The sequence below is a fragment of the Brevundimonas sp. RM1 genome (genome assembly GCF_052907225.1).
Genome location: NZ_JBRERY010000005.1, coordinates 56,677 through 227,757, shown reverse-complemented (window position 1 = coordinate 227,757; position 171,081 = coordinate 56,677). Strand labels below are relative to the sequence as shown.

General features: G+C 67.1%; 153 protein-coding genes and 4 tRNA genes (1 of these 157 only partly in view). 64 read left to right on the top strand and 93 right to left on the bottom strand.

Annotated elements, in window-relative coordinates; genetic code table 11:
* Positions 1-3: 3 nt before the first annotated feature.
* Positions 4-80 (bottom strand) — tRNA-Lys (locus tag ACU5AP_RS07730).
* A 245-nt stretch (positions 81-325) separates the two neighbouring features.
* On the opposite strand from ACU5AP_RS07730, the gene ACU5AP_RS07725 reads away from it, so the two are divergent.
* The 5 genes from ACU5AP_RS07725 to ACU5AP_RS07705 all read left to right on the top strand — a co-directional run bounded on the left by ACU5AP_RS07725 (position 326) and on the right by ACU5AP_RS07705 (position 8,712).
* Positions 326-583, top strand: coding sequence for a hypothetical protein (locus ACU5AP_RS07725; protein WP_232463964.1), 258 nt, complete (start codon positions 326-328; stop codon positions 581-583).
* Between the two features lie 57 nt (positions 584-640).
* On the top strand, positions 641-2,428 hold the full coding sequence (locus ACU5AP_RS07720) for an autotransporter assembly complex protein TamA (protein WP_446681022.1): 1,788 nt from the start codon (positions 641-643) through the stop codon (positions 2,426-2,428).
* A complete protein-coding gene (locus tag ACU5AP_RS07715; protein ID WP_446681021.1) occupies positions 2,425-6,663 on the top strand; it encodes a translocation/assembly module TamB domain-containing protein in 4,239 nt (1,412 codons plus the stop codon). Before ACU5AP_RS07720 ends, ACU5AP_RS07715 begins: the two co-directional genes overlap by 4 nt.
* Before the next feature lie 86 nt (positions 6,664-6,749).
* Positions 6,750-7,826 (top strand): PA0069 family radical SAM protein, encoded by a 1,077-nt coding sequence (locus ACU5AP_RS07710; protein WP_128719971.1) that lies wholly within the window; start codon positions 6,750-6,752, stop codon positions 7,824-7,826.
* 40 nt (positions 7,827-7,866) lie between these two features.
* Complete coding sequence (locus ACU5AP_RS07705) at positions 7,867-8,712, top strand: alpha/beta hydrolase family protein (RefSeq protein WP_128719970.1); 846 nt, start codon at positions 7,867-7,869, stop codon at positions 8,710-8,712.
* A 20-nt stretch (positions 8,713-8,732) separates the two neighbouring features.
* Here ACU5AP_RS07705 and ACU5AP_RS07700 read toward each other — a convergent pair whose 3' ends face one another.
* Positions 8,733-9,977: a class I SAM-dependent RNA methyltransferase gene (locus ACU5AP_RS07700; protein ID WP_128719969.1), complete on the bottom strand. Its 1,245-nt coding sequence runs from the start codon at positions 9,975-9,977 to the stop codon at positions 8,733-8,735.
* Between the two features lie 154 nt (positions 9,978-10,131).
* Between ACU5AP_RS07700 and ACU5AP_RS07695 the strand changes: the two genes are divergently transcribed.
* Positions 10,132-10,776 (top strand): glycine zipper 2TM domain-containing protein, encoded by a 645-nt coding sequence (locus tag ACU5AP_RS07695; RefSeq protein ID WP_128719968.1) that lies wholly within the window; start codon positions 10,132-10,134, stop codon positions 10,774-10,776.
* Positions 10,777-10,849: 73 nt separating this feature from the next.
* Here the strand turns inward: ACU5AP_RS07695 and ACU5AP_RS07690 are convergent, their stop codons facing one another.
* The 7 genes from ACU5AP_RS07690 to ACU5AP_RS07660 form a co-directional block, all read right to left on the bottom strand.
* Positions 10,850-11,584, bottom strand: a complete 735-nt coding sequence (locus ACU5AP_RS07690) for a TlyA family RNA methyltransferase (protein ID WP_446681020.1) — start codon at positions 11,582-11,584, stop codon at positions 10,850-10,852.
* Positions 11,581-14,325, bottom strand: coding sequence for a valine--tRNA ligase (locus ACU5AP_RS07685; protein ID WP_446681019.1), 2,745 nt, complete (start codon positions 14,323-14,325; stop codon positions 11,581-11,583). Before ACU5AP_RS07685 ends, ACU5AP_RS07690 begins: the two co-directional genes overlap by 4 nt.
* A gap of 137 nt (positions 14,326-14,462) precedes the next feature.
* A complete protein-coding gene (locus tag ACU5AP_RS07680) occupies positions 14,463-17,930 on the bottom strand; it encodes a class I SAM-dependent DNA methyltransferase (RefSeq protein WP_446681018.1) in 3,468 nt (1,155 codons plus the stop codon).
* Between the two features lie 95 nt (positions 17,931-18,025).
* Entirely contained in the window at positions 18,026-19,612 is a 1,587-nt protein-coding gene (locus ACU5AP_RS07675) for a phytoene desaturase family protein (RefSeq protein WP_088411606.1), read from the bottom strand.
* 36 nt (positions 19,613-19,648) lie between these two features.
* A complete protein-coding gene (gene hutI, locus ACU5AP_RS07670) occupies positions 19,649-20,860 on the bottom strand; it encodes an imidazolonepropionase (RefSeq protein WP_373863219.1) in 1,212 nt (403 codons plus the stop codon).
* Positions 20,860-21,750, bottom strand: coding sequence for an agmatinase family protein (locus ACU5AP_RS07665; RefSeq protein ID WP_223850710.1), 891 nt, complete (start codon positions 21,748-21,750; stop codon positions 20,860-20,862). Before ACU5AP_RS07665 ends, hutI begins: the two co-directional genes overlap by 1 nt.
* A gap of 5 nt (positions 21,751-21,755) precedes the next feature.
* Entirely contained in the window at positions 21,756-22,457 is a 702-nt protein-coding gene (locus ACU5AP_RS07660) for a UTRA domain-containing protein (protein WP_164918018.1), read from the bottom strand.
* A gap of 89 nt (positions 22,458-22,546) precedes the next feature.
* On the opposite strand from ACU5AP_RS07660, the gene hutU reads away from it, so the two are divergent.
* Genes hutU through ACU5AP_RS07645 form a run of 3 tightly spaced genes read left to right on the top strand, consistent with a single transcriptional unit; the run spans position 22,547 to position 26,302 of the window.
* Positions 22,547-24,211 (top strand): urocanate hydratase, encoded by a 1,665-nt coding sequence (gene hutU / locus ACU5AP_RS07655; RefSeq protein ID WP_128719964.1) that lies wholly within the window; start codon positions 22,547-22,549, stop codon positions 24,209-24,211.
* 4 nt (positions 24,212-24,215) lie between these two features.
* Positions 24,216-25,748 carry a histidine ammonia-lyase gene (gene hutH / locus ACU5AP_RS07650; RefSeq protein WP_128719963.1) on the top strand — a complete coding sequence of 511 codons (1,533 nt, stop codon included), beginning with the start codon at positions 24,216-24,218 and terminating at the stop codon, positions 25,746-25,748.
* 56 nt (positions 25,749-25,804) lie between these two features.
* Entirely contained in the window at positions 25,805-26,302 is a 498-nt protein-coding gene (locus tag ACU5AP_RS07645; RefSeq protein WP_128719962.1) for a hypothetical protein, read from the top strand.
* A 34-nt stretch (positions 26,303-26,336) separates the two neighbouring features.
* Here ACU5AP_RS07645 and ACU5AP_RS07640 read toward each other — a convergent pair whose 3' ends face one another.
* The 3 genes from ACU5AP_RS07640 to ACU5AP_RS07630 are packed head-to-tail and all read right to left on the bottom strand — an operon-like array spanning position 26,337 to position 30,011.
* A complete protein-coding gene (locus ACU5AP_RS07640) occupies positions 26,337-27,098 on the bottom strand; it encodes a hypothetical protein (protein WP_046653500.1) in 762 nt (253 codons plus the stop codon).
* Positions 27,099-27,147: 49 nt separating this feature from the next.
* Positions 27,148-28,161 carry a type 2 isopentenyl-diphosphate Delta-isomerase gene (fni, locus tag ACU5AP_RS07635; RefSeq protein ID WP_198478774.1) on the bottom strand — a complete coding sequence of 338 codons (1,014 nt, stop codon included), beginning with the start codon at positions 28,159-28,161 and terminating at the stop codon, positions 27,148-27,150.
* A 35-nt stretch (positions 28,162-28,196) separates the two neighbouring features.
* Positions 28,197-30,011: a PPC domain-containing protein gene (locus ACU5AP_RS07630; protein WP_446681017.1), complete on the bottom strand. Its 1,815-nt coding sequence runs from the start codon at positions 30,009-30,011 to the stop codon at positions 28,197-28,199.
* A gap of 93 nt (positions 30,012-30,104) precedes the next feature.
* Between ACU5AP_RS07630 and folD the strand changes: the two genes are divergently transcribed.
* The 5 genes from folD to ACU5AP_RS07605 all read left to right on the top strand — a co-directional run bounded on the left by folD (position 30,105) and on the right by ACU5AP_RS07605 (position 34,227).
* Positions 30,105-31,028: a bifunctional methylenetetrahydrofolate dehydrogenase/methenyltetrahydrofolate cyclohydrolase FolD gene (gene folD, locus ACU5AP_RS07625; protein WP_128719960.1), complete on the top strand. Its 924-nt coding sequence runs from the start codon at positions 30,105-30,107 to the stop codon at positions 31,026-31,028.
* 96 nt (positions 31,029-31,124) lie between these two features.
* Entirely contained in the window at positions 31,125-31,823 is a 699-nt protein-coding gene (locus ACU5AP_RS07620) for a LemA family protein (protein ID WP_128116133.1), read from the top strand.
* 7 nt (positions 31,824-31,830) lie between these two features.
* Positions 31,831-32,706, top strand: coding sequence for a TPM domain-containing protein (locus ACU5AP_RS07615; protein WP_128719958.1), 876 nt, complete (start codon positions 31,831-31,833; stop codon positions 32,704-32,706).
* On the top strand, positions 32,706-33,389 hold the full coding sequence (locus ACU5AP_RS07610) for a TPM domain-containing protein (RefSeq protein ID WP_307723783.1): 684 nt from the start codon (positions 32,706-32,708) through the stop codon (positions 33,387-33,389). Before ACU5AP_RS07615 ends, ACU5AP_RS07610 begins: the two co-directional genes overlap by 1 nt.
* A gap of 82 nt (positions 33,390-33,471) precedes the next feature.
* On the top strand, positions 33,472-34,227 hold the full coding sequence (locus tag ACU5AP_RS07605) for an endonuclease/exonuclease/phosphatase family protein (RefSeq protein ID WP_446681016.1): 756 nt from the start codon (positions 33,472-33,474) through the stop codon (positions 34,225-34,227).
* On the opposite strand, the gene ACU5AP_RS07600 is transcribed toward ACU5AP_RS07605, so the two are convergent.
* Positions 34,212-35,690, bottom strand: a complete 1,479-nt coding sequence (locus ACU5AP_RS07600) for a phospholipase D-like domain-containing protein (RefSeq protein WP_446681015.1) — start codon at positions 35,688-35,690, stop codon at positions 34,212-34,214. The two genes, ACU5AP_RS07605 and ACU5AP_RS07600, sit on opposite strands and share 16 nt — an antisense overlap.
* A 164-nt stretch (positions 35,691-35,854) precedes the next feature.
* On the opposite strand from ACU5AP_RS07600, the gene ACU5AP_RS07595 reads away from it, so the two are divergent.
* From ACU5AP_RS07595 to ACU5AP_RS07585, 3 genes are all read left to right on the top strand, one after another.
* Positions 35,855-36,037: a hypothetical protein gene (locus ACU5AP_RS07595; RefSeq protein WP_046653508.1), complete on the top strand. Its 183-nt coding sequence runs from the start codon at positions 35,855-35,857 to the stop codon at positions 36,035-36,037.
* Positions 36,038-36,179: 142 nt separating this feature from the next.
* Positions 36,180-38,792, top strand: coding sequence for a tipN (locus ACU5AP_RS07590; RefSeq protein ID WP_446681014.1), 2,613 nt, complete (start codon positions 36,180-36,182; stop codon positions 38,790-38,792).
* 121 nt (positions 38,793-38,913) lie between these two features.
* Positions 38,914-39,513 (top strand): hypothetical protein, encoded by a 600-nt coding sequence (locus ACU5AP_RS07585; protein WP_046653510.1) that lies wholly within the window; start codon positions 38,914-38,916, stop codon positions 39,511-39,513.
* Here ACU5AP_RS07585 and ACU5AP_RS07580 read toward each other — a convergent pair.
* Positions 39,499-40,668 carry an MFS transporter gene (locus tag ACU5AP_RS07580; protein ID WP_128719953.1) on the bottom strand — a complete coding sequence of 390 codons (1,170 nt, stop codon included), beginning with the start codon at positions 40,666-40,668 and terminating at the stop codon, positions 39,499-39,501. The two genes, ACU5AP_RS07585 and ACU5AP_RS07580, sit on opposite strands and share 15 nt — an antisense overlap.
* A 48-nt stretch (positions 40,669-40,716) precedes the next feature.
* On the opposite strand from ACU5AP_RS07580, the gene ACU5AP_RS07575 reads away from it, so the two are divergent.
* Positions 40,717-41,085, top strand: coding sequence for a DUF423 domain-containing protein (locus tag ACU5AP_RS07575; protein ID WP_088411590.1), 369 nt, complete (start codon positions 40,717-40,719; stop codon positions 41,083-41,085).
* A gap of 44 nt (positions 41,086-41,129) precedes the next feature.
* The gene (gene pip, locus ACU5AP_RS07570; protein ID WP_128719952.1) at positions 41,130-42,092 is read left to right on the top strand and encodes a prolyl aminopeptidase; all 963 of its coding nucleotides are present in this window, start codon (positions 41,130-41,132) and stop codon (positions 42,090-42,092) included.
* Between the two features lie 22 nt (positions 42,093-42,114).
* Here the strand turns inward: pip and ACU5AP_RS07565 are convergent, their stop codons facing one another.
* The 8 genes from ACU5AP_RS07565 to ACU5AP_RS07530 form a co-directional block, all read right to left on the bottom strand.
* Entirely contained in the window at positions 42,115-42,591 is a 477-nt protein-coding gene (locus ACU5AP_RS07565; RefSeq protein WP_003164693.1) for a DUF6173 family protein, read from the bottom strand.
* A 28-nt stretch (positions 42,592-42,619) separates the two neighbouring features.
* Positions 42,620-43,777, bottom strand: coding sequence for a rod shape-determining protein RodA (gene rodA, locus ACU5AP_RS07560; protein WP_046653517.1), 1,158 nt, complete (start codon positions 43,775-43,777; stop codon positions 42,620-42,622).
* On the bottom strand, positions 43,774-45,768 hold the full coding sequence (mrdA, locus tag ACU5AP_RS07555) for a penicillin-binding protein 2 (RefSeq protein ID WP_446681013.1): 1,995 nt from the start codon (positions 45,766-45,768) through the stop codon (positions 43,774-43,776). Before mrdA ends, rodA begins: the two co-directional genes overlap by 4 nt.
* A complete protein-coding gene (locus ACU5AP_RS07550; protein ID WP_003164690.1) occupies positions 45,765-46,259 on the bottom strand; it encodes a hypothetical protein in 495 nt (164 codons plus the stop codon). The genes mrdA and ACU5AP_RS07550 overlap by 4 nt, the downstream gene beginning before the upstream one ends.
* 20 nt (positions 46,260-46,279) lie before the next feature.
* A complete protein-coding gene (mreC, locus tag ACU5AP_RS07545) occupies positions 46,280-47,431 on the bottom strand; it encodes a rod shape-determining protein MreC (protein WP_446681012.1) in 1,152 nt (383 codons plus the stop codon).
* Between the two features lie 119 nt (positions 47,432-47,550).
* Positions 47,551-48,591, bottom strand: coding sequence for a rod shape-determining protein (locus tag ACU5AP_RS07540; RefSeq protein ID WP_003164688.1), 1,041 nt, complete (start codon positions 48,589-48,591; stop codon positions 47,551-47,553).
* Between the two features lie 252 nt (positions 48,592-48,843).
* Positions 48,844-49,461: a glutathione S-transferase family protein gene (locus ACU5AP_RS07535; RefSeq protein WP_112999283.1), complete on the bottom strand. Its 618-nt coding sequence runs from the start codon at positions 49,459-49,461 to the stop codon at positions 48,844-48,846.
* 13 nt (positions 49,462-49,474) lie between these two features.
* Entirely contained in the window at positions 49,475-50,197 is a 723-nt protein-coding gene (locus tag ACU5AP_RS07530) for a TVP38/TMEM64 family protein (protein WP_040345220.1), read from the bottom strand.
* Between the two features lie 121 nt (positions 50,198-50,318).
* Between ACU5AP_RS07530 and ACU5AP_RS07525 the strand changes: the two genes are divergently transcribed.
* The gene (locus tag ACU5AP_RS07525; RefSeq protein ID WP_128719949.1) at positions 50,319-51,524 is read left to right on the top strand and encodes a pyridoxal phosphate-dependent aminotransferase; all 1,206 of its coding nucleotides are present in this window, start codon (positions 50,319-50,321) and stop codon (positions 51,522-51,524) included.
* A gap of 4 nt (positions 51,525-51,528) precedes the next feature.
* Here ACU5AP_RS07525 and ACU5AP_RS07520 read toward each other — a convergent pair whose 3' ends face one another.
* Positions 51,529-51,942 (bottom strand): hypothetical protein, encoded by a 414-nt coding sequence (locus ACU5AP_RS07520; protein ID WP_128719948.1) that lies wholly within the window; start codon positions 51,940-51,942, stop codon positions 51,529-51,531.
* The gene (locus ACU5AP_RS07515; RefSeq protein ID WP_446681025.1) at positions 51,942-52,916 is read right to left on the bottom strand and encodes a polyprenyl synthetase family protein; all 975 of its coding nucleotides are present in this window, start codon (positions 52,914-52,916) and stop codon (positions 51,942-51,944) included. The genes ACU5AP_RS07520 and ACU5AP_RS07515 overlap by 1 nt, the downstream gene beginning before the upstream one ends.
* Positions 52,917-53,058: 142 nt before the next feature.
* Here ACU5AP_RS07515 and ACU5AP_RS07510 point away from each other — a divergent pair, with 142 nt between their 5' ends.
* The 9 genes from ACU5AP_RS07510 to metH all read left to right on the top strand — a co-directional run bounded on the left by ACU5AP_RS07510 (position 53,059) and on the right by metH (position 64,336).
* Positions 53,059-53,829, top strand: a complete 771-nt coding sequence (locus ACU5AP_RS07510; RefSeq protein ID WP_128719947.1) for a tRNA1(Val) (adenine(37)-N6)-methyltransferase — start codon at positions 53,059-53,061, stop codon at positions 53,827-53,829.
* Between the two features lie 173 nt (positions 53,830-54,002).
* Positions 54,003-54,614 (top strand): TIGR02466 family protein, encoded by a 612-nt coding sequence (locus ACU5AP_RS07505; protein ID WP_112999285.1) that lies wholly within the window; start codon positions 54,003-54,005, stop codon positions 54,612-54,614.
* Between the two features lie 68 nt (positions 54,615-54,682).
* Positions 54,683-55,612, top strand: a complete 930-nt coding sequence (locus ACU5AP_RS07500) for an alpha/beta hydrolase (protein WP_446681011.1) — start codon at positions 54,683-54,685, stop codon at positions 55,610-55,612.
* A gap of 113 nt (positions 55,613-55,725) precedes the next feature.
* A complete protein-coding gene (gene ettA / locus ACU5AP_RS07495) occupies positions 55,726-57,393 on the top strand; it encodes an energy-dependent translational throttle protein EttA (protein WP_076223197.1) in 1,668 nt (555 codons plus the stop codon).
* Positions 57,394-57,617: 224 nt separating this feature from the next.
* Entirely contained in the window at positions 57,618-58,547 is a 930-nt protein-coding gene (locus ACU5AP_RS07490) for a 2-hydroxyacid dehydrogenase (protein ID WP_128719945.1), read from the top strand.
* A gap of 136 nt (positions 58,548-58,683) precedes the next feature.
* A complete protein-coding gene (locus tag ACU5AP_RS07485; RefSeq protein WP_076223200.1) occupies positions 58,684-59,646 on the top strand; it encodes an ArsR/SmtB family transcription factor in 963 nt (320 codons plus the stop codon).
* Entirely contained in the window at positions 59,646-60,593 is a 948-nt protein-coding gene (metF, locus tag ACU5AP_RS07480; protein ID WP_046653532.1) for a methylenetetrahydrofolate reductase [NAD(P)H], read from the top strand. The genes ACU5AP_RS07485 and metF overlap by 1 nt, the downstream gene beginning before the upstream one ends.
* Positions 60,594-61,670, top strand: coding sequence for a homocysteine S-methyltransferase family protein (locus ACU5AP_RS07475; protein WP_446681010.1), 1,077 nt, complete (start codon positions 60,594-60,596; stop codon positions 61,668-61,670).
* On the top strand, positions 61,670-64,336 hold the full coding sequence (gene metH, locus ACU5AP_RS07470; protein ID WP_446681009.1) for a methionine synthase: 2,667 nt from the start codon (positions 61,670-61,672) through the stop codon (positions 64,334-64,336). Before ACU5AP_RS07475 ends, metH begins: the two co-directional genes overlap by 1 nt.
* A gap of 11 nt (positions 64,337-64,347) precedes the next feature.
* On the opposite strand, the gene ACU5AP_RS07465 is transcribed toward metH, so the two are convergent.
* Positions 64,348-65,256 (bottom strand): LysR substrate-binding domain-containing protein, encoded by a 909-nt coding sequence (locus tag ACU5AP_RS07465; RefSeq protein ID WP_446681008.1) that lies wholly within the window; start codon positions 65,254-65,256, stop codon positions 64,348-64,350.
* Positions 65,257-65,383: 127 nt separating this feature from the next.
* Between ACU5AP_RS07465 and ACU5AP_RS07460 the strand changes: the two genes are divergently transcribed.
* The 4 genes from ACU5AP_RS07460 to ACU5AP_RS07445 all read left to right on the top strand — a co-directional run bounded on the left by ACU5AP_RS07460 (position 65,384) and on the right by ACU5AP_RS07445 (position 68,768).
* A complete protein-coding gene (locus tag ACU5AP_RS07460) occupies positions 65,384-66,253 on the top strand; it encodes a pirin family protein (protein WP_003164672.1) in 870 nt (289 codons plus the stop codon).
* A 377-nt stretch (positions 66,254-66,630) separates the two neighbouring features.
* A complete protein-coding gene (locus ACU5AP_RS07455) occupies positions 66,631-67,050 on the top strand; it encodes an isochorismatase family protein (RefSeq protein ID WP_446681007.1) in 420 nt (139 codons plus the stop codon).
* Positions 67,051-67,153: 103 nt separating this feature from the next.
* Positions 67,154-67,795 (top strand): hydrolase, encoded by a 642-nt coding sequence (locus ACU5AP_RS07450; protein ID WP_003164670.1) that lies wholly within the window; start codon positions 67,154-67,156, stop codon positions 67,793-67,795.
* Between the two features lie 79 nt (positions 67,796-67,874).
* Positions 67,875-68,768: a pirin family protein gene (locus tag ACU5AP_RS07445; RefSeq protein ID WP_003164669.1), complete on the top strand. Its 894-nt coding sequence runs from the start codon at positions 67,875-67,877 to the stop codon at positions 68,766-68,768.
* A gap of 56 nt (positions 68,769-68,824) precedes the next feature.
* Here the strand turns inward: ACU5AP_RS07445 and ACU5AP_RS07440 are convergent, their stop codons facing one another.
* On the bottom strand, positions 68,825-70,141 hold the full coding sequence (locus ACU5AP_RS07440; RefSeq protein ID WP_128719941.1) for a dicarboxylate/amino acid:cation symporter: 1,317 nt from the start codon (positions 70,139-70,141) through the stop codon (positions 68,825-68,827).
* A 35-nt stretch (positions 70,142-70,176) separates the two neighbouring features.
* Positions 70,177-71,280 (bottom strand): amino acid ABC transporter substrate-binding protein, encoded by a 1,104-nt coding sequence (locus tag ACU5AP_RS07435; RefSeq protein ID WP_046653541.1) that lies wholly within the window; start codon positions 71,278-71,280, stop codon positions 70,177-70,179.
* A 78-nt stretch (positions 71,281-71,358) separates the two neighbouring features.
* Between ACU5AP_RS07435 and metC the strand changes: the two genes are divergently transcribed.
* Positions 71,359-72,552, top strand: a complete 1,194-nt coding sequence (gene metC, locus ACU5AP_RS07430; RefSeq protein ID WP_128720734.1) for a cystathionine beta-lyase — start codon at positions 71,359-71,361, stop codon at positions 72,550-72,552.
* On the opposite strand, the gene ACU5AP_RS07425 is transcribed toward metC, so the two are convergent.
* From ACU5AP_RS07425 to ACU5AP_RS07415, 3 genes are all read right to left on the bottom strand, one after another.
* Positions 72,511-72,587, bottom strand: a tRNA-Arg gene (locus ACU5AP_RS07425). The two genes, metC and ACU5AP_RS07425, sit on opposite strands and share 42 nt — an antisense overlap.
* Before the next feature lie 19 nt (positions 72,588-72,606).
* On the bottom strand, positions 72,607-72,912 hold the full coding sequence (locus ACU5AP_RS07420) for an ETC complex I subunit (RefSeq protein WP_003164660.1): 306 nt from the start codon (positions 72,910-72,912) through the stop codon (positions 72,607-72,609).
* Between the two features lie 93 nt (positions 72,913-73,005).
* The gene (locus ACU5AP_RS07415; protein ID WP_003164659.1) at positions 73,006-73,308 is read right to left on the bottom strand and encodes a hypothetical protein; all 303 of its coding nucleotides are present in this window, start codon (positions 73,306-73,308) and stop codon (positions 73,006-73,008) included.
* 217 nt (positions 73,309-73,525) lie between these two features.
* On the opposite strand from ACU5AP_RS07415, the gene ACU5AP_RS07410 reads away from it, so the two are divergent.
* Entirely contained in the window at positions 73,526-74,119 is a 594-nt protein-coding gene (locus ACU5AP_RS07410; protein ID WP_003164658.1) for an RcnB family protein, read from the top strand.
* 157 nt (positions 74,120-74,276) lie between these two features.
* Complete coding sequence (locus tag ACU5AP_RS07405) at positions 74,277-75,170, top strand: RcnB family protein (RefSeq protein ID WP_223850709.1); 894 nt, start codon at positions 74,277-74,279, stop codon at positions 75,168-75,170.
* 164 nt (positions 75,171-75,334) lie between these two features.
* Here ACU5AP_RS07405 and gatB read toward each other — a convergent pair whose 3' ends face one another.
* From gatB to gatC, 3 genes are read right to left on the bottom strand one after another with little or no spacing between them, the layout of a single operon-like run.
* Positions 75,335-76,828, bottom strand: coding sequence for an Asp-tRNA(Asn)/Glu-tRNA(Gln) amidotransferase subunit GatB (gene gatB, locus ACU5AP_RS07400; protein WP_088411567.1), 1,494 nt, complete (start codon positions 76,826-76,828; stop codon positions 75,335-75,337).
* A 2-nt stretch (positions 76,829-76,830) separates the two neighbouring features.
* Positions 76,831-78,309, bottom strand: coding sequence for an Asp-tRNA(Asn)/Glu-tRNA(Gln) amidotransferase subunit GatA (gene gatA, locus ACU5AP_RS07395; protein ID WP_128719940.1), 1,479 nt, complete (start codon positions 78,307-78,309; stop codon positions 76,831-76,833).
* Between the two features lie 3 nt (positions 78,310-78,312).
* Positions 78,313-78,600 carry an Asp-tRNA(Asn)/Glu-tRNA(Gln) amidotransferase subunit GatC gene (gatC, locus tag ACU5AP_RS07390; RefSeq protein ID WP_076223212.1) on the bottom strand — a complete coding sequence of 96 codons (288 nt, stop codon included), beginning with the start codon at positions 78,598-78,600 and terminating at the stop codon, positions 78,313-78,315.
* Positions 78,601-78,771: 171 nt separating this feature from the next.
* Here gatC and ACU5AP_RS07385 point away from each other — a divergent pair, with 171 nt between their 5' ends.
* From ACU5AP_RS07385 to dprA, 7 genes are all read left to right on the top strand, one after another.
* Positions 78,772-79,071: a hypothetical protein gene (locus ACU5AP_RS07385; RefSeq protein ID WP_003164651.1), complete on the top strand. Its 300-nt coding sequence runs from the start codon at positions 78,772-78,774 to the stop codon at positions 79,069-79,071.
* 84 nt (positions 79,072-79,155) lie between these two features.
* Positions 79,156-79,620, top strand: coding sequence for a Holliday junction resolvase RuvX (ruvX, locus tag ACU5AP_RS07380; RefSeq protein WP_003164650.1), 465 nt, complete (start codon positions 79,156-79,158; stop codon positions 79,618-79,620).
* A gap of 1 nt (position 79,621) precedes the next feature.
* On the top strand, positions 79,622-80,545 hold the full coding sequence (locus ACU5AP_RS07375; protein ID WP_128719939.1) for an AEC family transporter: 924 nt from the start codon (positions 79,622-79,624) through the stop codon (positions 80,543-80,545).
* A 23-nt stretch (positions 80,546-80,568) separates the two neighbouring features.
* Positions 80,569-81,552: an aspartate carbamoyltransferase catalytic subunit gene (locus tag ACU5AP_RS07370; RefSeq protein WP_003164646.1), complete on the top strand. Its 984-nt coding sequence runs from the start codon at positions 80,569-80,571 to the stop codon at positions 81,550-81,552.
* On the top strand, positions 81,549-82,844 hold the full coding sequence (pyrC, locus tag ACU5AP_RS07365) for a dihydroorotase (protein ID WP_128719938.1): 1,296 nt from the start codon (positions 81,549-81,551) through the stop codon (positions 82,842-82,844). The genes ACU5AP_RS07370 and pyrC overlap by 4 nt, the downstream gene beginning before the upstream one ends.
* 14 nt (positions 82,845-82,858) lie before the next feature.
* Positions 82,859-83,497, top strand: coding sequence for a glycerol-3-phosphate 1-O-acyltransferase PlsY (plsY, locus tag ACU5AP_RS07360; RefSeq protein ID WP_128719937.1), 639 nt, complete (start codon positions 82,859-82,861; stop codon positions 83,495-83,497).
* Positions 83,494-84,582 carry a DNA-processing protein DprA gene (dprA, locus tag ACU5AP_RS07355; RefSeq protein WP_128719936.1) on the top strand — a complete coding sequence of 363 codons (1,089 nt, stop codon included), beginning with the start codon at positions 83,494-83,496 and terminating at the stop codon, positions 84,580-84,582. Before plsY ends, dprA begins: the two co-directional genes overlap by 4 nt.
* On the opposite strand, the gene ACU5AP_RS07350 is transcribed toward dprA, so the two are convergent.
* Positions 84,579-84,764 (bottom strand): hypothetical protein, encoded by a 186-nt coding sequence (locus tag ACU5AP_RS07350; RefSeq protein WP_040345201.1) that lies wholly within the window; start codon positions 84,762-84,764, stop codon positions 84,579-84,581. The two genes, dprA and ACU5AP_RS07350, sit on opposite strands and share 4 nt — an antisense overlap.
* Positions 84,765-84,916: 152 nt before the next feature.
* Between ACU5AP_RS07350 and topA the strand changes: the two genes are divergently transcribed.
* Positions 84,917-87,553 carry a type I DNA topoisomerase gene (gene topA, locus ACU5AP_RS07345; protein WP_128719935.1) on the top strand — a complete coding sequence of 879 codons (2,637 nt, stop codon included), beginning with the start codon at positions 84,917-84,919 and terminating at the stop codon, positions 87,551-87,553.
* Positions 87,554-87,592: 39 nt separating this feature from the next.
* Here topA and ACU5AP_RS07340 read toward each other — a convergent pair whose 3' ends face one another.
* Positions 87,593-87,964, bottom strand: a complete 372-nt coding sequence (locus tag ACU5AP_RS07340; RefSeq protein ID WP_003164640.1) for a hypothetical protein — start codon at positions 87,962-87,964, stop codon at positions 87,593-87,595.
* 232 nt (positions 87,965-88,196) lie between these two features.
* Here ACU5AP_RS07340 and ACU5AP_RS07335 point away from each other — a divergent pair, with 232 nt between their 5' ends.
* Together ACU5AP_RS07335 and ACU5AP_RS07330 are read left to right on the top strand one after the other, a co-directional pair.
* Positions 88,197-89,669: a DEAD/DEAH box helicase gene (locus tag ACU5AP_RS07335; protein ID WP_128719934.1), complete on the top strand. Its 1,473-nt coding sequence runs from the start codon at positions 88,197-88,199 to the stop codon at positions 89,667-89,669.
* Between the two features lie 82 nt (positions 89,670-89,751).
* Positions 89,752-90,810: a GGDEF domain-containing protein gene (locus ACU5AP_RS07330; protein ID WP_003164638.1), complete on the top strand. Its 1,059-nt coding sequence runs from the start codon at positions 89,752-89,754 to the stop codon at positions 90,808-90,810.
* Between the two features lie 8 nt (positions 90,811-90,818).
* On the opposite strand, the gene ACU5AP_RS07325 is transcribed toward ACU5AP_RS07330, so the two are convergent.
* The 5 genes from ACU5AP_RS07325 to tpiA form a co-directional block, all read right to left on the bottom strand.
* Positions 90,819-92,834 (bottom strand): TonB-dependent receptor, encoded by a 2,016-nt coding sequence (locus ACU5AP_RS07325; RefSeq protein ID WP_446681006.1) that lies wholly within the window; start codon positions 92,832-92,834, stop codon positions 90,819-90,821.
* Positions 92,835-92,967: 133 nt separating this feature from the next.
* Complete coding sequence (locus tag ACU5AP_RS07320) at positions 92,968-93,117, bottom strand: hypothetical protein (RefSeq protein WP_164918017.1); 150 nt, start codon at positions 93,115-93,117, stop codon at positions 92,968-92,970.
* A gap of 70 nt (positions 93,118-93,187) precedes the next feature.
* Positions 93,188-94,840, bottom strand: coding sequence for a CTP synthase (locus ACU5AP_RS07315; RefSeq protein ID WP_040345199.1), 1,653 nt, complete (start codon positions 94,838-94,840; stop codon positions 93,188-93,190).
* Positions 94,841-94,964: 124 nt separating this feature from the next.
* Positions 94,965-95,369 (bottom strand): preprotein translocase subunit SecG, encoded by a 405-nt coding sequence (gene secG / locus ACU5AP_RS07310; protein ID WP_223850708.1) that lies wholly within the window; start codon positions 95,367-95,369, stop codon positions 94,965-94,967.
* Between the two features lie 89 nt (positions 95,370-95,458).
* Positions 95,459-96,208: a triose-phosphate isomerase gene (tpiA, locus tag ACU5AP_RS07305; RefSeq protein ID WP_446681005.1), complete on the bottom strand. Its 750-nt coding sequence runs from the start codon at positions 96,206-96,208 to the stop codon at positions 95,459-95,461.
* 130 nt (positions 96,209-96,338) lie between these two features.
* Here tpiA and ACU5AP_RS07300 point away from each other — a divergent pair, with 130 nt between their 5' ends.
* The gene (locus tag ACU5AP_RS07300; RefSeq protein ID WP_446681004.1) at positions 96,339-98,270 is read left to right on the top strand and encodes a peptidylprolyl isomerase; all 1,932 of its coding nucleotides are present in this window, start codon (positions 96,339-96,341) and stop codon (positions 98,268-98,270) included.
* Positions 98,270-99,793, top strand: coding sequence for an anthranilate synthase component I (gene trpE / locus ACU5AP_RS07295; RefSeq protein WP_003164630.1), 1,524 nt, complete (start codon positions 98,270-98,272; stop codon positions 99,791-99,793). The genes ACU5AP_RS07300 and trpE overlap by 1 nt, the downstream gene beginning before the upstream one ends.
* On the opposite strand, the gene ACU5AP_RS07290 is transcribed toward trpE, so the two are convergent.
* Positions 99,790-99,978 carry a hypothetical protein gene (locus ACU5AP_RS07290; protein ID WP_088411552.1) on the bottom strand — a complete coding sequence of 63 codons (189 nt, stop codon included), beginning with the start codon at positions 99,976-99,978 and terminating at the stop codon, positions 99,790-99,792. The two genes, trpE and ACU5AP_RS07290, sit on opposite strands and share 4 nt — an antisense overlap.
* Before the next feature lie 126 nt (positions 99,979-100,104).
* Between ACU5AP_RS07290 and ACU5AP_RS07285 the strand changes: the two genes are divergently transcribed.
* Genes ACU5AP_RS07285 through trpC form a run of 3 tightly spaced genes read left to right on the top strand, consistent with a single transcriptional unit; the run spans position 100,105 to position 102,532 of the window.
* Positions 100,105-100,695 carry an anthranilate synthase component II gene (locus ACU5AP_RS07285; RefSeq protein WP_128719932.1) on the top strand — a complete coding sequence of 197 codons (591 nt, stop codon included), beginning with the start codon at positions 100,105-100,107 and terminating at the stop codon, positions 100,693-100,695.
* A complete protein-coding gene (gene trpD, locus ACU5AP_RS07280) occupies positions 100,692-101,729 on the top strand; it encodes an anthranilate phosphoribosyltransferase (protein WP_446681024.1) in 1,038 nt (345 codons plus the stop codon). The genes ACU5AP_RS07285 and trpD overlap by 4 nt, the downstream gene beginning before the upstream one ends.
* Positions 101,729-102,532 carry an indole-3-glycerol phosphate synthase TrpC gene (gene trpC / locus ACU5AP_RS07275; RefSeq protein WP_128719930.1) on the top strand — a complete coding sequence of 268 codons (804 nt, stop codon included), beginning with the start codon at positions 101,729-101,731 and terminating at the stop codon, positions 102,530-102,532. The genes trpD and trpC overlap by 1 nt, the downstream gene beginning before the upstream one ends.
* 153 nt (positions 102,533-102,685) lie before the next feature.
* Here trpC and lpxB read toward each other — a convergent pair whose 3' ends face one another.
* From lpxB to rpsB, 15 genes are all read right to left on the bottom strand, one after another.
* Complete coding sequence (gene lpxB / locus ACU5AP_RS07270) at positions 102,686-103,852, bottom strand: lipid-A-disaccharide synthase (protein ID WP_128719929.1); 1,167 nt, start codon at positions 103,850-103,852, stop codon at positions 102,686-102,688.
* Positions 103,849-104,688, bottom strand: coding sequence for a UDP-2,3-diacylglucosamine diphosphatase (gene lpxI / locus ACU5AP_RS07265; protein WP_128719928.1), 840 nt, complete (start codon positions 104,686-104,688; stop codon positions 103,849-103,851). The genes lpxB and lpxI overlap by 4 nt, the downstream gene beginning before the upstream one ends.
* Entirely contained in the window at positions 104,685-105,473 is a 789-nt protein-coding gene (gene lpxA, locus ACU5AP_RS07260) for an acyl-ACP--UDP-N-acetylglucosamine O-acyltransferase (RefSeq protein WP_128719927.1), read from the bottom strand. Before lpxA ends, lpxI begins: the two co-directional genes overlap by 4 nt.
* Positions 105,470-105,934, bottom strand: a complete 465-nt coding sequence (gene fabZ / locus ACU5AP_RS07255) for a 3-hydroxyacyl-ACP dehydratase FabZ (RefSeq protein WP_046653574.1) — start codon at positions 105,932-105,934, stop codon at positions 105,470-105,472. Before fabZ ends, lpxA begins: the two co-directional genes overlap by 4 nt.
* Positions 105,931-106,950, bottom strand: a complete 1,020-nt coding sequence (lpxD, locus tag ACU5AP_RS07250; RefSeq protein ID WP_446681003.1) for a UDP-3-O-(3-hydroxymyristoyl)glucosamine N-acyltransferase — start codon at positions 106,948-106,950, stop codon at positions 105,931-105,933. Before lpxD ends, fabZ begins: the two co-directional genes overlap by 4 nt.
* Before the next feature lie 8 nt (positions 106,951-106,958).
* Positions 106,959-107,543 (bottom strand): OmpH family outer membrane protein, encoded by a 585-nt coding sequence (locus ACU5AP_RS07245; protein WP_003164619.1) that lies wholly within the window; start codon positions 107,541-107,543, stop codon positions 106,959-106,961.
* 34 nt (positions 107,544-107,577) lie between these two features.
* Entirely contained in the window at positions 107,578-110,013 is a 2,436-nt protein-coding gene (gene bamA / locus ACU5AP_RS07240) for an outer membrane protein assembly factor BamA (protein WP_446681002.1), read from the bottom strand.
* Between the two features lie 53 nt (positions 110,014-110,066).
* Positions 110,067-111,284, bottom strand: a complete 1,218-nt coding sequence (locus ACU5AP_RS07235) for a M50 family metallopeptidase (RefSeq protein WP_446681001.1) — start codon at positions 111,282-111,284, stop codon at positions 110,067-110,069.
* Between the two features lie 23 nt (positions 111,285-111,307).
* Positions 111,308-112,504 carry a 1-deoxy-D-xylulose-5-phosphate reductoisomerase gene (gene dxr / locus ACU5AP_RS07230; protein WP_128719924.1) on the bottom strand — a complete coding sequence of 399 codons (1,197 nt, stop codon included), beginning with the start codon at positions 112,502-112,504 and terminating at the stop codon, positions 111,308-111,310.
* Positions 112,501-113,319: a phosphatidate cytidylyltransferase gene (locus ACU5AP_RS07225; RefSeq protein WP_003164616.1), complete on the bottom strand. Its 819-nt coding sequence runs from the start codon at positions 113,317-113,319 to the stop codon at positions 112,501-112,503. The genes dxr and ACU5AP_RS07225 overlap by 4 nt, the downstream gene beginning before the upstream one ends.
* Before the next feature lies 1 nt (position 113,320).
* Positions 113,321-114,079 (bottom strand): polyprenyl diphosphate synthase, encoded by a 759-nt coding sequence (gene uppS, locus ACU5AP_RS07220; RefSeq protein WP_046653581.1) that lies wholly within the window; start codon positions 114,077-114,079, stop codon positions 113,321-113,323.
* Between the two features lie 34 nt (positions 114,080-114,113).
* Positions 114,114-114,671: a ribosome recycling factor gene (gene frr, locus ACU5AP_RS07215; RefSeq protein WP_003164614.1), complete on the bottom strand. Its 558-nt coding sequence runs from the start codon at positions 114,669-114,671 to the stop codon at positions 114,114-114,116.
* A 40-nt stretch (positions 114,672-114,711) separates the two neighbouring features.
* Positions 114,712-115,449 (bottom strand): UMP kinase, encoded by a 738-nt coding sequence (gene pyrH / locus ACU5AP_RS07210; RefSeq protein WP_003164613.1) that lies wholly within the window; start codon positions 115,447-115,449, stop codon positions 114,712-114,714.
* A gap of 138 nt (positions 115,450-115,587) precedes the next feature.
* Positions 115,588-116,526: a translation elongation factor Ts gene (gene tsf / locus ACU5AP_RS07205; protein ID WP_128719923.1), complete on the bottom strand. Its 939-nt coding sequence runs from the start codon at positions 116,524-116,526 to the stop codon at positions 115,588-115,590.
* A gap of 100 nt (positions 116,527-116,626) precedes the next feature.
* Positions 116,627-117,469 carry a 30S ribosomal protein S2 gene (gene rpsB / locus ACU5AP_RS07200; protein WP_446681000.1) on the bottom strand — a complete coding sequence of 281 codons (843 nt, stop codon included), beginning with the start codon at positions 117,467-117,469 and terminating at the stop codon, positions 116,627-116,629.
* Between the two features lie 217 nt (positions 117,470-117,686).
* Here rpsB and ACU5AP_RS07195 point away from each other — a divergent pair, with 217 nt between their 5' ends.
* Complete coding sequence (locus tag ACU5AP_RS07195) at positions 117,687-118,880, top strand: S41 family peptidase (RefSeq protein ID WP_128719922.1); 1,194 nt, start codon at positions 117,687-117,689, stop codon at positions 118,878-118,880.
* On the opposite strand, the gene ACU5AP_RS07190 is transcribed toward ACU5AP_RS07195, so the two are convergent.
* From ACU5AP_RS07190 to ACU5AP_RS07180, 3 genes are all read right to left on the bottom strand, one after another.
* Complete coding sequence (locus ACU5AP_RS07190) at positions 118,881-119,246, bottom strand: GFA family protein (protein ID WP_128719921.1); 366 nt, start codon at positions 119,244-119,246, stop codon at positions 118,881-118,883. It abuts the gene before it with no gap.
* A complete protein-coding gene (gene dnaE / locus ACU5AP_RS07185) occupies positions 119,246-122,701 on the bottom strand; it encodes a DNA polymerase III subunit alpha (RefSeq protein WP_128719920.1) in 3,456 nt (1,151 codons plus the stop codon). The genes ACU5AP_RS07190 and dnaE overlap by 1 nt, the downstream gene beginning before the upstream one ends.
* A 232-nt stretch (positions 122,702-122,933) precedes the next feature.
* Positions 122,934-123,593, bottom strand: a complete 660-nt coding sequence (locus ACU5AP_RS07180; RefSeq protein WP_095046100.1) for a response regulator transcription factor — start codon at positions 123,591-123,593, stop codon at positions 122,934-122,936.
* A gap of 102 nt (positions 123,594-123,695) precedes the next feature.
* Between ACU5AP_RS07180 and ACU5AP_RS07175 the strand changes: the two genes are divergently transcribed.
* Positions 123,696-124,145 (top strand): hypothetical protein, encoded by a 450-nt coding sequence (locus ACU5AP_RS07175; RefSeq protein ID WP_446680999.1) that lies wholly within the window; start codon positions 123,696-123,698, stop codon positions 124,143-124,145.
* Here the strand turns inward: ACU5AP_RS07175 and ACU5AP_RS07170 are convergent.
* The 4 genes from ACU5AP_RS07170 to ACU5AP_RS07155 are packed head-to-tail and all read right to left on the bottom strand — an operon-like array spanning position 124,142 to position 127,831.
* Positions 124,142-124,885 (bottom strand): ABC transporter ATP-binding protein, encoded by a 744-nt coding sequence (locus tag ACU5AP_RS07170; protein WP_003164606.1) that lies wholly within the window; start codon positions 124,883-124,885, stop codon positions 124,142-124,144. The two genes, ACU5AP_RS07175 and ACU5AP_RS07170, sit on opposite strands and share 4 nt — an antisense overlap.
* Positions 124,878-126,191, bottom strand: coding sequence for a lipoprotein-releasing ABC transporter permease subunit (locus ACU5AP_RS07165; RefSeq protein WP_446680998.1), 1,314 nt, complete (start codon positions 126,189-126,191; stop codon positions 124,878-124,880). Before ACU5AP_RS07165 ends, ACU5AP_RS07170 begins: the two co-directional genes overlap by 8 nt.
* Positions 126,188-127,504 (bottom strand): proline--tRNA ligase, encoded by a 1,317-nt coding sequence (proS, locus tag ACU5AP_RS07160; protein ID WP_046653590.1) that lies wholly within the window; start codon positions 127,502-127,504, stop codon positions 126,188-126,190. The genes ACU5AP_RS07165 and proS overlap by 4 nt, the downstream gene beginning before the upstream one ends.
* Before the next feature lie 60 nt (positions 127,505-127,564).
* Positions 127,565-127,831, bottom strand: coding sequence for a DUF1467 family protein (locus ACU5AP_RS07155; RefSeq protein ID WP_046653591.1), 267 nt, complete (start codon positions 127,829-127,831; stop codon positions 127,565-127,567).
* 74 nt (positions 127,832-127,905) lie between these two features.
* Here ACU5AP_RS07155 and ACU5AP_RS07150 point away from each other — a divergent pair, with 74 nt between their 5' ends.
* Positions 127,906-128,265 carry a 5-carboxymethyl-2-hydroxymuconate Delta-isomerase gene (locus ACU5AP_RS07150; RefSeq protein WP_088411536.1) on the top strand — a complete coding sequence of 120 codons (360 nt, stop codon included), beginning with the start codon at positions 127,906-127,908 and terminating at the stop codon, positions 128,263-128,265.
* 45 nt (positions 128,266-128,310) lie between these two features.
* Here the strand turns inward: ACU5AP_RS07150 and ACU5AP_RS07145 are convergent, their stop codons facing one another.
* The 21 genes from ACU5AP_RS07145 to ACU5AP_RS07045 all read right to left on the bottom strand — a co-directional run bounded on the left by ACU5AP_RS07145 (position 128,311) and on the right by ACU5AP_RS07045 (position 147,091).
* Positions 128,311-128,649, bottom strand: coding sequence for a DUF3088 family protein (locus tag ACU5AP_RS07145; protein ID WP_313427991.1), 339 nt, complete (start codon positions 128,647-128,649; stop codon positions 128,311-128,313).
* Positions 128,649-130,325 carry a ribonuclease J gene (locus ACU5AP_RS07140; RefSeq protein WP_128719918.1) on the bottom strand — a complete coding sequence of 559 codons (1,677 nt, stop codon included), beginning with the start codon at positions 130,323-130,325 and terminating at the stop codon, positions 128,649-128,651. The genes ACU5AP_RS07145 and ACU5AP_RS07140 overlap by 1 nt, the downstream gene beginning before the upstream one ends.
* Before the next feature lie 6 nt (positions 130,326-130,331).
* Entirely contained in the window at positions 130,332-131,126 is a 795-nt protein-coding gene (locus ACU5AP_RS07135) for a type III pantothenate kinase (RefSeq protein ID WP_040345174.1), read from the bottom strand.
* Positions 131,123-131,869, bottom strand: a complete 747-nt coding sequence (locus tag ACU5AP_RS07130) for a biotin--[acetyl-CoA-carboxylase] ligase (protein ID WP_128719917.1) — start codon at positions 131,867-131,869, stop codon at positions 131,123-131,125. The genes ACU5AP_RS07135 and ACU5AP_RS07130 overlap by 4 nt, the downstream gene beginning before the upstream one ends.
* Positions 131,870-131,875: 6 nt before the next feature.
* The gene (gene nuoN, locus ACU5AP_RS07125; RefSeq protein WP_046653599.1) at positions 131,876-133,318 is read right to left on the bottom strand and encodes an NADH-quinone oxidoreductase subunit NuoN; all 1,443 of its coding nucleotides are present in this window, start codon (positions 133,316-133,318) and stop codon (positions 131,876-131,878) included.
* Between the two features lie 7 nt (positions 133,319-133,325).
* Positions 133,326-134,813: an NADH-quinone oxidoreductase subunit M gene (locus ACU5AP_RS07120; RefSeq protein WP_446680997.1), complete on the bottom strand. Its 1,488-nt coding sequence runs from the start codon at positions 134,811-134,813 to the stop codon at positions 133,326-133,328.
* A 5-nt stretch (positions 134,814-134,818) separates the two neighbouring features.
* Positions 134,819-136,870, bottom strand: a complete 2,052-nt coding sequence (gene nuoL / locus ACU5AP_RS07115) for an NADH-quinone oxidoreductase subunit L (protein ID WP_446681023.1) — start codon at positions 136,868-136,870, stop codon at positions 134,819-134,821.
* 14 nt (positions 136,871-136,884) lie between these two features.
* Positions 136,885-137,193 (bottom strand): NADH-quinone oxidoreductase subunit NuoK, encoded by a 309-nt coding sequence (gene nuoK, locus ACU5AP_RS07110; protein WP_003164596.1) that lies wholly within the window; start codon positions 137,191-137,193, stop codon positions 136,885-136,887.
* Positions 137,193-137,819 (bottom strand): NADH-quinone oxidoreductase subunit J, encoded by a 627-nt coding sequence (locus ACU5AP_RS07105; RefSeq protein WP_040345165.1) that lies wholly within the window; start codon positions 137,817-137,819, stop codon positions 137,193-137,195. Before ACU5AP_RS07105 ends, nuoK begins: the two co-directional genes overlap by 1 nt.
* Before the next feature lie 113 nt (positions 137,820-137,932).
* Complete coding sequence (gene nuoI, locus ACU5AP_RS07100) at positions 137,933-138,424, bottom strand: NADH-quinone oxidoreductase subunit NuoI (RefSeq protein WP_040345161.1); 492 nt, start codon at positions 138,422-138,424, stop codon at positions 137,933-137,935.
* Entirely contained in the window at positions 138,424-138,639 is a 216-nt protein-coding gene (locus tag ACU5AP_RS07095) for a hypothetical protein (protein ID WP_040345160.1), read from the bottom strand. The genes nuoI and ACU5AP_RS07095 overlap by 1 nt, the downstream gene beginning before the upstream one ends.
* Positions 138,636-138,863 (bottom strand): hypothetical protein, encoded by a 228-nt coding sequence (locus ACU5AP_RS07090; protein WP_046653601.1) that lies wholly within the window; start codon positions 138,861-138,863, stop codon positions 138,636-138,638. Before ACU5AP_RS07090 ends, ACU5AP_RS07095 begins: the two co-directional genes overlap by 4 nt.
* Positions 138,863-139,939 carry an NADH-quinone oxidoreductase subunit NuoH gene (nuoH, locus tag ACU5AP_RS07085; protein WP_138141526.1) on the bottom strand — a complete coding sequence of 359 codons (1,077 nt, stop codon included), beginning with the start codon at positions 139,937-139,939 and terminating at the stop codon, positions 138,863-138,865. Before nuoH ends, ACU5AP_RS07090 begins: the two co-directional genes overlap by 1 nt.
* A 3-nt stretch (positions 139,940-139,942) precedes the next feature.
* Positions 139,943-141,988: an NADH-quinone oxidoreductase subunit NuoG gene (gene nuoG, locus ACU5AP_RS07080; protein WP_088411529.1), complete on the bottom strand. Its 2,046-nt coding sequence runs from the start codon at positions 141,986-141,988 to the stop codon at positions 139,943-139,945.
* 5 nt (positions 141,989-141,993) lie between these two features.
* Positions 141,994-143,307 carry an NADH-quinone oxidoreductase subunit NuoF gene (gene nuoF, locus ACU5AP_RS07075; protein WP_003164591.1) on the bottom strand — a complete coding sequence of 438 codons (1,314 nt, stop codon included), beginning with the start codon at positions 143,305-143,307 and terminating at the stop codon, positions 141,994-141,996.
* Positions 143,308-143,313: 6 nt separating this feature from the next.
* Complete coding sequence (locus ACU5AP_RS07070) at positions 143,314-143,583, bottom strand: hypothetical protein (protein WP_040345153.1); 270 nt, start codon at positions 143,581-143,583, stop codon at positions 143,314-143,316.
* Positions 143,583-144,257 carry an NADH-quinone oxidoreductase subunit NuoE gene (gene nuoE / locus ACU5AP_RS07065; protein ID WP_040345150.1) on the bottom strand — a complete coding sequence of 225 codons (675 nt, stop codon included), beginning with the start codon at positions 144,255-144,257 and terminating at the stop codon, positions 143,583-143,585. Before nuoE ends, ACU5AP_RS07070 begins: the two co-directional genes overlap by 1 nt.
* Positions 144,254-145,507 carry an NADH-quinone oxidoreductase subunit D gene (locus ACU5AP_RS07060; RefSeq protein WP_040346605.1) on the bottom strand — a complete coding sequence of 418 codons (1,254 nt, stop codon included), beginning with the start codon at positions 145,505-145,507 and terminating at the stop codon, positions 144,254-144,256. The genes nuoE and ACU5AP_RS07060 overlap by 4 nt, the downstream gene beginning before the upstream one ends.
* Positions 145,508-145,524: 17 nt before the next feature.
* Positions 145,525-146,148: an NADH-quinone oxidoreductase subunit C gene (locus ACU5AP_RS07055; protein ID WP_128719912.1), complete on the bottom strand. Its 624-nt coding sequence runs from the start codon at positions 146,146-146,148 to the stop codon at positions 145,525-145,527.
* A complete protein-coding gene (locus ACU5AP_RS07050) occupies positions 146,145-146,744 on the bottom strand; it encodes a NuoB/complex I 20 kDa subunit family protein (protein WP_087141646.1) in 600 nt (199 codons plus the stop codon). The genes ACU5AP_RS07055 and ACU5AP_RS07050 overlap by 4 nt, the downstream gene beginning before the upstream one ends.
* A complete protein-coding gene (locus ACU5AP_RS07045) occupies positions 146,714-147,091 on the bottom strand; it encodes an NADH-quinone oxidoreductase subunit A (protein WP_003164585.1) in 378 nt (125 codons plus the stop codon). The genes ACU5AP_RS07050 and ACU5AP_RS07045 overlap by 31 nt, the downstream gene beginning before the upstream one ends.
* Before the next feature lie 209 nt (positions 147,092-147,300).
* Between ACU5AP_RS07045 and ACU5AP_RS07040 the strand changes: the two genes are divergently transcribed.
* Both ACU5AP_RS07040 and ACU5AP_RS07035 read left to right on the top strand, forming a co-directional pair.
* Entirely contained in the window at positions 147,301-148,917 is a 1,617-nt protein-coding gene (locus ACU5AP_RS07040; protein WP_088411525.1) for an AbgT family transporter, read from the top strand.
* Between the two features lie 93 nt (positions 148,918-149,010).
* Positions 149,011-149,087 (top strand) — tRNA-Asp (locus ACU5AP_RS07035).
* Positions 149,088-149,240: 153 nt separating this feature from the next.
* Here the strand turns inward: ACU5AP_RS07035 and ACU5AP_RS07030 are convergent.
* Positions 149,241-150,491, bottom strand: coding sequence for a glycosyltransferase (locus ACU5AP_RS07030; protein WP_128719911.1), 1,251 nt, complete (start codon positions 150,489-150,491; stop codon positions 149,241-149,243).
* 299 nt (positions 150,492-150,790) lie between these two features.
* Here ACU5AP_RS07030 and ACU5AP_RS07025 point away from each other — a divergent pair, with 299 nt between their 5' ends.
* The 3 genes from ACU5AP_RS07025 to lexA all read left to right on the top strand — a co-directional run bounded on the left by ACU5AP_RS07025 (position 150,791) and on the right by lexA (position 157,108).
* Positions 150,791-154,069 carry an autotransporter outer membrane beta-barrel domain-containing protein gene (locus tag ACU5AP_RS07025; RefSeq protein ID WP_446680996.1) on the top strand — a complete coding sequence of 1,093 codons (3,279 nt, stop codon included), beginning with the start codon at positions 150,791-150,793 and terminating at the stop codon, positions 154,067-154,069.
* A 116-nt stretch (positions 154,070-154,185) separates the two neighbouring features.
* Positions 154,186-156,282, top strand: coding sequence for a S9 family peptidase (locus ACU5AP_RS07020; protein ID WP_128719909.1), 2,097 nt, complete (start codon positions 154,186-154,188; stop codon positions 156,280-156,282).
* Positions 156,283-156,403: 121 nt separating this feature from the next.
* The gene (lexA, locus tag ACU5AP_RS07015) at positions 156,404-157,108 is read left to right on the top strand and encodes a transcriptional repressor LexA (protein WP_003164579.1); all 705 of its coding nucleotides are present in this window, start codon (positions 156,404-156,406) and stop codon (positions 157,106-157,108) included.
* A gap of 152 nt (positions 157,109-157,260) precedes the next feature.
* Here the strand turns inward: lexA and ACU5AP_RS07010 are convergent, their stop codons facing one another.
* Complete coding sequence (locus ACU5AP_RS07010; protein WP_223850707.1) at positions 157,261-159,291, bottom strand: ComEC/Rec2 family competence protein; 2,031 nt, start codon at positions 159,289-159,291, stop codon at positions 157,261-157,263.
* 118 nt (positions 159,292-159,409) lie between these two features.
* On the opposite strand from ACU5AP_RS07010, the gene gltX reads away from it, so the two are divergent.
* From gltX to ACU5AP_RS06995, 3 genes are all read left to right on the top strand, one after another.
* Entirely contained in the window at positions 159,410-160,825 is a 1,416-nt protein-coding gene (gltX, locus tag ACU5AP_RS07005) for a glutamate--tRNA ligase (protein ID WP_128719907.1), read from the top strand.
* Between the two features lie 67 nt (positions 160,826-160,892).
* Positions 160,893-162,194, top strand: a complete 1,302-nt coding sequence (gene gltA, locus ACU5AP_RS07000; protein ID WP_003164577.1) for a citrate synthase — start codon at positions 160,893-160,895, stop codon at positions 162,192-162,194.
* A gap of 139 nt (positions 162,195-162,333) precedes the next feature.
* Positions 162,334-162,723 carry a cupin domain-containing protein gene (locus tag ACU5AP_RS06995; RefSeq protein WP_003164576.1) on the top strand — a complete coding sequence of 130 codons (390 nt, stop codon included), beginning with the start codon at positions 162,334-162,336 and terminating at the stop codon, positions 162,721-162,723.
* Between the two features lie 19 nt (positions 162,724-162,742).
* Here ACU5AP_RS06995 and ACU5AP_RS06990 read toward each other — a convergent pair.
* The 4 genes from ACU5AP_RS06990 to clpX form a co-directional block, all read right to left on the bottom strand.
* Positions 162,743-162,819, bottom strand: a tRNA-Val gene (locus tag ACU5AP_RS06990).
* A gap of 46 nt (positions 162,820-162,865) precedes the next feature.
* A complete protein-coding gene (locus tag ACU5AP_RS06985) occupies positions 162,866-163,141 on the bottom strand; it encodes an HU family DNA-binding protein (RefSeq protein ID WP_128719906.1) in 276 nt (91 codons plus the stop codon).
* Positions 163,142-163,261: 120 nt separating this feature from the next.
* On the bottom strand, positions 163,262-165,661 hold the full coding sequence (gene lon / locus ACU5AP_RS06980; RefSeq protein ID WP_128719905.1) for an endopeptidase La: 2,400 nt from the start codon (positions 165,659-165,661) through the stop codon (positions 163,262-163,264).
* A gap of 274 nt (positions 165,662-165,935) precedes the next feature.
* Entirely contained in the window at positions 165,936-167,204 is a 1,269-nt protein-coding gene (gene clpX, locus ACU5AP_RS06975) for an ATP-dependent Clp protease ATP-binding subunit ClpX (RefSeq protein WP_003164573.1), read from the bottom strand.
* A 205-nt stretch (positions 167,205-167,409) separates the two neighbouring features.
* Here clpX and ACU5AP_RS06970 point away from each other — a divergent pair, with 205 nt between their 5' ends.
* Together ACU5AP_RS06970 and ACU5AP_RS06965 are read left to right on the top strand one after the other, a co-directional pair.
* Positions 167,410-168,048, top strand: a complete 639-nt coding sequence (locus ACU5AP_RS06970; RefSeq protein WP_307723779.1) for an HAD-IB family hydrolase — start codon at positions 167,410-167,412, stop codon at positions 168,046-168,048.
* A gap of 195 nt (positions 168,049-168,243) precedes the next feature.
* Entirely contained in the window at positions 168,244-169,125 is an 882-nt protein-coding gene (locus ACU5AP_RS06965; RefSeq protein ID WP_128719903.1) for a sulfite exporter TauE/SafE family protein, read from the top strand.
* A gap of 21 nt (positions 169,126-169,146) precedes the next feature.
* Here ACU5AP_RS06965 and ACU5AP_RS06960 read toward each other — a convergent pair whose 3' ends face one another.
* The 3 genes from ACU5AP_RS06960 to ACU5AP_RS06950 form a co-directional block, all read right to left on the bottom strand.
* On the bottom strand, positions 169,147-169,833 hold the full coding sequence (locus ACU5AP_RS06960) for a GntR family transcriptional regulator (protein WP_446680995.1): 687 nt from the start codon (positions 169,831-169,833) through the stop codon (positions 169,147-169,149).
* Positions 169,834-169,917: 84 nt separating this feature from the next.
* Positions 169,918-170,916: a 4-hydroxyproline epimerase gene (locus ACU5AP_RS06955; protein ID WP_128719901.1), complete on the bottom strand. Its 999-nt coding sequence runs from the start codon at positions 170,914-170,916 to the stop codon at positions 169,918-169,920.
* A 12-nt stretch (positions 170,917-170,928) separates the two neighbouring features.
* Positions 170,929-171,081: the end of a dihydrodipicolinate synthase family protein gene (locus tag ACU5AP_RS06950; RefSeq protein ID WP_128719900.1), read on the bottom strand. 777 nt of this gene lie beyond the right edge of the window; only the last 153 of its 930 coding nucleotides appear in the window; the start codon falls outside the window, past its right edge; the stop codon is at positions 170,929-170,931.

Here is a 171,081-nt window from a genome sequence, read left to right as displayed (position 1 = left end):
AAATGGTACGCCCCCTCGGGCTCGAACCGAGGACCCTCTGATTAAAAGTCAGATGCTCTAACCAACTGAGCTAGGGGCGCACATCGCGTTTGCGAAGAGGCGCGGAACATACGGATGAGCTTCGCGACGGGCAAGTGGAAATTTCAGGAAATTTTTCACTGCACAAACAAGGCTCTGACGACCGCACCCATCGCGAAATCAAGACGCTTCGCAGCACGCGATTCATTCCAGGTTCACCTGGACCCTTTAAAGGCGCGACCAGGGGAACCGGCTCCGCCCCTCCACGTTTCCAGCCCCTAGAGGGGGATCAAGAATGAATCGATCCATGTTGAATCGTCTGATGATCGGCGCGGCGCTGGCCGCCACGGGCTTGCTGGCCGCTTGTGAACAACCTTACAGCGAACCGCCTCCCGTCGAAGCGCCGGCGCCTGTCGAGGCGCCCGCCGCAGAAGAAGCCGCTGCGCCCGCGGTCGCCGAGGCTCCCGCCACGCCCGAAACGGCTACGCCTGTGGAAGCCCTTCCGCCGGACCAGCGTTCGTCTGAAGAGACAGTTCAACCCGAAAGCGATACGCTGTTTTACTGATTCCTCCGGCGAACGGGGCTAAGCGCCCTTTGATCGTCTCGTAACCAGGGTTCGGATTTGACGTCGAGGCTCCCCCTCCTTCTTGCCGGCGCAGCTGTATGCGCGCTCGCAAGCCAAGCCGTCGCCGAACCTCGCGCCCAGATTCGCGGTGAAATAGACGGCGACCTCAAACGCCAGCTGGAACAGGCGATCGGCGATGTCGACGGCGCGCCGTCCAGCCGGTTCGAGGCCCGTCGTCGCGCCCGTGCGGCCGTGACCTCGGCTCAAGCCTTGTTGCGTTCGGAAGGCTATTATCAAGCCACGGTCGAGGATCAGGTCGAGGGCGACGACAAGCCCGTCGCGATAGTCCAGATTGCGCCGGGTCGCCGCTTCGTCCTGGGCGAAACCACGATCAACTGGACCGCTCCCGCGCCGGACGCAGAAACCAGCGCTGCGGTCATCGAGGACATCCGCCTCAAGCCGGGCGAACCGGGCCGGGCCGCTGAGATCCTGGAAGCCGAAGGCCGCGTCGTCGCCGGCCTGACCCGACGGGGCTATGCGGACGCCGCCGCCCTGCCCCGCCGCGTGGTCGTGGATCACGCCACCTTCCTGGTTCAACCGGGCTTCAACATCAACTCGGGCGAGCTGGTGCGGCTGAACGGCATTCAGCTACGGACCCGGGGGCCGACCAAGGAAAGCTGGCTTCAGAGCCTGGTCCCCTGGGAGGAAGGCGACCGCTACGATCCCGAGGACGTGGCCGAACTGGAACGGCGCCTGCTGGACACCGGCGTCTATGACGGCGTGGGCGTGGCCCTATCGCCGCTCGACGACATTCGACCGGACGGCTTGCGCCCGGTCGTCGTCACCCTGGCCGATCGGCCGGTCAGCCTGCTGGAAGCCGGCGCCAGCTATTCGACTTATGAAGGCGTCGGCGCCGACGTTTTCCGGACCCGCTACAATCGCTTCGGCCGGGCCGACACCCTGCGCTACGGCGCACGTATCGCCAGCATCGACAGTCGCATCGGCGGCGAGTGGTCGCAACCGCACTGGCGCAGGGCGGGACGAACGCTGAAACTGTCGTCCTATATCGTCAACGAACAGACCGACGCCTACGACCGCAGCGCCATCACCCTGGCTGCGGACCTGTCGCAACGCCTCGGCAAGACGTCGTGGTTCAGCTACGGCGTGGGCGTCGATGCGGGCCGCTACACGGAATATCGGTTCGACCCGGTGACCCAGGCGCCGATCACCTTCGATCGCGACCTGGCGATCGTCACCCTGCGCGGCGGCGCCTTCATGGATCGCTCGAACGATCCGCTGAACCCGACCTCGGGCTATCGCCTGTCGCTGTCGACCCAGCCCACGGCCGTGACCGGCGAGGATACGGTGCTGTTCCTGCGCACCGAAGGTCAGGCGAGCGCCTATCTGCCGATCCAGGATGACGCCAAGACCGTGCTGGCCGGCCGCGTCCGCATCGGGTCCATCATCGGCGGCCAGGAACTGACCGTGCCTTCGGACCGACTGTTCTATTCCGGCGGCGGCGGCTCTGTGCGCGGCTATTCCTATCAGAGCATCAACCCTCGCCTGCCCAACAACCGACCGCGCGGCGGCCTGTCGCTGTTCGAGACCTCGATCGAGGTGCGACGCGACATCGGCGAGAAATTCCAGGCCGTGGCCTTCGTCGACGGCGGCGCCGTCGGCTTTCAGGAAACGCCGAACCTGACCAATATGCGCTACGGCGCGGGCGTCGGCGTACGTTACAGGCTGCCCTTCGGTCCTGTTCGCGCCGACATCGCCTTCCCGCTGAACAAGCGAGAGGGCGACTCCGGATTCCAGCTCTATCTCAGCATCGGCCAGGCGTTTTGACCGACACACCTCCGCCTCAAGAAACGGGCGCAGACGTCGCCGATACGCCGGCCGAGAAGGCCAAGCGCAAGCGCACGCGTCTGCAACTGGCGGCCTTCGTCGCGGGCATGACCTTCGCCGGTCTGCTGGCGCTTATCGTCGTCGCCCTGGTGGGCGGACGGATGTATCTGGTGTCCGACGCGGGGCGCGAACTGATCACCAGCTTCGTCGCGGGTAAGAAGATCAGCCGCTACGGCCGGATCAACGTCGAGGGACTTCAAGGCGATCTGTTCGACGACTTCCGTCTGAAGCGCGTCACCGTGACCGACGAAAAGGGCGTCTGGCTGGAAGCGACCGACGTCCGCGTCGACTGGTCCTACTGGCCTCTGCTGGCGCGGCGCTTCCATGCGACGGAAATCAGCGCGGGCCAGATCCGCCTGTTGCGCCGTCCCGAGCTTGAGCCGCCGAGCGAGCCGGGCGGGCCGCAGGCCATCTCCATCGACATCGACCGCTTCAGCGCCAATGTCGAACTGCTGGAAGGCTTCTCCAAGGAGTACGGCCGCTGGACCCTCAGCGGCGACGCCGCCATTCCGCGCAAGGGCGTCAAGACCGCCAACGTCAACGCCTACAGCCTGAACCGCAAGGGCGACTATCTGCGTCTGGCCGCCGCCTTCGGCGACAAGCCCGAAGACCTGCGCGTCAATCTGCGCGCCAATGAAGCCCAGGGCGGCCCGATCGCCGGCTCGCTGGGCTATTCGCCCGATCAGCCCTTCTCGGCCGTGGCCGTGGTCAACGGCGAGGTCATCGATGTGGCCGTCCAGACGGGCCAGTTCCGGCCCCTGTTGGTCAAGGGAACCTATGGCGACAACGGCGCCAAGGTGTCGGGTTACGCCGACTTCTCCGGCTCCGACCTGCTGGAGCCCTTCGTCGAACGCATCGGCCGCACCGCCCGCTTCGGCTTCGCCATGACGCCGGACGCCAAGCGCGAAGGCTATCAGGGCGTGGCCTGGCGCCTGTACGCCGACAACATCGAATCCAGCGCGCGCGGCCTGATCCGCACCACGGACAACACCTCGCCCGACGGCATCAGCCTGGAGGTGAACACCCCCTCGCTCAGCCGCCTGGTCGGCAGTCCGATCGCCGGTCCCGCCGCCTATACGGGCGTGTTCAAGGGCGACGCCCAGGTGTGGAGTCTGCAAGGCTCGGCCAGTCTGCTGAACGCCGACATCGCCTCCTATCGCGCCACGCGCATCTCGGGCCCGGTCAACATCGCCGCCAACAAGGGCCGTATCGACGTGACGACCGACGTGCGCGCCGTCGGCGGCTCATCGGCGGGCATCATCGGCGGGCTGCTGGGCTCTGCGCCGCGCATCCAGATGGAGGGCGCGCGCATGGCCGACGGCGCCATGCTGCTGAAGAAGATCGACGCGCGCGGACAGGGGCTGACCCTGACCGGCTCGGGCGGGCGCAGCCTGAACGGCGGCCTGAACTTCAGCGGCCGCGCCGACCTGACCGATCTGTCGCGCATTCAACCCGGCGCGCGCGGCGCGTTCGGCGGACCGATCCGGGCGGCCTCGGCCAAGACGGGCGCGCCCTGGACATTGAGCTTCGACGGACGCGGCTCGCGCATGGCCGTCGGCATGGAAGAGCTGGACCGTCTGCTGGGCGCCGCGCCGCGCCTGCAACTGGCTGGATCTCTGAACAACGGCGTCGTCTCCATCGATCGCGGAGAGCTGACCGGCGCCGCCGGGCGCGCGGGCGCCAAGGGTCTGATCGAGGGCGCCAAGCTGCGGCTGGCGCTGGACTGGAACGCCCATGGCCCCTTCGGCGTCGGCCCGGTCGCCATCGACGGCGCCATGTCGGGCGACGGCGCCCTGACCGGCACCCTGGCCCAGCCGCGCGCCGATCTGCGCGCCGCCTTCGACAAGGTGGCGGCGGGCGGCCTGATCCTGACCAACGCCGACCTGATCCTCAGCTTCCGCAAGGGCGCCGACGCTTCGGACGGGCGCGTGGTGCTGAACTCAGGCTCCAACTACGGACCGGCCCATGCTTCGGGTAACTTCTTCCTGGGCGGACCGCGCCTGCGTCTGTCGGACGTCGATGTGAACGCGGGCGGCGTGGCGGCCCAGGGCGACGTCGCCCTGTCGAACAACTTCCCCTCCAGCGCCGACCTGACCTTCACGGCACGCCAGGGAGCCTTTTTGGCCTCGGGCGAGGCCAACGGCCGCGTGCGCCTTACCGAGGGCGCGGGCGACCAGACGGCCGTGCTCGACGTCACTGGGCGCAATGTGCGCCTGACCGGCCAGGACTGGACCCTGCGCACCCTGTCGCTCAAGGGCCAGGGCACGCTGGATCGCCTGCCCTTCACCCTGGCCGCTGACGTCGGCGGCGCCAATCCGGTGCAGTTCAACGGCTCGGGCGAATACGCCCGCCAGGGCCAGGCCCAGAGCCTGACCCTGCGCGGCGGCGGCCGCGTGCGCGAGATCGCCTTCACCACCCGCGCGCCCGCCGTTTTCGCTCTCAACGGCGACGGCCGCGTCGCCCGCCTGGACCTGGGCGTCGGCGGCGGCGTCCTGACCGGCGAGTTGAAGCAGGACAGCGAAGGCAGCGTCATCCAGGCCGACATGAGCAACGTCGAAATGGGCTCGCTGATCCCCGATCTGCGCGGCCAGGTGACGGGTCGCGTTTCGATGCAGGGCCAAGGCGACACGCTGCGCGGCTCCGCCAATGTCGACCTGAAGCAACTGCGCAGCCTGGACGCGCCGCGCGGCCTGGCCGTCGACGGCACGCTGAACGCCGACCTGACGGGCGACGCCCTGCGCCTGCGTGCAGAAGCCCACAACGGTACGACCGTTCAGGCCACAGCCGATGTCACCCTGCCGGTCGAAACCTCGGCCGCGCCCCTGCGCCTGGCCATCGCCCGGACCGAGAACCTGTCGGGTCAGGTCGCCATCCGCGGTCAGATCCAGCCCATCTGGGATCTGTTCCTGGGCGGCGCTCAATCCCTATCGGCCCAGGTGAACGCTCAGGCGACCCTGGCCGGCACCCTGAACGCGCCGCGCCTGAACGGTCGACTGGACCTGAGCGAAGGCTCGTTCCGTGATGGAGCCTCGGGCCTGCGCCTACAGAACATGACCCTGGCCAGCCGCTTCAACGACAGCCAGGCGGTGATCGAACGATTCCAGGCCACCGACGGCCTGAAGGGCGAGGTGTCCGGCAGCGGCGACCTGGGCCTGCGTCAAGGTTCGCCCTCGACCCTGCGCCTGGAGCTGGCGCGCTTCCAGATCATCGACAACGACATCGCCAAGGCGCGGGCCAACGGCCGACTGACGGCCGTGCGCGGCGCCGACGGCAACATCCGCCTGACCGGCAATGTGAATATCGACGACGCCGAGATTTCGCCCGACCTGCCCGGTTCGACCGGCATCGTCAAAATGGACGTGGTCGAGATCAACCGCCCCGCCGGCGACGCCGTCGAGACCGAAAAGAAGGCCGCCGCCGGCCCGCAGATCGGCCTGGACCTGACCCTGACGGGACGGGAGATATACCTGCGCGGACGCGGCCTGAACGTCGAACTGCGCGCCGACGCCCGCGTGCGCGGCACCATCACCCAGCCCGAACTGAGCGGCACAGCCAATGTGGTGCGCGGCGACTATGAGTTCGCGGGCAAGCGCTTCGTTTTCAACGATCGCGGCTCGGTCATCCTGTCCACTGATCCGGCGCGCATCCGCCTGAACCTGGAAGCCGTGCGCGAAGACCCCGCCCTGACGGCCGTGATCAAGGTGACGGGCACCGCCGTCTCGCCCAAGATCGAGCTGACCTCCACGCCTGACCTGCCTCAGGACGAAATCCTGTCGCAGGTGCTGTTCGGACGTTCAGCGGCGCAGTTGTCGCCGTTCGAAGCGGCGCAACTGGCCTCGGCCGTGGCGTCCCTGGCGGGCGGCGGGGGTTTCGACGTCATCGGCAACCTGCGCGAACTGGCCGGCCTGGACCGCCTGTCCTTCAGCGGCGAGGCCTCCAGCCTGACCGTCGCGGGTGGTCGCTACATCACCGACGACATCTACTTGGAGGTCATCGGCGGGGCTGAGCACGGCGCAGCCGTCAATGTGGAGTGGCAGGTGCGACGCAACCTGGCCATCACCTCCAAGTTCGGCGGCGAAGGCGACACCGCCCTGTCGGTCCGCTGGCGCCGCGAAGGCCCCCGCCCCGGCGGCGACCGTCGCGACCGCCGTCCCAACGCCGCCGCCCGACGCTAACCCGAGCGAGGCCGGCTAGAAGCCAGTCTCGTTCTATCGTCCATTTTGTTCTTGCTTTGTTCTTATTCGTCCCCCATCCTGCGGGCATGAGTAAGGCGATCAACGGACGCGGCGCACGCTCCAACGCCTCGGGTCGGTATGAAGCCGATCGGCGCGAGGCCTACGACGACGGCTGGACGGATCAGGACGAGGCGGCGACCCCGCTTCGCACCACCCTGTCCCCGGAACACGCGCGCACCATCATCGCCAAAAACACGAGTCCCGACGTCGGCTTCGATCGCTCCATCAACCCCTACAAGGGCTGCGAACATGGCTGCATCTACTGCTACGCCCGTCCGTCCCATGCCTGGATGGGCCTATCCCCGGGCCTGGATTTCGAGAGCCGGATCTTCTTCAAGCCGGACGCCGCGCGTCTGCTGGAACAGGAACTCTCAAAGCCCCGGTACGTCTGCCGGCGCATCCACATAGGCGGCAACACCGACCCCTATCAGCCGGTCGAGCGCGAAACGAATTCGACCCGTTCGATCCTGGAGGTCATGCAGCGCTTCAACCACCCGTTCAGCATCATCACCAAGTCGGTGCTGATCGCGCGCGACGCTGACATCCTGGGCGACATGGGGCGGCGCGGTCTGGCCTCGGCCTTCATCTCCATCACCACGCTGGACCGCAAGCTGGCGCGGGCGATGGAGCCGCGCGCCTCCACGCCCGCCAAGCGGCTGGAGGCGATCAGCCGCCTGGCAGATGCGGGATGCCCGGTCGGCGTCGGCTTCGCCCCCGTCATTCCCGGCCTGAACGATCACGAACTGGAAGCCGTGCTGGAGGCGGCGCAGAAGGGAGGCGCGACCTCGGCCATGTATGTGACCCTGCGCCTGCCGATGGAGATCAAGGATCTGTTCCGAGAATGGCTGACCGATGCTCGCCCCGATCGGGCGGCGCGCGTCATGTCCCTGATCCGCCAGACGCGCGGCGGCAAGGATTATGACCCCGACTGGTCCCAGCGCATGAAGGGAACCGGCCCGGTCGCCGAACTGATCGCCACGCGCTTCAGAACGGCGGCAAGGCGATACGGTCTGGACGCGCCGCGTCAGGCGTTGGACCTCACCCAGTTCCGCGTTCCCGCCGACGCCCGACCGCAGCTTGATCTGTTCGACATTCCCGCCTGACGCCGCCTAGGATGACCGTTCAGCAGGCAAGGTGAGAACCATGCACGGAACCCGGATGATCATCGTCGCAGCCGCGGCCATCAGCGTCGGCGGCTGTTCCGTCAACGTGCCGGAGAACGCCTTCCTCTACCCCGATGCGCGTATCGCAGCCGAGAAGATCGAGCTCACCCCCGGCCCCGCTATGCCGCGGTCGGCGCAGACCCTGACACTGCCCTATGCCGGCGGCCAGTTGGCCACGACCCGACTGTCCTCCACGAAGGACGATCAGGCGCCGCTGATCCTGTTTTGCGGCGGCAACATGTTCCGGCAATCGGCCTATGGCGGACTGGTGGGCGGACAACTCGCGGCTTTCGGCGACGTCCTGCTGTTCGACTATCCCGGCTACGGCGCATCGACCGGCGCGTCCGACATCGCCAGCATGAAGGCGGCTGTCGCCGCCATGGCCGCTCGTGCACGTGCGATAGCCGATCAGGAGCAACGGCGGCTCATCCTGTGGGGGCACTCCCTCGGCGGAACCGTCTGCGCAGAGGGGGCGGTGAACGCCAAGGCCGACGTTCTGGTGCTGGAAACGACGACGCCGTCAGCCAACGCCGTCATACAGGAGGCCCTGGGCTGGAAGCGGTTTCTGATCCGCGTGCGCCTGGCCCCGCCCCTGGCCGAAGTCGATATTCCTTCGACCCTCGCCGACTATCCCGGCCGGATCATCGTGCTGGAGGCCGGGCGCGACACGGTCCTGCCGCCGGTCCTGAGTCGCCGTCTGGTCCAGGCCCTGACGGCCGAAGGAGTGTCCGTCGATCACCTGGTCTTCGCCGAGGCGGGCCACAACGACGTGCACAGCCAACCCGACTTCACGTCCCGAATGGCCGAAGCTCTCGCCCGTCCGTGATCGGTTCGACCTGATCTCGCCTAGCGCCGGAAGACGCCGACCAGTTCGATGTGCGTCGACCAGATGAACTGGTCGATCGGCGTGACCTTCTCCAGTCGGAAGCCGGCGTCGACCAGCACCCGCGCGTCGCGGGCGAAGGTCTGGGGATTGCAGGACACCCCGACGACGACCGACGCCTTGGTCCCCGGCAGTTGCTGCGTCTGTTCCAGAGCGCCCGCGCGCGGCGGGTCCAGGACGACGGCGTCGCAGCCCTTCAGGTCATAGGGCGACAGCGGACGGCGGAACAAATCTCGCGCCTGGGCTTCGATCCCCTTCAGGCCCTGAGCGGTACTCAGACCCGCCTTCAGGGCGGCGATGGAGGCGGCGGCGGAATCGGCGGCTGTCACGCTGGCGATCTCGGCCAGAGGGAAGGTGAACGTCCCCGCCCCGCAGAACAGGTCCGCCACCTTCTTGGCCCCCCTCACCGCCTCGACCGCGCGTTCGACCATGGCGGCCTCAGCGGCGGGCGACGCCTGCAGGAAACCGCCCGCCGGCAAGGGCACGGACGCGCGCCCGAACCGCACGCGCGGCTGGCGCGCCATGACCAGCGTGTCGCCATCCAGGCTGAGACGCGCCAGATCAGCCTCGGCCGCCGCTGCAATGGCCAGCGCCAACTGGTCGCCATTCAGGCCGCCCGAACGTTTCTCGACCCCGGTCACATCGACGTCCAGACCGGTGTCGGTCAGGGTGACGTGCAGGGTCGGCGCCGATTTCGGATGCCCCAGGAAGGGCGCCGCCACCTTGGCCAGGGCGGGCAGAGCCGCCGTCAGATGCGGGTCCGACAGCGGGCAGTCCGTCAGTTCGACCACCCGCCACGACTTGCGCGCCTTGAAACCCAGCATGACGCGGCCGTCCGCGCCCTCCCGCGCATGCAGCGCCAGGCGGCGACGACTGGCCAGCGGCGTCGCCACGGTCGCCTCGACCTCGGTCTCCAGCCCCTCGCGCGCCAGGGTCTGGATCACCACCTCGCGCTTCCAGGCCAGATAGGGCTCATCGGCCCAGTGCTGCAACGGCGCGACCCCGCATTCGGCATAGGTCCGCGAATGGATCGGCCGGCGGTCGGGGCTCGCCTCGATCAGATCGAACCGCTCGGCCCGTCCGTCTTTGACCTCAGCGGCGATCACCTCGCCCGGCAGGGCGCCCGGCACGAAGACCGGGCCGTTGGCGGTGTCGGCGATCCCGTCGCCCTGATGGCCCATGCGGGCGATGGTCAGCGTCTGCGTCATGCGCGGCTTCTAGCGGTTTCCGCGCAAAAATCGAAACATGAACGAAGATGAACGACGCGATCAAAAGCCGTTCAGCTTCGCGGCCCTATCAATGGCTGCAACAGACGGCGGCCTGATCCGTTCAGGTGCGGCATCCGTCGAAGGAACAAAAACGATGATCGCTCTCATCTCGAAAAAAGCCTCGGCCGCCGCCATCGCCGTCCTGGCCTGCGCCTCCGCTGTCGCCCTGCCCGGCGTCGCTTCGGCCCAGAGCTACGGCTACGACTATCCGCCCGCCTATGGCTACGGGAACAGCGGCTACAGCCAGGGCACCTACTACGATCCCTGCGCGCGTGATCAACGCCAACGCGCCACGACCGGCGGCCTGCTGGGCGCGGCCATCGGCGCCGTCGCAGGCTCTCAACTGGCGGCGCGCGGCCGCCGCACCGAAGGCAGCGCCCTGGGGGGCGTCCTGGGCGCCGCGATCGGCGCGGGCGTGGGCAACAGCTCGGCCGCCTGCGACAGCAACTATCGCCGCGACACGCGCTATTCGAACTCCGGCTATTCCGGAACCTACGTCCCGCCCGCCTACGGCTACGACAATCGCCGCTATGATGATCGCCGCGACGGCTACGACTACTACCGCGACTATCCGCAAGCCATCGATCCCGGCTTCAGCCCCCAGACCAGCGGCTATCAGGGCTACGGCGACGAGTGCCGCCTGGCCGAAAGCAACATCCGTCTTCCCGACGGTCGCATGGAGACGCGCTATGTCCGCTCCTGCCGTGACCAATCGGGCCGCTATCGCGTCGTCGATTAAGTTTCAGCCCCCCTGTCAATCGACGATGTGAAGAGGGCCGCCGGATATCCGGTGGCCCTCAAATCGTTTGAGGTCAGGCTTTCTGCGCCCAGAGCAAAAACTCGACGTTGCCGTCGCCGCCCGTGATCGGGCTGTCGGCGACCTCGCGCACGGCCCAGCCGTTCTCGTCCAGCCAGTCGCGCACCTTGGCCACAGCGGCGGCGTGCGCCTCCGGATCCTTGACCACGCCCTTCTTGCCGACCGCCTTGGGGCCGTCCGCCTCGAACTGCGGCTTGACCAGGGTGATCAGGTCCGCCCCCGGCGTCGCCAGATCGAGCGCCGTCGGCAGCACCTTCGACAGGCTGATGAAGCTGACGTCGCAAACAATCAGGGACGGCGCCTCGGTGATGACGGCCGGCGTCAGATCGCGAGCATCGGTCTTCTCCAGGTTCGCCACGCGCGGATCGGCCGCAACCTTCGGGTGAAGTTGCCCCGTGCCCACATCCACAGCAAACACCTGCGCCGCGCCGCGATCCAGGCAGACCTCGGTGAATCCGCCCGTCGAGGCGCCGACATCCAGCACGACGCGTCCATCGACCGCCACAGGCCACAGATCCAGCGCCCGTTCCAGCTTCAAGGCGCCGCGTCCCACCCAGCGAAAGGCGTCGACATAGGTGACGACCGCGTCTTCATTAACGGTCTGAGACGCCGCCCTGGCAGGCGCGCCGTCCACGGTGACGCCGCCCGCCTCGATCGCCGCCTTGGCCTTGGCCCGGCTTTCGGCCAGGCCGCGCGCGACCAGGAGCTGATCCAGCCGGAGCCGGCTCAAACCATGGCGTCCAGACGGGCGAGAGCAGCCTGCAGCTTGGCCTTGCCCTCTTCGGCCTCGGCCAGCTTGGCGCGCTGTTCCTCGACCACCTCGGCGGCCGCGCGGGCGACGAAGTTGGGGTTGCCCAGCTTCTTGTTCACATGGCCGATGTCGCTGTCGAAGACGGCGATCTCCTTCTCCAAACGCGCGCGCTCGGCGGCCAGGTCGATGATTCCGGCCAGCGACAGGGCGACCGTCGCTCCGCCTGAGACGAAGGTCACAGCCCCGGCCGGCGCGGCCTCGGCCACGGCGACCTCGGACACGCGGCCCAGCGTCAGGATCAGGTCGCGGTGGCGCGCGATGCGCTCAGCCGTGGCTGCGTCCGGCGCAACAAAGGCCAGCGGCGGCTTGGCCGACGGCGGCACGTTCATCTCGGCCCGCAGGGCACGGATTTCACCGATCAGGTCGACCAGCCAGCCGATCTCGGCCTCAGCGCCGGCATCGACAAAGGCGTCCGGCAGCACCGGCCAGGTTTCGCCCATCAGCAGGCCGTCGCGGGCGGGGCCTTCCTTGCCCAGTTCGGCCCACAGCTCCTCGGTGATGTAGGGCATGACCGGATGCAGCAGCTTCAGCGTCTGGTCGATGGTCCAGGCCGTCATGGCGCGGGTCTCGGCCTTGGCGGCTTCGTCGGCGCCGTTGAACACCGGCTTGGCCAGTTCCAGATACCAGTCGCAGAAGACGTTCCAGATGAAGCGGTACAGGGCGCCCGCCGCATCGTCGAAACGGCCGCCCTCAATGGCGTCCGACACCTGGCGCTCGGCCTTGGTCAGTTCGCCGCGGATCCAGCGGTTGATCGTCTGCTGCACGCCAGCGGGGTCAAAGCCCTCAACGCGGCGCGCCTCGTTCATCTGGCTGAAGCGTGCGGCGTTCCACAACTTGGTGCCGAAATTGCGATAGCCTTCAATGCGCTGTTTCGACAGTTTGATGTCGCGCGTACCCGACAGGATCGCCATGGTGAAGCGCAAGGGGTCGGCGCCCAGTTCGTCGATGATGCCCAGGGGGTCGATGACGTTGCCCTTGGACTTCGACATCTTCTGGCCCTTCTCGTCGCGGACCAGACCGTTGATGATGACCCGCTTGAACGGAACTTCGCCGTCCATGAAGTGGATGCCCATCATCATCATCCGGGCGACCCAGAAGAAGATGATGTCCGCCGCCGTCACCAGATCGCTGGTCGGATAGAAGCGCTCCAGATCCTCGGTCTTTTCCGGCCAGCCCATGGTCGAGAAGGGCCACAGGGCCGAGCTGAACCAGGTGTCCAGAACGTCCTCGTCCTGGGTCAGCACGACCTCGGAATCATAGTCCGACATCGCCTGTTCGCGAGCGTCCTCTTCCGTCTCGGCGACGTAGATCTCGCCGTTCGGGCCGTACCAGGCCGGGATGCGATGGCCCCACCACAGCTGGCGCGAAATGCACCAGGGTTCGATGTTGCGCAGCCATTCGAAGTAGATCTTCTCATAGGACTTCGGCTCGAAGACGGTGGCTCCGTCCTCGACCGCCTTCAGGGCGGGCTGGGCCATGACCTTGGCGTCGACGTACCACTGATCCGTCATCCACGGCTCGATGACGACGCCCGAACGGTCGCCGTGCGGGACCATGTGCTTGGTCTTCTCGATCTCGCGCAGCCAGCCCTCTTCCTCGGCGCGGGCGACGATGGCCTTGCGTGCGGCGAAGCGGTCCATGCCCTCGTATTCCGCGGGCACGTCGGGCGTGTCGGCGGCGGTGATGCGGCCGAAGGCGTCCATGACGTTCAGCGCTTCAAGTCCCGCACGCTTTCCAACGCCGAAATCGTTGAAATCATGGGCAGGCGTGATCTTGACCGCGCCCGACCCCTTGGTCGGATCGGCATAGTCGTCTGCCACGATCGGCACGCGGCGGCCGGTGATCGGCAGGGTCACGAACTTGCCGACCAGACCCGTATAGCGCTCATCCTCCGGGTGAACCGCCACGCCGGTGTCGCCCAGCATGGTTTCGGGCCGGGTCGTGGCGACGACGATGAAATCGCGCGTCTCGAACTCGGTCGCCTTGCCGTCTTCGTCGAAGGCGATCGGATGCTGATAGGTCACGCCGTCGGCCAACGGATAGGCGAAGTGCCAATAGGCGCCGTCGACCTCCTTCTGCTCGACCTCAAGGTCGCTGATGGCGGTCTGGAAATGCGGATCCCAGTTCACCAGCCGCTTGTCGCGATAGATCAGGCCGTCCTTGTGCAGTTGCACGAAGACCTTGCGGACGGCGGCGTTCAGCCCCTCGTCCAGGGTGAAGCGCTCGCGCGACCAGTCGCAGGACGAACCCAGACGGCGCAGCTGGCGCACGATGGTCCCGCCGGATTCGGCCTTCCACTCCCACACCTTCTCGATGAAGGCGTCGCGGCCCATGTCGCGGCGGCCGATATTGCCCTCGGCGGCCAGCTTGCGCTCGACGACCATCTGGGTGGCGATGCCCGCGTGGTCGGTGCCCGGCAGCCACAGGACGGCCTTGCCCTTCATGCGGTGATAGCGGGCCAGGATGTCCTGAAGCGTGTTGTTCAGGGCGTGGCCGATGTGCAGGCTGCCCGTTACGTTCGGCGGCGGAATGACGATCGAATAGGCGTCGGCGGCGCCGTCAGTGGGATTGGCCGCGCGCGGGGCGAACAGGCCGCTGTCCTCCCACTGGGCGTAGATGCGCGGCTCGGCGGCCTTGGGTTCGAACGTCTTCTCAAGCATGGTCATCTCGTTTCCCCGAGGCGTCGCGCGAAAGCGCCGCCGATCGAGGCTGGAATTCTTCGGTAAAGCAAAGGGCGGTCCCGCCGGAACCGCCCTTAGACGACTTAATGATCGCCGCGTCCCACGGCTAGGCCAAATCAGTGTCGTCGCGGCGAGAACCAGCCCTCGTCCGTGTGCTGGACCGACCCCGCCACCGCCAGAACCGCCAAGGTCTGTTCGATCCGGTCCGTCTTGCGGCGACCGATCCGCCCGTCGAAGCGACGCGCCAGCTCCAGCGGCTGCAGCGGCCGCCCTTCGCGACGCAGCTCTTCCAGCAACACGCCCGCCAGGACCGCAGGCGCATCAGGCAATGGCGCTCGTGTTCTCATCCTGTCCAACGGCGCCTCGATCTGCACGGCGCGTGCGGACGACTTGATCCGTCCCGCTTGATAGCTCGGTCGCAGGAAACGGATCTCGCCCTTCTCCTCCTGCACTCGCCGCGCACGGTTCAGTTCCAGCAGGGCGCTGAGCGTCGCTTGATCCGTCATGCCGTCGCGCCAGCCGTAAGCCGACGCGACCTGCTGATCCAGCCGCTCGTGCAGATGATGCAGCAAGCCGATCTGACCACGATCATAGAGATCGCGTTCGTTCCCGATCAGTTCGCCGCCTTCCTGAAGGCGACGCCGGACATTGTAGAGCCCGGTCATCGTCAGATCCTCGTGCTGGCTCAGAACCTGACGGCGACGGTCATCGATCTCTTCGGCCAGAACGCCGATCTCCTCGCCTGCAGCGCTGTTCAGATCCGGAAAGGGAAAGGCGTCGAAGCAGGCCTTCTTGTTATAGACGGGCCGATCCTCCAGCCGCCCGCCGCGCGCCAGGGCCCAAACCCCATGCACATGCGACGACAGCACGCCCAGGATGCGCGGATCGTCCGAGGCGACGGCGATCAGGGCGTTGTCCGGCAGGATGTCCGCGTCCAGAAAACGGAACCACCGGTGCTTGGCCGTCTCCACCGTGGCGATATAGCGGGACAGCCCCTCCAACGCCGGGCGGAACTCGCTGCGCGGCTCGCCGAACATCCACCAGTTGTCGCGATAGGCGGCGCGATTGTTGCGGTCACGCTCGAGCTTCACCGCCTCCAACAGATGCTGGAAGACGGCGGGGTGACTGCGACGCGCCTCTTCCTCGCTCCAGCCGAACAGGTCGATCACCTTCACGCCGCGCGGTCGTGACGCCAGATCGCGTCCGTTGCGGTACGCGCGGATCGGATTTTCCGCCTCGTCATTGGACGCCGCCAGCAACTGCTCCGCCCGTTCCGGCGACACCATGAAGCCCGCACCATGCAGCTTCACCCCCGGCGAGCACAGCAGGGCATTGGCCTTGAGCGGCTGCGCCTCGGTGATGGGAAGACCGATATTCAGGCCCGGCCCGATATCGCCGCGCTGTTCGCAAAAGAGGATCTCCGGCGTCTCGGCTTCGCCCATCAACTCATCGACCACCGTCAGCAGGCGGCCCTGACCATTCGGCTCGCCGCGCTCAGCCACGGTCATGGCGATGCGCACGTCGGCGCGGTCGGAGCCCTTGATCCACGGATGGTCTGGGATGGCGAAGGTCAGACGCATCGACGGCGCGCCGTTCAGATGATGCTCCAGCACGCGCCGAGAAAAGGTCTGGGTGATCGAGTTGGTGGTGATGAAGCCGAACCGTCTCAGCGTGCTGTTTTTAGCCGTCAGGATCTCCGCTGCGCGGTCCCACCAGGCTGTGACCAGGTCCGCCGAGCGGAACCGCCCCTGCCGCACCCGCCACAGGGCGTCGACATAGCCGTCGCCCAGTTCGCCGCGCACGTCCTTGCCCCCGATGAAGGGCGGGTTGCCGATGATGAAGTGCGCCGCCGGCCAGGCTGTCGGGCGCGGATCAATATATCGCGTAACCTCTCTCTCATCGTGCGCCACGACCGCGGAAAGACCGCCGCCTCGGCTCAACACCCGCGCGTGGGTCAGCGGCCGCCCGCGCGCGTCCCGCACCAGTTCTTCGTCCTTCCACGTCAGCAGCGCGTCCATATGCTGGATGCAGTTGAAGTTTCGCAGGATCGGTTCGGTCGGCTTGGCGTCGCCGGCGTTTCTGAAGTGCCATTGCAGATAGCCGATCCACATCACCATCTCGGCGATCCAGACAGCGTGGACATTCTTCTCCAACCCCCAGAACTGTTCAGGGCTGACGGTATGCCCCTCCAGGCCGAGCGCCGTTTGGGCGTCCCCCAGATCGGTCAGGGCGGTCAGAACCTCGCTCTCGAGATCCTTCATCATGTCCATGGCCACATAGAGGAAGTTGCCGGTGCCGCAGGCGGGATCCAGCACCCGTGTCGTGCACAGCGCATGGTGGAATTCGCGCATGGCGCGGCGCGCCCGCACGACGTCGCCGCTGGCGTAATGGCCGACCGCCAGCCCCGCGACCGCCTCCCACTCGGCGCGCAGCGGCTCCATGATCGTCGCCTCGACCAGCCTCCGCACATAGGCCTTGGGCGTATAGTGGGCGCCCAGCTCGCCGCGCTCCGTCGGGTCCAGCGCCTGTTCCAGCAAGGCGCCGAAGATCGCCGGCTCGACCGAAGCCCAGTCGCGCTGGGCGGCGGCGATCAGAGCCTCCAGCTCCGCCTCCGTCACCGGCACGGCCGCCTCTTCCTTGAACAGGCCCCCGTTAAAACGGCGCAGATCCTGGCGAACCGCTGAGCAATGTCCGCCGCTGTTCATGCGGCGAAAGAAGTCCGCCGCGCTGACATGAAAGCGATCCGCCATCCCGCGATAGCTTTCCAGCAGACGTAGAAATCCCCGGTCGTCGATCAGTCCCACGCTGTCGGCGAACATGGCGAAGATGCACTGCATGACGAACAGCGAAGTGCGCTTGTCCCACGCCGCCCGCGTCACGACATCGACGCAACCGCTGGAGTCTGTCGGCGCCCGCTTGCGGATCGAGCGCACCAGCCAGGCCAGCCGCTCGGCGATGTCGCTGGTCACGGCCGCCACATGGCTCGCCGGGTCCAGACTCATCGGCTCGTCCCACACCCGGCGCAGACGCTCCCGCACCGCCGGATCACGCAGGTCGTCCATGGAGATGCGGCAGCGCGCCAGGTCGGGAAACGGCACATAGCCCTTCCCCTGCCGATCGAAGTCGGCCCACAGGTGGATGGAGCGTCCAACGTCCACGACGACGATGAAGGGCGGCCATTCGTCCAGCGCCTTTGCGTAGGTCTCGGCCTGACGCTTGGCGTCCAGCATCAGCCGCTCGATTGCGCCCGCGTCGCCCTTCGGCGGTTTGCGCCCGCGCCCGTTGAACAGGGCCAGATGCCGCTGCGGGTCCAATTCGCCGCCGGGCGCCCGCTTCTGCGACTGCTTCGCCTCCAGCACGAAGGCGCCGCGCCGATAGCAGTCGATGAATCCCCGGTGCGCGCCGCCGTCATGAAAGCGGAACTCCACCCGCCGCTCGAAGCAATAGCCGCGATCTCCAGCGATCTCCTGATCCGGCGCCGGCGCTCCGATCAGGGCGCACAACTGGCTGATGAATGTCTGATAGTGCGAACGCTCGCTGATCGTCGCGCCGCTCCAGCGCGTGATGAACGCTTCGACATCCATGGACTGTTCTCCCACCCCTGAGAGAACAATATTAGGTTGAATTTTAGCAAAAACACAACCTTACATTATCACAGACAACCTTTACGCGACAGGCCTCAACGCCTGCCGAAATCCTTCAACACTGCCCGCGCCGCATTATGTCCCGGAGCCCCCGTCACTCCGCCCCCCGGATGAGCGCCCGATCCGCACAGATAGAGCCCAGGCACGGGCATCCGATGATCGGCGTGGCCCAGCACCGGCCGCGCGCTGAACAACTGATCCAGCGTCAGTCGCCCATGGAAGATATCGCCCCCGATCAGGCCGAAGCGTCGCTCCAGATCGCGCGGTCCCAGCGCCAGCCGCCCGACCACGGAAGCCTTGAACCCCGGCGCGTGAGCATCGACCGTCTCGATCATCAGATCGGCCACCGTGTCGCGATGCGCGTCCGCCAGATCCGGTGAAACGTGCTGGCAGAACAGGCTGGCGACGTGTTGTCCCTCCGGAGCCAGGCTGTCGTCCAGGGTCGAGGGGATCAACATCTCGACGATCGGCTTTGACGACCAGCCGTTCAGCCGCGCCTCGGCGTGGGCGCGGTCCATATAGGCCAGCGTCGGCGCGATGATGATGCCCGCCGTCAGGTGATCGCCCGCCCCTGGCAAAGCGGTGAAGCGCGGCAATTCAGACAGGGCCACATTCATGCGGAACGTACCCGAGCCCGAGGCGTAGCGGCTCATCCGTTCGGAGAAGTCCGCCGGAACCACGGCCGGATCGACCAGCCGGTCGAACAGCAGACGCGGGTGCAGGTTGGAGACCACGGCCCGGGCGCGGACTGCGTCGCCCGCCTCGGTCACGGCGCCGACCGCCCTGCCCTTTTCCATCAGCACCTCGGCGACGGGGGTATCCAGCCGAATGTCGGCGCCCTGCTCGGCGCAGGCGGCCGCCATGGCCTGAGTGATGGCGCCCATGCCGCCGATGGCATGGCCCCAGGCGCCCTTCTTGCCGTTCACCTCGCCGAAGACGTGGTGCAGCAGGACATAGGCCGAACCGGGCGTATAGGGGCTGGCGTAGTTGCCGACGACGCTGTCGAAACCGAACAGGGCCTTGATCGGATCGCTCTCGAACCAGCCGTCCAGCCAGTCGCCCGCCGACTTGGCGAACAGGTCCAGCAGATCGCGTTGCGCCGCCAGACCCAGGCCCGAAACCCGCCGCCCCAGAGACGCCGCCTTCAGCATCTCCGGCAGGGCGGCCAGCCAACCACCCTCGACGACGTTGGGCGGCGTGGTCAGGATCAGGTCGCGCAGGATGGCGGCGACCGTCTCCAGCCGCGCCTCATAATCCGGCAGGCGCTCGGCGTCGCGCACCGAGAACTTGGCGACCTCGGCCTGAGTCCGGCCCTCGCCGGTCAGCAGATAGCCGCCGTCGTCAAAGGGCAGGAAGTTGGCCGCGCGGCGCTCGACCACGCACAGGCCGTGGCGCGCCAGCTCCATATCGGCGATGACGCGCGGGTTCAGCAGGCTGACGGTATAGCTGGCGGTCGAGTTGCGAAAACCAGGATGGAATTCCTCGGTCACCGCCGCCCCGCCGACGACGCCGCGCCGCTCCAGCACCGTGATCTTCAGACCGGCCCGCGCCAGATAGAAGGCGCAGACCAATCCGTTGTGCCCGCCGCCCAGGATGACGACGTCCGTTTCCGTCTGCGCCATGCGCGCTCCCTCCCGCTTGAGAGAGCGACGCTAGTCCTAGGCCGCACGTCCCGCCAGATAGCGACGATGCAGCAGCGGCTTGCCCAGCCAATAGGCCAGCTCCGCCGGGCGGCTGATGTCCCAGACAGCCAGATCAGCGGCCTTGCTCGCCTCAAGCGTGCCGATCTCATCCTGCAGCCCCAGCGCTCGGGCCGCGTTCCGCGTGGCGCCCGCCAGAGCCTCTTCCGGCGTCAGGCGGAACTGGACGCAGGCCAAGTTGATCGCCGCCGTCATGGAGGCGACCGGCGAGGTGCCGGGGTTGCAGTCCGTCGCCACCGCCATGCGCGCGCCGTGCTGGCGCAACAGGGCGATCGGCGGAGCCTGCGTCTCGCGCAGCATCAAGAAGGCGCCCGGCAGCAGCACCGCCACCACGCCCGCCTCGGCCATCGCCTTCACGCCCGCCTCGGTCGTGTGCTCGATGTGGTCGGCCGACAGCGCCTGATAGCGGGCGGCCAGCGCAGCCCCGCCGCCGTCCGACAGTTGGTCGGCGTGCAGCTTGACCGGCAGGCCCAGCTCCTCGGCCTTGTCGAACAGGCGGCTGACCTCATCCACCGAGAAGGCGATGGGTTCGCAATAGGCGTCGACCGCGTCGACCAGACCTTCGGCGTGGGCTGCGGGCAGGATTTCGTCCACAGCCTTGTCCACATAGACGGCGCGATCGGCCTTATGCTCCGGCGGGACGGCGTGCAGGCCCAGATAGGAGGTGCGCACCCGCACCCCGCCCTCGCGCCCGATGCGGCGGGCGACGCGCAGCATCTTCAGCTCGCTGTCGTGATCCAGACCATAGCCGGACTTGATCTCGACGGTGGTGACGCCGGTGGCCTTCAGCCCTTCCAGCCTCGCCAGAGCGGAGGCGTAGAGCTGATCCTCGCTCTCCTCGCGCGTGGCGCGCACGGACGAGACGATGCCGCCGCCGGCGCGGGCGATCTCTTCATAGGTCGCGCCCTCCAGCCGCCGCTCGAACTCGCCAGAGCGATCGCCGCCGAAAACCAGATGGGTGTGGCAGTCCACCAGGCCCGGCGTGACCCAGCGCCCGCCCAGACGGTCAGTTTCCACAGCCTTGTGCACAGGCAGGTCGGCGCGCGGCCCGACCCAGGCGATGCGCCCGTCCTTGATCAGGATGGCGGCGTCCTCGATCGCGCCATAGGGCTCGCCGCCTTCGGTCATGGCGGCGACGTGGCAGTCGGTGATCAGCAGATCGGCGTCGATCATCGCGCGGCGACTCCAGCCAGAATTTCACAGAACCAGCGGCCCGCCGTCAGGGAGCCGAGGTCGCCGATTTCCAGCGACGGGTCGTATTCGGTCAGGTCGACGGCGCGCACCTTGGCATGGGCGCCGATGGCGCGGGCGGCGTCGAAGAAGTCGTACACCGACACCCCGCCCGGCCGCGCGCCGGGGCTGGCGGGCCACTGGCTGCGGTCGATCACGTCGATGTCGAAGTCGACATAGATGACCTCACACAGGGACGACAGGCGCTCCAGCTCCTCGACCACGACATTGGCCAGGCCGCTCTGGCGGCACTCGCGGGCGGTGCGGACACTGATGCCTGCGGCCTCGGCCTTTTCGTGGGCGCGGCGAGTGTTGGCGAAGGGCGCGAGGCCGACCTGGCTGATCCGACGCCCGTCCATGCCGTCATCCAGCAGCGCCTGGATCGGATTGCCGTTGGTCAAGCCCTGGTCCGTATCGCGCAGGTCGAAATGCGCGTCCAGCGTCAAGACGCCGACGCGGTCCAGCCCCAGGGCATGAACGCCCGGCCGGGTGATGGCGTTGTTGCCGCCGACCAGAATGGTCAGGTCGCGATGGGCCTGCGCCGCCACGGCGTCGCGCACGGGCTCGAAGGAGTCGAACGGCGAGACGGCCTTCAGCGCCACATCGCCAACGTCATGGACCTTGATATCTAGCTCCAGACCCGTCTCGACGTCATAGGTCGACAGACGCGGCAGAACCCCACGCAGCACCTTCGGCCCCAGGTCACAGCGGCCCGGCGTCAACGACCGCTCGTTCAATGGCGCGCCGATCAGGGCGACGCGGGCGTCGGGATGACGCCCCACCAGATCGCCGACAGAACGCCACCCCAGGGCTTCAGACGGTTGGCTCATGGGTGTCATCCTTTGGTCGGAGAAAAGCGCGCGACCAGATCATAGGCCGCGCCAGGGAAAATCTGTGAGGCCCATGTCACGCCCTGGCCGTCGCGCCAGGTGCGGCGCTCCAACCGCAGGCAGGGCGCGCCGTCGGCCAGACCCAGGCCCGCCGCCGTCTCGCGATCGGCGCCGACGGCCGAGATGCGATGCTCGGCCTCGGTCCAGGGCATGTGGGCCAGCAGCCAGCCGCCCGGCGGCTGCGTCGTGAAGTCGGCGGCTTCCGCCTCTGGCGCAGCGGACAGAGAGATCAGACGGCGCTCAAAGACGAACGGCAGACCATCGGCCAGGTGCAGGGTCTGCAGTTCGATCACCCGCTCGCCCAGCCCGTCCTCCTCCCCGCTCGCCGGGCGGACGATTCGGCCCAGCAGGCGATGAGAATAGGCCAGGCCCCGGCTCTCGATCTCGCCTTGAATGTCAGGAATGGACACCAGGGCCGAGGAATGCAGCGGCGGGTGGGCCACTACTGTCCCCGCGCGGCGGCGTCGCACCACCAGCCCGCGCGCCGCCAGGTCGGACATGGCGCGCGACACCGTCATGCGCGCGCAGCCGTATTCCGCCGTCAGTTCCGCCTCGGTCGGGATGCGGAACCCCGGCCGCCACTCGCCCGAGGCGATGCGGCGTTCGATGTCGCCCGCGATGCGACGATGAAGCGGCTCCTGATCCATGAAACGAAAATGCCTCTTGCACGCGATATTGTCTAGACATAACAGTACGACCAACACACGACGGCGGCTGACGCCGCATGGAGGATTCGATGGCCACGCCCAATACCCGTATCATTCGTAGCCCGCGTGGGCCGGAAAAGACCGCAAAGACCTGGGCGGCCGAAGCCGCCATGCGCATGCTGATGAACAACCTCGACCCCGAGGTGGCCGAACGTCCCGAAGACCTGGTCGTCTACGGCGGCATCGGCAAGGCGGCGCGCAACTGGCAGGCCTTCGACACCATCGTCGACCAGCTGCAGAAGCTGGAAGCCGACGAGACCCTGATGGTCCAATCGGGCAAGCCGGTCGGCGTGTTCCGCACCCATGTCGACGCCCCGCGCGTGCTGATCGCCAACTCCAACCTGGTGCCCAAATGGGCGACCTGGGACCACTTCAACGAGCTCGATAAGAAGGGCCTGGCCATGTACGGCCAGATGACGGCCGGCTCGTGGATCTACATCGGCACTCAGGGCATCGTTCAGGGTACCTATGAGACCTTTATGGAAGCGGGTCGCCAGCACTATAACGGCGACTGGTCGGGCAAGTGGATCCTGACGGCGGGTCTGGGCGGCATGGGCGGCGCCCAGCCTCTGGCCGCCACCATGGCCGGCGCGTCCTGCATCACTATCGAGTGCCAACGCAGCCGCATCGAGTTCCGCCTGCGCACCCGCTACGTCGACGTCATGGCCGAGACTCTGGACGAGGCGCTGGCCCTGTTGGATCAGTCATTCAAAGACAAGAAACCCTTGTCGATCGGTCTGTTGGGCAATGCGGCTGACCTTCTGCCTGAAATGGTCAAGCGCGGCGTCCGTCCTGACCTGGTGACCGATCAGACCAGCGCCCACGACCCGGTCAACGGCTACCTGCCCTCGGGCTGGACCGTCGCCGAGTGGGAAGAAAAGCGCGTCAGCGACCCGGCCGTCGTCGAGGCCGCGGCGCGCAAGTCGATGGCGACCCACGTCAAGGCCATGCTGGACTTCCAGAAGATAGGCGTCCCCACGACCGACTACGGCAATAACATCCGTCAGGTCGCCTTTGACGAGGGCGTCGAGAACGCTTTCGACTTCCCCGGCTTCGTGCCCGCCTATATCCGCCCGCTGTTCTGCCGCGGGATCGGCCCGTTCCGCTGGGCCGCCCTGTCGGGCGATCCCGAGGACATCCGCAAGACGGATGAGGCGATGAAGAAGTTGTTCCCCGACAACGCCGGCCTGCACCGCTGGCTCGACATGGCGAGCGAGCGCATCGCCTTCCAGGGCCTGCCGGCGCGCATCTGCTGGATCGGTCTAGGCGACCGCCACCGCGCGGGCCTGATGTTCAACGAGATGGTGGCCTCGGGCGAACTGAACGCCCCCATCGTCATCGGCCGCGATCATCTGGACAGCGGCTCCGTCGCCAGCCCGAACCGCGAGACCGAGGCCATGATGGACGGCTCGGACGCCGTGTCCGACTGGCCCCTGCTGAACGCCCTGCTGAACACCGCGTCGGGCGCGTCCTGGGTGTCGCTGCACCATGGCGGCGGGGTCGGCATGGGCTATAGCCAGCACTCGGGCGTCGTCATCGTCGCCGACGGCACCGACGAAGCCGCCAAGCGACTGGAGCGCGTCCTCTGGAACGACCCGGCCACGGGCGTCATGCGCCATGCCGACGCCGGATACGATATCGCCAAGGACGCCGCGCGCGAACATGGCCTGAACCTGCCCTCGCTGGACCTGTAAGCCTATGACCACTACCATTGAAATCGGCGCCGCGCCGCTCACCCTCGCCCAGCTTCGCTCGGCCCTGAACGGCCCGGTCACGGTCAGCCTGACCGACGCCGCCTGGGCCAATGTCGAAAAGGGCGCGGCGACCGTCGCCGCCATCCTGGACGAAGGCCGCACGGTCTATGGCATCAACACCGGCTTTGGCCTGCTGGCCAACACCAGCATCGCGGCGGAAGACCTTGAAACCCTTCAGAAGAACCTGGTGCTCAGCCATGCCTGCGGCGTCGGCGAGCCGCTGAGCGCGGACACCACGCGCCTGCTGATGGTGCTGAAGATCGCCAGCCTGTCCAAGGGCGCTTCGGGCGTGCGTCGTCACACGCTGGAGACGCTGATCGGCATGGTCAACGCCGAGATCCTGCCGCTGATCCCGTCCAAGGGTTCGGTCGGCGCCTCGGGCGATCTGGCCCCGCTGGCCCATATGTCGTGCGTCCTGATCGGCGTCAGCGAAGCCCGCTATCAGGGTCAGACGCTGGACGCCGTGTCGGCCTTGGCCAAGGCCGGGCTGAAGCCGGTCGTCCTGGGCCCCAAGGAAGGCCTGGCCCTGCTGAACGGCACCCAGTGTTCGACGGCCCTGGCACTGACCGGCCTGTTCGCGGCCGAGGACGTCTTCGCCGCCGCCATCGCCGCGGGCGGCCTGTCGGTCGACGCCCTGCTGGGCTCGGACGCGCCGTTCGACCACCGCATCCACGCCCTGCGCGGCCAACCGGGTCAAATCGACGTGGCCCGTCGCCTGCGCGAACTGCTGAGCGCCAGCGCCATCCGCGAGAGCCATCGTCACGACTGCGCCAAGGTGCAGGATCCCTACTCCCTGCGCTGCCAGCCGCAGGTCATGGGCGCGACGCTGGACGTTCTGCGCAACGCCGCCGCCATGCTGGAGCGTGAAGCCAACGCCGTAACCGACAATCCGCTGGTCTTCATCGAGGACGGCGACGTCATCTCGGGCGGAAACTTCCACGCAGAACCTGTTGCTTATGCAGCCGATCAGATCGCCATGGTCCTGTGCGAGATCGGCAATATCAGCGAACGCCGCACCTCCATCCTGGTCGACCCCAAGATGACCGACCTGCCCGCCTTCCTGGTCAAGGACAGCGGCGTGAATTCGGGCTTCATGATCGCCCAGGTGACGGCGGCGGCTCTGGTGGCCGAGAACCGCATGGTCGCCCATCCCTGCGTCATCGACACCGTGCCGACCAGCGCCAACCAGGAAGACCACGTCTCCATGGCCACCCACGGCGCCCGCCGCCTGCTGGACATGGCCGCCAATACGGCGACTGTGGTCGGCATCGAACTGCTGGCCGCCGCCCAGGGCATCGAGTTCCGCCGTCCGCTGACCTCGTCGCCGGAACTGGAGCAGACCTACGCCATCGTGCGCGAGGCCTGCGGCGCCTATACGGAAGACCGCTATTTCGCGCCGGACATCGCCCGTGCGACCGAGGGCGTGCGCGCGGGTCGCTACCGCGCCTTCGCCGGCGATCTTCTGCCTTCGGCTTGAACCGGACGGCGGTTGAGCGCTTTCGTATCTAGAGCGAACGCAGGACGCCGCCGACCATGAACAAAAGCGCCGTGATTCTGGCCTCCGCCGCCCTGGTCCTGACCGGACTGGGGGCGGCGGGCTGGGCTGCCTGGAATTCGACTTCGGCGGCGCATGGCGGGCGAGCGTCCGGCCCCGCCGTCGCCATCGACGTCGTGCCGCCCGTCGAACCGGACCTGCCGGTCGGCTCCATCATGGCTGTTGGGGAGTTGCGGGACGGATACGAGCACGACCCCGAACGGCTCGCCGCCCTGCCCGGCGAGGACGAGCCCTATGTCGAAAGCGCCTGGCTGGAGCTGACGCCCGACCTGCCGCCGTTGCCCGAACAGGAAGCGCCGCCGACCATCGTCCGCCCCTCGCCGCCTCCGCCCGCGCAACAGCTGGAACGAGACGACTACGGATTCGGGTTCGATGCGCCTCAGCCCGACTACGCCGCTGAACGCGAGGCGCGTCAGTCGGCGCTCAATGACCCGCCATCGGAAACGCGCCCTACATCGGACAGCGTCTTCTATTGAAAAAGGCCCCGGCGAAACCGGGGCCTTTTCCTTGTCAGCGCATCGTCGTGACAGAGACGGTGTAGTCGCCTTCCTGCGCCGAGCTGAGGCTGTTGGCGCGGAAGGAATAGGAGCCGGGACGCAGATCCTGAGTGACCAGGGCGCTGGTGCCGCCGCCGCTGTCATCGTCAGAGGCCAGGCTGTCGCCGTCGCACTGCGGACCTTCATGGAGCGAGAGATAGGCGTCGAACTGCGCCGAATCCATGCGCACCGACACATTGCCACCACGGCTGACGTTCAGCGCGTAGCAGTCGTAGAAGGAGCCGTCGTCGGCCTGACGATCGCTGGCCTCCAGACGACCCTGACGGCTTTCACCGACCGAGATCGGCACGATCTGAGTGGTCGGGCGCAGGCGCTGGCCTTCCGAGACGCTGAGGCGGAATGCGCCGGTCTGCCCCTCGCTCAGAGTGTTGGCCCGGATGATCCAGTTTCCGCCGTTGGAGACAAAACGCAGTTGCGAGTCCGTACCCATGTCAGGGCCGTCGTCATTCGTCACCGAGGTCTCGTCGCAATCCGTGCCGGCGCCCGCCATCAGGAAGGTGTCGAAGTCCGACGACTGCATGGTCACCGTATAGGCCTGGCCCGCCTGGGTCTGCACCACATAGCAGCGGTAGTGCGACCCGTCGTCCATACGGGCGTCCTTGCTGCTGAAGTTGCCGGTCACGGTCTGCCCAGGCCGGATGGAGCTCTGAGCCGCGGCGGCGCCGGCCAAGATCAGGGAAGACGCGAGGACCGACGTCATCAACAGGGCGCGCATGGGAATCTCCTTGGGTGCGACGCAAAAACGCAGGGGCGAAATGCCCAGCTTATTTGACAGGAAGCAACGGCACTCGTTTCAACGCTGCTAAATTTGAAGCGTTTACGCAAAAACACACGGTTCTCAGCTGCCGAACGGCGAGCTGAAACTGTTCGATGACCGCCTCCGTCGAGACGGTCGCCGCCTGGATCACGCCCGAAGCCATGCCCACGATGTCAGCGCCCAGCCGGATCGCCTTGGCCGCATCCACCCCGTCGCGCACGCCGCCTGATCCGATCAGCAGGGCGTCCGGCAAGGCGTTGCGCGTTTCGGCCAGGGCGCGCGCAGTCGGCACGCCCCAGTCGGCGAAGGCCAGGGCGTGCGCCTTGTCCGCCGGATCGGTCGCCCGCTCGCCTTCGATCAGGCCCCAGTTGGCCCCGCCGGCTCCGGCCACATCCACGCCCGCCGCGCCCATGGCGATCAGACGCTGAGCAGTGACGGCGGAGATGCCCGCGCCCGTCTCCTTGATGATGACCGGCGCGTCCAGATCGCGGATCAGGGCCTGAAGCGCCGCGCCGACGCCCCACCAGTCGCGGTCGCCTTCCGGCTGGCAGGCCTCCTGAAGCGGATTCAGGTGAACAACCAAGGCGTCAGCGCCGATCATGTCCAGCGCCCGGCGCGCCTCGTCCCGGCCGAAACCGCGCGTGAGCTGGGCCGCGCCGATATTGGCCAGGATCGGCGTGTCCGGCGCCTTGAGGCGCAGCGAGAAGTCCAGACCGCCCGCCGCACCGCCTTCCAGCGCCGCCCGCTGCGAGCCGACGGCCAGGGCGATGCCCAGGTGCTGGGCCGCCTCGGCCAGGCGCGCGTTGATCGCCTCGGCGCGCGCGGGGCCGCCGGTCATGGCGCTGATCAGAAACGGCGCCTTCAGCCGTCGCCCCAGAAAGTCGACGCCCAGATCGATGCGCGCATGATCCAGGTCCGGCAGAGCCTCGTGCACGAACCGCCAGTCGTCGAACCCCGCCGACAGGGCGTGACGCCCGCCGCCGGCCAGCACCACGTCCAGGTGCTGGTCTTTCCGGCCCAGGATCAGGGCCGAGGCGGCGGCGTCGTCAGGTTCGCTCAGGGCTGCCGCTCCGTGATCAGCACATAGTCGCCGGTCGAGTTGGAGCCGAAGCTGCGGGCGCGCAGCACATAGGAACCGTCGCGCGGAGCCGTCCAGTTCAGGCGGGCGTGGGTGTCGGACAGGCTGTCGTCGTCCTCTTCCAGCTTGAAGTAGTCGCCGTCCTTCTCCTCGCCGACCTCGACCACAGCGTCGAAGCTGCTGGCGATCAGGGTGAAGCGCAGCTTCTCGTCCGCCTTGGCCTTGAAGTGGTAGGCGTCGTAATAGATTCCTTCGTCGGTGATGCTGGCCCGCTCGGTCAGACGGGCGCGCACGGTGGAGCCGATCAGCAGGCTGCCCGGCGAAGGTTCGCCGCCCAGATCCTGCAACTCCAGCGCATAAAGACCCTTGGCGTCGCGCGACCATGAACGGGCGCGCAGCACATACTCGCCCGTTTCCGGCAGGGTGAAGATCAGACGCGCATCCGTGCCCTGGCCCAGACCGTCGTCGTCGCTGGCGATCTCGCTGAACTCCTCGCCGTTTTCGCCCAGCTGCAGATAGGCGTCGAAATCGCCGGACCGCATCACGGCCTGAATGCGCTGCCCCTCGGTTCCGCTGAAGACGAAGGCGTCGTACCGGCGTCCGTCATCGTCGGTGGCGTCGCTGTCGGTCAGTTCGCCCTCGACCGTCTGGCCGAATGCGATGGCCGAAGGCGGCGGCGGCGGCGCGATTTCCTCGATGTTCAGCGTATAGGGGCCCTCGCCGCTGGAGAAGGCGCGCGCCTCGATCAGGTAATCGCCGTCCTCGGCCAGGGTGTGGGTCAGCCGGGCGTTCAGGTCGCCGGCGCTGTCGTCGTCAGTCGCCAGGCTGTTGTGGTTGGCGTCGAACAGTTCGAGGTAGGTGTCGAATCCGTCGGCTTTCATGGTGATGGCCACGCGCTGACCGGCGCGACCGCTGAAGCGGTACAGGTCGGCCGGAGCGCCGGAATCGCTGGTCGCGCTGTCCGAATTCAAGCGGCCCCGCGTCTCTTCGCCGATCGTCACCGGCGCGGCGGTGGGCGCGGGCGGCCCCTGCTCCATCGACAGGCGGTAATCGCCCTCGGCCGAGCCGTTATAGGAGGTGACGCGGATCAGATACTCGCCCGCCTGCGGCGCCGTGAACACCAGGCGCGCATTGAGGCTGGAGCCGCCGTCGTCGTTCTCGGCCATCTGGACGAAGGCGCCGTTCACGATGCGGCCGACGCGCAGGAAGCTGTCGAAGTCGTCGGACTCCAGGTCGATCTTCACCCGTTCGCCCGCCGAGGCGCGGAAGGCGTAGGCGTCGTAACGCTTGCCGTCGTCATCCTCGGCGCTGTTGCCCCCCAGGCTGCCCGTCTCGTCGCGACCGACAGCGATGCGGCCCGGCCGCGGCATCCGCGGCGCGGCGCGCTCCTTCAGCGACAACTGATAATCACCGATCTCAATGCCGGAGAAGGTGCGGGCCCGCACGATATAGACCCCGGCCTCGGGCGCGGTGAACCGAAGGCGCGCGTTCAGGTCGCCCGCGCTGTCGTCGTCGCTGGCCAGCGGCTGCCGCAGGGAACCTTCAGCATAGACTTCCAGATAGGCGTCGAAATCGTCCGACGTCATCTGGGCCTCCAGCCGCTGACCGGCGCGCAGGTTCACGCGGTAGTCGTCATAGCGATAGCCGTCGCTTCCGCGCGTGCGGGCGTCGCCGTCTTCCAGCCGACCGCGGATGTCATCCCCCAGCCGGGCGTCAGCCGCCGATTGGGCCCAGGCGGCGCCGGTGGACAGAAGAGCGACAGCACTGACCGCCGCGAGCAGGGAATAACGCATAAAAACCTCTTTGCTGGCGTCATCATAGACGCCGAACCGCAGCGCCTGTAAATCGCGGCAACGCTTTCCAGTTCCCGGCAGATGGAGCCAATTATGGCTGTCGAACCCGCCCGCGCCTCGCTGATCGACGGCAAGGCCTTCTCGCAGACCCTGGTGGAGCGCGTCGCAGCGGCCGCCGCACGGCTGGAATCCGCCCACGGCGTCAAGCCGGGCCTGGCCGTCGTCATCGTCGGCGAAGACCCCGCCAGCCAGCTCTATGTCCGCAACAAGGGCGAGACGACGCTGAAGGCCGGGATGCGGTCCGACACCCACCGCCTGCCCGCCGAAACGACTCAGAACGAACTGCTGGCCCTGATCGCATCGCTGAACGCCGATGCAGGCATCCACGGCATTCTGGTGCAGCTGCCCCTGCCCAAGCACATCGATTCGGCCGCCGTGCTGGACGCCATCTCGCCGGACAAGGACGTTGACGGCTTCCACGTCGTCAACGCCGGACGCCTGGCGGTCGGCCTGCCGGGCATGATCCCCTGCACCCCGCTGGGCAGCCTGATGCTGCTAAGGGATCAGTTGGGCGACCTGTCCGGCCTGAACGCCGTGATCGTCGGCCGCTCCAACATTGTCGGCAAGCCGATGGCGCAGCTGCTGCTGGGCGAAAGCTGCACCGTCACCGTGGCTCACTCGCGCACCCGCGACCTGCCCGCCCTGTGCCGCACCGCCGACATCCTGGTCGCCGCCGTCGGTCGCCCGGAAATGATCAAGGGCGACTGGATCAAGCCGGGCGCAACCGTAATCGACGTCGGCATCAACCGCGTCCCATCGCGCGATCCGGTCAAGGCGGCCGAGGGCAAGACCCGTGTGGTCGGCGACGTGGACTTCAACGAGGCGGTCGAGGTCGCCGGCCGCATCACCCCCGTTCCCGGCGGCGTCGGCCCCATGACCATCGCCTGTCTGCTGGCCAACACCTACACCGCCGCCTGCCGCGCGGCGGGCGTCGAGCCGGAAGACCTGAACGGCTGAGATCTGCGTCAAAAATCCAGCCTTGAAGCGGAGCCTTTCGGGCCCGATAGTCTTTAGCGATCAGCGGTCCTGACGACCGCCCGCAGGAGCTTCTTCATGGCTGGATTTTCGCCTCGCATCGCGGCCGTCGCCGCTGTCGTCGTCCTGGCCCCCGCCGTGGGCGCCTGCGGCTACAACACCATTCCGACCAAGCAGGAGCGCGCCGAGGCCGCCTGGGCCGACGTCCAGAGCCAGTATCAGCGCCGCGCCGACCTGGTGCCGAACCTGGTCGCCACAGTCCAGGGCGCGGCCATTCAGGAACGCACCACCCTGACCCAGGTGATCGAGGCCCGCGCCAAGGCCACCAGCGTCAACATCGACGCCTCCAACCTCGATGACGCCGCCGCCTTCCAGCAGTATCAGCAGGCTCAGGGCGAGCTTTCCAGCGCTCTGTCGCGGCTGCTGGTGACGGTCGAGGCCTATCCTCAACTTCAGGCCAACCAGAACTTCCTGACCCTGCAATCGCAGCTGGAAGGCACCGAAAACCGCATCGCCGTGGCGCGCCGCGACTACAATGAGGCCGTGCGCGACTACAACACCACCCTGCGCACCTTCCCGAACGTGATCTGGGCCAAGACCCTGCACGGCGGTTCCAAGCCCATGCAGTTGTTCACCGCCACGGCCGAGGCTCAGTCCGCGCCCAGCGTGAACTTCGACCTGGGCGCCCAGCCCGGCGGCGGCGCGCCTGCGACCGCGCCCGGCGCCGCGCCCGGATCGACGCCGCCTGCGGCTGCGCCGGCCCCGGCGGCGCAGTAAGCCTGAAATGAACCCTTCCGCCCTCTCCCCGAGGGAAGGCGCGGCGCGGGGCCTGCTCCCCGCGCTGTTGCTGGGCCTCGTCCTATGGCTGGCCGCCCTGCCCGGCGCCGGCCTGGCCGCCGAAATCAAGTTTCCGGCGCTCACCGGCCGCGTGGTCGATGACGCCCAACTGCTGACGCCCGAACAGGAACAGGCCCTGACCGGCAAGCTGGCGACGCTGGAGCAGCAGACCGGCGACCAGTTGGTCGTCGTCACCCTGCCCTCGCTTCAGGATCAGGAGATCGAGGACTTCGGCTATCAGCTGGGTCGTCACTGGGGCATCGGGCAGAAGGAAAACGACGGCGGCGCCCTGCTGATCGTCGCGCCGAACGAGCGCAAGGTGCGCATCGAGGTCGGCTATGGGCTGGAGGGCGTGCTGACCGACGCCTATTCCTCGCTCATCATCCGCAACGACATCCTGCCGGCCTTCCGTCAGGGCGACTACGCCGCCGGCATCATCACCGGGACTGACGCCATCATCGCCCAGCTGACCGCCGATCCGGCCGAAGCCCAGGCGCGCGCCGAAGAGGCCAAGAGCGCGGCGACCGCGACGACCAAACCGGTCCTGCCCGCCATCGTCATCCTGTTGGTGTTCGCCTTCATCTTCTTCAGCATGATCGGCGCGGCGGCGGGCGGCCGCAAGCGGCGCGGGCGCGGCGACGGCCTGTCGCCCATCCTGATCTGGGCCGCCAGCGAGGCTCTGCGCAACCGCGACGACGATGATCGCGGCGGCTGGGGCGGCGGCGGAGGCGGCTTCGGCGGCGGTGGTTTCGGCGGAGGCGGCGGCGGCTTCGGCGGAGGCGGCGGCGGCTTCGGCGGCGGCGGCGCCTCGGGGGGATGGTGATGCAGTTCACGAACGACGACCACGCACGGGTGGCCCAAGCCATCGCCCAGGCCGAGGCGGACACCTCCGGCGAGATTTTCTGCGTCGTGGCGCGGCAGGTGTCGTCCTATCGCGACGTCAGCCTGGGTTGGGCGGCGGCGGCGGCCTTGCTGCTGCCGCTGGGCCTGATCCCGCTCGGCTTCAACGGCGACTGGCTGACCTTCGGCGGCGGTTGGGAGGCCGCCCACGCCCCCGCCGCCTCGGCCGAGATCGGGCGCGCCCTGACGGCCTATGGCCTGGTGCAGGCCGGCGTCTTCCTGGCCGTCTTCCTGTTGTCGCTGATCCCGGTCGTGCGCAGGCTGCTGACGCCCGCCGCCCTGCGTCGCACGCGCGTTCGCCGCGCCGCGATGCAGCAGTTCCTGGCCCACGGCCTGCACGTCACCGAGGCGCGCACCGGCGTCCTGATCTTCGCCGCCCTGGCCGATCATCAGGTCGAGGTCGTGGCCGACGAGGGCATCCATTCCTGCGTCAGTCCCGAAGTCTGGGCCGACGCCGTGGCCGCCCTGACCGGCGCCCTGCGGCGTGACCGGCCGGTCGAAGGCTTTGAACAAGCCATCACCCTGTGCGGTCAGGTTCTGGCGGAACGCTTTCCGCCCAAGCCCGCTGATAAAAACGAGATCCCCGACAAGCTGGTTGTCATCTAGTCCGGCTATCAGGATCGCTATCGGGGCCTCGCGACCGCCGCATTGAGGCGCGACAGTCGCTGCGATCGCAGGCAAGGAATTCATGCCGAGACTTCTGACCTACAACGTCCATCGCTGCGTCGGCGTCGACCGCAAGCTGGACGTGCATCGCATCGCCGACGTCATCGCCGAACACGAGCCGGACGTCGTCTGCCTGCAGGAGCTGGATGTCGGCCGCGCCCGCACCGGCTGGGTCGACCAGGCCGACGCCATCGCCCAGCGCCTGGCCATGAGCGTGCAGTTCCACCCCGCCATGAAGGTCGAGGCCGAACTTTACGGCGACGCCATCCTGACCCATCGACCCGAGCGTCTGGTGCGCGCCGCCGCCCTGCCCGCCCTGCCCGGCCTCAAGGGGCTGGAGCCGCGCGGCGCCCTGTGGTCGGCGGTCGATTTCGACGGCGTGGTCGTCAATATCCTGAACACCCACCTGGGTTTGGTTCCGCGTGAGCAGCGGCTTCAGGTCGCGGCCCTGGTCGGCCGGGACTGGCTGGGTGATCCGATGTGCGACGGACCGACCATCCTGACCGGCGACTTCAACGCCACCTCCATCACCCGCCCCTATCAGGCCCTGACCCGGCGGCTGGACGACGCCCAGCGGCGGCTAGGGCTGAAGCCCTCGATCAAAACCTTCCCGTCCAGCTTCCCAGCCATCCGGATCGACCACTGCTTCGTCAGCCGCGAAATCCGGGTGACCGGCGCGCGCGCGCCGTCATCGCCTCTGGCGCGAACCGCTTCGGACCACCTGCCGCTGATCATCGACTTCGAGATCGATCAGCCCAAGGGTCAACCCGGCGCCTGACCGCCCTCTGACCTGGGCCGAGTGCGGTGCGAGCGGTTCAGCCGTTTCCACGGCCGCCAGGCGTCGGTGGAAGACATCGGATCGCCGAACTGCCACTCGGCGAACATCCGCTCCACCCGCGTCGGCTCGGTCGCGCCCAGCGGCTTCATGCGCTCATGACCGAAGGTCTGAATCGCCTGACCGACTGAACCCAGCAGCGTCTCAGCCTCAGCAAAGGCGTCGCCGGACACGCCGATGAAATGGCCGAGAGAGTGCCGGCGGAAACGCTGGATCACCTCGCTCTGCGCTTCCGTCTCAGCCTCGACCGAAACGTCGCATTCCGTATCCAGCCCCATCGAGCGGTTGTTCAGATTGCTGGACCCGATCCGCAGCAGCTTGTCGTCGATAATACTCATCTTGGCGTGGACGATGATCCGTTCGCCCTCGTCCGTCACCGGATAGAAGGCGGTGAAACGATCATGCCGGTCCGCCTGCTCCAGCCGATACAGAACCTCGGCCCGCGCCGTATCCATGGTCATGCCGTCGAACCAGCTGGGGCTGCGCCCGGTCGAGACCAACACCACCTCCGGCCCGTCCGGTTCGGCCAGGCGCTCGGCCAGCGCCGCCGCCAGCAGGGGCGAGGTGAAGTACTGGTTCTCCATATAGATGAGCGAGCGCGCCCGCCGGATGGCCTCCAGATGCAGGGCCTCGTTTTCGCGAACCTCGGGTCGACCGCGCACCTGAGGCTCTGTGCGGGAGATCCCGACCGACACCTGCGTCAGCGCGGGCGCCACGCGCTCCGGCCATGAATCCGCGCATTCAGCCGTGATCGGCGCGATCACCTCGCCGGTGGCCCGCCTCCAGCGCTCACGCGCCAGTTCGCCCAGAGCCTGCGCGGCCGGGCCGTCCATCACGCACATGACTTCGTGCCTCGGCGCCGGAATGACGCCCGTCGGCTCGCAGCGGCGCGGGTCGCCCGAGAAATGCTCTTCGGTGTCCCAGCGGTCGGTCGAGATGTCGCCGCCGCCGCAGAAGGCGATCTGGTTGTCGATCACCACCACCTTCTGATGGTGGCAAGCGCCCAGTATGCCCGGCCCGTCCAGTCGAAACTCCACGATCCGGCGCCGAAACCACCTCTGGGCCTTGTGCGGATAGAAGCCCTGCGATGCGGCGATCAGCAACGGCGAACGCCAGATCAGCAGGCGCACGTCCAAATCGGGCTTCTGACGCACCAGAGCCTTCAACTGATGGCCGATCTCGGCGCGCCGATCGGTCAATGGCCCCTCGGGGTCCAGGCGCGTGCGCGGATCGAACTGCCAGCCGAGAATCAGGATGGAGCGTTCGGCCTTGTGCAGCGCCGACGCCAGGGCGTCGAAATAGGCCTTGTTTTCCATCAAGGGGGCGAACCGATGCGCCTTTGCGGACCGCCACACTGCGGTGGCCGTCTCCAGCAGGCTGCCCTCATAGAACTGGTCTGCTCGCATACCCCCCGCAATGGCTGATTCGCGTGACGGCCGGACGGGCCTCCTGATCTCACTCAGACGCCGATGAGGTCGGATCGTTCCATTTTCGCATCAATCGGGTCAATGGCGCCGCTTCATCTGTTCGCCGCATTGTCGCCCGAAGATGTTTCTGGCATACTGTGAATATGCAAGCTTTGATCGAGATGCTGGCTGGTTTGATCGCCCTGCTCGCCGCAGCGGCGTTGTCGCAATTCGGCGTCGATATGAAAGCGCCGCAAAAGTCGGACCGCGAGATTCAACGGGTGCAGGATTGCGGCGATACAAAGCCCGCAACCACCGTCCACCTGACCGCTCCCTCGTCCTGCTGATCCACAGATCACCTTGATCCGCGTCGGCAAACGGCGATCTAATCCGCGCTCGAGCCTTTTCGCCTTACGATCCAGCCGTTAGGGTCCATGCCTTGCGCCCTTCGCCGCCTATCCTGGCGATCAGTGATCGAGACCGACGCCCATGAAATCCCGCCATCGGCCGCCGCTCAATCTGACCGACCCCGAGCCCGTCTCCACTGAGACGGAGGCCTCGCTCACGCCCGAAGCGGCCGAGACCCCTGACGAAGCGACGCCAGAGGCCGGCTTGCAGCCGCTGCCTGACGCACCCCAGCGCCCCATGTCCGAGCGCCAGCGTCGACGCCTGGCGGAACAGCAGGCGCTGGCCGAAGAACGCGCCGCCGAAGCCGAAAAGGCCGCGCGCGCCCTGTCGCCGTTCGCTGAGTCCGCCGACACCCCGCCCGCTACGGTCGCGCCCATCTCGCCGCCGGCCAAGACCTCGGCCAAGCGCAAGGGCAAGAGCGCGGGTTCAAACGGCGCCGCCAACGCCTATCTGATCGCGGGCTTGGCCTCCGCCCTATGGGTCGGCGGCTTGGCCTCCTGGTTCGCCTATGAACTGGGCTCGGGGATGATGGAGATCGATCCGCTGCGCCTGGCGGTCTACGCCCTGATCCTGCTGGCGCCGGTGGGGCTGTCCGTCCTTCTGGCCCATGCCGTGCGCCAGGGTGCGGGTCTCGCCCAGGAGACGAAGCGCGCGCGGGAAATGGCTGACGCCCTGGTGGGACCGACCGCCCTGGCCGCCAATCAGGCCGGGCATGTGCTGAACACCCTGCGCGAAGACATCGACCGCGCCGCGCAATCGGCCGAGCGCGCTCGCGGCGACCTGGCCTCCCTGCGCGAGGCCCTGGTCAAGGAATCCAACCTGCTGAACGAGGCCGCCGAACTGGCCGGGGGTACGGCGCGGCGCCTTGCCGAACAACTGTCGCACGAACGCGAGCAGATGGGCGTTCTGGGCGGCAAGCTGGAAGGCCAGGCTTCAGCGGTTGTCGAAACGGTTGAGCGTCAGTCGCGCATGGTGGCCGACGCCTCCGACCTGGCCCAGACCCAGCTGCGTGAGGCCGAGGCCGCCCTGGCCGCTCGCGCCGCCGACCTGGCCGCCGCCGCCAACGAAGCCCAGGAAGCCGCTCGCGCCGCCTCTGACGATCTGGCCCGCCAGACCCTGCGGCTGGAGACGGCCGGCTCCGGCGTCGCCGAACAGATTCAATCCGTCGAGGAAGGCCTGGGCCAGCAACGCGCCGCCCTGGTCACGGCCGCCTACGCCCTGCGCACCGATCAGGAAGACTTCTCGGCCCAGATCGAGAGCCAGCGCGCCCAGCTTCTGGACCACCTGTCCCAGACCCGCACCGCCGCCGACGACCTGAACCAGCGCGGCGATGAGGCCGCCGCCGCCATCAAGGCCCAGGTCGAGGCCGTGGTCGACCAGTTCAAGGCCCTGGTGGAGATGTCCCAGCGCGAGGCCGACGGCTTCGACCACGCCACCAAGCTGTCGCTGGATCGCTTTGAAAGCCTGGCCGCTGAGTCCCGCGACCTGCTGGTCGAGGAGACCCGCCGTTCGCTGGAGGCGCTTCAGGCCACGGCCGACGAACAGCGCGCCGCCGCTCAGGCCGCGATCGAACAAGCCCAGATCCGCGCCGACCGCCTGGGCGAATCCCTGTTCGACGCCGCCCAGAAGGCCGATGAGGCGGCCGAAGCGCGGATCGACGGCGCCCGCCGCATCGTCGCCCAGACGGCCGACATGGTCGATCTGACCGGGCAGAAGCTGGTCGACAGCCTTCAGGCGACCCTGGCCCAGGTCACGGACGCCCTGGTTTCGGTCGAACAGGCCGTCGCCGAAATGGATCAACGCGCCGCCCGCCTGCCCGACGAGGCCCGCGCTCGCGTCGAATCCGTGCGTCTCAGCGTCGAGGAGGGCCTGAACGCCCTGACCGCCGCCTCGCGCAAGGCGGCCCAGGACACCGAGGCCCTGGACGCCGGGTTCCAGGATCGCGTGCGTCGCAACTATGAAATGTTGACCGAGGCTGTGCGCCTGATGGGCGCTGTCTCCGCCGAGGGCGGCCAGCCGCGCCGCCGCCCGACGACCGTCCCCGCCTCGCGCGAGGTCGCGCCCGCGCCTGAGCCCCGGCCGACGACGGCGCCGGGTCTCGCGTCCAGCGTGACTTCTGGCCTGCGGGGCCGCATGCGCCCGGAACACCCGGTCGAATCCGAGATCGAGCCGATCCCCACGGCCCCGACGCCGCCGCACACGCCTGAGGCGCCCCATGCCGAGCCGACTCGCATCGGAGACGCGCTCAGCTGGCGCGATCTGGTTCAACCGGAACCGGCGCCCGCCGCGCCCGCCGCCCCATTGGAGCTGAACGCCGCCATCGGCACGCCTGAAGAGATCGACGCCCTGGCTGGACGCGTCACCTCGGCCATCCGGCGTATGGGCGTCGATCCCAACGCTCTGCTGCCCCGGCCTCGCGTAGAGGAGGCCGCGCAGGCCTTCGCCGGTCACGACCCGGCGCGAGCGCGTCAGATCGTCCGCCGCGTGGCGCCGGCCGCCGTCCGCAGCGTCTCTCGCCGGGTGCTGAGCGACGACGCCCTGCGCGCCGACGCCGAGGCCTATGTCCGCGCCTTCGCCCATGGGCTGAAGCTCCAGGCGGAACGCGGCGACGCCGAGGACGTGCAGATGCGGCTGGCGACCGACGAGGGCCGCGCCTTCATGTTGCTGGACGCAGCCGTAGGCGACCTGAGCTGACCGCCTCGCCCTTTCATCACGCCATCGCGGCGCCGGTCAGGCTTAACCTGACGCCGCATTTCAAAGCACCGTTCACGCTGCGGCGCGCCACGACGGCGCTAGAGGGGGTCTATTTCCTTTGATGGGTCTGGATTCCAACGGCCGTCCTGATCGACGCCCCGTCATCTCCATCTGCGCCTGGTCACCGTCCTATCGGGCCTGGGATCCCGTCGAGGATCTGTCCGGCGAGCCCTGGAACCCGCCCGGCGCGCGCACCCTGGCCACGCCTGGCGACGCCTCGGCCGAAGCCCTGGCTGAAACCCTGACGGGCTTGCTGTCGCGCGGCGAATGCTCGGCTCTTTTGCTGGTCGGACGCACCGTTCACGCCGGTCCGATCCGGGTGCAGATGCGCGCCGAAAACCGCCGTCTGGGCGAACCGGGACGCCTGGACAGCACCGGTCCCAGCATCGCGCGCGTCACGGCGCCGGTCGCCGACATCCTGCGCGACCTGGCGGAGGCCGGGGTCTCGGCCATCGCCGACTCTGACGCTGAAGAGGATGCGGGAAGCTATATCCTGTATCGCATTCTGGCGGACCTGCCTGACAGCCTGGAATCTCCCTCCATCGGCCTGCTGCGGATTCCTGACGGCGAGAGCGAAAACACGGTCCGGACGGCGGTCAAGACGGCCGCCTCGGCCATGGCGCGTCGCCTAGCGCCCCTGCCCCGCTCAAACGTGGCCTGACGCCGCTTCCTTCGACCGCACCCACAGGCCGACCAGCCCCCCGGTCAACGCCAGCGCCGCCATGGCCAGGTAAGCCTTCAGCCCGACGGCGTCATACAGCGGCCCGCTGCCCAGGGTCGCCAGACCGATCAACACCCCGGCCGACAGAGCCGAGCTCAAGGTCTGGGCGGCGGTGTGGCTGTCCGGCGGACACAGGCGGTCGACGATCTGCACCCCCGCCAGATAGGTGGCGGCGAAGGTCAGGGCGTGCAGCATCTGCAACGGGATCAGCATCCACAGCGGCGGGGCGAAGGCCATCAAGCTCCAGCGCAAGACCGCCGCCCCAGCGCCGATGAACAGCATGGTCCACGGGCCGATGCCGATGCGGCGACGCCACGGCTCGATCCACCACATGAAGCCGATCTCGACCACGACAGAAAAGGCCCACAGCATCCCCGTCACGCTCTCGGCCAAGCCCTGCGCGCGCCAGCTGATGGCCGAAAAGCCGTAGTAGAAGGCGTGCGTCGCCTGCACCGCGCCGATCGAGAAGATCGCCGCCATAAAGACCGGGCGGCGCAACAGCCGCCCCAGCCCCTGAAATCGCTCCAGCTTCGATACAGGACCGCCTTCAGACACAGGCTCGGCCGGCAGGACGCGCCAGGCCGTGACCGCGATCAGCAAGGAGGCGGCGACCGCCCAGAAAATGACGGCGTCCGAAGACACGCGCGTCAGCAGCGCCCCCATGACCAGATTGGCGACGACGAAGGCCGCCGAGCCGCACCCGCGCGGCAGCGAGAAGGCGAATCCTTCCCGCCCCGCGACGCGCAGGGTCATCACGTCGCTGAGCGGAATCAGGGCCGCCGCCGCCGTCGCGCCCAGCAGCCAGAACAGCGCCCAGAGGACAAAGCCCTCGACCAGACCCGCCCCGCCGTAGCCGACCGCCATGACCAGCCCCAGAAGGGCGATGGGCGTTCGCCGCAGCACGAAACCGTCGGCCCAGACCGCCAGCAGCGGCCCTGTCACCGCCCGCGCCAGCATGGGGATGGCCAGCAGGGCGCCGATCTGGGCGCCGCTCAGCCCCTGATCACGGAACCATAGGCCGGCGAACGGCAGGGTCACGCCGCTGGCGCTGAACAGCAGGACATATTGCAGCGCCATGCGCGATGCGGCTTTCATCGGCGGGCGATAGCAGACTTCGGGGTTTTTGTGGTCTAGACATTAGACATGAGCCCTGACCGCAAACTGCTCGCTTTCGCCGGTTTCAACGGCGCCATGGCTGTCGCTTTGGGCGCCTTCGCCGCTCACGGCGCCGCACCCGCCGTCAAAACCCTGCTGACCACGGGCGGTCACTATCAGATGGTGCACGCCGTCCTGGCCGCCGCCCTGGCGTTGTTCGGTACGAACCGCTTGTTGAGCCTGGCCGGATGGCTGGCTAGCACGGGCGGACTGATCTTCTGCCTGGCCCTGGCCATGATTGGGCTGTTGAGCCTGCCGGTCATGGGCGCGGTGGCGCCGGTCGGCGGCGCGCTGATGATCGCCGGATGGGCCCTGCTGATCTTCGCCGCCTTCCAGTCCAATCCCCCCAAGGCCTGACCGCTTCAGACCTGACCGATCCTTTTCTCAGAAGGGCATCTCTCGTGACCAACACTGCGCGCCGCGACCTCTACCCGGAAATCGAAGCCTACGCCTCGGGCTGGATGGCGACCGACAGCGTCCACGAGATCTACTACGAGGAAAGCGGCAATCCCCACGGCGTGCCGGTCATCGTCCTGCACGGCGGCCCCGGCGGGGCGGTCAATCCGGGGATGCGGCGCTATTTCGATCCGGCCAAATACCGCATCGTCATGTTCGACCAGCGCGGTTGCGGTCTGTCGCGGCCGAACGCCTCGCTTGAGAACAACACCACCTGGGATCTGGTCGCCGATATCGAGCGCCTGCGCGAGATGCTGGGCATCGACAAATGGGTGGTCTTCGGCGGCTCCTGGGGTTCGACCCTATCGCTGACCTACGCCATCAAGCACCCGGAACGGTGCCTGGCCCTGCTGCTGCGCGGCATCTTCCTGCTGACGAAGAAGGAGTTGCACTGGTTCTATCAGGACGGCGCCTTGATGATCTTCCCCGACGCTTGGGAGCGTTTCCTGGCCCCCATCCCCGAGGCCGAGCGCGGCGACCTGATGGCCGCCTACTACAAGCGCCTGACCGGCGACGACGTCGAGGAGCGCAACCGCTGCGCCGTGGCCTGGGCGACCTGGGAAGGCGAGACCGTCAGCATCCAGGGCCCGTCAGGCAAGCCGGACAAGTTCGCCGATCCCGACTTCGCCGTGGCCTTCGCCCGCATCGAGAACTGGTACTTCACCAACGGCGGCTTCTTCGACAGCGAGCACTGGATCCTCGAGAACATCGAGACCATCCGCCATATCCCCTGCTGGATCGCGCAAGGGCGCTTCGACGTGGTGACGCCGATCTCGGGCGCCTGGTCCCTGCACCGCGCCTGGCCTGAGGCCAAGCTGGACATCATCGGCGACGCCGGCCACGCCTCCAGCGAGCCCGGTATCATCGACAGCCTGATCCGCGCCACCGACTGGGCGGCGACGCTCTAAGCGTCACAGGGGCGTTCAGGGGCTATTTCGGATTGGTCTTTTCGACCATTTCGCTGAGCTGGAAGCCGATGCGGCGCGCCTCGCGCTCCTCCGGCTTCTTCATGGCGCTGAGCACCACATTGATCTGGCTGTAGTGCTGGATCAGGCGCACCGGCTTGCCGTCGGCGTTCCGGCCGAAGAACATGATCAGGTCCGGGCCCCAGAAGCCCACGTCCATGACCTGCATGGCCCCATCGCCCGGCAGGCCGACGACCCGCGCGCCGATCTCCTCGTCCTTGTCTAGGTTGGCCTCGAACTCCTCGATCAGCTTGGACAGGCGCACGAAGGCCCACTCGGCCGGGTTGTCGCGCATCCGCAACCCCTCGGCCTGGACCGCCGCCTCATTCTTCGGATCAGCCAGAACGGGTTGCGGACAGGGCGTGTCGCCGCAATCGGAGAACATGGCCGGATCGGCCTTTGGGATGTCGGCGGCTTCGGTGTCGGGCGTCTGAACAGTCATGACGACAGCCTAACGCTCGTACACGCGATTAGAACAGCCCCTGGCCCTTCGGCAGTTCGACATAGCGATGCACCCGCATCGACAGGATCAGGCCGAAGCCGATCATCACCGTCATCATGGTCGAGCCGCCATAGGACAGCAGCGGCATGGGCACGCCCACGACCGGCGCCAGCCCCATCACCATCGCCCCGTTGATCAGCACGAACAACGCCAGGAAGGCCGTCATGCCCGCCGCGCTGATCCGACCGAAATGGCTGTGCGACAGGGCCGCGATCCGCAGCGAGATCAGGATCAGCGCGACATAACAGGCCAGGACAGTGAAAGAGCCCAGGAAGCCGAACTCTTCGGAAACCGTCGAGAAGATGAAGTCCGTATGGCGTTCCGGCAGGAACTCCAGCTGGCTCTGACTGCCCAGGCCATAGCCCTTGCCCATCAGGCCGCCGGAGCCCAGGGCGATCTTCGACTGGATGATGTTGTAGCCAGTGCCGGAGGGGTCGGCTTCCGGGTTCAGGAAGGTCAGCACGCGGTTGCGCTGATAGTCATGCATCACGAACATGACGAAGGGCGGAATGACGGCCACGGCGGCGGCCACGGCGGCGGCAATGACGCGCCAGCTCAACCCCGCCATGAACATGACGGCGGCCCCGGTCAGGCCGATGATCATGGCCGAGCCGAGGTCTGGCTGCTTGGCGACCAGCAGGAAGGGCACGCCGATCATCCCCACGGGGATCAGCAGCTTCCATGACCAGCGCGCCTCCTGCGCCGAATGGCCGTGATACCAACGCGCCAGGGCCAGAACCAAGCCGATCTTGACGAACTCCGCCGGTTGGATGCGGGTGAACCCCAGGTTCAGCCAGTTCTTGGCCCCGCCCGCTGTATAGCCCAGCGGCGTGAACTCGATCATCAGCACCAGCACCAGCAGCACGCCGTACAGCGGATAGGCCGCATGGAACCACCACTTGGGGTGAACCATGGCCATGCCGATCATGGCGACCAGCAAGACGCCGAAACGGATCAGATGCTTGGCCGCCCAGGGCTGCCAGTGGCCGCCCGCGATGGAATACAGCATGGCCGTGCCGATCCCGGCCAGGATGCACAACAGGCCGATGACGCGCCAATCCAGCTCAGCAAACTTGCTGGACAGGCGGTCGCGTTCGCCGGGACGCGTCAGGGCGGATGCGGTCATTGTCCGGGCTCCGTCAGGGGCGGCGGCGCGACGCCGTCGACGCCGGCGCCGTCGACCGGCTCGCCTCGCGCCTCGGCCTCGCGCGCGCCGGCGTCCTCCTGCGCCTCAAAGCCTGCCGATTCGATGCGGGCGCGGATTTCGGGATCCTTCAGCAGGGCGACCTTCATCACCTCGCGCGCGCGCGGCGCCCCGGCCGTGCCGCCGCCCAGGCCGCCGTGCTGAACGATGACCGAGACGGCGTAACGCGGATTATCCGTCGGCGCATAGGCCACGAACAGGTTGTGGTCCTTCTGATTCCAGGGCCGCCCTGCGCCCTTGCGTGAGCCGGAGCCGTAGTTGCGAGCCTGGGCCGTACCGGTCTTGCCAGCCATCTTGACCGTGCCAAGACCTAGCTGGCTGTTGCGGAAGCCCGTGCCTCCGGCCGCCGTCACCGCTTCCATCCCGTCGCGCAGAACCTGCAGCATCTGAGGGTCATAGGGCAGGTCGGCGAAGGCGCTGCCGCCCTGCTCCACCCCGCCGATCGACTTGATCAGGCGCGGCGACACCGCCTTGCGGCCGTTGGCGACACGCGCCGTATAGACCGCCAGTTGCAAGGCGTTCACCGTCAGGGCGCCCTGACCGATGCCGTAGCTGGGATTCTCGCCCGGATACCATTTCGCATCGCCGCGCACCGGGTTCTTGCGACGCCATTCGCGGTCCGGCACCAGGCCCGCCTTCTGACCGGGAATGCCGATATCGAAAGTTTGACCGAAGCCCATGTCCCGCGCGGTCTCGGCGATGGCGTCCGGCCCCATCTCCGTCGCCAGGGTCATGAAGTAGACGTTGCAGGACGCCTTGATGGCTCCGCGCAGATCCAACGCCCCATGCCGCCCCAGGCAGGCGAACCGGCGCCCCAGATAGAAGCTGCCGTTGCAGAAGATGCGGCGGCTGGGGTCCAGCCCGCGCTTCATCGCCGCCAGCCCGACGATCGGCTTGAACGTCGACCCCGGCGCGAAGGTGCCGCTCAACGCCTTGTCGGTCAGCGGTCGACGTTCATAGTCGGCCAGGGCGCGATAGATCTTGGTCGGGACGCCCGACACGAACAGGTTGGGATCGAACGAAGGCGACGACACCATGGCCAGGATATCGCCGTTGCGAACGTCCATGACGACGATGCTGCCCGCCTCCTCGCCGAACACCTCCAGCGCGCGCTGCTGGACGTCGTTGTCCAGCGTAAGCACCACCTCGGCCCCCTGAACCGCTGGACGCGATCCGGCGATGTCCTCGGCCACGACGCGGCCGCGCGCATTGACCTCGACCCGCTTGCCGCCTTCGACGCCGCGCAAATCCTGATCCAGCGATTGTTCAATGCCTTGTCGGCCGATACGGAAACCGGGGTTGAACAGGATGGACGGCGGCTGTTCGCCCTTGTCGCGGATCGCCTGCACGTCGCGATCCGACACCTTGGCCACATAGCCGACCACATGGGCGTAGGCGCCGCCGTGCGGGTAATAGCGGGCCTCGTTCATGTCAGCCATGACGCCGGGCAGTTCCGCCGCGTGCAGATTGACCTTGGAGAACTCCTCCCAGGTCAGGTCGCTCTTGACCGGGATCGGCGAGAAACGCGGCGCGGCGTTGACCTCGCGGATGATGGTGCGACGGCGCTCCAGGGTGTCGGGCAACAGTTGACCCAGCAGGTCCAGCGTCTGGTCCAGATCCTTGGTCTCGTCGCGAACGACCAGGACGCGGAAGCTGGGCCGGTTCCCGGCGATGACCACGCCGTTGCGGTCCTTGATCAGGCCGCGCGGCGGCGGCACCTGGCGGAAGTTGAACTGGTTGCGCGTCGCCAGGGTGGCGAACTCTTCCGACTTGAAGAGCTGCAGATGCGCCAGGCGCCCGACCAGGGCCAGCCCGCCCACGACCGTCGCCCCGCCCAGCAACATGGTGCGCCGCAGGAAGGAGCCCTGCCGCTCGTTCACATCGGAAAAGAAGATATGCGGTTCGCTGCTCATCGGAATCGCACGTCCGCGTCGTCGAAGCGCTCGATCAGCCAGTCAGCCAGAGGGAAGAGCAGAAGCGTCGGGATCATCTGCCCCATAACAGCCAGCAGATTGGGAGCATTCCCAAGGCTGCCGCGCGTCACGAAATAGGCGACCGCGAAGGCCAAGCCCGTCGAAGCGACATAGAGGGCGAACAGGACGATCGTCGCCTGCCCCGCAAGGTACTTCGACGCCAGCAGCATCGCGCCATAGATCAGCAGCAGGCTCAGCGCCCACATCCCCGTCTGGCCACCCCAGAAGAAGTCGAGGAACACGCCCAGACCGAACAGCACCGCCGGCGCCAGCATGGACGGACGGATCAGCGGCCAGGCGAAAGCCAGAACCATGGGCCAGACCGGCTCGGGCAGGGTCAGGCCGAACAGGCGCAGCGGGATGGCGAACAGGATGGTGGCGGCCGCGGCGATCAGCGCCGGGTAGCCGATCCACTGCATCGGACCGACCATCCGCACGGTGATCGTCCGTCTCACTCGCGGCCTCCGTCAGGCGCGGTTGGCGTCTGGGCCTGCGCCGAAGGTTGCGGCGGCGTGGCGGCGGTCGGCCGGGGCGCGGCGGGACGCGGCGTCGGCTGGGCCTGAGGCGGCATCGCAATCGCGGGCGCAACCGGCGTCGGAGGCGGCGCGGCGTTGGCGGCGCGGACGCGCTCTGCGGCGGCCTGTGCGGCGGCGGCGCGGCGCGTGGCCATGTCCTGAATGGCGGCGGCCTGGGCGGCGTTCGGGGGCGGTGCCGTGTTCAGACTGGCCAAGGGGGCTGCGTTCAGGGCGTTCTGATCCGCCAGCTGGCTGAAATCCTGGAACAGCAGGACGCGCACATAGTCGATAGCCGTGCGGTCGCTGTAGAGCTTGACCCGCCACGAGCCGTCCACGCCCTTGGCCACGACGCCGACCGGCAGGCCGCGCGGGAAACCGCCGCCGTCGCCCGAGGTCAGGATGCGGTCGCCTTCCTGCACCGAGCCCTGCCCGCGCACATAGTCGAGGCGCGGACTGCGGCTGCCGTCGCCGGTCAGCATGGCGCGAGCGTCGGTGCGCTCCACCATGACCGGAATGCGCGAGGCCACGTCGGTCAGCAGCACCATGCGGCTGTGTGCGCCAGAAACGCCCGAGATGCGGCCGACCAGGCCGTGCTCGCTCAGCACCGGATTGCCCACGCGCACGCCCTTGCCCGCGCCGACGTTCAGCAGGCGCGACCGGGCGAACGGGCCGCGCGCGTCGGTGATGGCGCGTCCGGCCGTCATGGCGATGGGCGGCTCGGTCTGCAGGCCCAGCAGTTGTTCGTAGCGGGCGTTGAGGTTCTTCAGCGCCAGGGCGTCGTCGCGCCAGGCGCTCATCTCCGCCAGTTCGCGGCGCAGGCGGCGGTTCTCCGACACGGCGAAGAAATAGCCTTTGACGTAATCCACGGCGTCGCCGCCCCAGCGGACCGGCGCGGCGAGAACCCCGCCCGTGGTTCCGGCGGCGCTGTCGAATGCGGCGCGCGCGGGCTCCAGGTCGTCAGCCGCCGGTTGCGGCCGATCGGCGAGCAGAAGCATGACCGCAGCGACGATTCCGCCGACGACCATGACCGCGGCCGTCCAGGCCAGCGGCACCTTCAGATTCTCGAACGGTCCGTCGCGAAACGCCACGGCCAGCCTTCCTGCTAGAGCTTAGGAATCGGCGGGCTCAAAGCCCGCCGAAGGCGTGAGCCTGTCACAGAAATCCGCCCCTTTTCAGGAATGCGGCGCCTGCGGCAGGCCGATCAGTCTCAGAGCGACGACTCGAGGACGCCCTTCATCCACGACGGGTGCTCCAGCACCTTGCCGCAGCCGATGGCGACGCACGACAGCGGATCGTCCGCCACCTGCACCGGCAGGCCCGTGTGGTCGCGGATCTCGGCGTCCAGGCCGCGCAGCAGAGCGCCGCCGCCCGTCAACATGATGCCCTTGTCGGCGATGTCGGCGGCCAGTTCCGGCGGCGTGGCCTCCAGGGCGACCTTCACGGCCTCCACGATCTGCGAGACCGGCTCGGCCAGGGCTTCGGCCGCCTGACGCTCGCTCATCTTCACTTCGCGCGGCACGCCCTGCATCAGGTCGCGGCCCTTGACCTCGATCGACAGGCCTTCGCCGTCGGCCGGGATACGGGCGGTGCCGATGTCCTTCTTGATGCGCTCGGCGGTCGTTTCACCGATCAGCAGGTTATGGTTACGGCGCATATAGGCGATCAGGGCGTCGTCCATCATGTCGCCGCCGACGCGGACCGAACGCGAATAGACGATGCCCGACAGCGACAGCACGGCCACTTCGGTCGTGCCGCCGCCGATGTCGACGACCATCGAGCCGGTCGGCTCGTGGATCGGCAGGCCGGCGCCGATCGCAGCGGCCATCGGCTCGTCGATCAGGCCGACGCGGCGGGCCGAGGCGTTCAGGCAGGAATCATTGATGGCGCGGCGTTCGACGGCCGTGGCGCCCGACGGGACGCAGACGATCATCTTGGGGTTCACGAAGCCCTTGCGGTTGTGAACCTTGCGGATGAAGTGCTTGATCATCTCCTCGGCGACTTCGAAGTCGGCGATGACCCCGTCGCGCATCGGACGGATGGCTTCCATGTGGCCGGGGGTGCGGCCCAGCATCTGCTTGGCTTCCAGGCCGACGGCGTGGACGATCTTGCGGCCGCCGACGTTACGCAGGGCGACGACCGACGGCTCGTTCAGGACGATCCCCTTGCCGCGCATGTAGATCAGGGTGTTGGCCGTCCCCAGGTCCATTGCGATGTCATTGGAAATCATGCCGAAGAGGGGTGAAAGCATGGGCGTCGGTACCGCTTTAGTTCGGGCCTGCAAGGGCGTGAATTTCATTCGTCCGCTGTGGCGACGCCCTACCCCCGCTTCACGTTGAACGCAAAGCTGTCCTGACCGTCTTCGCCGAGCCGACTACAGGCCCGTTTGCCCTCATGCCGCAGGGATTGCAAGCGCCTATGACTCCTCGATCACAGGCTTGTCACGGCAAGGCTTGAAAGCCTTTCCGCTCAAGCTTTCCAGCCCCGCTTGCGGGTTCGCGGCTCAGACCGCCGTGATGCCCTCGGCATGGAGCACGCGCTGCACGGCCGGGCGCGATTGCACCAGGTCCAGATGGGCGTTCAGCTTCGGAAAGCGCGCCTTGTCCAGCAGGCCCGCCTGACGCGCCCAGCGCGTGAAGACCAGCAGATAGCCGTCCGCCAGCGAATGATCTTCGCCCATGACCCACGGACCGGTCAGCAGATGATTCTCGGCCAGGTCGTATTTTTCCAGCGCGATCCGCACGGCCTCGTCCTTCGCCTCGCCTTCCAGCGGCGGCTTGGAGAACAGCGCCTTGCCGATCGCCGGGTGCAGCGACGACGCCAGCCAGCCGTTGAAGGCCTGCATCCGCGCAAACTCGAACGGATCGTTCAGATCGGCCAACTGGGCGTGCGGATGGGTCTGAGCGACATAGGCCAGGATCGCCGTGTTCTGGGTCAGCACCCCCTTGGGCGTCTGCAGGGCCGGGGTCACGCCCGCAGGGTTGATCGCCAGATATTCCGGCGTGCGCTGCTGGCCGGCGCGCAGGTCGATCTTCTCGATCACATAGTCTGCGCCCGCCTCTTCCAGGCCGATGTGCGAAGCGACGGCGCAGGCGCCCGGCGAATAATAGAGCTTCAGCATCGTCGTTCTCCGATCAATCCACTTGCAGGCTGCGCGCAGCCTCACGGCGCTTCACCCACTCGCGCACCGCCAGCATCAATACAAGCCAAACGCCCGCGACGGCCGCCAGGATCACCGAGGTCCAGATGCCGTCTCCGCTGACCGCCGCCATGAACGACCCGCCGAAAAAGGCGACCAGCGCCGTCTTGGGCAGCACCCCCAGGGCGCACCCCGCCAGATAGGCCGGAAACGACGCCCGCACCGCGCCGAACGCCATGTTCACGACGATGAAGGGCGCCGAGGGCACGTTGCGGATGATGAAGCTGGCCGAAAAGGCGTTGCGACCCACGAATTTGCGGATGCGCTCGACCGTCCCGCCGCCGTAACGCTCCAGCGTGCGCGCGGTGGGCCCGCGCCCCAGCCAATAGGTGACGGCCGCCGAGGCGATCGTGGCGATCCAGCTATAGAGAAATCCGAACCACGGCCCGAAGGCCACGACGCAAGCGGCGATCAATAGGAACTGCGGCACGCCGATGAAGGCCGACAGGGTGAAGACCAGCACCGCCGCCGCCAGCCCCCACGGACCGATGCGATAGCCGGCCAGCCAATGCTCCAGCCGGTCCTCCGCCCCCAACGCCAGTTGCGTCTTGCCCAAGGCGAACAGGGCGATGATTCCCGCCAGCAGCAGCAGGGTCACGGCCAGGGTGCGCCACCGCTTGGCCTCCATATTCAGCAGAAAATCGACGACCCGCCGCATAAATTTCGCCCAAATCGCCTTTTGATCGTCCAGGACGCGCACAAACGTTGTGCGCCCCTGCGGGGTTGCGTATCAAGCCTCAGCCTCCCCGGCCCCATCACTTCCACCAGACGGGATAGACATGTCCAGCCTTCAGTCCGCCTCCCTCGCTCGCGTCAAGCCGTCAGCCACCCTGGCCGTGACCGCCCAGGCGCGCGAACTGAAACGCCAGGGCCGCGACGTCATCGGTCTGGGCGCCGGCGAGCCGGACTTCGATACGCCTGACAACATCAAGGCCGCCGCCATCGAAGCCATCAATCGCGGCGAAACGAAATACACCGAAGCCGACGGCATGCCTGAGCTGAAGGCCGCCATCGTCGCCAAGTTCGCTCGTGAAAACGGCCTGACCTACGAAACCAATCAGATCCACGTCGCCTCGGGCGGCAAGCCGGTGATCTACAACGCCCTGGTCGCCACGCTGAACCCCGGCGACGAAGTGATCGTGCCGGCGCCCTACTGGGTCTCCTATCCCGACATGGTGCTGCTGGCGGGCGGCGAGCCCGTCACCGTGGTCGGTCAGGAAGCCGACGGCTTCAAACTGCGTCCCGAGGTGCTGGACGCCGCCATCACGCCCAGGACCAAGTGGATCATCCTGAACTCGCCGTCGAACCCGACCGGCGCCGCCTATACCCGCGCCGAGCTGGAAGCCCTGGCCGCGGTGCTGCGCAAGCACCCGCAAGTCTGGATCCTGACCGACGACATGTATGAGCACCTCGTCTATGGCGACTTCGACTATGTCACCATGGCCCAGGTCGCGCCGGACCTGTACGACCGCACCCTGACGTGCAACGGGGTGTCCAAGGCCTACGCCATGACCGGCTGGCGCATCGGCTATGCGGGCGGCCCCAAGCCGCTGATCGACCTGATGCGCAAGGTGGCCAGCCAGACGACCTCCAACCCCTCGTCCATCAGCCAGTGGGCGGCGGTCGAGGCCCTGAACGGCCCGCAGAACTTCCTGGCCCCGCGCGCCGCCGCCTTCGAGAAACGCCGCGACCTGGTCGTCTCCATGCTGAATCAGGCGGACGGCATCCGTTGCCCGAAGCCGGAAGGCGCCTTCTACGTCTATCCGTCGATCGAAGGCCTGATCGGCAAGACGGCGCCGTCGGGCGTGGTCATCACCGACGATGAAACCTTCACCGCCGAACTGCTGAACGCCGAGGGCGTGGCCGTGGTCCAGGGCGCGGCCTTCGGCCTCAGCCCCTACTTCCGCATCAGCTACGCCACCTCGGAAGCCGTGCTGGAAGAAGGCTGCACCCGCATCCAGCGCTTCTGCGCCAGCCTGAAATAAGCCTTCAGTGAACCGGCGCCGGCGGAATGTTCAACGTCGGCGCCGTTTTCAGGATGAACCCCGCGCACCAGGCCAGCGCGCGCTCCGAGTTGTCCATCTCTCCGTCGGGAAGGCGTGACAGACGGCAGGCGGCGTCCGGCTCGCCCTCCACCTCAGGCCCGGCGTAGAGCACGATCGGGCCGTCCGGCAGACTGCCCTCGCGATACAGCATGATGATCGGCGGCACGGGGCGCACCACCAATTCGGCGTCGTCCCGCGTCATCGCCTCGCCCAGCAGGGCGCGCGCCTGACCGCCGGGATCGCCCGGCTCCAGACGAAACAGCTCGGCTTTCAGCCCGTCCCCCGGCCTTTGCGGCATGAGGAAGCGCGGCGGCTCCTGCGCGGCCAGTTGCCCGGCGACGAGCAGCGCCGCCAGCATCACATCGCCCGGCTGACGGCGAAGTCGGCCAGGGCTTCCAGCGCCGAGCGCCACGGCCCGGCGGGCAGAACCTGCAAGGCCGTCTTGGCCCGGTCGGCGTACTCCGACGCCGTATCAAGCGTGGCCTCGACCGCGCCGCTGGCGACGATCAACTGCCGCGCGCGGTCGAAATCCTCGGGCTTGCGGTCGCCCTTGGTGATGACGCGGTCCCAGAACAGATCTTCGGTCCCCTTGGTGCGCTGAACGGCCAGCAACAGCGGCAGGGTGGCCTTGCCCTCGTTGAAGTCGTCGCCCGCGTTCTTGCCCAGGGTCTCGGTCGCGCCGCCATAGTCCAGGGCGTCGTCCGCCAGTTGGAAGGCGATGCCCAGCGCCATGCCGTAGTCGCGCAGGGCCGCGACCTGTTCGTCCGTCGCACCCGCCCCGACCGCGCCGGATTCGGCGGCGGCGGCGAACAGCTCGGCCGTCTTGGCGCGGATGATCTGCAGATAGGTGTCCAGGTCCAGGTTCAGATCGTGGGCGCGCGTCAGTTGCAGCACCTCGCCCTCGGCGATCACGGCCGAGGCTCGCGCCAAAATGCCAAGCGCGCGCAGTGAGTCCGTCTCGACCATCAACTCGAACGCGCGCGCGAACAGGAAGTCGCCGACCAGCACCGACGAGGCCGAGCCCCAGATCAGGTGCGCCGCGACCTTGCCCCGGCGCATTTCCGAGCCGTCGACGATGTCGTCGTGCAGCAGGGTGGCGGTGTGGATGAACTCGACCGAAGCGGCCAGCTTCTTCGGGCCTTCGATGGCGCCCGTCTGACCGATCGCGCGCGCGGCGGCCACGGTCAGCAGCGGGCGCAAACGCTTGCCGCCCGCCGACACCAGGTGCTCGGCCAGCAGGGGGATCACCGGCACGTCCGACTGCATCAGCGCGATGATCAGGGCGTCGACCGCCGCCATGTCGTCCTTGGCCAGATGAACCAGGGCGTCCACATCGCCCTTGGGACGGGGAGCGACGGCGAGAGCTGCGTCCACGGAAATCTCTTTCAGCACAGGGGCGAAGGGGGAGATTCGCCCGAAATTCACACGCATCCGCTTGCCCGGACGCGATGCGGCGCACAATGGTGGCGGCGTTATGATGGGTCAAGCCGAGTCATCCCTTACTGCCGCCGCAGATGTGGCCGAATCCGCCTTTCTGGGCGGACGCATCCGCTTGCGCCAACCGACGAGGGGCTATCGCGCGGGCATGGACGCCGCCCTGCTGGCCGCCGCCGTCGAGGCGCGCCCTGGCGAACGACTGATCGAGGCGGGCTGCGGCGCGGGCGCCGTCCTGATGCAGATCGCCGCCCGACGCCCCGGCGTCCTGCTGACCGGACTGGAGCGCGATGCAGCCGCCGCCGCTCTCGCGCGCCAGAATGCCGAACTGAACAACGCCGAAGCGCGCACCGCCATCGTGGACGGCGACGTGGCGCGAGGTTTTCGCACCCTGGGCCTGCCGCCGTTCGACTGGGCGGTCAGCAATCCGCCCTTCTTCGACGACCCCGGCGCCCTGCGCGCGCCCGCCGAGGGCAAGCTCGGCGCCTGGATGGCCGACGACGGCCTGACCGCCTGGGCGGGCTTCCTGCTGAAGGCGGTGCGCGAGGGCGGACGCATCGTCATCATCCACCGCGCCGACCGTCTCGCCGACATCCTGAGCCTGCTGGCGCCCAAGGCGGGCTCCTTCGCCATCCGCCCGATTCACCCCTACGCCGACCAACCCGCCAAGCGCGTGCTGGTCCAGGCCATCAAGACCGGCAAGGCGCCCTTGCGGTTGCTGCCGCCCCTGATCCTGCATGATCGCGACGGCGCCAAGCACAGCCCGCAGGCCGAAGCGATCCTGCGCGGCGAGGCGGGGTTGGGTTTCTAGAACCGGCTTTCTCACCCTTCTCCCCTTGTGGGAGAAGGTGGCATGCGAAGCATGACGGATGAGGGTTGCGCGACCTTAAATCGATGTCTGCATGGGCGCGGCGAAACCCCTCATCCGACCTCGCTCCGCTCGGCCACCTTCTCCCACAAGGGGAGAAGGGCTATTGCACCTCCATGTCCTTGCGATCCCTCTTCGCCACCCAGGTCTATGACGCCTCCCTCGCCTCTTCGCGCGGCTGGGCGGAACTGCATGAGGAACTGCTCGACCTCTGCCTGGTCATGGCCGAGGAGGACGAGGCCGGGATCGAGTGGTGCCGGGCCAACCACTATCCGGGCTACACCTCCTACGGCTCGATCAACGACCTGCCGCAGCGGTTCCCCGAGTTCGCCGAGCTGAAGAAGCTGCTGGACAAGCACGCGGCGAGCTTCGCCGAGAGCCTGCATTTCGACCTGGCCAAGAAGCTGCGGCTCGACAATCTGTGGGTCAATGTCCTGATGCCCGGCGGCGGCCACACCGGCCACATCCACCCGCACGCCGTTCTGTCCGGCACCATCTACATCCACGTGCCCGACGGCGCCTCTTCGCTGAAGATCGAAGACCCGCGCCTGGTCATGATGATGGCCCGCCCCGGCCTGACCGCCGCCGCCGGCGAGGCCGAGCAGCCCTTCGTCTATCTGAAGCCCGCGCCCGGCACGGTGCTGATGTGGGAAAGCTGGCTGCGCCACGAGGTGCCCGCCAATCGCGCCGAAGAACAACGCATCTCAATCAGTTTCAACTACGCCTGACGTCCTCGCCCTTCCCTCGCCGCATTTGCCCCGAACCTTGCGTCAACGGCACAGCTTGGAGGGAATGGATGCGGATTTTCAGCGCGGCGGCGGCGATCGCCATGTTCACGACAGGCGCCCTGCTTCTGGGCGCATGCGGCGAAAAGGCGGATGCGCGAACGGCCCCTGCCCCTGATCCCGCCGTCGCGACCGAAGGCGCGCCCTATGTGCTGACCGGCACCCAAGTCTGGAGCGTGCCCGATCCCGTGTCCGGGCGGAACTATCAGGTCTTCGTCAGCCTGCCCGCCGGTTACGAAGCCAACCCCGGCCGCCGCTACCCCACACTCTATGTCACCGACGCGGACTACGCCTTCCCCATCATCCGCCAGATCGCCCGCCGCGTGAATCTGGAGGGACCGGTCGTGCAGGAGTTTATCCTAGTCGGCCTGTCCTACGCCGACGGCGACAAGGGCGCCGAAAGCCGTCGTCGCGACTATACGCCGACGCCCAACGGCCCGCGCAGCTCAGGCGCCGCCGTGCATGGCGGCGGCGCGGCCTATCAGACCTATCTGAAGACCCAGGCTCTGCCCTTCATCGAGAAGACGTTCCGCGCCGACCCGGCGCACCGCGTCCTGCTGGGACATTCCTACGGCGGCTTGCTGGGCGCCCAGATCCTGTTCAGCGACCCGGCGATGTTCCAGTCCTACGTCCTGGGCAGTCCCTCGCTCTGGTACGACAAGGGCTACATGATGGGGGTCGAGGCCGACTACGCCCGCAACCATCGCGATCTGAACGCCCAGGTCTTCATGTATGTGGGCGGTCACGAGAAGCCCGGCCCGACGCGCCGCAACAGCGAGGCCGACATGGTCGGCGACATGCAGACGCTGCAGCGCAACCTGGAATCGCGCGGCTATCCCGGCCTGAAAGTCAGCTCTGTGGTGCTGGAGGACGAGGACCACCTGACCGTCGCCCCCGTCGGCTTCACGCGCGCTCTAGAGGCCGTGCTTCCCGCCCGCTAAGACCGCCTCCGAAAAGCCGCGCGCCTATCCGAAGATTTGCCCAAAGGCGTCGGGATCGCTACATCCCCCGTCAACTTCCCCATCCGCACTGAATCAAGGGCGCGACGCGACGTATGGCGCAGCAATATATCTTCCAGATGCAGGGTCTGACCAAGACCTTCCCCGGCGGCAAAAAGATCTTCGAAAACATCTGGCTGAGCTTCTACAACGACGCCAAGATCGGCGTTGTCGGGGTCAACGGCTCGGGTAAATCCACCCTGCTGAAGATCATGGCCGGCCTGGACAGCGAGTTCCAGGGCGAGGCCCGCGCCGCCGACGGCGTCAAGCGCGGCTATCTGGAGCAGGAGCCCCACCTCGATCCGGCGCTGAACGTGCGCCAGAACGTCGAGGCCTGGTGCGAAGAGAAGCAGTGGGTCAACCGCTTCAACGAAGTCGCCGCCGAACTGGGCGAGAACTACACCGACGAACTGATGGAGGAGATGACCGCCCTCCAGGAGAAGATCGACGCCGGCGACGTCTGGGACATCGACAGCCGCATCGATCAGGCCATGGGCGCCCTGCGCTGCCCGCCCGACGACTGGGAAGTCACCAACCTGTCCGGTGGTGAAAAGCGCCGCGTGGCGCTGGCCCGCCTGCTGCTGTCGAAACCCGACATGCTGCTGATGGACGAACCGACCAACCACCTGGACGCCGAATCCGTCGCCTGGCTGCAGCACCACCTGGAGAACTTCCCCGGCTGCGTCATCCTGGTGACCCACGACCGCTACTTCCTGGATCAGGTCACGAAGTGGACGCTGGAGCTGGACCGCGGCAAGGGCCACCCGCACGAGGGCAACTACTCCTCGTGGCTGGAAGCCAAGCAGAAGCGCGTCGTGCAGGAACAGTCGGAATCCGAAGCCCGTCAGCGCGCCCTCACCCGCGAACTGGAATGGGTCCGTTCGGGCGCCAAGGCCCGTCAGGCCAAGTCTAAGGCCCGTCTGGCCGCCTATGAGAAGATGGTCGCCGAGCAGGAAAATTCGCGTCAGGCCCAATCCTTCGCCGTCATCCAGATCCCGCCCGGCCCGCGCCTGGGCAACGTCGTGCTGGAAGTCGACGGCCTGAAGAAGTCCTATGGCGACAAGGTTCTGTTCGACAACCTGACCTTCAAGCTGCCGCCCAACGGGATCGTTGGCGTCATCGGCCCGAACGGCGCCGGCAAGTCGACCATGTTCAAGCTGATCACCGGCCAGGAAACGCCCGACGGCGGCACCATCAAGGTCGGCGAAACGGTCAAGCTGGCCTACGTCGATCAGTCGCGCGACGACCTGAAGCCGGACGACACCATCTGGCAGGCCATCTCGGGCGGCACCGACATCATGATGGTCGGCAAGCGCGAGATTAACACCCGCGCCTATGTCGGCTCGTTCAACTTCAAGGGCGGCGACCAGCAGAAGAAGGTCGGCCAACTGTCGGGCGGTGAGCGTAACCGCGTCCACCTGGCCAAGACCCTGGCCACCGGCGGCAACCTGATCCTGCTCGACGAACCGACCAACGACCTGGACATCGAAACCCTGCAGAACCTCGAAGAGGCTCTGGAAGAGTTCGCCGGCTGCGCCGTGGTCATCAGCCACGACCGCTGGTTCCTGGACCGTCTGGCCACCCACATCCTCGCCTTCGAAGGCGACGGCCACGTGGAATGGTTCGAGGGCAACTTCGAAGCCTATGAACAGGACAAGATGCGCCGCCTGGGCGCCGACAGCATCATTCCCAAGCGCATCCAGCACCAGAAGTTCGGTCGCTGATCGAACTGACCAGATGACAAGCGGCCCTCCGAACAATCGGGGGGCCGTTTTTCTATGCCCCCCTATCCCGCTCATCCCGGCGTTCGCCGGGATCCAGTAAGAGCCCAAGACACCAGAGGGTCGAACGTCGCTCCTGTCGCCAAAACACTGGATCCCGACGTCCGCCGGGATGAGCGGTGAATGAGAAGGCTAGCGCTCCAGCGAAAGCGGGATAGTCTGTCTCCATGACCCAGCGTCCCGCCGTCCTGATCATGCAGCGGCATCTGGCCCCGCTGAGCGCCTTCCTGGAAGGCGCCTACGACGTCTATCGCTTCTGGGAAGGCCCGCCGATCGAGGCCGCCCATGATATCCGCGCTCTGATCGTCGCGGGCGAGTTCGAACTGGACAAGAGCCTGATCGAACGCCTGCCCAATCTGTCGCTGATCGCCTGCTTCACGGCGGGTTATGACGGCATCGACGTCGAATGGTGCCGCGCGCGCGGTCTGCCCGTCACCCATGCCCCCGGCGTGAACCACGAAGACGTGGCCGACCACGCCATCGGCCTGATCCTGGCCGCGCGCCGCCAGATCGCCGAGGGCGACCGCACCATCCGCGCGGGCGGATGGAGCCTGTCCACACGCAGCATCACCACCTCCTTGAGCGGTCAGAGACTGGGGATCGTCGGTCTGGGCCATATCGGCGAGGCCGTGGCGAGACGCGCCGACGTCATGCGGATGAACGTCCGCTGGTGGGGCCCGCGCGAGAAGGACGCAAGCTGGCCTCGCACCGACACCTTGATCGACCTCGCCCAAGGTTCCGACATTCTCGTCGTCGCCTGTCGGGCGGATGAGAACAATCGGGGGCTGATTTCGGCCGAAGTGATCGAGGCGCTTGGCCCGTCGGGCCTGCTGGTCAACGTCGCGCGCGGGCAATTGGTCGATGAGGACGCCGTCATCGCCGCGCTGAAGGACGGCCGACTGGGCGGCGCCGCGCTGGACGTCTTCGTCCAAGAGCCGACTGAAGCTGCGCGTTGGGCGGGCGTGCCCAACACCGTCTTGACGCCCCATACCGGCGGCGCCACGACCGAAGCGGTGCAGGGGATGCTGATGCTGCTTCTACAGAATCTCTCGGCCCACTTTGCCGATGAGCCGTTGAAGACGCCTGTCGCAGACTGAAATTCCGCACCTCGGGGCCGTCTCGCCCCCCATTCCAGACAAGCAAAGAACGATCCGTGCCTGCATTACGCGGATAGAAGACGCGTACGACCAGATTTTGCTTGCATAAGCGTATAAGGATATCTTTATACGACACATGACACTGACCGCTGACCAGACTGTAGAAGCCCTGCGCGCCGCCGGCGAACCGACCCGCCTGCGCGTCCTGTCCCTGCTGGCCGCGGAAGAGCTGTCGGTGATGGAGCTGTCGCGTGTTCTGGACCAGAGCCAGCCGCGCGTCTCGCGCCATCTGAAGCTGATGGCGGACGCGGGTCTGATCGAGCGATTCCCCGATGGCGCGCGCGTCTTCTACCGCCTGTCGCACGACGCCCTGTCGCGGCGACTGATCGACACCGTTCTGGACCTGCTGGACGACGGCGAGGGCGAGGCCGACCATCGCCGTCTGGACGAGGTGCGCAAGGAGCGCGCCATCGACGCCGCCCGCTATTTCGAACAGATCGCGCCCCAGTGGGACCAGATGCGCAGCCTCTATGTCTGCGAAAGCGCGGTCGAGGCGGCGGTCGCACGCGCGGCCGGATCCGGCCCGTTCGAGCGCGTGGTCGATCTGGGCACCGGCTCGGGCCGGATGCTGACTCTGTTCGGCAAGCAGGCGAAGATGTCGGTCGGCCTCGACCTGTCGCAGAACATGCTGAACATCGCTCGCGCCAATGTCTCCAAGGCCGGGCTGGACAAGGTCGAGCTGCGCCACGGCGACATCTTCTCGACCCGCCTGCCGCACGAAAGCGCCGATCTGGTGATCGTCCATCAGGTGCTGCACTACCTCGCCGATCCCGCCGCCGCCGTGGCCGAGGCCGCGCGTCTGGTCATGCCGGGCGGCAAGCTGCTGATCGTCGACTTCGCCCCTCACAAGTTCGAACACCTGCGCGAGGCGCACCAGCACCGCCGCCTGGGCTTCGCCGACGCCGAGATCCGCGAATGGCTGACCAAGGCGGGCCTGACGCCCTCGGCGCCCATCGCCCTGCCGCCGGACACGGAAGGCCTGACCGTTCACATCTGGACCGGCGAACGCGCCGCGAACCCTGCCCGAAAGACCGCCTGATGGCCCCCTCCTCTCTCGCCGAAGCCCGGGCTCTGCTGCTGTCGCCGCTGGGCCCGGTGGCCCGCGCCGGTTCGAACCGCAGCGCCGTCAACGTCTCCTTCGAATTCTTCCCGCCCAAGTCTGACGAGGCAGAGGCCAATCTGTGGAAGGCGATTCGGCGGCTGGAGCCGCTGAACCCGGCCTTCGTCTCCGTCACCTATGGCGCGGGCGGCTCGACGCGCGAGCGGACCCACCGCACCGTCCAGCGCATCATCAGCGAGACGACCCTGCGGCCCGCCGCCCACCTGACCTGCGTCGAGGCCAGCCGCGCCGAGGTCGATGAGGTCATCGAAGGCTACAAGACCATCGGCGTCGATCACATCGTCGCCCTGCGCGGCGACCCGCCTGGCGCGGCAGGCATCGGCGGCGCCTATACGCCGCGCGCCGACGGCTACGCCAACGCCACCGAACTGACCGCCGCCCTCAGCCGCATCGGCGGGTTCGAGGTCACGGTCGGCGCCTATCCTGAAAAGCACCCGGAAAGCCCGTCGATCGACCACGACATCGAGGTGTTGAAGGCCAAGGTCGACGCTGGCGCCACGCGCGCCGTGACCCAGTTCTTCTTCGACATCGAGGCCTTCCTGCGCTTCCGCGACCGGGTGCGGGCGGCGGGCGTGACCATCCCCCTGATCCCCGGCGTCATGCCGGTGTCCAACTTCGCGGGTCTGAAGCGGATGACGGCGGCGTGCGGCGCGGCCCTGCCCGACTGGCTGGCGGGGCACTTCGACGGGCTGGACGACGACCCGGAGACGCGCAAGCTGCTGGCCGCCTCCATCGCCGCCGAGACCTGCGCCCGCCTGCAGGAAGAGGGCTTTTCGGACTTCCACTTCTACACCCTGAACCGGGCCGAGCTGGTCTATGCGATCTGTCGGGTTCTGGGCGTGCGTGAAACCAAGGCTGTTGCGTAGATGACTTCCCCCCTGACCCGCGCCGAACGGATCGCCGCCCTGCACGCGGCGGCGAAAGAGCGCATTCTGGTGCTGGACGGCAGCTGGGGCGTGATGATCCAGCGCCGCGATCTGACGGAAGAGGACTTCCGCGGCGAGCGCTTCCGCGACCACAACCGTCCGCAGAAGGGCAACAACGACCTGTTGATCCTGACTCGGCCCGACATCGTGGCCGATCTGCACGATATCTATTACGCCGCTGGAGCCGATATTTCGGAGACGAACACCTTCTCCTCGACCACCATCGCCCAGGCCGACTACGGGCTGGAAGACGCGGTCTATGACCTGAACTATGAAGGCGCCCGCATCGCGCGCGAGGTCGCCGACCGCTGGACGGAAAAGGAGCCGCACAAGCCCCGCTTCGTCGCCGGCGCCATCGGCCCGACCAACCGCACCCTGTCGCTGAGCCCCGACGTCAACGACCCCGGCTATCGCGCCGTCACCTATGACGAGGTCTATGAGGCCTATAAGCAGCAGGCGCGCGCCCTGCACCACGGCGGCGTCGACATCTTCCTGATCGAGACGGTGTTCGACACCCTGAACTGCAAGGCCGCGATCAAGGCGATCAAGGATCTGGAGGACGAAGGGCTGGAGCCCCTGCCCCTGTGGATCTCGGGCACCATCACCGACCGCTCGGGCCGCACCCTCAGTGGCCAGACGGCGGAGGCCTTCTGGAACTCGATCCGCCACGCCAAGCCGTTCGCCGTCGGCTTCAACTGCGCCCTGGGCGCCGAGCTGATGCGGCCGCACATCGCTGAACTGAGCCGCGTCGCCGACACCCTGGTCAGCGCCTATCCCAACGCGGGCCTGCCCAACGCTATGGGCCAGTATGACGAACAGCCGCACGAGACGGCCCACTTCCTCGAGGAATGGGCGCAGTCGGGTCTGGTCAACATCGTCGGCGGCTGCTGCGGCACCACCCCCGACCACATCCGCCACGTCGCTGAGGAAGTCGCGGACGTGACCCCGCGCGCCGTGCCGGAGCGCCCCACAGCCCTGCGTCTGTCGGGCTTGGAACCCTTCGAACTGGTGTCGTGATGCGTCCTGTCTTCATCAACGTCGGCGAGCGGACCAACGTCACGGGTTCGGCCAAGTTCAGGAAGCTGATCGTCGACGGCGACTACACCGCCGCCCTGTCGGTCGCGCGCCAGCAGGTCGAGGCGGGCGCCCAGGTCATCGACGTCAACATGGACGAGGGCCTGCTGGACGGCCCCGTCGCCATGCGGACCTTCCTGAACCTGATCGCGGCCGAGCCCGACATCGCCCGCGTGCCGGTCATGATCGACAGCTCCAAATGGGAGGTGATCGAGGCGGGCCTGAAATGCGTTCAGGGCAAGCCGATCGTCAACTCGATCTCGATGAAGGAGGGCGAGGACGCCTTCCGCCATCACGCCATCCAGTGCCTGCGCTACGGCGCCGCCGTGGTGGTCATGGCCTTTGACGAGGTGGGTCAGGCCGACACCGCCGCGCGCAAGATCGAGATCTGCACCCGCGCCTATAATATCCTGGTGAACGAGGTCGGCTTCCCGCCCGAGGACATCATCTTCGATCCCAACATCTTCGCCGTGGCGACAGGGATCGAGGAGCACGACAACTACGCCGTCGACTTCATCGAGGCGGTCCGGGTCATCAAACAGACCCTGCCCCACGCCCGCGTCTCGGGCGGGGTGTCAAACGTCTCGTTCAGCTTCCGCGGCAATGAGCCGGTGCGCCGGGCGATCCACAGCGTCTTCCTGTACCACGCCATCAACGCCGGTCTGGACATGGGCATCGTCAATGCGGGCGACCTGCCCGTCTATGACGACATCGACGCCGAACTGCGCGAAGCCGTCGAGGACGTGATCCTGAACCGGCCGCAGCGGACGAACGTGTCCAACACCGAGCGGCTGGTGGACATGGCGCCCCGCTACAAGGGTGAGAAGGGCGCGGCCAAGGTCGTGGACCTGAAATGGCGCGACGCCACGGTCGCCAAGCGCATCGAACACGCCCTGGTCCACGGCATCACCGACTACATCGTCGAGGATACGGAGGAAGCCCGTCAGGCGTCCGAGCGCCCGCTGCACGTCATCGAAGGCCCCTTGATGGACGGCATGAACGTGGTCGGCGACCTGTTCGGCTCGGGCCGGATGTTCCTGCCGCAGGTGGTGAAGTCGGCGCGGGTGATGAAGCAGGCTGTGGCCCACCTAGAACCCTTCATGGAGGCCGAAAAGGCCGGTCAGGAGCGTCAGGCCGCAGGCAAGATCCTGATGGCCACGGTCAAGGGCGACGTCCACGACATTGGCAAGAACATCGTCGGCGTCGTGCTTCAGTGCAACAACTACGAGGTCGTCGATCTGGGCGTCATGGTCCCGGCCGATCGCATCCTGGACGCCGCCATCGAGCACAAGGTCGACATCGTCGGCCTGTCGGGCCTGATCACGCCGTCGCTGGACGAAATGACCTTCGTCGCCGCCGAGATGGAGCGGCGCGGCTTCGACATTCCCCTGCTGATCGGGGGCGCCACGACCAGCCGCACCCATACGGCCGTGAAGATCGAACCGGCCTATCGCAAGGGCTCGACCACCTATGTCATCGACGCCAGCCGCGCCGTCGGCGTGGTGTCTGGCCTGCTGTCCCCGACCGACAAGGCCAAGAACGAGGCGGCCACCCGCGACGAATACATCCGCATCCGCGAGCAATACGCCCGCGGTCAGGAAGTGAAGGCCCGCGCCTCGCTGCAACAGGCGCGCGACAACCGCTGGCGACCCGATGAGGCGCAACTCCCGGCCCCTGCGCCCTCCTTCCTCGGCGTGCGCGCCTATGAGGCCTGGGATCTTCAGGATCTGGCCGACCACATCGACTGGACGCCCTTCTTCGCCAGCTGGGAGCTGATCGGGCGTTATCCGCTGATCCTCGAAGACGAAATCGTCGGCGAGGCCGCCCGCGACCTGTTCCGCGACGCACAGGCCATGCTGAAACGCATCGTCGAAGAGAAGTGGTTCACCGCCAAGGGCGTCATCGGCTTCTGGCCCGCCAATGCGCGCGGCGACGACGTGATCGTCTGGACCGACGAAACCCGGGCGACCGAAGCCGCCCGCTTCCACGGCCTGCGCCAGCAGATCAAGAAATCCAACGGCAAGCCGAACCTGTGCCTGTCCGACTTCGTGGCCGAGGACGGCGCCGACTATCTGGGCGCCTTCGCCGTCACCGCCGGGCATGGCGAACTGGAAAAGGCCGCCGAGTTCAAGGCGGCGGGCGACGACTATTCCGCCATCATGGCCACGGCCCTGGCCGACCGTCTGGCCGAAGCCTTCGCTGAGCGCCTGCACAAGGAGGTGCGCACCCAGCTGTGGGGCTACGTCCCCGACGAACAGACCTCGGTGCAGGATCTGATCGAAGAGAAGTATCAGGGCATCCGCCCCGCCCCCGGCTATCCGGCCCAGCCCGACCACACAGAGAAGGCCACCCTGTTCCGTCTGCTGGACGCAGGCGCCAACGCCGGGATGGAGTTGACGGAATCCTTCGCCATGTCGCCCCCCGCCTCGGTCAGCGGCCTCTACTTCGGCCATCCGGGCAGCCACTATTTCGGCGTCGGCAAGATCGACCGCGATCAGGTCGAGGACTACGCCGCCCGAAAGGGCTGGGACGTGGAGACGGCCGAGCGCTGGCTGGCGCCGATCCTGAACTACGACCCCGACGCTGTCGCGCGGAACGACGCGGCCTAGGCGGCAGGCCTTTAACCGTGCGCCTGCTGTTCGGCGCAGCCTGCGACGAGGAAGTCCAGCAGCATGCGCACGGACGGCAGAAGGCCGCGTCGCGACGGGAAGACGGCGTGGACGATCCACTTCTTCGGCCGCCAGTCCGGCAGCAGATCGACCAGTTTCCCGGCGTCCAGATCGCGGGCGACGGCCACCGTCGGCAACAGGGCGACTCCCAGTCCGTGGACGGCGCCTTCGTGCAGCATATGCAGGTCGTCGGTCACAAGGCGCGGCGTGTGGCGCACAGAGGCCGTCATGCCTTCCGTGTGGTGCAGCGCCCAGACGTGGTCACGGTGCGCCGGGCCGAAGTCGAGGCTGGGCCAGTTCGCCAGATCGGCCGGGCCGGTCGGCCGTCCCATGCGGGCGATCAGGTCCGGACTGGCGACCAGACGATGCACGCTCTCGTCCAGCTTGCGCATGACCAGATCGGTTTGTTCCAGCGGCGGCTCGCGGACGCGGATCGCCAGGTCGAAGCCCTCGCCGATGACATCCACCCGGCGACTGGTGCTGTGCAACTGCACGTCCAGATCGGGATACAGGGCCATGAAGCGGACGATCAGACTGCTCATCTGATAGGTCAGCAGGCCCGGCGCGCAGGCGACGCGGATCGTGCCGCACGGCTCGGACCGGGCGCCGTCGATCAAGGCCTGCGCCGCCTCGGCCTCGATCAGCATGGCGAGACAGTGTTGATAATAGGCCAGCCCGATCTCTGTGACCGAGAATTTGCGTGATGAGCGCTGGATCAGCCGCGTGCCCAACTGGTCTTCCAGCGCGGCGATGCGGCGGCTGAGCTTGGACTTCTGCATGCCCAGCGCCCGCGCCGCCGGGGCGAAGCCGTGGTGATCCACCACCTGCACGAAATAATAGAGGTCGTTGAGGTCTCTCATCGTTCTATTGATAGAACGCAGCGAGGCGATTTCGCAATCTGCCCGCCTCATCGTTTCGCAGGCATAAGGTCTTCAACGCGATCGGCCTCTTCTTCTGACGGCCGGTCCATCGAATGGAGACAAGACCATGAAGAAGGTTCTGGGCCGTTACGGCAACGACCGCGGCCATTGGGTCGGCGACGGTTTCCCCGTCCGTTCGCTGTTTTCCTACAACGCCGCAGGCAAACAGGTCAGCCCCTTCCTGCTGCTCGACTACGCCGGTCCGTACAACTTCGAGCCGACGACCGAGCGGCGCGGCGTGGGGCAGCATCCGCACCGCGGCTTCGAGACCGTGACCATCGTCTATGACGGCGAGGTCGAGCATCGCGACTCGACCGGCCAGGGCGGGATCATCGGCCCCGGCGACGTCCAGTGGATGACGGCGGGCGGCGGCATCCTGCACGAGGAGTTCCACTCCCCGGCCTTCTCGCGCACCGGCGGCCCGTTCCGCATGGTTCAGCTGTGGGTCAACCTGCCCGCCAAGGACAAGATGACCCGTCCCGGCTACCAGTCGATCCTGAACGCCGACATTCCGACCGTTTCCCTGCCGGACGACGCAGGCACGGCCCGGATCATCGCCGGCGCGATGGACGACTCGAAAGGCCCGGCCACGACCTTCACCCCCATCAATGTGTGGGACGTGCGGTTGAACCGGGACGCCGAGACGACGCTGGATCTGCCCGAAGGCCACACGGCCATGGTGGTGGTTCTGTCGGGTCACGTCACCGTCAACGGCGACCAGCCGGCCGGCGCCGCCGAGGCCCTGCTGCTGGACCGCAAGGGCGACAGCGTCACTCTGAGCGCCGATGCGGACACGACCCTGCTGATCCTGACCGGAGAGCCGATCGACGAGCCCATCGTCGGCTACGGCCCCTTCGTGATGAACAGCGAGGACGAGATCCGCACCGCCGTCACGGACTTCAACAGCGGCCGCTTCGGCGACATCCCCGCCGCCTGAACGCCCTCACGAAAACGTAAGGCCCGGTCTTCGGACCGGGCCGCAACCCCCGCCTTGACCGGACATTCGTCCGAGCGCGGCCCCCTGCCTGAAAGGAAAGACGCCCATGTCCGCTTCCGCCCTGCCCGCAAACTTCAACGGCCAGCGTCCGGTCATCGACCCGAACGACGCCGTCATGCTGCTGATCGATCACCAGAGCGGCCTATTCCAGACCGTGGCCGACATGCCGATGACCACCCTGCGCCGCCACGCCGCCGCCCTGGCTTCGATGGCGACCCTGGCCAAGCTGCCGGTCATCACCACCGCCTCGGTGCCCCAGGGCCCGAACGGCCCGCTGATCCCGGAAATCCACGCCAACGCCCCCCCACGCCCAGTATGTGGCGCGCAAGGGCGAGATCAACGCCTGGGACAACCCCGACTTCGTCGCCGCCGTGAAGGCCACGGGCCGCAAGACCCTGATCATCGCCGGCACCATCACCAGCGTCTGCATGGCCTTCCCCGCCATCAGCGCCGCCTATGAAGGCTACAAGGTCTTCGTCGTGGTCGACGCTTCGGGCACCTATTCGAAGATGGCCCAGGAGATCACCCTGGCCCGCGTGGTCCAGGCTGGCGTCATCCCCATGGACATGGCCGCTGTCGCCTCGGAACTTCAGAAGACCTGGCATCGCGACGACGCCCAGCAGTGGGCCGAGATCTACACCCAGATCTTCCCGCCGTACCAACTGCTGATCGAAAGCTACGGCAAGGCTCAGCAGGTCGCGACGGACCACGAAACCCTCGACTCGCAACGCGACTGACGAAGACGCGCCGGTTCCGCCTCGCCCCTCATCGATGAAGCGAAACCGGCGTCATGCGCGCGCCTCGCCAAGGCGCAACTTCCCCCCGGAAAGGAGCCATTCAATGGCCAGCGAACCGATCCGCGATCCGAAATCGGATCATCTTCTGACCCCCGAGAACTCGGCCTTCGTCATCATCGACTATCAGCCGGTTCAGGTGAACTCGATCGCCTCGATGGACCGCCAGCTGCTGGTGAACAACATCGTCGGCACGGCCAAGGCGGCCGTCGCCTATGGCCTGCCGATCGTCCACTCGACCGTCAACGTCGAGACGGGGCTGAACCGGCCGCCGATCCCGCAGCTGCGCAAGGTGCTGAAAGACTATCCGACCTATGACCGCACCACGATCAACTCCTGGGAAGACGTGGAATTCCGCAAGGCGGTCGAGGCGACCGGCCGCAAGAAACTGATCATGACGGCCCTGTGGACCGAAGCCTGCCTGACCTTCCCGGCTCTGGACGCCCTGCGTGACGGCTATGAAGTGTATGTCGTGGCCGACGCCGTCGGCGGCACCTCGGTCACGGCGCACGAAATGGGCCTGCGCCGCATCGAACAGGCGGGCGGAAAGCTGATTTCCGCGCCTCAGCTGTTCTGTGAACTGCAGCGTGACTGGAAACGGTCGGAAACCGTCCCCGCCTTCATGAACCTGTTCATCGAAACCGGCGGCACGGCCGGAATCCAGTTCTCCTACGACAGGGAAGACTGACCCTTGAGGGCGATCCGCGTCATAGTGCGGGGATCGCCCCTTTCGTCGTCGCAGCGTTCATCTTTCAGGAGCCCCAATCATGATCGAACTCATCATCGACCAGCGCCGCAAGGATCTCGGCGGCTTTGAGGTCGGCCGCGTCCTGCCCTTCGCCAAGCGTCGCGCGGTCGGTCCCTTCGTCTTCTTCGACCACATGGGCCCGGTGGACATGCCCGCCGGCATCCCCAAGACGGTCGACGTGCGCCCGCACCCGCACATCGGCATCTCGACCCTGACCTATTTGTTCGACGGCGAGATCACCCACCGCGACAGCCTGGGCGTCCAGCAGGACATCCGCCCGGCCGAGGTCAACTGGATGACCGCAGGCAGCGGCGTCACCCACTCCGAGCGGTTCGAGCGCGCCCGCATGGAGGGGCTGCGGCTAGAGGGCATTCAGGCCTGGCTGGCCCTGCCTGACGGTCAGGAAGAGGTCGACCCGTCCTTCCAGCACGTCGGCTCCAGCGACCTGCCGACCTGGATCGAAAGCGGCGTGAAGGGCCGTCTGGTGGCGGGCGAGACCATGGGCATGAAGGCCGGGGTCAGCACCTTCTCGCCCCTGCACTACATGCACCTAGAGATGGAGCCGGGAGCCCGGTTCCAGACGCCGACGGATCACGCCGAAAGCGCCGTCTATGTGGTCCAGGGCATGGTCGAGATCGACGACGGCCGCCCTGTCGGCCCCGGTCAGATGGCCGTGCTTGAAAAGGGCCTGCCCTCGATCATCGTGGCGCAGCAGCCGACCACCCTGATGGTGCTGGGCGGCGAGCCGGTGGGCGAGCGCTTCATCGAATGGAACTTCGTGTCGTCTTCGAAGGAGCGGATCGAGCAGGCCAAGGCCGACTGGCGCGCCGGTCGCATGAAACTGCCCGACATGGACGATCAGGAGTTCATCCCCCTGCCCCCCGATCGGACGCCGCCCCCGCCCATGTCCTGACCGGGACTGGGCGCTAGGGACAAGGCCGACGCAGGATCCCCTGCGTCGGCTTTTTCCTATGTAACGGCCGGCGCAGCAGGCGGCTCGTCGGCGTCCGTATCCTCTTCTCCGCGCGACACCACGGCGGCAACGACCAGGTCGCCGGTGACGTTCAGCGAGGTCCGGCACATGTCCAGGAAGCGGTCGACGCCCAGGATCAGACCGATCCCTTCCGGCGGCACCCCCACCATGGCCAGGATCATGGCGATGACCGGCAAGGAGCCGGCGGGCACGCCCGCCGTGCCGACCCCGCCCAGGATACAGACCAGCATGACGATCACCTGCTGGCCCAACGTCAGGTCGACGCCGAAGAACTGGGCCAGGAACAGCACCGTCACCCCCTCGAACAGGGCCGTGCCGTTCTGGTTGGCGGTGGCCCCAACCGTCAGGACGAAACGGGCGATCTTGCGCGGCAGACCCAGTTCCTGTTCGGCCACGCGCAGCGACACCGGCAGGCTGGCGTTGGACGAGGCGGTGGAGAAGGACACCACCATGGCCTCGCGTATGTCGCGGAAGAACTTCAGCGGCGACATGCCCCCCATCAGCCAGATCACCAGCGGGTAGACCACGAACATATGGATCGCCATGGCCCCCACGGCCACGGCCACGAAGGCGCCCAGACGGATCAGCAGCTCCCAGCCGAACAGGGCCGCCAGGTTGAACATCAGGCAGGCGATGGCGATGGGCGCGATGCGGATGACGAGGTTGATGAGCTTCATCATCACCTCGAACAGACCCTCGATGGTCTGCTGAAGCCGGTCGGTGGCGGGGCTCTTGGTCATGACCAGGCCGACGCCGAAGAACAGGGCGAAGACCATCACCGGCAAAATCTGGTTCTCGGCCGCCGCCGTGAAGACGTTGGACGGGATCAGCTCCAGAAAGAAGTCGCCCGCCTGCACCGACTTGGGCGCATTGCCGACAATCGAGGCCGCGCCCGCGCGCCCCTGATCCAGCAGTTGTTGCGCCAGGGCCGGATCAACCCCGTCGCCGGGCCGGAAGACGTTGACCATGACCATGCCGATCAGCACGGCCACGGCGGAAATGAAGACGGTGAAGCCCAGGCTCTTGGAGCCCGCCCGGCCCAGAGCCTTCAGGTCGCCCATCTCGGCCACCCCGATGACCAGGGCCGAGAACAGCAGCGGCAGCACCAGCATGAACAGCAGACGCAGGAAGATCTGCCCGGCCGGTCCTGTGATATTGGAGGTCAGCCACTGCACCCAACCGACGTCCCCTCCGACGGTCAGATTGACGATGAGTCCGCCCGTGAGACCGACCAGAAACCCGATCAGCATCAACATATGGAGCGGCAGTCCGCGCTTGGCTTTGATCTCCATCCGATCCCTTCCCCTTATTCCCTCATCCCCTTGGACTAACGGACAGGAAGGCCATAGATCAACCCACTGGGCCGTGACGACCATTGAGCATTCAATCCGCGCTCCAGATCCAGAGACGACTGCGAGCCCAGGTTCCGATTGAATATCTCGCCGTAATTTCCGCCAGCAGAAACAGCGTCTTTCGCCCATGTTCTCGACAAATCGAGGCTCGGGCCGAAGTCACCTTCGTCGCCGAGCAGACGACGGACTCTAGGGTCCGCGGAATTCTTACCCATGTCTGCGGCATTTGCACGCGTCACGCCCAATTCCTCGGCCAAAATCAGAGCGTTGAGCGTCCAGCGAATAACCGCCGTCCAGCGGTCGTCGCCGCTACGCACCACGGGCCCCAGCGGCTCCTTGGAGATAACGTCCGGCAGAATGACGTGCTGCTGCGGGTTCGGCAGGGTCGTGCGCGCCGCCGCCAGGGCTGAGATGTCGGCGGTGAAGGCGTCGCATTCCTCGCGCGCATAGGCTTGGCGCGCCTCGCCTTCGGTGGCGACCACGACGGGGCGATACTCGATGCCCCTGCGGCGGAAATAGTCCTCGACATTCAGCTCAGTGGTCGAGCCGGACTGAACGCAGATGCGAGCGCCGTTCAGTTCGGCCGCGCTGCTCAGATTGAGCGCGCGGCGCACCATGAAGCCCTGGCCGTCGTAGTAGTTGATCCCGGCGAAACTGAGCTGCGCGCCCGTATCCCGGCTCATGGTCCAGGAGGTGTTGCGCCACAGCACGTCCACGCGCCCGTCGCGCAGGGCCTCGAACCGCTGTTCCGTCGTCAACGGCACGAAGCGCACGGCGTCAGGATCGCCGAAGATGGCGGCCGCCGTAGCGCGGCAGAAGTCGACGTCAAAGCCCCGCCAGGCGCCGCGATTGTCGGTATAGGCGAAACCGACCAGCCCCTCGTGCACGCCGCAATTCAGCCGACCGCGCTGGCGCACCGCCGCCAGGGTCGGGCTGGACTTCGCCTCGGTCGCGGCGGTCGGCGCCTGGCGTGAAGGTTCGCGCGGCTCCGGCGCCTGCGGTTCAGCCGATCTCTGACAGGCGCCTGTCGCCAGGGTCAGCATCGCCGCCACGCCTGCTGTCGCTCGCCATCTCCGCATCCGATCCACCGCTCCGTCTTGCGCCCCGGAACAGTTTAGAGCCCTCTAGGCCCCGAACCGCAACCCGCCGGAGCCTTCATGCCGCCCATTTCCGACCGAACCCGGCTGATCGCCGGCGCCACCCGGCGCGGCCAGGGCCGTCGCCCGGTCAATCCTCCTGTGGAGCGCGCCTCCACCATGCTCAGCGACGATCCGGCCCGGATGCAGGATGCGTCGGACGGCCCCGTCTATGGCCTCGACGGCACGAGCGCGGCGCGCGAGCTGCGCGCCCTGCTGGCCCAGATGGAGGGCGGGACCGACGCCTTCCTGGTCCCCTCGGGCCTGGCGGCCGTGACCGTGCCCCTGACCGCCCTGCTGCGCCCCGGCGACGAGGTGCTGACCACCGACGCCGTCTATGGACCCACGCGCCGCTTCCTGACCCGCCACCTCGCCGCGCGCGGGATCACCGCCCGCTTCCACCCCGCCGACGCCTCGACCGAGGCCGTTCTGACCGCCATCACCCCGCGCACCCGACTTCTGCTGATCGAAGCGCCCGCCTCTCTGACCTTCGAGATCGCAGACGCCCCCGCCCTGGCCGCCGCCTGTCGCGAACGCGGCGTTCTGACGGTCATGGACAACACCTGGGCGGCGGGGCTGGCCTTCCGTCCCCTGGCGCATGGCGTCGACGTCAGCGTTCAGGCCCTGACCAAATACGTCGGCGGCCATTCCGATCTGCTGATGGGCGGGATCGCCGCCGGCGCGCCGTCCGTCCTACGCGCCATCGCAAACACCATCGAGGACATGGGTTGGCACGTCTCGCCCGACGACGCCTGGCTGGCGCTGCGCGGCGTCCGCACACTGCCCCTGCGCTACGAGGCCCAGGCCCGCTCGGCCCTGACGGTGGCGCAGTGGCTGAAAGCCCAGCCGGAGGTCGCCGACGTCCTCTATCCGCCCCTGCCCGGTTCGGTCGGACACGACCTGTGGCGGCGCGACTTCGACGGCGCGGCCTCCCTGATGGGCGTGGTCATGAAGGGCGGCGACACAGCGGCGGCCCACGCCTTCATGCGCGCGCTCAGCCTGTTCGGCATGGGGTATTCCTGGGGCGGCTTCGAGAGCCTGACCACCCACGAAACGCCGCAACTGGCCCATCGGCAACATGCGCCCGACCTGTCCGGTCAGTTGCTGCGTCTGCATGTCGGGCTGGAAGACCCCGCCGACCTGATCGGCGATCTTGAGAAGGGATTGAAGGCATGGCGCGCCCTGCAGGACTCGAACCTGCAACCGTCCGCTTAGAAGGCGGGTGCTCTATCCGGTTGAGCTAAGGGCGCGGAAGGCCGCAGTTCGGACTTAGTGCGTCCAGGACTGCTTGCGGTTGGTGGCGAAGTTGTCGGCGTAGGCCTTGATGATGACCGGCGCCTCGTTCGGCTCGTGCAGGCGGAAGGCGATGCCGTGGCGTTCAGCGTATTCGACCGCCTCTTCCTTGGTGTCGAAGGAGAGGCGGACCTGGCCGTTCATGTCGGTCGAGCTGGTCCAGCCCATCAGAGGATCGATGGTGCGGGCCGAGGCCGGCTCGAACTCCAGACGCCAGTCGCGCGTCTTGGCCTTGCCGGACTGCATCGCGGTCTTGGCCGGGCGATAGATGCGAGCGAGCATGGACGGAATCCTTCGGACGGGGAACTCGCGGGGTGCATACCCCGCCGCCGCCGCCCGGTCCAGACGCCGCAAGACTTCATCAGACCGCCTGGATCAGGCGGCGAGCGTAGAAGAACCGGCGTCAATCCAGCGGCGTGCGGCGCGCTGGGCCTCTGCGATCTCGTCGTGCTCCATCTCCTGGCTGATGTCGCGTCGGTATTCCCGCGCCTCGATCGAGCCCTTCATGGAGGCCAGGTTGAAGATCATATGAGCCGACACCCGGTCGATCGGGCATCCGTCCAGTCCCGCCGAATAGGCCAGGCCCAGACGGAACAAGGCGTCGCCGTCCATGTCGGGCGTGGGCAAGGGCAAGGTGTCGCGCGCCTGGGGCGCTTGATCGTCATGCAGCGGATTCATCAGCAATCCTCCCCCGCGGCGTCGTTCTGACCCCGCTATCGGACAGGCATTCAAGTATCGTTGGTTTGAAATTAGCGTTAACGCGCTCAAGCCCCACGCAGCGCGGCCCTTGTCCGCATGCGGACGCAAGCTGACAGGCCGGTTCAGCGACGGTTCATTCGACCAGCGTGAAAGTCGACGCCAGACAGGGATTTCGCTTCTTGAATGGAGTTGCCAAATGAACCGCCTGACCAAGGCCGCCGTCGTCGCGCTCGCTCTGGCGACCACAGCCGCCCCCATGATGGCCCAGGCGCAGGATCATCGCGGGGACCGCCGCGAGTGGAGCCATGATCGCCGAGACGACCACCGTGAGCGGCGTCAGGATCGACGCGACGACCGTCGTGAATGGCGCCAGGACCGACGCGAGGACCGCCGTGAGTGGCGTCAGGACCGTCGTGAGTGGCGTCAAGACCGTCGCGACGATCGTCGAGAATGGCGTCAGGACCAGCGCCGATACGACCGCTGGAGCCGTGACAACCACAATTGGTGGCGCGGGCGGCCCGAGTTCCGCGATTATCGCGGCGCACGCAACGGCTACTGGTATGCGCCGGGACACGGCTATTATCGGGTCGAGCCTCGCTACTACGGCTATCGCTGGCGCACGGGCGCCTACCTGCCGCCCGCCTATCGCTCCTACTACGTCAACGACCCCTATTTCTATAATCTGAGACCCGCTCCGCGCGGCTATCGCTACGTCCATGCCGGCAACGACATCCTGCTGATCGCCGTCGCCACAGGCCTGATCGCCAGCGTGTTGAGCGACGTCTATTAAGACACGCTGGATCAAGGCATCGCTTCGCCCCGCAAGGCTCTGTCTTGCGGGGCTTTTTTCATGACGCAGCTCTGCGATCGACGTTCAGCAGCAGTTCATGGCCCCGGGCCCATTCTGCCCCCAAGCCGTCCAGTTCGGACGTGCGAGGACTTCGACCATGAAACGCTCGCTTCTCATGTTCGCGGCGGCCGCCAGCTTCCTCGTGCCCGCCGCAGCCCCCATGGCTGTTCTGGCCCAGGATCGGCCGCAGGCGCGCGAGGACGGTCCGCGTCGTCCTGATCGCGGCCAACCTCAGCGCCAGCACCGCGACGCCGACCGCCCGCGTCAGGAAGGCCCGCGCCCTCAACGGCCGGAGCGCAGACCAGAACAGCGGCCGGAACAAAGGCCGGAACAGCGACCAGACTGGAACCGCCCCGATCGCCCCGATCGCCCTAGCCGACCGGACCGGCCACAACGCCCGGATCAGCCGGACCGTCCCCAGAGGCCCGATCAACCGCGGCCTGACAGACCCAATCGTCCGGACCGCCCCGATTGGAATCGACCGGACCGTCCCCAGCGCCCAGATCGACCGGATTCCCATCGCCCAGACCGTCCCGAACGTCCGGATTGGAACCGCCCTGGCCGCCCGGACGCCCAGCGTCCGAACAGGCCGGATCGTCCCAGCCAATGGAACCGTGACCGCGACTATCGTGAATTCCACAACCGCTGGAATCGCGACCAGTGGCGCCGCGACTGGGACCGTCGTCACCGTAGCGACTGGTGGCGCCATGACCAACGCTTCCGCAGCTGGAACGGCGTGCGCATCGGCTTCTATTTCGCGCCCGGCTACGGCTACTACAGCGTGCCGCGCACCTATTGGAACCGGCAGTACTATGTCGGCCAGTATCTGCCGGACATCTTCTGGCGCTATCAGGTGAACGACTGGCGCACCTACGGCCTGGGCTATCCGCCTCCAGGCACGCGATGGGTCTATGTCGACAATGCGATCTATCTGATCGACGACTACGACGGCTACATCATCGAAGTCGTCCGCGACGCCTGGCGCTGGTAGCACTGCAACAGAAAGGCCCCGGAGAGAGCTCTCCGGGGCCTTTTTGTGGTCTGCAAGAAGGCTCTAGCCTAACCCTTAACGCGCCCTGTCGCTCAAGCAGCGAGCGACCGCGTCGCGAGCGTTAGCGACCAGCTGGGGGGTTTGGGGGCCGCAGCCCCCAAGCATCAAAGCCCTAGCTTGGCCTTCAGGATGTCGTTCACGGCGGCCGGATTGGCCTTGCCGCCGGTGGCCTTCATGACCTGGCCGACGAACCAGCCGATGGCCTGGGGCTTTTCAGCGACGGCGGCGGCCTTGTCGGGGTTGGCGGCGATGATCTCGTCCACCGCCTTCTCGATGGCGCCGGTGTCGGTGACCTGCTTCAGGCCGTGCTTCTCGACCACCTCGGCGGGCGAGCCTTCGCCGTTCCACACGTAGTCGAAGACTTCCTTGGCGATCTTGGACGAGATGACGTTGGTCTCGATCAGCTCGACCAGCTGGGCCACATGGGCGGCGGGCAGCGGGTTGTCGCTGAAGTCCTTGCCGTCCGCCGCCAAGCGGGCCGAGACCTCGTTCGTCACCCAGTTGGACACCAGCTTGGCGTCGCGGCCTTTCGCGGCGGCCTCGAAATACAGGGCCTTGGCCTGCTCCGAGATCAGCACGCCCGCGTCATATTGCGACAGACCGTATTCGCTCATGAAGCGGCGTCGCTTGTCGTCCGGCAGTTCCGGCAAGTCGGCCTTGATGGCGTCGATCCACGCCTGCTCCAGCACCAGCGGCAGCAGGTCGGGATCGGGGAAGTAGCGATAGTCCTGCGCCTCTTCCTTGGAGCGCATGGAGCGCGTCTCGCCCGCCGTCGGGTCGTACAGGCGGGTTTCCTGGGTGATCGAACCGCCGTCTTCGAGGATCTCGATCTGGCGGCGCGCCTCATACTGGATCGCCTGAGAAATGAAGCGGAAGCTGTTGACGTTCTTGATCTCGCAGCGCGTCCCCAGGAAGCTGAAGTCGCCCGTTTCCTTGAACTTGTCGTAGTTCCCGGCGCGGCAGACCGATACGTTCACGTCGGCGCGCAGGTTGCCCTTCTCCATGTCGCCGTCGCAGGTGCCGAGGTAGATCAGGATGGTGCGGATCTTCTTGACGTAGGCGACCGCCTCTTCCGGCGTGCGGATGTCGGGGCGCGAGACGATCTCCATCAGCGCCGTGCCCGCACGGTTCAGGTCGACGTAGGATTCGGTCGGCGACAGGTCGTGGATCAGCTTGCCCGCGTCCTGTTCCAGGTGCAGGCGTTCGATGCCGACGTTGAAGAAGCTGCCGTCCTCGGCCTCCACCTCGACCACGCCCTCGCCCACGATGGGGTGATACAGCTGGCTGATCTGATAGCCGGTCGGCAGGTCGGGATAGAAGTAGTTCTTGCGGTCGAACTGGCTCTTCAGATTGATCTGGGCGCGCAGGCCCAGGCCCGACTTTACCGCCTGCTCGACGCAGTATTTGTTCAGGGTCGGCAGCATGCCGGGGAAGCCCGCGTCGACCAGCGACACCTGCTCGTTCGGCCCGGCGCCGAAGCCGACCGCCGCGCCCGAGAACAGCTTGGCGTTCGAGGCGACCTGGGCGTGGATCTCCAGACCCATGACGATTTCCCAAGCGCCCGTGCGGCCTTGGATCAGTTTGGAGTTCTCAGTCATGCTCACCACCAACGGTCCGGCTTGGCGACGAAGCCCGCCGCGTCTTCGAGGGCGCCCGCGACCTGGAAGACGGTCGCTTCATCCAGGGCCTTGCCGATGACCTGCAGGCCCAGCGGCAGGCCGTCGGCGCTGAGGCCGGCGGGGACCGAGATGCCCGGCAGACCGGCCAGGTTGGTCGTCACCGTGAAGACGTCGTTCAGATACATGGTCAGGGGGTCGATCTGCTTGTCGCCGATGGCGAAGGCGGCCGACGGCGTGGACGGCGTCAGGATGGCGTCCACCTGGCCCCAGACATTGTCGAAGTCCTGGGCGATGCGGCGACGCACCTTCAGCGCCTTGACGTAATAGGCGTCGTAGAAGCCCGCCGACAGCACATAGGCGCCGATGGTCAGGCGGCGCTGGACTTCCTTGCCGAAGCCCTCGGCGCGCGAGGTCGCATAGAGGTCGTCCAGAGAGGTGAACTCTTCGGCGCGGTGGCCGAAGCGCATGCCGTCATAGCGCGCCAGGTTCGACGACGCCTCGGCCGGGGCCACGATGTAATAGGTCGGCAGGGCGTATTTGGTGTGCGGCAGGCTGATCTCGACGATCTCGCAACCGGCGGCCTTCAGCCACGCGACGCCCTGCTCCCACAGCTTCTGGATCTCAGCGGGCATGCCGTCGAGGACATATTCCTTGGGCACGCCGATGCGCAGGCCCTTGACCGACTGGCCGACCGACTGGGTCCAGTCGGGGGTCGGGATGTCGAGGCTGGTCGAATCCTTGGCGTCGAACGAGCACATGGAATTCAGCAGCAGGGCCGAATCCTTGACCGTCTTGGCGATCGGCCCGGCCTGGTCCAGCGAGCTGGCGAAGGCGACCATGCCGTAGCGGCTGGCGCGGCCGTAGGTCGGCTTGATGCCCACGGTGCCGGTGAAGGCGGCGGGCTGGCGGATCGAACCGCCAGTGTCCGACGCCGTCGCGGCCAGGCACAGGTCCGCCGCCACGGCCGAGGCCGAACCGCCGGACGAGCCGCCAGGCGTCAGGTCGGCGTTCGAGCCCTTGGACTTCCACGGGTTCTTCACCGGACCGAAGGCCGAGGTCTCGTTGGACGAGCCCATGGCGAATTCGTCCATGTTCAGCTTGCCCAGCATGACCGCCCCGTCGCGCCACAGATTGGCGGTGACGGTCGATTCATACGGTGGCACGAAGCCGCGCAGCATGTTGGAGCCGGCGGTCGTCTGCACGCCCTGCGTGCAGAACAGATCCTTGATGCCCAGCGGCGCGCCTTCCAGCGCCCCGCCCTCGCCCTTGGCCAGACGGGCGTCGGACGCGCGCGCCTGTTCCAGCGCCTTGTCCGCCGTCACCTCGACATAGGCGTTCAGCGTCGGGTTCGAGGCCTCGATGTTGGTCAGGAAGGCGCGGGTCAGCTCTTCGGACGAGAAGGTCTTGGCCTTCAGGCCATCGACGGCGTCGGCCAGCGTCAGCTTGGTCAGATCGGTCATGACTTACTCCACGACCTTGGGCACGACGAAGAAGCCGTCGGCGGATTTGGGCGCGTTGGACAGGACGTCGGCGACCTTGTCGCCGTCCGTCACCACGTCGTCGCGCATGCGCAGCGGCTGGGACACGTTGGAGGTCATCGGTTCGACGCCCTGCACGTCCACCTCGTCCAGCTGTTCGATCCACTTCAGGATGCCGTTCAGCTCCTGGGCCAACGGCTCCAGGCGGTCCTCGGGGGTCTTGATGCGGGCGAGATGCGCAACCTTGCGCACCGTCGCGGCGTCGATGGCCATGCGGCCCTCCAAAGCATGAGAGTCTAAGGGGTCGGGATTAGCGTTTCGCCGCCGTTTCGACAAGGATTTGGGTGCAGGCGCGAAATGAGCTTGGCCGTTGCGGCCAAACGCCCCCTATCGAAGGCCGTGGCGGCGCCTAAGTATGGAGCGCAGATCACAGGAGACGCGACCATGAAGATCACCGGCCCCCAAGTCCGCGCCGCGCGCGCCCTGGTGCAATGGCCGCGCGACCATGTGGCCCGCCTGTCCGGCCTGACGGTGGACGCTCTGGCCGACTTCGAGCGCGAAAACGTCGATCCCGGCGACGAGGCCCGCAGCCGCCTTCAGGCCGCGCTGGAGGAAGGCGGCGCCGTCTTCCTGCACGAAGAAGACGGCGGCCTGGGCGTGCGGCTGAAGTTCACCCGCAAGGAAGTGCGCTCGATCCGTAGCCTGGAGAACGAAGGCGGGCCCGTCGGGGACGACGACGTGTGAGTCCGCCTCCAACTCCGCTCATCCCGGCGGAGGGAAAGGGGCCCACGCTTTGACACGCGCCCCGTCTGGGCCTAACGCGCCCTCGTGCCTGTCCTTGATCTCTCCGAACTGCCCGCCGCCTGCCCGCCCAACACCCCGTGGCTGGGCCTGGACCTGGGCGAGAACACCATCGGCGTCAGCGTGTCCGACACCGGCCGCATCATCGCCAGTCCGCTGGAGCTGATCCGCAAGACCAAGTTCAGCCAGGACGCCGAACAGCTGTTCAGGATCATGGACGGCCGCAAGGTCTCGGCCCTGGTCATCGGCCTGCCGCTGAACATGGACGGCACCGAAGGCCCCCGCGCCCAGTCGTGCCGCGCCTTCGCCCGCAATCTGGAGCGGTTTCGTCCGGTCAACGTCGCCTTTCAGGACGAGCGACTGTCGACCACGGCGGTCGAGCGGTTCCTGATCGACGAACTGGACCTGACCCGCAAGCGCCGCGCCGATGTGGTGGACCGCACTGCCGCCGCCTGGATCCTGCAAGGCGCGCTGGACCGGCTGCGCGGCTGAGATGGCGGCCATCCTCGCGGGCGTCCTGCCGGTCTTCCTGCTGCTGGCGCTCGGCTATGGCCTGAAGAAGTCGGACTACCTGCCCGACGCCGCCTGGCGGCCGATCGAGAAGCTGGCCATCAATGTCCTCTATCCCGGCTTCCTGATCCCGGCGATCTGGAACGCGGACCTGTCGGGCTCGGCCGCAGGCGCGGCGGGCGCCGCCGCAGTGACCGTGTCCATCATCATTTCGACCCTGACCCTGCTGTCCAAGCCCCTGCTGCCCCTCAGCGGCCCGGCCTACACCAGCGTCTTTCAGGGCATGATCCGCTGGAACAGCTTCGTCTTCCTGCCGGTCGTGCAGGCGACCTTCGGACCGGCGGGCGTCGGTCTGGCCGCCGTGGTCATCGCCGCCATGATCCCGGTCAGCAACATCCTGAGCGTCGTCGTCCTGGCCAAATGGGGCGCGGGCCAGCACGGCGCCTCGCCCAAGGCCCTGTTCCGGGCGATGATGTCCAACCCCATCCTGCTGGCCTGCCTGCTGGGGCTGGCGCTGAACTTTTCGGGCGCGCCGCAGCCGCCCGGCGTGGCCGAGACGCTGCAACTGCTGGGATCGGCCGCCCTGCCGCTGGGCCTGATCGTGGCGGGCGCAGGGCTCAGCTTCCGCGAACTGGCGCGCACCCGCGTCACGGTCGGCGCCGTGGTCGTGGTCAAGATGATCGTGACGCCGCTGGCCATGTGGCAACTGGCGCGCCTCTATGGCGGCGATGAGCTGGCGCAGGGAATCGCCCTGCTGTGCGGCGCGGCGCCCGGCGCCGCCTCCGCCTATGTGCTGGCGCGACAGATGGGCGGAGACGCGCCGCTGATGGCCGGGATCATCGCGGCGACGACGGTATTCTCCGTGATCGGCATTCCAATGGCGCTGCTGCTATTCCATCTGACCTGAGTCCCGCCTATAGCGGCGTCTCGATGACCCAAGCCGCTCCCGTCACCGAACTCATTCAGGAACGGCTGACCCCGTTCCCCCGCGATCACTTCCTGGCCGCAGGCGATCTGAACCCGCCCGCCGCCCTGGCTTTGCTGGACCTGGCTGACGCCTTCGTCGACTTCAACCGGCAATCCGCCAAGGGTGTGGACCTGCTGCGCGGTCAGACGGTCGTGAACCTGTTCTTCGAGAACTCGACGCGGACCAGCTCTTCCTTCGAGATCGCGGCCAAGCGTCTGGGCGCCGACGTCGTGACCATGCCTGTCGCCTCTTCCTCGGTGAAGAAGGGCGAGACGCTGATCGACACCGCCGTGACGCTGAACGCCATGAAGCCGGAGATTCTGGTGGTGCGCCATGCCTCTTCCGGCGCGGTGGACCTGCTGTCGCAGAAGGTCGGCTGCGCGGTCGTCAACGCGGGCGATGGGCGCCACGAGCACCCGACGCAGGCCCTGCTGGACCTGCTGTCCATGCGGCGCGCCTTCGGCGACGTAGGCGGGCTGAGCGTCGCCATCTGCGGCGACATCGCCCACAGCCGCGTGGCGCGCTCGAACGTCGCCCTGCTGCAGATGATGGGCGCGCGGGTGCGGCTGATCGGACCGCCGACGCTGGTGCCCGGCGACGCGGATCGCTGGGGCTGCGAGGTCTTCCACGACATGAAGGACGGCCTGAAGGGCGTCGACGTGGTGATGATGCTGCGCCTTCAGCTCGAGCGGATGGCGGGCGCCCTGATCCCCTCGACGCGCGAGTATTTCCGCTTCTGGGGTCTGGACCGCGAAAAGCTGGCCTGGGCCGCCCCCAACGCCAAGGTCATGCACCCCGGCCCGATGAACCGGGGCGTGGAGATCGATTCCGACGTGGCCGACGACCTGAGCGTCTCCCTGATCCAGGATCAGGTCGAGATGGGCGTCGCCGCCCGCATGGCCGTCCTGGCCGCCCTCGCCCACCGCCGCGCGGGAGGCGCCGCATGATCGCCGCTCACCCCATAGCCATCATCAACGCCCGCCTGCTGGACCCGGCCAGCGACTATGACGGCCCCGGCGCGGTCCTGATCGAGAACGGCCGCATCGTCGAGGTCATCCACGGACAGGCGACCCAACGCCCCGAGGGCGTGCAGATCATCGACGCCGAAGGCCGCTGTCTGGCGCCCGGCCTGATCGACATCCGGGTCAAGACCGGCGAGCCGGGCAACGAACCCAAGGAGACGCTGAAGTCGGCCAGCCTGTCGGCGGCGGCGGGGGGCGTCACCACCATCGTCGTCCAGCCCGACACCGACCCCGCCATCGACGACCCGGCCCTGATCGACCACATCCAGCGGCGCGGCGCGGCGCTCGATCTGGTGCACGTCCGCGCAGCGGGGGCGGCGACGCAAGCGCGCGACGGCGAGCGCATGGCCGAGATCGGCCTGATGCATGAGGCCGGCGCTCTTTATTTCACCGACGGCGACCGGGTGATCCGCAACACCCGCACCCTGCAACGGGTCATGAGCTACGCCGCCTCCTTCAACGCCCTGATCGCCTGCCGCCCGACCGAGCCGTGGCTGTCGGAGGGCGCGGTCGCGACCTCGGGCGAGCTGGCGACGCGGCTGGGCCTGTCGGGCGCGCCCGCCATCGCCGAGCGCATCCAGCTGGAGCGCGATCTGGCCCTGGTCGAGCAGACCGGCGCGCGCTTCCTGATCGACCAGATCTCGACCGAGGGCGCTCTTGAAACGCTGGCCCGCGCCCGTGCGCGAGGGCTGGAGGTCGCGGCCTCGGCCTCGATCAACCACCTGTGCTTCAACGAGATCGACATCGGCGACTACCGCACCTTCTACCGGCTGGACCCGCCCTTGCGCGCCGAGAGCGACCGGCAGGCCCTGGTCGAGGCGGTGCGCGACGGCCTGATCGACGTCATCACCTCGGCCCACTGTCCCGAACCGGCCGAGAACAAGCGCCGCCCCTTCGCCGAGGCCGAGCCGGGCGCCGTGGGTCTGGAGACCCTGCTGCCCGCCGCCCTGACGCTGCACCACGAGTACGGCGTCGACCTGCTGGACGTGCTGCGGCCGCTGACGCAGGGCCCGGCCGCCCTGCTGGGTCTGGAGGCCGGAGAGCTGTCGCAAGGCGCGCCCGCCGATCTGGTGCTGTTCGACGCCGGGGCGCCGGTGGTGATCGACGCCGCGACCCTGCGCTCCAAGTCGAAGAATTCGCCCTTTGACGGGCGGCGACTGCAAGGGAAGGTCTTGCTCACCGTCGTTTCGGGCCGCATCGTCCACGACGCACGTTAAGGGGAGCGAATCACTTGCAGGATCTGGCGGGGCCGGCGCTCCTTACGCTCGGGCTTGTGGCTATTGGCGGATACCTGCTGGGCTCCATCCCGTTCGGCGTGGTCCTGACCCGCGCGGCGGGGGCGGGCGACGTGCGCAACATCGGCTCGGGTAATATCGGCGCGACCAACGTCCTGCGCACCGGGCGCAAGGATCTGGCCATCGCCACCCTGATCCTGGACGCGGGCAAGGGCGCGGTCGCCCTGCTGATCGCGCGACATCTTCTAGGGACCGACGTCGCGGGCGCCATCGCCGGGGGCGCGGCCTTCCTGGGCCACCTGTTCCCCATCTGGCTGGGGTTCAAGGGCGGCAAGGGGGTGGCGACCTTTTTCGGCCTGATCCTGGCCGCGTGCTGGCCGCTGGGCCTGCTGGCGGCGGCGACCTGGCTGATCATGGCCTTCGCTCTGCGCTATTCCTCGCTGTCGGCTCTGGTGGCGGCCGCGCTGACGCCGCTTTACGCCCTGCTGCCCCTGCCCGCGCTGGGCCTGCCGGCGCCGCAGCCTATCTTCATCATGGCGGTCTTCACCGCCGTCCTGATCTTCATCCGCCACCATGAGAACATCGGCCGCCTGCTGAAAGGCGCCGAGCCCAAGATCGGGGCGAAGAAGGCGTGACGCTCCTGTCGGAGGCCGAGCGCTTCGCCCGCCTCCGGCTCGCCCGGACCGACCGCGTCGGCCCCGTGGCCTTTTCCCAGCTGTTGCAGCGGTTCGGTTCGGCCGAGCGCGCGCTGGACGCCCTGCCCGACCTGATCCGCAGTCGCGGACGCAACGGCTATTCCGTTCCTGCGCCCAAGGCCGTCGAGGCCGAACTGGAGGCCGGAGCCCGCATCGGCGCACGACTGATCCTGTGGGGCGAGACCGCCTATTCCGAGGCCCTGGCCGCCCTCGATCCGCCGCCGCCTCTATTGTGGACGCTGGGCGATCCGGCCCTGATGCAGCGGCCGTGCATGGCCATCGTCGGGGCGCGCATCGCCTCGGCGGGCGGCCAGCGCATCGCGCGCGGCCTGGCCCAGCAGTTAGGCGAAGGCGGCCAGGTCGTCGTCTCGGGTCTGGCGCGCGGCGTGGATGCGGCGGCGCATCTGGGCGCGCTGGAGACCGGTACGGTCGCCGTGCTGGGCGGCGGGGTGGACGACGTCTATCCGTCCGACAACGCCGACCTGTATCGCCAGATCGCCGAGCGCGGCTGCATCGTATCAGAAAGCCCCGTCGGCGCGCGGGCGCAGGCGCGCGACTTCCCGCGTCGCAACCGCATAATCTCGGGCCTGTCGCGCGGCGTGGTGGTGGTCGAGGCGGAAATCCGCTCAGGCTCCCTGATCACCGCGCGGCTGGCGGGCGAACAGGGCCGCGACGTCTTCGCCGTACCGGGCTCGCCGCTGGACCCGCGCTCCAAAGGGCCGAACGAACTGCTGCGTCAGGGCGCCATCCTGTGCGAAGGGATCGAGGACATAGAGCGGGCCTACGCCGCTCTGCGGACGCTGCGCGAACCGCCCGCTGATTCGCCGTTCGCCGCCGGTTCGCCGGATCAGATCGACGATGCGGTGCTGGATCGTATCGAAGCCCTGCTGTCGCCGACGCCCATCGGTCGCGACGAACTGGCGCGCGCAGCCAGATTGTCAATTGCGGAAACGGCCGCCGCCCTGCTGGAGCTTCACCTCGCAGGGCGGGCGACCTTGCTGCCCGGCGGACTGGCCTCGACCTAGGCGGGCGCGGTGCGGCGGGCCATATCCGCCGCGCTTTCCAGAAGTCCGGCCAACCGCTCGTCCCCGTCCCAGCGGGCCATTCCGGCCAGTTCCGTGGCCATGGCGGCCACATATTCACGGACCGGATAGTCCGTCAGGTCAGGGCCTGTCGCCTTGCGACGTCGTTGCACTGGCTTGTTCATCGTCAACCCTCCCGAGAACGCCTGAGAGGAACACAACTCAAGGAGGTTTGTAAACTCACGTTACCCGGAAAGGTTGCTCATATAAAACGGGCCGATTGACTTCCGCGTCCGCCGCAACCACGTTCGCGCCCCGTTTTCCCCGATAGAGCGCCATGAATCTCGTTATCGTCGAGAGCCCCGCCAAGGCCAAGACCATCAATAAATACCTGGGCTCGGACTATAAGGTTCTGGCTTCCTACGGCCACGTCCGCGACCTGCCGTCGAAGGACGGCTCGGTGCTGCCTGACGATGACTTCGCCATGCACTGGGAGGTCGACGCCAAGGCGTCCAAGCGCCTGTCCGAGATCGCCGAGGCCGCCAAGGCCGCCGACCGCGTCATCCTGGCGACCGACCCCGACCGCGAGGGGGAGGCGATCAGCTGGCACGTTCTGGAGATCCTGAACAAGAAGAAGGCGCTGAAGGACACGGACGTCCAGCGCGTCACCTTCAACGCCATCACCAAGTCCGCCGTGTTGGAGGCCATGGCCAACCCGCGCCAGCTGGATATGGAGCTGGTGGACGCCTATCTGGCGCGCCGGGCGCTGGACTATCTGGTGGGCTTCAACCTGTCGCCGGTGCTGTGGCGCAAGCTGCCGGGCGCCCGTTCGGCCGGTCGCGTTCAGTCGGTCGCCCTGCGCATTGTCGTCGATCGCGAGATGGAGATCGAGAAGTTCAAGGCGCAGGAATACTGGTCGGTCGAGGCTGACCTGATCGCCGACAGCCCGCCCTTCACCGCCCGTCTGGTCAAGCATGACGGCAAGCGCGTCCAGCGCCTGGACATCGTGTCCGAGGCCATGGCCATGGCGGCGCGCGAGGCCGTTCACAGCGGCGACTTCACCATCAAGTCGGTCGAGAAGAAGCCGGCCAAGCGGTCCCCCGCCCCGCCCTTCACCACCTCGACCCTGCAACAGGAAGCCGCGCGCAAGCTGGGCTTCACCGCCCAGCGCACCATGCAGGCGGCGCAGAAGCTGTATGAGGGCGTCGACGACACCGGCGGCCTGATCACCTACATGCGTACCGACGGCGTCTATGTGACGCCCGAGGGAATCGCCCAGGCGCGCGAGGCCATCGGCCAGCGTTTCGGCCCCGCCTATGTCCCGGCCGAGCCGCGCTACTACAAGACCAAGGCCAAGAACGCCCAGGAAGCGCACGAAGCCATTCGTCCGACCAACATCCTGCGCAGCCCCGACACCCTGCGGCTCGAGAACGACCTGCAGCGCCTGTATGAGCTGATCTGGAAGCGAATGATCGCCTCGCAGATGGAGTCGGCGCGCCTGGACCGCACCACGGTCGAGATCGAGACGCCCGACGGCCAGACGGGCCTTCGCGCCACCGGCCAGGTCGTGGTCTTCGACGGTTTCATCGCCGCCTATGAAGAAGGCCGCGACGACAGGCAGAAAGGCGCTGAGGACGAGGACGACGAAGGCGGCCGCCTGCCTGCGCTGAAGGAAGGCGCCAAGGCCAAGGTCGAGGCGATCCGCACCGACCAGCACTTCACCGAGCCGCCGCCGCGCTTCTCGGAAGCCACCCTGGTCAAGAAGCTGGAAGAACTGGGCATCGGCCGCCCGTCGACCTACGCCTCCATCCTGACGACCCTGCGCGACCGCGAATACGTCCGCATGGACAAGAACCGCTTCTTCCCTGAGGACAAGGGACGGCTGGTCACGGCCTTCCTCGAGCAGTTCTTCGCCAAATGGGTCGAGTACGACTTCACCGCCGCGCTGGAGACCCAGCTGGACGAGGTGTCGGCGGGCGATCTGGACTGGAAGACCCTGCTGCGCCGCTTCTGGCAGGACTTCCACGCCGCGACCCAGGCCGCAGGCGAACTGCGCACCACGGCCATCCTGGATCACCTGAACGAGGCGCTGGGCCCGCACATCTTCCCGGACAAGGGCGACGGATCCAATCCCCGCGAATGCCCGGTCTGCCATGAAGGCCAGCTGAGCCTGAAGACCAGCCGTTTCGGCGCCTTCATCGGCTGCTCGCGCTATCCAGAGTGCAAATACACCCGCCCGGTGGCCTCTCCCGACGCGGCCGACGGCGGCGCCGAGAGCGGCGATCGCGAACTGGGCGTCGATCCGGCGACCGGCCAGCCGGTGCATCTGAAGATCGGCCGCTTCGGCCCCTATGTCGAAACCACGCCCCCGGATGCGGACAAGCCCAAGCGCTCGTCCCTGCCCAAGGGCTGGTCCCCGGCATCGATCGATCTGGAGAAGGCGCTGCGCCTGCTCAGCCTGCCGCGCGACGTGGGTCCGCACCCCGAAGACGGCAAGATGATCACCGCCAGCCTGGGCCGCTACGGTCCGTTCGTGGCGCACGCGGGCACCTACGCCAACGTGGCGGACATCGAGGAAGTGTTCGACGTCGGCCTAAATCGCGCCGTGGCCCTGCTGGCTGAGAAGCGCGCGGGTCGTGCGGGCCGCACCTCGGCCGCCGCGCCGTTGAAGGAGCTGGGCGCCCACCCGGAAACGGGCGAGGCCGTGCAGGTCATGGCCGGCCGCTACGGCCCCTACGTCAAGTCGGGCAAGATCAACGCCACCCTGCCCAAGGGCACGGCGCCTGAGGACATGACGATGGAGGCCGCCCTGCCCCTACTGGCCGCCAAAGCCGGCGCCGCGCCCAAGAAGAAGGCGCCCGCCAAGAAGGCGGCTGCGAAAAAGCCTGCGGCGAAGAAGGAGCCTGCCGCCAAGAAACCGGCCGCGAAGAAGGCCCCCGCCAAGAAGGCGGCCAAGGCTGCGGAAGCCGAATAAGACGAAGCGCCCTCGTTCTCACGAACGGGGGCGTTTTTCTTACCGCCCCGCGACCAACTCATTGCGGACGCGACGGCCCAGGGGATCTCGGCCTGGCCAGCTCTCCCCAACGGACGCCTCGACATAGGGCGTGCAGAAGCGCGAGATGATCATGCGCGGGCGGATTTCGTTCAGACAGACGCGATCCCCCTCACGCGCCCAGCGCGCGGTCAGGCGCCGTCCATCCGAGAACAGGGCGCGGTAACGGCCGTCACGGTCGAACCAGTGCTTGACCCAATCGCCGTCCGGATAATGGGAAACGACCGTATTGCCGAAAGCCGCCTGCATGGCGTCGACGTTTCCGCCGCTGCCTGAGGCTGACGCGCTCGCAGGCGCGGCCAACATCAGCGTGATCAGCACGGCTGCGCGCATCCGGTCCCTCTCCCAATCGTCTTTGCAGTCCCCAGGCGGACCATACAGGCCGAAACGCCGTTGCCAAGCGGCCCGTTCCGAACGGAAATACTTGACTGAGGCGTAGGGCTTTCTCTATACGGCCGCAGGCTCGGAACAGGACTGGCGATGCGCGCCGCCCGCTCGCCCAAGAGGGGCGGTTCCGTCAGCTGAAGGCGTTTGCGAACGCTATCCTCCGTCCCTTCAGGACTGCATGACTGAGTTTTCCAAGCTGGGCCTTTCGCCCACGACCCTGCAAGCGGTCGCCGATACCGGCTATACGACCGCCACCCCCATTCAGGAACAGGCCATCCCGGTGGCCCTCGCCGGGCGCGACGTCCTCGGCATCGCCCAGACCGGCACAGGCAAGACGGCCGCCTTCACCCTGCCCATGGTCGACCGCCTGGCCTCGGGCCGCGCCCGCGCCCGGATGCCGCGCGCCGTGGTGCTGGCCCCCACCCGCGAACTGGCCGATCAGGTCGCCGAAAGCTTCGCCAAATACGCCAAGGGCACACGCCTGAACTGGGTGCTGCTGATCGGCGGCGTCTCCATGGGCGACCAGGTCGCCGCCCTGAACAAGGGCGTAGACGTGCTGATCGCCACGCCGGGCCGCCTGCTGGACCTGTTCGATCGCGGCAAGATGCTGCTGACCGGCGTCGAGCTGATGGTGGTCGACGAGGCCGACCGGATGCTGGACATGGGCTTCATCCCGGACATCGAGCGCATCTTCAAACTGACGCCGCCGCGTCGCCAGACCCTGTTCTTCTCGGCCACCATGCCGCCGGAGATCACGCGCCTGACGCAGCAGTTCCTCAAGGATCCGACCCGGATCGAGGTGGCGCGCCCAGCCACGACCGCCGACACCATCACCCAGCACATCACCCGCCTGCCGACCTCGGACCCCAAGGCCAAGCGCACCGCCCTGCGCGCCCTGGTCGAGCGCGGCGAGGTTCAGAACGGCATCGTCTTCTGCAACCGCAAGTCGGAAGTCGACATCGTCGCCAAGTCGCTTCAGGTCCACGGCTTCAACGCCGCGCCGATCCACGGCGATCTGGACCAGTCCCTGCGGATGAAGACGCTGTCCGACTTCCGCAGCGGCGAACTGAAGCTACTGGTCGCATCGGACGTCGCCGCGCGCGGTCTGGACATCCCGGCGGTCAGCCACGTCTTCAACTATGACGTTCCGCACCACGCCGACGACTACGTCCACCGCATCGGCCGCACCGGCCGCGCCGGGCGTCTGGGCGAGGCCTTCATGATCGTGACGCCCGCCGACGACAAGTCGTTGGACAAGGTGCTGAAGCTGATCAAGAAGGAGCCGGTCGAACTGCCGCTGGACGACATCGACTTCGCCTCGATCAAGGATCGCCCGCGCGACGACAGCCGCTCTTCGCGCGGCCGTGGACGCGGCGAGCGCAGCGAACGCAGCCGTTCACGCAAGACGGTTGAAGCCGCCCCGGTCGACATCGAGTCCGACGCGCCCGTCGCCGCTGAAGTCGTCGCGCCCCACAAGGCTGATGAAGCGCCGCGTCGTTCGCGCAGCCGCAAGAAGTCCGAGGATCGCGCCTCGACTGCGGCTCCCGCCGCCGCTCCTGCCGTCGCCAAATCGTCCGGAGATATCCGGGGCAGCGCTTTCGGTGATGATGTGCCGGCTTTCCTGCGTCGCCCGGTTATTTTTGCTGATTGACGTCGCGATTCTTGATTTAACCCTGCGTTACGGAAGGCCGGGCTAACCTCCTGGCCTGAACTTTCCAGGGGCGCTTCAAGGCATGACCACTCAGGTCGAAACCACGGTTCGTAGTCCGGAAGCCTATGCCTTGGCGCACCGCGCAGTTGATGCGATGCAAGAGGCGAGCGTCTGGCCGACTCCGCTGAACTTCGAGCTCTGGCTGCACTATCTCAGTGCGCCGGACAGCCCGTTGAGCCAGGAGATGGCGCGGCTGCTGGCCAGCGGCGCGCCCTTCACTGACACCACAGCCGAGATGCTGGCCGCCGAATTCCTGCCCCGCAGCCGCCTGTCGGAAGAGATTCGCGACGCGGGCGCCGTGCTGAACCGCGAACTGGCCGCCGTCGCCGCCGCCATCGACAAGGCGCGCGAAAGCCAGGCCGACTACGGCGACACCCTGTCACAGGCGGTCGACCGCATGGCCTCAGCGCCCGACACCGACAGCCTGGGCGTCATCGTTTCCTCCCTCAGCGACGCCACGCGACGGATCCGACGCCACACCTCGGCGCTGGAGCGTCGTCTGGAATCCTCCAACCGCGAAGTCGTCAAGCTGCGCGACCACCTGGAGCAGGTCCGTCGCGACGCCATGACCGACGCCCTGACCAATCTGGCCAACCGCAAGGCGTTCGACGAACAACTGCAGCGCATGTGCGACGAAGCCGAGAGCGACGGCACCCCCATCGGACTGGCGCTGATCGATATCGACCACTTCAAGCGCTTCAACGACACCTGGGGCCATCAGACGGGCGACCAGGTGCTGCGCTATGTCGCCAGCGTCCTGGCCCGCATCGCGCGCACGCCGCGTGTCGCCGCCCGTTATGGCGGTGAAGAGTTCGCCGTCATCTTCCCGCGTGAGACGGCGGGCGCCGTCGAGGCCGCCCTGAACGCGGCCCGCGAAGAGATCGCCTCGCGCAGCCTGCGTCGTCGTTCGACCAATGACGACCTAGGCGCCGTGACCATTTCCGTCGGCTTCGCCCTGCGCCACTCCGGCGAAGCCGCGTCCCATTTCCTGGGGCGCGCCGACGAGGCGCTCTACGCCTCCAAGCGCACGGGCCGGAACCGCGTCACCAACGCCGAATTGGCGGCCTCCGCCGCCGCCTGAGGTTCGCCTCAGTAGGACAGGCGCAGACCCAGCGACAGGGTGCGCGGCGGAGCGTAGCCGGCAACGCCGCCCGCCGTTTCCGAGACCTCGACTTCGGCGTCGAACAGGTTGTCCGCCGCCAGCCACAGCAGGGTTCGCGGTCCGGCGCGCCATTCCGCGCGAGCGTCGACGGTGACGGCGGCCTCCAGAACGCGGCTGTTGAGATCATCCTCAAACCGCTTGCTTTCATAGCGGGCCTGTATCGACAGGCCGAGCCGGTCAGACGCCTGCCAGTCCAGCCCGCCCGTCGCGCTCCAGATCGGCGCCTGCGCGGGACGCAGCCCGGTCAGCTGAGGCGCGGCTGATCCGCCGTCCATCCGCGCGTCGGTGATCGACAGGGCGCCGTTCAGGGTCAACCCGCCTCGCAGCGCCTGACGCGCCGTCAGCTCCACGCCCTTGGCCTCGATGGTCCCGGCGTTCTGACGCTGGCGCAGAACGCCGCCCGCCGGAACGAAACCCGCCCGCGGAAACGTTCCCGGCCCCTCGGCGATGGTGACGTTGACGATGGCGTCCTCGATCCGGTTCCAGAATAGACTGACGCCGAAGGCTGAAATCGGCCCCTCGAACGCCAGCCCAGCCTCGATCCCTTGCAACGTCTCGGGAACCAGGCCCGCATTGGCCTCGGTCAGGTCGTTGCCGACGCGAAATGGACGGTGCAGCTCATTCAGACTCGCCGGGCGGAAGCCGGAATAGGCCGCCGCCCGCGCCGCCCAACCGCCGCCGATGAAACGGCGCGCCGCCAGGCGGGCGCTGACCACCTCGCTCGAACGATCCGGATCGCTCTCGTCCAAGGTCGGCGAGCCCGTGGCGCGATCCCACTCTCGCCGCCGGCCGTTTTCGTTACGCCAGCCGTCCAGCCGCAGGCCGCCCGCCACCAGCCACAGGTCGTCGCTCCACGACCCTTCGCCATAGACGCCCGCCACCGAGGTCTCGCCGCCCGCCACGCGGTCGCGGGTGAAGGCCCCCTGCATGAAGCGGAAACGCTCGCGCGTTTCGCCCTCGTTGAAGCGGGCGTCGGCGCCCAGCTCCCATTCCAGCCGCCCTCCGGCGACGTCGCGCGTCGCGCGACGCAAGGCGGCGTTGACGCCCCAGCCGGTCGCAGGGGTCTCATATTGGTCGTTGGCGGGCGTGGTCGCGTTGCGATCCGCCGCCACGGCGACGGAGGTGTTGGCGAAGTCGCTTTCGCGCCGCCACGCCTGCAAGCGCCAGCCGTAGCGGCCCTCGTCCGGTCGGCGTGCCGCCGTGGCGGACAGCAGACGCCCGCTGGCGCTGGATCGCGCCCCTGCGAGGCCTGAACCGCGCTCTTCGTCATAGGCCGAAGCCCGCAGCGACACGCTGGCCTCGCCCAGCGGCGCGTCCAGCCGCAGGGCCGCCGCGCGCGCCTCCAGATTCAACGGCGTGTCCGCCGCCCCGGCCGCCGCGCCGCGCACAGGCGTATAACCGTCGCTGGTCTCATACAGGGTGGACGCCGTCAGCCGCGCCGGCCCGAGATCGAATCCGCCGGTCCCGGCCAGCCGCGCCCCTCCCCGTTCAGCGACCGAGGCGGACAGCAGGCCGCCGCGCTCCCGCTCGCGCAGTTGGATCACGCCCGTCAGAGCGCCTGCGCCATAGGGGCCAGCCCCGGCTCCCCGCACGACGTCGAGGCTCTCCAGGCTCTCCGTCGGCGTCTGCGACCAGATCACCCAGCCGCCGAAGGGATCGTTCATGGGCACGCCGTCCAGCGTCACCAGGGTCCGCCCTGCGCCTGACGGCGCGATGGCGCGCAAGGAAATGCCCTGTGTCGTGGGGTTGGCCGCCAGGCTGGAGGTGCGCCGGAACAGGGACACGGCCGGAACAGCGCTCAGGGCCTCGTCCAGCCGATCCGCGCGCGCCAGCGCCGCTTCGTCCAGCCGAATGACTGAAAAGGCCGCCTCGCCCGCAGCAGGCGGCAACCGCGCCGCCGTCACCACGACCTCGTCAACGACCTGCGCCTGAAACTCGATCAACACTGAACTCCCTGCCAATCCCTCGGCGATCAGGTCAGGGATAGTCGATGCGGTCAGGCTTGTCGTCGGCCGAGCCGCAGCGTGTGCGCGTCAAATGACCGCCGCTTGAGACAACCTCAGCTCGGGAACGCCCTCAACCGGCGCCGCCGCCGGTCGACACGCTGAACAGCAACCCCAGAACGCCGCGAACCATCAGACCGAGCGTCATCACGCCGACCGTGGCGCCGATCAGAAACACCGCGCGAAAATGCCGGTGCAGGAAGTAGAGAATGTCGCCTGCCATCTGCGTCGACCCTGAAGGTTGACAGCATGATGACACACGGTTCGGCGAAAACCGCAACAACCGTTCGTGATCAGACCAAGCGGCTCTGCACCAGCGCGGCTTCGATGAAGCTGGCGAACAGCGGGTGCGGAGCGAAGGGGCGGCTGCGGTATTCAGGGTGATACTGCACGCCGATGAACCAAGGGTGATCCTTGCGCTCCACCGTCTCGGGCAGCACGCCGTCCGGCGACAGACCGGCGAAGAACAGGCCGCCCTTCTCCTCCACCGCCTGCCGGTAGTTGATGTTCACCTCATAGCGGTGACGATGGCGCTCGTTGATGTCAGTCTGGCCGTAGATCTCGGCGATCTTCGAGCCAGGCGCCAGGGTGGACGCATAGGCGCCCAGACGCATGGTGCCGCCCAGATCGCCCCCCTGCTCGCGCTTCACGCGTTCATTGCCCTGGACCCACTCGGTCATCAGGCCGACGACGGGCTCTTCCGCAGGGCCGAACTCGGTCGAGGTCGCCTTGGGATAGCCCGCCAGGTTCCGCGCCGCCTCGATCACCGCCATCTGCATGCCGAAGCAGATGCCGAAGTACGGGATCTTGCGCTCGCGGGCGTAGCGCGCCGCCTCGATCTTGCCCTCGGCCCCGCGTTCGCCGAAGCCACCGGGCACCAGGATGGCGTGGGCGCCTTCCAACCGTTCGGCGCAGGCCTGCGGGTCGCCGGCGAAGGTGTCGGCCTCGACCCAGTCGATGTTGACCTTGGCGTTGTTGGCCACGCCGCCGTGCTGCAGGGCCTCGATCAGCGACTTGTAGGCGTCCTTCAGGACCGTGTACTTGCCGACCACGGCGATGGTGACCTCGCCGTCCGGATGCAGGCGGCGGCGCACGATCTCGTTCCAGCCGGACAGCTCCGGCTCAGGCGCGTCGGTCAGGCCGAAGTGAGCCAGAACCTGGGTGTCCAGACCCTCGCGGTGATAGTCCAGCGGCACGGCGTAGATGTCGGCCGAGTCCATCGCCTGGATGACGCTGTCGGGACGGACGTTGCAGAACTGGGCGATCTTGCGCTTCTCGTCGGCCGGGATCGGCGCCTCGCAACGGCACAGCAGGATGTCGGGCTGGATGCCGATGGAGCGCAGTTCCTTGACCGAGTGCTGCGTCGGCTTGGTCTTCATCTCGCCGGCGGTCTTGATGAAGGGCAGCAAGGTCAGGTGGACGAAGCACGACTGGCCGCGCGGCAGATCCTGCTCCAGCTGACGGATCGCCTCGAAGAAGGGCAGCCCTTCGATGTCGCCGACCGTGCCGCCGATCTCGACCAGGACGAAGTCCACATCCTCGCCGCCGTCCGTCTTCGCCGGGTTCAGGCAGAACTGCTTGATCTGGTCGGTGACGTGCGGAATCACCTGAACCGTCGCGCCCAGATAGTCGCCGCGCCGCTCCTTCTCGATGATGGTCTGATAGATGCGGCCGGTCGTGATGTTGTCCGACTTGGCCGCCGAGACGCCGGTGAAGCGCTCATAGTGGCCCAGGTCGAGGTCCGTCTCGGCGCCGTCGTCGGTCACAAAGACCTCGCCGTGCTGATAGGGGCTCATCGTGCCCGGATCGACGTTGAGATAGGGGTCCAGCTTGCGCAGGCGGACCTTGTAGCCCCGCGCTTGCAGAAGAGCGCCGAGAGCGGCGGAAGCGAGGCCTTTTCCAAGAGAGGAAACCACGCCGCCGGTGATGAACACATAGCGAGCCATGGGCGGACACCTTACTCCATGATTCGTCCTGCGCGCAGGGGCTCAGGAAAAATCCAACTGTTGATCAAAAGAAGAAAGCGCGCCTTGCGGCGCGCTTCCCCAAAACTTGATGGCGGCGACGCCCTTATTGGGCGGGCGCGCCCTGGCCGGCCGGCAGGCTGGCTTCCAGATCGTCCAGCGACGGAGCGGCCGGAGCGGCCGGGGTCGCCGGTGCGGCTTCAGGCGTAGCCGGAGCCGTCTGTTGCGGCTGGTCCACAGCGATGGAGCCGACGGCGTCGGCGTCGATCACCGAGCGCGAGCCGCGCGCATAGTTGCCCGCGATCGTCAGGCCGATGGCGCAGACAAAGAAGGCGATCGCCAGTATCGACGTGGTGCGGGTCAGCAGATTGCCCGCCCCGCGCGCCGTCATGAAGCCCGAAGGACCGCCGCCCATGCCCAGGGCGCCGCCCTCGGAACGTTGCAGCAGGATCACGGCCGACAGGGCGACCGAGATCAGGATCATGGCGACGAGCAGAATGGTCTGGAGCATGGCGTCATTCATGTGGGCGCAGAAGCGCGCCGATCAAGCGGCCGCCTCTAACATTGATGGAGGTTTCGGGCAAACGCTCAGGCGCGCGTTCAAACCGCGCGGATGATGCCCAGAAAGTCTTCGGCCTTCAGCGAGGCGCCGCCGACCAGGGCGCCGCCGACCTCGGCCACCGCCAGGATCTCCCTGGCGTTCGACGGCTTGACCGAGCCGCCGTACAGGATCGGGGCGACGCGGCTGCCGTCGCCCAGCTTGGCGACCATGGCGGCGCGCACGGCGGCGTGGACTTCCTCGATCTGCTCCAGCGTCGGCGTCAGGCCGGTGCCGATGGCCCAGACCGGCTCATAGGCGACGGCGAACGCCTTGCCCGCCAGCGAGGCCGGCAGCGAGCCGGCGACTTGACGGCTGACGACCTCGACCGCCTGCCCGGCTTCGCGTTCCTGCAGCGTCTCGCCGATGCAGATGATCGGCTCCAGATCGGCGGCCAGGGCGGCCTCGACCTTGGCGGCGACGTCGGCGTCGGTCTCGCCGAATCCGGCGCGGCGCTCCGAGTGGCCGAGAATCACCAGGCGGGCGCCCGCATCACGGACCATCTCGGCTGAGACCGATCCGGTGTAGGCGCCCGAGGTTTCAGCGTGGCAGTCCTGCCCGCCGATCTCGACGGCGCCGCCCTTCAACGCCTGGGCCATGCGGTCGATCAAGGTGGCGGGCGGGCACAGGGCCACGCGACAGGCCGCAGCCTGTTCCTTCAGCGCCTTCTCGAGGGTTTCAGCCTCGGCCAGGCTCGCGCCCAGGCCGTTCATTTTCCAGTTGCCGGCGACCAGCTTCACAGATTGTTTCATGCGGCCTGTCTAGTGGCGACAGCGGCGGAAGCCAAGATGTCGTCAAGCCTCACTTGCGGCGGCGGCCCCGCACCCCCTATACGCGACCCTTGGCGCCCTTTCGACGCCGGCCCTCGTCAGGTTCTTTTCGATGATCACGTACTTCCGAAACTTCGCCAAGTCGAAATGGGCCGCCGGCCTGTTCGCCCTGATCATCCTCAGCTTCCTGATCGTCGGGGCGCAATCCGACATCTTCGCCAACCTGGGGCCGCGCCATATCATCAGCGCCGGCGACCGCAGCGTCGATTCCAACCAGTTCCGCGGCGACTTCGAACGCGTGCGCGCCAATCTGCAGGAACAGGCCGGTCGTCCCGTCAGCTATGACGACATGGTCAAGGAGAACCTGCACCAGCAGTATCTGGACAGCCAGACTCAGCGCCTAGGCTTCCTGGACTGGGCCTATAAGACGGGCATCCGTCCGGGCAAGGAGCTGGTGCTGGCGGAAATCCGCAAGATTCCGGCCTTCTTCAACCAGATCACCGGCCAGTTCGACAAAGACCTCTACGCCCAGGCCCTGGCCCAGCAGAACCTGACCTCGGAAATGCTCGAGCAGGATCTGCGCGACCAGTATGTCACCTCGCACGTCGGTTCGGCCGTATTCGCCGGTCTTCAAGCGCCGCGCGTCTACGCCGCCCTGCTGGCGGGTCAGGCGCTGGAAACGCGCGACGGCCGCTGGTTCTCGGTCACTCAGGACATGGCCGGCCGCGCGGGCGCCCCGACCGACGCCCAACTGACCGCCTTCATGAAGGAAAACGAGGCGCGTCTGCGCAGCCCCGAGTTCCGCATGATCTCCCTGGTGCTGTTCACGCCGGGTCCGAACGACCCGCGCCCGACCGTCACCGAAGAACAGATTCAAGAGCGCTATGAGTTCCGCAAGGCCGCCCTGGCTGACCCGGAAAAGCGCACCTTCGTCACCCTTACCGTTCCGACCAAGCAAGCCGCCGACAAGATCGCCGCCGACCTGCGCGCCGGCAAGGCTCCGGCCGAGGTGGCCAAGGCCAACAACATCCAGCTGGGCGACTACAAGGCCACGCCGCAGGCCGCCGTGGGCGACCCCGCCGTCGGCGCCGCCGTGTTCGGTCTGGCCGTCGACCAGGTTTCGGCCCCGATCCAGGGTCGCCTGGGTTTCACCGTCGCCAAGCTGGCCGCCATTCAGGCCGGTCAGGCCGTGACGCTGGAAAGCGCCCGTCCCGCCTTGACCCAGGAACTGCAGGCCGAGGCCGTCAAGGCCGCGACCTACGCCAAGGTCGAGCAGTTCGAGAAGGCCCGTCAGGAAGGCAAGAACCTGGCCGACGCCGCCACGGCCGCCAAGGCCCGCGTCATCCAGCTGCCGCCCTTCACCCAGCAGGGCCAACTGCCGGACGGCCAGCCGATGAACGCCCCGCGTCAGGTTCTGGAAAGCGCCTACACCCTGACCAAGGGCGGCGAGAGCGATGTGATCGACGCCGGAGACGGCCAGTATTTCGCTGTCCGCCTGGACGACATCCGCCCGTCGGCCCTGCCGACGCTGGACGAAGTGCGCGCCCCGCTGGGCCAGCAGTGGACCCTGCGTGAAAACGCCCGTCTGCTGTCGGCCAAGGCTGAACAACTGGCCGGTCGCGTCCGCGCCGGCGAGGACATCGCCAAGGTGGCCGCCGAAGCCGGCGCCCCGCTGACGGTCCGCACCGGCGTGCAACAGAGCCGCGAGTCGCAGGCCCAAGTCGGCGACGGCGTGCTGCGCGGTCTGTTCGGCCAGAGCAAGGCTCAGGTCTTCTCCGACGCCCAGTCGCAGACCGCCTTCGTCGTCGGCCGCGTGGACGCCATCCACGCCGCCAATCCGGCCCTGGCCGCGCCGCTGGCCGAACAGGCCCGCCCGCGTCTGACCGAAGAGCTGGCCAACACCCTGGCCGACCGCACCATCGCCGCCGCCGCTGCACGCACCAAGTCGCGCAACGACCCGGCCCTGGCCCTGCAAGCCCTGGGCGTGGAGGCTCCGGCCGCTGCGCCTGCGGCTCCGGCTGCTCCCGCATCCGCCAAGAAGTAATGCTTGAAGAACGCGACGCCTTCATCGCCGGTCTGACGGCGGGCCGCCCTCAGGTTCTGGTCCGCCGCCTGGTCGATGATCTGGAGACCCCCGTCTCGGCCTTTCTGAAGGTCGGGCACGGGCGGCGTTACGCCAGCCTGTTCGAGTCGGTCGAGGGCGGCGCCGTCAACGGCCGCTACTCCTTCGTCACCCTGTCGCCGGACGTGGTCTGGCGCTGCCGGGACGGCAAGGCCGAGATCGCGCGCGGCGCCGACGTTCTGTCCGACGTCTTCACACCCGAAGACCGGCCCGCGCTGGAATCCCTGCGCGCCTTGATCGCGGCGACCAAGTTCGAGTTGCCCGCCGATCTGCCGCCGATGGCCGCCGGACTGTTCGGCGTGTTCGGCTATGACATGGTGCGTCTGCTGGAGCCGCTGGGCGCCGCAAATCCCGATCCGCTGGACCTGTCCGACGCCGTCATGGCGCGCCCGGCCCTGGTCGCCATCTTCGATTCGGTGAAGCACGAGATCGTCCTGATCGCCGCCGCCTATCCGGACACCGCAAGCGATCCAGTCCAGGCCTACGCCGCCGCCGAGGCCCGTCTGGAGGACTTCGAGGACCGCCTGCGCGGCCCCCTGCCGATCCAGCGCGAAGTCGAGCCGGTCCCGGCGCCCGATTTCCACTCCCCCGTCGATGAGGCCGCCTTCGGCCGCATGGTGGCGCGGGCCAAGGACTACATCGCCGCCGGCGACATCTTCCAGGTCGTGCTGGCGCACCGTTTCTCGGCCCCGTGGAGCCAGGATCCGTTCGCCTTCTACCGGTCGCTGCGTCGCGGCAATCCATCGCCCTATCTGTTCTTCCTCGACTACGTCGACTTCCAACTGGCCGGGTCCAGCCCGGAGATCCTGGTCCGGTTGAAGGACGGTCGCGTCACCATCCGGCCGCTGGCGGGCACCCGCCCGCGCGGAGCCACGGCCGAACAGGACAAGGCGCTGGAGGCCGAACTGCTGGCAGATCCCAAGGAGCGGGCCGAGCATCTGATGCTGCTGGACCTGGGCCGCAACGACGTGGGCCGCGTCTCCAAGCCCGGCTCGGTCGAGGTCACGGAAAGCTTCGTGGTCGAGCGCTACAGCCAGGTCATGCACATCGTCTCCAACGTGAACGGCGCGGCTGATCCCAAGCTGGATGCGGTGGACACCCTTCTGGCCGCCCTGCCGGCTGGTACGCTCTCGGGCGCGCCCAAGGTGCGGGCGATGGAGGTCATCGACGAGTTGGAGACCGAGAAGCGCGGCGTCGGCTACGGCGGCGGCGTCGGCTACATCTCGGCCAATGGCGAAGCGGACATCTGCATCGTCCTGCGCACCGCCATGTTCGCGAAGGGACAGATCTTCGTCCAGGCCGGCGCCGGCGTCGTCGCCGACAGCGACCCGGCCGCCGAATATGCTGAAACCCTGGCCAAGGCTCGCGCGCCGATGAAGGCCGCCGCCGAAGCGTGGCGATTCACCGCGACCACTCGCGGCCAGGGCGCCGGCGGATCAGTCTAAGGATTGGAAACCGTGGAACCCTGGTCAAACGACACGCCGGGGCCCACGACCATGGTTCCGGCCAGAAGGACCGCCGCTGTGGCGGCGAAGGCGGCTGCAGCAAGCAGGCGCAGGGGTTTCGGTTGTTCCGCCGGAGCCTCGTTCAACAGGGCGCGGGCGTCACGGATGCATTCTACAGGGGTCAAGACGGATTTCTTCCGATGGCGATGCTCCTGTATCGCCCGGACAGCTTAACGTCCGCTTTCAATCGGCCCGACTGTCTTCCATGTTTGGGGCCGCCTTGCCTCCCCCGTCTTCAAGAAGCCTTCGCCATGATCCTCGTCGTCGATAACTACGACAGCTTCACCTACAACCTCGTCCACTACCTCGCGGAGTTGGGCGCCCAGACGCACGTCATCCGCAACGACGACCTGACCGTCGAAGAAGCCTGGGCGCTGAAGCCCGAGGCCGTCCTGCTGTCGCCCGGCCCCTGCGCCCCCGATCAGGCGGGCATCTGCCTGTCGCTGATCGAAACGGCCGCAGAGACCATGCCCATCCTCGGCGTCTGCCTGGGCCACCAGTCGATCGGCCAGGCCTTCGGCGGCGAGGTGGTGCGCGCCAAGACCCTGATGCACGGCAAGACCTCGCCCATCCAACATGAAGGGCGCGGCGTCTTCGGCGGCCTGCCCTCGCCCTTCACGGCGACGCGCTATCATTCGCTGGCCGTGCGCCGCGAGACCCTGCCCGACGCGCTGGAGGTCACCGCCTGGACAGAGGACGGCGAGATCATGGGCCTGTCGCACCGCTCGCGGCCGATTCACGGCGTCCAGTTCCACCCGGAATCCATCGCCACCCAGCACGGCCATGCGATGATCGCCAACTTCCTCGATCTGGCGGGCGTCAAACGATCGGCGAACGTCTGATGGACAGCATCAAGCCTCTGCTGGCCAAGCTGGTCGACGGACAGGTGCTGAACCTGGATGAGGCCAAGAGCTTCTTCGCCGCCTGCCTGCGCGGCGAGCCGACTCCGTCACAGGTCGCCGCCGCCGTCACCGCCCTGCGCATCCGGGGCGAGACGGTGGACGAGATCGTCGCCTTCGCCAGCGCCATGCGCGAGGCCGCCCTGTCGCTGGAACACCCGTTCGATCAGGTGATCGACACCTGCGGCACCGGCGGCGACGGCCAGCACACCTACAACGTCTCGACGGCGGCCGCCTTCGTTCTGGCGGGCGCGGGGCTGAAGGTCGCCAAACACGGCAACCGCGCTATCAGCTCCAAGTCCGGCTCGTCCGACGTTCTGGCCGCGCTGGGCGTCAACCTCGACGCCACGCCTGCCCAGCAGGCGCAGGCGCTGGACCAGGCGGGCATCGCCTTCCTGTTCGCGCCCACCTACCACGGGGCCATGCGCCATGTCGGGCCGGTGCGCGGCGAGATCGGCTTCCGCACCGTGTTCAACCTGCTGGGGCCGCTGTGCAATCCGGCGGGCGCGACGCATCAGGTCATGGGCGTCTACGATCCCGCCCTGCTGGAGCCGCTGGCTGAGGTGCTGGGCCGACTGGGCGCCAAGCGAGCCTGGACCGTCAACGGTCAGGGTCTGGACGAACTGACCACCACAGGCCCGACCGAGGTGGCCGAATGGAAGGACGGCGCCGTGCGCCGCTTCACCGTCACGCCCGCCGACGCCGGACTGCCGCTGGCGACGATGGATGATCTGCGTGGCGGCGACGCCGAGCATAACGCCGCCGCCCTGACGGCCCTGCTGGCGGGCGAGCGCGGCCCCTATCGCGACATCGTCCTGCTGAACGCCGCAGCTGCGCTTGTCGTGGCCGGGCGGGTCGAAGATCTGAAATCGGGCGCTGAACTCGCCGCCGCCGTCATCGACGACGGCCGCGCCGCCGCCGCCCTGGCTGAACTGGTGCGCGTCTCTCACGCGCCGATCGAAGACGAGGACGCCTGATGAGCGACGTTCTGGACCGCATCGCCGCCTACAAGCGCGAGGATGTCGCCGCCCGCAAGGCCGCCGTATCACAGGACGCCATCGAGGCCCGCGCCCGCGAGGCCTCGCCTCCGCGCGGTTTCCGCGCCGCCCTGGCTGACCGTTTCGCCGACACCGGCCGCCCGGCCCTGATCGCCGAGATCAAGAAGGCCAGCCCGTCCAAGGGCCTGATCCGCGCCGACTTCGACCCGCCCGCCCTCGCTCAAGCCTATGAGCGCGGCGGGGCCTCCTGCCTCTCCGTCCTGACCGACGGCCCCAGTTTTCAGGGCGACGACGCCTATCTGACGGCCGCGCGCGCGGCGGTCGCCCTGCCCTGCCTGCGCAAGGACTTCCTGGTCGATCCGTGGCAGGTGGCCGAGAGCCGGGCTCTGGGCGCCGACTGCATCCTGATCATCATGGACATGGTGGACGACGCCCTGGCCGCCGAGCTTTTGGCCGAGGCGACCCGCTGGGGCATGGACGCCCTGATCGAAACGCACGATGCCGATGAAATGGCCCGCGCCGCCAAGCTGGTTCAAGGCCGCGACGACGCCCTGATCGGCGTCAACAACCGCTCGCTGCGGACCTTCGAGGTCGATCTGGCGACCACGGAACAACTGGCGGCGCTCAGCCCCGAAGGGGCCTTGCTGGTCGCCGAAAGCGGCCTGTTCACGCCTCAAGATGTGGTTCGCGTGACTGAAGCAGGCGCCCGCGCCCTGCTGGTCGGCGAAAGCCTGATGCGTCAGGCGGACGTGGAAGCCGCGACGCGAGCCTTGCTGGTCTAAGCTCCCCACTTACCGCCCATCCCGGCGGACGCCGGGATCCAGTGCTTTGGCTAAGGGCGCAGCCGCAGCCGTCCCAAGCCCAGCTTACTAAAAACTGCGCGCGTGGCTCTTACTGGATCCCGGCGTCCGCCGGGATGAGCGGGGTGTGGAGGATCAGCCCGCCTTCGCCGCGATCACCCGGAGCACCGCATCAGCCGCGAGTTCCGACGGGTCCGGCCCGCCTCGTCCCATGAGGTCCAGCGCCTCGGTCTGGCGCCGCGCCTGATCGGCCGCCGCCTCTGGGTCGGTCAGCAGCCGCCCGACCGCCTTGGCCAGCGCCTGCGGCGTCGCCTCATGCTGGATGAACTCCGGCGCGATAGCTTCATCGGCGGCGATATTGAACAGGGTGATGTGCTTGGCCGTCACCAGCCGCTTCATCAGCACATAGCTCAGCCCGTCGATCTTATAGGCGATGACCATCGGCGCGCCCGCCAGCGCCAGTTCGGTCGAGACCGTGCCGCTGGTCGCCAGGGCGGCGTTGGCGGCCTTCATGGCGTCGTACTTGTCGACCTCCTGCACGACATGGGCGCGGAACGGCCAGGCGGCGACCCGGCCCGCCACGTCGGCGGCGACCGTGCCCGCCGCGACGACGGCGATCTCCAGCCCCGGAATCTGGGCCTTCAGTTGTTTGACCGCCTGCTCATAGACAGGCGTCATGCGCGTGATCTCGCTGGGTCGGCTGCCCGGCAGGACCAGCAGCAGCGGCGCGTCCGCCGCTATGCCCCGCACAGCGCGAAAGCGGGGGCCGTCGGCCCCCGCCAAGTCGACGTGCAGCGCCTGCGAACCGACAACCGTCGTCGGCAGGCCCGCCTTCTCGAACCAAGGCGCATCCAGCGCATAGAGGGCCAGCAGATGATCCACCGCCCCCGCCAGCGTCTTGGCCCGCCCCGGCCGCGAGGCCCAGACCTGCGGCCCGACGTATTTGATCAGCGGCGTCTTCGGCGAGGCGGCGCGGATCGCCTGAGCCACGCGGATGGTGAAGCCCCAGCTGTCGATCAGCACTACGGCGTCCGGCTTCTCCGCCGCCGCCAGCGCCGCCGTCTCGGCCACCCGCTTCTTGACCTTGCCGTAAGCCTTCAGCCCCTCGATCCAGCCCAGGATCGACAGCTCGGCGATGTCGAAGGGGCTGGCGACGCCCTCGGCCGCCATCTTGGGGCCGCCCACGCCGACGAAGACCACGTCCTTGCCCAGCCGCGCCCTCAGCGCGCGCGCCAAACCGGCGCCCAGAGCGTCGCCCGACGCCTCGGCCGCCACCAGCATGACCTTCAACGGACGGCTCATCGCGGCTCTCCCCAGACGAACAGGCCCAGACGGTCGGCTGCCTCGACCAGACCTTCGTGGTCGATGACGATCAATCGCCCCTCATACCCGCCGATCCCGGCCAGACCGGCAGCGGCGGCCAGTTCGACCGTCGTTGGTCCGATAACCGGCATGTCGACGCGCAGATCCTGGATCGGCTTGGGCGCCTTGCCCAGCGCGCCGCGCGCGAAGCCGGGCGAACCGCGTAGATCGGCAGGCAGACCCGCCACGCGGCGCAGCATCTCATCCGTGCCTTCCTGAGCCTCGACCGCCAGCACCAGTCCGTCGCAGACGACCGCGCCTTGCCCGATATCCAGTTCGCCCGATTTTTCAGCGACGTGCAGCGCCTTCTTCAGGTCCGCCAATTGCTCCGCCGTCGGCGCCACGCGGCCCAGCGCGCCCGCAGTCAGCATCTCGCCGCCCAGAATGTCGTCCGCGCCCTCGACGGCGAAGCCTTCATCCTCGAACACCGACAGGATCTTGCGCAGCAGGGCGTCGTCGCCCTTGGACGCCGCCGCGATGATGCCGGGCAGCAGGGACGCGCCCTTCAGATCGGGCTTCAACGTCTTGAAGTCCGGCCGGTTGACGTAGCCCGCCAGACAGACCGCGCGGCAGCCTTCGGCGCGCATGGCCTTCACGATCTTGCCGATCTCAGCCATGCCGAAGTCCTGCCCCGGCCAACGGTGCAGGTGAGCGTCGGCGAAGCCCTTCAAGCGGATGATGAAGACCTCGCGCCCCTCGGCCTCGCAGCGCTGAGCGACGCGGATGGGCAGGTCGCCCGAACCCGCGATCAGGGCCAGCTTGGGCGCGGTCGTCATTCCGCGCCCGGCAGGCACAGCGGGCGCTTGCCGCCGTCACGGATGAAGGCGGTGATCTCCATGATCTCGGGCAGGTCGGCATAGGCCTGCTCGACCCGATCCAGACGCTCGGCGAAGACGCCTTCGCCCTCGAACAGGTCGCGATAGGCGGCCAGCAGGCGGCGCACCGCGTCCTTGCCGTAGCCCTTTCGCTTCAACCCGATCAGGTTGAGGCCGTGCAGGCTGGCGTGGTTGCCCCACACGGAGCCGTAGGGAATGACGTCGCGCGTTACGGCGGCCAGACCGCCGACGATGGCGCCCTGCCCCACCCGGCCGTTCTGGTGCACGGCGCACAGGCCGCCGAGGAACACCCTGCCGCCGACATGGACGTGACCGCCCAGGGTGGCGTTGTTGGCCATGGTGACGCTGTCGCCGACCACGCAGTCATGGCCGACGTGAGCGCCGGTCATGAACAGGTTGTTCGAGCCGACGCGGGTGACGCCCGTTCCCTGAGGCGTGCCCCGGTTGAAGGTGCAGTGCTCGCGGATCAGGTTGTTCTCCCCGATCTCCAGCCGCACCGGCTCGCCCTTGTAGCCGCCGTGCTGCGGATCGCCGCCGATGACGGCGAAGGGGTGGATCGTCGTGTTGGCGCCGATGCTGGTGTCCTGCTGGATCACCACATGGCTGACCAGACGCACGCCGGAGGCCAGCGCCACGCCTGGCCCGACGGTGCAGAACGGGCCGATCTCGACCCCGTCCGCCAGGGTCGCCGAGGCGTCGACGACGGCGGTCGGGTGGATGGTCACTGGGCAGGCTCCGCCACAGTCACGACCATGGCCATGAACTCGGCCTCAGCCGCCAGCTTGCCGTCGATGAAGGTCTCGCCGCGGAACTTGTAGGCGTCGCCGCGCGCCTTGATCACCTTGACCTCCATGCGCAGTTGATCGCCCGGACGGGCGGGCTTGCGGAAACGCACGCCGTCGATCGACATGAACATGATGACCTTGTCGGCCACCGCCACGTCCAGCGACTTGGACATCAGCAGGGCGCCCGTCTGGGCCATGGCCTCGACGATCAGCACGCCCGGCATGACCGGATCGATCGGGAAGTGGCCGGGGAAGAAGGGCTCGTTGTGCGTGACGTTCTTGATGCCGACTATCGAGGTCGCCGCCACGAAGTCCTGCGCCTTGTCGACCAGCAGGAAGGGATAGCGGTGCGGCAGGCGACGCATCACCTCGGCATAGTCGATGTTGTTGTCTTCGCTCATTCTTTCGATTCCTTCGCGCCCTTCTTCTGGGACGCCTGTTTGGACAGCCACACCGTCTCGCGCAAGAATTGGCGCAGGGGTTTGGCGGGATAGCCGGACCAGATCTCGCCCGGCGGAATGTCGGCCAGGACGCCGCCGCCGGCCGCGACGCGCGCGCCCTCGCCGATGGTGATGTGGTCGCCCACGCCCGCCCGACCGCCGAAGATGCAGTTATCGCCGCTGGTGACCGAGCCCGAGATGCCGGTGTGGGCCGCCATCAAATTGTTGCGGCCGATGACGCAGTTGTGGCCGATCATGACCAGATTATCGATCTTGGTGTTCTCGCCGATGACGGTGTCGTCATAGGCGCCCCGGTCGATGCAGGAGTTGGCGCCAACCGTCACCCCGTCCTGCAGGATGACGCGACCCAGTTGCGGAATGTCCACCGGCCCGGCCTTCGATCCGGCGGCGCCAAAGCCCGCCTCGCCGATCCGCGCGCCCGCCAGCAGCTTCACCCGATCGCCCAGCAGGGCGAAGCCGACGGTGACGCCCGAGCTGATCAGGCAGTCGCGGCCGATCTGGACGCCTGGCCCGATGACGGTGTTGGCGCCGATGCGGCTGCCGCGCCCGATGCGGACGCCCTCGCCCAGGATGACGCCCGGCTCGACCACGACCGTGTCGTCCTCGGCGGCCTCGGCGGCGCTGATGGCGCGATCCAGACGGATCGGCCGGTGCAGCAGGGCCGAAGCCCGCGCCCAGGCGGCCTGCGCCTCGCCCGAGACGATGACGGCGGCGTCAGCCGGCGCCGCATCCACGGCCGACGGCGGCACGATCACGCACCCGGCCTTCGTCTCTGCCAGAGCAGCGGCGAACTTGCGGTCGCCCAGAAACGCAATCGCGCCCCGGTCCGCACTGGACAGGGGCGCGACGGCCGAGATGACGACCTCGCCGCCCCGGACTACGTCCCCGCCGATGTGCTCGGCGAGGGCGGCGACCGTCAGGGGCGACAGGGTCTCAAAAAACCTCGGATCGGGCATGGCCCGCCTTAGGATTGCGGCTGGGCCGGAACCGGCATGCGGTTGAAGCTCAGCGTCGGCAGTTGGGCGTTCAGGCGCTGGATGACGGTGTCCGTCACGTCCATGGCCGGGTTCATGATGAAGACGCTCTCGCGATCGATCATGATGCCGCAGCCCTTCTCCTGATAAACGGCGACCAGCAGCGGCTCGATGGCTTCCGAGATCTTCTGGCGCTGCTGAGCCAGGGTGTAGCGCAGCTCGTTGTCGCGGGTGCCTTCCAGTTGCTGGGCTTCCTGGATGCGGGTCTGCAGTTGCTGGCGACGCTGGTTCATCTGGTCAGCCGGAATCGTCGCCGCGCCCTGTTGCAGAGCCTGAGCTTCGGTCTGGATGGCGGTGGCGTAGGGCTGGAGCTCGCCCTGAACTTCCTGCGCCAGCTGCTCCATGCGGGTCTGCACGGCCTGACCGACCGTCGACTGGGCCAGAACGCGCTGGTTGAAATAGACGCAGACGCCGGGAATGGCCGGACCGGGGTTGGCCGGGCCTTGCGTCTGGGCCAGGGCGGCCGAAGCGGTCAGCGAAGCGAGGGCGAAGGCGCCGATAGCGATGAGTTTCATAATCTAAGCCTTGGTGGCGGCGGTCAGACCGCGGTTAGAACTGAGTAGAGGTCGAGAAGCGGAAGGTCTCGGTCTTGTCGTAGTCTTCCTTGGACAGAACCTTCGACAGGTCGAAACGGATCGGCCCCATCGGCGAACGCCAGTGAATGCTGACGCCGGCGGCCGCACGCAGCGACAGCTCATCGACGATGTTCGGGTTGCGCAGTCCCGTCGCCGGATCAACCAGGTAGCGGTCGTCCAGCTTGCCGATGGTGCCGAAGTCGGCGAACAGCGAGGTCTTGATGCCGTATTCGTCGGGCAGATAGTTCGGCACCGTCAGTTCAACCGTACCGATGGCGTAGAAGTTGCCGCCCAAGGCGTCGGTCGTGGTCAGGTCGCGTGCGCCCATACCCGCCGTCTCGAAGCCGCGGAAGGTGTTGCCGCCCTTGAAGAAGCGGTCGTTGATGCGGATGGGATCGCCGTTCCAGCCGCTGACATAGCCCGTCTGGCCCTGGACGCTGACCACCCAGTTCGGGCGGATGCCGTAGTACCAGGACGCGTCGGCCTCGGTCTTGATGTAGTTCACGTCGCCGCCGATGCCGGCGAAGTCCTGGCGCAGCGAGGCGGACCAGCCGCGCGTCGGTCGGACCGGGTCGTTCAGGCGGTTCACCACAAGGGTGTAGCCCGCCGAGGAGTTGATGTAGGAGCCCGCCTGGTCGCACAGGGCCGACGAACCAGCGCCCACGCCGCCGCAATAGCCGAACGGAATGACGACCTCGTCGTCCTTCAGGAAGTAGCGCGCGCTGAACGAAGCGTAGCCGTTCAGCGGATAGGTGACGCGCACCCCGCCCCCGGTCGAGCGATAGTCGTAGGACGAGTATTTGCTCAGGTCATAGCGCATGTGGAACAGGTCGAAGCCCGCCCGCACGTCGCGTCCCAGGAATTTGGGCTCGGTGAAGCGGAAGTCGATCTGCTGGCGCAGCGAGCCCCATTCGGCGCGCGCCACGACGTTCTGACCCCGACCCCGGAAGTTGCGTTCGGTGATGCCCAGGTTCAGCACGAAGGAGTCGACCGAGCTGAAGCCCGCGCCGACCGACAGTTCGCCGGTGGGCTGTTCTTCCACGGTGACGTTGACGACCGAACGGTCCGGCGCGCTGCCGCGCGTCTCCTCGATCTTGACGTCCTTAAAGAAGCCCAGGGCGCGCAGATTGTTGCGCGAACGCTCGACCAGCGAACGGTTGAAGGCGTCGCCCTCGCCCACCATCAGTTCACGGCGGATGACGCTGTCCAGGGTGCGGGTGTTGCCGACCACATTGATGCGGTCAATGTAGACGCGCTGACCCTCGCGCACGTTGAAGGTCACGTTGACCGTGTCCGTCTCAGGGTCGGCGCGATAGGTCGGGTTGATCTCGACGAAGGCGTAACCGGCCGAACCGGCGGCGAAGGTCAGGGTGTCGACCGCAGCCTGAATGCGATCGCTCTCATACAGGTCGCCCGAACGGATCGGCAGCAGCATCTGCAGGAAGTCGGCGTTCAGGCGGTCATTCTCGGTGACGACCTTGATCTCGCCGAAATTGTAGCGGTCGCCCTCGTCCACCGTGACCGTCACGCCGAAGGCGCTGTTGTCCGGCTTCAGCTCGGCCACGGACGACAGGATGCGGAAGTCGTAATAGCCGCGGTTCGTGTAGAATTTCCGCAGCTGCTCGCGGTCGTAGTCGATCCGGTTCGGGTCGTAGTTGTCGTTCGAGCTGAACAGACGCCACCAGGCCGACTGCTTGGTGACCATGACCTGACGCAGGTCGCTGTCCGAAAACGCCGTGTTGCCCAGGAAGGTGACGGCGGCGATGCCGGTTTCAGGGCCTTCGTCGATCTCGAACACGACGTCGACGCGGTTCTGCTCCAGTTGGACCAGCTTGGGCGTGACGGTCGCCGAGATGCGGCCCGACAGGCGGTACAGTTCAACGATCTTGCCGACGTCTTCCTGAACCCGCGCGCGGGTGTAGATGCCGCGCGGGCGAATGGTCACTTCATCGCGCAGCTTCTTCTCGGCCAGGGCCTTGTTACCCTCGAAGGTCACCTGGTTGATGATCGGGTTTTCGGCGATCTCGACGATCAGGTCGCCGTTGGCCTGAAGGCCGATCTGCACGTCCGCGAACAGACCCGTGCGCGACAGAGTGCGCACCGCAACGTCGATGGTCACGGCGTCGATGGTGTCGCCGGGCTGGATCGGCAGATAGGACAGGACCGTCGTCTGGTCGATCCGCTGGTTACCGCGCACCACGATGCGGTTGACCACGGCGCGCTCGGCCTGCGGCTGCGCCATCTGCACCTGCGGCGTCTGAGCCTGCGGGGTCTGGGCCGCTGCAGCGGGCGCCGGGGCTGGCGCGGGCGCAGGCGCCGCCTGCTGGGCCAGGGCCGGTTGCGCCAGTCCGGCGGCGAAGGTCAGGGCCAGGGCGCTGACCCCGAGAATGCGGCCAGGGGTCTGGATCATGAGGCGACTGTCGTTTTGGTTCATGCGGAATACCATCGGGGGCTGGCGTCGGCTCACGAGACGAGCCCGCCGAGGAATTTGAAGAGATTGAGCTTCTGCAGATCGTTCCAGGTCGCGAACAACATCAAACCCGCCAGCAAAGCAAGACCGACCCGATATCCCGCCTCCTGAACACGGGCGGCCATCGGGCGGCGCGCCACGGCTTCATAAGCGTAGAACAGCAGGTGCCCCCCATCCAGAACGGGAATAGGCATCAGATTTAAAAAGCCGATTCCGACCGAAAGTATGGCCGCGAAGCTGGTCAGCGTCAGCAACAGATTGCGAACGATGGCCCAGGGCTCGGGATTGGCCGCGACCGCGGCGTTGGTCAGGGCGCCGGACGCCTTGGCGATTCCCAGCGGCCCGCTGAACTGATCGCCCGACTCACGGCCGGTGAAGATGCGGCCGATATAGGTCAGGGTGGTGTTCAGGATGGCGCCGGTTTCGCGCACCCCCTGCCCCACGGCGGCGATGGGGCCATAGCGGACGTGGCGAATTTCATCGCGGTTAGAACCCAGAGCCAGGCCGATGCGGCCGACGCTGACACGACCGGCGATGCGATCCGTCTCGGTCCGACGTTCGGGCGTGGCCGTAAGCTGCACCGCCTGATCGCCGCGCTCGACGGTGAAGCGCACCGAATCGCCGCTGCTCAGGGCCACGACGCGCGTCACCTCGCCCCCGTCGGAGATCAGCTTGCCGTTCACATGAGTGATCAGATCGCCCGGCAGGAAGCCCGCCTGCGCCGCCGGCGACTGAGGCTGAACCTCCATCACTCGCGCGGGACGCAGCTCGACGCCCACCAGGCTGAACAGCAGGGTGAAGATGAAGATGGCCAGGATGAAGTTGGCGATCGGCCCGCCCGCCACGACCAGGGCGCGCTGCCACAGAGGCTTGAAATAGAGGTAGTCGCGCTCGGCGCCCGACCCATGCTCGGCCGTCACGGCCTGGCGCAGGGCCTCAAGACCCGCACGATCCGGCACGCCGGTCGCATCCAGATCGCCGGAGAATTTCACATAGCCGCCCAGCGGCAGCCAGCCGATCCGCCACTCGACGCCGTGCTTGTCGGTCCGGCGGAAGATCGCGCGCCCGAAACCGATGGAAAAGCGGTCCATCTTCACGCCGAAGGCGCGCGCCGTCAGGAAGTGGCCCAGCTCATGCACCGTCACGACAAGCGTCAGCACGAGCAGGAACGGCACGACATAGGTCAGAGCCTGGCTGATCACGCCTATCATGCCGTTCGTATCTCCCGTTCCCCTCAGGCCGCGATGTTCAGCGAGGCGATGACGTCGCCCGCGATCCGCCGCGCCTGCGCATCAACGGCCAGGGCCGCCTCGCAGGCATCGTCGGAACCGCAAGACGCGCCCGCGCCCGTCGCCTTCTCAAGGGTGTCGGCGACGACTGCGGCAATATTGAGAAAGCCCAGCCGCCGGTCAAGGAAAGCCAGAGCCGCCACCTCATTGGCCGCATTGAAGACGATGGGGGCGATTCCGCCCGCCGCCAGAGCTTCGCGCGCCAGACGCAAGGCCGGGAACCGATCCTCGTCCGGGGCCTCAAACGTCAACCGCCCCAGGGCCGCCAGGTCCAGCTTGGGCGCCGGCCAGGCCAGACGATCGGGCCAGGACAGGGCGCAGGCGATGGGCGTCCGCATGTCCGGCGCGCCCATTTGGGCCAGGGTCGAACCATCCACATATTCCACAAGGCTGTGGATGATCGATTCCGGGTGCACCACCACATCGACCCGCTCGCCCGGCATATCGAACAGATAGGCGGCTTCGATCAGCTCCAGCCCCTTGTTGGCCATGGTGGCGCTGTCGACCGAAATCTTGGCGCCCATGCTCCAGTTCGGATGGGCCACGGCCTGTTCCGGCGTGATCCGCGTCATGGCCGCGCGCGGCAGGGTGCGGAACGGCCCGCCAGAAGCGGTCAGCACCAGTTTGGATACGCGCTCGGGCGCCCCGGCCGGAAAGACCTGGAAAATGGCCGAATGTTCGGAATCGACGGGGATCAGCCGCCCGCCGCTGCGCTTGACCCGCTCGATCAGCGCCGGACCGCAGCAGACCAGGCTTTCCTTGTTGGCCAGAGCCAGGGTCGCCCCCGTCCCCGCCGCCGCCCAGGCCGAGCGCAGGCCCGCCGCCCCGACGATGGAGGCCATGATCCAGTCGGCGGGCCGCACGGCCGCCTCGACGATGGCGTCCGGCCCCGCCGCCGCCTCGACCCCGGTTCCAGCCAGGGCGTCGCGCAGTTCGTTCAAGCGCGCCGGATCGGCTGTCACGGCCATGCGCGGCCGCCAGCGGCGCGCCTGTTCGGCCAGGCGAGCAATGTTGGCGCCGCCGGTCAGGGCCTCAACCTCGAACGCGGCCGAGCCAGCCGCTTGCGCCTGCTCCATCAGGTCCAGGGTCGAGGAGCCGACCGATCCGGTCGAGCCCAGGACAGAGACGCGCCGCGCGATCATGCCGCCCGCTCCAGCATCAGGACGATCAGACGCCCGGCCGACACCACAACGACGGCGAACATCAGCCCGTCGACGCGGTCCAGCAGACCGCCGTGGCCCGGGATCAGATTGCCCGCGTCCTTGACCCCGAAACGCCGCTTCAGAGCCGATTCCCACAGGTCGCCGCCCATGGTGGCCAAGGCCGCCGCCAGACCCAGAACCCCGCCCCAAAAGGCGTTCAGCAGGCCCATGTCCAGCCAGCCCGCCATGGCGGCGCCGGCGATCATCCCGGCGGTCAAGCCGCCGATGAAGCCCGACCAGGTCTTGTTGGGCGAAAAGCGCGGCCACAGCTTGGGCCCGCCGACGAAGCTGCCGACCAGATAGGCCAGGATGTCCGCCGACCAAGCCACGGCGAAGACCAGCACGGTCCAGTACAGCCCCTGCACCTCGTGCAGGTCGCGCAGCCAGATCAGCAGGATGCAGGGCCAGCCGAGGTAGAGCACCCCATAGGCCGTATCCAGCAGGGACTCGCCGCGCGTGCGGGCGAACAGGCCCGCCGCCAGGGCGCCGAACACCATCAGCACCAGGGCCAGGGAAATCTGCCCGACGTGGGCCGCGATCACCGCCACGACCAGGGCCAGGGCCACGCTGATCCCGATCGGCCGCCAAAGATTCGGCGCGCACATCCGCGCCCACTCGAAGGCCAGCAGCACCGCCCCCGCGACCACCAGGGCGCAGAACCAATCGCCGCCCGCCCACGTCGCCAGGACCGCCGCCGGCGCCAGCACGACCGCCGAAGCGGCGCGCAAGGCGATATCTCGAGGCTTCAACGCCATGTCAGCCCGCGACCTCGCCATAGGCTTCAACCATGACCTCACGCCCGCCGTAGCGGCGCTCACGGCAGCCGAACTGGGCGATGGCTTCAGCCAGGGCTTCGGCGCCGTAGTCAGGCCACAGGATCTCCTGGAACACCATCTCGGCGTAGGCCGCCTCCCACAGCAGGAAGTTGGACAGGCGCTGCTCGCCCGAGGTCCGCACGATCAGATCGACCGGCGGCGCGCCCGCCGTCGACAGACCGGCGCCCAGCGCCTCTTCATCGACAACCACGTCTTCGCCCGCACGGGCGCGATCGACCAGCCGCTGGGCGGCGTCGACCAGATCCGCCCGGCCGCCATAGTTGAAGGCCACCTGCAGCAGGAATTTTTCATTGCTCGCCGTCTCAGCCTCGGCGCGTGCGACGATGGCGGCGATGTCGTCCGGCAGCCCCTTGCGACGACCCAGCACCTTCACCCGCACGCCCGCCGCCGCCAGCCGTTTCAGGTCGCTGCCGACGAAGGCGCGCACCAGGCCCATCAGGTCGGACACCTCATCGGCCGGACGGCTCCAGTTCTCGGTCGAGAAGCCGAACACCGTCAGGCATCGCACGCCCAGCTCCGGCGCCGCCTTGATCGTGCGGCGCAGGGCCTGGACCCCCTCGCGGTGGCCCACGGCGCGCGGAAGACCCCGGCGCTGCGCCCAGCGGCCGTTGCCGTCCATGATCAGGGCGACGTGACGTGGCCCCTTTGCAGGCGCCGTGGCGACGGGCTCGGCCGACATGATGGGGCGTCCTTCCTGAACAGGCCTGACCGCGTCAGACCTGCATGATCTCGACTTCCTTGGCCTTCAAGGTCTCGTCGATGCGCTTGATGGCCGCATCGGTGTCCTTCTGGACCTCGGCCTCCATCTTCTTCTGTTCATCCTGGCTGATCTCGCCGGCCTTTTCAGCCTTCTTCAGCTCGTCGTTGGCGTCGCGGCGCACGTTGCGCACGGCGATCTTCTTGTCCTCGGCGTATTTGCCGGCCAGCTTGGCCAGATCCTTGCGGCGCTCTTCGGTCAGCGGCGGGATCGGGATGCGCAGCGTCTGGCCGTCAACGACCGGGTTCAGGCCCAGGCCGGCGGAGCGGATGGCCTTCTCGACCGAAACCACCATCCCCTTGTCCCAGACGTTGACCGAGATCATGCGCGGCTCCGGCACGCTGATCGCGGCCACAGCGGTCAGCGGCGAGGTTGCGCCATAGGCTTCAACCACGACCGGCTCCAGCAGACCGGCGTTGGCCCGGCCGGTACGAAGGCCGGCGTAATCGTCCTTCAGGGCGGCGACGGACTTGTCCATCCGGTCGCGGAACGTCTTGAGATCGGGTTTGGCCATGACGTGTGTCCTTGGTCCTGTCGTTTGATGACGAAGCCGCTCAGGCGGCCTTGTTGGTGATGACGGTGAAGGTGCCTTCTCCCGTCAGCGCCTTCTGAATCGATCCTTCCTCGCGGATCGAGAAGACCACGATCGGAATGCCGCTGTCGCGCATCAAGGCGATGGCCGAGGCGTCCATGACGCGCAAGTCCTTGGCCAGCACTTCCTGATAGGTCAGCGTCTCATAGCGGGTGGCCGTGGCGTCCTTCTTCGGGTCGGCGGTGTAGACGCCGTCGACGCTGGTGCCCTTCAGCAGGGCGTCACAGCCCATTTCGGCTGCACGCAGGGCCGCGCCCGAGTCCGTTGTGAAGAAAGGAGCGCCGACGCCCGCAGCGAAGATCACCACGCGGCCCTTCTCGAGGTGGCGAAGGGCGCGGCGGCGAATATAGGGCTCGGCGATGGCGGCCATGGGGATGGCGCTCTGGACCCGCGTATCGACGCCGATCTTCTCGAGCGCGCCCTGCATGGCCAGAGCGTTCATGATGGTCGCCAGCATGCCCATGTAGTCGGCGTTGGCGCGATCCATGCCCGCCGCCGCCTTGGACAGGCCCCGGAAGATGTTGCCCCCGCCGATGACCAGGCAGATCTCGACGCCCTGACGCGCCACCGCGGCGACGGCGGCGGCGACCACATCCACGGTCGGCATGTCGATGCCATAGGGCTGGTCGCCCATCAGCACCTCGCCCGAGACCTTCAGCAGGACGCGCTTGTAACGAAACTCAGAGGGGGCGTCGGGCATGATCAGGGGTCCGTGGATACAGGGGGTTAGCATCCGCGCGAAGTGAATCGGCGGCTCATCATAGACGAAGGGCGCGTCAGCCTTCAAAGCCGAACGCGCCCTTTTGAAATTTCTTCCCTTTCGGGAAGACGTTTCGAGTTAGTTGCCGCCCGTCATCGAGGCGACTTCCGACGCGAAGTCGGGGGTTTCGACCTTCTCGACGCCTTCACCCAGCGCCATGCGGACGAAGCCGGCCAGCTTCAGCGTGGAGCCCAGCTCTTTGCCGGTGTTGGCGACCAGTTGTTCGATGGTCACGTCCGGGTCCATGACGAACGGCTGCTTGGTCAGCACCACGTCCTTCTGGAACTTGTTGATCTGACCTTCCACGATCTTTTCGATCATGTTTTCCGGACGTCCTTCTTCCTTGGCCTTCTCGATCAGGACGGCGCGTTCTTTTTCGATCGCGGCCGGGTCCAGGTCCGAGGTGTCCAGCGCCAGCGGAGCCGTGGCCGCCACGTGCATGGCGATCTTGCGGCCCACTTCACGCAGGGCTTCCTTGTCGCCGGCGCCTTCCAGGGCGACCAGCACGCCGATGCGGCCGACGCCCGGCGAGACGGCGTTGTGGACGTAGCTCGAAACCACGCCTTCACCGACCGACAGGCGAGCCGCGCGACGCAGCTGCATGTTCTCGCCGATGGTGGCGATCAGGTTGGTGACTTCGTCCTGAACCGTCTTGCCGTTCTCCAGGGTCGCGCCGTGGATGGCTTCCACGCCGTCGTGGTGCAGACCCAGCTGAGCGAATTCCTTCGCCGCCGACTGGAACAGGTCGTTGCGGGCCACGAAGTCGGTTTCGGCGTTGAACTCGATGGCCGAGGCGACTTCGCCCTTGCCGTCTTCGCGCACGGCGACGGCCACCAAGCCCTCGGCGGCGACGCGGTCGGCCTTCTTGGCGGCCTTGGACAGACCCTTGGCGCGCAGCCAGTCGATGGCCGCTTCGATGTCGCCGTTGTTCTCAACCAGCGCCTTCTTGCAGTCCATCATGCCGACGCCCGAACGCTCGCGAAGCTCCTTCACGAGGGCGGCAGTGATCTCGGCCATGTCTTTCTCCTGAAATTCAAAATGGGCGGCCGGACTGTTTAGCCCGGCCGCATGTCAAGTTGACGTCGGTCCGGCGCGCGGCGGCGCCGGAACGTCAGTCTCAGCCTTCGACCTTCTCGGCCTCGGCGGCGACCAGCTCTTCAGCCGCGCCTTCAGCGCGCGCCGGAGCGGCCTCGGCCTCAACCACGACGGCTTCGCGCAGGGCCGGCTCGACCGGAGCTTCCGAAGCGCCCAGGTCGATGCCCTGAGCGGCGGCGCCGGCGGCCAGGCCGTCCAGGACGGCGTCGGCGATCAGGTCGCAGTAAGTCTGGATGGCGCGGGCGGCGTCATCGTTGCCCGGCACCGGATAGGTGATGCCGTCCGGGTCCGAGTTGGTGTCCAGGATGGCGATGATCGGGATGTTCAGCTTGCGGGCTTCCTGGATCGCGATCGCTTCCTTGTTGGTGTCGATCACGAACATGATGTCCGGCACCGAACCCATGTCCTTGATGCCGCCCAGCGACAGTTCCAGACGGTCCTTCTCGCGCTGCAGGGTCAGCAGCTCTTTCTTGTTGCGGCCTTCGCCGCCGCCTTCAACGATGCCTTCCAGTTCGCGCAGGCGCTGGATCGAGTTGGAGACGGTGCGCCAGTTGGTCAGGGTGCCGCCCAGCCAGCGGTTGTTCATGTAGTACTGGGCGCAGCGCGTGGCGGCCTGCGCGACCGGGTCGGCGGCTTGACGCTTGGTGCCGACGAACAGCACGCGACCGCCCTTGGCGGCCACGTCGCGCACGGCGACCAGGGCCTGGTGCAGCAGCGGCATCGTCTGCGACAGGTCGATGATGTGGATGTTCGAGCGCGAGCCGAAGATGTAGCGGTCCATCTTCGGGTTCCAGCGGTGCGTCTGGTGGCCGAAGTGAGCGCCGGCTTCCAGCAGCGTACGCATCGAGAATTCAGGCAGAGCCATGATCGTCTTTTCCTTTTTCCGATCAAACCTAGCGCGGGCGGTTAAAAGGATCAGTTGATCCCTCGGAACGGTGCAGGCCGGGATGTCTCCCCGGACCGCGCCACGCCCACGTGCGAAGTGCGCCGCGCATGTAGGCGAAACGGCCGAAAAACGCAAGGCTGTGAAGATGATGGGCTTTTAACTTGTCGCCTTCAGGCGGCCACGGCCAGATGACGCCATGCCTCCTTCCCTTCGCCTGCTGTCCGCCCTGGCTTTCGCGCCGCTCGCCGCCGCTCCGGCTCCGTTCGCCAGGGCCCAGACGCCTGCGCCGGTTTCCGCAGAGGCCTATAGAAAGGATGCGCTGGCCCTGCCTGGGCTGATCGAAGCCCAGTACGCCTATCCGGAGCGCCTGCCAGGCGGCCGGTTTCCTTCGTCACTGCAGCTGACGGCCCAGGGCGAGGCGGTGCATGACGCCGCCTCTCTGCTGAAGTACGCCGAGAACGCCCTCACGGCGCTGGCCGACCATCACGCCATCACCGGCTCGTCCTTCGCCGACAGCTGGGCCGTGGTTCCCAGCTATTCGGATCTCTGGATCGAGCGAGTCGCACCGCACTGGATCATCACCGACGTCCGCGACGGATCGCCTGCGGCCGAAGCCGGCATTCGCCCCGGCAGCCGCTTGCTGGCCGTCGGCGATCAGCCCATCGACGACGCCGTCGCCGCCTTCTGGAGCGAGATCGGCCTGACGTCCGAAGGCGAGCGCGCCGCCTATGCCGCCCGCGTCCTGGTCGCCGGGCGACGCGACCGCCCTCGCGACCTGATGATCGAGACCCCCGACGGGTCTCGGCGTCGCCTGATCCTGCCTAATCTCTACACGATGCGGCGCGACCGCCCCCCGGTGGAAAGCCGACAGGTCGACGGCGCCCTGGTCATCCGCATCAATGACGCGCTCGGCGACCGCGCGACCATCGCCGCCTTCGACCAGGCGATGACGACGGCGCTGCCCGGTCAAACCCTCGTCCTCGACCTGACGGAGACGCCCAGCGGCGGCAACACCGTCGTCGCCCGCGCCATCATGGGATGGTTCGTCGATGCGCCGTCCGCCTACCAGATCCACAGCCTGCCCGCCGAAGCGCGCGAAACCGGGATCGAGCGGCGCTGGATCGAACAAGTCCTGCCGCGCCCAGACAAACGCCATAGCGGCCCTGTCATCGTCCGCGTCGGGCGCTGGACCGGCAGCATGGGCGAAGGCCTGGCCATCGGCCTCCACGCCCAGGGCGCGCATGTCGCCGGCCGCCCGATGGCGGGCCTGCTCGGCGCCATCTACGACCTGCGCCTTCCGAACAGCGGACTGGTCATCAAAATCCCCGTCGAACGACTCTACGCCGTCGACGGAACTCCGCGCGAACAGTTCAAGCCTCAGCCGGATTGATCAGAAATTGCGTCCGTCCACGCGCTGTGCGGTCCAGTCCCACGGCTCCACGTCGGTCAGGGTGCGGATGTTGATCGCCGCAACCTCGCTGCCGTCGGGCGCCGCGCCGTAACCGAACGGCTGCACGCCACAGGTCTTGCAGAAACGATGCTCGATCTTGTGCTGATTGAAGAAGTAGGACGTCGTCTCGCCCTCCCCCTTCGTCAGGCGAAAGGCCGAGCGGGGCGCAAAGGCCAGAACGAATCCCTTGCGATAGCAATGGGAGCAGTTGCATTCCATCAGACCGTCCAGCCCGACATCCACCTCATAGGCCACCGCGCCGCAGTGGCACGACCCGGCATGGGTCTTCGCGCTCGTCTCGCTCATCAGGCGTCCTCCAGCATCACCACCCCCGGCGCCGACTTCAGCGCGCCGCGCAGCGCCGCGTCCAGTCGGTATCGTCCCGGCAGCTTGATCTCGACCTCGGTGCGGCCGCCCAGCGTCGCCTGCAGCCAGACCTCGCCGCCCTTGCCCTGCGCTCGCGCCCGGTCCAGCCGCGCCTTCAGCGCCTCGGCGTCCGCGGATTGCGCCGACAGGATGACGCGCAGCCCGATCTGGGCGTCGTCCAGCAGCACGTCCATGCGGCTGGCGTCATCGCCGAAGAAGCGCACCTCGCCATCCGCCGCCTTGGCCCGAACCTTGACCAGAACCGACGTCCCGACCTCCAGAACCTCGCGGCACCGCCGAAGCTGTTCGGGCGGGAACAGGCATTCGAACTCGCCCGTCGGGTCCGAAAAGGTGACGAAGGCGAATTTCTCGCCGGTGCGAGCGCTGGCCCGCTCCTGACGACGACGCACCACCCCAGCCATCTGGAAGGCTTCATGCCCCGCCTCAGCCAAGCCTTGCGCCTCGGCCACGAAGGTCACGCGCTTGCGTTTCAGGGCCGGCGTCAGTTCCTCGAGCGGATGCCCAGACAGGTAGAAGCCGACGGCGTAAAGCTCCTGATCCAGTTTGTCGGGGCCAGCCCACGGCTCCATGCTCTTCAGGCGCGGCCGCGCCGCGGCGGCCTGATCGGCGCCGAATAGGCTCACCTGGGACGAAGCGCGCTCGGCGGCCACGCTCTGGCAATAGGCCATCAGCACATCGGCCTGCTCGAACAGCTGACGGCGGTTCGGATGGATGCTGTCGAAGGCACCAGCTCTCGCCAAACCTTCCAGCGCCCGCTTGTTCACCGCCTTGGGGTCGACCCGTTCTAGGAAATCGAAGATGTCGGTGAACGGCCCGCCTGTCTCGCGCACCTCAATGACGTGCTTCATCGCCTCAAGGCCCACGTTGCGGATGGCGCCCAGCGCATAGAGCACGCTGCCCTGCCCGTCCTTCCACGACACGTCGAAGTCGGCGGACGAACGGTTGATGTCGGGCACCAGGACTGGAACCTCGAACCGGCGGCAGTCCTGATAGAAGACCGCCAGCTTGTCGGTATTCGACAAATCGAGGCTCATCGACGCCGCAAAGAACTCGACCGGGTGATTGGCCTTCAGCCAGCCCGTCTGGAACGAGATCAGCGCATAGGCCGCCGCGTGCGACTTGTTGAAGCCATAGCCCGCGAACTTGGCCACCAGGTCGAAGATGGAGCCTGACTGGGCCTCCGGAACCCCCTTCTCGGACGCGCCCTTGACGAAGCGAAGGCGCTGGAAGTCCATCTCCTCCTTCTTCTTCTTGCCCATGGCGCGACGCAACAGGTCGGCCTCGCCCAGGCTGTAGCCCGCCAGGATCTGGGCGATCTTCATCACCTGTTCCTGGTAGATGATGACGCCGTAGGTCTCGGTCAGCACCTCCTTCAGGCTGGGGTGCAGGTAGTCGACCTCCGCTCGGCCGAACTTCCGGTCGATGTAGGTGTCGATCATCTCCATCGGCCCCGGCCGGTAGAGGGAGATCAGGGCGGTGATCTCTTCGATCGAGCCGCAGCGCATCTTGCGCAGGGTGTCGCGCATGCCCTGGGATTCCAGCTGGAACACCCCGACCGTCTGCCCCGAGGCCATGAGCTCATAGGTCTTGGGATCATCCAGCGGCAGCAGACCCCAATCCTGAGCCGCACCGCGCCGTTCCAGATAGCTCTTGGCGCGGTCCAGCACCGTCAGCGTCTTCAGGCCCAGGAAGTCGAACTTCACCAGGCCCGCCGGCTCGACCCACTTCATGTTGAACTGGCTGGCCGGGATGGTGGAGCGCGGATCCTGATACAGCGGCACCAGTTCCGTCAGCGGCCGATCGCCGATGACGATGCCCGCCGCGTGGGTCGAGGCGTTGCGGTAGAGGCCTTCCAGCTCAAGCGCCGTCTCCAGCAGCGCCTTGACGGCAGGCTCGGCGTCACGCGCCTCGCGCAGGCGCGGCTCCAGGTCGATGGCCTGGGCCAGGGTCACGGGGTTCGCGGGGTTGGCCGGAACCATCTTGGCTAGGCGGTCCACCTGGCCCAGCGGCATCTGCAGCACGCGCCCCACGTCGCGCAGCACGGCGCGCGCCTGCAGGGTGCCGAAAGTGATGATCTGAGCCACCCGGTCCTTGCCGTAGTGGTCCTGAACGTAGTCGATGACCTCTTCGCGCCGCTCCTGACAGAAGTCGATGTCGAAGTCGGGCATGGAGACCCGTTCGGGGTTGAGGAAGCGCTCGAACAGCAGGCCGAACCGCAGAGGGTCCAGGTCGGTGATGGTCAGCGACCAGGCGACCAACGACCCGGCGCCCGAGCCCCGCCCCGGCCCCACCGGGATGTCATGCAGCTTGGCCCATTTGATGAAGTCCGCCACGATCAGGAAGTAGCCGGGGAACCCCATCTGCTGGATGATCCCGACCTCCCATTCCAGGCGGGACCAGTAGTCTTCCTCGGGCGCATAGGCCTGGTTCTTCTCCAGCCGCGCCTTCAGGCCTTCGCGCGCCTGGTGCGCCAGTTCGTCGTCTTCCGAACGACCTGCGCCGGTGTCGAAGCGCGGCAAGATCGGCTTGTGCGTCTTGACCAGGAAGGCGCAGCGGCGCGCGATCTGAATGGTGTTGTCGCAGGCCTCCGGCAGATCGGCGAACAGTTCGCGCATCGCCTCGGCCGACTTGAACCAGTGCTCGCCGGTGACGCGACGGCGATCCTCCTGACCCGTGAAGGCGCCGTCGGAAATGCACAGCAAGGCGTCATGCGACTTCGCCTGGGCCGCCTTGGCGTAATAGACGTCATTGGTCGCGACCAGCGGCGTGTCATTGGCGTAGGCCCATTCAACCAGCCCGCCCTCGGCCAACGTCTCGCTGGACAGTCCGTGGCGTTGCAGTTCGACATAGAAGCGGTCGCCGAACACCCGCTTCATCTCCGCCAGGGCTTCGGCGGCCTCGGCCGGCTTCTTCTGCACGAACAGAGGATCAATAGGGCCGTCCGGCCCGCCGGACAGCAGGATCAGCCCCTCGGACTTATCCACAACCTGCCCCCAGGGCACGCCCGGCTCGGCCATTTCGCCCGCGTCCAGATAGGCGGCGGACGACAGGGCGCACAGGTTGAGCCACCCCTGCTCGTTCTGGGCGATCAGCACGACCGTCGGCGTCTTGGCCCAGCGTTGGGCGACCTGCCCGCCGATATCGAGCACCGGCAAGGCGCAGGCGACGATAGGCTGGACGCCCGCATCCTTGGTCGTCTGGCTGAACTCAAGGGCCCCGAACAGGTTGGCGCGGTCAGCCACGGCCACGGCCGGCATTCCGGCATCGGCGGCCATCTTGCCGATCTTGCCGGCCTTGATGGCGCCTTCCAGCAGCGAATAGGCGCTGCGGACCCGCAGGTGGACAAAGCCCTGACTGTTCACCGCATCCGCCAATCGAAAACTCCGCATCGCAGCGCCCGATCATACGGGCGCATCGTCATCATGCAGGGAGTCGCGCCTCAGTGGGCGCGGTCATGTCACCAGAAAGGCCGCCTGCCAGACCATCCAGACGAAGCCGCCGCAGGACGCAAGCGACAGCAGATCCCTCACCCAACGCGTCATCGGATTTATCCCCAGATCAAATGTTGCTCATTTGTTCTAAGTTGCCTCTTTGTTCTCGTCAACCTCAATTCGCGAGGAAGCCGAGCCGGGTCAGCGCCGAGGCTAGAGCCGCCGAGTTCGGGGACTGAGTCTTGCGCAGCAGGCTTGCACGGAAGAACTCCACCGTGCGCGGGCTCAGTTCCAGGTTCTGGGCGATCTGTTTGGTGGTCAGACCCTCGACCAGCATTTCGGCCACCTGTCGCTCGCGGCGGGTGAAGGTCAGCTCTTCACGGGCCGGGGCGGACGCGAGGGCCTCTGCGCCCCGACGCAGGGCGCGCACCAGTTCATCGATTGTGACGGGCTTGGGCAGAACATCATCCACGCCCAGGCGCATGGCGTCGACCGTCGTCCGCACGTCGACGAAGGCGCTGACGACGATGACGGCGTGGCGGTTCAGGGCGCAGAAGGCGGCCACGAGATCCAGCCCCTCGACGCCCGGCATCTTCAGATCAGCGACGAGGCAGGTCGAATCCGCGTCTGACGCCCACATCAGCGCGTCGAGCGGGTCGTGGAAACCGACGGCGGAGAACCCCGCGTCGCGCACCGCCAGAAGGGTCAGCTCCAGCAGCGCCCGATCATCGTCAATGATGGCGATTTCACCGATGGCGCGCCCAATCCTATCTGCATCCTGCCCATGTCGACCGCCGTCCACGCCATCACGCATCATGTCGTTGAAACTACGCAAGGCCTGACGCGGGAAAAACCTCGTAGTCCCACGCAGTTGATCCCGTCCGGGCATACGCAGAACGATATTTCGGTTACGCTGAGGCGAACATGGAGGCTGGCTGTGTTGCAAAGCGCCGTATTCCTGACCCGGTCTCCGTCAGGATTCGCGCAAAGCGCACGGTGGCCGGCCCTGATCGACATGCGGCGCGACCAAGCCCGGTCACTGGGCCTCGCCGGCGTGGCGGCAAGCGTAGACGATGTCATCATCTACGCCATGGAAGGATCGCCCGGCGCTCTTGACGGCTTCCTTCAGCTGCTCGGCGCCAGTCCCTGTGAAACAGCGCCGATGCAGGCCTGGCGACAGACGGTGCAATTTCGCATCCACCGTGTCCTGGCGCTGTCTCACCCACTGCTCAGACCGGATGAGACAGCGGTCCTGCAACGCGCGATCGACCCGGGTCATCCCCGATATGCCGACATCCCGCCGCTGCTAGGCGCGGCTGCGCTGCACTGGGCCATGATGCCCTATCGCACGCCGCTGCAGGCGACGACGCGGCTCATCGCCTCCTAGTAGGCGTGGCTTTCGGCCGCGCGCTGCTCCAGGTGGCCGTCCTTCAAGGCGAAGACGCGGTCCATGTGACCGGCCAGCTCCATGTTGTGCGTGGCGATCAGGGCGGCGACGCCCGTGGTCTTGGCCAGTTCGCGCAGGGCCTCGAACACCGCCTGGCTGGTGACGGGGTCCAGGTTGCCGGTCGGTTCGTCGGCCAACAGCAAACGCGGGCTGTTGGCCAGGGCGCGCGCGATGGCGACACGCTGTTGCTCGCCCCCAGACAGTTGCGCGGGTTGGTGCGTGACCCGCTGTCCAAGACCCAGCGAGGTCAGGGTTTCAGTCGCGCGACGACGCGCCTCTCCTTCCCGCACGCCTGCGATCCGCATGGGCAGGGCTACATTGTCCAGAGCGTCGAACTCCGGCAGCAAGTGGTGGAACTGATAGACGAAGCCGATGCGGTGCAGACGCAGGCGCGTGCGCGCGCGTTCGTCCAGACCGCCGACGTCCTCGCCGTCGATCAGCACCTGGCCGCTGGTCGGCCGCTCCAGCAGGCCCGCCGCGTGCAGCAGGCTGGACTTTCCCGAGCCGGACGGACCGATCAGGCCGACGACCTCGCCTGGCATGACCTCCAGGTCGACGCCCTTCAGCACCGTCAGCCCGCCCTGGGCCGTCGGATAGGTGCGCGTCACACCGCGCAGCGACAGGATGGCGCCGTTCGCTTCCGTCGCGACGGCGGGCTTCTTCTTCAGCAGCTTATTCAAAGCGCAGGGCCTCCACCGGATCGATGCGCGACGCGTTCCACGACGGCGGCAGGCTGGCCAGGCAGCTCATGAAGAAGGAGAAGACCGCGACCCAGGTCACGTCCCACGGGTCCACCTTGGCCGGAACAGAATCCAGCATATAGACCTCGGCGTTGAACAGCTGGACGCCCAGCAGGCCCTCGAGGAAATGCTGGATCGCGCCGATGTTCCAGCAGAACAGCAGGCCCAGAACTAGGCCCGCGATGGTGCCGCCGATGCCGATGGCCGCGCCCGACATGAAGAAGATGCGCAGGATGGATGACTGGCTGGCGCCGACGGTGCGCAGGATGGCGATGTCGCGCGTCTTGTTCTTCACCAGCATGACGATGCCGCTGATGATGTTCATGGCGGCGATGGCGACCACCATGCCCAGGATGATGCTCATGGCCACGCGCTCGACCTTCAGCGCGCCCCAGATGGCGGCTTGGCGGTTGCGCCAGTCGGTGACGACGCTGCCCGGTCCGGCCGCGCGCTGAACCGGCGTCAGCAGATTCTCGACCAGATCCGGTTCCGACACCTTCATCTCGATGACGTCCCAGACGCCGTCCTTGCCGAAGAACAGTTGCGCCTGCTCCAGCGGCATGAAGATGAAGGCGCGATCATAGTCCGCCGCGCCCGACGTATAGATTCCGCCGACGATATAGGTCTTCTCCAGCCCGCCCAGATTGCCGAATGCGCTGTCGGCTCCAGTCGGAGAATAGAGGGAAATGGGATCGCCTTCACGCAGGCCCATCTGCTCGGCGAGGCTCTTGCCGATCAGGACGTGATCGCCGCCGTACTGACCCTTGCCGAAATGCTCGCGCGCCTCGGGGGTCAGGCTGTCATAGACGAACTTCGTCGAGGCCAGATCCTGCGGCCGCACGCCGCGCACGACACCGCCCGTGGCCGCCCCGCCCGCGCGGAACATGGCCGGGCTTTCGATCAGGGGCGTCACCGCCACCACGCCCGGCACGTCGGCGATCCGCTTCAGCGCGGCGTCGCGATCGGGCGCATAGAGCACCGGCCCCTGCACATACATATGACCGTTGAACGACAGGATCCGGTCCATCAGCGTGCCGCGGAAGCCCGCCATGATGCTCATCACGCTGATCAGCACCGCGACGGCCAGCATGATGCCGATGAAGCTGATCATGGCGATCAGCGCTACCCCGCCCTGCTTGCGCTTGGCGCGCAGATAGCGGAGCGCCAGCCCGATCTCCCAGCTGGAGAACGGGCCTGACCCTTTGGATGCGGGCGGCGGAGCGGAAGCCGTCGCGGCGTCGGTCATTTCGTGAGCAGCTCCAGGGCGGCGTCCAGCGACAGGCTCTGCTTCTCGCCGGTGGCGCGGCGCTTCAGTTCGACCACGCCGTCGGCCAGGCCCTTGGGCCCGATGGTCAGCTGCCACGGCACGCCGATCAGGTCGGCGGTGGCGAACTTGCCGCCTGGACGCTCGTCCGTGTCGTCGTAGAGGACGTCCTTGCCGAGAGCTTCCAGCTTGGCCACGGCGTCTTCACAGGCGGCCGAGACGGCCTCGTCGCTGGCGCGCAGGTTGATCACCACCACGTCGAACGGCGCGACCGAGTCCGGCCAGATGATGCCGCCCTCGTCATGGCTGGCCTCGATGATGGCGCCCAGCAGGCGCGACACGCCGACGCCGTAGCTGCCCATGTGGACCTCGGTGTCCTGGCCGTTCGGCCCGGCGACCTTGGCCTTCATGGCGGCCGAGTATTTGGTGCCGAAGTAGAAGATGTGGCCGACCTCGATGCCGCGCGCCGACAGGCGGTCGCCCTCGGCGGTCTGGGTCTCGAACTGGGCGGCGTCGTGCATTTCCTCGGTCGCGGCGTAGAGGGCCGTGCGCTCGTTGAACACGCTCTCCAGTTGCTCGACGCTGAGGTTGTGGCCGGGCGCGGCCATCTCGACCAGCTTGCGGTCGCAGAAGACCTCGCTCTCGCCGGTCTCAGCCAGGACGATGAACTCGTGGCTCAGATCACCGCCGATCGGGCCGGTGTCGGCGCGCATCGGCACCGCCTTCAAGCCCAGGCGGGCGAAGGTGTTCAGATAGGCGGCGAACATCCGCTTGTAGGCGATGCGAGCCGAGGCCTCGTCCAGGTCGAAGGAATAGGCGTCCTTCATCAGGAACTCGCGGCCGCGCATGACGCCGAAGCGCGGACGGCGCTCGTCGCGGAACTTCCACTGGATGTGGAAGAGGTTCAGCGGCAGGGCCTTGTACGACTTCACATAGGCCCGGAAGATATCCGTGACCATTTCCTCATTGGTCGGCCCGTACAGCAGTTCGCGCTCATGACGGTCGGTGATGCGCAGCATCTCCGGGCCATAGGCGTCGTAGCGGCCGCTCTCGCGCCACAGGTCCGCCAGTTGCAGCGTCGGCATCAGCAGTTCGACGGCGCCGGCCTTGACCTGCTCGTCGCGGACGATGCCTTCAATCTTGCGCAGCACCCGCAGGCCCAATGGCAGCCAGGCGTAGATGCCGGCGGCCTCCTGCTTGATCATGCCCGCGCGCAGCATCAGCTGATGCGACACGATCTGGGCGTCGGAGGGGGCTTCTTTCAGGATCGGCAGGAAGTAGCGCGACAGGCGCATGGGAGGATTCTCGGCAAATTCAGTCAGGCCCGACGTTTAACCGGGCGAAGGGGGCGAAAGCTAGAGCGCGTTCGCGTGGGTGATATCGGGCACGGGGGTCCAGCCGATCCAGACGATGGCGACGATGATGAGCCAGACGATGATCGACACCCAGGTCGTGGTGATGAACTTCTTCTTGAGGTTCGGGTTCTTCGGCGCGCCCCACTGGGCGCCGTCCGTCGGCGGATCCTTGATCTGGTCCGACATCCCTAGCGGCAGAATCGCGAACAGCACGATCCACCACACCGTCAGAAAGGTGGCGACCAGGGTGAAAGGGCCAAGGGGCATCGTCTCTAAAGTCCGTTCATCGCAATCATCGTCGCGGCGCGATAAGGAGAGGCTCCGCAACAAGGACGCCCTGAATGCCACAGATTACGCTGGAACACTCCACCCATTTCGACGCGACCGACTGGCGCGCCCTGGCGCTGGAGATTCATCGCCTCTGTGTCGAGATGATCGGCGCCGGCCTTCCCGCGTGCAAGACGCGCATCGTACGCTGCGACCGCCTGATCATCGCCGACGGAGACCCGGATCAAGCCATGGTCCACTGCGACCTACGCATTCTCAGCGGCCGCACCCAGGAGCAGAGAACCGCTCTGGGCGAAGCGGTGCTGGCGGCCCTGCTGGCCGGCGTCGCGCCCTACGACGGCCCCCGCCAGATCTCGGTCGAGGTCGGACAGGTGGAGCGCGACGACTATCGGAAGGCGACGCTCGAAAGCTGATGACTATCCCTCCCCTTTTCGTGGGGAGGGAGAAGCCACGCGCGCTTACGGGTGCGGTCGCCCAATCCCGTAGCGCGCAGCCCAGTACGGCAGGATGTCGTCATCCTGCAGGAAGCGCGCGCCGGTCTCTGCGCTGACCTGGGCGTCGGGCCAGTCGAACTCGCCGTCCAGCACCAACAGGGGGCAGCTCTGGTTCGCCTCCCCTACCTCGGCGATCACGCCCGAGCGCGGGCGCGGGTGATCCAGATGGGTCACCGTCAGATGCTCGCGCAGGCGCGGATACAGGCCCAATACGCCCTCGATCCGCGCGCCGGGCGGGCAGAACCACGGCCCGCCCTGATCGTCGAACCAGTCGGCGTTCAGAAGATAAAGACGATCCGCCATCAGAGCCTCAGCACCACGGTTTCCACGATCGGACGACGATCCCAGATCTGCTGGCTGGCCTTCTTCAGAGTCCGGCTGACGGCCTGTTCGATGACGGCTTCGTCCTCCAGCGCCTCGCCCTTCAGGCCGCGCACAGTGTTCTCGACGCGCTCGGCCATGTCGTCCAGCACATCGCCCAGCGGACGGTCGGCGTCGCCCGGCAGGCCGATGCCGCGCACGTCGATGTCGCTGGCGATGCGGCCGCGACGATCCAGGGCGAAGCTGACGATCAGGATGCCGTTGCTGGCGGCGTGCTTACGCTCGCGCAGGGCCTCGCCGGCCTCTTCCACCAGCATGCCTCCGTCGACGAACAGACGGCCCGAAGGCACTTCGTCGATGATGGCGGCGGGTCCGGGCGCTAGGCGCACCATGTCGCCGTTGCGCGGCGTCACCGTCTCGGGCACCTGCATGTCCTTGGCCAGATTGCCGTGCTCGATCAGGTGGCGGCGCATGCCGTGAGTCGGCACGGCGATCTGCGGTCGCGCCCACTGATACATCTGGCGCAGTTCGTCACGGCACGGGTGGCCCGAGACGTGGATGCCGGGGTGATCCTTCTCGGTGTAGATGCGGATTCCGCGCTCGGCCATCTTATCCTGCAGACGGCCGATGGACAGTTCGTTGCCGGGGATGACGCGCGACGAGAAGATGCAGTGATCCCCCTCGCCCAGCTTGATGAAGGGATGCGTCCCTTCGGCCACGCGAGACAGGGCCGCGCGCGCCTCGCCCTGGCTGCCGGTGCACAGGTACAGAATCTCGTCCGCCGGCCAGACCTTGGCCTCCTGTTCGGACAGGAAGGGCTTGATGTCGTTCAACATGCCGACCGACTTGGCGGCAGCGGTGATGCGGTGCATCGAGCGCCCGGCCAGAGCCACGCGACGCCCGGCGGCCTCAGCGGCGCTGATGACGCTATGCATCCGCGCGACGTTGGAGGCGAAGCAGCCCACGGCGACCCGGCCCTTCAGGCCCTGAATCAGCTCGGCCAGCTTGACCTTCACATCGCCCTCGGACCCGGCGACGCCGTCCACGAAGACGTTGGTGGAGTCGCACACCATGGCCAGGACGCCCTCGTCGCCCAGCTTCTGGATGAAGTCGACGTCGGTGCGCTCGCCCACGACCGGATCGTTGTCGATCTTCCAGTCGCCGGTATGCAGCACCGTGCCCAGCGGCGTCTTGATGGCAAGGCCGTTCGGTTCGGCGATCGAGTGGGTGATGGTGACGTAAGTCACCTCGAACGGGCCCAGGTTCACCGTCGAACCCAGCGGCGCCTCGTGCAGCTCGACATCTTCATAGATGCCGGCGTCGCGCAGCTTTTCGCGGATCAGGAAGGCGGTGAAGGGCGTGGCGTACAGCGGCGCCTGGATGCGCGGCCACAGCCAGCCCAGGGCGCCGATGTGATCCTCGTGCGCGTGCGTCAGCACGATGCCCAGGATGTTCTCACCTTCGAGGAAGGTCGGATCGGGCACGATGACGTCCACGCCGGGCGTGGACTGGTCGCCGAAGGTCACGCCGACATCGACGATGATCCATTTGCGGTCATGCGCCGGGCCGAAACCATAGGCGTTCAGGTTCATGCCGACCTCGTTCGAGCCGCCCAGCGGCAGGAAGACGAGTTCGTCGTTTTGAGTTTTCTTAGTCATGCGGCCTTACAGATGGGAGTTCCGCCGCCAGATTTCGAGTAGGCCGCGGATGGTCAGGTCCGGATCAAACCGGTCGATAGAGTCGGTTGCGCCCTCGAACAGGGAGGCGACGCCGCCGGTGCCGATGACCGTCATGGGCTTGCCCCACTCGGCCTTAATGCGGTCCACCAGCCCTTCGATCAGGGCGATATAGCCCCAGAAGACGCCCGATTGCATGGAGGTGACGGTGTCGCGCCCGATCACGGTGTCGGGGCGCTGGATAGCGATGCGCGGCAGCTTGGCCGCCGCCTCGTGCAGGGCCTGAAGCGACAGGTTGATGCCGGGCGCGATCAGCCCGCCTTCAAAGGCCCCCGCCCCCTGCCCGTTCGCGCCGGACACGACGTCGAAGGTCGTGGCCGTGCCGCTGTCGATCAGCAACAGGTCGCCCTCATAGACCTGAAGCGCGCCGATAGCGTTGACCAGACGGTCGGCCCCGGCCTCGCTGGGCTTATGGATGCGCACCTCGATGCCCAGTTCGACGTTCTCGCCGATCACCAGGGGTTCGACGTTCAGATAGCGCCGCGCCAGATTGCGCAGGTTGAAGATCGACTGCGGCACCACGCTGGAGATGATGCAGCCGTCCATGTCGGCCATGGTCTGGCCCTGGCCGCGCATCTCGAACAGCTGGTGCAGCCAGACGGCGTATTCGTCGGCCGTGCGCATGGGATCGGTGGCGGTGCGCCACTGGAAGATCCACTCTTCGCCATCGTGAACGGCGAACAGGGTGTTGGTGTTGCCTTGCTCGATCGCCAGCAGCATCAGGCGGCCTCTCCGAAGAAGACGTCGCCGGCGGAGATGACCCGCAGGCTTCCGTCCGGCAGTTTCAGGCGCAGGGCGCCGTCGGCCTCGACGCCGTCGGCGATCCCGCTCAGGGTCTCATGGCTCAGCCGCGCCGTGCAGGGGCCGAACAGGCCCGGCGTGCGCGCGACCCAGGCGTCCAGCACCGGCTGAAAGCCCAACTGCGTCCAGCGTTCCAGCCAGGCGTCAAAGGTTTCAGCCAGCGCCTTCGCCCCCTCCTCCATCAACGGCGCGGCGGCCACGTCGTGACGCAGATGCTCGGCGATGCAGGTGGTCGGGCGCTCGGTCCCTTCGGGCGCGTGGGACAGGTTCACGCCGATGCCGACAGCCAGCCACAGGCCGCCGGACGGCGCAGGACCGGATTCGATCAGGATGCCCGACGACTTGCGCCCATCCAGCAGGACATCATTGGGCCATTTGATGCTGACCAGCGCGGGCGGAACATAGCGGTCCAGCAGATCGGCCACCGCCAGCGCGGCGGCGAAAGTCAGCTGCGCCGCTTCGGCCGGAGATCGGTTCAGCGTCAGCAGCAGGGTCGTGGCCAGATTGCCGTCCCGGCTGTCCCAGGCGCGGCCGCGACGGCCCCGCCCGGCGGATTGACGCCGGGCCGCGATCCACAGCGGCCCGGCCTCGCCCGCCTCGGCGCGGCGACGCGCCTCGGCGTTGGTGGAGTCGGTCTCTTCGAGGATCAGGACCGGAGCCGCCAAGGCCCCTTATCCGATCCCGACGCCCGCGGCCGCCGCGCGCGTCAGCGGCTCCAGCCAGGTCAGGGCGATCAGCAGCACGGGGAAGCTGAAGGCCGCAGCCGCCCAGCCGATCCATTGCGCGCCGGCCGGCGCCTTGTCCGTCGTCACGTCGAACTCAGGCGTGTCGAACCAGATCACCTTGATGATGCGCAGGTAGTAGAAGGCCGCGACGACCGAGGCCACCAGACCCGCAGCGCCCGCCATCCAATAACCCGCATCGGCGGCGGCGCCGAAGACGTAGAACTTGCCCCAGAAGCCCGACATCGGCGGAATGCCGACAGCCGACAGCGACAGGATCGTCAGGGCGACGGCCGTCACCGGACGGTCCTTCTTCAGACCGGCCAGGTCGGCGATCTTGCGGATCGGACGGCCGTTACGGCTCAGCGACAGCAGGATGGCGAAGAAGCCGATCTGATCCACGACATACAGGGTCATGAACATCAGGGTCGCCTGAACGCCGACCTGGGTGCCCGCCGCCACGCCCAACAGGGCGTAGCCGATGTTGATAATGGACGAATAGGCCAGCAGGCGCTGGATGTCCTTCTGCATCAGGCCGCCGAAGGCGCCGACGGCGAAGCTGATCAGCGAGATCAGGATCAGCACCTGGGCCCACTGCGCATGGGCCAGGCCGAAGCCTTCGACCAGCACGCGGATGATCAGCACCATGGCCGCCACCTTGGGCGCGGTCGAGAACAGAGCCACGACCGGGGTCGGGGCGCCTTCGTAGACGTCGGGCGTCCACATGTGGAACGGCGCGGCCGAAACCTTGAACGCCAGACCGCAGATCAGGAAGACCAGGCCGAAGATCAGGCCCGGACCGGGGTTGGCGGTGGCGAAGGCGGCGATGTCCTCGAACCGCATCGAACCGGCGAAACCGTAGATCAGGCTGGCGCCGTACAGCAGCAGCCCCGACGACAGGGCGCCCAGGACGAAATACTTTAGGCCCGCTTCCGAGGCCTTCAGGTCGTCGCGGCGATAGGCGGCCAGGACGTAGAGGGCCAGGGAGTGCATCTCGATGCCGATGTAGAGCGAGATCAGATCGCCCGACGACGCCATCATGCCCATGCCGACCGAGGCCAGCACGATCAGGATCGGATATTCGAACTTGGCGATGTTGTTGCGGTGCATCCAGCCGTCGCCCAGCACCACGGCCACGGCGGCGGACAGGAAGATCACCGCCTTGCCGAAGACGGCCAGCGGATCGGCCACATAGGCCCCGTTGAAGGCGGACCCAAGCGGGCCGACGACGGCCAGAGCCGTCGCCGCCAGCAGCAGCAGCACCGACAGGCCCGAGACCAGGCGCGTCGACTTCTCGCCGGCGAAGGCGCCGAGCATGAGCAGCACCAGCCCGCCGACCGCAAGGGTCAGCTCCGGGGCGGCGAGTTGGAGAGCGGAGGACAGATCAGGCATTATGGTCTCACCCGCCGATCGCGGCGCGATAGGCGCTGGTCAGGGCTTCAACAGTCGGCCCGGTGTAGTCGAGAACGGCGTTGGGATAGAGGCCCAGCCAGATGGTGCCGACGATCAGGGGCACGAAGATCAACAGTTCGCGCTTGTCGATGTCGGTGATGTTTTCCAGCGCCGGATTGGTGATCGGGCCGTACATGACGTTGCGGAACAGCGTCAGCGCATAGACCGCCGAGAAGATCACGCCCGAGGCCGCGATCAGGGCCGCCCAGGTCGAGACCTGATAGGCGCCCGTCATCGTCAGCACTTCGCCGATGAAGCCCGAGGTGCCCGGCAGGCCGACGTTGGCCATGGTGAACATCAGGAAGATGGCCGCATACCAGGGCATCCGCGCCGTCAGGCCGCCGTAGAAGGCGATCTCACGGGTGTGCATCCGGTCATAGACCACGCCGACGCACAGGAAGAGCGCGCCCGAGATCAGGCCGTGGCTCAGCATCTGGAAGACGGCGCCCTGAATGCCCGTGTCGTTGCCCGCGAAGATGCCCATGGTCACGAAGCCCATGTGGGCGACCGACGAATAGGCGATCAGCTTCTTGATGTCCGTCTGACGGAAGGCGACCAGCGAGGTGTAGACCACGGCGATGACCGACAGCGTCAGCACCAGAGGCGTGAACATCTGCGACGCCAGCGGGAACATCGGGATATTGAACAGGATGAAGCCGTAGCCGCCCAGCTTCAGCAGGATGCCGGCCAGGATGACCGAACCCGCCGTGGGCGCCTGAACGTGGGCGTCTGGCAGCCAGGTGTGCACCGGCCACATCGGCATCTTCACCGCGAAGGAGGCGAAGAAGGCCAGCCACAGCAGAGGCTGCATCGCCGGGTCGAAGGCGTACTGCTTCAGTTCCGGAATGCTGGTGGTGCCGGTCGTGTGGGCCATCCACAGCATGGCCAGCAGCATCAGGACCGATCCCAGCAGGGTGTACAGGAAGAATTTGTACGCCGCGTAGATGCGGTTGGCGCCGCCCCAGATGCCGATGATCAGATACATCGGGACCAGGGTGCCTTCGAAGAAGATGTAGAAGAGGAACAGGTCCAGCGAGGTGAACACGCCGATGACCATGGTCTCCAGGATCAGGAAGGCGATCATGTATTCGACGACGCGCGTCTCGATCGACTTCCAGCTGGCCACGATGCAGATCGGCAGCAGGAAGGCCGTCAGCAGGACGAACAGGATCGAAATCCCGTCCACGCCCAGGTGATAGCCGGCGCCCGCGAACCAGGCGTAGTTCTCGACGAACTGATAGGCCGGGTTCGACGGATCGAACTGCGCGACCAGCACGACGGACACGACCAGCACCACCATTGTGGTGATAAGCGCGATCCAGCGGGCGGCCGGGGCCGCGGCGTCCTGACCGCCCTTGTTCAGCAGGCGCGCGACCAGGATCGCGGCCGCGCCGAGAAGCGGCAGGAAGGTGACGATGCTCAGAATGTGAGGCACGAGGCTCAGGCTCCCCACGTGAAGATGGCGAAGGCAAGGAACGCAGCCACGCCGATCAGCATCACGAATGCATAGAAGTAGACGAAACCGGACTGGAACCGGGACAACCAGCCGCCCGACTTCAGCGAAGCCCAGGCCGCGCCGTTCGGGCCCAGACCGTCGATGATCTTCACGTCGCCGATCTTCCAGAAGAAGTCGCCGATCGCCTTGGTCCCCTTCACGAAGACGGCGTCGTACAGCTCATCGAAGAACCACTTGTTGTAGAGGAAGGTCCACAGCGGGCCCTTGCGGTCGGCCATCTCCTTGGCCGCGCCTTCCTTCACGACATACAGCCAGTAGGCGATGGCCGTACCCAGCAGCGTCACGATCAGCGGCGCCCACTTCACCCAGGTCGGGACGTTGTGGCTTTCGTGCAGGACGTGGTTCTCAGCCCCGACGAAGATGGCGCCGCGCCAGAACTCAGCCTCATGATGGCCGATGAAGTGCGGAGCGAAGACCATGCCCGCGAACACCGCGCCGATCGACAGCACCAGCAGCGGCACGACCATGACCAGGGGGCTCTCATGCGGCTTCAACGGACCATGGTGATGGTCGTCGTGCGCATGATCGTCATGGGCATGATGATCGTCATGAGCGTGGGCGTCCGCATGGTGCGCGCCCTCCTCTTCCTTCCACACCGGCTTGTTGTGGAAGGTCATGAACACCAGACGCCACGAATAGTAGGCCGTCAGCAGGGCCGCCGAGATGCCGATGACGAAGGCGAACATGCCCGCGGCCGAGTGGCCGGTCGTCGCCGCCGCATAGGCGCTCTCGAGGATGGAGTCCTTGGAGTAGAAGCCGGCGAAGCCGCCGACGCCGGGCATGCCCAGGCCGGTGATGGCGATGGTGCCGATCATCATGGTCGCATAGGTGACGGGCAGCAGCTTCCACAGGCCGCCCATCTTCCGCATGTCCTGCTCGTGGTGCATGCCGTGGATCACCGAACCGGCGCCCAGGAACAGCAGGGCCTTGAAGAAGGCGTGCGTGAACAGGTGGAACATGGCGGGCTGATAGGCGCCGACGCCCGCCGCAAAGAACATGTAGCCCAGCTGCGAACAGGTCGAATAGGCGATCACCCGCTTGATGTCGTTCTGCATCATGCCGACGGTCGCGGCGAAGATGGCCGTGACGCCGCCGATGATGGCGATGAACTGCGACGCGACGGGCGCGTGCTCATACAGGGGCGACAGCAGGCAGACCATGTAGACGCCGGCCGTAACCATGGTGGCCGCGTGGATCAGGGCCGACACGGGCGTCGGGCCTTCCATCGCGTCCGGCAGCCAGGTGTGCAGGAAGAACTGCGCCGACTTGCCCATGGCGCCGATGAACAGCAGCAGACCGGCCAGATCCAGCGCCGACCAGGTGTGGCCCAGGAATTCCCAGCCCGTCCCGGCCTTGCCGGCGATCAGCGGGAACAGCTTGGCGAACTCGATCGTGCCGAACATCCAGAACACGGTCATCATGCCGAGCAGGAAGCCGAAGTCGCCGACGCGGTTGACCACGAAGGCCTTGATGGAGGCAGCGGTGGCCGAGGGCTTCTTGTACCAGAAACCGATCAGCAGATAGGACGCCAGGCCCACGCCTTCCCAGCCGAAGAACATCTGCAGGAAGTCGGCCGCCGTCACCAGCGCCAGCATCATGAAGGTGAACAGCGACAGATAAGCGAAGAAGCGAGGACGGCTGTCGTCCTCCTTCATGTAGCCCCAGGAATAGAGGTGAACCAGCGAGGACACCGAGGTCACCACGATCAGCATGACCGCCGACATGGCGTCAACGCGGATCGACCAGTTCGACTGGAACTCGCCGACATGGATGAACGGCGCCAGGTGCACGGTGAAGGCTTCCAGCCCGCCCCAGGTCCACTGGCTGAACACGATCCAGGAGACCGCGCACGAGAAGAACAGCAGGCCGGTGGTGACGGCCTGCGAGGCGACGTCGCCGATCCGGCGACCGAAGAAGCCGGCGATCATGGCCCCCAGCAGGGGGGCGAAGACGCCGAGAGTGACGAGAGTCTGGATAGTCACGGTTCCGATCAGCCCTTCATCACGGAGGCGTCGTCGACCGCGATGTCGCCGCGGTTACGGAAGAAGGTCACGAGAATGGCCAGGCCGACGGCGGCCTCGGCCGCGGCGACGGTCAGGACGAACATGGCCATCAGCTGACCCGACACGTCGTTCAGGTGCGTGGAGAAGGCCACGAAGTTGATGTTCACCGCGAGCAGGATCATCTCGACCGACATCAGGATGATGATGACGTTCTTGCGGTTCACGAAGATGCCGAAGACGCCGATGGTGAACAGCATGGCGGCGACCGCCAGATAATGCTGGAGCGAGATATCCATTACAGAAGCTCCTCGGGGGTGACGCCCTGGCCCGTGGTCACGGACTTGATCTCGACGGCCTTGGCGCGCTCGCGGTTGGCCTGAGCCGCCAGATCCTGGCGATGCACGCCCGGACGGTGGCGCAGGGTCAGGACGATGGCGCCGATCATGGCGATCAGCAGGACCACGCCCGCCGCCTGAAAGAAGTAGACGTAGTCCGTGTAGAGCACGCGGCCGATCGTCTCGATGTTGGTGACGTCAGGCCCGGCCGGAACCGGCGAAGTCGCGTCGCGGGCGGCCCCGCCCTGAACGACGGTGATCGACACCATGATCATCTCGGCCAGCAGCACGCCCGCCACGATGCCCGCCAGCGGCAGGTAGCGCGCGTATCCTTCGCGCAGCTTCACGAAGTCGACGTCCAGCATCATGACGACGAACAGGAACAGCACCGCCACGGCGCCGACGTAGACGACGACCAGCAGCATCGCCAGGAACTCGGCGCTCAGCAGAACGAACAGACCGGCCGCCGAGAAGAAGGTCAGGATCAGCCAGAGAACGGAGTGCACGGGATTGCGCGCGGTCACCACCAGCAGGGCGGAAACCACGGCGACCGTCGCCAGAAGATAGAAGGCCAGGCCTTGCAACATGTGCGGGACGACGCCCCTCTTCAAAACCAATGGCCCGAGGGGAAACCCCGGACCCTTCCAAAATCGGCCCCGGCCCGAAGGTCAGGGTCAGCGTGGCGGAATCGCCGCTCCGTTTAGCGATACGGAGCGTCGAGTTCCAGATTCTTCGCGATCAGACGCTCCCAGCGGTCGCCGTTGTCCAGCAGGCGCGCCTTGTCATAGAGCAGTTCTTCTCGGGTCTCGGTGGCGAACTCGCTGTTCGGCCCCTCGACGATGGCGTCCACCGGGCAGGCCTCCTGGCACAGGCCGCAGTAGATGCATTTGACCATGTCGATGTCGTAGCGCGTCGTGCGGCGGCTGCCGTCGGCGCGCGGTTCGGCCTCGATGGTGATGGCCTGGGCGGGGCAGATGGCCTCGCACAGCTTGCAGGCGATGCAGCGCTCTTCGCCGTTCGGATAGCGGCGCAGCGCATGTTCGCCACGGAAGCGCGGCGACTGCGGGTTGCGCTCGAACGGATAGTTCACCGTCGCCTTCGGCTTCATCATGTACTTCATCGACAGGCCGACGGCGCCGAACACGTCGGTCAGCATCGCGCCCTTGGCCGCCTGAACGATACGGGTCAGCATTACGATTTCACTCCGGCGCACTCGCGTTCATAGCGGGCGCTTTCCTTGTCGAGGGTCTGGCAAAGGCGCTGGCGTTCCGCCTCGCGCCGTTCGATTTCCTGCACCTTGCGCTCCCACTGATAGACCGACACCGGGTCGGCCTCATAGGGCGCGCAGGCCGACGCCAGCATGGGTGCGGCCAGGGCGAACATCAGGGCTGCGGCTTTCGTCTTCATCCGCCGATCCGGCGTTCGCAGCCGTCCCTGCTGAAGCGCGGATCGTCCCGCGACAGACGTTGGCAATAGGCGCGCTTGTCCGCCTCCTCTCCCCGCTCGCGGTCCAGCCGCTCGAGACGCGCGGACGCGGTCTCGGGCGCAGCCGGATCCATCGGCTTGAAAGTGCAGGCCGACAGGCCGGCGGCGAGCGCCAGCGCGATCAGGAATGTGGCGTAGCCGCCCATCAGCCGCCCACCGCGAACACGCGCCACGCCGCCACGAAGACCACGGCGACCAGCGAGGCCGGCAGGAAGATCTTCCAGCCCAGACGCATCAGCTGGTCATAGCGGTAGCGGGGCACGAAGGCCTTCACCAGGGCGATCATGAAGAACCAGAAGACCACCTTCATGGCGAAGACCGCCAGGTAGAACAGGTTGGCGACGAAGGCCGGGACGCTGTTTAGGAAGTCGGTCGGGAAGCCCGGATTCCACCCGCCGCAGAACAGCAGGGTGATCATGGCGCACATGAAGACGATGTTGGCGTATTCGCCGATCATGAACAGCAGGTAGGGGGTCGAGGAATATTCGACCTGATAACCGGCCACCAGCTCCGATTCCGCTTCGGGCAGGTCGAACGGCGGGCGGTTGGTCTCGGCCAGGGCCGAGATGAAGAAGACGATGGTCATCGGCAGCATGACGATGATCGTCGGCAGGGTCTCGAGGCCGCCGCCGAAGGCGTTCCAGTTCCAGATCCAACCCTGTTGCTGGGTCACGATCTCGGTCAGGTTCATCGTCCCCGCCAGCAGGATGACGTTGATGATGATGAGGCCCATCGAGACCTCATAGGACACCATCTGCGCCGCCGAACGCAGCGAGCCCAGGAACGGATACTTCGAGTTCGAAGCCCAGCCGCCCATGATGATGCCGTAGACGCCCAGCGAGCTGATCGCGAGGATGTACAGGATGCCGACGTTCAGGTCCGACACCACCCAGCCCGGCGCGAACGGGATCACCGCCCAGGCGATGAAGGCCAGGACGAAGCTGATCAGCGGGGCCAGGATGAAGACCACCTTGTCCGACCCGGCCGGGATGACGATCTCCTTCAGCACGAACTTGAAGAAGTCGGCGAAGGACTGCAGCAGGCCGAAGGGGCCGACCACGTTCGGACCCTTGCGCAGCTGAACGCCCGCCCAGATCTTGCGGTCGGCCAGCAGCAGGAAGGCCAGGGAGATCAGAATGCCGACCACGACCAGCAGGATCCCGCCCAGAGTGGCGAGGGTCCAGCCGACGGGGGTGGCCCAGAAGGAAGTCGCAGCGTCCATGTCTTACTCCGCCGCCAGGGCGACCGGCGCCGTCCGCTCAGCGGACAGTTGGGCCATGGTTTCACTGGCGCGCGCGATCGGGTTGGTCAGGTAGGGATCGGCGATGACGGAGACGAAGGCGACGTCGCCCAGGTCTCCCTTGGCGCCCAGCTTGGCGACGTCGAACGTCGCGGCGGGGGCCAGATAGTCGATGCGGCCGAAGGTCGGATGGTCGCCCATCAGCTTCGTACGCAGTTGCTCCAAGGTGTCGAACGGCAGCTTGCAGCCGACGCGCTCCGACAGGGCGCGGATGATGGCCCAGTCGTCCTTGGCCTCGCCCTTCGGGAAGACCACGCGCTCGGCCATCTGCACCCGGCCCTCGGTGTTGACGTACAGGCCCGACTTCTCGGTGTAGGCCGCGCCCGGCAGGATCACGTCCGCGCCGTGCGCGCCGCGGTCGCCGTGCGAACCCAGATAGACGCGGAAGGCGCCCGACGCATCGGCGTTCACCTCATCGGCGCCCAGCAGGAACAGAACGTCCAGCGCGCCCGGCTTCAGCATGCCGGCCACGTCCAGACCGCCCTCGCCCGGCAGGAAGCCCATGTCCAGACCGCCGACGCGCGCGGCGGCGCTGTGCAGGACGTTGAAGCCGTTCCAGCCGTCCTTGACGACGCCGACCTTCTTGGCCAGCGCGCCCAGGGCGTTCAGCACGGCCGGACCCGTTTCGCCCGTCAGGGCGCCCGCGCCGACGATGATCGCCGGACGTTCAGCCTTGGTCAGGAAGTCGGTCGCGGCCTTGGGCAGCTTGCCCAGGGTCTTCGAACCGGCGCCCAGCCAGGCGTAGTCATAGGTCAGGTCGGCTTGCGGGCCGATGACGCCGACTTCGACGCCGCCCTTCAGCCAGGTCTTGCGGATGCGCGCGTTCAACAGCGGCGCTTCCGTGCGCGGGTTGGCGCCGACGATCAGGATGGCGTCAGCGTTTTCAATGCCTTGTAGGCCGGAGTTGAACAGCCAGCCCTCGCGAGCCTCGCCGCCCAGCGCCGCGCCGTCCTGACGGCAGTCGGTGTTGGCCGAGCCCAGGGCGCGGAACAGGTCCAGCGTCGCCTTCATCGACTCGGCGTCCTGAAGGTCGCCTGCGATGGCGCCGATGCGGTCGGCCGGGGCCGCCTTCAGCTTGTCCGCCACGACCGACAGGGCCTCGTCCCAAGACGCCGGACGCAGCTTGCCGTTCTCACGCACCCACGGGCGGTCCAGGCGACGCGCCTGCAGGCCGTCGACGGCGTAGCGGCTCTTGTCCGACAGCCACTCCTCGTTGATGCCCTCATTCACGCGCGGCAGGACGCGCATGACCTCGGCGCCGCGCGAGTCGGCGCGGATGTTCGAGCCGAGCGCGTCCATCACGTCGATGGTCTCGGTCTTCTTCAGCTCCCACGGGCGGTAGTGATACTGCCACGGGCGGTGCGTCAGGGCGCCCACCGGGCACAGGTCGTTGACGTTGCCCGACAGTTCGCTGTCGATGTTCTTTTCCAGATAGGTCGTGATCTCGGCGCTTTCGCCGCGCGAGATCATGCCGATGTCCGGAACGCCCGCCACTTCGGTGATGAAGCGAACGCAACGCGTGCACTGGATGCAGCGCGTCATGAACGTCTTGACCGTCGGGCCCATGTTCTTTTCTTCGACCGCGCGCTTGTTCTCGCCGTAGCGCGAACCGTCGCGGCCGTAGCCGACGGCCTGATCCTGCAGGTCGCACTCGCCGCCTTGGTCGCAGATCGGGCAGTCCAGCGGGTGGTTGATGAGCAGGAACTCCATCACCCCTTCGCGGGCCTTCTTCACCATCGGCGTGTCGGTGAAGATTTCCTGGCCGTCGGCGGCCGGCAGCGCGCACGAAGCCTGCGGCTTCGGCGGTCCAGGCTTCACCTCGACCAGGCACATGCGGCAATTGCCGGCGATGGACAGACGCTCATGGTAGCAGAACCGCGGGATTTCCTGCCCGGCGCGCTCGGCGACCTGCAGCACGGTCATGCCCGGTTCGAACTCGACTTCAACGCCGTTGACCTTGGCGATAGGCATTACGATTACTCCGCCGCGATCGCGTGGCCGGCGAAGTTCGCGCGGCGGCTGCGGTAGGTGTGGATGCGCTCTTCAATCTCGTGACGGAAGTGCCGGATCAGGCCCTGAACGGGCCAGGCGGCGGCGTCGCCGAGGGCGCAGATGGTGTGACCTTCGACCTGACCGGCCACGTCGAGCAGCAGGTCGATCTCGGACGGATCGGCGTCGCCGATCGCCATACGCTCCAGCACGCGCCACATCCAGCCGGTGCCTTCACGGCACGGCGTGCACTGGCCGCAGCTCTCGTGCTTGAAGAAGTAGCTGATGCGGGCGATCGCCTTCACGATGTCGGTGGACTGATCCATGACCGTGACGCCGGCGGTGCCTAGCGACGAGCGCATTTCGCGCATTGAGTCGAAGTCCATCAGCGCGACTTCAGCCTGTTCGCGCGTGATGACCGGGCAGGACGCGCCGCCCGGAATGATGGCTTTCAGGTTTTCCCAGCCGCCGCGCACGCCGCCGCCGTGATCCTCGATCAACTGGCGCAGCGGGATCGACATGGCCTCTTCGACCACGCAGGGCGTGTTCACGTGGCCCGACAGCGACATCAGCTTGGTGCCGGTGTTGTTCGGGCGACCGAAGCCGGCGAACCAGTCCGCGCCGCGACGCAGGATGGTGCCGACCACGGCGATCGATTCCACGTTGTTCACGGTCGTCGGGCAGCCATAGAGGCCGGCGCCCGCCGGGAACGGCGGCTTCAGACGCGGCTGGCCCTTCTTGCCTTCCAGGCTTTCCAGCAGGGCCGTCTCTTCGCCGCAGATATAGGCCCCGGCGCCGTGGTGGATATAGACGTGGAAGTCCCAGCCGTGGACGTTGTCGTCGCCGATCAGCTTGGCCTCATAGGCCTGCTTGACGGCGGCTTCCATGCGCTCGCGCTCAAGGATGTATTCGCCGCGCAGGTAGATGTAGCAGGCGTGGGCCTGCATGGCGAAGGAGGCGATCAGGGCGCCTTCGATCAGCAGTTGCGGATCATGACGCATGATCTCGCGGTCTTTACACGTCGCGGGCTCGGACTCGTCGGCGTTGATGACCAGGTAGTGAGGGCGGTCCTTCACTTCCTTGGGCATGAAGGACCACTTCAGGCCGGTGGAGAAACCGGCGCCGCCGCGTCCGCGCAGCCCCGAGTTCTTGACGTTGGCGATGATCCAATCGCGGCCAAGGTCCAGCATGTCCTTGGTGGCGTTCCACGCGCCGCGCTTCTTCGCACCCTCAAGGCCCCAGTCGTGGAAGCCATAGAGGTTGGTGAAGATCCGATCCTTGTCTTGGAGGATGCCGACCATGATCCCTTAAAGTCCTTCCGCCATGCGGCGTTTATGATGGCGGGTGCGCTGGAAGACGGCGTAGATCACCAGCACCCATCCGACGGCCAACAGGCCATAGGCCGCCATCACCGCGTTGTCTGTCAGGCCGAAACGGCCTTCACGTGCGAACAAAACCAATGCGGCCGCAACCACGATACAGGCCAGCCCCGCCCACCGCGGGCGCCAGCCGACGCGACGCAGCTCGGCCCGATAGGCCGCCCTGCCCGCTTCTGTCTCGAGATTCGGCCGCCCCATCAGACCGGCGCCTTTTCAGCGACGGGCTCCGAGTTCGGCAGCTTCTTGATCTTCTTGGCGGCCGAGCCGTCATACAGCGCCGGGTCGGTCAGCGTCCGCGCGCCGCCCTGCGGCTCGGACGTGTGACGGCCGACATAGCTGCCCGGCTTGGGCGTCTTGCCCGCGGCGAAGTCGTCGATGATCTGAGCCATGTTTTCAGGCGTCAGGTCTTCGTAATAGAGGTCGTTGATCTGAGCCACCGGCGCGTTCGAGCAGGCGCCGATGCACTCGATCTCCTGCCAGGTGAAGCGGCCGTCGGCGGACAGCTCGTCCTTGGGACCGATCTTCTCGCGGCAGACGCGCATCAGATCGTTGGAGCCGCGCAGCATGCACTGCGTGGTGCCGCACACCTGGATCAGCGCGGCCGTGCCGACCGGCGTCAGCTGGAACATGGTGTAGAAGGTCGCGACCTCCAGCACCCGGATATAGGCCATGCCCAGCAGCTCGCCGACAGCGCGCAGCGACGGCTCGGACACCCAGCCTTCCTGCTTCTGGACCAGCCACAGGATCGGGATCACGGCCGACTGGCGACGCGATTCCGGGTATTTCTTGATCCACCACTGAGCCTTGTCCATCGTCTCCTTCGAAAACTCGAAAGAGGCTGGTTGCTCCTTGGCCAGACGACGAACGCTCATCGGTCCACTTCTCCGAACACCATGTCGAGCGAGCCGAGGATGGCGGACACGTCCGCCAGCATGTGGCCGCGGTTCATCCAGTCCATCGCCTGCAGGTGACGGAAGCCGGGGGCCGACAGCTTGACGCGGTAGGGTTTGTTGGTGCCGTCCGACACCAGATAGACGCCGAACTCGCCCTTGGGCGCTTCGACGGCCGCATAGACCTCGCCTTCCGGCGTCTTGAAGCCCTCGGTGTAGAGCTTGAAGTGGTGGATCAGCGCTTCCATCGAACGCTTCATCTCACCGCGACGCGGCGGCGTGACCTTGTGGTCTTCCGACAAGACCGGCTCGCCGGGGCAGTTGCGCAGCTTGTGGATGCACTGCTCCATGATGCGCACCGACTGGCGCATCTCTTCGACGCGGACAAGGTAGCGGTCCCAGCAGTCGCCGTTCTTGCCGACGGCGATGTCGAATTCCATGTCGGCGTAGCAGTCGTACGGCTGGGCCTTGCGCAGATCCCAGGCGATGTCCGAGCCGCGCAGCATGACGCCCGAGAAGCCCCACGCCAGGGCGTTCTCCTTGGACACCACGCCGATGTCGACGTTGCGCTGCTTGAAGATGCGGTTTTCGGTGACCAGGCTTTCGATGTCCGCCAGCTTGGCCGGGAACTCGGCGCACCAGCGGCCGATGTCGTCGATCAGCTCAGGCGTCAGATCCTGGTGGACGCCGCCCGGGCGGAAGTAGTTGGCGTGCAGACGCGCGCCGCAGGCCCGCTCGTAGAAGACCATCAGCTTCTCGCGCTCTTCGTGGCCCCACAGCGGCGGGGTCAGGGCGCCCACGTCCATGGCCTGCATGGTCGCGTTCAGAAGGTGGTTCAGGATGCGGCCCATCTCCGAGTACAGAACCCGGATCAGCTGGCCGCGATACGGCACGTCCAGACCCAGCAACCGCTCGATGGCCAGGCAGAAGGCGTGCTCCTGGTTCATCGGCGAGACGTAATCCAGCCGGTCCAGGTAGGGGATGTTCTGGAGGTAGGTGCGCGCCTCCATCAGCTTCTCGGTGCCGCGGTGCAGCAGGCCGATATGCGGATCGACGCGTGTGACCAGTTCGCCGTCCAGTTCCAGCACCAGGCGCAGCACGCCGTGCGCGGCCGGGTGCTGCGGGCCGAAGTTGATGGTGAACTTGCGGTCGTCCATCGCCCGCGCGTGCGGGGTCAGGCCGTCTTCATAGTCCTCGAACGGGTCGATGGCGGCGCCCAGCGGCGCGGGCATGTTCTTGACGTCGGCCATTACTGCGCTCCCGCCTTTTCATCGCCCGGCAGGACGGTCGGATAGTCGGCGCCTTCCCACGGAGACAGGAAGTCGAAGTTGCGGAATTCCTGCGTCAGCTTCACCGGCTCATAGACGATGCGCTTCTGCTCTTCGTCGTAGCGGACCTCGACATAGCCCGTCATCGGGAAGTCCTTGCGCAGCGGGTGCCCCTGGAAGCCGTAGTCGGTCAGGATGCGGCGCATGTCCGGGTGATCCGAGAAGATCATGCCGTACATGTCGAAGGCTTCACGCTCGAACCAGCCGGCCGACGGATAGACCGACGATACGCTGGGGACCGGCTTGATCTCATCGGTCGACACCTTGACGCGAACGCGCGCGGCGCGCGTCAGCGACAGCAGGTGATAGACGACCTCGAACCGCTCGGCGCGGTCGGGGTAGTCGGCGCCGCAGACGTCCATGCACTGCTGGAAGCCGAACTGATCGCGCAGGGCCGTCATGACCTCGACGATCTTCTCGCGCTGGGCGATCAGGGTCAGTTCGCCATAGGCGACCACAGCCTCGACGCCCAGCGCCGCGACCATTTCCGTGCCCAGGGGCGTCAGGGCGGATTCGCGCTCCGCAACGCGCACCAGTTCGCTCATCGCTCGATGGTCCCCGTGCGGCGGATCTTCTTCTGCAACTGCAGGATGCCGTACAGCAGGGCCTCGGCGGTCGGCGGGCAGCCCGGAACGTAAACGTCCACCGGCACCACGCGATCGCAGCCGCGCACGACGCTGTAGCTGTAGTGATAGTAACCGCCGCCGTTGGCGCAGCTGCCCATCGAGATGACGTAGCGCGGGTCCGGCATCTGGTCGTAGACCTTGCGCAGGGCCGGAGCCATCTTGTTGGTCAACGTCCCGGCGACGATCATCAGGTCCGACTGGCGCGGCGAACCGCGCGGCGCGGTGCCGAAACGCTCCAGGTCGAAGCGCGGCATCGACAGGTGGATCATCTCGACGGCGCAGCAGGCCAGACCGAACGACATCCACATCAGCGAGCCCGTGCGCGCCCAGGTGATGACATCGTCCAGCGAGGTCGTCAGGAAGCCGCGCTCGCCCAGCTCCGTATTGACGGACTCAAAGAACTTGTCGTGGATCTTGGGATCATAGCCCTCGACGGTCGAACGCGCAGCCGAGCCGGCGGGGACCAGAGGACTGGAGGGGGCGATCACTGCCATTCCAGGGCTCCCTTCTTCCATTCGTAGATGAAGCCGACCGTCAGGACGCCCAGGAAGACCATCATCGACCAGAAGGCGAAGACCATGCCGCCGTGCGACAGGTCGAACATCGACACAGCCCACGGGAACAGGAAGGCGATTTCCAAGTCGAAGATGATGAAGAGGATCGACACCAGATAGAACCGCACGTCGAACTTCATGCGCGCGTCGTCAAAGGCGTTGAAGCCGCACTCATAAGCCGAGAGCTTCTCGGTGTCGGGGTTCTTGGGGGCCAGCACCCAGGCCGCCAGCATGAAGCCGGCGCCGAGCACGATGGCGATGCCCAGGAAAACGACGATCGGAAGATATTCTAGAAGAAATTCGTTCATTCGAGCTGCCTCGCCCGCCGGGAGGTAGGGGGCGGATTCGGGGCTTCTTAGACCCAACCTCGCCAGGGTTCAAACCCATGTCGGCAAAGGTTTTTTGTTGCGAACGGTTCGCAGTTTTTTGGGCGATTTGCCGCAGGCCGCGTGATTGCCTCTTATGCCGTTGATCCGCGAAATGCGTCATCGCCTTCAACACAGCCGAGAGCTTGCGCATGAACCTGGCCGCCCGCCTGCTGAACTCAATCGAACGCATCGGCAATCGGCTGCCAGATCCTGTTTTCCTATTCCTATGGCTGATCCTGGGCTTAGTGGCCTTGAGCCTGGTCGGCGCGGGCCTGGGCTGGTCCGCGGTCAATCCGGTGACGGGCGAGGTGCTTCAGGCGCAAAGCCTGCTGTCGCCCGCCAATCTGGAGCGGCTGTTCATCGGCATGCCGCGCACCCTAGCCGACTTTCCGCCGCTGGGGATCGTCATCACCATCATCTACGGCGCCTCGGTGGCCGAACGGACGGGCCTGTTCTCCACGGCGATCCGAGGCGCGCTGCTGAACGCGCCGCGCTTCATCCTGACGCCGATCGTGGTGATCACCGGCATGGTGTCGCACCACGCCTCGGACGCCTCCTATGTCGTGGTGATTCCGCTGGCCGCCGTCATCTTCGCCGCAGCGGGCCGTCACCCGCTGGCCGGTCTGGCCGCCGGCTTCGCCGCCGTCTCGGGCGGCTATGCAGGCAATCTGTTCCCCGGCGCCAGCGACGCCCTGATCCTGGGCATCACCGAGCCCGCCGCCCACCTGATCGATCCGTCCTACGCCGTCAGCATCGCCGGCAACTGGTTCTTCATCGTCGGGGTGGTGATCGTCTTCACTCCCATCGTCTGGTTCCTGACCGACCGGGTGATCGAGCCGCGTCTGGGCCCCTGGCTTCCGCATAGCGCCGCCCCGGTCGCCGCCGAGGAGAAGACGCCTCTCACCGCTGCCGAAAAACGCGGCCTGGCCTGGGCGGGCCTGACCATCCTGGCCATGATCGCCGTCTGGACGGTCGTGACCTTCCTGCCCGGCTCGCCCTTCGTCGACGCCGACGCCGAGCCGGAGCAGCGCTTCAATCCCCTGTACCGCTCTCTGGTCGCCTTCTTCGCCCTGACCTTCTTCATGGCGGGCGCGGCCTTCGGCGCAGGCTCAGGCTCGATCAAGACCCACCACGATCTGGTTCGCATGATGCGCGAGGGGATCAGCCAACTGGCCCCCTATATCGTCCTGGCCTTCTTCGCCGCTCACTTCGTCGCCATGTTCAACTGGTCGGGCCTGGGGCCGATCCTGGCGGTCAACGCGGCGGCCTCCCTGCGCGAACTGGCCCTGCCCACGCCGCTGCTGTTGATCGTGGTGGTGCTGGTGTCCTGCATCTTCGACCTGTTCATCGGTTCGGCCTCGGCCAAGTGGTCGGCCCTGGCGCCCATCGTGGTGCCCATGTTCATGCTTTTGGGCATCAGCCCCGAGATGACGACCGCCGCCTATCGCATGGGTGATTCCGTCACCAATATCGCCACGCCGCTGATGAGCTACTTCCCGCTGATCCTGACCTTCGCCCAGCGCTGGGATCCGAAATTCGGTCTGGGCTCGCTGATGGCGACCATGCTGCCCTACGCCGGCGCCTTCCTGATCGCAGGCCTGATCATGGTGGCGTCCTGGGTGGCGCTGGATCTGCCGCTGGGGCCGGGCGTGGGCGTGCACTATGAACCGCCGCCGCCCGCCACGGCCTCGCAACTGCCCGCAGACGGCGGAATCGCCGGTCCCGTAGCCCCGCCGCAGGCCGCCGCAGCCCCCTCGGCGAGATGATTTGATTTATCCACAGCCGCGTCGCTTGACGTGCGGCGCGGCCCCGCCTAAACGACGCCCCTCGCCGCGGCGCACAGCGCTTCGGATGGGAACGCGGGTGTAGCTCAGTTGGTTAGAGTGCCGGCCTGTCACGCCGGAGGTCGCGGGTTCGAGCCCCGTCACTCGCGCCACTCCTCTCAGGGATCTGAGGGAGTGGCGCACCGCCCTTCCCTCTCCCCTCTCAGAAAATCGAGATTGATCGCAGACGCAGCTTTCGCGCGTCTGTTCCGCCATGTCCGGCCTCAAGCCCTCGGGACGAGCCCGAGGGCGACCACAGCAGACGGTTAGTTGATCGGCAGCGCCTCTTGCGGCGTGACGAACTCGGCCTTCCCGGTCAGTTCGCCGTAAAGCATGGTCAGATCCTCGAACACGCGGTTCCAGGCGAACTGCTCGACCGCCTTGACCCGCGCCGCCTGGCCCAGAGCCTCCACGTCGCGCGCGAACAAGGCTTCGATGGCCTCGGCGTAATCGACCGGATCAGCCGAGGCGGCCAGTTGTCCCACGCTCTCGTCCACCGTCTCGGCGACGCCGCCCGCATTGACGCCGACCACGGCCCGGCCGCAGGCCATGGCCTCCAGCACGATCAGGCCGAACGGCTCCTTGTCGTTGGCGTGCACGAAGGCGTCGCAGCTGGCGATGATGCGGGCCACGGCGCGCGGATCCTTCTCATACGGCAAGGAGATGACCCGATCCTCGGGCGGCATCCCCGCCCCCGCGCCGACCAGCACCAGATGATAGGGAGCGCCCAGCCGCTGCACCGCGTCGATCAGGACGCCGACGTTCTTTTCCTTGGCCGGACGCCCGGCGAAGCACAACAGGCGGGCGTCGGCGCCCAGTCCCAGCCGTTTCAACAGCCAGTCGCGATCCCGGCGATCCGGGTGGAAGGCGTCGACCTCGACGCCCAGCGGACGAATCGCAATGCCGCCCACGCCCGCCTCTTCCAGACGCTGAGCGATGAATCGGCTGGGCGAGACGACCCGATCGAATTGCGAGAACAGCTTGGCCCAGCGCTTCTCGACCGGCTTCTTGGCCCATTCGCCGAAATGCAGCGCCGCCAGCGCAGCCGGATCCGAGTGGCAGAATCCGACGACCGGACAGCCGACCCTCTGACCCGCCTCCAGCGCGCCCTGGCCCGGCGTATAGGGATCGCCCGCCTCGATCAGCGTAGGGTTGAGCGACGACACCCAGGCGCCCCAGCGGCGCACGGAACTGGGCCAACGATAGCCGTCGCCGAACGGCAGCTTGGGCGCATGAAGACGGACGACGCCGTCCGGCTCCGCCTTATACCCCGCGCCCGGCACGACAAGATTGTGCGCCACGCCCGGCCGATTGGCCTCCAGCCAGGCCTTCTTCGACAGCAGATAGCGCTTCACCCCGCCGGAGCGCGGCGCGAACAGCATGGTGGTGTCGACCATGCGGGGGCGGGAATCAGCAGCGGCCGCCTTCATCGCTCGCAAGGTGTCGGCCACCTCTTCATCCAGGCCGGGGAACAGCCTCAGTTCGCTTTCCTGGACGTCGATATGGCTCGCGCTCATGCGGTGGACCTTCTGCCTGTCGTTCTTCACGTTAACGCTAAAGCTCCGGCTTTGGATGCGACGGGCCCGGTTAATCTTCACCGTGCTTTTCGGCCCCTACCGCTTGCAACCGTCACGCTCAAGAGGCCGCTGCTTTCCAGTCGCCCGCCGCCGCTTTTCATCTGCCGTTCAGGTTGATCTCCCTACGGCCGGTCTTGCATTCGCCTCAAATTCGAGAAACTTGGGGCGTGCGGGCGTGGACCCTGATAGGAGGGTCGCCTTCAATCCTTGCGCGTGCGACCACGAGGGGTTTCTTACGAATGCGTATCTTGCTCGCGAGCGCTGTTGCGATCGCTCCCCTGCTGGTCGCTTCCGGCGTTCAGGCTGAACAGGTCATCTCCAACGGGCGGACGACGCCCATCAGCACTGCGACCGCCAACAACGGCGCTCCCGACGACGTTCGGCTCGCCAACGGCGGTTCGATCACCGTGACCTCGGGCGCCGCCGTGACGCTGAATTCCAGCAATGACGTGAAGCTGGACGCCGGGTCCAAGATCGACATGCTCAAGGCCGCCGACGGCGCTACGGGCGTCCTGGTCAACGGCGGCAACACCGGCGACGTCACCATCGGCGGCGCCATCAACATCACGGACTCCATCGAGGAGTATAAGGACGACGACAAGGACGGCGACCTGGACGGCCCGTTCGCCGACGGCACGAATCGTCACGGCGTCCGCGTCACGGGCTCGGGCCCGCTGGTCGGAAACATCCGCATCGAATCGTCCGGTTCGATCAAGGTCGAGGGCAACAATTCGTCGGGCCTGACCGTCGAGGCCCCGCTGACCGGCAACCTCTTCAGCCAGGGCCAGATCAGCGTCGTCGGCAATGACACCTACGGCATCCATACGACCGGCGACGTCACGGGCGACGTCACCCTCCTGGGCAGCGTCGCCGCCGTCGGCGAAAACGCGGTCGGCGTCGCCATCGACGGCGCCGTCGACGGCGCGGTCAAGATTCAAGGGGCCGTCACCAGCACCGGCTATCGCTACACCACGGCGCCCCCATCTAAGCCGACCACGGGCCAACCCCGTGAAGGCGCGACCTATCTCGAGAACCTGGACGCCGACGACCTGCTGCAAGGCGGCCCGGCTGTCCGCATCGCAGGCGATGTCGCCAAGGGCGTTCTGTTCGACACCGCCCCGTCCTATGGGGCCGGCGGAATCGAGGGAGACGACGACGGCGACGGCGTCAAGAACGGCGACGAAGACGACGACGGCGACGGCAAGAAGAACCGCGAGGACGACGACCGCGACGGCGACGGCATTCCAGACGCTCAGGAAACGACGGCCTCCATCCGCTCCTTCGGCGGCGCGCCGGCGTTGCTGGTCGGCTCGGCCGACAAGGCCATCACACTGGGCGCGGTCGGAACCGGCGACAACGCCTATGGGCTGATCAACCGCGGCGCCATCGAGGCCGCCGGCGTTTACAAGAACGTCGACGCCGCCGCCGTTCAGATCGGCGGCACGGGCCAGACGGTCAGCGTGGCCGGCGGCCTGAAGAACCAGGGCACGATCACCGCCACGGCGAACACCGGCGACAGCACCGGCGTGCTGGTCGGCGCGGGCGCGACGGTTCCCAGCATCGTCAACTCCGGCACGATTCAGAGCGTCTCGGCGGGTTCCGAGCCCAATGTGGCCGCGGGCGTGCTGATCACTCAAGGCGCCAACGTCTCTTCGCTCAGCAACTCCGGCACCCTGTCGGCGGGCGTGAACGGCTCCAAGAGCGACGCCGTCGCCGTGCGCGATGAATCAGGCACGCTGACTTCGATCAACAACACCGGTAGGATTCTGGCGGTCGCCAACCCTGAAAAGGACGTGGCTCAGACCGGGTCGGCCATCGCCGTGGACGTCAGCGCCAACAGCACCGGCGTCACCCTGGTGCAGGAAGGCGTGGTCATTCCTGACCACAAGCTGCCGGACGCCGACAAGGACGGCGTGCCCGACGCCAATGAACCCGCCATCCGCGGCGACATCCGCCTGGGTTCGGGCGCCGATGTGCTGGACATCCGCAACGGCACGGTGACCGGCGACATCTCCTTCGGAACCGGCGCCGACCGCCTGTCCATCAGCGGCGGCGCCGTGGTGACCGGCAAGCTGTCCAACGGCGACGGCCAACTGGACATCGACGTCTCCAAGGGCACTCTGGATGCGCGCCACACGGGGCAGCTTCAGGTCAGCGACCTGAACGTCGGCGCCGAGGGCAATCTGATCGTCACCCTGGACCCCGCCAACAACGCCAACGGCGGCTTCAAGGTCAGCGGCAGCGCCGACCTGGCCGACGGCGCGGGTCTGGGCGTTCGCTTCAACTCCCTGATCCAGGATCCGACGTCCTTCACCATCATCGAGGCGGGCGACCTGAACGTCGGCGCCATCGACCAGGACGCGCTTCAGTCCAACTCGCCGTACGCCTTCGTGGTCAAGGCCAACGTCGACGACGCCGCCGGCAAGCTGACGGTCGACGCCCGTCGCCGCACGGCGGAAGAAGCCGGCATGATCAAGGCCGAGGCCGCCGCCTATGACGTGCTCTACGCCGGCCTGGCCGACAATGAGCTGATCCGCGCGGCCATGCTGAACCAGACCGACCGCGACGGCTTCTTCAACATCTATCAGCAGCTGCTGCCTGACCACTCGGGCGGTCCGCTGCTGTCGCTGGCCAGCGGCGTCGACGCCGTGACCCGCGCCCTGACCGGCCGCAACGCCGCCGCGACGCCGGGCGAAACCAGCGCCTGGGTGCAGGAGATCAACTTCTACGCCGACAAGGACAAGACCGACACCTACGGCTTCCGTTCGGAAGGCTTCGGCCTGGCGGGCGGCGTCGAGCGCGGCACCGACATGGGCGCCTTCGGCCTGACGGCGGCCTTCACCTCGTCGGATCTGGAAGACCCCGAAGCGGCGGCTGAAGAAGTCCTGTCGGCCAACCTGCTGGAGCTGGGCCTCTACTGGCGCGCTCAAGGCCAGTACTGGACGACCTGGGCGCGCGCGGCCGGCGGCTACGCCTCCTTCAGCGCCACGCGCAAACTGGTCGCCGACGGCATCAATCTGAAGAACGAGTCCGACTGGCACGGCCTGACCTTGGCCGCCGCCGGGGGCGCGTCGTACGAGCGTCACTTCGGCCGCCTGAACATCCGCCCCGAGGCCTATGTCGAATACTTCTCGCTGAGCGAGGACGCTCGTACCGAAAAGGGCGGCGGCGACGGCTTCGATCTGAAGATCGACGAACGCGACGGCCACATCTTCTCGGGCGTGGCTGCGGTGAACATCGGCTACGGCTTCGGCAAGGACGGCTGGATCCGCCCCGAGGTCCGTCTGGGCTGGCGTCAGAACTTCTCGGTCGACGCCGGGACCACCATCGCCCGCCTGGCTTCGGGCGGCGACGCCTTCACCCTGACGCCCGCCAGCATCGAGGGCGGCGGTCCGATCCTGGGCTTCCGTCTGAACGTCGGCAACGATCTGGGCATGCTGGCCATCACCGGCGACGCCGAACTGCTGGAAGACTACGTCCGCTACACCCTGCTGCTGCGGGCCAGCTTCAAGTTCTGACTTTTCTTCGGAACGCGAATGAAAAAGGGCCGCCGGATTCGTTCCGGCGGCCCTTTCCCTATCTTGCCGCCCCCTCGCGCCTTTCTATGATCCCTCCAAACCAGAGGGGGTTTCATATGAACAAGTTCGCCTGGGCGGCCTGCGCCCTGATCCTCAGCGCCCACGCGCCCGCGATGGCGCAAACCGCCGTTCAGCCAGCCGCCGCGCCCAGCCTGCCGACCGCCGACCGCGGCCTGTTCACCGCGCAAGACCTGTTCGGCATGGAGGTCGCCTCCGACGCCCAGATCAGTCCAGACGGCGGGCAGATCGCCTATGTCCGCCAGACGGCCGACATCATGACCGACCGGATGCGCCCGACCATCTGGCTGATCGACGTGAAGACCGGCCGTCATTCGCCCCTGGTCGCCTCGGCCGGTTCACATCGCCAGCCGCGCTGGTCGCCGGATGGTACGCGCCTGTCCTACATCTCCAGCGCCGAGGGCGGCGCGCCCCAGTTGTTCGTGCGCTGGATGGCGTCGGGTGAATCGGTCCGCGTCACCAACCTGCCCAACACCCCGTCCAGCGTCAGCTGGTCGCCCAACGGCGAGCAATTGGCCTATTCCGTCCTGGTCCCCGGCGAAAAGCCCAAGATCGGCTCGCCCCTGGCCAAGCCCGAGGGCGCCCAGTGGGCGCCGCCGCTGGAAATCATCGACAGCGTCTCCTACCGCTCCGACGGCCAGGGCTATCTGAAGCCGGGCTTCCGCCACGTCTTCGTCGTCGGATCTCAGGGCGGCGGAGCGCGCCAGTTGACGCACGGCGACTTCCACCACGGCGGCGGCCTGTCCTGGTCGGCCGATTCCCGCACCCTCTACCTCAGCGCCAACCGTCGCCCCGACTGGCAGCGTGAAGCCGCCGACAGCGAAGTCTTCGCCCTGGATGTTCAGACCGGCGGCCTGACCGCCCTGACCAGCCGCGCGGGGCCGGACAACGCCCCCGTCGCCTCGCCCGACGGCCGCCGCATCGCCTACCTGGGTTATGACGACAAGCGGATGGGCTATCACAACACCCGTCTCTATGTGATGGACGCCGACGGCTCGAACAGCCGCGCCCTGACCGAGAGCCTCGACCGCTCGGTCCAGTCCCCGGTGTGGAGCCGCGACGGCCGCTCGATCTATGTCGCCTATGACGACCAGGGCCGCACCAAGGTCGCCCGCGTGTCGATGGACGGCGCCGTCACCACCCTGATCGAGGATCTGACCGGCGACGATTTCGGCCGCCCCTACACCGGCGGCGGCTTCACCGTGGCCGACGACGGGGCCATCGCCTATACGCGCGGCACGCCGACGCGTCCGGCCGACGTCCACGTCCTGAAGGGCGGCCGCAGCACCCAGCTGACCCGCCTGAACGCCGACTTCCTCAGCGCCCGCCGGCTGGGCGAGGTGCGCCGCATCCAGGTCGCCTCCTCCCACGATCAGCGCGCGGTCGAAAGCTGGCTGACCCTGCCGGCCGACTATGTCGAGGGCCAGCGCTATCCGCTGGTGCTGGAAATCCACGGCGGCCCGTTCGCCGCCTACGGCCCCCACTTCGCCACCGACAACCAGTTGTTCGCCGCTGCGGGCTATGCGGTGCTGTCGGTCAACCCGCGCGGCTCGACCTCCTATGGGGACGAGTTCGCCAACCTGATCCACCACAACTATCCGTCGAACGACTATGACGACCTGATCAGCAGCGTCGACGCCGTCATCGCTCAGGGGATCGCCGACCCGAACAGGCTGTTCGTCACCGGCGGTTCGGGCGGCGGCGTGCTGACCAGCTGGATCGTCGGCAAGACCGACCGCTTCAAGGCCGCCGTCGTCCAGAAGCCGGTCATCGACTGGGCCAGCTTCGTGTTGACGGCCGACAACCCGGCCTTCTTCGCCCGCTACTGGTTCGGCGAATATCCGTGGGAGAACCCGGAAGCCTACTGGCGCCGGTCGCCGCTGTCGCTGGTCGGCAACGTCAAGACTCCGACCATGGTCGTCGTCGGCGACGAGGACTATCGCACACCCGTCAGCGAGTCGGAGCAGTACTACACCGCCCTGCAACTGCGCGGCGTGCCCACGGCCCTGGTGAAGATCCCCGGCGTCGGCCACAGCCTGGCCGTCCGCCCGTCCCAGAACGCCGCCCGCATGAACGCCATGATCGAATGGTTCGCGCGCTACAAGGACGGCGCTCCGGCCGCTCCGGCGCAATAGACCCTGTCCCCGCGCCCGTCATGCGGCGGGCGCGGGGGTTCAGCGTGGCGTTAGTTGACTTTTAACCAGAACACTTACAGAACATCATCAACGGTTCACGCCTTGTTCTGGATTCTGCGCCATGCTCACGAAGAAACAGCACGAACTCCTGATGTTCATTCATGAGCGCATCCGGGAGACGGGCGTTTCGCCGTCCTTCGACGAGATGAAGGAGGCGCTGGACTTGGCGTCCAAGTCGGGCATCCACCGCCTGATCACGGCGCTGGAGGAACGCGGCTTCATCCGTCGCCTGGCCCACCGGGCCCGCGCGCTGGAGGTGGTGAAGCTGCCGGAGCAGGCGACGACCGCCGCGCCGGCCAAGGGCCGCGCGCCCTTCAAGCCCGACGTGATCCAGGGCGGCGGCCTGAACCCTCGCCCCGCCGTCGCCGAGGCCGCCAACGACGTGCGCGACCTGCCCCTGCTGGGCAAGATCGCCGCCGGCACCCCCATCGCCGCGATCCAGCACGAACGCGAGCGCCTGCCCGTCCCCGAAGCCATGCTGGGCGCGGGCGAGCACTACCTGCTCGAAATCGAGGGCGACTCCATGATCGAGGCCGGCATCCTCGACGGGGACACCGTCATCATCAAACGCGTGGAGAACGCCTCCTCGGGCGAGATCGTCGTCGCCCTGGTCGAAGGCGAGGAAGCCACGCTGAAGCGCCTGCGCAAGAAGGGCCAATCCATCGCGCTCGAGCCCGCCAACAGCGCCTATGAGACCCGCATCTTCGGCCCCGATCAGGTCGAGGTTCAAGGCAAGCTGGTCGGCCTGCTGCGCCGCTATCACTGAGGCCCCCATCCCCGCTCGTCCCGGCGGACGCCGGGATCCAGTGCTTTGGCTTCAAGCGGGTCGTCTGGAAGTTTGCCTGTAATCTAGCCTCCTCTGACCAACGACAGCACGTGCGGCTCTGACTGGATCCCGGCGTCCGCCGGGATGAGCGGCTAGGGGTGAGCCCCGCTCCACGGCCGCCGTCCCCGCACTTCCGCCGCCCACAGAGCGCGCCAGCCGCCGGCCTCATCGCGCCACAACTCCACCGAGCCGCCGCGCGCATGATCCGCGCCGTCCAGCACCAGCCGCCCCTCGCATGACGACGGCAGGACCGCGACCACGGCCCGTACGCTGACCACCCCGGCGCTGCGGCACATCTGATCCATCTGCGCCTCGCTAGGCGACGCCTTGCCCCACCACAGCGCCAGCACGCCTTCCTCGCCCTCCGGCGCGCAGAAGGAGCGTTTGCAGGTCCAGCCTTCGCCCGGCCGCCCCACCGCCTCCAGCCCCCGCCGCCGGGACCACAGGTCGCTGGCGAACTGGCGCACCGCGGGCCGCATCACGACCGCCTGCTCCCCCTGCCGATACGCCGCATTCGCTCCGCCGTCGCCGATCCAGACATCCGGCGGCGCCGGGCGCGGCCAGATCAGCACCGCCGCCGCGAACGGCAGGCCCAGCCAGCGCCACTGTCCGCGCCACAGGCACATGAACAGTATGCCCAGGAAAGCGACCGGCAGAGCCGCCGCCGGGGCGCTGGGGATCCCCTGAACCGCGCCGGGCAGACCCGCCGCCCAGTGCCCTATCGCCAGCATGACATCCACCGACTTGCCCGCCAGCCACAGGAAGGGCGCGCCCAGGCCCAACGGCTCCAGCGCCGCGCCCAGCGCCAGGGCGGGCATCATGATGAAGTCCGCCAGCGGCGCCGTCGCCAGATTGGCGATCAGTCCATAGACGGCCGTGCGGTTGAAATGCTGCATGGCGAACGGTCCCGTCGCCATGCCCGCCACCAGACTGGCGGCGCAGGCGGCCAGCAGCCAACTGCCTAACCTCTGCACGGCGACGATGGGCCAGGGCGCGGCGAACTCGCGGATACGGCGCGGCCAGACCTCGACCAGGGCGACGAGGGCCGCCGTCGCCGCGAACGACATCTGGAACCCCGGCGTCACCACGGCCTCGGGCCGCAGGAGTAGGACGACGAAGGCCGCCGCCGCCAGCGCCCGCATCGTCACCGCCTGCCGGTCCGCTAATACGGCCAGAAAGGCGATGGAGGCCGTCACCGCCGCCCGCTCGGCCGGCGGCGGCGAACCCGAAATGACCAGATAGGTTCCGACCGCGATCAGACCCGCGATCGCCGCGACCTTCTTGCCCGACACGCGCAGCGCCAGCCACGGCCAGGCCGCGACCAGCAAGCGCACCGCGAAGAAGACGAAGCCCCCGACGACCGCCATATGCAGACCCGAGATCGACAGAATGTGCGCCAGGCCAGAATCTCGCATGGCGTCCAGATCCGGGCTCTGGATCCAGGTCTCGTGCCCCGTGGTCATGGCCGCCGCCACCCCGCCGGTCCGCTCGCCCAGCCGCGCCACGATCCGTTCGGCCAGGGCGTAGCGCACGGCGTTGACCTTCATCGCCATCCGTACCCGCCAGGGCGGCGGCGCCAGATCGGCGGTGCGCGTCGGTCCCAGGGCGAACAGCGTCCCGCCCATGCCCTGAAAATAGGCGTTGCGGCCGAAGTCATAGGCGCCGGGGCTAGCGGGCGGCGGCGGCGGATTCAGGATGCCGAAGACGCGGATCGCAGCGCCGGGCGGCGGCGGCGTCCCCTTCACCGTGACCCGCAATCGCTCGGGCGTCGCCTCGGGCGCCAGACCGCGCACCTTCACCGGCGCCACGACGACACGGGCGCCGCTCTGGCCCGGCGAGTCCACATCCATGACCCAGCCTTCAAGCTGCGTAGGCTTCATGTCCGCAGGCGCGATCGGCGCCGCCACGGCCTCGGCCCTTAGCTTGGCGACCGCCAGCCCGCCGCCGAAGCAGGCCAGCATCAACAGAAGCAGAGTCCCCCAACGCGGCAAGCCCCGCGCCCGCCCGACGATCCATATGCAGAGCAGCACGAAGGCCGCCGCCGCCAGCGGCCACGTCGCCGGCTCATCCTTCAGCATGAAATAGGCGGCGCACCCTGCGCCGAAACAGACGGACGACCACAAGGGCCAGCGATCCGCCTGCGCCCGCACGTCATCGCAAAGACTGTCAATTAACCGGGCCACAAGGGTTCGCTTCCCCACGGGCGGGCGTATAAGACCCTGCCCTATGGACCCTGCCTCTATGACCTCCCCTTCCTCGACCGTCGTCACCCGCTTCGCCCCCTCGCCCACAGGCTACCTGCATATCGGCGGGGCGAGAACTGCGTTATTCAACTGGCTGTACGCCAAGGGACGCGGCGGCAAGTTCCTGATCCGCATCGAGGACACCGACCGCGAGCGTTCGACCGACGAGGCGGTGAAGGCCATCTTCGACGGCCTGTCCTGGCTCGAACTGTTCGGCGACGAAGAGCCGGTCTTCCAGTTCGCCCGCGCCGACCGCCATCGCGACGTGGTCAATGAACTGCTGGCGACCGGCCACGCCTATCGCGACTTCCTGACCGCCGATGAGACCACGGCCCTGCGCGACCAGGCCAAGGCCGAGGGCCGCGACTTCGTCTCGCCCTGGCGCGATCGTGAACCGAGCGTCGACGATCTGGCCAAGCCGCACACGGTGCGCTTCCGTCGTCCGCTGGATCAGGCCGTCGCGGTCGATGACGCCGTGCAGGGAACCGTGCGCTGGGAATCCGCGTCGCTGGACGACCTGGTGATCCTGCGCTCTGACGGGGCGCCGACCTACAATCTGGCCGTGGTGGTGGATGACCACGACATGGGCGTGACCCACGTCATTCGCGGCGACGACCATCTGAACAACGCCGCCCGCCAGAGCCTGATCTACGACGCGCTTGGCTGGACGCGCCCGACCTTCGCCCACATCCCCCTGATCCACGGCCCGGACGGCGCCAAGCTGTCCAAGCGCCACGGCGCCCAAGCGGTGCACGAATACGCCGACATGGGCTATCTGCCCGAAGCCATGCGCAACTATCTGGCCCGTCTGGGCTGGGCGCACGGCGATGACGAACTGTTCAGCGACGAGCAGGCGCTGGCCTGGTTCGACCTGACCGGCGTCAACAAGGCCCCCGCCCGCCTCGACTTCGACAAGCTGGCCCACGTCAACGCCCACTGGCTGCGCCTGGCCGACGACGATCGCCTGGCCAAACTGACCCTGGACGCCCATCTGGCGCGCGGCCGCACGCTGCAGCCGGACGACGAGGAACGGCTTCTGCGGGCCATGCCTTTCGTCAAGGATCGCGCCAAGACCATCCCCGAACTGGCCGATCAAACGGCATTCGTGTTGCAGGCGCGTCCGCTCGCGTTGAACGAGAAATCGGCCGGTTTGCTGCAGGGCGAAAGCGGCCAGCGAATTTCACGACTGCGTGAACGGCTAGGTCTTTTCCAGAGCTGGGACGTCTTCGCCCTGGAAGCCGAACTTAAGGCCTTTGCCGAAGAAGAAGGCGTAGGCTTCGGAAAAATCGGGCCTTCCATGCGCGCCGCCTTGACGGGCGGCTCGGCGTCGCCAGATATCGCACGCACTCTTTGCGCGCTCGGGCGCGACGAAAGTCTCGGACGCTTGGATGATGCGCTGCAACAGACTAAGTGATCACCCATAACCAACTCAGGCCGTCCGCCTCCCCGCGCGCCGGTCGAAAGAAGAACAAGGGGCCTAGATGACTGAACAAGCGAAACCCGCCGGCTCGGCGACCCTGTCCTACCAGGACAAGTCCATTGAGCTTCCCGTCCTCTCCGGCTCGACCGGCCCGGACGTCATCGACATCCGCAAGCTGTACGGCGGCACCGGCGCCTTCACCTTCGATCCCGGCTTCACCTCCACGGCGGCCTGCGAATCGGGCCTGACCTATATCGACGGCGATGAAGGCGTCCTGCTGCACCGCGGCTACCCCATCGACCAGCTGGCCTCCAAGTCCAACTTCCTGGAAGTCTGCCACCTGCTGCTGCACGGCGAACTGCCGAACGCCGCCGAGTTCGAAGAGTTCGAGCAGAGCGTCACGCGCCACACCATGCTGCACGCCCAGTTCGACCGCTTCTTCGAGGGCTTCCGCCGCGACGCCCACCCGATGGCGATCATGGTCGGCACCGTCGGCGCCCTGTCGGCCTTCTATCACGACAGCCTGGACATCCATGACCCGGTCCAGCGCAACATCTCGGCCATCCGCCTGATCGCCAAGATGCCGACGATCGCGGCCCGTGCGTACAAGTACCACATCGGCCAGCCCTTCATCTCGCCGCGCAACGACCTGTCGTACGCCGAGAACTTCCTGCGCATGTGCTTCGCCGTGCCGGCCGAGGACTATCACGTCGACCCGGCCCTTGTGCGCGCCATGGACCGCATCTTCATCCTGCACGCCGACCACGAGCAGAACGCCTCGACCTCGACCGTCCGCCTGGCCGGTTCGTCGGGCGCCAACCCCTTCGCCTGTATCGCCGCGGGCATCGCCTGCCTGTGGGGCCCGTCGCACGGCGGCGCCAACGAAGAGGCGCTGAACATGCTGAAGGAAATCGGCACCCCGGACCGCATCCCCGAATTCATTCAGGGCGTGAAGGACCGTAAGTACAAGCTGATGGGCTTCGGCCACCGCGTGTACAAGAACTACGATCCGCGCGCGAAGGTCATGCAGCAGTCGGCCTATGAAGTGCTGGCCGCCACGGGCCGTGAAAACGACCCGCTGTTCCAGGTCGCCAAGGAACTGGAACGCGTCGCCCTGCAGGACGAGTACTTCACCTCGCGCAAGCTGTTCCCGAACGTCGACTTCTATTCGGGCATCACCCTGTCGGCCATGGGCTTCCCGACCACCATGTTCACCGTGCTGTTCGCCCTGGCGCGCACCGTGGGCTGGATCGCCCAGTGGCAGGAAATGATGGCCGATCCGTCGCAGAAGATCGGTCGCCCGCGTCAGCTGTACACTGGCCCGACCGAGCGCGATTACGTGCCGCTGGCCCAGCGCGGCTAAGACGTCGCCCAGCGCAGAATGCAGAAACGCCGGGGCGAAAGCTCCGGCGTTTTTCTTGGCTCTTGCGCAAGATCAACGCGCGGCAGCCATGAACCCTGGCTAAGGTATCCCCCTGCCCATCATCGACAAGGAAGGCGACATGCAAGGCTATCTGGACGACATCGAACGCGCGACGCTCGACAATGAGGACTATCGCCGGGTGCTCTACACCGGCCGTCACCTGCAGCTGGTGTTGATGACGCTCCAGCCCGGCGAGGAGATCGGCGAAGAGGTCCACGAGGGCCACGACCAGTTCTTCCGCATCGAACAGGGCCAGGGCCAGATCGTGATCGACGGCCTGTCACGCCCGGCAGAAGCCGAGTCCGGCATCATCGTGCCGGCCGGCGCCCGTCACAACCTGATCAACACGGGGACCGAGCCGCTGAAGCTCTACACCCTGTACGGCCCGCCCGAGCATCGCCACGACGTGATCCACCCGACCAAGGCCGACGAAGCCGAAGAGCATTTCGACGGCACGACGTCGGAATAGGATTTCAAGATAATGGGAGTGGTAGGCGGCGACGGGTTCGAACCGCCGACCCTCTCGGTGTAAACGAGATGCTCTGACCAGCTGAGCTAGCCGCCCACATCATCCGACTCATCGTCGGGACAGGCTTCATGCCCTGTGACAGTCAGCCGTTCAAGGCGCTTTTCAAGCCTTCGCCGGGACGAAAGCGCGCGGTGCGCGAGGCCGGGCGGGCGATCTCCTTGCCGGTCTGGGGGTTTCGGGCCACGCCCGCCTTTCGGTCCACGGCGACGAAGCTGCCGAAGCCGACCAGGCGCACGTCGCGTCCCTGAACCAGCGAACCCGTCACCTGATCGGTGAAGGCTTCCAGCGCCAGCTTGGCCTGGTCGCGGCTGATGCCCGCCGCCTCGGCCATGCGGCCGATCAGTTCCGTCTTGGTCATGTCTGCGGCTCCCCTCGCGAAACGAAGCGCGCACTTAAGCCTCTGTCGGCGGGCGGGTCAAAAAGAAGGCGGTCCGGGTCGCCCCGAACCGCCGTCCTTCATCTGGTCAGAGACCCAGCGTCAGTGGCTGATGCTGGCCCCCTCGCCCGCCGTCGGCGCGGGCGGCGTCGGCGTCATCGGCTCGGCCGCCTCGTCCCACTCGACGGGGGTCGGCGTGCCGGTCAGGGCCCACTTCAGCGCCTCATCCGCGGTGGAGATCGGCACGATCTCGAGGGCGGTCTTCACGTTTTCAGGCACGTCCTCGAGGTCTTTCTCGTTCTCCTGCGGGATCAGAACGGTCTTCACGCCCGAGCGCAGGGCCGCCAGCAGCTTCTCCTTCAGGCCGCCGATGGCCGTGACCCGGCCGCGCAGGGTGATCTCGCCGGTCATGGCGATGTCCTTGCGGATCGGGATGCCGGTCAGAACCGACACCATGGCCACCGTCATGGCCACGCCAGCCGAGGGGCCGTCCTTGGGCGTGGCGCCGTCGGGAACGTGGACGTGGATGTCGGTCTTCTCGAACACCGGCGGCTTGACGCCGATGCTGAGGGCGCGGCTGCGGACGTAGGACGCCGCCGCCGAGATCGACTCCTTCATGACCTCCTTCAGGTTGCCGGTCACGGTCATGCGGCCGCGGCCCGGCATCTTCAGGGCCTCGATGGTCAGGATGTCGCCGCCGAACTCGGTCCAGGCCAGGCCGGTGACGATGCCGACCTGATCTTCCGCGTCCGTCTCGCCGTAGCGGAACTTCTTCACGCCCGCGTATTCGGCCAGCTTGGCCGCATCCACGGTGATTGAGGCCGCCTTGGTCTTGGCCATCTCGCGCACCGCCTTGCGGGCCAGACCGCCCAGGGCGCGTTCCAGCGAACGGACGCCCGCTTCGCGCGTGTAGTAGCGGATCAGGTCGCGGATCGTCTCATCGGGAACGATCAGCTCCTCTTCCTTCAGGCCGTGGTCCTTGAGCTGCTTGGGCAAGACGTGGCGCTTGGCGATCTCGACCTTCTCGTCCTCGGTGTAGCCGGAGACGCGGATGATCTCCATGCGGTCCAGCAGGGGCTGGGGCATGTTCAGGCTGTTGGCTGTGGTGACGAACATCACCGGCGACAGGTCGTAGTCGACCTCCAGATAGTGGTCGCCGAAGGTCGAGTTCTGGGCCGGGTCCAGCACTTCCAGCAGGGCCGAGGACGGGTCGCCGCGCCAGTCGGCGCCCAACTTGTCGATCTCGTCCAGCAGGACGAAGGCGTTGGTGGTCTTGGCCTTCTTCATCGACTGGATGATCTTGCCGGGCATGGAGCCGATGTAGGTCCGGCGGTGGCCGCGAATCTCGGCCTCATCACGCACGCCGCCCAGCGACATGCGGACGTATTCACGCCCCGTCGCCTTGGCGATGGACTGAGCCAGCGAGGTCTTGCCGACGCCCGGAGGGCCGACCAGGCACAGGATCGGCCCCTTCAGGCTGCCGGTGCGCGCCTGCACGGCCAGATACTCGATGATCCGTTCCTTGACCTTCTCCAGGCCGTAGTGATCCTCTTCGAGGATGTCCTCGGCCTTCTGCAGGTCGATGGGCTTGGGCTTGGTCTTGGACCACGGGATCGACAGCAGCCAGTCGAGATAGTTGCGCACCACGGTCGATTCCGCCGACATCGGCGACATGTTGCGCAGCTTCTTCAGCTCCGCCTCAGCCTTGATGCGGGCCTCCTTGGACAGGCGCGTCTTCTTGATGCGCTTTTCCAGCTCCAGCAGTTCGTCGCGCGCGTCGTCGGTCTCGCCCAGCTCGCGCTGGATCGCTTTCATCTGCTCGTTCAGATAGTACTCGCGCTGGGTCTTCTCCATCTGCCGCTTCACACGGCTGCGGATCTTCTTCTCGACCTGCAGGACGCTGATCTCGCCTTCCATCAGGCCATAGACCTTCTCCAGCCGGGTCGGGATGACCACGGTTTCGAGCAGGGCCTGCTTGTCGGCGATCTTGACCGACAGATGGGCGGCGACCGAGTCCGCCAGCTTGGACGGGTCGGTGATCTGGGGGATGGCGCTGAGGGCCTCGGGCGGAACCTTCTTGTTCAGCTTCACATAGTTTTCGAACTGCTCGATCACGGCGCGCAGCAGGGCTTCGCTCTGCGACGGATCGCCGGCCTCGTCGTCGATCTCGACGGCTTCGGCTTCGTAATAGTCCTCACGGTCGGTGAAGCGGGTCAGGCGCGCGCGCGACTTGCCTTCGACCAGCACCTTCACGGTGCCGTCCGGCAGCTTCAGCAACTGCAGCACCGTCGCCAGCACGCCCGTCGAATAGATGGCGTCCGTCGCCGGATCGTCATCGACAGAGTTCTTCTGGGTGGCGAGCAGGATCTGCTTCTCGCCCTTCATGATCTCGTCGAGGGCGCGCACGGACTTCTCGCGCCCGACGAACAGGGGCACGACCATGTGCGGAAAGACGACGATGTCTCTCAGCGGCAGGACAGGGAGGATTTTGCTCTCGGTCATGATGCGTACTTTCCGGGGCCTTCGTGAATCTCAGACCCGCCGAACCGATCCGACTTGGCGTGACTGCCGCCTCGTCTCGACTCGACCCGCTATTTTTAAGCGGCTTTCGTGTGAGTATGTGGTTCTGTCTGGACGCGGTTCAAGCGTAACGGGGCGGCGGCCCACAGAAGCGTGAAAAAGCGTGTGATTTCAGCCGACGCCTAGGGCGTCTCTGAAACGATGAAGGGGCGGCCCGTGGCGAGCCGCCCCTTTTCGTTTGGATCGGACCTCAGCGTCAGGCGGCGCCGTCGGCCGTCTTCTTCTTGGTTTCCGAATAGATCAGCAGCGGCTGGGCCTTGCCGTCGATCACCTCGGCGTTGACCACGACTTCCTCGACGCCCTCATAGGTGGGCAGTTCGAACATGGTCTCCAGCAGCACGCCTTCCAGAATGGAGCGCAGGCCGCGGGCGCCGGTCTTGCGGGTGATCGCCTTCTTGGCCACCGCCGACAGGGCGTCGTCGGTGAAGGTCAGCGTCACGTTCTCCATCTCGAACAGGCGCTTGTACTGCTTGACCAGGGCGTTCTTCGGCTCGGTCAGGATCTTGATCAGAGCGACCTCGTCCAGATCCTCCAGCGTCGCCAGGACCGGCAGACGACCGATGAACTCGGGGATCAGGCCGAAGCGCATCAGGTCGTCAGGCTCGACCTGCTTGAGGATTTCGCCGGTGCGGCGCTCGTCGATCTCCTTGACCTTGGCGCCGAAGCCGATCGAGGCCCCCTCGCCGCGCGCCGAGATCACCTTCTCCAGGCCGGCGAAGGCGCCGCCGACGATGAACAGGATGTTGGCGGTGTCGACCTGCAGGAACTCCTGCTGCGGATGCTTGCGGCCGCCTTGCGGAGGCACGGAGGCGACGGTGCCTTCCATGATCTTCAGCAGGGCCTGCTGCACGCCCTCGCCCGACACGTCGCGGGTGATCGACGGGTTGTCCGACTTGCGCGAGATTTTGTCGATTTCGTCGATGTAGACGATGCCGCGCTGGGCCCGCTCGACATTGTAGTCCGACGCCTGAAGCAACTTCAGGATGATGTTCTCGACGTCTTCACCGACATAACCGGCTTCGGTCAGGGTGGTGGCGTCGGCCATGGTGAACGGCACGTCGATGATGCGCGCCAGCGTCTGGGCCAGCAGCGTCTTGCCCGAGCCGGTCGGCCCGATCAGCATGATGTTCGACTTGGCCAGTTCGACGTCGTTGTTCTTCGTCGCGTGGTTCAGGCGCTTGTAGTGGTTGTGGACGGCGACGCTCAGCACCTTCTTGGCGTGGCTCTGGCCGATCACATAATCGTCGAGGACGTCACGGATCTCCTTGGGCGTGGGCACGCCGTCCTTGGAGGTCTTGAAGGCGATCTTGTGCTCTTCGCGGATGATGTCCATGCACAGTTCGACGCATTCATCGCAGATGAAGACGGTCGGTCCGGCGATCAGTTTGCGGACTTCGTGCTGGCTCTTGCCGCAGAACGAGCAGTAGAGCGTGCTTTTGGCGTCTGTGCCGGCGGCTTTGGTCATAGACCCTTCTCACTATCCGCAATCCGCCCCGACATTGGGACGAAAAGCGCTTCCTTCACGATCGATCCAGGGAATCTATCATCGAAGGTCTTCAAAAAATGACAATCACCCATCACACGTTCCGCCACAACCCCGTTGCGGCGCCGCAGCGCGCTTCGGGGAACGGACAGGACAGATAATATGGGGATCACGGCTAATGTCTGACATGGGAAGCGAAAAAGCCTTTCACCAGTCCCCCGCCCCCGGCCAGGCCATCGTCGCCTTCGACTTCGACGGCACCCTGACGATTCGCGACAGCTTCACCAGCTTCCTGAAATGGCGCGCCGGGCCCCTGCGCTGGGTCCAGGGCCTGACGCGCCTGATCCCCGCCGTCTTCGCCTATCTGGGCGACCGCGACCGGGGCCGGATCAAGGTCGCCTCGGTGCGCGAGTTCCTGATGGACGCAGACCGCAAGGCCCTGGAGGCTGAGGCCGAACGCTTCGCCGCCGAGATCTGGCCGCGCTTCATGCGCCCCGACGCCCTGGCGACATGGGAGGACTGGGGCCGTCGCGGCGCCCACCGCGTCATCGTCACCGCCTCGCCCGAAACCACCGTCGCTCCCTTCGCCCGTAGGCTGGGCGCCGAGAACCTGATCGGCACCCGCCTGGCCTTTGACGAGCAGAATCGCGTGCTGGGAACCTTCGTCGGCGGCAATTGCCGGGGCGAAGAGAAGATGCACCGCCTGCGCGCCATCTACGGGTCGGACATGGAGCTGGCCGCCGCCTATGGCGACACCTCGGGCGACGCCCAGATGATCGCGGCGGCCGAGGAGAAGGGCTACCGCGTCTTCACCGCCCGCCCCTGACCACAGCTTAAGGAAGCTGGCGCGCGCTCAGCCCCCAGCCTCGGCCACAGCCCGACCATCAGGATGCCCGACGCGCCGGGGGCCGGGCCAAGCAGCGCCAAAAACGTTTGCGTATATTGTATCTGATTTTTAGCCGTGTTTTTCTTCGGTTCAGACCGTCCGGCAAGGACGGCGAGACCTCGGGGGAGGGAAAACATGATCGTAGCCGTTCTGCTGACGGCGCTGGCGCTGCTGGCCGCCTATTACGCCCTACAACTGGTCCGCACCGCCAGGGCGCGCGGCGAACTCAGGCCCAAGGCCGAGGGCGTGGCCATCGGCGCCGTCGCCAACTTCTTCGACGCCCTGGGCATCGGCTCCTTCGCGCCGACGACGGCCTGGCTGCGGTTCCGCAAGCTGGTGCCTGACACCTTCCTGCCCGCCGTGCTGAACGCGGGCCACTGCCTGCCCACGGTGATGCAGGGTCTGGTCTTCATGAAGCTGATCCAGGTCGATCCGGTGCTGCTGATCGCCTGTATCGGCGCCTCGATCCTGGGCGCCGTGATCGGCGCGCCCATCGTGCTGCGCCTGCCGGCGCGCGCGGTGCAGATGGTGGTCGGCGCGGCCCTGCTGATCGCCGCCGCCCTCTACGCCATGACCAATCTAAACCTGATGCCGGCGGGCGGCGAGGCGGTTTCGCTGGAGGGAAACCTGTTCATCGTCGCCGTCCTCGCCCACCTGGTCATGGGGGCGCTGATGAGCTTCGGCATCGGCCTCTATGCGCCGTCCCTGATCATGCTCAGCCTGATGGGGATGAACCCGACGGCGGCCTTTCCCATCATGATGGGCGCCTGCGCCTTCCTGATGCCGGTGTCGAGCCTGCGTTTCATCAGAAGCGAGCGCATCGACCTGCGCCTGGTGCTGGGCATGGCGATCGGCGGCATACCAGCCGTGCTGCTGGCCGCCTTCGTCATCACCTCCCTGCCGCTGACGGTGCTGCGCTGGGGCGTGGTGGTGGTGGTCCTCTACGCCGCCGCCAGCCTGCTGACGACCGCCCTGAAATCAGCGCGTCCCGCCGCAGCACACATTAAGGAGACCTGAGCCTCCGACCGGCCCCCTCGGTCAGGAGGCGCGCTTGCGTTCCGCCTCGGCCGCTTCGAGTTCGAACTCCTCGCGCAGGTCGCGCAGGGTGTGCTCCAGATGCGCGCTAGCCAGGCGGCGCACGGCGTCAGCGTCGCGAGCCACCCATGCGTGCAGGATCTCCAGGTGCTCCGCCTCGGCCGTCAGATGTCGGCCCTTGTGCTCCAGGTGCTTGCGGGCATAGCGGTCCGCCATGACATGCAGGCGCGCCGTGATCTCGGCCGTCAGCACCCGTTGGCCCGGCTGCGCCAGGGCCATGTGGAAGGCGCGATTCAGCGGCCCGACGCTAGGCAGTTGGGCGGCTGCGGCGGCGTTCAGTTCGGCCAGCACACGCTGGGCCGTCGCGCGCTGGGCGTCGTCGGCGACGAGACAGGCCTGGGCCGCCGCGTCCGGCTCCAGTTTCAGGCGCAGTTCGTAGATTTCCTCGGCCTCTGCGGCGCTCATACCGCGCACGAAGAAGCCCCGGTTGGCGTGCGAAACCACCAGACCGTCCTGCTCCAGCCGCACCAGGGCCTCACGCAGAGGAATCTTGGAGACGTTCAGTTCAGCCGCCAGCGCGTCCTGCCGGATCGCCACGTCGGGGGCGATCGCGCCGGACAGGATCATGTCGCGCACCACCTCCATCAGGCGGTCGGACAGGGTGCGGACTTCAAGCGGGGATGCGGCCATGCAGGTTCATCAGGTCGAAAAGGCTGGGCCGGTCGCCCGACCCAGCCATAACGCGCGCTGGCCGCAATTACGATGCGGAATGCATCACACCACCTGAAAGCCCGCCCAGAAGGGATCGCGACGATCCACCCAGATGGTGTTGAAGCCCGTGGCGATGGCCGAGCCCTCGATCGAAGGCACGATCGCCTTGTGCTCGCCCACCGTCGTCTCGGCTTCGACCCGGCCGATGAAACGGCTGCCAATATAGCTTTCGTGGACGAAGGCGTCGCCGACCTTCAGCCGCCCCTTGGCGTGCAGATGGGCCAGCCGCGCCGAGGTGCCGGTGCCGCAGGGACTGCGGTCGATGGCCTTGTCGCCATAGAAGACGGCGTTGCGGCCGTCCGCGCCCCGCCCCTTTGGCCTGTCGGCCCACAGGACGTGGCTGACGCCATTGATCGAGGGTTCGTCCGGGTGAACCGGATGGAAGGCCGCCCGCACCCGTTCGCGCACCAGACCGCTCAGTTCGATGATGCGGCTGGCGCCGAGATCGTCCAGCCCGGCATAGGCGCCCTGCGGCTCGACGATGGCGTAGTAGTTGCCGCCGTAGGAGACATCGACCGTCAACGGGCCAAGGCCCGGAACGTCGATCTCTATGCCCTCCGCCGCCAGATAGGCCGGGACGTTGCGGATGCGCACCGAGGTCACGCGGTCGCCCTCGGTCTCATAGGCGATGTCCAGAACGCCCGCCGGAACCTCGACCTTCAGCCGCCCCGGCGTGCGCGGCCGGATCAGGCCGTGCTCGATGCCAAAGGTGATCATGCCGATCGTCCCATGGCCGCACATGGGCAGGCAGCCGCTGGTCTCGATGAACAGTATGCCCGCGTCCGCGTCCGGCAGGGTGGGCGGATACAGGAAGCCGCCGCTCATCATGTCATGGCCACGCGGCTCGAAGCACAGCGAGGTGCGGATCCAGTCGTAGCGGCTGAGGAAATCCAGCCGCCGCTCGGCCATGCTGGCCCCTGACAACAGGGGCGCGCCGCCGGCGACCAGGCGCACCGGGTTGCCGGCGGTATGACCGTCAATGCAGAAGAAGACGTCGCGCATTCAGTGTCCCGATCAGACGATCTTCACGGCCTTGCCCGAGCCGATCGGGCGCGTTTCCGCCGCCTTCTCGACCATGGCGATGACCTCGGCCCGGCGCGCGCCCGCCAGCGGCATGCGCGGCATGCGGACCCGCTCGGTCCCCCGTCCCATGATCGTCTCGGACAG

Bases quoted from the DNA above. Each gene is read 5' to 3' on its own strand.
- ACU5AP_RS07725 (WP_232463964.1), top strand. From the start codon at position 326: ATGTTGAATCGTCTGATGATCGGCGCGGCGCTGGCCGCCACGGGCTTG.
- ACU5AP_RS07710 (WP_128719971.1), top strand. From the start codon at position 6,750: ATGAGTAAGGCGATCAACGGACGCGGCGCACGCTCCAACGCCTCGGGT.
- ACU5AP_RS07705 (WP_128719970.1), top strand. From the start codon at position 7,867: ATGCACGGAACCCGGATGATCATCGTCGCAGCCGCGGCCATCAGCGTC.
- ACU5AP_RS07700 (WP_128719969.1), bottom strand. From the start codon at position 9,977: ATGACGCAGACGCTGACCATCGCCCGCATGGGCCATCAGGGCGACGGG.
- ACU5AP_RS07695 (WP_128719968.1), top strand. From the start codon at position 10,132: ATGATCGCTCTCATCTCGAAAAAAGCCTCGGCCGCCGCCATCGCCGTC.
- ACU5AP_RS07685 (WP_446681019.1), bottom strand. From the start codon at position 14,325: ATGCTTGAGAAGACGTTCGAACCCAAGGCCGCCGAGCCGCGCATCTAC.
- ACU5AP_RS07680 (WP_446681018.1), bottom strand. From the start codon at position 17,930: ATGGATGTCGAAGCGTTCATCACGCGCTGGAGCGGCGCGACGATCAGC.
- ACU5AP_RS07675 (WP_088411606.1), bottom strand. From the start codon at position 19,612: ATGGCGCAGACGGAAACGGACGTCGTCATCCTGGGCGGCGGGCACAAC.
- ACU5AP_RS07665 (WP_223850710.1), bottom strand. From the start codon at position 21,750: ATGAGCCAACCGTCTGAAGCCCTGGGGTGGCGTTCTGTCGGCGATCTG.
- ACU5AP_RS07660 (WP_164918018.1), bottom strand. From the start codon at position 22,457: ATGGATCAGGAGCCGCTTCATCGTCGCATCGCGGGCGACATCGAACGC.
- hutU (WP_128719964.1), top strand. From the start codon at position 22,547: ATGGCCACGCCCAATACCCGTATCATTCGTAGCCCGCGTGGGCCGGAA.
- hutH (WP_128719963.1), top strand. From the start codon at position 24,216: ATGACCACTACCATTGAAATCGGCGCCGCGCCGCTCACCCTCGCCCAG.
- ACU5AP_RS07645 (WP_128719962.1), top strand. From the start codon at position 25,805: ATGAACAAAAGCGCCGTGATTCTGGCCTCCGCCGCCCTGGTCCTGACC.
- ACU5AP_RS07640 (WP_046653500.1), bottom strand. From the start codon at position 27,098: ATGCGCGCCCTGTTGATGACGTCGGTCCTCGCGTCTTCCCTGATCTTG.
- ACU5AP_RS07630 (WP_446681017.1), bottom strand. From the start codon at position 30,011: ATGCGTTATTCCCTGCTCGCGGCGGTCAGTGCTGTCGCTCTTCTGTCC.
- folD (WP_128719960.1), top strand. From the start codon at position 30,105: ATGGCTGTCGAACCCGCCCGCGCCTCGCTGATCGACGGCAAGGCCTTC.
- ACU5AP_RS07620 (WP_128116133.1), top strand. From the start codon at position 31,125: ATGGCTGGATTTTCGCCTCGCATCGCGGCCGTCGCCGCTGTCGTCGTC.
- ACU5AP_RS07615 (WP_128719958.1), top strand. From the start codon at position 31,831: ATGAACCCTTCCGCCCTCTCCCCGAGGGAAGGCGCGGCGCGGGGCCTG.
- ACU5AP_RS07610 (WP_307723783.1), top strand. From the start codon at position 32,706: ATGCAGTTCACGAACGACGACCACGCACGGGTGGCCCAAGCCATCGCC.
- ACU5AP_RS07605 (WP_446681016.1), top strand. From the start codon at position 33,472: ATGCCGAGACTTCTGACCTACAACGTCCATCGCTGCGTCGGCGTCGAC.
- ACU5AP_RS07600 (WP_446681015.1), bottom strand. From the start codon at position 35,690: ATGCGAGCAGACCAGTTCTATGAGGGCAGCCTGCTGGAGACGGCCACC.
- ACU5AP_RS07595 (WP_046653508.1), top strand. From the start codon at position 35,855: ATGCAAGCTTTGATCGAGATGCTGGCTGGTTTGATCGCCCTGCTCGCC.
- ACU5AP_RS07590 (WP_446681014.1), top strand. From the start codon at position 36,180: ATGAAATCCCGCCATCGGCCGCCGCTCAATCTGACCGACCCCGAGCCC.
- ACU5AP_RS07585 (WP_046653510.1), top strand. From the start codon at position 38,914: ATGGGTCTGGATTCCAACGGCCGTCCTGATCGACGCCCCGTCATCTCC.
- ACU5AP_RS07580 (WP_128719953.1), bottom strand. From the start codon at position 40,668: ATGAAAGCCGCATCGCGCATGGCGCTGCAATATGTCCTGCTGTTCAGC.
- ACU5AP_RS07575 (WP_088411590.1), top strand. From the start codon at position 40,717: ATGAGCCCTGACCGCAAACTGCTCGCTTTCGCCGGTTTCAACGGCGCC.
- ACU5AP_RS07565 (WP_003164693.1), bottom strand. From the start codon at position 42,591: ATGACTGTTCAGACGCCCGACACCGAAGCCGCCGACATCCCAAAGGCC.
- rodA (WP_046653517.1), bottom strand. From the start codon at position 43,777: ATGACCGCATCCGCCCTGACGCGTCCCGGCGAACGCGACCGCCTGTCC.
- mrdA (WP_446681013.1), bottom strand. From the start codon at position 45,768: ATGAGCAGCGAACCGCATATCTTCTTTTCCGATGTGAACGAGCGGCAG.
- ACU5AP_RS07550 (WP_003164690.1), bottom strand. From the start codon at position 46,259: ATGGTCGGTCCGATGCAGTGGATCGGCTACCCGGCGCTGATCGCCGCG.
- ACU5AP_RS07540 (WP_003164688.1), bottom strand. From the start codon at position 48,591: ATGCTTTCACCCCTCTTCGGCATGATTTCCAATGACATCGCAATGGAC.
- ACU5AP_RS07535 (WP_112999283.1), bottom strand. From the start codon at position 49,461: ATGCTGAAGCTCTATTATTCGCCGGGCGCCTGCGCCGTCGCTTCGCAC.
- ACU5AP_RS07530 (WP_040345220.1), bottom strand. From the start codon at position 50,197: ATGCGGCGGGTCGTCGATTTTCTGCTGAATATGGAGGCCAAGCGGTGG.
- ACU5AP_RS07525 (WP_128719949.1), top strand. From the start codon at position 50,319: ATGTCCAGCCTTCAGTCCGCCTCCCTCGCTCGCGTCAAGCCGTCAGCC.
- ACU5AP_RS07520 (WP_128719948.1), bottom strand. From the start codon at position 51,942: ATGCTGGCGGCGCTGCTCGTCGCCGGGCAACTGGCCGCGCAGGAGCCG.
- ACU5AP_RS07510 (WP_128719947.1), top strand. From the start codon at position 53,059: ATGATGGGTCAAGCCGAGTCATCCCTTACTGCCGCCGCAGATGTGGCC.
- ACU5AP_RS07505 (WP_112999285.1), top strand. From the start codon at position 54,003: ATGTCCTTGCGATCCCTCTTCGCCACCCAGGTCTATGACGCCTCCCTC.
- ACU5AP_RS07500 (WP_446681011.1), top strand. From the start codon at position 54,683: ATGCGGATTTTCAGCGCGGCGGCGGCGATCGCCATGTTCACGACAGGC.
- ettA (WP_076223197.1), top strand. From the start codon at position 55,726: ATGGCGCAGCAATATATCTTCCAGATGCAGGGTCTGACCAAGACCTTC.
- ACU5AP_RS07490 (WP_128719945.1), top strand. From the start codon at position 57,618: ATGACCCAGCGTCCCGCCGTCCTGATCATGCAGCGGCATCTGGCCCCG.
- ACU5AP_RS07485 (WP_076223200.1), top strand. From the start codon at position 58,684: ATGACACTGACCGCTGACCAGACTGTAGAAGCCCTGCGCGCCGCCGGC.
- metF (WP_046653532.1), top strand. From the start codon at position 59,646: ATGGCCCCCTCCTCTCTCGCCGAAGCCCGGGCTCTGCTGCTGTCGCCG.
- ACU5AP_RS07475 (WP_446681010.1), top strand. From the start codon at position 60,594: ATGACTTCCCCCCTGACCCGCGCCGAACGGATCGCCGCCCTGCACGCG.
- metH (WP_446681009.1), top strand. From the start codon at position 61,670: ATGCGTCCTGTCTTCATCAACGTCGGCGAGCGGACCAACGTCACGGGT.
- ACU5AP_RS07465 (WP_446681008.1), bottom strand. From the start codon at position 65,256: ATGAGAGACCTCAACGACCTCTATTATTTCGTGCAGGTGGTGGATCAC.
- ACU5AP_RS07460 (WP_003164672.1), top strand. From the start codon at position 65,384: ATGAAGAAGGTTCTGGGCCGTTACGGCAACGACCGCGGCCATTGGGTC.
- ACU5AP_RS07450 (WP_003164670.1), top strand. From the start codon at position 67,154: ATGGCCAGCGAACCGATCCGCGATCCGAAATCGGATCATCTTCTGACC.
- ACU5AP_RS07445 (WP_003164669.1), top strand. From the start codon at position 67,875: ATGATCGAACTCATCATCGACCAGCGCCGCAAGGATCTCGGCGGCTTT.
- ACU5AP_RS07440 (WP_128719941.1), bottom strand. From the start codon at position 70,141: ATGGAGATCAAAGCCAAGCGCGGACTGCCGCTCCATATGTTGATGCTG.
- ACU5AP_RS07435 (WP_046653541.1), bottom strand. From the start codon at position 71,280: ATGCGGAGATGGCGAGCGACAGCAGGCGTGGCGGCGATGCTGACCCTG.
- metC (WP_128720734.1), top strand. From the start codon at position 71,359: ATGCCGCCCATTTCCGACCGAACCCGGCTGATCGCCGGCGCCACCCGG.
- ACU5AP_RS07420 (WP_003164660.1), bottom strand. From the start codon at position 72,912: ATGCTCGCTCGCATCTATCGCCCGGCCAAGACCGCGATGCAGTCCGGC.
- ACU5AP_RS07415 (WP_003164659.1), bottom strand. From the start codon at position 73,308: ATGAATCCGCTGCATGACGATCAAGCGCCCCAGGCGCGCGACACCTTG.
- ACU5AP_RS07410 (WP_003164658.1), top strand. From the start codon at position 73,526: ATGAACCGCCTGACCAAGGCCGCCGTCGTCGCGCTCGCTCTGGCGACC.
- ACU5AP_RS07405 (WP_223850709.1), top strand. From the start codon at position 74,277: ATGAAACGCTCGCTTCTCATGTTCGCGGCGGCCGCCAGCTTCCTCGTG.
- gatB (WP_088411567.1), bottom strand. From the start codon at position 76,828: ATGACTGAGAACTCCAAACTGATCCAAGGCCGCACGGGCGCTTGGGAA.
- gatA (WP_128719940.1), bottom strand. From the start codon at position 78,309: ATGACCGATCTGACCAAGCTGACGCTGGCCGACGCCGTCGATGGCCTG.
- gatC (WP_076223212.1), bottom strand. From the start codon at position 78,600: ATGGCCATCGACGCCGCGACGGTGCGCAAGGTTGCGCATCTCGCCCGC.
- ACU5AP_RS07385 (WP_003164651.1), top strand. From the start codon at position 78,772: ATGAAGATCACCGGCCCCCAAGTCCGCGCCGCGCGCGCCCTGGTGCAA.
- ACU5AP_RS07375 (WP_128719939.1), top strand. From the start codon at position 79,622: ATGGCGGCCATCCTCGCGGGCGTCCTGCCGGTCTTCCTGCTGCTGGCG.
- ACU5AP_RS07370 (WP_003164646.1), top strand. From the start codon at position 80,569: ATGACCCAAGCCGCTCCCGTCACCGAACTCATTCAGGAACGGCTGACC.
- pyrC (WP_128719938.1), top strand. From the start codon at position 81,549: ATGATCGCCGCTCACCCCATAGCCATCATCAACGCCCGCCTGCTGGAC.
- ACU5AP_RS07350 (WP_040345201.1), bottom strand. From the start codon at position 84,764: ATGAACAAGCCAGTGCAACGACGTCGCAAGGCGACAGGCCCTGACCTG.
- topA (WP_128719935.1), top strand. From the start codon at position 84,917: ATGAATCTCGTTATCGTCGAGAGCCCCGCCAAGGCCAAGACCATCAAT.
- ACU5AP_RS07340 (WP_003164640.1), bottom strand. From the start codon at position 87,964: ATGCGCGCAGCCGTGCTGATCACGCTGATGTTGGCCGCGCCTGCGAGC.
- ACU5AP_RS07335 (WP_128719934.1), top strand. From the start codon at position 88,197: ATGACTGAGTTTTCCAAGCTGGGCCTTTCGCCCACGACCCTGCAAGCG.
- ACU5AP_RS07330 (WP_003164638.1), top strand. From the start codon at position 89,752: ATGACCACTCAGGTCGAAACCACGGTTCGTAGTCCGGAAGCCTATGCC.
- ACU5AP_RS07320 (WP_164918017.1), bottom strand. From the start codon at position 93,117: ATGGCAGGCGACATTCTCTACTTCCTGCACCGGCATTTTCGCGCGGTG.
- ACU5AP_RS07315 (WP_040345199.1), bottom strand. From the start codon at position 94,840: ATGGCTCGCTATGTGTTCATCACCGGCGGCGTGGTTTCCTCTCTTGGA.
- secG (WP_223850708.1), bottom strand. From the start codon at position 95,369: ATGCTCCAGACCATTCTGCTCGTCGCCATGATCCTGATCTCGGTCGCC.
- tpiA (WP_446681005.1), bottom strand. From the start codon at position 96,208: ATGAAACAATCTGTGAAGCTGGTCGCCGGCAACTGGAAAATGAACGGC.
- ACU5AP_RS07300 (WP_446681004.1), top strand. From the start codon at position 96,339: ATGATCACGTACTTCCGAAACTTCGCCAAGTCGAAATGGGCCGCCGGC.
- trpE (WP_003164630.1), top strand. From the start codon at position 98,270: ATGCTTGAAGAACGCGACGCCTTCATCGCCGGTCTGACGGCGGGCCGC.
- ACU5AP_RS07285 (WP_128719932.1), top strand. From the start codon at position 100,105: ATGATCCTCGTCGTCGATAACTACGACAGCTTCACCTACAACCTCGTC.
- trpC (WP_128719930.1), top strand. From the start codon at position 101,729: ATGAGCGACGTTCTGGACCGCATCGCCGCCTACAAGCGCGAGGATGTC.
- lpxB (WP_128719929.1), bottom strand. From the start codon at position 103,852: ATGAGCCGTCCGTTGAAGGTCATGCTGGTGGCGGCCGAGGCGTCGGGC.
- lpxI (WP_128719928.1), bottom strand. From the start codon at position 104,688: ATGACGACCGCGCCCAAGCTGGCCCTGATCGCGGGTTCGGGCGACCTG.
- fabZ (WP_046653574.1), bottom strand. From the start codon at position 105,934: ATGAGCGAAGACAACAACATCGACTATGCCGAGGTGATGCGTCGCCTG.
- lpxD (WP_446681003.1), bottom strand. From the start codon at position 106,950: ATGCCCGATCCGAGGTTTTTTGAGACCCTGTCGCCCCTGACGGTCGCC.
- ACU5AP_RS07245 (WP_003164619.1), bottom strand. From the start codon at position 107,543: ATGAAACTCATCGCTATCGGCGCCTTCGCCCTCGCTTCGCTGACCGCT.
- bamA (WP_446681002.1), bottom strand. From the start codon at position 110,013: ATGATCCAGACCCCTGGCCGCATTCTCGGGGTCAGCGCCCTGGCCCTG.
- ACU5AP_RS07235 (WP_446681001.1), bottom strand. From the start codon at position 111,284: ATGATAGGCGTGATCAGCCAGGCTCTGACCTATGTCGTGCCGTTCCTG.
- dxr (WP_128719924.1), bottom strand. From the start codon at position 112,504: ATGATCGCGCGGCGCGTCTCTGTCCTGGGCTCGACCGGATCGGTCGGC.
- ACU5AP_RS07225 (WP_003164616.1), bottom strand. From the start codon at position 113,319: ATGGCGTTGAAGCCTCGAGATATCGCCTTGCGCGCCGCTTCGGCGGTC.
- uppS (WP_046653581.1), bottom strand. From the start codon at position 114,079: ATGTCGGCCGAGCCCGTCGCCACGGCGCCTGCAAAGGGGCCACGTCAC.
- frr (WP_003164614.1), bottom strand. From the start codon at position 114,671: ATGGCCAAACCCGATCTCAAGACGTTCCGCGACCGGATGGACAAGTCC.
- pyrH (WP_003164613.1), bottom strand. From the start codon at position 115,449: ATGCCCGACGCCCCCTCTGAGTTTCGTTACAAGCGCGTCCTGCTGAAG.
- tsf (WP_128719923.1), bottom strand. From the start codon at position 116,526: ATGGCCGAGATCACTGCCGCCCTCGTGAAGGAGCTTCGCGAGCGTTCG.
- rpsB (WP_446681000.1), bottom strand. From the start codon at position 117,469: ATGGCTCTGCCTGAATTCTCGATGCGTACGCTGCTGGAAGCCGGCGCT.
- ACU5AP_RS07195 (WP_128719922.1), top strand. From the start codon at position 117,687: ATGCCTCCTTCCCTTCGCCTGCTGTCCGCCCTGGCTTTCGCGCCGCTC.
- ACU5AP_RS07190 (WP_128719921.1), bottom strand. From the start codon at position 119,246: ATGAGCGAGACGAGCGCGAAGACCCATGCCGGGTCGTGCCACTGCGGC.
- ACU5AP_RS07165 (WP_446680998.1), bottom strand. From the start codon at position 126,191: ATGACCGACGCCGCGACGGCTTCCGCTCCGCCGCCCGCATCCAAAGGG.
- proS (WP_046653590.1), bottom strand. From the start codon at position 127,504: ATGCGCCTGTCGCGCTACTTCCTGCCGATCCTGAAAGAAGCCCCCTCC.
- ACU5AP_RS07155 (WP_046653591.1), bottom strand. From the start codon at position 127,831: ATGCCCCTTGGCCCTTTCACCCTGGTCGCCACCTTTCTGACGGTGTGG.
- ACU5AP_RS07150 (WP_088411536.1), top strand. From the start codon at position 127,906: ATGCCACAGATTACGCTGGAACACTCCACCCATTTCGACGCGACCGAC.
- ACU5AP_RS07145 (WP_313427991.1), bottom strand. From the start codon at position 128,649: ATGGCGGATCGTCTTTATCTTCTGAACGCCGACTGGTTCGACGATCAG.
- ACU5AP_RS07140 (WP_128719918.1), bottom strand. From the start codon at position 130,325: ATGACTAAGAAAACTCAAAACGACGAACTCGTCTTCCTGCCGCTGGGC.
- nuoN (WP_046653599.1), bottom strand. From the start codon at position 133,318: ATGCCTGATCTGTCCTCCGCTCTCCAACTCGCCGCCCCGGAGCTGACC.
- nuoK (WP_003164596.1), bottom strand. From the start codon at position 137,193: ATGGATATCTCGCTCCAGCATTATCTGGCGGTCGCCGCCATGCTGTTC.
- ACU5AP_RS07105 (WP_040345165.1), bottom strand. From the start codon at position 137,819: ATGTTGCAAGGCCTGGCCTTCTATCTTCTGGCGACGGTCGCCGTGGTT.
- nuoI (WP_040345161.1), bottom strand. From the start codon at position 138,424: ATGCTGACCCGTATCGTTCAGGCGGCCAAGGGCGCGATGCTGACCGAC.
- ACU5AP_RS07095 (WP_040345160.1), bottom strand. From the start codon at position 138,639: ATGAAGACGAAAGCCGCAGCCCTGATGTTCGCCCTGGCCGCACCCATG.
- ACU5AP_RS07090 (WP_046653601.1), bottom strand. From the start codon at position 138,863: ATGGGCGGCTACGCCACATTCCTGATCGCGCTGGCGCTCGCCGCCGGC.
- nuoH (WP_138141526.1), bottom strand. From the start codon at position 139,939: ATGGACGCTGCGACTTCCTTCTGGGCCACCCCCGTCGGCTGGACCCTC.
- nuoG (WP_088411529.1), bottom strand. From the start codon at position 141,988: ATGCCTATCGCCAAGGTCAACGGCGTTGAAGTCGAGTTCGAACCGGGC.
- nuoF (WP_003164591.1), bottom strand. From the start codon at position 143,307: ATGGTCGGCATCCTCCAAGACAAGGATCGGATCTTCACCAACCTCTAT.
- ACU5AP_RS07070 (WP_040345153.1), bottom strand. From the start codon at position 143,583: ATGGGGCGGCCGAATCTCGAGACAGAAGCGGGCAGGGCGGCCTATCGG.
- nuoE (WP_040345150.1), bottom strand. From the start codon at position 144,257: ATGAGCGTTCGTCGTCTGGCCAAGGAGCAACCAGCCTCTTTCGAGTTT.
- ACU5AP_RS07060 (WP_040346605.1), bottom strand. From the start codon at position 145,507: ATGCCCGCGCCGCTGGGCGCCGCCATCGACCCGTTCGAGGACTATGAA.
- ACU5AP_RS07055 (WP_128719912.1), bottom strand. From the start codon at position 146,148: ATGAGCGAACTGGTGCGCGTTGCGGAGCGCGAATCCGCCCTGACGCCC.
- ACU5AP_RS07050 (WP_087141646.1), bottom strand. From the start codon at position 146,744: ATGGAAGAAGGGAGCCCTGGAATGGCAGTGATCGCCCCCTCCAGTCCT.
- ACU5AP_RS07045 (WP_003164585.1), bottom strand. From the start codon at position 147,091: ATGAACGAATTTCTTCTAGAATATCTTCCGATCGTCGTTTTCCTGGGC.
- ACU5AP_RS07040 (WP_088411525.1), top strand. From the start codon at position 147,301: ATGAACCTGGCCGCCCGCCTGCTGAACTCAATCGAACGCATCGGCAAT.
- ACU5AP_RS07030 (WP_128719911.1), bottom strand. From the start codon at position 150,491: ATGAGCGCGAGCCATATCGACGTCCAGGAAAGCGAACTGAGGCTGTTC.
- ACU5AP_RS07025 (WP_446680996.1), top strand. From the start codon at position 150,791: ATGCGTATCTTGCTCGCGAGCGCTGTTGCGATCGCTCCCCTGCTGGTC.
- ACU5AP_RS07020 (WP_128719909.1), top strand. From the start codon at position 154,186: ATGAACAAGTTCGCCTGGGCGGCCTGCGCCCTGATCCTCAGCGCCCAC.
- lexA (WP_003164579.1), top strand. From the start codon at position 156,404: ATGCTCACGAAGAAACAGCACGAACTCCTGATGTTCATTCATGAGCGC.
- gltX (WP_128719907.1), top strand. From the start codon at position 159,410: ATGACCTCCCCTTCCTCGACCGTCGTCACCCGCTTCGCCCCCTCGCCC.
- gltA (WP_003164577.1), top strand. From the start codon at position 160,893: ATGACTGAACAAGCGAAACCCGCCGGCTCGGCGACCCTGTCCTACCAG.
- ACU5AP_RS06995 (WP_003164576.1), top strand. From the start codon at position 162,334: ATGCAAGGCTATCTGGACGACATCGAACGCGCGACGCTCGACAATGAG.
- ACU5AP_RS06985 (WP_128719906.1), bottom strand. From the start codon at position 163,141: ATGACCAAGACGGAACTGATCGGCCGCATGGCCGAGGCGGCGGGCATC.
- lon (WP_128719905.1), bottom strand. From the start codon at position 165,661: ATGACCGAGAGCAAAATCCTCCCTGTCCTGCCGCTGAGAGACATCGTC.
- clpX (WP_003164573.1), bottom strand. From the start codon at position 167,204: ATGACCAAAGCCGCCGGCACAGACGCCAAAAGCACGCTCTACTGCTCG.
- ACU5AP_RS06970 (WP_307723779.1), top strand. From the start codon at position 167,410: ATGGGAAGCGAAAAAGCCTTTCACCAGTCCCCCGCCCCCGGCCAGGCC.
- ACU5AP_RS06965 (WP_128719903.1), top strand. From the start codon at position 168,244: ATGATCGTAGCCGTTCTGCTGACGGCGCTGGCGCTGCTGGCCGCCTAT.
- ACU5AP_RS06960 (WP_446680995.1), bottom strand. From the start codon at position 169,833: ATGGCCGCATCCCCGCTTGAAGTCCGCACCCTGTCCGACCGCCTGATG.
- ACU5AP_RS06955 (WP_128719901.1), bottom strand. From the start codon at position 170,916: ATGCGCGACGTCTTCTTCTGCATTGACGGTCATACCGCCGGCAACCCG.